Origin of the sequence: Devosia sp. ZW T5_3, assembly GCF_044987315.1 — a bacterium.
In the GTDB taxonomy this organism is placed as follows: domain Bacteria; phylum Pseudomonadota; class Alphaproteobacteria; order Rhizobiales; family Devosiaceae; genus Devosia.
The window spans coordinates 1-227,656 of record NZ_JBJDRE010000001.1; the positions used below are offsets into that span (position 1 = coordinate 1).

A 227,656-nucleotide genomic window follows, 5' to 3' on the forward strand; every position below is an offset into this window, starting at 1 on the left:
GTCGAGGAAGCAAGCGCACTGTCATACCAGGTCAAGTTTGCCTGGGCATCGAGGTAAAAGCCGCCCGCGCCATACCAAGTCAGTGATCCGCCCAGGCCATAGCCGGTGCTGCTGACTGAACCGTTTCCGAACACCGAGGCTACATCACCCGCAATGGTGCCGTATCGCGCTGAAAGTCCTCCGACAAGCTTGCCGGCCTCGCCCGAATAGAGCTGTTGATCAGCCCCGGCCTGCAATTGCCAGGTATCGACGTCGAAATCTGCGGCGGTCGTGGAGAACCTGGAATTCATATCGGCATGGCGGCCGACTATCCGGCCCCAGATGCCGCTCTTGGCGCCAGCCGCTTCGGGCAAGGCGCCCGTTTCGATCATACCGGCCGTCCAGGAGCGGTTGCCGACACGCTGCTGGAGGGTTTCAAGCTCGTTGAAACTTTGCAGCATCGCCGCATAGGCCTCGTAGACCGGAGCTCCGGCCTGATAAAGCGGCCCCGTCGGGGTAGTCCCATTGATCAAGGCGGAACGCAGGTACCAATCACCATCGGTAGGCGTGCTGAGGCTCCCTTGATACAGGCGATAGGCATAGGCGCCGCCAACGACCGCGGGAGCCCCCTCGAAAGTATAGCTCCCCAGCAGCGTGAAATCGCCGTCGGAGGCGCCGCCAACATCGACGATTTTGATGCCTTCGTTGGTTTGTGCGCCATTGCCGCCGACATTGATGACACCAACGTTGGTGCTACCGGCCGTGTCGCCAGTTACCACCAGCTTGTCCGTGGATGAGCTGTCATCGCCCAGAACCGTTTCGATTTCGAGCGTGCCGCCATTGCCGAGATAATTACCGGCCACGGTCAGGGTGCCGATCGAATTGCCCGGAGCGATGATGCCCCCGGCAAAATTCGTCGTCGTCCCCACCTGGCCGATGCCCTGCAACCGCCCACCGATGACCTCAATCGAGCCGCCAAGCGTCCCATCGACCGAGAGAATGCCGTCATACACCCGGGAGACGCCCGACAGGCCCGAACTATCGGCAGTGAGCGTGGTCTGCCCGGTGCCCACCTGCCAAACGCCGCCCGTCCCGGCGATCGTCCCGCCGAAGGTCACCGCATCCGAGCGGTTGAAGGCCAGCACGCCGCTATTGGCGACATTCCCCACAATGCTGCCACTCGTCCCGCCATTGCCCAGTTGCAAGGTGCCGGCCGTGATGGTCGTGCCACCGCTATAGCTATTGGCGCCGGTGAGCGTCAGCGTGCCCAGGCCATCCTTGGTCAGGCTGCCCGCTCCGGTCATGACAGGGGCAATGCCGATATTGTAGCCATTGGTGTCGATGATGCCGCCGCCAGCACCAAGGGTGACCGTCTGGGTCCCATAACTTCTGAAGAACGTCGCATTATCGTCGATGGCCCGGACAATGCCGCCATCCAAAGCAACATTTGCCGTGCCTATACCGCCACTGAAACCACTTGTTTCCAGAACCCCGCGAGCGCCCGGCGTACCCCGCACATTCAGAGTGCCGATCGCCGTCACATCCGAGATGCCGAGATCGACGCCGGCGTTCGCGTAAACCCGCGCTCCATCTGCGATGGTCATCGCGCCGACCCCGTAATTGCCGAGGTTAAGGTTGAAGCTGGTCATCTCCCAGCTCGACCCCGGCCCCGTCACGGTGACACTGCCATTGCCACCGGGATTGGCGCCCACATAGCCCTGGTCGCTGGTGACGCTGGCGCCGTCTTCAATTCGCAGATCGCCTTGAGCGAACAGCCCGACGGTGAACTGCCCTACCATGGTCCAGGATGCGCCCGAAGTCAGGAGGACTTCACCACGCTCATAGATGCCGAGCACGCCGTCATCGCTCGACAGCGTGGCACCATCCGAGAGCGCGATTTTGCCTTGCCCCGCAGAACCGACATTGACCCGCCCGCCAACCGCGACGTGACCGCCCGCCTCAACATTGAGCGTTCCCGTCCCCTGATCTCCGATGTTCAGACTTTGCGCAAGCGACAAGGTCGAGGCATTGCCCAATCCATCCGCGCCCGACACCGTGACAATGCCGGTGCTGCCCGGAAAGGAGCCGATATAGCCCGTGCCGCCGCTAACGAACCCGCCCGCCTGAATGTCGAGCGTTCCATTGCCTTCCTGTCCAATGATGACATCACCAAGATTGTCCCAGCGCGACCCTTGCCCGGAAACCGTGACGACGCCCACGCCGCCCACATCGAACCCCACATAGCCCGTAGCATTGGTCAATGTGCTGCCATTGAGAATGGTCATGCTACCAGAACCGGTCACACCAATAGTCAGGTCGACACTGCCATCGATGGATGCAGGATCTAACGGCGTGCTGTCCCCGCCAATGGACACTTGCGCCAATGCCGGCGAGAGCGTCGCCAGCGCGATAACGAATGGTGCGCTCGACATGAACAGGCACCGGCGGGACGACCAAAGACTTGGGAGGAAATGGCTTCTTTGCATCGCGATCGGCCCCAAAAAAAATAAATTAGCAATGCCCGATGTTGCGAACATAATGTTAATTATCCCACAATTCGGCCTCGTCGAGGACTGAAGTTCTTAAGAAAATTGTTGCGGACCGAGATAGCAATTCGCCCGCCCAAGCGATGCTGCCCCACCCCCTTTTCAAAGCAGCGTCGGCACCAAGGGTGGTCTGCCGTCCCAAGCTCCTAGAATGCTTGCCGATTTGCCAAAGATGCCAGTCTGCAACCCGTCCAATGAACCCCTCCCGGCCTAACAAATCCGACGTCCTTCAGTCTGTCTACTGCAATTCTGCTGGGGTGTTTGGCGCGATGTAGATGAGGAGCACGCCAGCAGGCTAGCCGCCTCAGCTCTGTGCCTGAACTGCGTCGCGGTTTAGGCCAGTGAGATGGAGTGTTGTTTGTTCGATGGGCAGCGAAAGGCAGAATGTCGATCCAGTTGCGTCACTTGCCGCCAGTATGAGATCGCCACCACTCTGCTGGGCGATCTCTCGTGAAATATAGAGCCCCAGGCCAGAACCGCTCGCGCTTTGGCCGGCGGCGCGATAATATTTCATGAATATCAGTTCACGGTCGCTATGCGCTATGCCGTTACCTTGATCCACCACGTTTACAAACGCCACGCCTTGATCAGTTGACAGCTGTACTCTCACGAAATCTGTTGCAGCTGAGTATTTCAGAGCATTCTGGATCAGGTTTTGCACCACGACTTCCAAGAGAATGCGATCCCCCTTTACCATTGCCGCGCCGCAGTGAACGAAGTTGACGCGCCTCCCAGCGTCATCATCCAGCCCCGCCTTGGCGGTGTGTAATATCTCATTCAGGTCGAACACTTCCACCTTCGCGAACGATCCCGGCCCGGCATTGAGCCGGTCGCCAGCGAGGATATTTTCAATCAGCATGGACATCCTTTTGACAGTGCGACCGATCCTGTCGATGCGCAGATCAACGTTCCCGGGGTCTTCGGCCACTGAAAACCTCAGGTTGTCAGCGGTCGACGCGATCACGGCCAACGGACCGCGAAACTCATGCGACACCATAGCCACAAAGTCCTGTTGCTGGGCCAAAGCGTTGTTGACCGAGTCGAGGGATTGCCTGAGCATTGTCTCAAGCTGACGACGGCGATCCACTTCCGCTTTGAGAGAGGCGTTGCTTTCGGCAAGCTCCACAGTCCTCTCGCGTACTTTGATTGTCAGATCTCGCTCGGCTGCCTGGGAGATGGCGATAACGCGATCCTTTGCCGCGCGCAGACCGTGCTCAGCAAGTCGCGCGCGCTGAGCGACTGCAGCACTGAGCAATATCAGATGAATAACCGTCCCACCGGCCAGCAACCTGGACAGGGAATTGTCCAGAAGGAACGGGTTCGCTCCAGTATACATCATCTGCATCACCAGCAGCACTCCGATTACGCTTAGGAACGCGATAGCAGAAAGGACATACTGATACTGCCGCCGCACGATAAGCAGATAGAGCACGAAGGCAGCGACAAAGATGAGCGAGAGTTGTTGCAGCCGCGATACGAAAAACCCGACATCGCCATAGCGCCCCATGGTGGCAAAAACTAGGGCAACGCCGTTGAGCAGTATAACGCCCTGTGAGATCGCGGCGGCCCAGAGCCAGTGGTGCCGAAACTCAAACAGCCGATCCAGGAACAGCATCATAGCGATGCTGTACAAGCAAACGATAATGCCCCAACTGCGATGAATGCTCGCTGGGTCAAGGAACTGCAGGACTTCCGAAGCGTATCCCATGTGAAACAGGCTTATCAGTCCAGACTGCACCAGCAGCCAAGTATAGATAATGTATAGTTGCTCCCTGAGCCAGACGGCGTAGAGGAGGTTCGTCAATATCATGACGAAGATCGCGCCGACCACCATGGCCATGATCCAGTCGTCAAGCCTCCGATATCGGTCATAGGCCTGGCTCTGCCAAATATTCAGGGCGCTGGTAATTGATGTCGATGATTGCAGGCGGAGATAATATTCACTGGGGATGGATGAAATCGGCATCGGGAATATGGTCGGGTATGCGTCCGCACTATTTCCCTTTCTAGATGAGATGCGACCGGGGGGCGAGACAGCGTAATGCCCCTTCCCATCGGGTACATAGAGCGTGACCTGCTCTATCAAGGGCCGCTCCACTTGCAGCATCCACTGCTTTGAAATCGTCGCCGCGGATAGGGAGAATCGGACCCAGATCGCGCCTCGCGAATATCCCTCCGTGAGCATTGAAGGAACGGGCCTAAACGGGACCTGGTCGCGCACGGAAACCACGTCGTCAATCGTAAGCGCACCGGAGGAATCGTGAAAGATGGCGAGGTGACCGCTGAGCGAGACCGGACTCTCGATGCCATCAGCTTGCTCCAACATCAGCGCGGATGTTGATCGAGACGCCAGACATGCGAAAAAGATGGACAATGCAACGAGCAGACACAATCGAATGCCGGAGAAGCGCATAGAAGCTCGTTCGTAGCCGCGGAGCCGTTCATTTGGGACAATGGCGGGTGGCCGCGAGGGGGAGTAATCCGCGGCGGCTGGTTGGTTGGGCGTAACCAAATCTTCAGAGGGTGCCGGCTCGCAGAAGCCTTGGCCGCAGACCTCCGTGACTTTAACGGAGCACCTCTGGCGCGCCATCGTAAGCCGCCTTTGCCGGCGAGCATGAAAGTCCAGCACCCCTGTCCCCCTTGTATGCGACTCCCGAAATGAGCATCGCATGCGGCGACTAGAGTTATTGCGCTTCGTCCTGTCCAGAAATTTTGGTACCGGCAGCCAAACTATCAGGCGGATCAATTATATCCGAAGTTCTGCCGCCCGTTGGGAGGCGTCAGGAAGTGACAGAATGTGTCATGAAGTGAAAGTGTAAATAGCACCCGAATGTATAGTTTGACAGGCAATGAGGATGAATCGGGGTTCGTGTGTGCTCGGGTGACAATAGGCCGACTGTCACGGGAGGCTCCGGGCCGCCAGTGGGGGGCGGGTATCATTGCAGATCATGCTCAAATTTTGCATAAAATCTTCGAAAAATTCGCGGTATATAGACAAGGGGCGCGCCTCACCTGGGCGGGGGCTCAGGAAGCACTTGTTGCGTCCTCAAGCGCTGCAAAGGGGCAATGTTCAGCTCTTTGGCAGCAGAGCGTCGTGGCAGATCGTCTCTACCAGGGCGCTTTCATCCTGTGGTCTGCTACTTTCTGACCTCTGCGGTGCCGAAAAGCTAGCGCGGCTTTCAGCGCCCTTGCCTTTGGGCACTTCCTCTTTTGCGAGTGATCCGCCAACGCCGATCGGCTGGACACCGCTTGCGACGAAATCTGGCTCTGCGCTCCTGTCATTTGCGACCGGTGCTGCACCGGAAACCCGTTCCCGGGCTGTGCGGCCGGGAATAGCGCCTTTGTTGGTTGGTCATGCCTGGCAAACAATCCGAGCGCCGCATCATTTTGCGGGGACACGCGTGTCGCGTCCTACGGCCGTGGCCCTCCGGGATATCTCCACCGACAACGATGCAACTCGAGCTCCCCGGCCAATCCCGGAAATCAGAATGCGGCGGGGCGGTGAGATGATCGCCAACCGTCCAGCCGACATTGCTGCGGTCAGCTCGACCCGTTCCGTTTTACCTGTCAGCTAAGCTCGCATCTTGCCCGGCAGGCATCCCATTCACACTCAGCAAGCCGTTGAACAGGATCTTTCATGACCGCCTCAAGCACAGAATCGTCAAACATTGGCCGCGAAAGTCAGGCCGGCGGCCGGCTAAGGGATGCCGGGTTGGGCGCTGCCTGGCGCGACCTCATTTTCCGCGGTGGGCGCGTCACAAAGTATAGGGGCAAGGTAGGCGGGCTTGCGCCTCACACCGCAACGGTGAGCTCAATTGGGCTCACTCTTACTGCAGTGCCCGCATTCCTTCTTGGAAGTGTATTGATCTCGCCCAGTGCTGCACTGGCGGGTGACTGCGGACCGGGCCCTATTGCCATTTGTTCTGGCCCCGCCAACCCTACAGCGGACGGGCCGATCCATTTCAATGGACCAGTTCAAGTTACAACCGAGCCGGGCTTTGGCATGGACGTTCAGTCCGGTAGGGCTCTCAATTTCGCGGGCAATGGTGACATAGTTTTCCAAGATGAAAACAATTCACACATCATTGGGGTTATACGAGCAATAGACGTAGTCAACGGCGGTGGCGGTGGCGGCAGCGTTAGTATTACGTCGAATGGCGTATTGGAAGTAACCGGTGACCTCGGTGCAACGGTAGTAGGCGTCACAACAGTGGCTGACAGCCAAAATGTTGATGTTCACGTGAATGAGCTGACAGGTGGGAGATCTGCTGTAGGCATCGCTCACTATGGCACCGGGTCGGCTAGTTTCACGGCGGATGGTCTCATTAGAACGGCTGAAACCGGTTCGGCAGCCGGCGTTAATGTGCAGATACTTGGTGATGGCTCGGATATATTTGTAAAAACTGCAGCTGTGGATCACGGAAGTAATGGAGCGGCAATAGCCCTAAATAATGATGGCTATGGCGCTACGAGTTTAGAGGCTTCGGGGACAGTCTCTGGTGCTTGGGGTATAACGGCGGCGGCGGGTGCCAGAACCACCGGTGGTATTAGTATCGATGTAGTTGACGTAGTTGGAACATTCTCCGGTATCTATGCCACGAATTCCGGCTCGGGGGGTGTTGGTATCACTGCCACCGGATCGGTGGAGGGCGGAGCAACGGACGGGATTTATGTCTGGTCCGATGTGGGATCAGGCGCGCTCGCTATCGATGCCGCGGCAGTGTCGGCCGACAGGGATGCAATCGCTGCCGACTACTATGGATCCGGCAAGGTTGACATCACCTCGACCGGTCTGGTCGAGGGCGGCGTGAACGGAATTCGCCTCAACACCTATGGGACATCCCAGGGCATCAGCATTGACTCGGCCGATATTACGGGCGGCACCAACGGCATCTGGATCGACCATCGCGGCGAGGGGGCTGTAGATATCAAGGCCCACGACGTCGAGGGGACGGGTAACGACGCCATCAACATCGACACGCTTGCGACCTCGACCGGGCTGTCAATTGACGTAAATGATGTCACCGCGGGAGCCAGCGGCATCCATTTCGTCCATCGCGGCAGCGGCGAGACGACCGTTGTCGCCAACGACGTCACGTCCGTTAGCCACGGCATCTGGTTCGATACGTACGGCAGCGGCGACGTTTCGGTAACTGCGCACGATATCGAGAGCACGGCCGGCCTCGGCATCTGGCTCGACACCTATTCGACCACGAAGGACCTCGATATTGAAGTGAACAGCATCACGTCTGGTGACGACGGTATCAATGCGATCCATAGTGGCGATGGCACGGTCAATATCACTGCGCTGGGCTCGATTGTCTCCGGTGACGATGCCATGGAGCTCTATTTCGACAACGGCGACGTCAAGCAGGTGAACATCGACGTCAACAATGCCAAGGGTGCCGATTTCGGCATTTACGTTGTTGACCATTCAGACGCTATCGACCCGGCCGATCCCGCCGCGGTCAACAACGACCTCAACATCACGACCAGGGGCAATATCGAGGCCGGCAGCGGCTGGGGTATCTGGACCGATACGGACCCCGGGGTACTCACCAACATCACCGTTAAAAGCACTTCCGTCATCGACGCGGCCAGCGGTTACGCCATTTTCAACGCGGACGGCAACAGCCATGTCATCATCGAGAACGCCAAGGAGATCGTCGACGATCCGAGCACGGTCGAGATCGAGAAGAGCAGCGTCAATGGCGTGGTGCGGCTGGGCGCCGGCGCGGACCAGTTGGACCTCCATGGCGGCTTTTCTGGCATCACCGAGGCAAATGGCGGCTATGGCGGCACCAATAGCGACGACGTACTGAACCTGCGCGATGCGAACAGCACCTATGATGCCCGCAACATTATCGGCTGGGATGTCTTCAACATCAGCAATAGCTACCTGACGCTGGACGGCCCGCTGGGCAATCTGGACGTTGGTACGGCAGGCGTTGCAGGCACCGGCATCTTCCTGACAGGCGGATCGACGCTTGAAAGCAATCAGCGGGGCCTGAACATTTTTGGCAATCTTACGCTCGATGCCGGCACAACCTTCCTGAGCGACGTCAATGACGACGCCGGCAATCCGGGCCGGGGCGATACCTACGTCACGGGCTTCCTCACCAATGCCGGCACCGTCTCGATCGCCGATGGGGCCGCCGATGATGACTTTGCCGTCAATGGCCTCTACACCGGCAACAATGGCACCTTGGTCCTCGATACGGTCTTAGGCAACGACACCTCCCGGACCGATACGATGACCTTTAGGGGCGGCACAGCCGAAGGTACAACCTCGGTGGTGGTGAACAATGTCGGCGGCACGGGCGCGCCGACAGTCGAGGGCATCAAGATTGTCGATGTCTCGGGCACTTCCAATGGTGTTTTCTCGCTCGTGGGCGACTATCAGATCGATGGCCAGCAGGCGGTTATTGGCGGGGCCTACGGATACACCCTGTGGAAGAATGGTGTTGGCACACCCACCGATGGTGACTGGTATCTGCGCTCGCAGCTAAAGCCGGTCGATCCTGTGGACCCCACGAACCCAACCAACCCCACCAATCCAACAGGGCCGATTTACCAGCCCGGCGTTCCGGTCTACGAGGCTTACTCGCAAGTCATGCTGGGAATGAACGGCTTGCCCACCCTGCAGCAGCGCGTCGGCAATCGCTATTGGACCGAAGGACAGGCTGCGGCTGATGCAGTGGGGGCGCCTGCCATCGATGAGAATGGTGTGTGGGGTGTTGTCGAAGCCTCCCATGCTCAGTTCCGGCCCGATGAATCCACCAGCGGTGCCGAATATGACCTTGATATCTGGCGCCTGCGCGCCGGCGTCGATGGTCTGATCCTGCAGACCGATGATGGCAAGCTGATCGCCGGTCTGACCGGTCATTATGGGCAGGGCTCGTCGAGCATCTCGTCGGTGTTCGGCCCAGGCAGCATCTCGACCGATGCCTATGGTGTTGGTGCCACGGCCACTTGGTACGCCAATAGCGGCTTCTACCTCGATGGCCAGGCCCAGGTCTCTTGGTTCAACAGCGACCTATCCTCTGACTGGGTGGGCAGCCTGACCTCCGACAATGGCGGCTTGGGTTATGCCCTGTCCATTGAGGCGGGGCAGCGTGTCAACGTCTCCGAGAACTGGACGGTCATTCCCCAGGCCCAACTGGTCTATTCGAACGTACGCTTCGATGGCTTCACCGACCCGTTCGGTGCTCAGGTTGGCGGCGGCTCGGCCGACACCCTTGTCGGCCGGTTCGGTCTTGCCGTCGAATACAGCAATAGCTGGACCAGTGAAGCGGGGCAGAGCCAGCGGGCCGCTGTTTATGGCATCGCCAACCTGCATTACGACTTCCTCGATGGTGCTTCGACCAACGTGTCGGGGACGGAGGTCGGATCGCAGAACGATCCGCTGCGGGGCGAAATCGGCCTGGGCGGCTCCTACAATTGGAATGACGACAAGTTCTCGCTCTATGGCGAGATATCTGCGAGCTCGAGCCTGAACAATTTCGGTGACAGCTATTCTCTCGGTGGCAAGGTCGGCTTCCGCGCCAAGTGGTAGCCGCCTGACCGCCACGCCTTGGGCCGGGGCATCAGTAATGATGCCCCGGCCCAGCCTCGCATTATATTCAACACCGAACTGACCGGAACCGAGCCATCCGAACCTCTAACGGTAAAAGATGACGCCTTCCCCGATGTCCCAACAAACATTTTTTGCTTCGTGCGCACCGTTGGTCTCCGCCGGCGGGAAACCGCGTGAATTCGAAGTGATCGGATCAGACAAGATGCCAAGCTCGTTTAACTTCATTGTACGCTCATTTGCGGCGCTTCTGTTTCTTAGCTCCGCCTCATTATCTCTGGCCCAGGAGACAGCCAGTGGTTCGACGCCCACTCCCCCACTGTGGGCATTAAACTGCGCAAGTCCGAACGCTGCATCGGGGGCATTGGAATGCCAGATTGTGCAGCGTTTTTATCGGCAGCAGACGGGAGAACTGGTCATGGTTCTGGCCATAACCAAAAAATCTCGAGATGTGCCACTCTCCATGGATTTGGTGCTACCCCACGGGCTCAATCTGCCAAGTGGTGTGTCCTATCAGGTCGATGCCGGCGAGACCAAAACCGCTGCAATAAACAGCAGCGGGCACAACGGAGCAATTACGTCTATCCCCCTTTCCCCGGACGTTCTCACCGTCTTGAAAGCAGGCTCCACGCTGACCGTGAAGATGCAGACCTCAGCAGGAGTGGAGCTTTCGATCCCCCTATCATTGGCCGGTTTCACCGCAGCGATCGATCGTCTGTCGGCTATCAACTAGTTGGGCCGTAAAGTATAAACAGGTCGGTATTTCGGGGCGGTTGATGAAGGCCTTGACGGACGCGCCGTCGCTACATGTAGTGTCACATTTATTTTTTCGTCCGTGCCTGAGATCGCCAGGCAATATTCTTGGCTCAAGTTCGCTCGTTTTATGGGTCGGTTCTTGTCAACAAGACGGGCAATGAAAGGGGTCGATGAGGTCGAATATTGACGAGTGCAATGGGGCGCATTGATGATCGAAGACGAGCCAGAACGTGATAATATTGCCATTACTCCACTCGTTTATCTTGTCGACGATGACAAGGATTTTCTCGAGGAAATGTTGTTTGGTCTAACCAAACTTGGTCTGAATGTACGAGGGTTTGATAGCGCTGCGTCCCTCTACCGAGCGTACGCCGCAATGCCCTCTGACATCGTCATCCTCGATATCGGTTTGGATGGAGAAGACGGCTTGTCAATAGCTGCCCATTTGCGGGCCTCACAATCTGTCGGAATTATCATGGCGACGGGCCGCAGCTCCATTGATGACCGGGTCGATGGTCTTAGAACGGGAGCAGACGCCTACCTCGTCAAACCCATTGATATTCGGGAACTCTCTGCCGCGGTGGTTGCGCTCAACAATCGTCTCAACAGGCTCAGTAACCCTTCGCCGCCGTCAACTCCCCGATGGGCGTTGGCTGATGGTGGTTGGGTACTCACCGATGGCCTGGGCCGTCGGCTCCTCTTAACTACGGCAGAACAGCTAGTTTTAAGGTGTCTGTTCAGTGAGCGTGGCAAAACCGTCGAACGACACACGCTCGTAGAGGCCTTGGGTGAAGACATCTACGACTTTAACTACGCGCATCTCGACACTATCGTGAGCCGCCTGCGTCGAAGGGCCAATAAGTCGGATATGGCACTTCCATTGTATGCGATTCGTGGAAAGGGCTTCACTTTTGCGGACTAGATGCAGATGGCATTTGCCGAACGGGCCCGCGCGGTTTGCAGACATGCGGTCGAGAGGGTAGGGCCTTAAAGGCTAGTTGCCCTCCGTAGATTTTCCAATTCAGCCAGCGAACCTACGAAATAAAAGGGGGCGCAGAATTCAAGCTGAGGTGGTCCGGCCCTTCTGTTGGCCATTGTATTGCGCGCCACCAACGGAGTGTAGGTTCTGGGTGCGTCAGGAACACTAAGGGACATCCTTGTCAGAAAAATGCTTGAAATATGCCGAATCACCATGACGCGGCACGTCGCGCGCCGCCGGGCGCGGCGCCACAAAGACCGGTGCCTCACACTTTGCGCGGAAAAACAGCGGATTCCCGTTAGCATTGCCGCATCTGACGCGTTTAGCACCGAGGCAGCATCGGCGGCGCCTGTTCCCAGATAGACCGTATTGTTGCCGGTGGCAGTTGAACTCATGACGCCATTCGCGCCAGCGCCCATGTATTTACGGTCCCGCGCGTTAGGATCACCGTTGAGTTTGCGGCGGCAAACCCGTTTGCAGCGGATGCGTCTGGACTAACCAAAATCTTGCCCCCATTGCTGGAGAGCAGACCGTGTGAATTTGTCTCTGTAGTGGTGGTGATGTGCAATTCAGAGCCGGTCACCACGATGCGATTATTCAGAGCGCCCATCGAACCAGTCCGCAAGCGCCTGCCCCTGCAGTTGACACGACAGGTTGTCGAACACGGCCAGAGACGATCCGGCGTCCCGGCGATTCTGCCCGCAGTGTAAGATATGACGCCGTATGCGCTGGTAGCCTGCGTTCTAATGTGTGTCGCCCCCAAAACAGCGCTGCGGTGTTGGTGTTCATCCTGCACGTTCTTCTCGATCTGCCCTTCGCGCCGGATTGCAGAACTCCGGCCCTGCCGGGCCTTGCAAGAACCGATCCGGTCGACCGCGGGCTTCATGTTGACGAAGATGCCCGCGGCGCGGCACGCCACCAGCATCGGAACGCCTGGGTAATGGCATCGAACTACAACATCTCATGGATCTTCAGTGGATAGGCCGAACGATGAACGCCCGGCTGTACGACAGCTTGGCATGGGCTACCTGCAGTTTGATGCGCTTACCACCCAGGATGCCCAGTCCTCGCTCTATCCGAACTGGAAGGCCTCGCCCGCTCCGAATACCAAGGGGACGTAGGTGCCTCGCCCGCTGGTCTGCTGCTCCTGTTGCCGTCTGCTCTTCCAGGTCCGCACGAACGTTGCCACGCGCTCATACGAGCCCCATAGCCCAGCACCACCAGATCGGCATGCAGCTACTTGGCCGTGCGCCGCTGCTTGCGCGATTTTCCCGCTACCACGCGCAGCCGGTCGGAGGGCGTCCGTACAAACCGATCAAGCTTGCTGGGCGGCGCCGGAACCCTGAACTTGGGCTCCACCGTGTCGACCCTCAGGTACTTGCGGATGGTATTGCGGACAATCCCGTGCTCAATCTCTCGGATCGGTATCCCCTCAGGGAAATGCAGCGCCGGATTACGCTCAATAACGCCATGTCGATCACTCCAATGCCTCCCGACCAGCAGAAGCACCGCACGGCGATTAACTGTGGATCAAACCAGAGCACGACCCTTGGAATATCCTATATGATTTTTCCAAGTTTTAGATTTAGTGTTCTGTCTGTCATCTCTCTGAGCAGATTTTCATTATGCGAAGCAAACACAAAAGCTTCATTGCTCTTGATGTATTCTACAAGTCTATCATGAGCTTTCTGTTGAAAATCACGATCCGCCACACCCATCCACTCATCGAGCAATAAGATAGCGGCTGGTTCTACCGTGCTCATTGCAAACTGGAGGCGACTTTGCATGCCCGGGGAGTAAGTTCCTACGGGCAAATCAAAAAATGCACCGAGCTCCGCAAAATCTGCTACATCTTGAACATATTCTTCAAGAGAGAGCTTCCGTATGCCGAGAAGCGCATACCGTAGATGAACGTTCTGCCTACCCGTCAAAGCTAGTACAGTGCCTGCCCCAATGGTCAGAAGTGACCGGATCGATCCCTGAACATGAACCTCGCCGGAGGCTGCTGGCAGAATCCCAGCAATCAACTTCAACAGAGTAGTTTTGCCGTTCCCGTTACCTCCGATGATGCCGATACGCTCACCGCGTCTGATTTCAAGTGACACTTTGTCGAGGGCCCGTAGCACAATTCGGCCGCTGCGCATCTGACGAATTCGAGGGTCGGCTTGAATTTCAGACTTCTTCAAACCCCTCAAAGGAATGTCTACCGTAACATCGGTGAGCTTTACGACGATATCTGGGTGTGCGCCTATCACGCTACCCACCTGTAAATTACCAAATTTCTATTTGCGCCGAACAATGCCGCAGACAAGGCTACACCGATCGCTGTGAGTCCAAGCACGACAGCATAACTTACTAAGGGCACCTCACCTTCCAGCAGTGGAGATCGTGCAGCCTCCATAACATGGAAAACTGGGTTGTAATCTACGACCCAACGATGGCTTTCAATACGCGACGGATTCCAAAGAATCGGAGTGATCAAATAGATAGCGAACAGCAACTGTGGAAGAAAACCCCTTAAAACTCGAACCCGGTCAAACACAAAAGAGATAGGCAATGCCCAAGAAATTAGTAACAAACAAATTAACATCACTGAAATTATGAACGCAGGTATATTTGCATGACTTAGTGCATAAAAATTCACCACACTAATAACCACAACAGAAGCCAAAACCTTCAATACCACTGCGACCAAAAATTCATAGCACGCGACCATATGAACAATGTACCCGGAAACGCTGGGGAACGAGATGTACCTGGATATCTTCTCATTTGCATGGGCCGTGTCTGATATGAAGGTTGAGATTGCCTGCCAGAACGACATCGAAATAGCAAAGAAAGGTATAAAGGTATCGACCGACTCTCTAAACACCAGCGACATGACAGTGCCAAGAAGTGCGACATGTACAAGAACCGAGATGAACGGAGCAAAAAGACCCAAACCGGAATTTCTGCGCTGCTCTGCGATGTCTGCGATATAAAGCTGCCATGCCAGGCGTCGCTGACCTAAGAGGACCCTTAGGTCGCCCCAAAAAGTGCGCTCGACCCATCGCCAATCATTTTTGTGTAAGGTCATGCGACATGACCAACCAGCGATGAAGCCGCTGATATATATAGCCCAGCTCTTTTCTCCACATTGTGCTTTTGGCTATAAGAGCGCCGGGCGTCAATCCGTTCAGAGCTTTGCGCTTCGTTCAAAATAAGTTTTTGAGCGAGCTCTAAGTGGTTGCCAATCTCGAAAAACGAAATCGAGCCGGGTTGATAACGGTCCAGTTCTTTGAAGCAGTGGGTCCGTGAGCAGTAGGTGCCTTTTTGCAAGTCCAGCGCTAGCGCTGCAGGTCCCGATGATGTCTGACCCACTTCAGCATACGGCAATACGACAGCATCACATGCGGCCATAACCTCATTAAACTCGTCATTAGGCAAAGCTCCACAAAAGTGAACCCTTTGAATAATGTTAGGCTGGCCTTGTGCGACACTTGAACCTTCCAACTCGTCAAGTAGGCTCATGATGTAGGGCTGCTCTACCGTGTTCCTAGCGATACCCTCCGGGTGCAGACCACCAACGATAAGCAAATGATAGTTATTGGGCAGGTGACGCATGGCCCTAACAGCCACCTCGATACCCTTATAGCTTGAAAGAAAGCCGAAACATCCGATAATCACACCGTTGTCGACCCCGTAACGCTGCGCGAGGGCATGACGTTGTCCTGGCCGTGCAATCAGTTCATTTTTTACAGCTTCCGTAAGGAAAGATAGCGGCTCAAACTGTATTGTCTCCGCAGGCAACCCTAGCAACTCAAAGTTGTTGGCCTCCCGCTTGGTCTGAACCAAATGCCGAAATTTCTTTGGATCTTTTCTCACGGCTTTAAATATATTATTGAATATGTACTTGCCTCGGATTGAGGAAATAAAGTCCTTTAAGCCGCGAAGACTTAGGTTTGGTTTGACGCTCTGCATTGCAGGGACGGTATGATATATAATAATTATCTTTTTACTGGCGATAAACAGCTGCCTTATTCTGCGCCAAATGCCGAAAGGACTTATGCCAAACAGGCCGGGCTCCAATTGAATTGCAACCACGTCGGCGAGCTTTGCTTTTTCCAAAATTTCGTTGAAAATCTGCCGCGAGGCTGTCTTGGCATAGGGGCCTTCGGCACGAAATAGGTCGACTGGCAGGGCAGCGATTTCGAGGTCAAACTTGGACTGGTCGCGAAGCGGCTGTTCGAGAAATTCCACGTATTGAGCTATGCCGCACGAGCGACGATAACTTGTTACCATTAGCAACTTTGGGCGACTATTGATCGCCTCCTTGGCGAATGGCGTCTGGGACATAATTTTTCTCTTGTTGGACCTTTTGTACGGATACAAAAGGGTTGCTTTCATAATGGTTAGCTGTCGCGGTATGGGCCACACACCGCTTCGTAGGCCGCTGTATGTACCAAGATTTTGGCCAAAATCCAGTTTTTCAACACAGCGAAATCGGAAAGGCCTTAGGAAACGGTCTGCGACGGATGGCGCTCACCAGTTTTGGAGTCGACCACTCCTAACGCTTCAGTGGCACGCGGCCAGCTGGCCGGTGATGCTGGCAGCATGTTCCACGACTCGTCTTCCCGGAGCCCTGTGGCACTTGGCGCAACACCGACGTAGGCGCCGGTGTTGCGCTGGCCAAGGCAGTCGATTGCATGTGGTTATCGGTGACACCAGGAACAGCAACGTGGATGCCCGAATGTCGGATAGTCAGGTGCAGTCAAATCAATTCACCGCATACTCTGGAACTGCAGAATGTACGATAGGCTTGCAGATTACCAGCGCGGGGGTTTCTCCGAACGTCTTAATGGGTTCATGCTGGCAACGACACGGTTCAACCGCATAGCAGGCAGTGACAACTTTCTCGAGCCCGCTTTCCGCCAGGTCAACTACGGGCGGCAGCATTGGATCGAATATCGTCGGCTAAGAGCTATTACGTCAGCGCCATTTTGACAGCATGCCAAACCTTCGAGCGATCGGTTTGCGGATCATGTAATGCGCCCGCATGTCCCCTTCACCCCACGGGATCAGGCTAAGCTCCAACGTGTTTTCTCTGGCAAACTCATTAACAGCCCAAAACACCCCGTTAGGGTTTTCGTCACGTTGGCTGAACGGAGGCGGCTGCAAATCATAGTCGTCTCCGCATATCCAGCCACCCGGCTTAACCTTTGGCCACCAGTCCCGAAGGTCGCCGAGAGCAGGCGCATATCGATGGTCCCCATCTATGAATACCCAATCTAAAGAGCAATCCGAAGCGCCTAGACATGCCCTGTGCGAAGCCTCTCTCACAATGTGGACGGCCGAGGCATCGCGGAAACGCGTTACTACGCTCTGATAGATTGCCTCACCTTCGGCGGTCGCTTCTCCTTCTGCTATAGCTGCGATCTCGTTGGATTCATGCTGAGCAAACCACTGCTCCCGCCACTGCCATGGGTCGACGAGCGTTAGCGACTTGGGGCGAACAGTCCGAAGGATCATTTCCGAAAAATCGCCTCGATACACCCCGATCTCAGCGGCACTGCCACCCCGTGGTAGCTTCGAAAGCATTTTTATCGCCGCGCGTCGTTGCGGATTTAACTTGTCGGCTCCACTCATTTGATCCTCCTACCGTTGAATCCCTACAATCAGATATCAGTGTCTAGCGAATGTCTGACCAGCCCCAAACAGTCCGTGCAAATCCTCGATCATGTTGGATAGACGCTCGCGGCTTGCAGCAACGGGGGATGCCGTGTCTTCCAAAACTGGCGATGCAGTGAAGTCTAGAACTTCCTGGACCGAGGCGACGTAAGGTACGTTCAGTTCGCCCCCCATTATCCGAAGCTCTTCTAAGTGCTTTGGGTCGACGCCCGGACGAACGGGAGGGGCAACCTGCACACTCGGGGTGCCAACGTTCGCTGCGAAGATCATTGGGTGAAGCCGGCCGACGCTAACAAGTAAGCCGCTTGATGCAATGATTTGCTGAATCCGCCTTGCATTCCACCAATGGACTTCTTGCGGCGCCATCCGCGAAAGTCCAAGTTCGTTGGCAAAGTGCTCATCTTCTGGCGCAAATGGCAGTAGGACCGGGCAATAGTTCTGTGCCCGTAAGCCCTCGAGGAGGCGCGAGCAGTCCTCTAGATAGAGTTTTGTGTCTAGCATGCCTTTCGGAAACTCGCGGAACACGACTGCGGCGCGCTGATGATCCTTTTTGACGGATGGGTCTGTATCGCTCTGGAGATTGAATGCCCAATCGGCGCCATAATGCGCGTCGACGCCATCGCTGCGCGCCCACTCGACGCTTTCCATGGAGCGCAATGAAACGTAGTCGAACAGGTCAAGAAACTCCTTGGAAGCCGCAGACAGGTTCTCCGAAACCGCCATGGTATCCGTATGGTCGGTCCCGGCAAATGCGGTAGGGGTACCAATCCCACCATCCCTGCTTTGCCCCATGTTCATCAACCGCGACAACGATATCGAAGTCATCCCGAAATGCCTCGTACACGCACTGTAGGATAGCCTCGTCCCCCACGTTGCCGCGGCCTAGAAAGCCGACCACTCCGAGTACAGGTTTTCCTGTCTTACCCATTGCTGCCATTCAATATCCACCCAAAAAAGCGGGATATGATGTCCGTGGAAATGCACATGTCAACCCTTGCCTGCGCTCTCGGCAGCCAGAGCTTAAGCTAAACCACACGACATCGATAGGAGGCCAAGATGGCCAATGCCACATGATCGGCAATGCGATGGAGGGGCCACAAGTTTATAAACCGGCGCCAACAATGTTGTCACGAGACTCCAGGCTGGGGCATAGTTCACAGGCCGAAGTGCTCGCGAACCTGAAAGGGGCCCCCACAGTGAAGATCAGCCTCGATCACCTTCCCGAAAGCAAGCAGCGCAATGTGGCGCGCATTGTCGAGATCATCCACGAGGAGTTCGACGACGCGCTCAAGGAAGCCAAGTCGGAGGCCAAGCGCCGCGGACGCATCCTGAAGATCATCCTGTTTGGATCCTACGCCAAGGGCACCTGGGTCGATGAGCCTCACACGATGAAGGGCTATCGTTCGGACTTCGATGTCCTGGTGATCGTCAATGAGAGCCGTTTCGCGGGGTTTGAGTATTGGGATAGGGCCACGGATCGGCTAAACCGCGAGCCTACAATCGGTGTGCCGGTAGGCTTGATCGTGCACTCGGGTCGCGAAGTGAACAATGCCTTGCGCAACGCGCAGTACTTTTTCACGGACATTCGCAAAGAGGGTGTCGTCCTCTATGAGATGGATGATCGTGAACTCGCAGAGCCTGGAGTGCTTACCCCTCGCCAAGCGGCAGAGGTCGCCAAAGGGCACTTTGAGCAACGTTTCTCTTCTGCGGTCGATTTTCTAGAAAGCACCAAAGACGCTCTTTCAAGGCAAAGATGGAACCAGGCCGCCTTTCTACTTCACCAGTCGATTGAACAAGCTTACGCAACAGTGCTGTTGGTGCTGACGAATTACAGTCCGCCCTCGCACAACCTCAAATTCCTGCGCATGCTCGCCGAGGATCGTGACCGCCGCCTGATTGACGCCTGGCCACGTGACCAGCACCGCTACCACGCCTGGTTCAACGTTCTCAATGAAGCCTACGTCAAGGCCCGCTATTCCAAGCACTATGAGATCAGCGAAGATGCGCTGAAATGGCTCATAGATCACACCGAACATCTGCACGCGCTTGTCCTGATGGTGTGTGAAGAGCGCCTGGCAAGCTTGGAACAAGTCGCCACAGCTGAGCGCTAGGTCACATAATCGTCGAGCTGGCTTAGGCGGCCCATAAAGGCGAAGGTCCTCGCCGACAGCTCTGGCGCTGGGAATCGAATAGTGACTCATGCCAGGTTTTCGAATCTGTCGATACCAACCACGACAACGTTTTCGATAGCAACGACGCGCTGGAACGAATTTCGGGTTTGGCAAGATGCCAGTTAGAACGGCATTGCTGACGCTGGTGAACTCCGGACCATGAGCGAAGCTGGGATAAAACTGATAAACTTGGTTCCTTCTTCGACGGGGGCACGGTTCTTCGCCGATGGATTGGTGATAACCGGGACCAAGCAGCTATCAAAAGACCGACGGCACGGGCCTGATCAATTCGCGGGCATGATGGAATGGTAGACATGGCGGACTTAAACTCCGCTGCCGCACCATATTTCCCTTCTTCTCCGAGCGACGAACTTGGCGAAAGGCAGGGGCCCACCCCATAAAACAGATAGTCTGGCACCAATAAGGTGGCTGCCGGACCACCAATACCAGCGCTTAAAACGTGAGTGTTTCAGCCGATATGGTACTTCTCAAACACTATGCATGTGGCTCGCCCTTAGCGTGGAGAAAGGTTCTAATCCTGCGCCCTATCTCTAGTGTCGCGACAGTAGGTACAGTTGACTGCCATTCGACGTCGTCCATAATGATGAGGCCGCCGGGAACTACCTTTTTGGCATGGAGCACTACGTCCTCTGCTGCATTGTACATTGAGTGCCCTCCATCAATATGCAGGTAGTCAGTCTGATCAAAGAGATTTGAGGCATCATCCGAAGGCGCTTCGATGATCCTAACGTTTGGGGCGAGACCGGGCTCCTCTACGAATCGTAGAAGCCCAGACTTGATCCGTTCAAATCCACCTTCTTCCACCAATCATCGTTTACTTGGTTGGTCGCAGGTTCTGTGGCGATATCCGTGCGCCACGTCTCATTGCCGTAGATGGCCTCGCTCGATTGCTGTAACGCAGCTGCAGGCGGGATAAGCGAACGTCCACCAAAGACGCCAATCTCCACCCAGCGCCGCAAATTTCGGGACATAATCACATCCACAATAGCCAGTGACTTTTCGCGGGAGCACTATCCTTTTAATCGGCGTTCTGCCTCTTCAGTTATTTGCATCACGCGATTGCTGCTAATGGCAGAAGCCGGTGGTGGTACGGACGTAAGAACCGCCGTGATGTTTTTTTGAGCGTCGGAAATTACCTCGGGCGCAGCATCGAAGGCGCTTCCCTGCAGGATGGCCTCCACAGAAGTAAATGCTTTTGCCGCCAAGTAATTAAGGTGTTTGTCCAGCTCCAATCTCTGGTCATCGGTAAGACTTACGAGCTTCGTCGCTAAATTCGTGAAGAAAGAAGCTCCCGTCGATATTTGGCCAACATGGCCAGTATCGGCGCTTACTAAACCGGCGGTAGTCGACCCATTTGGCAGCGTCCAGCCGTAGCGATCAAAAGAGACCCCTCGGTTGCGAAAGTCGCCGTTAGGAGCATCAGGGTGCGCGCCAACAGTTTCATCGAGCTCAAACGAAAGTTTGAGAAATGGGCGTTTGGTACAGGCAGGAATGATAGCTATGTCTCGCCATCCGTCCTTACTTTCGAAAACATGGGGTGCTGGTTCGTCGTCTACATAAAACCGCATTTGGGCGCGCTGTCGCTCTTTGCTGTATCCGTGGATCCATAGCTTGACAGATAGATCGACTGCTGGCGGACATGGCATGTACAATACCGTGCGAGCAGCGGGCCCAGACCAAACCCGACACTTGCCTGTCTCAGCGGAGTCTCGGCCGTGAAACCCGCTTCCTATGAGAACATCATTGACGTCCATTATGATGCTGCTGTCCGAAAGATAAGGACGGAGTCGCGAAACGGCCTGCTCAGCGTGCAGTGCCTCGAACGTTGCCTCAGAATACGAGGCTTCGTCCCGATATAAGTCGTCGAACCGTCTGGAACAGAAGGCGTACAATTCATCGTCGTAGCGGGTTAGCTCATCAAGGATGTCACTAGCATCATCGATTTCTTCGGCTGATATGTTCGATCTGCCGGTTACGTTGCGCATCCCCCCCGCGACATCATCTGGAACAACACCTAGTCGAGAAGCAATTACAGCACGCGTTTCGACCATCCGTTCGGCTATCCCCACGAGGAAGTACTCTGCCACCACATTGTCGATCGCATTTTGGAGGAGTGCCCCTGCGTCGCGGGAGCTGAAAACCCCTGCGGTCGTCGGCGATGCAAGAGCCCGGACTTGATGGTTATCAATGAAGCCGACGGCATCTGTGGCCTTGAACTCTTCGAGGAAGTCACGCAGCGACATTTTCGAGGCCTTATCGATGGCTACCTCTTCAATATTGCCGGTTACGTGACCTGCATTAGCTTCTCTCCGCCAATCCGCTATCTGCGACAAGAGTCGGTCTCTAGGTTTCCGGATTATCGTGAACCTGAAAGTGGAAGGTGGCAAACCCTTCCAAAGCGTCCGGTGGGTGCCCACGATAGGCGACACGTAGAATGCGGCGCTATTCACCAGATCATCGAGGTGCTGACGTTCTGGCGTTCGGGGGTCCACAACTGGCTCAACCCACCTTTGGTCATTAGCCACATGCCAATCCAACCAGGCGTTTAGCGAGGTTCCACCACATTTCTTCAGGTGAAAATGGTAGGCTTTCTGATAACCATTTGCAAACATGTGGGCCTCCTCGCCGAACGTCGCTCAACGTACCGATTGATCTTCGTAACGCAACTATCTCGATCATCCATTGACGGGTCGCAACGAGGAGCCGCCACTACGCTTAATTCTATTCCCCACACCACAACGCCCTCACCTTAACAGTCCCGACTGTCACGACCGCCGGCCATAGACTGACCGCGCACCTACAAGCAAAGCCATGGCCAGAGAAACAGGCCACGCACGTTCGCAAAGAACTTGCAAGTTGCCTGGTGCTACCATGGCACAAAAATCTCTTGCGCTGATTTTGCGAACGCGCGCCCACTATTCACCTGACAATTTCCGACAGCAGTCAGAATGCGCGCAGCCAATGATAACCTTGTAGTGCCACGTTTGCTCCCCTACGGCACCTTGCCACGAGGGCTGAACTGCACTGAAGCATCAGCTTATTCGGAGTCTCCGCCTCGTTGTTCGACGAGATGGTGAAGGACGGCCGAGCTCCTAGACCGAACTAATAAACAACAGGACAATTTGGGATCACGTTGCTCTGGACACCTGTTTCGACTCTTTGCCGACAAAGGACACAGCCAACCCGTAGGACGCCTCATATGCCTAAGTTTCGGCTGCGTGACGGCAGCGGAGAAATATCCCTAAAGCACACCATCGAAGACACCGACCAACACCGTAACGTGCGGGTTTACTTCCGCTAACCAAGGAAGGCGAAGATTCGTCTCGTTGAACCACCTGGCACCGATGCTTTCTTGTTGGAATATCGCACGGCCGCTTCTGGCGAAACCACGACCGCCAAAGATCGCCGACCCCAAAGTCGAGCGCCGGCAAATTGTCGTGCCTCATTGAGCGCTATTTCGAGTCGGCGGAATTTCAGGGTCTGAATGTTCGCATCGAGTATGTGCGGCGGCTTATCCTTGGCCATATCGCCGCAACTGATGGCAATAAGCCATACAAGCTTCTCGAGACCAAGCATGTGCGCAGGATGCGTGATCTCAAGGCCAAGCAGCCCGAAGCAGCCAACGGCCGTGTAAAGGCCCTGCGAGCGGTCTATGCATGGGCAGTGTTGCCAAGTGTTGAGCTCGTAACGACCAACCCAGCCAAAGACGTTCCTTACATTGAAGTAAAAGGCGACGGGCAGCCGACTCGTCTCGCAGCTGCTAGTATTAGCCTTGCCTACGCAGTCGGGATCGTACCGCCATCGATCACGTGCTCCGTGCCTGTGATTGATGCTGCGCGATCTGAGGCGAGGAAAGCAATCAGACTGGCAACTTCGTCTGCCTCGACTGGCCGACCAAGGGGAATGCCACCCAGCGAGTCCATGATCAGCTTGACGCCCCCGGCATAGTCCGTACCTGCCTCCTTGGCGAGACGGGTAGCCAGATCATTTGACGCTTCGCCTGCGATCCAGCCTGGCGAAACGCGCACCACGCGCACGCCCTTGGGCGAAACCTCCTTGGACAGACTTTTACTATAGGTCGACAGCGCCGCTTTGGCTGCGGCATAGGCGGTCGTGGCATCTGCCAAAGGCAGGCGGTTCTGGATTGAGGTCACGTGAATAACCACACCGCTGCCCTGTGCAATCATACCTGGCAACAGCGCGCGATCCAATCTGACGGCTGGGTACAGGTTGAGATCAAACTCCTTGTGCCATTGCATGTCGCTTAGCGCGGCGAACCCGCCAGCAGGTGAAGACGAGCCGCCCAGCATGTTGACGATGATATCAAGGCCACCCAGCCGCTGGTGAACGGCTTCGACAACCGTGTGGCATCCCGCCGCGGTGGTCAGGTCGGCCGCCACAAACAGCTCTGCCGGCAAGACATCGGGCTTGGTCCGTGCCGTGGTCAGAATGCGCGCTCCGAGCTTCCGGAACAGGGCAACGGTCGCCGCACCCGCGCCGCGCGTGCCTGATGTGACGAGCACGCGCTTTCCGCCCAGATTGAGGAAATTTTCCATCAGTGGATCTCCAGGGAGGTGATCCAGTCGCCGGTCAGCGTGAACGTATAGTCGAGCATTGCTGGACTATTGGGAAAATTCCCGCTGACCCTGCTGCGCACGACGACCCTGTCACCATCGATCGTCTGCTCAACCGGTTCAGAGACAAGATTGGCATATTTGGCCTTGGACGCGAGCAGCCATGATAGAATTTCCGCGTGGCCCTTGTGCTTGGCGCCTTCGTCGAAAACTACGGCGTCAGGCGCGAAACTGGCAATGAGAGCATCATTGTCGGACGTGCGGTCGGCCTCGAAATAGGCGGCTATAGCTGGTGAAAGTTTCATTGCAATCATCCTTTGCGTTGGTGTGACACCAAGATGAGGATGGATCAGTGTGTCGATAAGTGGGATAAAGCGGCATGCTAAGATGAATGGATCGGGATAATGTTTCGTGCGAGCTTAACGGACCTGAACGCGGTGATCGCTGTTTCACGGCGGGGTTCATTCCGGGCTGCGGCTATTGAGCTGGGTCTGTCCAGCACCGCTTTCAGCCATACCATAGCCCGTCTCGAGGCTGAGCTTGGCGTGCGCCTGTTTAACCGGACCACCCGCAGCGTGTCGCTGACGGATGCCGGGCGCACGTTCGTTGAAAGGGTCAGTCCGGCCCTCCAGGATATTGCGGGTGCGATGGCGGAGGTAGGGGCGCAGCGACAGACCCCTTCAGGCGTCTTGCGCATCAATGCGGCAGTCACAGCCGCGCGCGAAATTTTGTCGCCGCTCGTTCTCGAATTCCTGCGACGCTTTCCGGATGTGGAGGTTGACTTGGTCACGGAGGGGCGTCTGGTAGACATCGTCGCTGAAGGATTTGACCTGGGGATACGGGTGGAAAATCTGGTGCCGAACGACATGATAGCCGTCTCACTGGGCCGCCCGCAGCGCTTTGCCGTGGTAGGATCGCCGGCTTATTTCGCGCGGTACTCCATACCTCAAACGCCGGCCGACCTGCTGGGGCATCGCTGCGTTAGAGTTCGTCTGCCCAATGGCGCGCTCTATCGTTGGCAATTTGAGAAACAAGGCGAAAGCGTGCAAATCGACGTCCGAGGACCGATCACCTTGGACGAAGGAACTCTGTCACGACAAACCGCGCTCGAAGGGGTTGGCCTTATCTTTATCCATGAACATGCTGTGCTTGAGGATATAGAGGCCGGCAGATTGATCCGGGTTTTGCAGGATTGGACTCCAGCGCTCCCGAAGCTTGCCATCTACTATCCCGGCCGTCGCAATCTCTCCGCTGGGATGCGCGCATTTATCTCGCTGGCTAAGGAGTTGGCGACCAAGCGGTCAGAGCCTGCAAATACCCCAGGTGACAGATCGTAGCCGATCGATATGTTGTCTGGTACCACTTGGGTCCAGTCCTATGCCCATGCTTACGCTAATCATCGCTGGCAGCCCTCAGAAGATATCAACCTCTCTGAGATCGCGCAGCAGATGGGCTGCTCGCGAATACAGGCTTACCGCCTTCTCGCCGAAGGTGGTGATCGCTTCTGGGCATGCGTGTGCAGATATCCCAAGCCGTTTCCATGAACGGTGAGCCTCACCAAAATCAGGCGTGGCGCAAATGCCACAATTTTAGGCGAGAATGTGGCGACTGGGTAGAAAACATGGCGTTCTCAGTAATTTAGGGATACAGGTCTCGCATTACCTGTTGGGGGAATCATGAAGAATATTGCTCTTATTGCATTTGTCTGCGCGCTTTCGACGTCGACGGCTTTCGCTGCTGACCTTGGTGTCGTGGAGCAGGCTGCTCCGGCTGCTTATACTGCCGGTGCCTTCGACTGGTCCGGCTTCTATGCTGGTGCGAACCTTGGTTATGGTTGGGCCGAGCTTGAGCAGGGCGGTTTCACATTCGACGACATTGATGGCGCTCTTGGCGGCGTTCAGGTCGGCTACAATTACGACTTCGGCGGCTTCGTCCTCGGTCTCGAAGGCGACGTTCAGATTTCCGACGTTAAGTATTCGGAAGACCTGGGTGGGGCGACCGGCGAAATCGGCATTGACTACTTCGGTACTGTCCGTGCTCGCGCCGGTTTGGCCGTTGACCGCTTTATGCCCTACGTCACCGGCGGTGTTGCCTGGGCACGTGGTTCGGTCTCCGTTTCCGGACCAGGCTTTTCGGATGAAGTCACGGACAACTTCGTTGGCTGGACTGTGGGTGGCGGCGTTGAATATGCTGTAACTGACAACATCACCGTCAAGGGCGAATATCTCTATGTCGATTTCGGCGCTGCCGACTTCGATACTGGCGTTGACATCAACCTGACCTCGCACGTCGTTCGTGCCGGCGTGAACTTCAAGTTCTAGGCTGCACTCCCAAGTTGTAGCCAAAAAGGGCCCCGGTATTCGTGCTGGGGCTTTTTGCTGCCGGCAAGCTAGTCCAGCATGGCCCAAGGCCATCTGGCGATCTCTTCGACTTCGGCCGCCGTGTATGTGCCGGCGAGCTTGCGCTTCACTCGAAACGTGTTGAACGGTGCCCGGTCGTCCGTACAGATCGCAGCCCATGCCTCGATCGCACGCCCGAGAAACTCGGCTCCCCTGTCGGTCAGCGGCAATAGGCGCTTTTCCATGACCCCCAGGGGATTGGGAGGGCGGCCGAGCGACGGTTCGGCCAATATCGTTGACACTGTCGCTATTGGCTTATTGCCAGCACCCATAACTGCCGTAATGCACGAACTGATGATGGATCGAGGCGCGGCGGCTACACGGGTATCTACCTAGATAGCGTCATGGTTGGCGAAAGCGCTGCCAGTCGCCGGGATGAACGTCAACAATGCCACTAATACCACTAATAGTTCGGGTATCCGGCCCCACCTCCGGCAACGCTGATCCTGGCCGTCGATTCTGCATTTCCTCAAAGTCCGCAAGGGTGAAGCTCTTTGGGGTCTGACGCGGGCTACGCGCCACAAAAAGAAACCCCGGCGGGCAGCCGGGGCAAGGTTGGGTACGTATCTGACCCAGCCCTAATGCTTGCCGCCAGCATAGGTTCCGCTGGAAAAGGGCTATTCCCATGGGAGTATTGGCTGCTCCGGCAAAGTCCTGATCGAGATGGACGGAGGCATATCACGCGCCGGCGTCACCCTGTCATCGCTCCAGTACCAGACGGTGCGCAGGTCAAACGATGAGCGAGTTAGCTTCGTCACGGTGGCGGCGTCATGGCTATCGAAACCGAGCCGTGCGGCTTTGGCAGCACCGGCAAGTCCCATTGCGGCCGCCAGCATTTCGGTCCCGCATACGTCGAGTTCGGTTCTCTTTTGGCCACGCTCAGAGAGCATCGTCATCGACAGGTCTCCAGGTCTCTAGGAATCGCACCGATAGAGCACTTGGCCGTGCTCCCTGTCTGCCAATCAGCTGAACTGTTCAAAAACTAACCCCGGCACAAAGGGGCGGTAGTGTCGAGGTTAGCTCCGACTTCTGAAGGTGCAGGAGATGCCTGCTCAATAATAACTGCCAGGCTTTACCGACGTTCCAGTTGCCATCATCAGGAGAATACTCACAAATCGGCGACCAAAGCTGGTGGGAGAAGGAGAGCGGCCGAGGTGCGGCGGCGACAGCCGCTCTCCTGAGGGCTTTGACGGCCCTGCAAAGATATTACGTAAGTATATGAAGCTATCAATACATTTGTTATTGTTGAACTGCTACAATGTTGCCTGTTCTAGTTTCGACGCTTCAGTTTGATGCCAAATGATTGCGCTTGGTGCGGACGGCTTTACTGCAATGGTCGGAAGTTTCTTTGCGGCGGCGATGGCATCGTCCATCCAGCCGAACGGCCCATCCATGAAGCCGTGTTCGTCATAGACACCAAAGCTATCGTCCACCCGTTGGCGAACCTCCCAACCATTGATCCGCACAACAGTCTTTTCCATCGGTTCCTCCATTTTGGGCCGGGTTAGCGGACTCCCTAAATTCCGATCCTTCCGGAATGTTCCAGCCTACATCATAGGAGGGCCAGCGTGGCCAAACCCAACGCGGAGAAAGACGTTTCGCGCAAAGCGCCTGGCATCGTGGCGCAGCTTATCCGTGACTTCCCGTCACGTCAGAAAACGATGCGGCGATCCCGGGCAATCTTGGCCATGAGAGCGCCGGGCTGACCGTACTGCGGGAAATCAAGCGGACCGTGGCGGGATCGCGCGGCCCAGTGAGGTAGGCCGGGGCGCCGCTACGCTTATCCCCGAACCCAGTTTGCCGCCTGGATTTACCAATGGCGTTGGCCAGCCCCACAACGCTTAATAAATCGGGAAGCGAGGGGTCGCCAGTGTTCAGACAAACCTAGCGCCTCCCGAATGGTGTTTTAGAATTCGCTCCAGTCACTCGAAATCGCCGCATTGCCTTGGCTGAGGTAGGCCCTGGCGGCACGCTTCGCATTGGCCGGCTTGATGGCGCTGTGTGGCGGCGGCGCCGAATTGCGCTGGACCACAGCACGACCTTCGCCGGTTTTGAACACCGTAACGATATCGTCCAGCGCCCCGGCCTGTGCCTCGGTCTGTTCGATCGAGGCATTCATTTCCTCAACCAATGCCGCATTGTGCTGGGTCATCTCATCCATCTGACGGACAGCAATATTGACCTCTTCGATGGCCGATGCTTGTTCCTGGCTATCGCGCGCAATGCCATCCATCAGTTGATTGTTGGCGCGCGCCGCATCCAGCATGGCATGCAGCCGCCCTGCCGCGTCCGACACCAGGCGCGAGCCCAGTCCCACCTCGCCGGTCGACTGTTCGATCAGGACCTTGACGTCGGCCGAGGCAGAGGCTGCCGATTGCGCCAGACGCCGCACTTCCACGGCCACGACCGCAAAGCCCTTGCCGGCATCGCCGGCCCGCGCTGCTTCTACCGAGGCATTGAGTGCCAACAGGTTGGTCTGGAAGGCGATATCATCGATCATGCCGATGATATTGGAGATCTTGCCCGAACTGGTTTCGATCGCCGTCATGGCCTCATTGGCCTTTTCCATCACCTTGCGGCCCTCTTCGGCGGTGCGGGTCACTTCGCCGGCGTTGACGCTGGCATCCTTGGCGCGCTGCGAATTCTGCAGCACAGTCGCTGCCAGCTGTTCCATGGTTGCCGAGGTCTCTTCGATCGTCGCCGCCTGCTTGGTGGTGCGTTCAGAGAGATCATTGGCGCCGGCCAGGATTTCCCCGGTGGCGAGGCGCAGCGATCGCGACGTATCGCGCAACTGCATCACTACCTCGCTGAGCTTGTCGCCCACCGCATTGGTATCGGTCTTGAGGCGGGCAAAGGCACCCTGATACTCGCCTTCCATGCGCATGGTCAGGTCCGTATTGGCGAGAGCCGTCAGCACCCGGCCGGTCTCGTCTAGCCCGCGGTCCACGGTGGCCACGAGGCTGTTGACGCTGCCTGCCAGCCCGTTGAGTTCGGGATCGGGGAATTGAGCCTCGACGCGGCGGCTGAAATTGCCGGCGATCGCGGCATCCACTACTTCGCCGAAAGCCCCCTGCAGTTCGCTCATCATCTGCTGGCGCGCCTTCTGGTCGGCAATGATGCGCGCCGCTTCCGCCTCGGTCATCTGGCTGACCTTGAGCCCGTTTTCACGGAACACTTCGACGGAGCGCGCCATGTCGCCGATTTCGTCGCGACGGGTCATGCCCTGCGGCACCACGTCGAAGTCATTGTCGGCGATGCGCACCATGTCACGGTTCAGCCTGGCGATCGGCTTACTGATCGAGCGGGCGATGAAAACGCCGATGAGCAGCAGCAACAAGGTCACGCCAAAGGCAATGGCCCCGCTGATCAGCGCGGCCTCGCCGAAGATGGCATCGACCTGTGTGGTCAAGACGCCCGAGGCAATCGTCCAGCCCCAGGGGGTGAAAGCCTGCGCGTAGCTGACCTTGTCGAAAAAGCCGCCTTCCGGAGACTTAAACAGATAGGTGACAAAGGTTGACCCATTGGCGATGGCATTGGTGACCATCTCCTTGATGTAGAGCTTGCCGGCGCCATCCGCTTCGATAGAACGGTCGCTACCCTGCTTTTCCGGCTTGGTCGGATGCATCAGCATGACCATGTCGAACGTGTCGATGAACACGTATTCCCCGCCCTGATAGCGGAAGCCGCGCAGGGACTCGAGCGTCAGCGACTTGGCTTCTTCTTCGGTGAATTCACCAGCTTGGGCCCGGTCATAGTAATTTTGCGCAATGCTTGTCGCGCCCTGAACCACGCTCTGCAATTCGGTGCGCTTGAAGGCGTCGAGGTTCTCGCGCAACGTGTAGAGCTGATATGCCAGTACGCTGGCAAATCCGATGGCGAAGATAATGATCAAAGCATAGAGGCGTCGGGCGATGCTGCCAGTGAAGAAGTTAGTCACTTTGTCTCCAGTGACGTGCGGGCAACAGGAATGACACTGGTCCGCCTGCGGATGAAGCCTGGTACGTCGATTATTTGATGTGGCGACGTAGGGATCCGTCAAAACGACACTGTCTTAGCTTGGTTAATCGCCGGTAAAATGCCGTGTGACATCCGTGGTGTTTTGAGTTCACAACTGAAGGAAAGCGTATGGCAGCAGGTTTCTATTCTCCTGATCGCATATAGGAGCTCAGAGGCTCTTGGGCCGAGGATGAAGGGCGGCGTTCAGAAGTACTGGCCTCAGTCGATTAGCACTTTTTACCCGGCACCATGCTGGCTCGGCATTTTCTGCACAGAAAGACCGACCTGAACACAGCCCGCCGAGCCAAATTCCTCCCTATTCCAGTGTTCTGCGCTTGGCCTGGATTTTGCATGAACGAGGACGACTGATTGTCACGAGGTCCACCATGCAGATTACAGCTGCCACATTCGCCGATCCTGCAATGCGGCAATACCTGCAGACCTACTATGAAAATCAGAAAGCGGAGGCGGTGGCGTCGTGGAAGGCTCGTGACCCTATTCCCGAAAACGCGGAATTCCGACTTCCAGACGGCTCTGTGCTGATCGGCAAGGCTATCCAGATCAGCGCCGAACAAATGGAAAAAGCGATCGTTCCTTTCGACCAGTGGCTCGACTTCCAGATTGACCGGTTCACCAATCCCGGACTTGGGCCAAAGCGTTTGGAGATGGCGCAGCAGCAACTCGATTTTGTCCAGGCGAACGGTCCTGATAGCAGTTCAAACGCCCGCACGACATTTTCAAGTAACGGCGTCTTGTTGGCCGCTCTCTATACCGATGGCACCACCATGACGTCGAATGGTAGTGCGCAAATTCTCAGCCCCATTCTCGATAGAGCCAACGACCTGGAACTGACTGGACAGATGCGTACCGACTATCTGACCCGCGAAATCCAGGTTGCGCTATCAAAGCGGCACCGGGATCTCAACGTCACCAGCCACCCTGACAATGCCATTCCGACCAAGCGTGAATTTGGACAGCTCTGGCACCCCAATTTTGACATTGATGACCATCATGCATCCGCCATAGCCGAGGCGCAGGCGAGTTACGATGATGCCCATGCGTGGTATCAGCAGTCGCAGACAAATCTGGATCAGATGCGCGACTTTCTACTGAAGATGCAGGAAGCCTAGGACATTTCCGCTTATGACCTCAGCGTAGTGGCGTAGCGCCTCCGCCAATCAACGCTGGCCGCATCCTTGGCTCCATACCCATGAGCGGTCGGTCCGCATTCGACCCAAATCGGTCATCAACGCTGTTCAAGAGAATTTCCTACGCCACTGTCGAGGGGGCCCATGTTCGTTGAATGGCGTGTGCTGCTAGTCGGTTTCCTAGGTAGCCACGCGTCCCCGGACGGCGTGAGCACGACCCTGGACTGTCAATTCGCCTAAACCGTGAGAGCCGCGGACAGAATCGCGAATGCGACTGACTTGCTGCGCACCGAGCTTAGCAAGAACCTGCCCGATGCCCGGGGCCGAAACAGCCGTCGCCCAATAGTCATCGAAACTTGGAAAGACGCGGTGCGCTACGATTTCACGGGTTTCAACGTCCATCAAACCCGCGTCGGTCCAAAGGCGGTAAAGTGCGTCGAGCCTCGCAACTTCGGAGTGAGGTGGCAAGATCGGCTCCGCGCCTGTGCTGCGCATGGCAAGATGGACATCCTCATAGGGGAAACCACCTCCTTCAATATCCCAGGCATATGCGGCAACGGTGCCACCGGGCCGAACGACACGCCGCAGTTCCGCGACCCCTTTGGCCGGATCTGGAACGAAGAAAATGACCAGCGCCATAATGGCCACATCGAAGGCGGAGGCCGGATATGGGAGCTGTACCGCGGAACCCAGAGTGAAGGTGGCCACACCCGAGTGGTGTCGGTTTCGGGCAAACTCCAACTGCGCCGGTGATGGATCGATCGCTTCGACTGACGTCGGCTTGCTCCGCCGAACAATCAACTCGGTGGAAGCGCCGTTTCCGCACCCGACATCCGCCCACCTGGAACCGTCCGGGACATCCAGCCAATCAAGGAAGTCCGCTCCGATCAAAGCGCTCCAGACGCCCATCATGGCCTCGTAGCCTGCGCCGTCGCTAAACTTCATTGCATCTGCCATGAGTTCCTCCCGCAGGGGGTAGCTTAGCGCGATGGTTGGCTCGGCGGTAGTCCTAGGCGCCTGTCGTGGGACGGCAAGGCCGCTTCGAGAATTCGCGAAGGCTCGTCCAACGGCTGAAATGGGCAGAAAGGGGAAGGGCGGGGCGATCACACACCACCGGCGGCTCCCGACCCCTTCTCTGCCGTCCATCGGCAGTGATGGCTTGCCCGAAACCTGCCGTTGGTTCAAGTTCGGTGCCCGACAGCGCCATAGGAAAATGCCGTGAAAGATAGTGTAGGCGTGTCTGTGGTTGAGGCGGCGATTGGAGACAAACCGGTAATAGCCAACCTGATCCAGCTCTATCTCTATGATATGACGGCGGATCTACCTTTCCCGATCGGTCGCGACGGGCGCTTCGAGTATGATTTCTTGGAGCGCTTCTGGGAGCATCCCTACCTCATCTTTAGTGGTCCAGAGCTGGTGGGCTTTGCTTTCGTCGTCAACGGCAGTCCCATCACGGACACTCCCGACCGCCGCTTCATGGCAGAGTTTTTTGTGCTTAAGGCCTACCGCGGGCAGGGGGTGGGATCATTCGCCTCTAGGCAACTTCTTGAACGTCATCCTGGACCATGGCAACTCGGAGTCATTGGAAAAAATGGCGGCGCCAACGCGTTTTGGGCAAGGGTCGTTGAGCCCTATGCACCCACCTCATACCCGCACCATTTCGACGGTGAAGACTGGCTCATTTACGAGTTTGAAGTGGCCTGATTGCCGCGCGTAGCGTGACCAAGCGGCCGGGATCGGAAGTCGTTCGGTTGAGATCCTCTTGCCATGTGCCCAAAAGCCGACGGGCAGAAAACCACCCCAGAGCGAACATGGCTGGCAACTAAGATCGCAGCGAACTGAACGGCCACTTGCAATGCCACCGAGCTAATGCGTGGTTGCGCCGATCAGGCGTCCGTCTCCACAACGGCGCTCCGTTGACAGTCGGCTGCGTGCGGGATTAGGTTTACCTCGCCGCGCAACAGAGGAGGCATCCAATGACAGAAATTGTGAGAAACGCCTTCCGTCGCGCCGCCGCGTAGCTTTCCAAAACACGGAATTCCGGCTGGCGCCTTCATGGCCCTGATCTCAGGAATTCCATCATGCTTGAACAGTTCGGCTGGAGCGATGCGCTTCAGCAACAATTTGCCGGCTATGCCGCCGAGGGGTTGATCCCAGCACGGGTAATCGTCCAACAGCGCGGCCTCTATGAAGTCGTGTCGGAAAGCGGCGAGCTTTCCGCCACCTTAAGAGGCAAACTCGCTCATGAAGCCGACGAGGGAGGTTACCCGGTCACCGGCGACTGGGTCGCCATACGAGAACGGCCCTCGGAGGGTAGCGCCACCATCCATCATGTGCTGCCGCGGAGCACGGCCTTCATTCGCCGCGCCAGCGGTCCAGGTGCCGCACGCGGTCAGGTCGTGGCCGCCAATGTCGATGTCGCCCTTCTTGCAGCCTCAATGAATGGTGATCTTAACGCCCGTCGGCTTGAACGCTATCTTGCCGCCGCCTTGGAGAGCGGGGCCGATCCAGTGATCGTTCTGACCAAGGCCGACATGTGTCTCGACATCACCGCCTGCCTGTCTGAGGTCGAGGCGGTTTCTATCGGCGTGCCGGTCCTTACTGTTTCGGCCGTGACCGGAGAAGGCCTTGATGCCCTGCGGGCTTATCTCAAGCCCCGGCAGACGGCAGTCGTGCTCGGTAGCTCTGGCGTTGGCAAATCGACCTTGGTGAACGCGCTGGCTGGCAAGGCGATAATGGCTACGCAGGGAATCCGGGAGGACGATGCGCGAGGCCGCCACACAACCACGCATCGCGAACTGGTGCTGCTGCCCAGCGGTGCTCTGCTGCTCGATACGCCGGGCATGCGCGAGCTGGGTCTGTGGGATGCCGGCGACGGGATGTCTTCAGCCTTCGCCGACATCGAGGCGCTTGCCACCCAATGCCGGTTTCATGATTGCGCCCATAATACCGAGCCCGGTTGCGCCATCATCGAGGCGCTGGACAGCGGCGCGCTCGATGCAGCGCGCTGGACCGCCTACGGCAAGCTGCAACGCGAATTGGACTTCCACAGCATCAAGGATGACCCAAAGGCCCAGGCCGAAAATCGCAAGAAGCGTATTCGGCTCAACAAGGGGCATCGTGCCGAGATGAAATTTCGAAAGCAATATGAATAAGTCAGGAAGGACAGCCATACGCGTCCCTTCTGCCAATGCCGACACTGAGACGTCGTCTTGGTGGCGAAGCACCTTCCGTTTTTGGGAGTCGCCGTGAGGTACTCGAACGGCCGAAATGGGGCGCGTTGCCGTCCGGCGGCTTGCGTCGACCCCACCCAGCCATTGGCGCATCGCTCCGGCGGTTGAGCTTCATGGACAAAAAAGGGACGTTGCGTGCCCTCCCGGAGATTTCTTCACGAAACATGTCTATTTCGCATGGCCTCGCTCGTCGTTCTGAAGCCGGACGATAAACCAGTCGAACCTGCGCGCACTCGACCCCGACAGGAGGTTATCATGACCGCAATTTTGACCGTCGATGTATTCTGCAGCCTGGACGGCTTCGGGAGTGTGAGCGGCGGCTGGGGTGGCTATTGGGGCAAGCAGGGTCCCGAGCTGCTTGCCCATCGTCTCGCCCTCTACAGCGAGGAGCAGCGTCTGGTGCTTGGAGCTAGGACTTACAGGGCGTTTGCGAGCATGCGCTCCTCAGATGACGCGGCTTCGGACGTTTTCGATCCATGGGTCAATCGCATGGTGAACCTGCCGACTACGGTCGTGTCCAACTCCCTGAAGGCACCGCTGAATTGGCCGAATGCCACCGTCGAGGCCGGCGATGGCGTCGATATACTTGCCCGTTTCAAACAGGAATCTGCAGTTCCGCTACGAACACACGGCAGCCTGTCGCTCAACCGATCGCTGCTTGCCGCGGGTCTCGTCGACCGCCTGCAGGTAACGGTCTTCCCCGCAATCACCGGTCAGACCGGCACTGAGCCGCTGTTCCAGGGCGCCCAGGACTTCGATCTTGAGCTGCTGGAAACCCGAACTCTCGATGGCCGTACCCAGGAGTTCGTCTATTGTCCGTCCTTGCATTGACGACGCGACGCGCAATGGAATGCCCGCTCCGGCGCTTGCCTGCCGGCAGCTGATTGCCGGCGTGGCAGCAATTCACCCCGCTATGGCCATTGCCGGCCCCGGAACGGCCGCTTTGGGGATACGGTCGACACCGCGCCAATGGCTGAAATGTGGCGCGTTGCCGTCCGGGGGTGTCGACCCCATTGCGGCCGTTGACCAGTCGTATTCGGCGTCCTAAAAGCCGACCCACAGCAGAAGGAGATTTATGCGCAGAGGCTTGTGATCCCAACCGCAAATAGCGGTATCGCCGGCACCACAGGATGGTCGCCGAACCTCTTTGCATATCTTTTCTGCGGAGTTCTCATGAATACCGAGGACGTTTTGATTCGACCTTTCGAGGCAGCGGACACCCATAAACTTTCGAAGATCTGGCTCGAAGCTTCGTTGCTTGCTCACCCGTTTATTGGCGAGCGCCGTTTGATGGATCAACAGGCACTAATCGAAGAGCAGTATCTGCCAAGCGCTGAAACATGGGTCGCAACGATGAACGGTCAACCGGCCGGCTTCATCAGTTTGCTCGAGACCTTCATTGGAGGACTGTTTATTTGTCCGGATCGGCAAGGGCTGGGAATTGGAAGCCGTCTAGTCTCGCACGCCCTGATTTTGAAGGGTGAACTTACGCTTGAGGTCTACACTCAGAACGTGCAAGCGATGGGCTTCTACAGATCGCTCGGCTTTCAGGAGCTTTCTCGGCGCTCGGCGGACGATGAAGGTTATCCCTACGAAAATGCGCGTTTGTGTCTGATGGCATGACGATTTGCCGGGCGGTGAAGCTACCGTCCGGCAGTAATCTACTGCAGTTGCCCAAATGCAGTCGGTCTGAAATCCACCGTTATCGCCATTGCCGGTCTCTCACCGGAACGGCCGCTTTTGAGATACGTCGACACCGCGCCAATGGCTGAGACGGAGCGCTTGGATAGCTGCGGTGAAACCTCGAGTGGCCACCGTCTCCGCTGACGGGTTCCGAGCGAGTGGCCATGCAACGCTTGACCGAACAGATTCTAACCCACGCGAAAGGGCTGCCCGAGGGCACGCCAGTTGCCGCTAAAAGCTTGCTCCACCTCGGCGACCGCGCCGCGGTGGACCAGGCTCTGTCGCGCCTGAGCGAGAGGGGCTATTTGATCCGGGCGGGCCGCGGCGTCTATTTCCTGCCAATCACGAGCCGGTTCGGCACAAGAGCTCCCTCTGTGGAAAAGGCTGTCGAGGCGCTGGCCAGCCAGCGGGGGAGACCATCGTCCCGAGTGGTGCTGCTGCGGCCAATACCTTGGGCCTTACCACCCAAGTGCCGGTCCAGTCGGTCTACCTGACCTCCGGCCGCACTAGGAAGATGAACCTCGGCAAGCAGGTCGTCGAGCTTCGTCATGCGCCACGCTGGCAGCTCGCCCTGGCGCATCGGCCGGCTGGCGAGGCGGTGCGCGCTCTGGCTTGGCTTGGGCCGGAGAGAGCTGAGGTTGCCCTGCGGACCTTAAAACGAAAACTTCCGCCGGGCGCCTTCAGCGAGCTGGTCGCAGTAGCGCCGCAGCTTCCGACTTGGCTGGCACGCAGCGTGGGCAAGGCTGCGCATGGCTGATGCCTTTCTCCACCTCTGAGCGCGGCGTTGTCGAGAATTCGGATCAGTAGGACTGCACCCTAGAGCGACACCCGCCGAGGCAAACATCACGAACAACAGTGCCGCTCGGGGATTGTCCTCTGTCAAAACAGCTCCCGCGACCGCCAGCAGGTGGAAAATGGAGCCGTCGGTTGGGTTGTTACGAGAACCAATGCTGGCCTAAGCGTCGCGGTCGGCAAACACGGCGGCGATCAGCAGCAGTTCGGCGCCGAGGGTGGTCGCGAGGCGTACGAGATGCCAAGTCCACCAGCTATCACGCAAAGCAGTCCAATTGGTGGGGATCGACTCCGGTGTCCACCCCATGATCTGGTCATTGATAGGTTGGTTGAAAAAGCGGGTGACGATACCGCCAGCGACGATCGCCAACGCGGCCGCCAGATAGAGCCCCAGCACCGCAGGCCGATTGCGACCGAACACGGCCAGCACCACCACCAGCGCCAGCGCCGCGGCGGCCATGGCCGGCAAAAGGATATTGAGACCACGAACGGAGCCCTGATGCACCTCGAGGAAGGTCGTCGGTGCATAAGCAGTAATGTCGTAGCCGCGCCAAATGCCGAACATGCTGCCGGTGACGAGGCCGACAAGCAGTAGAGCAAGCACCTGGGCGGTCGTGGGCAGCGCAGCAGACATCATGAACCCCGTGGTACGGCGACCCCTTGCGGCTCACGGCAGCACGGGTAAACTGAAGATATATTCAATACAGTAGTGATGTATCGAAATGATAGAAGCTGTCAAGCCGAAGCGGAAATATGCCTCGAGGCACCGCGCCGGCCAGGCGGCGGAAACGCGCGAAGCGGTGATCGCGGCGGCGAAACAACAATTCATCGCAATGGGCTGGCAGGGAACTACTATTGCTGGCGTGGCGCGGGCGGCCGGCGTTTCGACCGAAACAATCTATGCCGTATTCGGCAACAAGCAGGCGCTGTTGCGCGCGGTGCTGGAGCGGGCGGTGCGGCGGGCGGAACCGACCATACCACTGCTGGAGCAGGCGGGGCCGCTGGCCATCGCAGCAGCGTCAGACCAGCGAGCGCAGATCGCGCTGTTTGCCGAGGACATTACGAGCGTGCTGGGCAATGTGGCGGTGCTCATGGCCGTGGTGCGCACAGCTGCTGCCACGGATACAGAACTCGCCGCCTTGTACCGAGGCCTCCACGATGGCCGCCGCCGTAACCTCGTTTTTGTCGCCAAGGCATTGTTGGATAAGGGCCCGTTGCGCGACGGAATGGATGCTGAGACGGCAACGGCGCTGCTGTGGCGGTTGGCCAGCCCTGAGCTGTTTCTCCTGATGACCGACATTGAGGGATTACAAGCGGCTAGCTACGCGGAGTGGCTAACGGATGCGTTGGTCGATGCGCTATTACCGAGCTAACCTGCTGGTCATGTGCCATTGGGCAGAATGAGTGGAGCGGGTCCTTTCCACGCAGGGAAGCATCGGCGGTGCGAAAGGCCGGGCGGTGATGGGCGCCGGTCCGGGGTTGGCGTCCGCGAGGGTGTGGGCTGCCAACTTCCATTGAAATGGATCGGAGTCATACATGGTCCCTTTCGATCCATAATTTTGAAACTGGTCACGCTTAACCCCTGTGAGCAGTATATTTTTCCAGAGCCTTGGAATTGCTACTTTACGACAAGCCATCGTTTGTATTTATGGCTTGTTGGCCTCTTTTCGCGCCGACTCGATAGCAAGGGACGAGGCGTTTTGACGTTCTGGGGGCTGTTCCGATAGCCTTCTACGCCATGACCGGTGATGCCAGAAAGCGCTTCAGCGGGGGCCCGCGGCTATGTTCCGCAGGTCTTGCCGATGTACGGATCGCTGCTCAAAGGAGTTATGCATGCGGATACCGGGTTGGATCATGGTCACGGCGACACTGGGTCTTATGTGTGCGCCCGTTCTTGCCCAGACATTGCCGTTGCCCGGCGAGCCCGCAATTCCCGAGGATTACGCCACTCTGCTCTGCCAAGATGTTGCGGGCGGCCAGGACGTTCTAGCCAATTATCTGGCTCCCGGCGAGCACTCCATCGATACGACCATTTTTCTCGAGGGGCTCAAGCTAAACGACTGCTTCTATAAGCAGGATCGGGTTGGTCCGATTGAGATCGAGAGGGTGATCGAGCGCCGTGTAGCGCAGCCCGGCCAAACTTATATCCTTTATCGCGGCACGATGGCGGACGGCACAGACGTCATCGGTATCCTGCATGAGGAAGGATACGATGCCTATCCGCGCACTGAATTCCAGCAATTCCTGGCCGAAAGTACGCGGAACGGGGTCGTTTCGGTGAGCGAAGGCGAGCGTGGCGCCTATATTTGCGCCTCGACCGAAGCGTCGATGGCCGTGTTGGACTCCATTGGCCAATCCGATGTCCCCGATGAGCAATTTGCTGCTCTGGATCTGGCGCTCGATACCAATAGCTGCGTGGCAGCTATAGGCGAATTCCGGATCATCGAACGACATGGCGATGCCTATATCGCCGGTGGTTACGAGGCCGACGAAATCTGGACTGCCCTGACGGCAATCGACCAGAGCGGGAAAAGGGTGAGCCTGCTGTATGACGTTAGCCCGTTTCGCTAATGTCCGATTGCGTTTAACTAGCGCGCCGGGCGGTGTCATGGACACCACCTACAAATACGAGCCTTCCTTGCTCATTCGCACACGATACCCAAAGAACAACGTGGCTCAGCCAGCCGCTCTTGAGTTCATCACCTGACCGGTAAATTCGCACGCAGCGCCGTGATAGGCGAGGCAGCCACGTTGTTCTTCGAGATTGAGGAAGCCGTCCTCGTCGAAGACCAGCTTGACCTCACAATATTGCTCGCTGGTCATCGGGCTGCCCGAGGCCGGCTTGTAATCCTCGTTTTCGATTAAGAGATTGCCACCCGTGGGCCCCAGGATCATCTCGCCCTCGATACCGCCGGCGCAACCTGGAAAGTCACTCTCCATGGGTACGACGGTGTCGATCTTGACCGCAAAGACGTCGTCCCGCCGGTGTGTCAGTTCCACCGTGAGTTCTCCGCCTTCGCCGCTGCCGAAATAGGTGCCCTCCTGCTCTTCGGGCGTAAACCCCACGGGCTCCTGCGCGTGGACTGTCGCGGTGAGCAGAACGCTGGTGATAAGGGCTGCAAGCAGACGAGACATAATCAACCTGTTTTAAGAGAGGCAATCGGGCGAAGGATCGGGTCTAAACTGCCGTGACAATGCCCTTGTAATCATGGCTAAAATCGGCCGCCAGTGGCCTTTGCTTCGGTATTTTCGGTCGCCAGAACGCATGCGATGAGGACGCGATCGACGCGTCACTCTGCGCGGCGTGACCTGATGGGTCGGGACGCAAACGCGATCGGAGGATGGGTTGGGTGCATGGCTAACGCGGCGATGGACGGTGCCACTGGCGCCTATTACGATCCGCCGGTTTTGTCATTGATGAATGACAGTGCGATCCGATCGACGATAGGGCTGAACTCAGATTTCCTCGCAGCATCGTAGAAAATGTCGATGCACCAGTTCTGGGCCTCATCGCGCCGGCAGGCGGCGTAGAATATCTGGTTGTCAGCAAACCCGGATATAACGCCAAGATGGTCCTTATCGACTTCGTAGGTGATCTCTCTTGCCTGGGCTGCGACTGTCTCGGTCAGGTAGACGTAGGGCCGGGCATCGCTTTCAGTGCGGTATTGTCGAAGCGTTATTGGGTGATCTGGTACGTAAACAGATCCAAAATCCTTGTCGCCCCCATATGAGCGCACTAATTGGTCCGTCGATAAAGAATTGTGGAACCTCGATTGTACTTCCACCGCTTTGGGTGGTGGTCCACTCATCTGCGGTTGCAGGCGACACGTTGCAGGCTACCACAGCGGTCGCCACGACTAGGATCGCAATAAGCGCCGAGTGAAAGAAGTCTGACCGCACGTGATGCGGAAACCTAAATCCAAAACGGGTTCCGAAATCTGTGCCGTCTCTATCGCACGTGGGCATAATTGTTCTCCGATCTAAACCACCTCCGAAGAAACCAGACTTCTGGATAAATCGCTATGGCGGACTGCCTGAGTGTCAATGCGATCGGGTGGTTCTCGCAACCATCAAGACCGGCCGGCTGGGTGCCGCACACAGCAATTTTGCCCTACCTGTTCACGCAAAAACAGTGGTCGCGCGCATCGACGCTTCCTGCCTATCATCCTTCTCCTACACTGGCGGGATGTGCCGTGTGATGCGTGGCACGGTGAGCACCGAAAGCCTCGAAAAGAACCCCAACGCGCCTATTAGGAGGCGAGTATGTGGTATTTTTCCTGGGTGCTGGGGGGTGGAACCGAAACCGGCGCATCGCGACACCTCTCGGTCATGATCGCGCTCTCGTATGCATAGTGGCTTCTGCAGGAGCGGGGGAAGGTGCTCACGCTCACCAGCGCTGCAGCCATAGGAGGTGCACATCTCGTGGTGCTGTCGATCAACCGTGCTACGGTGGCATGAGGAGCACCCATGAGCACAGCGTCTGAACGCGAATATACTGTCGAGTCCTATAATACCGACCCAGAAGGCCGACCCCAACAGTCTGACATGTGCAAGGTGGTCGCTACTAGCCCTCAAGCCGCAGCCATGAAGGTGCTCAATGAGGATCTACATACGATCGGCGATGTGACTCGGCTGCGCGCACGAGTGAAGCACACGAGTAGTTCGGGTGTAGAGAAGGTCACTACGCTCTACAGCAAGCTGCCGATTTAGGCACCAATCTGTCCAAGGTCGCAACGTTTGGACAGAGACATGTCAATCAACATCACTGACCGAGCGCCAACTGCTGACCGCGACGGACAGGGGCGGGGGCCTAGCCGCGCGCGTAGGGATGTCGGCCCAAGAACTAAACTCGTACGAATAGGCCCGTTGCCAATGCCTGGCGCCAGAAGGGACAATTCCCCGGGGAGCCATTTCATGCTGATCTTAGCTACGATTGGCTTCCGGGGTGGTATCCCGAGCCTCTAAAGCAGCGAACGCTAAGTCATGGTCGTATCAGGCTTGCGTGATTGGGATCTGGGTGGGAGACAGGTAAACAGGTATGGCTAGAGAGCGCGTAATTGTCAGATAACAGTTCCAAATTTCCGGCCTCGACTAAGCCCATGGCCGAGATCGTTCGGACCTTCGATTGGTCGAGCACTCCCCTGGGACCGATCACGAACTGGCCAAGCCCCCTTCGCACCGTTGTAAACCTTATGCTGGAGTCTGATTTTCCTAAAGCGATCGCTTGGGGACCGGATCTCATCACGATCCACAACGATGCCTTTCTGCCAATCCTTGGTGAGAAACCAAGCGCCGTTGGCCGGCCATTCTCGCAGGTGTGGAGTGAGGCCTGGGATATCATTGGGCCGATAGCTCAAGATGCATTTGCAGGAAAATCTACGTTTATCGAAGACTTCCCCCTAATCATCGAGCGGAGCAGCGCTCCCGAGCAGGCGTACTTCACCTTTTGCTATAGCCCGATCCGCGGTGACGACGGCCAAGTTATGGGCATGATGGACACCGTTATCGAGACCACACAGGGGGTGGTAGCGCGCCAAACCGAGGCCGTTCTTCACAAGGAGCTGGCACACCGGATCAAAAACGTCATGGCTGTCACGGGGGCCGTCGTCAACTCTACCCTGAGGCATGCCCGCACGCTGGACGAGGCCAGAGAATCGATAGGAAATCGGTTGGCTGCGCTTGGTAAAGCGCAGGACATGGTGACGGACATCGGACAGGGTTCGGAGTTGTCGCAGCTCATCCGAACCGGCTTAGCACCCTATCGTCTGGACTGGGATCGGATCGGGCTTTCCGGACCGCTCGTTAATCTGCCTTCAACTCAGGTGATCCCATTCTCGCTGATTATCTACGAATTGGCCACGAATGCTGCGAAATACGGAGCACTGAGTTCGGCCGACGGCCATCTCAACATCAGCTGGAGTATAAGCGAACAAAGGCAGTTTTCCTTCCGTTGGAAGGAGGGCGGCCTAAGCGGCTTGAGGGAAGCCTCCAGGACCGGATTTGGATCCCAACTTCTCACCAGGATCGCGCCAGCCTATTTTCGGGGTCAAGCGAGTATCGATCTGAGGATTACAGGCATGGAATACCTCCTGACCGGCCAAATTTTGACGGACTGAATCACCGATCTCTTGGGGCGCCTCGAACGGCCGTCGACAAAGGTGTCGTTTACGCCTCCGGTCGCATCGGTCGAGTGATTGCGCGCGCTAGATTGACCGCTATTGCCACCGGAAAAGAGCCGCACGCCGAACAAAAGGCGCTCAAGCGGCTTGGACAATAGCCACATTCCCAACTCACAGTAGGAACACTTGTGTTTTGGTCAGGGAAAGACCAGCTACTATCCTTTTAGAAAGTGCCACCATGGCTCGCCAACCGAACTATGACTTTGAACGAAAAGAACGTGAACGGCTCAAAAAACTGAAGAGCAGTGAGCGTGCAGAGGCCAAGTTGAAACCAACGACGGAAAGCCAGAGTGACGTTCCAGCCCCGACAGCGGGCAAGTCCTAGTGGTCGCCGGCAAGGGTCTCCAGACGTTGATCTACGGTAGGAAACCGTGATGGTTCGCCTCGCTGACGAGCAACTCGGCTGGGACAGCTTTTTCGAGTGTCAGCTTGCAGACAGCGAAGCAGAACTTTGGCGGTTGCGCATTGATGCGGTCCATCGCGGGCGGCTGACGGGCCTCATGGACGCCGAGCAGTTCGAAATCGAACTGCCTGCGCGCGCCGATACTGCTCACTTTGCGGTTGGCGATTGGGTGCTGGTCAATCCCCATACCAAGGCACTGCATCGCCGCCTGGACAGAAGGACGCTTTTACAGCGTCCAGGAGAGGGTAAAAGGCCAACCCAGCTTGTTGCCGCTAACGTCGACACGCTCTTTATCGTCGCTTCCTGTAACGCGGACTTTAATTTGGCGCGGCTCGAACGCTATCTCGCGTTCGCCAATGACGCCGGAACGAATCCCGTCATCGTTCTGACCAAAGCCGATGTCGCCGATGACGCGCAAGATTTTGCGCGCCAAGCTGCCACATTGCAGCGCGGATTGGCCGTAGTAACAATTAACGCCCGCTCGGCTGATGCGGTAACGGCCCTGCGGCCTTGGTGTGGTCCGGGATCGACCATAGCCATTGTCGGCTCATCTGGCGTCGGCAAGTCGACCCTTGTCAATAATTTGGTAGCCAGTGGATCCCAGCTTCCCCAACAGACAGGAAGTGTCCGCCCAAGCGATTCAAAGGGCCGTCACACAACCACCGCCCGGTCGCTTCACGCCATGGCCGGTGGCGGTTGGGTGATCGATACTCCCGGCGTCAGAAGTTTGCACATGAAGGACTTGGGGCAAGGTTTGGATGTGCTATTCGCCGAGATCACCGAACTTGCCCCCTCCTGCAAGTTCCGCAATTGCACTCATGACCACGAACCAGGCTGCGCGGTCCGGGCGGCAGTAGCGTCCGGCACGCTTGATCCGGACCGTCTCACCCGCTGGCGAAAGCTTCACACTGAAAGTCGCGCTTGAGCTCGCCGTGCATTTGCACTTCGACCACCATCCGGCTCAATGGGCCTGCATCTTGACTAGCATCAATGTCCTGCCTGCGACCCGAGACGGCAGCTAGCGCCACGCCCTCCCAACACAAGCATGGCGACGCCTGGTTCGCTCGCTTTTGGCAAATGCGCTTTGCGTGCTCGAAAGGCAGCATGAGATCAGAACGAGCATTTCCTAGGTCGCGGCTCCTAGCGCGACTCCGCGGAATGCTCTGAGTAAATCCCGATCCAGCTTTCCGCCCATGCTCTCCAGGACCAAAAAGGCTTCGTGTCGGTCCATGCCAGCGCGATATGACCGCCTCTCGATAAGAGCCGAATAGATATCCGCAATCGTCACCATGCGGACCACGTCGCTAATTTGCGTGTTGGACAGCCGGTCTGGATAGCCGCTTCCGTCGAGCAATTCATGATGGTGTAGGACGACGTCTAGGGACTCGCTGGGAAATCCGCCCTGTTGAAGTAGCAAATCATATCCGAGTTTGCAGTGGCGCTGCATTTCCGCCATCTCTGGCTCCGTCAGCCGTCCCGGCTTATCGAGGATGCTCAGTGGTATACATGCTTTGCCAAGGTCATGGAGCAAAGCGGCCCGGGCGAGACGACGTTGGTCACGTGAGCTGAATCCTAAGTGTTGAGCAAACGCCACGGCGAAGCCCGTGACCGACAAGCAGTGCCTATAGGTGCTGTTGTGGTGCAGACTAACGACCTCAAGCCACCGCTGCAGCCCGCCCTTGTATAGCGCGTTCGAAATAACCTCCTCCTGTTCCAGGACATCTTCGAGCGAAAGACCTTGGCCGGCTTTCAGGCCTTCAAATATCTTCAGGAACACTCGGTGGGCCGCATCGACCCCGGCACAGACCACGTCATCGATCTGAGCCAGCTCGACGCTAAAGCTGGCTGCACAATCGGCGCTGATGTCACCCAGCAAATCTTCAGGGGCGAACGGGCGGAACAAGGTCATGCTAGCGCCAAGGGCTCTGGCCTGTGTGCCGCCATGGTGGCGATCCGCGCCAATGACAAAATAGCGAGGCGCGTGGTGTGCGGCGGGAGCTTCAAACTGGCGCCGTAGTCCGAGAACGGTGTCGATGTCGGTCAAGTCGACGTCAACGATCATGCGAAAGTAGTGATCGGTCCGGCCACTTAGCTCTAGAGGCGAGATTTGAGTCACCGCGCCGGCAAGGGTCAATATGTCAGCGAGGTCGGCGCTGCGGTCAGGGCGATCGGAAATTAGTAAAAATCGATCGGTAGGTCCAGTTATTGGCCAGGTCGGCCAACGTCCTGGGATCTGTGCTTTGGCTGTCATTATGTAGAAAGCGCTCGGGTCTGAAATCGGATGCCGGTCAGTTGCTCCAAGGGTAACTCTGTCCGAAGCAATAGAGAGCGAGATCCGCCGGTAGCGTGAACGGTTCATAAATCCGCGGCTACAGCTCGCGAAGTCGTACAGTCCCCGCTGGCACAACAGCCAAACTTACTAAAATTGTACCAAGCTTGAACATAAGCCGCTCAGTCTAAAGGCCTATCTAGATGACTCGCCCTAGGGACATGCGCCAATGCTCTTGCGTCTACAGAATGTAATTCTAGAGATGGTCGCAAAAGGTGAAGCGCTCAAGGCAACCACTGACCGTCTTTGCACCGAGGTCGAGGCTATCGCTCCTGGTACAGTTTGCTCTGTGCTTGCCGTGGATAGGGGGGGCTTTCTGCATCCGCTATCTTGCCCTGCTCTGCCGCAGAGTTATTCGGACGCGTTTGAGGGCCTCGCGATCGGGCCGGCCGTTGGGTCGTGCGGCACAGCCGCCTATCGAGGCGCCTCCGTCACTGTGACCGATATAGAGACAGATCCACTTTGGGCGGCGTTCCGGGCCTCGGCCGTACCGCTTGGAATAAAGGCCTGCTGGTCGAGTCCTATCTTCAATAGCGAAGGTCGGGTCATCGGCACGTTTGCATTCTATTACCGCGTTCATCGCGGCCCCAATGAATTCGAGGAGGCGATCGTTGCCACCTGTGCCCATCTTTGTACCATCGCTATCGAGCGCCATGAACGTGTCCTTGAACGTGAACGAATGGCGTATTCCGACGCCCTGACCGGCCTTCCTAACCGCGCAAAATTCGAACTTAGTTTGTTGGAAGAAGCGAGTAGGCAAGAGGGTCCACGGGGGCTGCTCCTCTTCGATATCGATAACCTCAAAGCGTTCAATGACACCTTTGGCCATCGTGCAGGCGACGCTCTCATTCAAATTGTGGCTTCCAGAATCGCTGCGACCGCCATGCCGCATCGCTCATTTCGGCTGAGCGGAGACGAGTTCGCCGTCCTGGTCGAACACAATGACGTCGCCGCCTTGGCAAAGAAAATCATGGCAGCGGTTTCAGAGGCAGCCCTGTGCGACGGTCACTCCGTCATGCCTTCGGTGACGATCGGGGGAGCAGTCCTTGGAATTGATCGAGATTGTGAGCTTATGCGGCACGAGGCCGATTTCGCGCTCTACCATGCCAAGGACAACGGGAGAGGCCGGTTCGTCTTACACACCCCAGCCCTAAAAACCGCGATATCCCATCGATTTGAGGCCATCCACAATGTCGGAGTCGCTCTCGATGAAGGAAGGATCGAAACCTTCTATCAGCCCATAGTGCGCCTCGACACCAGCGAGATCGTAGGTCTGGAGGCGTTGTGTCGGATGAGGACGCACTCCGGTAGTGTCGTGCCAGCGGGAGACTTTCACGACGCGACCACAGACGTGCGGCTGGGGTCGCGCATTACACAGACGATGATGAGTAATGTCGCAAGGGACCTGCGCCATTGGCTCGACCTTGGCATCCCAGTCCAACATGTCGGCATCAATGTTTCATCGAGCGACTTTCACAGAGGTGATCTGGGGGATCGTCTGACGACAACCTTCGGCGGCGTGAACGTGCCTCTCAACCACATCATTTTGGAGGTCACAGAGTCCGTTTACCTTGGGCAGCGCTATACAGCCATCGCTGACGAAATTTGTGCATTGCGGTCAAAAGGTCTTTTAGTAGCGTTGGACGATTTTGGTACCGGCTTTGCGTCTCTGACTCATCTGCTCAGTGTGCCCATCGACATCATCAAAATCGATAAGTCCTTTGTCGATGGAATCGCCGAGGGAGGGGGAGGCGCCGCGATCATAAAGGGCGTTCTCGGCATAGCGGGAGATCTGGGTATCCGAGTTGTCGCGGAGGGAGTGGAGACGCCCGATCAGGTGCGTCACCTTCGTGCATTGGGCTGCACACTGGGCCAAGGCCACAATTTCTCTAAGGCAGCGGGGCGCGATGCCACGACCGAATTGCTCCTTCGATTTGCCCAGCAGCCATCGACCTCAACAGGCAAAATGGTCCAGTTGGAGACATACCGGCAGCGCGTCGTCCACTAGCGCAGGCATAGGTAGTAGCCTGGCAAGTCCCGATTTCCCAGAATCTCGAGAGGTGTCCTTCGAGTTCAGAGTTGAGCTGACTGGACCTACCGCGTGACCAAATTCTGTGTCGCGTCGCAACAAAATACCGCGCCGGCTTTGGGTTCAATGGGTTTTACCACTATGCTTCGAGGGGCTTGAAGCTGTTCCGCTTCGACAGCCATACGAGTTTGCCGGAAACGTGGGCCTGTGTTTTGGCTACGGATTTTGACCGGCGCAGGTTCAAACCGTGGGAAAAACCGGGTTAGTAGTTGCGCCTGCGACCGCTCGACATTTTGGACGCCGACAATGATCTGGTTTGATGCCGCCTTGGAAAGCCCCGTTGATGATGGTCTTCTACGACGCTGCATAGCGACATTGCTCAACATTCCCAGCGAGAATGTGGATGTCGTGCACAGCCTCAGTAAAATCAAAGATGCCCCCGCCACGTGCGTCGTTGAAGATCGGGGCTCAGACAGCTATTCGCAACTTATTACCGTCTATGTCTCCGAGTCATTGCCGTGCCCGTACGTTCTAGATGCCGCCGCCCAGTTGGCGCGGATGTTCGCTAAGTCATTGCTCCTAGTGGACGATGCAACAGCGAATCCGTACTCGTTCGTTTGCGTCTCCAGTGCTGGCCAACACTCGGTTGTTCTGGTGGACCCTAACGAGTTGGACAAGAATAACCGCTATGTTATTCGGGAACCTGCCGGCGGTCGTTGCTAGAGAAAGAGCCTGTTCCGTGGCATCATGGACATCGTCTCTGGCCAATGCACGGTGAAGAGTACCAACGTCCAGCAAGCGTCGCGCCCGTCGGTACATACTCCCTTGCGCTACGAAGTCTGACGACCACACTAGCCGTCCACCTCCTTCTTTACATCGCCCTCGGCCGTGCCGTAGCGCTCCTGGATCATTCGCTCAAGCGCGCGAACCGATATGCACATGATTGCATTGTTCCACATAAAAATTGCCACAAATGTTTCTATATCTATTTGATATCAAAGGCAAAAAGATGTTTTGCACGCATGTGCATAATTGTTGCCACGTTGTATTGACTATGTAGCGTCTGCCGTGGAACATTCATTCCAACGCGCCGGGATTGGCGCGTGCTGTCCGACAGAGCTGGCATAACCGGCCCGGCAGCAAGGGGGATGACTATGGGAGGACCCGCATGATTGGGACCGTGATGTCGTGCGCACTATTTCTGCGTGCGCTGGCCAAGTGGACTGGCCGATGAGCGTGTCGGAAACCTCATTGCGCGCGGTGCAGGATAAGCGGTCTGTCGCCCAGCCTTCGGCCAGTCAGGCGTTGAAATATCGTCTCAAGGTGGCGATGCGCGAGCCGACGACGCTGATCGGAATTTTCGCGGCGCTGCTGTTTGCCTATCTGATCCTGGTGCCTATCCTGTCCATGCTGACCGATGCGGCGCGGGTACAGTTTGGCGATGAGCGGCGCATTGCTTCGGACATTGGCAGCTTCACACTTTACTACCTGAGCCGTACCTTCCTCTCGCCGATTTCGCGCGATCTGTTCTGGCAGCCGCTGCTCAACACATTGTCGGTCGCGGCGGGAGCGATCAGCCTCTCCATGCTGGTCGGTATTCCGCTCGCCTGGCTGATCAGCCGCACCGATATGTTTGCCCGGCGCTGGTTCGCTACGGCATTGATCGTGCCCTATATGCTGCCGGCCTGGACCTTTGCGCTGGCCTGGACCACGCTCTTCAAGAACCGCACGGTGGGCGGGCAGCCGGGCTGGTTTGAGGCCATGGGCCTGACGCCGCCCGATTGGCTGGCCTATGGGCAAGTGCCGATCACGGTGATCCTGGCACTGCATTATTCGCCGTTCATCATCCTGCTGTTCGGCACGGCTTTGCGCCGGTTCGATAGCCAGCTTGAGGATTCGGCGCGCATTCTGGGCGCCCGGCCGAGCCAGGTGGCCTGGCAAGTGATCCTGCCGCTGATGCGCCCGGCGCTGCTGTCGGCCATCGTGCTGATCTTTGCCAAATGCCTGGGCGAATTCGGCGTGGCCTATGTGCTGGGCCTGCCGGTCAAGTTTGACGTGTTGGCGACTTCACTGTTCCGCAATATCGCCTCGCGCCAGACTGGCGTGGCGGCGGTGGTGGCCGGCTCGATCATGCTGATCGGTATCGTGACGCTGTTGATCGATGCCAAGCTGGTCAAGGAAGCCCGACGCTTCGTCACTATCGGTTCCAAGGGGACGATGAACCGCCAGTCGCGGCTCGGTGTATTGCGCATTCCTGCGACCGCGTTTGCCGGGCTGATCTTCATGCTCAGCGTTGGCCTGCCGCTGCTGACGCTGTTGCTGTCCACGGTGATGAAGCAGCCGGCGCGGTTCACGCCCGACAATTTCACGCTCGATTATTGGATTGGCACCAATCTCGATACCGTGGCGCTGCGCACCGGCATCCTGCTCAGCCGGGACCTGTGGATGGCAGCGTGGAACACGCTGTGGATCGTCGGCGTCGCTTCGGTCACCTCGGGCATATTGGGGCTGCTGGTGGGCTATGTCGTGGTGCGCACGCCGCTGCGGCCGCTCTCGGTCTTCCTGCGGCAGATCACCTTCCTGCCCTATCTGGTGCCTGGCATCGCCTTCGCTACGGCTTATCTCTCGCTCTTTGCCGTGCAGCGCGGACCGATCCCGGCGCTCTATGGCACGGTGACGATCCTGATGCTGGCGCTGATTGCCGACCAGATGCCCTATGCCTCGCGTGCCGGTATTTCGGCCATGATGCAGCTGGGCAAGGACCCCGAAGAGGCTGCACAGATTTCCGGCGCCGGCTGGCTGCGGCGGATGATCACCGTGGTGATCCCGATCCAGAAGGGATCGCTGGTCACCGGCATTCTACTGCCCTTTATTTCGGGCATTAAGGGGCTCAGCCTCTTCGTGATCCTGGCTGTGCCATCGACCGATGTGCTGACGACCTTCTCCCTGCGCCTGGTCGATTATCACTACACCCAGGCAGCCAATGGCGTGGTGCTGATCATTGCCGGCATCGCCTATTTCGGAACGCTCGCCGCGCAGCGGCTCACCAAAACCAATATCGCCGAAGGGCTGGGAGGCTAGTTCATGCCAACGATCAACCTGCGCGGAGCGCAAAAGAACTACGGTGCCAATTCGGCCAATGCCGTGACGGACCTGGACCTCGATATTGGCGACGGCGAGTTCATGTGCCTGCTCGGCCCTTCGGGCTGCGGCAAGACCACAACGCTGCGCATGATTGCCGGGCTCGAAAACCTTTCCGGCGGGGAAATCCATATCGGTGACCGCATGATGGATTCGGTCACCCATGGCGTCTTCGTGCCGCCCGAAAAGCGGGAAATGGGGCTGGTATTCCAGAGCTATGCGCTGTGGCCGCATCTGACCATTGAGCGCAACACCGATTTCGGCCTGCGCCTGCGCAAGGTTCCCAAGGCCGAGCGTGAAGCGCGAGTCGATAAGGTGATGCGGGCGCTCGATATCGAGAAACACCGCGACCGCTATCCCTCTCAATTGTCGGGCGGGCAGCAGCAGCGCGTGGCTCTGGCGCGCATGCTAGCGGTCAATCCTGGCGTGCTGCTGCTCGATGAGCCGCTGTCCAATCTGGATGCACGGTTGCGACTCGAAATGCGGGCGGAGCTCAAACGTATCCATGCCGAGTTCAAAACGACGATCGTGTTCGTCACTCATGACCAGTGGGAAGCGATGACGCTGGCCACCACGATCGCTGTGATGAGCGAGGGCACATTGCAGCAGATGGGCACGCCCGACGATATCTACGAGCGACCGGCCAACCGGTTCGTGGCCGAATTCGTCGGCAGCCCGCCGATCAATATTCTGGACCTGATGGCCGATAAGCGCAGCGCGTCGGCGCAGGCCATGGGCGCGTTCCTCAGTGAACGCTATGCCAGCCTGGGCGATGTCGGCTCGGTCGGGTTGCGGCCCGAGGCTCTGCGGATCGACGAGGACGCATCGGCGGTTCCCGCCACGGCGTTCCAGCTGCCGGCAACGGTCACCGGCATTCTGCCGACCGGCGGCAATTGGATCCTCGAATTGGGCAGCGGCGATGGCACGCTGTTCCTCACCACCCATGAAGCGCCCGAAATTGCGGTGGGTGCGGCGGTGACAGTCTGGGCCAAGCCCAAGGCGCTGCATGTGTTCGACAGCAAGGGTCAGCGTCTCGATGCTGCCGACCGGCTGATGCGCACGCCCAAGGCTAAGTGACAACGAAGATAATCGGAGACGCCTTGATGACGCAAACCGTTACTACTGCGATCCTGACCAGCCTTGTGGCCCTGTGCTGCGCCAGCCCCATTCTGGCGCAAGAGAGCGCCGAGCTTGAAGCGATGATTGCCGCCGCCAAGGGCGAGCCGCCTATCACCGTCTATGCGGTGACCGGCAAGATCGTTGAAACCGCTCAGGCCTTCACCGCCAAATATGGCGTCACCGCAGAAGGCAAGAAGGTCTCCGAAGCCGACCAGATCGAGCTGCTGCTGCGCGAGCATCAGGCCGGCAACAGCACGGGCGACGTGACCGTGGCCGCCGATGTGGCGGCGGTGATGGGGCAATTGGTGCCCGAAGGCGTGGTGGAGAATTTCGCGCCGCCCGATCTGGCGGCCAATATCGCGGCGCCCTTGCAGGACCCGCTGGTGTTGGTCACCGACCCCCATGTCTGGACCTATAATACCGAGGCTTATGAGACCTGCCCCGTCACCAATATCTGGCAGCTAACGGAGCCCGAATGGAGCCGCAAGGTTGCGATGCTCGATCCACTGGTCAAGCCCGCCTATGCCGATTGGTTCAACCAGCTTGAGACCAATCATGACGCCGAAATGGCGTCGGCTTATGAAGCGCTCTACGGCAAGCCACTGATCACCGACGAGAAAAGTGCGACGGCGGCCTGGGTTAAGGCCTATGCGGAAAACCAGCCGCTGGTGGCTGACTCTTCGGCCGTTGCTGATGCCATTGGTGCGCCGGGGCAGGCCGAGCCCTATTTCGGCATCAGCTCGGTTGCCAAATATCGGGACAATACCGAAAAGGGCTACAAGCTGGGTATTTGCAGCGGCATGCAACCCTTTGCCGGCTGGCTCTATCCCGGCTTTGGCATGGTCGCAGCAGGCACCGACAGCCCCAATGCCGCGCGGCTCTTCATCCACTATTTGCTGACTGAAGAGGGCATCGCGCCCCAGACCATTGACGGCAAGATTTCGTCCAATAGCACCATTGTGCCCAACCCCGAGGAGGCCTCGGGCGTCGCGGCTGTGATGGGCGAATTGATGGCCTATGACACCACGACGGCCAAGCTCGATTTCGAGCTGCGCCAGGACTGGCAGGATTTCTGGCGCATCCACTACTCGCGCTAGCGGCAGGTTCGCCACCCCGCACATAAGCCGAATGGCATGGCGGGGCAGGGGATGATGAGGGAGGAGAGGAAATGTTGAATTTGAAACAAGCGGGGGTGCTGGTCACCAGTCTTGCCGCACTGCTCGCTGTCACGCAGGCTTTGGCGCAGGAGGCGTTCGATCTGGATGCGCTGATCGCGGCGGCCAAGGGCGAGGAGCCGATCACTGTCTATGACAGCACCGGCAAGATCGTGGAAATGGCTGACAATTTTACCGCCAAATACGGCGTCAAGGCCGTGGGCACCAAGGTCAAGGCGACCGATCAGCTCGAAATGATCATTCGGGAGGCCCAGGCCAACAATGTGCAGGGCGACGTGTCGATCATCAGCGATGCCCCGGCCGCCATGGCGCAATTGATGCCGGAGGGTTTCGTCACCAGTTGGGTGCCGCCGGATATGGCCGACAGAATAGCGCCGGAATATCAAGACCCGCTGGTCGTGGTCACCAGTGCCAATGTGTGGGTCTACAATACGGCGCTCTACGATGCCTGTCCGATCAGTAATATCTGGCAGCTGACCGAGCCCGAATGGAAGGGCAAGGTCGCCATGCAGGACCCGCTCAACAAGGCGTCCTATGTGGACTGGTTCAACCAGACCCAGGCGCATGGCGATGCGCAGGTGGCGGCGGCCTATAAAGAGCAATACGGCAAGGACCTCGATACTAGTGAAGAAAGCGCCATGGCCCAATGGGTCAAGGCGCTGGCGGCCAATGGGCCGCTGTTGACCGATGCCGATGCGGCGGCTGCTGAAGCCGTCGCGGCGCCGGGGCAGTCGGAGCCTTTTGTGGGGCTCGTGAGCTCGGCCAAGTTTCGCGACAACGCGGAAAATGGTTTTACGCTGGGCCTGTGTAGCGAGCTAAAGCCTTGGCTTGGCTGGATGTATCCCGGCGTCGGGGTGATCACGGCTGGGAGCAATAGTCCCAACGCATCCAAGCTTTTCATCCACTACGTCATGACTGCCGAGGGCATCGCGCCCCAGGCGGAAGACGGGAAAATGTCGACCAATCAAGATGTTGGTCTGCCTGCCGATGAGCCTTCCGGGATCGGGGCGGTGCTGGATCGGGTGTTTCCCTACAGCATGGCGACGAGTCTGGACGATTGGGATGCCCGCCAGGATTGGCAGGACCTTTGGCGCCTGAACTACGCCAAGTGACAGTGAGGACATGCAGATGAACAAGTTATCAATCGCCGCACTGCTATTGGGCGTGAGCGTTCTGGGCGCCCCGGTCATGGCGCAGGAATTCAATCTCGATGCGCTGATCGAAGCGGCAAAAGCCGAGCCGCCGATCACCATCTACGACAGCACCGGCAAGATCGTGGATATGGCCGAAGCTTTCACCGCCAAATACGGCGTGCAGGCGACGGGGCAGAAAGTGTCGGCCAATAGCCAGCTCGAAATGATCATCCGCGAAGCGCAGGCCAATAACGTGGCGGGCGATGTGGCGCTGATCACCGATGCGCCGGCGGCTCTGGCGCAATTGCTGCCGCAGGGGATCGTGGAAAGCTGGGTGCCGGTGGATATGACCGACAAGATCCCGGTCTATTTCCGTAATCCGCTGGCGATTTCGACCAATGCCAATGTGTGGACCTACAATACCGAGGTCTATGACAGCTGCCCGGTGAGCAATATCTGGGAACTGACCGAGCCCAAATGGAAGGGCAAGGTGGCCTTTGTCGATCCGCTGACCAAGGGCACCTATACCGATTGGTTCAACCAGATGCAGACGCATGCCGACCCCGAACTGGCGGCGGCCTATAAGGCCCACTTCGGCACGGATCTGGATGTGAGCGGGGAGACGGCGACCCAGCAATGGGTCAAGGCCTTCGCGTCGAACGGGCCGCTGGTGACCGATGGCGATGATCCGGTGTCGGAAGCGGTGGGCGCACCGGGGCAGGCCGAGCCGTTCTTTGGCCTGATGAGCTCGGCCAAGTTCCGCGACAATGAGGACAAGGGCTACAAGCTGGGCCTTTGCGCCGAGATGACCCCGTGGGTGGGCTGGACCTATACCAAGCTGGCCCTGATCGCCACCGGCACGGATAGCCCCAGCGCTGCACGGCTCTTCGTCCATTATATCCTGACCGAAGAGGGCATTGCCCCGCAGGTGGCCGACGGCAAGATGTCGACCAATAGCGAAGTGGGCATCCCCGCCGACGAGCCCTCGGGACTGGCCGAGCATGTCGCGGCTTTGTTCCCCTATGACGCGAGCACGGGCCTCGACGACTGGGACACGCGGCAGGACTGGCAGGACTTCTGGCAGATGAACTACCGCAAATAAGCCTCACCTCATCGGCTGGGATCGCCTCCACGATCCCGAGCCTACGGTCCCCGGAACTGTTCCGGGGACCACTTCAAACCGCAAGAGTGTCCATGACCAGCCCTAGTGCCAAGCTACTCCCCCAGCCCGACCTGCTCGATGTGGCGCGCCGCGCTACTTTGTTGGTGGGCGATCCGCTGCGCGCCGCGTTCCGCTCGGATATGGCGGTAGATTACAAGGTCGACCTGCATGACATCGTCACCGTGCATGACAAGCAGAGCGAGGTCAGTATTCGCGACTTCATCATGGGCGAAGTGCCGGATTCGACCTTTCTGGGCGAAGAGGGCGGCTCGATCGGCAATGGCAGGGTGCATTGGTATGTGGACCCGATCGATGGCACTTCCAATTTTGCGCGCGGCATTGCCTTTTGGTGCGTGTCCGTCGCTGCAGTGATTGACGACGAAATTGTCGCCGGGGTGATCTATGACCCGATCGCCGAAAACCTCTTCAGTGCCGATGCGGGCGGGGCCTGGCTCAATGGCAAAGCGTTGCGCTCGAGTGCTGTGGCCGATGAGCGGCAGGCGACTTTGATCACCGGCTATCCCGTGTCGCGCGATTTCCGTATTGATGGCCGGGAGGTGGCGCTGGCCGATTTTGGCGAGCTGACCGAGACATTTTCGACCATGCGCCGCCCCGGCAGCGCGGCGCTGAGCCTGGCCCATGTGGCAGCCGGCTGGGCGGATGCGGCGACGGGCTTTGGCGTCAATGCCTGGGACGTGACTGCGGCCATCCTGATCCTGCGGCAAGCGGGAGGGCGTTATCAGGGATTGACCATGGGCAAGGTTGCCGAAGGGTCCCCAGACTTTCTGTGCCCTGGTTATATCGCTACGGGGCAGGGGGGCGATTATCCCACCTTGCAGCGGGTTGCCGAGGGAGTTTCGGCGCGCCGGCAACGCGCCAAGGACGACCTGCCCGGAGTTGATGTGAAATGAACGTGGTTATGGCTAGCCCCAGCGTGGCGGTCGATCTCGATGCGCGCCAGGCATTCTGTCTGGACCTGGTGCGTACGGCGGGCACTATTGCGCGCGATGGCTTTGTGCAGCGCTCGGAAGCCCAGATTGCCATGAAGGGACCGCAGGATTTTCTGACCGAAACGGATGCGGCGGTTGAACGCCATATCAAGGCACGGCTTGCCGAGGCTTTTCCGGAGGACGGTTTTCTGGGGGAAGAGACTGGCGGGGTCGTTGTCGGTGAGCAGATCTGGGTGGTCGATCCGATCGACGGCACGGCCAATTTTGCCCGGCAGATTCCGCATTTCTGCATTTCCGTCGCTTTGGTATCGGGCGGCGAAACCGTGTTGGGCGCTATCTACAATCCAGCGTTGGACGAGCTCTATTTTGCCCGGCGCGGGCAGGGGGCCGCGCGCAATGGCACCCCGATCTGGGTGGCCAGTACGACGCGGCCGGATGCGGCCTGTGTCGAACTGGGCTGGTCGACCCGGGTGCCGCAGCATTTCTATCTCGATGCGCTGACCAAAATTCTGGACGACGGCGCCAATGTGCGCCGCGCGGCCTCGGGCGCGCTGGCGCTGGCCTATGTGGCCGATGGGCGCTCCGATGGTTATGCCGAGCTGCATATGCAGCCCTGGGATTGCCTGGCCGGTCTGCTGCTGGTGGAAGAAGCCGGCGGCGTGGTGGCGCCCTTTCTTGCTGTGGACGGGTTGGCGAAAGGCGGGGCGGTGCTGGCGGCAACGCCGGCCATTGCCGAGGCCATGAGCATCTCGACCGGCATTCCGCTGGTTGTTTGAAACCGTGCCGGCAACGCTGCGGACTGCGTTGCCGGACCTTCTGCCAATTGAGTTCGCAATGCCCGGCAAACCGGGCCGGAGACTATCATGGACCTTGCCTCGCCGCGTTATGACCGCCCCAAGCTCAGCCGCATCGTGGAGAATGTGGCGCCCTATGGCGTCGATATTTTCATCAGTGGCATGGAAGGCGCGAGCGATGTTGCGCTGTTGCGCGAGAATGGCATTTCAACCGTGGTCAATTGCGCGGTGAATCTGGATTTCAACTATGTCACCGAGCCGGCCGTGGAGGCCAATCAGTCCCAGATCGGGCATGGCGCGGGAGCGATCCGCTATTACAAGCTGGGGCTGATCGATGGGCCGGGCAATCCCGAAACCATGATGCTGGCGGGCTATTATCTGCTGCAGGGGGCATTCAGCCAGATCCTGCCCGAACGACCATCCTATCCGCGCCGCGAGCGGGGCAATGTCCTGGTCAATTGCCGGGGCGGGCGCAGTCGTTCGGTGACGCTGGTGGCTCTATTCCTGCATCATGCCATGCCCGAAATGTTCCCCACCCTGGATATCGCGCTTGACCATGTGCGCACGAGGCGGCAATTGCGGCCCGATGAATGGTTCGAGGCGCCCAAGCCTATGTTGATTGCATCGGCCCGCAAGGCCTCGGAATGGATTTCGCGCATCGACGCGGAAACCGGGCGCGGCAAACCGGCATGACGAATGCCGGGGTCTAAACAGCCGGACGCGGCAATACCGAGCGGCGCCAGATCGGCACAGGTTTAAACGGAGCAATAGTCTGTGCCCATTCTCCGGGCTCGGTTTGGGACAGTAACTGCACGATGTGCTCCACCATCTCATCGATAGGCTGACGGAACGTCGTCAACGCGTATGAGTCCCAGCCGGCCTGTTCGATATCGTCGAACCCGACAATGCTGACATCCTGCGGTACGCTTAGCCCGAACGAATGCCGCACCGCATCCATGCATCCCAGTGCCAGCAGGTCGGTGACGCAGAATATGCCATCGGGCGCTGCGCTGCGGCTGAATAATTGCCGCGCGGCCTCGGCGCCCGCAGCGTATCCGGTAGGGCCCGCCTTGATGACCGGAATGGACATACCATCCTGCGTGGCAGCGACCGTGAACGCCTCCTCGCGCGCCATAAGGCTGGGCGTGCCGGCAGTTGAGGAGACCACGGCCAGCCGCTGGCAGCCGGCCCGGCGCAGCATCAGATAGGCCTCCCGTGCATTCTCTGCGTTCTCGACAGCGACATTCACCGGACCCGCGATATGGTCGCTGCGGTTGATCAGGATGACGCGCTGGCCATTGGCGACGCAACTGGCGATCAGGGAGGCGTCCGGCGTGCCGGAGAGTACGATGACGCCATCGGCGCGGAAATTGAGGGTCTGGCGCAGGGCATTGGCGACGCTGCCGGCATCGCCCGTGGTGTTGATCACCATGCCGACCTTCCCGATAGTCTGCAATTGGCGGGTCATTTCGTCGAGCATGCGCGCTTGGTAGGGCGTGGGGATATCGGAAACGACAATACCCACGATATTGCTGCGCTCATGGGAGAGGCCGCGGGCCAGGTGATTGACGTGGTAACCAAGCATATCGGCGGCATGCAGCACCTTCTTTCGGGTTGCGTCAGAGACGCTGGCCCCTTCCGTAAAGGTACGCGACACAGCCGAGCGCGAGACGCCCGCCAGCTGCGCGACCTCTTCCGCGCTCACAAAGCTGCGGTCCCTGGTATCCGTGCTCAATCAAACAACCTCATGCTGCACGCCCGTGCATGGTCAACTTACTAACGTGCCGAACGCTCCTTGTCCAACGACCACCGGAGTGTATTTCAAACGTGTCGCAAGTTGGATGTTGACGCGTGATCGAAAGGACATATCTCGTTTGCAATCGCGTGCAAGCAATCTGGATTTCTAACAGGTTTCAATGTCGTCAACAATTCATCTGATCGATCTGCTCGGAGCCAGCGCCCTGCGGATCTGGGGCTGCGCCTGATCAAGACCGGCATCACGAATGCCTTTGGCGGCTCGTTGCGCCAGTGGATCGGCAAAAGGTGTCTTGTCGCGAAGCTGGGCGAACTGGTCCACTTCCGTCTCAGTCAGGCCACCAGCCTCGCGGCCGATCGAGGCGAGGAGCGAGCCGAGCTTCACGCGAGTGATTGGGCGCACAGCGGCTTCGAGGATTTCGCGCATCTCGGCTTCTGTGCTGCGTCCATGGTGGGCGGCACGCACCTTTAAGGCCCGGTGTGTCTCAGCGGACAGATTACGAATTGTGACTGCAGCCATAGTGATGGCCTCCTCGACCATTTGATGACAATGATAGCAATAGATATTTGCGATCACTTTCAGCCGTAACCGGCCTATGCCCCCAACCCCATAACGCCATATCGGCAATCGTGTAGTGGGGCGCCTGCCAGGTACCAAGCGTGCGCCAGCCGTTCGTCGAGCACCGCGGAGTGCCGCGCAACCTTGCAGTGCGCCGTAGCCTTACAAGCACCGACACTAGCCATGACATCTCCGGGGCGGGTCTTCACGCCCAGATCACGTCCTCAATTTGGCATGTCTGACCGGAGGACGACGTCGCCAAACGGCGCCCCCTCGCTCTTGTCCCCGCAACGGACGTCCGCAACTTTTTTCCCCTGAGCGCCGCGCGCTCATTCCTCGCGCAGCAAGAAAGCCGCCTCCGTCCGCCCTCCACTTTGTTTCGGCCTCTTCGCGGTGCGGGTCGATCGCCCCCGGTCTGCCGACAGCCATCGAGGTCGCGATGGGCGCGACCGACAAACTTAGGAGACGACAAATGGCTAACATCGGTACCTTCACCCCCAATGCCAGCGGTTTTACCGGCACGATTAAGACTCTCAACCTCAACGTCAAGGCTCGCATCGAGCGGGTCCAGAACCCCTCCGACAAAGGCCCGCATTTCCGCATCTTCTGGGGCGCAGTCGAACTGGGCGCCGCCTGGCAGAAGACGGCCAAGGAAACCGAGCGCGACTACCTCTCGGTGAAGTTGGACGATCCGAGCTTCCCAAGCCCGATCTACGCCACCCTGATCGAGGTCGAAGGTCAGGAAGGTCTGCAGCTCATCTGGTCTCGACCCCACGGCGACTGACCACAAACGGGGTCCCGTCCACCAGCGGGACCTCGATCCTCTCTGCTTATCGTGGGAGAGATCGCCATGCCTATCGACGAGACCGAAGAACTGCGGGCCGAACTTCGTCACGACATTGCGGACCGCAAACGGCGAATATGAAGGTTTGCATTTGAGCCAAACCAGACCGCGTCCTCACTTGGCGGACACCGGCAGTGCAAGTCCGTGCAGGCCAAGAGATATGGCAATCGCTACCGCCACCGATGGAAGAATGCCTGTCGCCGCTGCCATCGGACCGATGGCCCCACCACGAGGATGGCAAGCGCCATCCCATTCAAAAATTGCGCGACTGTCCTCATACTGTCCAAAAGAATAACCGATTGGCTGTACGGGAGATTTCGGGATAAATCCGCCTGCGGGGGAACTATGAAAGCCACGGTTGATCGCCTAAGTGCCGAATTGACGAGCCGCTACGTCCTTTATCTCGAGACGTTTCTCGTCGATCTCTGGAGTGACGCAGGTCAGATCGAGTTCCGATGTGGCTTCACCTTACGCTCCGACCACCAGCTCCGCCAATTTACGCTCAAGGTACCGGCCCTTGCCGGTGATACCGACGGCGAGCGGGACTTGATCATCGTGATTATCTTTGAGCAGATCGAGGACATGATTGATCAAGCCATTGCCGAACGGCGCGCGGCTACAAACTAGTCATCGGTGATACGTGGTGCTGGGTCAGAGGCGCCACGGGTCAATTCACGTCACAGCTGCCCCACGGCAAGTTCGAGTGTCCAAGCCCGAGTTCAGCATGCCGTCTGGTATCCTCGTCGCCGTTTGCTGCGTTCGAGGCGGGCCTTGGCCCGCTGCGCCGTTTCAATATCTTCGTACAGAACAATCTTATGCTGACCGCGCGTACCAATGCGGCCCCATTCCCGAATGAGTGAGCTGCCGCCGAATAAATTTGGCTGAATGTACAAGGTATAGAACCGCGCCATGTTCTGGCTTGGGTCGATACGGTTTAGATAAATCTCAGCGGGCTCGTGGCTCATGCCTCGAGTCTCTTTGAACGGAAGAATCCTGTCCAATCAGAGTTTTGAATCGCGGATGGGTTATCGATTCATTTTGGTGATGATCAGGGTCTTGCCCTTTTCCAGCCAGCAGGGGACGTAGTGCTTCCTCGGAGGCGCGGAGCATTGCGTAGGCCAGAACGCGCTCCCATACAGCGCGAAGAGACGGCCGAAGTCTTGTGGGAGACGGTAGCTAGGTACTGGCAAAACCTACTTGTTAGATTCGTAACTGTTTCGTCCCACGCTCTTCCTCATGTCGGCGCGGCGAAACCAAATGGCGCGTCCGCACCGCAGTGGAGGGTTGCCTGCGGTAAAGACGATCTGTTCATCTGCGCGCATATGCAGCACCTCATGAGGCAGGATCAAAGGACGGCGAGTTAATTGCTTGGATCGAGTCCGCGATGAGCCGGACATTTGCGCACTCCGGCTCAACTGGTCGACCTCCACCGTGGAGTCACCACAGCGCCTCGAAATATAATCAGCTGTTTCGGGATCGTTGATTGCGGCGAAGGAAATCCATGACGCGCTTTCGAACCATTTGCTGGTCGCGTCCCGACCACCATAGGTCTCACGCATCTGTCCGATCGACTGGAACAGCAACAGGAGCGTGATGCCATATTTGCGACCGGTATCGCGCGCGGTTTCAAGAATGCGCAGATAGCCAAGCCGTGCGACTTCGTCGAGCAGGAATAGGGTCTTCCCCTTCGTCTTGCCCTTGCGGTTGTAGAGAGCATTCATCAGCGCGCCGATGATGACGCGGGCAAGACCGGGATGGGTCTCGAGCGTTTTGAGGTCGAGGTTGATGAAGATGTCGATACTTCCCTCGGCCAGCTCGTCCGTGGTGAAGCTGTTCCCAGACACCAGGGCAGCATAATTGGGATAGGACAGCCAATGGGTTTCCTTGACCGCATTGGCATAGACGCCGGAAAAGGTTTCGGGCGTCATGGCGATAAAGGGCGCCACGTTCTCCTTTACGAACTCGGATGCCGATTTGTCGTTGATGGCCTGAAGCCGCTCGCGCAATTTTGGTTCGGGCTCCGCGAGATTGGCGCGAACCTGGCGCAAATGCTGGTCTGGCTTTCTGGTATGACCGGACAGGCACACATCGGCGAGTAGCGCGGTCACCAATTGCAGCGCTGAGGCACGGAAAAAGTCGTCGCGGGCCGAACCCTGGCGCGGATTGTCGGTGAGGATCCAGGTGGCGACGGCGACGATGTCTTCTTCCCTGGTGCCGCCAAACTGGCCGATCCAATCGAGTACGTTGAACCCGATTTGGGGTGAGCCTGGATCGATCACGAAAAGGCTGCGGCCAGCAGCATGTCTATGACCAGACACCATTGGCCCAACTTCGTTAGACGGGTCGAGCACCACAAGGCTGCCAGCCCATTTTAGCGCCGTGGGCACCGTGACCGATGTGGTTTTGAAGCCGCCCGAGCCCGCAAAGACGATTCCGTGGGACGAACCGAAGGATCCATCAAAACAGAGCAGGGGGGACGTGCCGCCCTTACCCCAACTCTGCTCGTCATCGGCGCGGAACGCATGGTCGGCAGTGCTGTCTTTGTCGACGCGGTAGCGCTCGCCAACAACGATGCCACCAGCACTCGGAAAGAGCCGAGCCGCGGCGCCGATACTCATCCAGGCAGACTCGCCATATATCGCGCGCTTGCCGCGAACCCGCTTCGGCGTGGCTGCTTCGAATGCTGCATTCCCGCGGAGCATGACCCGCATTGCAAATAGGCCGCACAACACTGTGGTCATTCCGCCGAGCAGGGTGGCAGGATCGGCAAAGCCCAGAATGCTCTGGGTTGGAGCAACCTGGTTGGCAAACGACAACAATCTCGAGGATTCCCGCAATATCGCGAGGGCCGTCACGGTCATTGCGCCGATGACGACGCCGAATGCCGCGCTGCGGATGCCTATTGCGCCTTTGGCGGCAAACAGAAAAACCACGCCAATGGCTCCCCCAGCGATATAGGGCATGGCAATGCCAATTCGGCCCAGCGCTATAACCGACGCCGGCGTAGTGCCGAAGGCCGACAGCGACCCTTCAATGCCGCTCAGACCCTTACAAGTGCCAAGCATCAAGGCGATGGGCGCGACCATCAGCAATAGTCTATTCGGGGTCATTGCCGAAGGCTCGTATGCCGATGGCCATCAGACGTTCCCGCTCTGCTGGGTTGATTTGGATCCGATCACGCGCATCAATGAGCAGTCCGAGCAGCAGGGCCCGTTTCTCATAGCGCAGGCCCGCCTTGGCGATCAGTCCGCCAAGCTGGATTTTTTCGCGCGCGTCCTTCTTTCTGTTGGCGGTTTTAATGACTTGTTGCATGCGTTTAAGCCTGACTACTCGACCCAGAAGTCGCGCCACTCTGGATCGTCGCCAGCTTGCTGGTCTCGCCCTTGCGAAACGTGGTGGCCAGCTCCTCGAGCGCCGCCAAAAGGTCAGCGTCGTCAATTTCGATGTCGCCGAACCCCGCTTTCAAGGCGAGCCGACCCATGCGTTCGGCCTCCTTGGTTTCGGCGGCCTTAAGTTGATCCTGGAGCCTGGCGATTTCTTCGCGGATCTTTGATGATGGCTTCTTCATTTGCAGTTGTCTCGTCGCATGGCTGTGTGCCATGGGACAAAAACAGCTGGTGGCGCGTAGCGCACCCTACCTAATCTGGTAGGTCGGCAGCGCCGACACTTCTTGAAATTATCCCGCCGTTCCGAAGGAATGGTTCCAAGGGCGCAGTAATACGTCGCCAAGGCGACGTCCCCTTGCGGCCCGCTAGCTTGGCCATCCAGACGAACACTGTCGCTTGTTCTTGTCGGGATCAGTTTCGCCGTGGCTATTACCCATTTCACGCCCCAGCTCATTGGGCGCGGCTCAGGCCGCAGCGCTGTGTTGGCTGCCGCATACCGCCATTGCACTCGAATGGAGTATGTGGCCGAGGCGCGGATCGTGGACTATTCCAACAAAGGCGGCATGATCCACGAGGAGTTTATGTTGCCACCCGACGCGCCGGCCTGGATTCGCGATCTGGTCGCAGATCGGTCTGTGGCAGGCGCGGCTGAGGTGTTCTGGAACAAGGTCGAAGCGTTCGAAAAACGCCAGGACGCCCAGTTCGCCAAAGAGTTCATAGTAGCGCTGCCGGTTGAGCTCACGGTTGCTCAGAATATTGCCCTCATGCGGCAGTTCGTGCTCGAGCACGTGTCGGCACGTGGACAGGTGGCCGACTGGGTCTATCATGATGAACCGGGCAATCCGCATGTCCATCTGATGACGAGTTTGCGCCCGCTCAGCGACAACGGATTTGGACCAAAGAAAGTCGCCCTTATCAGTGATGGTGGCGAGGTGGCGCGCAACAAAGCGGGCAAAATAATCTACCAATTGTGGTCGGGCGAGAAGACAGAGTTCCTGGCGCAGCGGCAGGGATGGCTGGACTTGCAGAACCAGCACCTGGCATTGGCGGGCCTCGATATTCGGGTCGACGGGCGTTCCTATGCCACGCGGGAGATTGAGCTGGTACCCACCAGCCGTATCGGCGTCGCGGCCAAAGCTATGCAACGAAAAGCCGACGAGGCGGGCCGCCCGCCGGCGTTGGAGCGGCTAGAGCTGTTCGAAGCCCGGCGAGAGGAGAACGCGCGACGGATACAGCGGCGGCCCGAGATCGTGCTTGAGCTGATTACGTCCGAGAAAAGCCTCTTTGACGAGCGCGACATCGCCAAGGTGCTGCATCGCTATGTCGATGATGCCGGTACCTTCCGGCACCTGATGGCGCGCATTCTGCAGAGCCCGGAGGCGGTCCGGCTGGAGCGGGAAGCCATCGATTTCGCAACTGGCGAAGCCATCCGCGCCAAATACACCACCCGCGAGCTGATCGGTATCGAAGCGGAGATGGCCAAAGGCGCGATGAAACTCGCCAGTACTGGCGGCTTTGGTGCCGGTGCGGATGTGTTGGCCGGCATATTCAAGCGCCATGCGCAGCTCTCGCTCGAACAACGCGTGGCCATTGAGCACGTGGTTTCCAGGGGGCGGATAGCGGCCGTGGTTGGCCGCGCCGGCGCCGGCAAGACGACCATGATGAAAGCGGCACGTGAGGCCTGGGAGAATGCCGGTTACCGCGTTGTCGGCGGCGCTCTGGCCGGCAAAGCAGCCGAAGGTCTTGAAAGGGAAGCAGGTATTACATCGAAGACCCTGTCTTCCTGGGAGATCCGCTGGAACCAGGGGCGGGATCTGCTCGACGACAAGACAGTGCTCGTGCTGGACGAGGCCGGCATGGTTGCCTCCCGTCAGATGGCGACATTCATCGAGGCCGTCTTGAGGGCTGGCGCCAAGCTTGTCCTTGTGGGCGATCCCGAGCAGCTGCAGCCAATCGAAGCCGGTGCCGCCTTTCGGGCCATTGCCGATCGTATCGGTTATGCTGAACTGGAAACCATCTATCGCCAAAAAGAGCATTGGATGCGCCTGGCGTCTCTCGATCTGGCACGGGGCCGGGTCGAGAAGGCACTGTCCGCCTATGCCGACAAGGACAAGCTGTTTGGGTCAGATCTCAAGGCCATGGCCATCGGCCATCTGATTGAGGACTGGAACCGCGACTATGATCCCCAAAAATCCACGCTGATCCTGGCGCATCTGCGACGCGACGTTCGAATGCTGAACGAACTGGCGCGCGCTAAGCTCGTCGAGCGTGGTCTGGTGGCGCCAGGCGAGTCATTCCGGACCGAACATGGCCAGCGTCGCTTTGCGGGTGGCGACCAGATCGTATTTCTCAAAAATGACAGTGGGTTGGGCGTCAAGAACGGCATGATCGGCAAAGTGATCGAGGCGCAGACCGGGCGCCTCGTGGTCGAGATCGGCGCCGGAACGGATATCAAGCGCGTGGCGGTCGAGCAGCGCTTCTACCGCAATCTTGATCATGGTTATGCCACAACGATCCATAAGTCGCAGGGTGCTACTGTCGAGCGGGTCAAGGTCCTGGCAACGCTTTCGCTGGATCGACACCTGACCTATGTGGCGATGACCCGGCACCGCGAAGATGTCGCACTTTATTACGGTCACCGGTCCTTCGGCATTGGCGGCGGCCTAATCCCGATCCTGTCAAAGGAGAATTCCAAACAGACCACGCTCGACTATGAGCACGGCACTCTTTATCGGCAGGCCCTGCGTTTCGCCGAAAGTCGCGGCCTGCATCTCGTCCGGGTCGCCCGCACGCTTGTGTATGATCGCCTCAACTGGGCACTGCGACAGAAAAACCGTCTTGCCGACCTGGGTCAGAAGTTGCGGGCTTTGGGCGTCCGGCTCGTCCATATCCAGGACCAGCAAATTGGCGATGACCGCGTCATCAAAAAGACCGCGCCTATGGTCGCGGGGGTCAGAGTGTTCGCTAACTCGCTCAGCAATGTTGTCGAAGAAAAGCTGCAGGCCGATCCTGCCATAACCAAGCTGTGGAAGGGCGTCTCCAACCGCTTTGGCCAGGTGTTCGCCGATCCCGAAAGCGCCTTCCGAGCCATGAATTTCGACAGCGTGCTGAAGGACAAAGTCACGGCTGTCGAAACGCTCGAACGTCTTGGCCGCGAACCTCAATCCTTCGGGCCATTGCGGGGTCGGATTGGACTCTTGGCCGGCAGGGCCGACCGAGACGATCGGCGGGTGGCCGAGCGCAATGTCCCGGCACTAAAACTGGACGTTGCGCGCTATCTGCGGTTGCGGGAGTTGACGGTCCACAAGATCGAGGCCGAGGAGACTAAGCGTCGGCAGCGCGTGGCGATCGACATCCCCGCGCTTTCGCCCGCAGCTCATATGGTATTGACGAAAGTTCGCGACGCCATCGATCGCAATGATTTGCCAGCGGCACTCGGCTTTGCACTGGCCGACCGCATGACCAAAGCCGAGATCGATGGCTTCAACAAGGCTATTGCAGAACGCTTCGGGGATCGCGCCTTGTTGGCAAATTCGGCTCACGAACCGAACGGTTCGGCATTCGAGAAGGCGGCCCTGGGGCTCAAGCCCGCGGAACGCGAGAAGTTGGCCAGGGCATGGTCCACGATGCGAACGGCCCAGTACCTTGCGGCTCATCAGCGCTCGGTAGAGGCGCTCAAGCAAAGCCAAGCTACCCATTTGTCGCAGCGCCAGCACCCGGTTCTCAAATGAGATCGCGTCGGCGGGCAGGGGGGCTTATTGTTGCCAGTTTCGGGATCCTCGCGATGCTGTTCAGTGCTGGCTATTGGGGCGGCCTGCGGATCAATCTGACACCCAGCTATCCGATTGGCTTGTGGCGTATTGAACCACTCGAGCGGACCGCGGCTGTGGGCGACCTCGTGTTCATTTGCCCGCCCGACGGCGCGCCCTTTGTGCTGGCACTGGAGCGGGGCCATATCCGACCCGGGCTTTGCCCCGGCGGGATGGGACCCCTGATCAAGACCATCATGGCTGTCGGCGAGCAACAGGTCGACATTGCTGGATCGGTGACGATCGATGGCACGCCCCTGGCCCGTTCTGCCGTCCGGGGAGCCGACGCTGAGGGCAGGGCGCTACCCGACTTTGCCGGCGGCACCGTGCCGCCCGGATGGCTCTATCTGCATTCGGATTTTGCCGGCTCATTCGACTCCCGGTATTTTGGGTTCGTGCCGGCGGCTGGCCTGCTCGGGCTGGCACGACCAATGTTCACCTATGGCCCGTGATCTCATGCGCGGGCCCGCTGTCATTGCCGCAGCGGCAATTGTTGGAGTGGCTGCATGGAGCGGTAATGTGCTGGCCTTGCCGCTTGCCATGGTTTTTCCGGCGCTGTGGTCGTTTGCGCCATCAAGGGCAGCCGCCGGCATGGTCGCCGCGGCATATTTTCTTGCGGCTTCGCGTGGTCTGCCGCAGGGCGTGATGAATTTTTATGGTTCCGATGCTCTGCCGGCCATTGGACTGTGGGCCGGTGCATCGCTCGGTTTCGTGCTGGTCCACGCATTGCTCTGGACCTCGCGTCCGGGCTGGGGCAGGACGCTTCGCTACGGTGTGGCAGCTATGGCCATGAGCGGGCCACCTTTTGGAATTGTCGGCTGGGCCCACCCGATCACGGCGGCCGGTATAGTGTTCCCGACGTGGAATTGGCTGGGACTCGGCGCTGCTGCGATCGGCCTACTCGTCATGACAACGAGGTTGTGGCCGATCGCGATCCTGAGTCTTGGAGGCCTCTGGATCTGGTCCGCCGCAATGTGGACACAGCCACTAACGCCTGACGGGTGGGTTGGAGTCGACACCCAGTTTCGCGGTGCAGATGGCCAATATGCCGGTTACCTACAACAGCGTGACACCATTGGCCTCGTGAAGACCGCAGTGAGCAAAGGAGGGGAGGTCGTCATCTTACCCGAAAGCGCGATCGGTATTTGGACACCTACGGTCGAGCGGCTCTGGCGCGAAGCCTTGCAGGACACGGACACAATCGTGAATGCAGGCGCGGTTGTCATTGATGCCGCTGGCTACGATAACGTGATGCTCAGTTTGACGGGGGAGGGGGCGGACATTGTCTATCGGGAAAGAATGCCCGTACCCGTGTCCATGTGGCAGCCTTGGGCGGTCTGGACCGGCGAGACGGGGAGTGCACGGGCGCATTTTTTCGCCAATCCGGTCGTTGAATTCGGCGGTCGCCAAATTGCGCCGCTGATTTGCTACGAGCAGCTCATCATATGGCCAATACTGCAGTCGATGCTGTTTGCGCCCGAGATCATCATTGCCACGGGCAATGGCTGGTGGACCGAGAACACCACCATCGTGTCGATCCAGCAGGCCAGCACGGTCGCCTGGGCCAAGTTGTTCAATGTGCCGGTCGTTTTCGCCTTCAACACCTGAAGATTGGGTAGACCTGCCGTACGCTGGGACCAGTAGGACACGACGGCAATATGCGATGCTGGAGTAGTGATATAGCGCGATGGCTCTCAAGGTTCACCGGTGATTCAGCTGGCCCTCGCGAGGCTGTCTAGTGGTGCGATCAAATTGAGATCTTCCGAATGGGCCTGTTCGGCTCGCACCAGATCGTATGCGGACTGCATGTTCATCCAGAATTGAGCGGTCGTCCCTAGCACGCGCGACAGACGTAGAGCCGTGTCGGGCGTGATCGGCGTTTCCTCCTTCACGATGCGCTCAATCCGCGTACGGGGAACGCTGACACGCTTGGCAAGAGCACCGGCCGATAGATTAAGCGGCACAAGAAACTCTTCACGTAGAATCTCGCCAGGATGGATTGGCGGGTCAAAGGTCAAGGACATAATAGCCCTCCATGGGCTGCGACACGGATGGCCGCTATTCTAGTGGTAGTCGGTGATTTCGATGTCTTCAGCTGCGCCATTTGACCAACGGAAGCAAACGCGCCACTGGTCGTTGATGCGAATGGAATGTTGGCCGGAACGATTTCCTTTCAAGGCCTCCAGTTTATTGCCGGGCGGCATCAGCAAGTCCTGAAGAGCGGCAGCATTGGTGATCATGAAAAGCTTTCGGCGAGCCGCCTGCAGAACGTCAGTAGGGAAGCCCTTCGGCGCCTTGCCGGACGCTACGATCTGCAGCTGGATTCCCTTGAATGACTTTGCCAAGGTCGTGCCCTTCTATTATTTGTATCATGGCACGCTACTGACCAAGGGTCAAGTTTATTGTATCGTGCGACGATACACAGCCAGCGGTCACCGCCGTGGGCCATCTGCGATGGAAATGCTTGTCGCTGCAAGTGCGAACAATTCTCATTCACTGTTCGCATAATGTATCTTATGGAACTGAGGCAACATACTGATATTGCTGTACTATTTTTAACGCGCAGCTAGAGCGGCATGCGGTAGATGTCGCAACACTACCTTTCTGGCACTCTCCAGCATGCTCTGCGTGCGTTTCGCCAAGCATCGGCCAATCGAAATTTTGTGGAGTCCGCGACCCCTCTGCAGCCAGCCCAATGGCCGCTTTCGGTGGGCCTCATTCTACCTCAGGGACCGCGCCATCTCTATTATCTCGTCTCGATTTGCAGTTGGATCTTCCTTGTTCCACGCGATGGACAGGCCGACACTAAAATCGACCCCCTCCACATTTCGGAAAATGACATCGCGATTGGGCAGTTCCTGCATCCACTCGGGCACAAATCCCACCCCAAGGCCTGACGCAACCAATGAGAAAAGCGATAGGGTGTCGTCACAAGTGTATGCAATGCTGCCGAGCAGATCTTGCTCTCGGAACATCTGGTAGAAATAGTCTTCGGTATAAGAGAGGTTCGACCTTGCAAACGCGATGATCTTTTGTGGTCGCAGATCGTCGATCGTGAGTTTGGGCAATCGCGCGAGCGCGGTGTCCTCGGCCATAGCAAGAACATACCGCTCATGGCCAATCCCTAGGCATCGTAGTGAGCCCAGATTTTCCAGGGGCCGGATGAAGCCGACATTCACATTGCCCGCTTCGATTTCACGGATGATCGTTTCACTGGTCCCGGTCCGGACATGGATTTTTACATCAGGAAAGCGCCGGCCGATCTTGGCCAGGAAGGCCGGCAATACTCCAAAAGTGGCGGGATAAATTGTGCCAATCGTGAGCTTTTTCAGGTCTTTCCCTGCAATGGCCTGGGTGACCAAGCGCGAGTTTTCGAGGTCTGCCAATATTCTTCGGCTCCGCTCATAGAAAACGGCGCCCGCTTTGGTCAGTTGAACCCGGCGCGTCGTGCGGATCAGCAGTTGAACACCAAGATCGCGCTCAAGGTTCTGGATTTGTAGGCTCAGCCCTGGCTGAGCGACGTTGAACCGTGCGGCAGCTCGTCCGAAATTCAGTTCTTCGGCAAGGGCAACGAAAAAGGAAAGCTGACGAAGTTCCATTGCGATCTATGGCCCAGCCAGGGACTTATATTCTTCGCAGTATGAAAGTGTGCAATTGATAAATCAACCGTCTACTCGGACATCTCGGCCCTGGGGATGGTGACGTCGGCACTCGTATCGCTGGCCTGCTCGCAGCGTACGGGCCATGGTGGTCCCCATGGTGGAGCCTTCGCTTTAACGGCCAGTGACAAGACCAACCGGACCCAAGCATCCATTGGCGGCATCCAGCTGCCGGCTTGAGGTCAGCGCATAATCAGGGGTTTTCACACAGCCTCGGTTTGTTGCCGACTGGCTGCTTTCACATTGTGCCAGTGCCGAGTCAGAGCTCGAAATAGGCTGACATAACCTCGAAGACTTTGAGTGGTGGGCAATCGAGCAACGTCGCGATCCCCGCGGCGAAAGCGCTAACATATTCGTGCACGCCGAAATTTATCATTGTGTCTTGATTTGTTGTTGTTAGGATTCAGCTACATCGACTGCTTACTGATTGATGGTGCTTCCGGACGATGCAGGCCATTTGCCTGCCATGGAAACGTCCGGCCACCAACGTGCCGGGCTCTCTATGGAGCACCGCCATGTCAGACATGCAGCCACCTCCCCCGTCCCTACCCTGGGGCTCGATCACTGATGCCACAAGCCTGGCAGCCTGTCCGGCCACGGCGGCGAGCACCCTATCCAGTATCTTCGGACCCAGAGCTACGTCCATCGCTGCCTGGTGCGCAATCCATGCTCGTCAAGACAGTGATGAAGCCGGCTATCGGCTGTGGCTAGAGGCTTTCAAACAGCTCAAGGCGTCCGAGTTTAGCGTCCGGTCCTGATAATCATCGGGAACGGATCGGCGGGTGCAAGGCAACGCTATTGATAACGATGCGATATTAATGAGCGAAGCTTAATATTAGAAATCCGATCCGTTCCCCGGCACCTTGTCCAGCGCAAGTTCAAGAGGGGAACACATAATGAAGTCAGCATGTCTGGCAGCAACCGCTGCTATCTTGTCGGGAGCTGTAACAATAGCCCACGGTCAGGAACTGATCGTCAACAGCTATGGCGGCCCGTACGAGCAGATCATCCAAGACGCCATTATCAAGCCGTTCGAGGAGCAATTTGGCGTATCGGTGGTTTATGATGCGGTAGGGTCCTCACAACAGGATTACGCCAAGATCAAAGCCACCAATGGACGTCCCGGTTTCGACGTGGTGGTGATGACCGCGTCCCAGTCGCTTGAAGGCTGCCGCGAAGGCCTGTTGGAGCCGCTGAGCGTCGAGATTGTCCCCAACCTCGTCCATCTTAACGCTGCAATCAGTGCGGTGGCCGGCGAGTGCGGCGCCGTCCATGAGCTCCAATATCTCGCCTTGCTCTATCGCACCGACATGCTTGAGCAAGCGCCCGTGTCCTGGACCGATCTTTTCGACGAGCGCCTGGATAAGCGCATCGTTCTCCCCACCTTCGCCAATATCATGGCGGCCTTTCTCACCCAGCTCATGTCCTCGGTGCATGGGGGTGATATCGACAACAATATCGATCCTGGCTTTGAGGCCATGACCCGTCTCGCTGCTCAATCGATCGGCTTTGAGCAGGCATCCGCCATTCTCGAAAGCTACATTCAGGACGGTCGGGTTTGGGCCATGCCCTTCTGGGATGGACGGGCTCAACTGCTGGTCGATAGTGGCGCGCCGGTTGACTACGTCCTTCCCCAGGAAGGCTCGATACCGCTGATTGCGACCCTCAATGTGCCCGTCGGCGCCGACAATAAGGACCTCGCACTCAAGTTCGTCGACTTCTTCCTTGAAAAGACCAGCCAAGAACGCTGGGTCGAGGGATATAAGGTTGGCTCCGCCCGCACCGATATCGAAGTTAGCGAAGAAGCGCGTGCCCGCAAGATCACCACGCAGGCTGATCTTGATGCGCTCCTGCTTCCCGACCTGACCTCGCTTGCCGCCAACCTCTCGAGTTGGGGTCAACGCTGGGAACGCGAAGTCGTCCCGGCCGCGCGGTAGTGACCATGTCCAGTATCGCGCTCACCGCCGAAAGGGGACGTCCTATCTGGACGTCCCAGGCTCGCCAATACCTTCCCCTCCTGCCTCCGACCTTGTTGCTGCTGGTATTTTTTGCCATTCCGATGGGCATGATGGTCGGGCTCAGTTTCCATCCGCAGGGAGCATCGGCCGCCTCTCTTGCCAACTATGAGCGCTTCTTTACCGACGACTTCACCTTGGCGGGTTTGGGTAGAACAGTCCTCATGTCGGGGCTGGTCGCGATCTGTGTCACGCTCATGGCCTATCCCGTGGCCTATTTCTTGGCGCGGTCTCGTTCGCGTTGGCGGGCGGTCGTCTTTGCGCTGGCCATCGCCCCAGAGCTCGCAGGCGTGGTGTTGCGCACCTATGGCTGGCTGATCATTCTGGAAGATCACGGTTTTATAAACAGTGCGCTGATGTGGCTTGGCCTCATTGCAGAGCCCCTGCCCCTGGCCAAAAACATGTTCGGCGTCGTTGTCGGGCTGACCCATGTGATTTTGCCATTCGGCATCCTCTCTTTGTTGACCAGTCTTCAAGGTGTCGATCCGAACCTGGAAAAGTCGGCCCAGATATTGGGAGCGTCGCGGGTGTCGGTGCTGCGCCATATCGTGGTGCCACTGACCGTCCCAGGCATCGTCAGCTCGATGTTGCTGGCCTTCACCATGTCGGCCAGCGCCTATGCCACGCCCGCAATCCTGGGCGGCGCCGGCTTCAAGGTTCTAGCCACCATGGTCTACGAGCAGGTGCTCTTTTACATCGATTGGTCCTTTGCCGCGGTTATGGCGAACGTACTCCTGGTGATGATGCTGATCATCGCCTTTGTCGGCTCGCGCCTTGAAATGCGCCTGCACAAGAAGCTCCACTTCTAGAACCGGGTGATCCATATGAACCGAATTGTCTCCGGCCTATTCTGGGTCTCCATCGTCCTGGTCATGGCGTTCATCACCCTGCCCCTCATCGTGGTCGTGGCGGCTTCACTCAGCCCCAGTTCTAAGGTGACCCTTGTTCCCTGGGAGTGGACCGTACGCTGGTATGGCGATCTGGTCGCGCGCCGATGGATCGATCCCTTTATTCTAAGCGCCCAAATCGCCGTGCTCGTTTCTTTGATCAGTGGCGCTCTGGGTCTGCTCGCAGCCTATGTGGTCGCCTTTGAAAAGTGCCCCGGTCACGCGACGATCATGTCATTTCTCTTGTCGCCCCTGGCGGTGCCTCAGATCGTCAAAGGCGTGGCGATCGTGCTGTTTCTGTCCTCAGCCGGACTCTATCGGTGGGTCGGCACGCCCGGTCTGGTCGCCGCGCACATCATCCTGACCCTGCCCTTCGCGGTGCGAATGATCGCCACGGCCATGTTCAATTTCGACAAGAACCTGGACCGAGCTGGCCAGAGCCTGGGGGCAACCAAGGCCCAGCGCATCCGTCACCTGCTGCTCCCGATCATCAAGCCGGGCGTTTTTTCGGGCATGACCTTTGCCTTCATCATCTCCTTCAACAACATTCCGCTGTCGGTTTTTCTCGTCCGGCCAGGTGAGACCACCCTTCCCATCACCGTCATCAACTATCTCGAATACAGCCTCGACCCGGTGCTGGCAGCGGTCAATGTCGCCTCCCTGCTCTTCGTGCTGGCGGTGATTTTCGTCTTTGAAAAAATCGGCGGGTTCTCAGCCCAGATCCATGGAGGAAGCAAATGAGCACCAGCGATATCGAGCTGATCAATCTGAGCAAGAATTTTGGCACCAGCCAGATCGTGCGAGAAATCGACCTGGTTGTGCCGCATGGCGAATTCGTCAGCATCCTAGGTCCCTCGGGATGTGGCAAAACCACCACCCTGAACATGATCGCCGGGTTCATCTCCCCCTCGAGCGGGCAGATCAGGATCCGCGGCATCGAACAATCAGGCGTCCCCCCGGAAAAGCGCCAGGTCGGCCTGGTGTTTCAGAACTACGCCCTCTTTCCTCATATGACTGTCGCCCAGAATGTCGGCTTCGGCCTGAAAATGCAGGGCAGGAGCCGCGACGAGATCGCTTCTCAAGTCAAAAACGCCCTGCAAAGCGTCCGTCTTGACGGTTTTGAAGACCGCTACCCAAAAGAGCTGTCAGGCGGCCAGCAGCAACGCACCGCGCTGGCTCGCGCTATCGCCCCACGGCCATCGCTGCTGCTGCTCGATGAGCCGCTCTCCAACCTTGATCTGAAGTTGCGCGAAACCATGCGCATCGAGCTCAAGGATGTCCAACGCGAATTGGGCATCACCTTCGTTTACGTGACCCATGATCAAGAGGAAGCTATGGCCATGTCCGACCGGATCGTGGTCATGCATGAAGGTGTTATCGCTCAGGTTGGATCGCCCTCAGAGCTTTACCGCGCCCCACAGTCGACATTCGTTGCCGATTTTATCGGGAAGTCGAACATCTTTGCGGTGACCCAACTCGCCGATGGTGGCGGCATCCAGCGCGTGCGGATTGCTGAGACCGGCCTTGAGCTATTGGCCAGCTCCCCTGCCCCGGTATCCTCAAGTATCGCGTTTTGCAGCATTCGACCTGAGGCCCTGCGTTGGATCGAAGGGCAGACACCAACTGAGCGCCCAATCAACGTATTGCCGGTCAAGGTCGTCAAGATCGTCAATCTGGGTGCTTATCTCGAGGTTTGGTGCCGGCATCAAAGCAATACGGTTTTCAAGGCGCTCATAAGTGCTGCGCGTGGAGCCCAATTGGCGACTGGCGTTGCCATCGAACTGAACCGTCGAACCCGCCGCTATCAAGTTGCTCGCTCACTAAGCAATTGATAACGAAACAATATCAATGACCGTCGATTGATATTGGACGCAGCGGGCCCCCACATCTATTTTTTAACTGTCGAAATCACCGATCCCAGTGGAGGACAAAGATGCGAACAAAGACCAAGATTACCGCTGTCCAGCATGACAGCAATGTGTGTGCAGACATTCAAGGCTTCGACTTCAACGATTATACTGCAGACGATATCGCAACCGTTCGCGATTTCTGGTTGCAGTATGGCGTCATCCGATTTCGCGATGCCAATATCACTGATCAGCAGCAGGTCGATTTCTCGTCCTACTTCGGCGAGTTCGTCATTCACCCCAAGCAGCTTCAGGAAGGCGGCCATCCCACCCACCCCGAAATCCTGGTCATCAGCAATGCGATGAAAGATGGCAAACCCAGTGGTGCCATGGGCAATAGTGAAGCCACCTGGCACACCGATACCTGGTTCTACGAGAAGCCGCCGGCCGGTGCTATTCTACGGGCGGTGCGGGTGCCCGAAACCGGCGGCGACACCTACTTTCTCTCTACCTATCAGGCCTATGATAGGCTGCCCAACCATCTGCGCGACGCCGTGGTCAAACGGCAGATCTTTTTCCAAAGCGCCTATGACAAAACCGGCAAATTGCGCTTGGGCAAAACCAAGCCGAAATCTGAGGACTTCCGGGAATGGGTTGGCATGGTGCATCCTCTGGTCCGTACGCATGGCGAGACGGGACGTATCGCTCTCTATCTCGGCGGTACGGCAGAGGGCGCCTGGATCGTCGGAATGCCCTTGGACGAGAGCAACGATCTTCTCGCCCAGCTTTGGAAGCACACGACCACGACCGACGATGTGTTCGTGCAGCAATGGCATGCTGGCGACATCATGATGTGGGATAACCGCTGCACGATGCACCGGCGCGACTCTTTCGATCCGAACTCGATCCGGATCATGCATCGCACCACGACCGCCGGCGAGCGGCCAGTCTAAGCGCCAGCCCAGCGGAAATTCAAATGTCAGCACAATACCGGACGGCGCCTCCTCCTGGAGCGCTGGACCAAGACCTCCTCGCTTTGCTTGCGGACATCGAAACCGCCACGATTGGTCATTTCGAGTCTTCCGGTTTCATCACTGGAGGCGTTCGCCCGGTATTTTCCACTCGCGCCATGGGCAGAGCCATCACCGTAGCCGCGCCGGGCCGGGACGGTCGTGTCATCTATATGGCGATCGACATGATCGAGCCGGGGGATGTCCTGGTCATTTCAAGGATCGACCATGACGACCTCGCCTGTGTGGGCGGAGGCGTAACGGCGGCGGCCAAGGCAAAGGGGGCAGCGGCCATCATCGTCGATGGTCCTTGCACAGATCCGGCGGAGATCGTCAGCAACGGTCTCCCCGTTTGGTGTCGCGGCGTTGCTGCCAAGACGACGTCGCGACATACCCAGCTCGGAGGCGAGGTCAATTTCCCGATCTCCTGCGGGGGAACCGTTGTCATGCCAGGCTACTGCGTTCTGGCCGATGACAGTGGCATCTACGTTGCCGATCCCGTTCGCATGCGCGAAGTCGCCGTCCGGGCAAAATCGCGCCAGCAGCGATCGCTAGCGGTACGCCAGCATCTCTTGGCCGGCCAATCCATTTTCGACTTCGATCGTGAGAACAGCCAATGAAACTGGCAATGATCCAGATGAATTCCCAGCCTGATCGCGCTCACAATTTGCGCCAGGCAACCGACCTCATGAAACAGGCGGTTGATGCTTCTCAGCCCGACCTAATTGTCCTGCCAGAACATTTCGACTGGTCAGGCGGCTCCACTCGACAAAAACTTCTCGCAGCCGACAACCTGCCTGGTGGCGAAGCCTATCGCGCAATAGCCGATTTCGCCGCTAGGCACCGCACGTGGGTACACGCGGGAAGCATGCTGGAGCGTGTTGAAGGTGACGACAAGATCTACAACACGACCGTAGTGTTCGACGGCAGCGGCGCTGAGGTAGGGCGCTACCGAAAAATCCATCTCTTTGACATTACGACTCCCTCCGGCCGGATCTATGGGGAATCCGAGACCGTCAGGCCCGGGTCGGGCTTGCTCGTCTACGAGCATTGTGGCCTGCGTATCGGATGCGCCATCTGTTACGATTTGCGCTTTTCAAACCTGTTTTGGGAACTTGCCCGCCGTCACGTTGATGTCGTGATCTTGCCAGCAGCCTTTACAGTGGAGACCGGCCGGGATCATTGGGATGTCCTCTGCCGCTCGCGGGCCATAGAATTCCAGGCATATGTCGTCGCTTGTGGCCAATGGGGTTCCTACCCATCCGCCGACGGAACGCCGCGGAGCTGTTTTGGCAATTCCCTTGTTTGCGACCCCTGGGGAAAGGTGATCACAAGAGCTTCGGATGGCCTCGGGTTCACCTTCACCGATCTAAGGACTGCAGAGATCGAGAGAGTTCGAAATCTTATTCCGATGGCGTCTCATCGCCAGGCGCTTTCCAGCTGTGGCGGCTGTCATCGCGCCGAAGCGTCTCGATTTTCGCCATCCTGACCCCCAACGCTAGCCAAATCTCCTGCGTTCGCAAAAGCGTCGATTCGTTGCAGACGACAGATGATTGGAAATATTTCGCAATTTCTGACCGCGCAAAAAACCGAACAGCGGGTGAAATAGCAACCATCACCGTCTCCCTCGATTTGCCCAAAGCTTGGCTTTTTCAACCGGCCGATCAATGCGTCCCTCGATAGATGGGAGCCTGCGAGGAGCCCAGCCTTGGACAGCGATCGATCTACCTTTCCGCCGCTATTGATATCCTCCGATGATCTCGTGCAAGCTGGCATCGAGCTTGACCCAAGGGTACTTCACGATCGGGCTACCAGATGTGGAGGGACCTTCGCGGCGGCCTGAGCATGGGCAAGAAGTCGGTTCTTCTTTCGCCGAAGCCGAGCTATGGGCTCAGCCAGCTATGCCACGCGCCGCGATCAATCGGGCGGGTTGCGACTTCGTCGAGCACCGAGCCCTCGCCATCTACGCAGTGGCGTCCGTCGGGACCGGCAAGGTTTGCGTTGGCGCCCCAGTGACCTCGAGATTGTTGCTAGATGAGCCCATGCGATGTCGCGATGCCAACGGCATGCTGGATGTTCATCGCACCCAACTTGCGCCGAATGCTGCGCAAGTGGAACTGAACAGAATCGTATTTGAGGTCCAGAATTGATGCGATCTCGTTGGCTGGAAAACCGTGCCGCACCCAGATTAGGACACGGCATTCACTAGGAGTGAGACGATAATCCGGACCATGGAGCAGATGCCGCAATCGTCCGCGGACATGTCCGTGCAAGCAATTCGCGGCGTCCCGCAAGAAGGAGAGTTCTCGATCACCAAGCTTGCCCGCGGCGCCAAATGGAGACGCCAAAGTCAGCATCACATTGTGCCTGTAGCCGGCGGGAATGGGTATCGTCACGCCAGCAGCGATACCGCCTTCGGCCGCCTCTTCCATGAATGCCACCTGCCTTTGGGACATAGGCAGGGGCACAGTATTCTGGTCCCAATTGAAGGGCTTGCGAATGGCCTGAGCTGATTTCACCACCGGATCCAGCACCACCAGCTCGCGGGTGAGATAGACATCCTGCCAGTCCTTGGGATAGTTCGACAGACCGCGAATGTCGCTGCCATAGCAGTCAATATAACAAAAATGGTCGAAACCGAGATCGCCGGCGAGTGCCTTCAATGCAGCAGATAAATCAGACTGTTTCTGCACAATTTCCAAACGCTCAAGGAACTCAATCAACCAATCAGGTTCCATTCTCATTATTGGGCGCCCTCCCCTAAGTCGCTATCAATGATCACGAATTTCATTCTAGATTTTTTGGCGATCAAGTTTGCCTTGTAAAGAAACGCCTTCCCAAAAACTCCATAGGGGCGGTCAAAATCTGGTTATCGCTGCTGTACGACCAGCAGTCCGCTTGGGCGCTAGAATGCTCTGGGGAACACCATGTCCTGATCAACCAAGACATTGAAAATATATCCAGGTCGGATCTCGACCGTGGGTTGAACATCCATGTTCTTGCCGATCGTGCGGTCGGCGACGCGGCTGAATGTTTCGGCAAAGGAGCGCCTTGCCGCATCGGTTCCGCTATTGTTGGACAAGCTGCCGTCTTGAGGGAGCGCCATGTCTATACCCCCGCCAATTGCGGCGATAAGGATGGCCGAGCCGAAAACCTCGAAATAGTGGTTGTCCACCTGATCCACGAACCCGCCATAGCCTTGCGCGTCCGTGCCCGCCATCCCACCGATCTGCAGCGTGGCGCCGTTGGGAAAGACGATATCGGTCCAGATCACAAGAGCCCGCTGCTGACCGAACGTGACCTTGGAATCGTAACGTCCAAACAGCCGGGAGCCCTGCGGAATTAGCAGGTGATGTCCGGTTGCGCTGTCAAAGACGTTCTGCCCGACCTGGGCAATGACACGGCCAGGCAGGTCGGAATTGATCCCGGTAATGAGCGTCGCCGGAATGATCGAGCCGCGCTTGAGCTCATACGGCGACACCGCATCAACCACCCCGTTGGGCAGATAACCCAAATCCTGCAGGTCTTGGTTGAAAAAGCTCTCCTTGGCCGTTTGACCGTTTGGGTCAGTGCTCAGGCCGTTACTACCCAAGGCGGCCGCATAGAGGCTCGGGAGGTCCGGTCGCATGCCACCGGCGACCTGAGTGGGTGACTGGGCGCTTTGTTGAACGGTCAGCCGCTCGACATCCACTGCGATCGGTGAATCGAGCGCCGCCTGGTCGGCCTGCAGACTCAACATATGCTGACGGTGCAGCTCGCGTAGATATTGCTCCTCCTGCTCGCGTTGCAGCCGGGCGCGCCAGTCCTCTGGAGCGCTAGTGACTGGCACTTCGGCTGGAACCGTTGTTGGTGCCGGCTGGAATGGGTTGGCTGCGGCTGGCGTAGGTGGTGGCTGCACGGTTGGGATAGCCGGCTCAATTGGCGGGTCGATTATTCCATCGGGAACGCCATCCTTGAGGCGATCGCCAAAGCTGCGCGCCGGTGTCCCGCTTGATTGGTCTAGGCCCTGCCCTTCCCGCCCGTAGAACCCTCGTGCCAAAAGACCATAGACAATCACGACCACAAAGATGACAGCCAGCGTAATCGCAACAAAGACAGGCAGGCGATTGAGCCGCCTGACCTTGAGTGTGTTGGTGTCGCGCGGCTCGGGCGTGATATCGAGCGAAGCCATTGTTCCCTCTGCCCTATGAGCGCAACATGACCGATAACGGGCTCGACGGCTCCGCACCCATTGCAGTCAGCGCATAGGCACGTCCCAGATCAACGGCGGGCGTAGACAGTCGCGCCAGAACGGAGCCATCAAGCGTATCCAGAATATAGGTAAGCGGGATCGCGTCGGCGATCTCGCTTTTGTCGTCAGCGATAACCGCATAGCCCCATTTGCGCAGCGCGGTATCGAGTGCGACAGCGAAAGCGGAGTGGTCCGGCCGCAGGGTGATGGTACCGGTGCCGGCTCCCACGACTTCGGCCAAACGGCCGACCAGATCTTCAGCAATCACGCCGGCCGCGGGCGCCGGAACCTGGGCCGCATCCGTGCTCACCAAAGCAGCGGTGCGACCGGCGCTAAATGTAGTGCATCCCGCGAGCACAATGGCCAAAAAGATCGCACTGGCCGCGCGCAATGGAGTGGACAGGCCAAGCATAATCAGCCCCTCCGCCTAATTGTTATCTTTTGCTGCTGCCTGCCGACGCCGGACACGAGCACGGCATGGTCGATGAGGTAGTCGACCACCATCATTGTGTCGTTCAGCCGATAATTGACGATGCGGTTCTGCCCGCCCGAGATAACGAACAGCACGGGCGCATCCCCGCCCGAAAGGGCATTCGGAAATTGGATATAGGTCTTGGCGCCATCGGTGTAGATGCGGGTCGGTTTCCAGCGCGCCGATCCCTCAAGGCGGAAACCGAAATCCAGGTTCTCCGCCGGAACCCCTGCCCCGGCAATGGTGTTGGCCTGCATACGCGCATTGATTTCATCCAGCCGCAGCGCCACGTCTTCCTGATACTCGAAGCCAACCCTCGCCATATAGCTGGAGGGATGGGATTTGAGTTTGATGTGGTAGGTGCGCCGCGAGGTGGTCACCACCATGGACGTGTCGAGGCCGCTTTCAGATGGCTTGACGATGAGATGGACGGACTGACCTGCTGCCGAGCCAGAGGTGGCCGGTTCGACCTTCCACCTTACGGTGTCACCCACCAGCACATCGCGCACGACTTCGCCGGCCTGCAACTCGATGTCGCAAACCTGCAAAGGCGAACAGATCACGGTCGGCTGAACCTCGCCATAAAGGAAGATGACTTTTCCATCGGGTCCTCGGGAAACAATGCCTTCTGCCTGTTGCCACTGGCCGGAGAGGCTGGTGGCGCGGTGCTCCTTGCCGGAGAGGTCCTCAGCCATCGTCCCAACTGCTGGGAAGATCGTCCCGGCAATCGCGGCGAACCAAACAAGGACCTGCATGCAAGCGGACTTTTTCTGCATGGCGATTATGAACCTCACAATTGGGCCGTCCAATCGAAGTCTCGGATATAGAGGCCAATGGGGTTGAGCTGGATGATGGCCTCATCCTGCGGCGGGGTCAGAGCGACCGTGGCGATGCCGCGGAACCGTCGTGTGGCCAGCTGCTTGCCCTGGCGGTCTCGTTCATATTCAGTCCAGTCGATCTGATAGGACTGGGCTGATAGGGCGACTACATTGTTGACTTCGATCGATACCGTCGCCGTGCGGGCCCGTTCGAAGGGATTGGCGCTGCGGAACCAGGCATTGATCTTCTCGGTCGCTGGATCAGTGGTTCGCAGCAGCGCATAAGTGCGGTCGATATATCGTTTTTGTACTATGGCGTCCGGAGTGATGGATTTTAGGTCCGCGACGAACCCGCCCAGCACGGCCCGGACAACACGAGGGTCCGCATATTCGATCTGTTCGGGAAAGCCCGCCAAGGCCGGCGCGCCCAGTTTATCGACCTCGACGATATAGGGCACCAGTTTAACCTGAGTGCTTTGATACAGGGCATATCCAAATCCAATCATGGCAAGTGCCAAAGAGATAACGGCAACAGCCCGCCAGCCATTGGCGGCGCGGACGAACCCGCCATAACGCTCGTTCCATTCAAGACGTGCGGCCAGATAAGGATTGTCGGGGGGATTCGAAGGTGACATGGACAAAGCTCCCTACGGCTTTTCGGGTTTGCCGAAAGACGCAGAGGGCTTAGGGGCACTGGCCGAGCGAGCTCCTTGTCCTTGGCTGGCGGCCAGTTTGGCGTTGGCCAGGCCCATAGTGCTGGTACCGAAACTACCCGGCCCGCCGATCGCCTGATCCTTGACCGCAGAGGCCGTTGCCGCGAGGCCGCGCATGGCAGTTGACGCCATCGCAGTAGAACCGGCCGCCGCTGCTCCCGTAAACCCACCGCGCTCGAATGCGCCAGCAGCAGCTCGTCCCCCTGCCCCGAACGTGGTCGCGGCCATCGCTGCAACACCGGCACCAAATTGGGCGCTTGTGAAGGCAGGCCGTAGCGTCTCGCCGCCATTGGTCACCGAGACACCCTGGATCACGCCCTGAATGATTGCCGGCACATAGATCGAGATCATGAAGACAACGACGGCAATCCCCGCGATGGCAAGCGAAGTCATAAATTTGTCGTCACTCGAGCTGGCACCGGCCATGTCGATCAGAACTTCCGAGCCGATGCGGGCGATCATGACGAGGGCCATTAGCTTCATGCCAACGCTAAAGGCGTAGATCAGGTAGCGGACGGCAAAATCCTTGGTGAAACTAGATCCACCGAACCCAAGCATGATCATACCGGCCAGCAAGCCGACATACATCTCGATCATCACTGCAACGAAGATCGCTGCGACCAGAGCGAAACAGATCACGACCACGATCATGGCAAAGACCGCTGCGATCGCGAGCGCGTTGTCTTCGAAAAGGCCGAACCGGACATCCTGGGACATCTGCCCTGCTACGTGCATGCCGGCATTGAATACGTCTGCCGGAGACGCGGAACCGCCTCCTGCTCCGATTTGAAAGAGGCTATCGACGACCGCCTGAGCAAAGGCCGGACCTTGCTCCAGCACAAAGACAAAAAAGCCGATGAACAGAATGCGCCGGACCAGTTCGCCAAACCAATTGTCGAGCGACGCCCCCTGAATAGCCAGCCACACTGCTGCGACACCGACTTCGATGCCTGCTAGTATCCAGAATAGACTTCTGGCCGCCTCCATGATGGTGGTCTGCCACCCGTTCGCGGCCGCGTGGGCGGCGTTATCCAAGTTGGTGAGTACGTTGCCGGCTTGAGCTGCAACCGGCTCCACCACCACGGTCGCCGCTAAGATGGCTAACGGCAAGGCCCGGATGAGCGGGTTCAAAACCGCGGCTCCATTTGTTGGCCGCCGGATGTGGGATAATTGGTGGAGTTGCCAAAGAACTCTTCGCGGCGCGACTGCGCCAAATCCTTGGCCGCCTGCTCAGACTGGTACCAGGTCCCCATCATAGTCATTTGCTGGGACACGAGGCCCCGCAGTTTCTGGATTTGCGCCACCTGTTGGGCCGCAATTTGATGCCCCACCTGCAGAGCCTGCATCTGCCCCACCGAGGTTTGCGACATGCTCCGCAACTGGGTCATGCTCGCTTCCTCGGATGTGAACTGCTCTGCCGTCAGGTTCGCTGCCTTGAGCGTTCCGGTGATGGTGTCGCGATTGGTATCCGACCAGACCTGGTAGGCAGCCGAAAAGTTCTCCGCGCGGAGTGGTTGGGCGAGGAAGTCAGAATAGCTCTGAAAGCGTTGTTTGAGCACGTCATCGATATTGCCCATGGAAAAGGCGATGCTCTGCCCCTCGCCAACAATGCTCCGTAGCCGATTGAGATCATTCTCGACCCGCCCCCACACGTGATCTGGCAGTGTCAGAGTATTCTGCATCATGTTCTCGTAAATCCGGAGCTGGTTCTGGATCTGCTCGATCTGGTGGGCGATCTGGGTGATCTGATTGTCGATTTGGACTCCGGACTGCCCCACCAGCCCCACCAACTCGGCATTGTTGAGGATCTGGGTGAACTCCGTCGCGCCAACAAGTTGTCCAGCGGCCGATGCCGGAATGGGAGACGCTGCGATCAAGAACGCGGCCGTCGTCTCAAGCAAACGGTATTGGCGCATGCGGCACTCCTCTTTCGGCGAGCCAATGGGCGGGCCAGAGCGTGCCGAATTGCTGGTGAAGCTCGATTATGCGTGCCAGCTCGTCCCTGCCACTGACCCCGACAAAGCTCAGTGTTGCCGGACCCAGCGCCATATCGAAGAGCCGCCGGCCTTCGGGCGAGACGACATAGTATTCCCGCTTAGGTATGGCCGTGGCAACGATCTCGATCTGCCGGTCATTGAACCCGATGCGTTCGTAGAACTCGCGCGTTCCGGGCTCCCGCGCCGCGCCATTTGGCAGACAGATTTTTGTAGGGCAGGATTCCTTGAGGACGTCGACAATACCCGAATTCTCGGCGTCCGAAATCGATTGAGTCGCCAGCACGACCGCGCAATTGGCCTTGCGCAGCACCTTAAGCCACTCGCGGATCTTGTCGCGAAAGACCGGATGACCGAGCATCAGCCAGGCTTCATCAAGAATGATCAGGCTTGGTGCGCCGGTTAACCGCTTCTCGATACGCCGGAACAAGTAAAGCAGCACCGGCACCAGATTACGCTCACCCAAATTCATCAGTTCTTCGATCTCGAAGGTCTGAAAACTGGACAGCGTCAGTTCATCGCGTTCCGCGTCGAGCAAATGCCCCATCGGGCCATCAACGGTATAGTGGTGCAGCGCGTCCTTGATTTCGCGCAATTGTACACCCGAGACGAAATCGGAGAGCGAACGCCGTTCTGAACTGGCCATCAATCCCAACTGCCGGGAAATGGCATTCCGATGTTCTGGCGTCGCCCGGACGCCTTGAAGGATGATTAGAGTTTCGAGCCAGTCGGCAGCCCAGGCGCGATCGCTGTCGGACCTCAGCTCGCCCAAAGGGCAAAACGCCAAGGACTCCCCTGCCCCGACATCGTAGTGATTGCCATCAACGCCCAGCGTGAGCGGCAGCATCGACTTGCCCTTGTCGAAGGCAAACAGCTGAGCGTTCTGGTAGCGGCGAAATTGTGCGGCGATCAATGCCAACAATGTCGATTTGCCCGAGCCGGTGGGTCCAAAGATCAACGTGTGGCCGACATCACCAGAATGCAGGTTAAGTCGAAACGGCGTCGACCCACTGGCCACCTGCATCAAGGGAGGCGCATGTTCGGGATAAAATGGGCAAGGGCAGACGCGGCTTCCCGACCAAACGGCGTTGAGTGGGATGAGATCGGCCAGATTGCGGGTATTGAGCAGGGGTTCGCGAACGTTAGCGTACCAATTGCCTGGCAAGCTCCCCAGATACGCTTCGGTTGCATTCAGCGTTTCAATGCGGGCGCCAAAGCCCTCCGCCTGAATAAGCGGCCGAACGCCCTCGGCCTGCTCGCGTAGTTTTTTGTCATCATCGCCGAATAGGACAATGACCGGGGTGTAGTAGCCATAGGCGACCAGCTGCGAATTTGCCTCGGCAATGGCATCTTCGGCTTCGCTAACCATTAGAACGGCGTCCTGGTCAACGGCACCGGATCTGGTCTGGAATAACTGGTCCATGAAGGGCCGCACTTTCTGCAGCCACTTTTTGCGCGTGCGCTCGAGTTTCTGCCGTGCCTCGATCGGATCGAGGAATATGAACCGGCTCGACCAGCGATAGCTTAGCGGCATCAAATCAAGCGCGTTAAGGATCCCTGGCCAACTCTCGCCAGGGAAGCCGTCAATGGCGACCACAGCAAGATACCGGTTGTCGACCACTGGGGAGAGGCCGTGATGAAACTCGGCCGTGACCAGGAAATCGAGATACATCGGGACATCCGGTAGCCGGACTGGATGATTTTCTCCGACAACGCAGAAACGAACGAACTGCAGCAATTCGTCATAATGGGCATTCCGGGTGCCACCGCGTTCGAGCGTTCTGTGGGTGAGCATGCGTCGGATTGAGACTACATTGGCCATATACTGCTCAAATTCGCGGATCGCCGTCTTGAAGGCGGCAAGCGTCGTGTCGCCGAACCGCTCCGCCCGCGAGTCTCTGTCCGAATAGACATAGCGCGTCAGGCCCGATTGCCGGGGTTGTGGCGGTCGATAGCTGAGGATGATCGCGTGCTGGCTCTCAAAATGCCCATTGGCCGCCTCAAAATGCTTGCGGCGTTCATCATCGATTAAGGCGCTGACCTGGTCTGGGAAGTGCGACTGCTCGGCGGCCGGATAGCTGGTGATGGGCAGCCGCACAGCTTCGACCTGGATCATCCAACCGCTGCCCAATCGGGCGAGTATGGCGCTGATCTGTCGCGATACCTCATTGCGCTCGATGTCGGTTGCACTTTCGCTGTCCGGACCGGCAAAGTACCAGCCGGCCATCAGCGAGCCGTCCTTGAGCAGAAGCACACCATTGTCCACCAGCCCGGCATAGGGCAGCAGGTCCGAAAAACCCGGTCCCGTTCGACGAAACTGCTTAAGCGCAACCATGCTCGATCCTTTAATATTTGCGCCAGGGCGAGGCGGTGGGCCGATAGAACGGGCGATAGCGGATGTGCCGCAAATAGACCCGACGCATTAGCGGGTCAGCCCTTCCGATCATGCGCAGCAGGCCTACGACCACCATCCAAATGGCGGCCCCGACGGCAGCGGACGCTGGCGTGAGCACCACAAAGATCAAAATAATGGCGGCGAGCCCCGTAAGCAGAACCAACTCGCGGTCGGCCCCCAGCAACAAATTGGGTCGCGAGAGCGCCCGGTGAATCCTGACGCGCTGCAACCGGCTGGCCGGCTCAGACACCGGGTGCTCCAAGCGAGGTCAACTGAGCCACCGGGCCAATTGAAGCGCCGCTCGAACCGAATAGTGCCACGATCTGGGTGGCGCCCAGCAGGATTCCGGCAACGAGCACGATATACATTAGTCGCCGCGCGAAATCGTTGAGCTCGCCGCCGAAGATCAGCATGCCACCGGCGACCGCAACCGCCGCCAGCGCAATTGCTCCAGCTACCGGGCCGGTGATGGATTGTTGAATTTGTTGAAGCGGGCCTTCCCAGGGTAGGCCCCCTCCCCCGCTGGCCAAGGCCGGTCCAACCATGACATTGGCAACCATTGCTGCACTTGCGCCGACTTCAAGGGCTCTACGCCGCATTCACCTTCTCCTTGTCTGACGAACAAATCTCGAGCTGGTAACCGCCGTTGCGATAGTTCTCGACATGCAAGATTTCGGTGACACGACGGCCGGTTGGCGTTCGGGCGATGGCCACGATCAGATCGACAGCTTCCCCGATTACCTCGCGCATTGGCATTGCGCTGACCTCGGCAACGAGTTGCTCAAGGCGCGTCAGGGCGGAAGCGGCACTATTGGCGTGGATGGTGGCGACGCCACCCGGATGTCCGGTATTCCAGGCTTTGATCAAAGTCAGAGCGGCGCCGTCGCGAACTTCACCCACGATGATGCGATCCGGCCGCAAGCGCATGGTAGACTTGAGGAGGCGGGCCATATCTGTAGTTTCCGAGGTATGAAGCGTGACCGCATTTTGTGCCGCGCACTGAATCTCCGCCGTATCTTCAAGAATGACCAAGCGTTGATCGGGCTCCGTGGCGACAATCTCGGCAATGATGGCGTTAGCCAAGGTCGTCTTTCCGCTGCCCGTGCCGCCCGCAATGACGATGTTGAGGTGTGATTGCACGGCATTGCGAATGACATCGGCGTCTTCGCCCGACATAGCGTTGGCGCGCACGTAGTCGGAGAGCGACATCACCATCGACGCAGGCTTGCGGATCGTGAATGTGGGTGCGAGCACCAGCGGAGGTAACAGGCCCTCGAAACGGTAACCCGCAATCGGCAGCTCGCCCGAAACGATGGGATGATCGTGATTGGCCTCGGAGGCGAGTGCATGGGCCACGATGCCTACAATGGTCTCGGCCGCCTCCACACGGAGTTCGCCGCCGTGGGATACCCCCTGCCCTACCCGCTCAATGAAAATCTGCCCGTCTGGGTTGAGCATGATCTCAACGACGTTAGGATCATCAAGCGCAGACTGGATGTCCGAGCCAAGCGCGTCTTCTAGTTTGCGCATCAAGCGCTGGCGAGACCGGGAAACAGTGTCGACCATGGCGCTATGCTGCAGCCGGCGCGAGGCGGAGTGCTCCTCGCTTGGGAAGGCACAGATGTATTGTTTTGAAGGCGGTCATGCTGCTGGCCCGGCTGTCGGTTGTGCGGGCAACTAAGCACAGCCGGTTATTCGAGTCAGACCACCAAATCTGGTAGGTTGAGTCGGGTAGGTCGACCCGAGACGGTTAAGATTGCGGCCAAGTTCAAGCGTTTTACCCCTACCAAATTTGGTAGGGTCCGTTGAGCAGCGTGAAATCAAAACACTAGCTAACTCACTGAAATAAACAAGAAATATAGCTTTCTAGGTCTCCGCCGTATGCCCCCCGTTAGTCCGCGGTTAACGCTAATTTTCTTGCCAGCCGCTCGGAATCGGACATACTGGCGCTAAATCATCAAAATCTACGATATTAGCGCTATTATCCTGTCGGACACCGAACATATGTACCCGCTTCCGCAATTCGAGTTTGACGACAAGATACTCCGGCAGGGCGCCGAGATTTCTCGACGGCTTAATCAACTTCGCCAAGAAAAATTTCCTCCCAATGCCAGGAAGACTCTGCGTCGTTTTGGAATGGCGGAGGTGGCCCATTATCTCGGGGTGAGCCCGAACAATCTTAAGCGTCTGCATCTCGAAGGCAAGGGTCCCGTCCCTACTCAGGCGACGGGTGGCCGCCGGTTCTATACCGCAGAACAGATGCTGGAGTTGCGAGAATATCTGGACAAAAATGGCCGCGCGGACACCAAGCAATATCTTCCCCATCGTAAAGATGGAGAGAAATTGCAGGTCGTGGCCGTGGTGAACTTCAAGGGTGGTTCAGGCAAAACAACTACGGCCGCGCACCTTGCCCAGCACCTGGCGTTGACCGGCCATCGCGTTCTGGCTGTCGATCTTGATCCTCAGGCATCCCTGTCTGCGCTTTTTGGCTTCCAGCCGGAACTAGACGGAAATCCATCTTTTTACGATGCGTTGCGATATGATGCGGATCGCAAGAAGACGACCGACGTTATTTCCCCCACCAATTTCCCCTCGCTCGACATCATTCCAGCTAATCTGGAACTGCAAGAATTCGAGTACGAGACGCCGTTGGCCATGCAGTCCTCCATGGAAGGCAGGCGGTTCTTTACGCGTTTGGGTTTGGGGCTAGCCGAGGTCGATGACCGCTACGATGTCGTGGTTATCGATTGCCCACCTCAGCTCGGCTATCTGACATTGTCGGCGCTAACGGCAGCGACGTCAGTTCTCATCACCGTTCATCCCCAGATGTTGGATCTGATGTCGATGAGCCAGTTTCTTCTCATGCTGGGGAATCTATCCAAGACAGTGAAAGAAGCAGGCGCCAATTTGAGGATCGACTGGCTGCGCTACCTGATCACCCGCTATGAGCCCACGGATATTCCCCAAGCTCAGATGCTAGGCTTCATGCAATCGATGTTGGCCGAAGAGATACTTCCCAGTCAGATGTTGAAATCCACTGCCATTTCCGATGCTGGCTTAACAAAGCAGACGCTCTATGAGGTCGAGCGCGGAAATTTCAACCGAGATACCTATGATCGTGCGATCGAGAGCATGGATGCGGTTAATTTCAGCATTCAGGGCCTAATTCACCGCGTCTGGGGGCGGTTATGAGATTTACGGCCGTAAAAACGGCTGAAATCTTGTTTTTTTTCAACAAGATAGAGCAAGGATAGGTCTCCTATGGCTCGGAAAAATCCTTTTGCGACCTTGATGGGTGGGCCCGTCGGCAGTGAGGGTTCTGAAACGAACCAAGCGGTGCGCGACTACACGATGAAGGGTGCATCGAAGTCGATGCTCAGTTCTATCACCGAGATGGCAGCGCAGGCCGATCGGCTGGTGGCCGGTGAGGCCATCGTCGAGATCGATCCTGAACTCGTTGACATTTCTTTTGTTAAGGACCGCCTGGACGACGACGGCGACGAATACAGTCAACTGGTTGAGGCGATTAAGGAGCGGGGTCAGGACAGCCCCATACTCGTGCGGCCGCATCCCAGCGCTGCCGGTCGCTTCATGATCGTATTCGGGCATCGGCGTGTTCGGGTGGCCCGGGATCTTGGCCGTAAGGTCAGAGCAGTCGTTAAGAACCTGGCCGACATTGACCACGTCATTGCACAGGGTCAGGAGAATTCTGCCCGCGCGAACCTGTCGTTTATCGAGAAGGCGCTTTACGCCGGATCCCTGGCTGCGCTGCGGTACGATGATGATAACTCCGTCATCTTGACGGCTCTCTCGATCAATCGTCCAACCCTGTCCAAAATGCTGTCAGTGGCGAGTTTGCCGCCGGCCATTCTGGAAGCGATCGGTCCCGCCAAGGGGATAGGCCGTGATCGTTGGTATGAGCTCAAGCAGCATTTGGATCGCCCTAGCAACCACGAGATAGCCTCTGAGGTCATCAGTGAGGCTAGCTTTTCCGAGCTCAGCAGCGACGAACGGTTCGATCGTATGATTGAACGTTTAAAGGCCGCCCAGTCCCGCCGCGTGAAGGCGAAACCGGAAAAGACTACGTGGCAGACCGAGGACAAGAGGTTAGCCGCCGAGATTTCATCTGAAGACAAGCGCTATTCGTTGGCGATCAAGGGCAAGGGGCCCGAGGCACGCGAATTTGGACGCTATCTCACGGAGAAACTCGGCCAACTTTATCAGGATTTCCGCAAGGAAAGTGACGCCAAGAAAGACGGAGTGTAGCCCGCAAAAGAAAAAAGCCCCCGAAACCTTGGTTCCGGAAGCCCTTCTCTACGTGTGGTAACGAGAGAATCGCACTTCCCAGAATCACAGTCAAGCATCTTCGACGCTGTTTCGGCGAGCGGACGTCTTTTGCCTAAACGCAGGTGAAAGAGAATGGAACCGCATATTTCAACGACGCCCTTTGGGCGGCGAGCGCTATCGCTTGGCATGATTTCAAGCCAGGTAGCAGCCAAGACGATGCCGAAGGACGCAACGGTCCACAAATGGCATGTCTTCCAGAACATCAAGGAAGCCAGGATTGCCCTGGGTGCGACTGATCGCGCCTTGGCTATTCTTGACGCCTTGCTGTCCTTCCATCCCGAAACCGCGCTCTATGGCGATAGCGAACTCATTGTCTGGCCGTCCAACGAGCAGTTGATCGGCCGGGCCAATGGCATGTCGCCGGCGACACTTCGGCGCCATCTGGCAAACTTGGTCGATTGCGGCCTGGTCATCCGCCGGGACAGCCCCAATGGCAAACGCTTCGCCCGTAAAGGCTATGATGGCGAGATCGAGCAGGCCTATGGCTTCGACATTTCTCCAATCGTTGCCCGCGCGGCCGAGTTCAAGGAGCTGGCGGAAGCCGTTCGCGCCGAGAAGAAGGCGCACCGCCTTGTTAAGGAACGGCTAACCATATGCCGCCGTGACATCGTCAAGATGATCGAAGCTGGTATTGAAGAGGGCGTGCCAGCCAACTGGGGTAGGGTGCAGCAAGCCTATCAGACCATCGTCGGCCAAATTCCGCGGACGGCACCACGGCAAGTCCTCGAGGCGATCGCTACGGACCTTGAGGACCTTTGGTCTGAAGTGCGTGACGTATTGGAATCCTTTGTGAAAACAAAGAATCTGAACGCCAATGAGTCTCAAACTGAGCGCCACATACAGAATTCAAAACCAGACTCTAAAAATGAATCTGAACATCGCTTAGGAAAAATAGAAGAAGCGAGCGGCAGCGCCTCGGACCCAGATAACGTACGGAGCCTGCCGAAGCGTGAATTGCCATTGGGGATTGTTCTGGATGCCTGCCCGAACCTGCTTTGGTTGGTGAAGGGCGGCAGCGGCATTCGCAACTGGCGGGAGTTCCTTGCGGCCGCCGAGGTAGCCCGGCCGAGTTTGGGGATTAGCCCCAGCGCCTGGGAGGATGCACGCACCGCGATGGGCGAACAGCAGGCAGCGATCACCATTGCGGCGATCTACCAGCGGCAGGATCAGATCAAAAGCGCCGGGGGTTATTTGCGGAATTTGACCGATCGGGCGAAGGACGGCAAATTCTCGGTCTGGCCGATGGTCATGGCTTTGGTTCGGGCCAAGCTTGATGCGGCGAAGGTGGCCAATAGTGGGGTGGCGGAAGCCGCGGACGAGTTGGAGACAGCTGGCAAAGTGGTTCGTACCGAGAAACGCCTCGAGATCAGTGACGCGCTGCGTCAAAACCTCGATAGGCGCGGGCCAAAATCGTGATGGTGTTGATTGATTCCCGGGTCGGATGCCATATATTGCCGACAGTAGATGTGGCATCTACGCTTTCATGGGTGATCGAGATATGGCCCAAATGCATAAAATGGCCGCTCAGGCGCTGCCGCTGGTTTTGTCCTATATGGATCCTGCGGGACGGATCGCTGCAGAGCGAGTAGCAGACGGCTTCGGTATGTCTAAGTCGCAGCTGGCGGAGACGACTGGATTAGCGAGAGAGACCCTCTATCGCTCGGAGCGGATAGGGGCGCCAAAAGCTCAGGGCCGGTTGCGGGAAATGCTGGAGATCATTAGCCGGGTGACCGACTGGGCTGGCGGCAAGGATCAGGCAATGGCTTGGTATCGCGCCCAGCCCCTACCGGCCTTCGGAGGTCGGACTGCCGAAGCCCTGGTTAAAGACGGTAAGGCCTCGGCTGTCCGGGACTACCTTGATCATATGGCACTTGGCGGATTTGCGTGAGATTCGTCGGTACTTGCTTTCGCGCTCACGATCCTCGTTGGGCATTCAAGCCGATTTCTGGCGAGGGAGCAGCGATACGAGGGGCGCGTTTTAATCCCCAGGGCGTGCCTGCGCTCTATCTTGGGCTCAGCATCATGACCGCGATCAAGGAGATCAGTCAGGGATTCGCGCACCGGCTCGATCCGACAGTGCTGTGTTCCTACGATGTCGATTGCGAGGATGTTGTCGATCTGACGACAGAGCAGGGCAGGGGAGATGTATCGGTGTCGATGGACGAGATGAGGTGTGCTTGGGCGTCAGCTCTCGCTGGTGGCAAGAGGCCTATCTCCTGGTCGATTTATGACCGACTCGTTACACAGGGCGTCGCTGGCATTCTCGTGCCCAGCTATGCTTCTGGCGCCGATGAAGAAGATCGCAATCTGGTTCTGTGGAATTGGGGACCGACGCTGCCACACCAGGTCGAGGTTTTTGATCCTAGCGGCCGGCTGCCGCGCGATCAGCTATCGTGGAGTTAGCTGGCTCGACTAAACACGAGCACACGGTTTTATGGGAACCAATAAACACATAAACCTAGTGCTAACGACCGTAAATGCGCCCTATCGGGAGCAACTAGATGGCACGACATTGGCTGCTTGCCTTTCCGACGTCGAGCTCGCCAAGTAGCACCCCCGGGCACGACGGTCGGCTAGCGGTGCAAGCCTTTTCGGATTACGGGAAGGGCAGGGGACATCCTGCTCAGCTTAACCTGGCCGATTGCCTGTCCTACGCCTGTGCCAAAAACCGCAAGATGCCACTGCTCTACAAGGGCAATGACTTCGCGCACACCGATCTGGCCTGATTTCGCTGGGGCTAAAGGCCCGCAGCCTTGGTGAGGTTGACCCGGAACCGATCGCGGCGGCGTTGGTAGCGGCGGGTCATTTCCGCCGAGGCATGCCCGAGCTGCTTCTGCACATAGCGCTCATCGACCTCAGCCGACGAGGCGAGGCCGGCGCGCAGCGAATGTCCGGCAAATTTTTGTTCTCGTTCATCCTCCGAAAGATCCCCACGCACCCCTGCAGCAATGGCGGTGCGTTTGACGAGGCGGGCAACCTCCTGATCGCGCAGCCGCTCGGACCCAACGGTCTTGCCTTGCCCCGTGACCCGCCGAAACAGCGGTCCATGGGCGATGCGGCCCAGCTTGAGCCATGTTTCCAATGCGACCACGGGGCAGGTACCGTCGGAGGAGCCGCGGCCGATCTCGACCTCTCGCCAGCCGTTTTTGCCACGGAGGGTCAAAACCATGCCGCGTTCGAGGATCTCAACCCAGCCCGAGGAATCCTCAGTTTGCTTGGGGCCAACGTCGAGACCGACAACTTCCGAGCGCCGCAGGCCGCCAGCGAACCCCATTAGCAGCATGGCCCGATCGCGTAGGCCGCGTAGCGTGCCGCGGTCGAGGGTCTCGAGCATGGCGATTAGATCCTCGGGCAGCACGGCCTCCTTCTGTACGGGCGGCCGGCCGTGGGTGTTGCGGATGCCGTCAAGCACCCTGGCAATGTGGCGATCGCCGCGATCGAGCCGCTCACCAAGCTGGAGATAGTGCCAGGAAAGGGCGGACAGCCGGCGCTCGATGCTGGAGACGGCGGCGGGCTGGCGATTGGCGGTCGCAGCGCCAGATGCGCAGGCGGTGATGTACAGCCCGACGATCTGCGGGTCGGGTGGGAGATGCTCGAGGCCCTGCCGCCGGCACCAGGAACAGAAGTGTTTCCAGTCGCTATCATAGGCCCGGCGGGTATTGGGCGAGCTGGCTGCCGCGACATATTCACGAGCGCGATCGGCGAGTTGTTCCAGATGCGCCGGCAGGGTGGCCGCCCGCGGGGCAGGGGAGGGGACACTAGCGGGCACACCGGGGTCCCGATGTTCAAGGTCGTCGGGGTCAGGTGCCATGTATTCTAACCAAGATCCCAGGGGTTGACGACATCAGCGCCCGTGTCACCAAAGTCGGCGACGTTCCGTGTCACCACCACCAAATCGTGTACGATGGCCGTGGCGGCGATCAGACCATCCACGTCCCCGCGCGGTCGGATAGCGGCGATGCGGCCCCACTCCACCGAAATATGATCGGTGACGGGCAGGATGCGGTCTGCATGCTGGTGGCGGAGCTTGCGTAGCCATTCGGCGAGGTGGCCAGCGGTCGTGGGGTCGGATTTCTGCTTGAGCGCGATTCCTCGCATGATCTCTCCCAGGGTCAGGGTACTCAGATGGATCGCCTGGGGATCGGTGGATCGCATCCATGCGACCGCTTCGGCCGTGCCACGCCGTGCCTCCGAAATCACGTTGGTGTCGACGAGGTACATCAGAGCTCCGGTTCTCGGCTCGGCCGCTTCTCACGGCGATCAACGGTGTCCGCGAAAGCGTCGTCCCAAGCGGGGCCGGAAAGAAGGTCTTCAACGATGTTCGGCCGATTGCCGGTCAGCGCGTCGTAATCCTCGGCCGACAGGATAACGACCGCACGCGCGCCGCGCAGCGTCACCATTTGTGGCCCTTCCGTACGCGCCTTTTGCACGACCTTCGAAAACTGGTTCTTAGCGTCCTGCAGGTGCCAATCCATATCAGTTCTCCAAGATAGCTAGACTGGCTAGCTATATAGACCTTCGACGCATCCGTTTCAACCGACACCTGCCGCCGGGCTCTGGGGGCGAGCAGTGCCGTGTAGGGGGTCGTTTTCGGCAGTTTCGTCGAGTTTTTGGGCCATCCCCTCCATAATGAGCAAAACGAATGATAATGCAAGATTATCGGTCATTATTATCTTCCGGCAGGCAGGGCGGATATTTGCATACATAGTGGTCCTAAGCGCCGTCATGTGTTAGCCTGCCGATATGAAATCCGCCGCTGATTTGCTCTCTGCCGACTCTCCGCCGGTGCCAAAAGTGCCGGTATGGGCGCGGCCGCGTGGTCTGGTTTTGCACGACGCCGATGCGGCTTACGTGGCCGGGGCAGCCCTGAATTCGCTGGATAATCTGGTGCGCCAAGACCTGCCGTGGGCCGGTGCCTGGCGGCAGCGGCTGGCCCTGCAGAGCGCCGCCGCGGCAGTGAATTTGATCGGTCGACGCGAGGACGAATCCGCCCTGCGCGACACCCATTATCTACGCGGCGTCGGCGACGATCCTGGCCCCTCCGGTCACCTGCTAATGGCCTGGCGCCGCTTGGCCAGCCGCACCACCGGATGCGACGAGGAAATGGTGCGCCCCGTCGCCGAGCAGCATTTTAGTCTGCACTGGGATGACACTCTCACTGACGTGCTGGCCAATGCCGAGGACATGATGGTGTCGTCGCGCCCGGCGCCAGTGCTAGCAGCCGAGATCGCCGCCGCCGTCTATCGGGCCCGACCCGATGCCGAACTTTTGGGCTTCTGGCTCGCCGACATGCTGCTGGCCCAAAAACTCCGGTGGCCCATTCCGGTGCCGCTGCTGATGGGGCAGGTGTCTTCGTCCATCTTCAAGTCCGGCGAAAACCGAAAGCGCATCCGGCCGGGAGCGGAGGGCTGGGGCAGGGCGGTGTTTTTGGCTTATGCAACGGCGGCGGCAGAAGCCTGCGATCTCGGCGCCGATGTTTTGGCGCCGCGCGCGGCTAAATTGACGGCGATTGCACCGAAGTTGCGCGCGAAGGGGTCTGGCGACGTCATCAAGCTGCTGCTGTCCGATGACGCGGTACCGGGCTCCTGGTCGAATCCAAAGCTGTCGGCGCGGGGTGCTCGGCGTCTGTTTGATCGGCTGGGTGAGTTGGGCGCGGTGCGCGAGCTCAGCGGCCGGCCGACGTTTCGGCTCTACGGCTTGTGAGGGCAAAACAGATGGCCAGGCGCAAACGGACAGATGCGGAACCACCAATCTTCGATGCCGAGCTGGCCGATATGCCCGCCGACCTGCGCTGGCGCGAATGGATGAACCGGATCGAAGCCGTGCTGTTCGCGGCGCCAAAGCCGGTGGAACGCGAGGCCCTGGCGCGGATAGTCGGTCGTGATGCCAGCATCGACCTGCTGATCGATGACATTCGCGAAGCGCTGCGCGGCAAACCCTATGATGTGGTCAGTATCGCAGGGGGCTGGGCGTTCCGCACCCGCACTGCCTATGCCGATGCGATTGCCACGTCTGCTGCCATGCCGGACCGGGTGGTTGATCTGACCCAGAACGAGGCCATGGTGCTGGTATCGATCGCATATCATCAGCCGATGACGCGGGCAGGGGTGTCGGAAATCCTGGGGCGCGAGGTGTCACGTGATGTGATCGGGGCGCTGCGGGACAAGAACATGATCACGGCCGGGCCGCGTAGCCCGACGGCCGGGGCGCCGTTCACCTATGTGACGACCAAGGGGTTTTTGGAGCATTTCGGGCTTAATACGCTGCGCGACTTGCCTGATCTGGAGGCGCTGCAGGATTCGGGTCTGCTGAGTGGCGGCGAACGTGTTGGGAGTCAGGAGATGCTTCGGCATTCGCCGACGGATACCGCTGGCATCGAAGCGCCTTCTGCAGACCAAGACTGAACAAGGTGCTGACGGCTTGGCGCCCCGTTCCGACCATTCATGACGCAATTCGCAGTTCCCAAAAGTAGACTGGCGACTGGTCGACCTTACCTAATCGGCGAGTTACCAGGTGAAGCCGGTGGATGTCCTCGGAGGGCGTTAAGGCCGTCGAGATGTTGATCCGTCATTGAGGCCTCCAGTCACTCCATATCCGGTACATCACCTGCCGTGTAAAGCACCTCTGCGTCCACGAATTCTCCTCATCGGGCCTCGCCGGCCGCTTCCAGGCGATCACGCCGGCGATCTCCCAGTTCCGTACGGAGGAGCCAGAAAATCCGTGAACAATCGCTGTGGGCCCGGGCATTTCGATGAGGCATCCACTATGCTGGAGGCATGAAAGACGAGTTCGAATACGATGTTGCGTTCTCCTTCACCGCCCAAGACGAAGCGCTGGCGTCGCAGCTCAACGATTTGGTATCGGACAGGCTGAAGACGTTCATCTATTCGGAGCGCCAGAAAGAGCTGGCTGGGACAGACGGCCAGACGACGTTCAGCGACGTCTATGGCAAGCAGGCCAGGGTTGTTGTCATCCTTTTTCGGAAGGAATGGGGGCAGACCCGATGGACCGGTGTAGAATTGAACGCCATCCGGAGCCGCGCTTTCGAGCAGGGTTTCGATTTTACAGTGTTCATTCCAGTGGAGCCGACGCCCGCCACCCCTGCATGGCTGCCACCGACACGACTATATGTCGGCCTTGAGCGTTGGGGCGTAGCTGGAGCCGCCGCCGTAATCGAACAGCGCGTCATTGACGCTGGAGGATTCTCACGGCCGGAATCCGTCATCGAACGGGCAGCGCGGCTAAAGCGGGCAACCGACCTGAAGAATGCGCGGCATCAATTTGAGCGATCGCACGAGGGCACGGCTCAGGCCAACGCGGCCTACACGGAGTTCTCAGAGGCGCTAGACGCCGGGGCCGAAACCGTTCGAGCCTCGGGCGTAAACCTCGAATATAAGACATCGCAGCACTTTCGGATCGTCACTTGCTACCCGGTCAACCTGATCTGCAGCTGGTCTCCCAACTACGTAAACTCGATAGAAAACATCGATCTGGATGCGGCCTTCTACAAGGGCTTTCCCGGGCTTCCTGGTTTCTATCCGTCGTTCAACAAGGCAGTGCAGCTGGCCGCGTTGAAGTTCAAGTACGCCCTCGTGCGCATGGACCAGAATGCCTATGTTTCGAAGGATGCCAAGGAATTCACGCCAGAGAAGCTGGCCGAACACCTGCTCTCGCAGCTGATGGACATCGTGGAGCGTACACCGCGCGATTGATCACTGCATGCCGTCTTCGTTCGTCGAACGAAGTGAACGACCATTAGCTTCGAATAGCTCGCATTTGGGAAATGGGCAGCGGCATTACGTGATAACCGACGCTTATCACGTAATGGTCCTGACACAGTAACGTGACGGGGTACCGCTTGCCTTCAACTACCCTCTATGACGGCGAAGTTTGGTAGATAGCGATACATTTCTGCAAACTGGGAGGCTTCGCCGGGAGGGATCTCTCCACAATCCAATGCGGTACCGGCGGCCAGGGGCAATTGTTGCTCTAGCTGCCGAAACTCTTTGACGGTCAGTTTAGGCACAGGAATTCGAACGAGCTTGGAGCCGGCTTTGAGGAAGTCCATCTGGGCAAATCCACAATCGCTGACTTTGTTGGCATCGGCGTCTTCATAGAAAACGACAACAAGCGTCGTCATTTTGGCCCCGTCCTCGTACTCGAATTCACATACCACCTCGGACCTCATGTCCGCTTGGTCTGGCATCCCATTGCGGGCCGCCAGTGTCTTCTCGATTTCGGCCAAGAGCATCGACCTACTCAGAGCGCCGTAGGGCCAGCCGATAAGATCGTCGTCGAAAAGTGAGGACGGGACGCGATCACGCCCGAACAGTTGGCGGAAGCGCTCCACAGCATCGATGGCCGTTGCATCCGAGGCCCTTTCTCGCTCCGCCTCGGCTATCATGGGCGACCTGTGGCACTGAACAGAAACCACAAGCACAGTTCCGGACTGGGCACGATTCGCGACCGTCTGAACGTCGAGGAGCATGTCAGTCGAGAGCGGATCGTCGTAGTCCAGCCAAAGGAACGCTTTGCGTTCCCAATCCAGCTCGGGGAGCACGTGGTTGGAGGCCCGAAAATCGATGTCGATCTTGAAAGGCTTGTTGGCCTCAATGCGTTTTGCCGCCCCTGCAGCTTGTTCGATCGAGATCATGTCCCTAATGCCAAGAGCGCGATGAAAAATCGTAAAATCAGAAAACCAAACCGAGCCAAATCCTACGTAGAGGTAGTTTTCTACCGCACCGAAGGGCCAAAGACGGCGAAACACATCGCAGAGCATCTTCCTCTCGGCGTGTTTCGCAGGGCGAAGTGAATAGTCGATGCGGCGAAAACTTGCCGTCATTGTCCGCGCTGCCTTTTAAGGACCAAATCAAACGTTTTCTCGCCGACTGCTCTCGCCGAACTAACTCCAAGCTCCTGTTGCAGGAATTCGATATCGTCCACCGTTTTTGAATACTGAATTTTGGTGGTCTTCGGCCCCTTCGCAAAGGAGGATCTTTGTGGCGCGCGGAACGTAACGGAACTCGTGATGGTTTCCGGCTTGACGGTCTGAGACTTGTTCACAAACTTGAGTAGAGGACTTTCTTCGCGCGAGTGCTCGTCGATATCCGCGTCTAGCTCGTTCAAGAAGTCGATGACCGGCCTCATGAGCTCGATCATTATGGGGAAGGTGGCCTGCCAAATCGGTGTGTCCTGATCTACGTTTGTCTTCGTCGTGTTCCATGGGACCCTCGCGGAGTCCGCGGAATCGAAAAAGATGAGGCCCCGAAAGCGCGCGAACTGATTGTGAAAACTGGGTACGACAGGGCGGTTTACCGCATCCTCGATGAGCCCCCAGCCAGTAACTGTTGATCTGTCTGCCTCAAGAACGACTCGTCCGTTGCAGACCACGTACCAACCGGCTTGACGGGGCACCGACGCACCGACAGCAGCAATGATCCTAACCGATACTTCAGCCTGTCCTTCTTCTTGGAACTTGATTACGCGCGAGCCCGGTGTAAAGCCGTCCTGAACCAATAGGCCCAGATCGATGGCGTCCACGTGCTTCCCGTTTACCGAAACGGACAAGCCGCCGGCAATGAACTGCCGATGCTTCGATTTGATAAGTTCGAATATGCTGTTTTGAAATACGGAAGTGGCAAACCTCCTGCCCACTTCCGCCCTGAGATTGGTAACAATTATCTCCGTTCCTGGTGCCTGCGGACTTACGTGTTCGTTTCCGTCGAATGGCTCCCAGGGAAAATGCCAGCCAGCTTCGGTTTCCCAGGTGGGTACGTCAACCTTGACGGCCCACACATCGTCCTTGGTCGCGGACCGGACGACGAACTCTTCTCCGAATTTAAAGAGTGCGCGCTTCATGCCCACCCCAAACTGTCCAATAGAATGGCTCGTTCTGGGCGCTTGTGACGCCGGAGGTCTGCCGAATTTGAAGGCATAGTCCCTCGCGGCGGCTCTGCTGAATCCACCGCAATTATCCCAAATCCGAAACCGATTTGCATCGAATTCGAGTACTACCTTGCGCTGATCGAACGGTTTGTCCGCGGGCAGGGCCATCGCCTTAGCCCCATCAACGCTATTATCAACCAGGTCGAGGATAGCTTGTTCGAGCGGTATGTCGCGGGTCAGCATGTCCACGAAGAAAGTCTTCGTGGGCTCGGCGTCGATCATTTCTAATGGGTCGTTTACGGCTGACATATATCCCCCTTCGGCAACGCACGGCGTTCTTAGACCCGAAACCGAATACAGAGACCGGGTCCGCTATGGTCCTAGGCTTTCATATGGTGGCGATGCAGATTAGAACCGCGCAAAGACTTGCATGAGCGATGTCGGCGGGCCCCCGCCGCCGACTTCAAGGTCGACTAACCTTCGTCGATCCTCTAATAAATGCGCTAACATTCCAATACCCGTTTAGGATTTAGCGTTGCAACATCGCCGCCATATGGTCGATCTCTTCTCCGGTTGTGGCGGTTTTGGGTTGGGTGCGCGTGCGGCAGGCTTCGGTGCCGAGCTCGCGTTCGACATTGACCCCATTCTGACGTCATCTCATTCCTCAAACTTTCCGGGGTCCGAGCTTACGCTTACCGATCTGTCTAAAACGTCGGGAACCGAGATCAAGGCAAAGGCTGGAGGCGACGTTCTCGGAGTATTTGGCGGCCCCCCCTGCCAGGCCTTTAGCGCCATGGGATATCGGAAAATCGACGATCCGCGGCGGGATCTGTTGCGGCATTTCTTTCGACTGGTCGATGAAATCGCCCCGGCCTTCTTCGTTATGGAAAACGTCGTCGGATTGAGCTACGCGGATGCCAAGCCGGAGCTTGACGCAGCGCTTGAGACGGTCGCGGGACGATATGAAATTGTCGGCCCTATGATACTTGATGCCGCAGACTTCGGGGCCGCCACCAAGCGACGCCGCCTTTTCGTCATCGGTTATGATCCTGCGCGCTGCGATCCTTTTGTCGAGGCCGATCTTTTGGCAGCGAGGAAGCCGGCAATCACGGTGTCAGACGCCATCGCTGACCTAGCGCTCGCGATCGAGACTGGAGAGGCGGACGGCTTTGACTATTGGAGGTTGCCCGCCGCCCCGGATGGCAATCCATATGCGGCCTCCCTGCGCGCCGCAGACGGCACCTTCACCGGTCACCGTCCAACCCTTCATACCGACGCGGTCGTTACCCGCTTCCTTGCCGTACCGCCAGGCGGCACAGACAAGATCGGTCGGCATCCGCGCCTACGGTGGGATGGCCAGTGTCCGACGCTTCGCGCGGGGACGGGAAGCGATCGAGGCTCATTTCAGTCGGTCCGACCAATCCATCCGAATGATCCGCGGGTAATTACGGTGCGGGAAGCCGCCAGACTTCAAGGCTTCCCCGACAGTTTCAGATTCCACCCGACGGTTTGGCATAGCTTTCGAATGATCGGAAACAGCGTGTCGCCGGTAATGTCGGAAGCCATTTTCACGACCCTCAAGTCCAAGCTATTCGGTGGCCAGTCCGCTTCAGTCGCGGCGGAGTAGACTATGGATCGGCTGACGGCCGAACGTCGATCCTGGCTGATGAGCCAGGTAAAACCAAAGGACACCCTACCGGAGATCAAGGTCCGAAAGGCTGCCCATGCCCTGGGTTATCGCTTTCGGCTACACCGTTCCGATCTTCCCGGTCGCCCTGACATTGTATTCCCTAGGTTGCGGCTTGTCGTCTTCGTCCATGGGTGCTTCTGGCACCGGCATGAAGGTTGCAAGAAGGCAGGAATGCCAAAATCGAAAATTGAATTCTGGCAGGATAAGTTTGACCGCAACGTCGCCCGAGATAAGGCGAATATGGCCGAACTGCAGCGCCTTGGTTGGAGGGTCGAAGTGATTTGGGAATGCGAGACAAGAGATCCCAAAACCCTCTATGAACACGTTGCTGCAGCGATCAAAGCCAAGGACGGTAACCAGTGAAGGCAGTGTTCGATACCAAACCTGACTCCGGTTACGGGGACGAGCTCGCCCATAGATACCACTTCCCGCCAAAATACCTCGAGCTGGTGGAAAAGACTGTTGGGGATTGGGTAGTATTTCGGCGGCCGCGGGCGGACGGCGGCAGCATGGCCTATCTGGGTGTGGGAATGGTTGTGGGCATAGAACCCGACATCAAAATTCCCGGACACAACTACGCGCTAATATCTGACTTTCTTCCATTCGACGCGCCGGTGCCATGGGTGGTCGGAGGCCGCTACTTTGAAGGCGCCTTGAGGGACCACCGGCCCCTTGCGCAACTTGGGCTTTCCCTCCGCGGACGGTCTGTTCGCCTCCTGGAAGAAGAAGACTTCGAGGCGATACTAGCGGTCGGCCTAGCGGAGTCCTTTAAGGACAGCATCGAGGCCGAGGACTTCGCCGAACAAACTCCTATCAGCGAACGGCGAATTGAGCGGCTACTGGTCACGAGAAAGGTGAGAGATGCCAATTTTCGACGCCAGGTTCGCCGGGCGTACGATTTTCGGTGCGCCATCACCGGCCTGCGCATCGTCGACCGCTTCGGTCGGTCGGAAGCTCAGGCCGCCCACATCCATTCCGTGGCTGGCGGTGGTCCCGATCTGGTACAAAATGGCTTGGCCCTGACCTCGACCGTCCATTGGCTCTTCGACAAGCATCTCATTTCGATCGATGCCGATTTCAGCCTGTTAATCGCCGTGCAGGGCATCCCTCCCGAGCTCTCGCACTTGATAGAGCCGGCACGCGCCAGGATACACCTGCCGCTACGAGAACAGGATTGGCCGCAAGAACGGTTCCTCACGATTCATAGAGCGGCGTTCCACGAACTTGCGGCGAGATAGCGGGTCCTCGTCATGGCGGGCGCCTCAGGGTCGGGCCTGCATCCGGTCAGGAGGCATCCCGCAACGGTGGCGCATAAATTAAGATGCACCACTGCTCCGGTCGCGCAAATTAACAGTTGCACAGGGGCATTAGTCAGGCGTTCGTTTGAACGCCACTTCCGGCCGACGGTATGGGTGAAGTCAGCTTTGGCGCAATGCTCGCCGAAAAGCCGACCGTCCCTTCCACCCCATCCCGGTGACAAAGCGCTGATGCGACCGTGCGGTGCTTTTAGTACCGCCCCGCATCCGCAGTGGCCAAAAGGGGCGCGAGAAATGGTCGCCGGATTCGCATAATATGCGGTCTGGAATGGCAGTTGCCGACCCCAAAATGGACGTTGGTGCAGTCAATCAGATTTCCCGAAAGCGGCCGAGACGCTAGTCTTCTTCCAGCCCTGCCAGACTTGGCGCATCGAGATCAACAGCGGCGTCCCCGACGAGAACCAGCAGGTCCTGCTCCAGTCGATCCAGGGCCGGTTCACCAATCTTCTGGGCCCAGGCAGCGCGCAACTCCTCAAAGATCGTCTCGCCCTGCCGCATGACCTCATGCCCCAGGGGCGTAACAGTCAGAAGCTTTCGCCGAGAATCCGCCGTATCATCCATTCGCGCCACATAGCCCCGCTCTTCCAGCAGGGCGACAACCTTCGCCGCCGCCTGCTTGGAGATCGACAATCGGCGTCCCAATTCCGATGCGTTGTTGACCCCGCCCGAAATCGCCCGCATGGCGAACTCCTGGCTAGGCCGCAGCTCTGGATAACCGCGCCGCAACAGTTCCACCCCGGCGCTATCGGCCAATTGCCGGAAGCCGCCAAGAAGAAGCAATGCGAGATCTGCGCCTTTTCTGCTCATACAACCTCGCTACTGCATGGAACACAAAAAGACAATCAGGGTGTCTATTTTCGTTGACATAGACAACCTGGATGACTATGTCTTTAAAGACAACCAAGTTGTCCATAAAGAAGCATGGAAATGACCTACGCTATCATCCCTGAAGTCACCCACCATCGCGTGGCCCTGAACGGCACCAATCTCCATTATGTATCTGCCGGCACGACCGGTTCTCCAATCCTGCTGGTCCATGGCTGGCCGGAAACCTGGTGGACCTTCCACAAGATCATACCGTTCCTGGCGCAGTCCCATCGCGTCTTGGCCGTTGATCTACGTGGCTTCGGCGATTCCGACGTTGCCCAAACCGGTGACAGCAGCGCAACCATGGCCGAAGACCTGCATGCCCTGATCGGGTATCTCGGTCTTGGCCCGGTTCACTTGGCGGCTCAGGACTTCTCTGGTCCGCTGGCCTTCCGGCTCGCAGCCACCCGCCCGCAAGATTTGCTCAGTTTCATTGCCGTGGAGACCAGTTTGCCGGGCTTTGGGCTGGAAATACTGATCAACCCGATGATCGCCTGGTACTACGGTACTTTGGCAAAGCACGGTGCAGCCGAACGCTTCTTCAAGGGGCGTGAGACGGAATTGCTGACCGAGTTTATCTTCACCCCACCTTCGACAACCTCCACAACTATCGGGGCAGATGACATCGGCGAATTCATCCGTGGCTACGCCCGAGATGGTGGCTGGAACGGCGCGCAGGCAATCTACAACGGCAACATGCGTGAGACGGAGGAGTATAAGGCACTTGTCGCCGCACAGCCGCTGACAATGCCGGTGCTGGCTATCGACCAGAACGGCTCGAATTTCACAAGCCAGTCCTTTGCGCCCGCATCGGCAGGCAAGCTAAAGACGCGTACAATCCCGAACACCGGGCACTATATTGCCATGGAAGCCCCTGTTGCCCTCGCATCGGCAGTGCTGGGGTTTATCGGCGAGATCGATCACGCAAGCTAAACCAAAGGTCAGGCCCCAGCCGGACCTTCACTCGGTAGCCGGCGCAGCGCAATCGTGGACAGGCCCGACCCTTGGCTAGTGACGAGCGGCGGCCGCCAATCCGATAGGTGGCGACCGCTATCCACCCATCGCAGTCGGCTCTCGACCCCGTCTCTGACATCTAAGGCCCGAGACCATGACGCCGAAAGCGGACCTTGCGGATGCTGCAAGCCTCGGGGATACTTTTGCCGTTTTGCTGCGCCATCGAGGAAGAGGCACGATGCCTGACAAGATGATTCGCCCTCTGCTTATGACTTGGCCGAGCGTCGAGCGCGGACAAGAAGGCAAGAGCTGGGACGACGTGGCCGACGCGCGCCAGCCCATCGAGGCCTGGGAACGGCGCACTGGGCTTCAGCTCCCTTCTGACTACAAGAGCTTCATGCTCAAATTCAATGGCGGGCGCGTTTATCCCAACATGTTCAACTACGCGGTGCCGCTCGAGCGCTATCCTTCGACGGAGCCGGAAACATTTCTCGATCCCCTTTACGATTGGGAGTATGTCGAGAAGATATGGAGTGGCGAGGAGTTCGGGGAAGGCTGTCCCCCCGGCATGCTGGATATTGGCAGTAATCCGGGCGGGCTGGAAGTACTCCTGTCGGTAAGCGGCGACACCTACGGGCAAATATTCAACTGGCTGAGGTCCACCAACAAATGGGGGACGGACGGCAATGATGAGGTATGGCTCCAAGCGCCATCCTTCAGAGCTTTTATGGACAATCTTTTCGACAATTCAGACAGGCTTGGCTATGACCATTGGCATCTCCCGGGTCTGGCGCCGCTCGTCAGAGAACTAAGCTATTGACGCGCTGCACGCACGACCAGGGATCGGCGGAGGACACTGAAATGGCTTTCCCTGTGGCATTGTCGGCGACGTTTCCAAGCCGGCGCGGACATTGAGCGCGAACGTCAGCTTTCTTCTTCAACCGACCAAGAGCTGCCTGACCGGTTTCCACCCCATCTAAGGCCTTGCGCTACTGCTTCGCAGCCTCCCAAAAGCTGCCATCGGCCGATAGCGGATTTGCTCCCATATCGGTGGTTAGGCCGGCTGATTGCATTGTTGGAAGCAGCCGCCCTCCCGAGCATTCCTTGACCCGCAGTTGCATCAGACCGCTCCGCGTATGGGATTAACAATCGGAAGTCCGGCAAAGTCCTTTTCGTTGTCAGTCACCACCACGCACTGGTTCGCAGCAGCAACAGCCGCGACAATCATGTCGAGCCCGCTGCGCGGCCGACCGACCGCTTTGCCTTCTGCCATCAGCCGCGCCCAAATCAGCCCGGCATTATCGTCAAACGATAGGATGCGGTCCACGAACAATGCCTGCGGCCCCTCCGACCCAGAGAACCACGTGTCGAGCGCGTCGCGCTTTTTACCGAGCGGCATCTCTAAAATTCCGCGGCAGATTTCCGCAACGGTCAGCGAAGCGATGAACAAATCCTCGTCTCGCTGTGTCGACATCCATGCCAGCAGCGATTCCGATGGCTGTGGTTTGACGACATTGCTGATGATATTGGTATCCAGGAGGTAGCGCGTCACAGGTCGACCTTGCGTCCTTCTTCGCGGGGTCGGGAAAGGTTAAGATCGATGCCTACTAGCGGCGAACGACGCAATGCCGCGAGGATTCCGCCAGGCTTGGTGGGCTCGCCAGCGATTGACTTACTTACGGTCGCGCGAAGCTCTGAAGCCGCGGGCGTGTCCTCCGACAGGCGCCGGGCTAGCGATCGGATGAGGTCGCGGTCGGCGTCCCGACCGAGCACTTCAAAGCGCGCCAAGCCGCGCTCGCCAAGGCGAGATCGATAATTTTGGATGGCGCGCTTCTGCGAGTTTCCCATGATGACCTCCAGAGTATTTCCAGTAATATAGCCAGATAGAGGGCCCTTAGCAAGATTGCGCGGTTGGCGAGGAGTTCGCCAGCGAACCAATGGCATCGCCTTCAACCTCGGGATATGTGTCTCGGTGGATGTATCGGGATCGCCTCGCAATGATGGTATTTCTCGACGTCCAGACATGCCGCTAAGCGAACTGCCGCGGGCTGATTTTGGATTCGCATAATATGCGGTCTGGAATGGCATTTACCACTGGTTTGCCCCCATCTCGTGCGCTCCCCTATGGAGCCACGGCTAAGTCAGCGTCTAGGATCACGCGACTAGCGCTCGGCTATCGCAACCCGTTCTAAGCTTGCCAAGCGCTCTTCACAAACCGTCTGGACAAGCGCGTGCAGGTGCTCGGTCCGATCCATGAGCCATTTCAGCGCATCTTCGCTGATGTCGTAGTGCTTGGAATAGCGGGCCTTGACGTAGGCTTCATTGAGAACGTTGAACCAGGCATGGTAGCGGTGCTGGTCACGTGGCCACGCGTCAATGAGGCGACGGTCACGATCCTCGGCGAGCATGCGCAAGAATTTCAGGTTATGTGAGGGAGGACTGTAATTCGTCAGCACCAATAGCACCGTGGAATAGGCTTGTTCGATCGATTGGTGGAGTTGGAAAGCAGCATGATTGAGCATGCCCTTCGACATCTCATACCGAGATGTGTCCAAAAAATTGGTCGCCGAGGGAAGGCGCTGGGCGTACTGCTCTCGACCAATATCCAAAGCCTGCTGCGGTGAAAGAATCCCCGGCTCAGCTAGTTCTCGATCATCCATCTCGTAGAGGAGGACACCTTCTTTGCGGATGTCCGAGAAGAAGTACTGCGCATTACGCAGGGCATTGTTCACCTCACGACCCGAGTGAACAATTAGACCCACCGGCACCCCGATGGCGGCGTCGCGGTTCAGTCGGTCCGTGGCCCTATCCCAATACTCAAACCCCGCGAAACGGCTCTCATTGACGATCACCAGTACATCGAAGTCAGAGCGATAGCCCTTCATCGTGTGGGGCTCATCGACCCAGGTGCCCTTGGCGTACGATCCAAACAGGATGATTTTCAGGATGCGACCGCGGCGCTTGGCCTCTGACTTAGCTTCCTTAAGCGCGTCATCGAACTCCTCGTGGATGATTTCGACGATCCGCGCGATGTTGCGCTGCTTGCTTTCGGGAAGGTGATCGAGGCTGATCTTCATTCAAGGATGCCCCTTTCAGGCTCGCGAACAGTTCGGCTTGTGAACTATGCCCAACCAGGAGTCGACGCACAACTCCACTGGGTCGGCTGAGGAGAACGGCGTGAGAGTTGCCTTGCGACGTTCGACTTCGGTGACATAGCGATTTTGCGGATATCGTGGCGTCAATGAACTGACCAGAATTCATACCCCGCAGCGATTGATGGACAATGGTGTAACTCCGCGCTGTTCCTGCCGAGCAAAACGCACGCCGATCGGCTTTCGATGCCCTATTACGCGCGGTCGATCTTCCGGCTCGGCGCACAAGCACGTATGGCTTGCGCGATCTGCTGCATGAACGCGGGACTGAATGCCCCCATTGCCTCGGTGCTGGCGAAATCGAACGCAGCGTCAAGCGGGACGCGATTGAACTCCGTCGGGATGAGCCAGCACGGCAGGTCGAGGCCTGCACGCCGGCGCTCCAAGTGTGGGATGAGCACGGCGGGCTGATCCGCTGCCGGCGGCACGGTCGTTATCGGAAACAAGAGATAGGCGGCGGTAGACTTCACGACGACGCAGACCGGGCGTGCATACCTGCCAGATTCCTCCCCATCATCGGCTTGGCGCGCCCAAAGATAGTTGAACTGCACAACGTCACAGGCATTGAACACCGGCCTAGCTCTGCGGTAACTGGGCAAGACCGGTCATTAGCTCGTCCATAACGGCCGGAGGGGCATCCTGCAGGGTAAATGCTTGAATCCCACGGCGTTCAGTCAATTTGCGGTAGTGGTCGGCGTTCATCACCACCAGCCGGCCCTTGCCGTGCTTGGTGAGAGTGACAGGCTCGACAAGGGCGGTGTCGAGAATTTCGCCAGAGGCGCGATTGAGATCTGTCAGGGTGTAGAATTTCATCGGGTCCAGCCTTTCTTCCGTATTTGGCGTAAAATAGCTAAATTACGTAATTTGGCAAGAGCGATAATCTTAAGCCCTAGGGCACGGATATATGGTGGCCAGATCATGGATGAACAGAATTGCGTGGATTGGGTCGTTGCCGACCGATCAGCGTAAGAAGTGGAACCGTATGCTACGGAGAGGGAACGCGCCGCGTGTCCTTGGCCCGCATAATACGCGCTCGGGAATGGCTCGTTCAGCGCAGAAAGCGGTTTACAGCGTCTCGGTCGGGTCCGGGTTGGTGGTGGTCGAAAGGCTTGTGGCAATGAATTCCCTCACCTTACCGAAATCGCTTGGAAATTCTGATGACACGGTCGGCGATGTGATCGCTGTGAAGCCGCGACAAAGTAAAATTTTAGGTATTCATAATATTTTAACTCATTAATTGCGCCTTGGCGCGTGGCTGGTAGCTATGGCGGCACACGTAACTTGGGTGCTGGGCATGACCGCTGCCAATCTATCCGCCACTGGACTGCAGAGTGTTGGTGTTGCTCTTCCTCTCGTGCTCGATGTTGACGACACACTGATCCTCACCGATCTGCTGCACGAGACGGCGGTGGCTTATTTCCGCGCCAATCCGCTGCGTGTGTTCAATCTTGTCCTGTGGACCTTGCAGGGCAAAGCCACGCTGAAGCGCAAGCTGAGCGAGCAGGTGCCCGTCGATGTGGACAGCTTGCCGGTCAATGAGGAACTTGTAGCCTTCGCCCGTGCCGAACATGACAAGGGGCGTTCGGTTGGGCTGGCCACCGCCGCCGACGAATTGCTGGCGCTGCGCCTTGCTCGCCGCTTCGATTTCGTCGATTTCACCATAGGCAGCAACGGCGAGCGCAACCTCAAGGGCGCTACCAAGGCCGCTGCGCTGGTGGAACGCTTCCCGGATGGTTTCGCCTATGCCGGGGACGGGCGCGCCGACCTTGAGGTGTGGGACAAGGCACGATCGATCGTCCTCTCCGGCGCATCGGCCGATACCGCCACCAAGGCGCGTGCGCTGGGCAAGCCGGTCGAAGCCGAATTCTTCCGCCCCAGACTGGGCCTGCGCGGCTGGCTCAAAGCGCTGCGCGTGCATCAATGGGCCAAGAATGGCTTGGTCTTCGTGCCCTTGATCTTGTCGGGCATGGCCACCGACCCTGTCGCCGTGTTGTCCGCTTTTTGCGCTTTCGTCTCCATCTCGCTGATGGCCTCGGGCACTTACCTGCTCAACGATCTGTTTGACCTCACCGATGATCGCCTGCACTGGACCAAGCGTAATCGGCCGCTGGCCTCCGGCGCCCTGCGCATCAAGCACGGCGTTCCCGCTTCGGCCGGTCTCATCGCTGGCGGCCTCGCACTGGCAGCACTAATCGGTCCGGGCACACTGGGTCTGCTCGTCGCCTATATGGCCATCACGCTACTCTATTCATTCTACATCAAGCGCCAGCCTATCGTTGACGCCTTTACCCTGGCAGCCCTGTTCACCATGCGCCTGGGGATCGGCATTGCCGCCGTGGGCGCGGTGCCCTCGCCCTGGCTGCTGGTGTTTTCAATGTTCCTCTTCACCTCGCTTTCCTTTGCCAAGCGACAGACCGAAATCCAGAAAAGTGTTGCCAAGGGGCGGCTCGTGGTCAATGGCCGCGGCTATCTCGGCACCGATGCCAGCATGGTAGTGGCGATGGGCGTGGCGACGGCCATGGCGGCCATCACCATCATGGTGCTCTACATCATGAACGACGTTTACGGCGCTGGCTTCTACAATAGCCCGGTCTATCTCTGGGTCTTCCCTGCGGCGCTGTTCATGTGGGTGTCGCGCATCTGGCTGCTCTGCCATCGCGAAGAGCTTAACGACGATCCGGTGGCCTTCGCCATCCGCGACAAGATCAGCATCACGCTGGGCGGGTTGATGGGCGCGGCCTTCCTCGCCGGATGGCTGTTCTGATGCCCGCGCTACTGCAACGCCTCGCCAGCAATCAGGTCTTCCGTTTTCTGCTGCTTGGCGGCACGGCGGCCACGATCAACTGGATTGTGCGTTTCCCGCTGTCGGCGGCCATGCCGATGGGAGCAGCCGTTATTCTGGCCTACATGATCGGCATGGGCGCGGGCTTTACGCTCTATCGCAAATATGTCTTCCCGGGCTCCACCCGCCCGCTGATGGAGCAGACCATGACATTCATCGGGGTCAATCTTGTCGGCGCGGTGGTTGTGCTCGGCCTGACCACGCTTTTCCTGCAGATGCCGGCCGCCGCACCCTGGCCAAATGTCGTGCGGGAAGGGCTTGCCCATGGCGCCGCCATCGGCGTTGGCGCGGTAATCAATTTCATCGGCCACAAGCAATTGACTTTCCGCCTGGCGTCCCGCCCGGCGGGATAGACCGGTTCGGCCGGCCATTTGACACGCATGCCATCCCGCCCGCAGGACTTTAAAGCCGTGACCGTAAAGCGCATTGCCATAACAACCATTCTGGGCGGCCTGGTGCTGGCCTTTCTCGCAGTTCTTGCCCTGGCCATTCTGCGTGAAGTGCCCGGCACCAATTCTTACGCCGTGCTTGCCGAGGGCTGGCTCAATGGCCGGTTCGATACGGACCATTGTTTTGATACCGATTGCGCCCTTTTCAATGGGCTGACTTACATCATCTTCCCACCGCTGCCCGGCGTCATAGCTCTGCCCTTCGTTGCCTTGTTTGGCAGCGACTTCCGCTTCTTCGTCGTATTGAGCGCGCTCACCTTTGCCGGCAGCGGCTGGCTATGGTGGCAGATATTCCGTCGCGAAGCCGCTGGGCGCGATCAGGCCACGCTGCTCGTTTTGCTGACCCTTTTTGCCACGCCGCTCGCCTTTGTGGTGCTGCGCGGCGACGGCGTCTGGTTCTTTGCGCAGAGTTGGGGCTTCCTGTTTTCCAGCGCTGCCCTCTATAGCGCGCTGGTGCGCCGCAATGCCCTTTTGGCCGGTCTTTTCATCGGTATGGCCTTTCTTTGCCGGCAGATGACCATCCTTTACCTGCCGCTGCTCTATGTGTTGCTGCTGGAGGCAAACACGGCCTGGTACAGCATCGATCGTGCGGCCATCAAGCGCGCCCTCTCGCTTGCGGCCTTCCCGGTAATCGCGATCCTCATCTACTTCGTGTACAATTATGCCCGCTTCGGCTCGCCGCTCGAAACGGGCTATTCCTACATCTTTCCGGTCGAATGGGATGTCGCCGATAGCGGCGGCTTCTTCCTGCGTCTGCGGGTGCGCGAGCTTGGAATATTCTCGCCGGATTACTTCCTGTTCAATGCCGTCTATATGTTTGTTGCCGGTCCGCACGTGGACTTTGCCGGCCGCTACATGACCGAAATGGCGGGATTTGATGCCAATGGTGCCTCGCTCTTTCTGGTGACGCCGGTCATTCTGTTGGCCTTCCTGGGTAAATGGGATCGCGCCTTCTGGTTCGGCCTGGGCACCTGCGGGCTCGTCATGGGTTTGACGCTGCTGTATCATTCTAATGGTTTTTCGCAGTACAGCGCCCAGCGTTATGCGCTGGACTGGTTGCCCATCCTGCTGATCTTCCTCGGCCGCGCCCTCAAGGCGGAATGGACACCGCCATTCGCGCTTCTGCTGGCCTATTCAATGGGGGTGACCCTCGCCATGCTGGCCATCGGCGGCATCATAGCTGGCTAACTTGACGCCGCGTGCATGCGGCCGCTCTCAGCGGCCAAGGGCGTCGCCAGAAACCGTATAGGCAATCTGTTTTGACCCTGTCTTGGGAGTGGATTGAATCAGCTGCGCCATTAGCTAGTCCCCGGGGGGGGAAGACGCTCTCCGACAAAATTGGCGTCGATGTTAGCCGCATACCCGCTACCGAGCTTGGTGGCGGTCAGCGTCTCGATAGTCGAGTCTGCGCGTTAACATAGGTTCAGTTCCGGCGGGGGCGCCGTTCAAAAGCCCGCCTTCACTGCTCGGGAGCTTAGCGTCAGGAGGTCCAGTGATACAATCCGCGCTATGCCGCCAATGGGAAGTCGCAACTGGATTCGCATAAATATGCGGCTTGGAACAGCCATCTCATTTTTGCCGTTCGAGGTGGCTGTCTGCAACCCTGAAAGCTGCTGTAGGCCGGCCCGCAAAGGGCGCTGTTGAATCCTTTGTTTGCTGAGGCGGACAACCGGCCAGAATTCATATGGATTATTGGTCACTAAGATTCTCGTTGAGGACCCAACTTTACAGTTGGCGCCGATGCGGCTGCATTGCGGTGGCGGGCCCTTCGATCCGGACATGACAACTAGCGGGCATTCCTATTCACTGGTGGAGCGCAGCGCTATCTCGATCTGGTAGGCGGCGGTTTCTCCGGCTCCCAGAGTGATTGAGTTACCTGCCCCATCCCGAATAAATCGGCGGGCCGGCTCCAGCGCGAATGCGTAGACACCGGACTGAAAAGCTCTCCAGATTCCGAAAGTCGGCAGTGCTTTACGAGGAAACGACAGCTGGACGCATAGTCCTCCGAGCAGAGCGCTATTGTGCAGCTCGACCGAAGCCGTCGGTAGATCGGAAATGACGGGCGTCTCCTGGTAATAGTCGACGAAGTCATCCCGTGGGCGCTTGTCCTCGCTGTTGAATGCCGAGACGATATCGTGGGTCAAGTCGCCTGAGATTCGGGTCGCCTGATCAAGAAACGGATAGCCGAAGTTTATGTGGTAGAGGATCGCATGCGGCGTGGGGCGGAATCCTCGATTTTCGACGGCGTCGTCTATGCGGATCGCCTGGCCGAAAACATCCACCACGATGCGACGGCGCAGCATAAGGTTCTCTCCGAACACCGAACTCTGCCTGACAACGCCCTCGGCCCATATGATCGGGGCGTCTGTCGTCCAGTCGATGCCGTAGCCCGAAAGCGTGGCCCGCTGGCTAGAAATCCTGCCATGCAGGGGATGGAAAACCTCCTTCCGATGTTTGTGGATATAGCGGTCCGCGTCACTACGGCGGGCGCCACCGATATGGTCCAGGCCACAGGTGACAAGGAAGCCATCGAAGTTCCTGTAGAAACCAACGCCCTCTTCGGCATCGAGTGAGTTGGGCGGCCACGGCATCCCGTTTGCGCTGTTCCAGCCGATATTTATGCCGCGCCAAGTCATGCTGCAAATGTCAAAGCCCCGGTCCACCGCGACCTCGAAGCCGATGCCTGCCGCGTTTCGAACGACAAGCAGCCGTTGACCTCGTCCTGGACCATCCTCGACCTGCAACAACCGAATGTCGGCGACGCCCCTGCCGTCCACCGTGTGCCGGCGCAACTCCACAGGCGACATGTCACGAGCCGGGCAAACGTCTGAGGGCGCGCCTCTAGCCATGGCCGAGTGCGCCTGACATGGGCTCGCCACCGACGCTCTCCAGTAGAGGGCGCACCTTTGCCAGAAACGCCTCGCTTCCACAGGCGAAGCGCAGCTTTGCGCCGAGATCGGTGCGATCCCAATCGATCGTGTGAGACACACCCAGATTGCTGAGGATGGGCAGCCCAGCCATCACATCCCAGGTCGAATCGCCGAGCGCCACGTAGCCATCGGTCTCACCCATGGCCACCTCGATGAGGGAGAGGGTGGAAGACCCGCAACAGCGGAACGCGATGCGCAGTTCGTCGGAAATATAGCGCAATACTTCGAGACGATCCTGCGTGGCGACCGAAGGATGTAGACCGATCCCCATAGAGGCCTGTGATAGATTTAGCACTGGCAAAGATCGCATCGGCTTGCCGTTCAGCCGGGTTTCGACAGACCCGCCTCCGGCCAACAAGAGGTCGCGGACGGGAACGTAGATCACGCCGAATGTCGGACGTCGATTCTCATAGAGGCCGATCGAAATCGCCCAGTTCTGCCCGCCACGCACGAAATTGAACGTCCCATCAATCGGGTCGATCACCCATATCCGCCCGGAAGTGCCCGCGATGTTGCCGCCTTCTTCGCCATAGACACCGTCGTTTGGAAACACCTGAAGTAGGCTGGCGATCAGGAATTCCTCGACCTCTCTGTCGGCCTTGGTGACGAGATCAAGATGGCCTTTCTTCTCAACCGGTATGCTGGCCAATGACCGAAAGTGCCGCAGAGCAATTTCTCCTGCCCTACGTGCGATTTCCTCGATAACGGACTCCGTGGCGCGTTCAGGCAATGTCGATCCGTTAAAATCAGCCACGAGCTTCATTCCTGATCCTGGCCATCTGCGCGACGTCGTCACTGATGATCTGATCCAATTGACCCTCCCGTACCCAACGGACGGCCTGAGCCTCCACATCCACGCCGTATGATTTGAGCTTCTCAAGCCGCTCCGGGCGCGGAACATGCAAGAAGACCGCGAAGCCGGCATCGTGGAGCTGATGCGCTTCGCCGCTTGGGAAGTGCTGGATTTCGAGATTGATCGCATCCACATTTGCTTCCCGGGCAATGGCGGCAGGATCGATCAGGCGGGAATGCGACAAACCGACCGTGGGAACCTCAGGGATAGCCTTCTTGAGCGCCCTCAGTTGAACGAAATCGAAGGAAGAGAACTGCAATAGGTCGGCGCAGCCCAAATCGTCGATCAGCGCCCTTAGCTTGGGGAGGATGACATCGTCCCGGTCATATATCTTGAGCTCGAGCTGGTAGATGATCCCCACTTCGCGCGCCAGTTGTAGGGCGTCCGTGAGGCGCGGGACGCGTTCCCCCGCGAAGGCTTCACCAAACCATCGGCCTGCATCGAGCTTGGCGAGATCGGCATAGCTCATGTTGCGGACAAGACCATGACCATTGGTAGTGCGGTCCACGGTCTCGTCGTGAATCAAGACGAACTCGCCATCGCTGGTCAGCGCAAGGTCGGTCTCGCAGGTGATGCCATGGCCGCCAAACTCGCGAGCTTTCCGGAACGCGGCGATGGTGTTCTCCGGCGCACCGGCGCTATGGCCGCGATGCCCGGCGATCCTTATCGTCTCCGGCGTCATGAGCAGCGGGTTCATTGTTTCTCCTATTTTTCTAGCGTAGGCGTGCGTCAAAACGATCACGCAAATAGTCGCCGAGCAGGCTTATGGACAAAGTGGTGAGTACTATGATCAGGCCGGGCAGGGCGGTGAGCCACCAGGCGATTGCAACATAATTCCTGCCGTCGGCGACCATGAGGCCAAGGCTCGTCGCGGGCGGCTGAATACCCAGGCCCAGAAAGCTCAATCCACTCTCGAGCAAAATGATCTCGGGAAAGTTCACCGTGAGCTGGACAATGAGAGGGCCGGCAATATTGGGAAGAATGTGGCGCAGGTAGATGCGCAGGGATGGAACGCCCACGATGCGAGCCGCCTCTGCATAGCCGTCCTGGTTGGCACTCAGTACCAGGCCACGGGTCAGGCGCGCATAGCGTTCCCAGGAGGCCACGCCAACGAGGAAGACAAAAAGCAGAGGACTCGAACCGAAAAAGGCCAGTACGCCCAGCGCAAAGATGATGAAGGGCACTGACGCCATGGCGTCGGCAAAGCCCATGATGAGATTGTCGATCCAGCCGCCAAAATGGGCGGCAAGGAAGCCGAGGCTTGTACCAATGAGTGCGCAGATCGCCGAGCCAGCAAGCGCGATCATCAATGACGTCTGGGTTGCGACCAGTATGTTGCTGAGCAAATCGCGGCCAAGATAATCGGTGCCCAGCAGATGTCCAGGCAGCGCGCCGGGCGGCGCGCCGGGCGGCGCGAAGCGCGAAAGCGGGGCCTGCTGCAGATAGTCGTAAGGCGAAATCCATTGTGCCGTTGCGCCTATGACCACGACCACTGCCACCCAGATGGTGCACAGCCATATACTGGCCGGCAGGCGGGAGGCGAACGTTCGGAATTGCCACCTCGGCAGCGTCCTAGCTTGCGTCATTGTTCTGCAACCTGATTTTCGGATTGAGGACGGCGTATAGAATGTCGACGGTCAGGTTGATCGTGACCATGAACGTGGTGAAGGTGATAATCATCGCCTGCACGACGTTGAGATCGCCGGTATTGACGGCGCGAACGAAGCCGCTGCCCAGACCGGGCCACGCAAACACGGTCTCGACGAGCACCGCGCCTCCCAACAACCCTCCGGCGCTAAAGCCCAGCATGGTCACCATGGGGATCGCGGCATTTGGAAGGGCGTGACGAAGGATGACCTCCCATTCGGGCACGCCATCTGCACGGGCCGCGACGATATAGGGCTGGCCAAGCACGTCGATCATTGTGGAGCGGGTAAAACGGGAAATTGCTGCCGCGCCTGCCATGGCAAAGGTAACTGTCGGCAGGATCGCATGTTGCCAGGTGGAACTGCCCGAGCTGGGCAGCACACGCAACCAGACGGCAAATACGAAGATCAGGGCAACGCCGAGCAGGAAGTTGGGAACGCTGTATCCGATCACCGCACCCGCCATGACGGCTTTGTCGGCGGGACTCTCACGACGCACCGCTGCGAGGATTCCGGCCGGAATCCCGAAAAGCATAATCAGGACGAAGGCCGAGACGGTCACCAACAGCGTCTTGGGAACACGTTCGGCAATGACCGCGAACACCTGCCTACCATCGGCGGATGACACACCGAAATCGCCACGCAGCGCGTTGGTCACATAGATGAAGAACTGCTCGGGGATCGATCGGTTGAGGCCCCAATTGCTGCGGAATGCCTCCAGCGCTTCGGGCGAAGCGAGATCGCCCAGCATCTGTTCGGCCGGATCGCCGCTCACCCGAAGCACGATGAAGACGAATGTCACGGTGAGGAAGAGGACAACCAGGGCTCGAAACAGGCGTGCGAGGATGAAGGAAATCACTGCGCGACCTCCATCCGGGCCGCGACCGGCCGTGGGAATTCCTCGGCTCGATGACAGGCCACATCCTGGTGTTCAACCAGACGAAGCGCCGGGACCTCGGTCGTGCATCGCTCGATGGCGAATGGGCATCGTGACCGAAACGCGCATCCCTGCGATAGCTTGCTGATGTCCAATTCACCCTGGAGGGGCGGTGCCACGTTTCGAACCAACGGGTCCATCGTCGGCACCGAGGCCAGAAGGGCTCTGGTGTAGGGATGACGTGGCCACGCATAGACGGACCGGATGTCCCCTGTCTCGACAACACGGCCGAGATACATGACAGCGATGCGGTCAACTAGGTGCCGGACGATGCGCAGGTCATGCGTGATAAAGACATAGGCCAGGTCCAACTCCTGCCAGAGCGACCTCAGGATCGAAACCACCTGCGCCTGCACCGATACGTCGAGAGCCGAAACGGCCTCGTCGAACACAACCAGCTTGGGTTGCAGGATCAAAGCACGCGCGATGACTACGCGCTGTCGCTGGCCGCCAGACATCTGATGGGGGAAACGGCTCATCATCGCACTCGACAGGCCAACCCTTTCGAGCATGGCGGCCGCTCGTTCGCGGGCACCGTTGCGATCGGCCACCCGATGCACCCACACGGCCTCCGCCACCTGCTCCCCAATAGTCATTTGCGGGTTGAGGGCCGAGAGTGGATTTTGCTGCACCAGGGACGTCTGCATGCGAAATCTGGACCAGTCTTGCGGCCGCCGGTCCCTGTGTTCCACGCCTTCGAACCTGACTTCACCTAGCGTTGGCGGGGTCAGGCCGAGCAGGAGACGGCCCAGCGTCGACTTTCCGCTGCCGGACTCGCCTACCACGCCGATGCGTTCTTGGGGCGCGAGCTCCAGGTCGATAGCGTTGACCGCTATATGGCTGGCTTTTCTTGCAAACAGCCCGGATCGCAACCGGAAGGTCTTGGTCAGATTGCTAGCTTGGAGGAGAGGGGGGCTCATGCGGCCACCGGGTGGTAGCAGGAGGCCTCATGGTAAGGCCCGACATTCGTCGGATCGGGGAAACTGACGGTGCACCGTTCGGTCGCGCGAGGGCAGCGCGGATGGAAATAGCAGCCCGCTGGAAGGTTCTCGAGCAGCGGAACCGATCCGGGAATGGGAATTGGCGGCGCAAGGTCGTCGGGATCAATAGTGGGCATGCAGTCGATCAAAGCACGGGCATATGGATGGGCAGCCCGCTCCAGCAGCTCACCAACGGGAGCCGTCTCGACGATCTTGCCGCAATACATGACGGCGGCCCGGTCTGCCAACCGGGCGATCACGCCCAGGTCATGCGACACGATCAAAAGGGCCATGCCGGTTTCCGCTCGCAGTTCCTCCAGCAGGTAGAGGATCTGGGCTTGCGTCGTGACGTCCAATGCCGTTGTGGGTTCATCGGCGATGAGTAATTTTGGTTTGGCAGCCAGAGCGTGCGCGATCATCACGCGCTGATTCATGCCGCCCGAGAACTGGTGGGGATATGAGCGCAGCCGGCTCTTGGCCTGATCGATGCCCACGCGTTCCAGCAGCCGCATCGCCTCCATGCGCGCGTCGGCGCCCTTAAGGCCCTGATGCCGATAGAGGCTCGATTCCAGATAATACCCAATCGTATGAACTGGATTGAGGCTGCTTGTGGGATCCTGAAAGATCATGGCGATCGTCGGGTCGTCCGGCTTGCCGGTGCCGTCAGTATCTTTGGCCAGCACTATGGAACCGCCCGTTTGTGCTATGCCACGCGGCAACGCCCTGGCGATGGCGTAGCAAGTCATGCTCTTGCCACAACCAGACTCGCCGACCAGCCCGAGCGTCTGGCCGGCATCAAGCGAGAAGCTGATGCCATCAATGATTTTGGTTGCTCGCGCCGGCACCTGAACGACCAGGTCTCGAACCGTCAGTAGATTTGACAATGAATGTTCCTCCCCGGGCGGCGCGCACCAGGATGCGCGCCGCCAACTCGTCCAACGCCTCTCAGTTGAAGCTGAGATTGTGCGCCCGCAATTCCATCGTTTCGAAGCTTACCGGCTTCCAGTTCACGTCCTTGCGTGCACCATAAACGTCGAACGGCTGGTAGAGGATGACGGCTGGCGCCTCTTCCTCGAAGATGTCGCGCATGCGGTTGAAAGCGTCGAAACGCTCCGGACCGTCCGGCAGCTCCTGCACCTTCATCGCCAGTTCGTTGAACTCGGCCGGCGCCTCCCAACCCCAGCGCGTTTGAACGCCGCGGCCCGGTCCGAACTCGGAGACGATGGTGTTCAGGGCATCGGTCAGAGAGAGGCCGTTGGACCAGTTCCTGATCCAGATATCTTCGTCCTTGGCCGTCGTGCCGGGAGCATAAATCTCCGGCACGACATTGACGCCGATCTCCTTCCACATCTCGATCATCATCAGCAATGCCGGGATAGCATTGGCGTAGTAGTTGCCCATAGTGCGGTAGGTAATCGCCGTGCCGTCGTAGCCGCTTTCTGCCACCAGCCGCTTGGCCTCCGCGACGTCATACTCCAGAGGACGGCGATCCGGATCATAGGTCGCGCCGAAATGCGGGAAGTTGAGGCCATTGGGGATCACCGCCAAGTTCTTCCACAGCGCCTCGACGATCAACGGGCGGTTGACGGCGAGGGCCATGGCGCGCCGTAGCGTCTTCGACTTGAAGACTGGCTGGTTCATGTTGAAGGTGAACATGTGGAAATTCTCGATCAGCGTGCCGCGTGTTTCGAGATCAGGGTAGCTATTGACGAGCGCCATGTCGTCCGGGGTCAGCGTCGTAACGATATCGTATTCGCCGCTGATCAGCCCCGCGACGCGGGTCGCCGGTTCTGCCACCACCTGGTAGGTGATTTTCGACGCCGACGGTTTTTCACCCCAATAGCTGTCATTGGCGTCAAGAACCACGCGGTCTCCGGCAATGAATTCGACAAACTTGTAAGGGCCGGTGCCGATGGGCTTGTTGCCGAACTCGACCGCCCCAAGACCCTGGTAATATTCCTTGGGAACGATACGGCCGACCCATGACGCCACGATCTTTTCGATCAGGTAAGACGGCGTTTTGGTACGCAGGACCACGGTATACTTATCTTCCACCACCGGCTGGTCCCAGTTGGGCGAGAAGTTGCGGCCATTGGGGATCGTCTTGATCGCCTCGTCACCCCACAGCCGATCCGATGAGAATGTGTAGGCCACGTCGTCCGCCGTCATCTCCACCCCGTTGTGGAACAAGACGTTCTGACGCAGCTTGAAGCGGACCGACTTGTCGTCGATGCGCTCCCAGCTCTCGGCCAGAGCCGGCACCAACTCGCTGCCGTTGCCAGGGGCACCGTCGTGAAACCAGTCACGTGCGATAAGCGTGTCAAAAATCTGGGTAACAATGCGAACGCCAGTATTGCTGATGGCATTCACTGGCTCCAGCGAGTTGGGCAGCCCGTTGACCCCCAACCGTAGTTCACGCCGCTCCTGCGCAAACGCGAGATTGACGCCTGATGTCGATGCCAGCAACGCCGCGGCACTCACACCGATCAAAAAATTTCTACGATCAGTTCTAAGCATTTGAATCCTCCCTGCTCTGTCTAGATGCTGTCGGATGGCCGCGAAGACATCGAGCCATCCAGTGGCGTCGTCCCGGTTTCCCTCTCCCTGGACGATCAATCCGGCGGTCGAGATTGCGTGTCATAGCTATTATTCCCTGTTATCGACGCTGTCCGCCATGCGGCGGGGCAGCGCAAAACAGATCGCTGAGGGAAATACCAAAACGCCCGGAAACGTGGACGTCGACGCTGGAAACTGTCTCCCTATGCAGCCATTTTTAGGCCGGCGGATCAGGTAGAGGCCAATGCTTAGTGCACGGAGTTCTATGCCTATCGGCTATAAGTGTCATGCATCTGAGACCATTTTGACACGTCGCTAGATTGCTCAATTGCTTCGAGGCGCCAAGGTTGTGGCAGGGCGGGGACGCTGTTCGGAGCATCGAAAGCACATGGTACGGTCGCTGGTTTTTGCCGTCCGTTCAGTGGTTTGCCTCAACGACCTTCAACGCACCGCACTTGGCAGAAGCGGCTGCGTGCCTGCGCGCAACTCGCGTTTCCAAAGATTGAAGATCGCACGGGTGACGCTTCGGCTATTGCCGGTATGGGAACATGCGAAGTGGAGGTCGACAGACATGTCGGGTTCGTCGAACGTGACATAGTGGTCGACGCCGCGCTCGATCAGCCCGGTATAGCCCATGATGCCGACGCTCGCGGAGTTACGGATCACGTCGAGGATAACCTCGTTGGAATCGAGCACCTGCACGATGTCTATGTTGAGGTCGCGTGATTGAAGCGCCCGATCAAGGGCGTGTCGCGATTGGCTGAGATGCGATGTCGCGACTACCGGTTGCCCCACAAGCTCGAAGACCGAGACCGTTTTTCTGCTCCGCCAAGGGTGACCATTTCCGACAAGGGCAATCAGCGGATAGGTGCCAACTGTGAAGTGGTCGAACTCGGTGCTGTCCTGCGGCAGGGTCAGCATGCCGATGTCGCAATCGCCATCGAGCAACGAGCGGTAAACTTCGTTGCTGCGCCGCATACGCACGTCGAAGCGGCAGCTCTTGAAGTTGCGATGACCGAAGGCAAGAAAGTCTGTCATGCGCGACGTGTAGACCGAATCCACCCGCACCAGCTTTTCATGTTCAGTCCTGAGATAGCCCTCGGCTTCTTCAAGGCCGGCAAAGATTGGCTCGCAGATTTCAAACAGCCGCCGGCCTTCCTCAGTCAGCTCCAGCTTGCGGGTGCTGCGGCGTAGCAATTTGACATCAAAATCATTCTCGAAAGTCAGCAATTGCCGTGTCAGCGTGGGCTGGGAAACGCCAAGCGCCTTGGCTGCCTGCGTGAAACTGCCGAGGCGCGCGACGTGATAGAATGATCTTAGATGCGTGACGTTTATAGCCATGGGGCATAGAACTCCGTGCACTAAGCATTGGTCTCCTCCCCGTCGGGCAGCCTAAAAATGGCCACGCAGGGAGACAGCGTCCACTCTTGACCCCACGCTTTCCGGGCGTTTCGAGCCTCCAGCGGCGATGCGTTGATATTGCACCTGCCGCGTCGCCGACGGTGTTCTGCAATAGGGAGTAATAGCTATGGCACGCAATCTCAATCACCGACAATTGCCCGTCTCGGACCGGAGTTCCCATGTTTGATCTTCTACCCTCGCGCTCCCGGCGCATTCTCGTCTGCGGGCATCGCGGTCATGTCATGGACGGCCATGAAAACACACGTCCCGCCTTCCGGCGCGCCGCCGAGCTCGGCGCCTCGCTGTGCGAAATCGACCTGCGTTTGACCCGCGACGGACGGCTCGTGGTGTTCCACGACGATATCCTCGATGATGCCTCGACCGGCACCGGCCTGATCTCGCGGCTGGACTATGTGCAAATCGCGCAGTTTCGCACCAAGGCACGCAACGGCCTGCCGATCGAAGGCCAGCCGATCGAACTCTTCGAAGATGTGCTCTCCTACTGCCGCGACATCGGGCTTGGGCTGATCGTCGAGATCAAGGACAAATTCGAGGGCACGGCCTATCTTGAGCAGGTGGTCGACCTGCTCAGGTCCGCAGGCATGTTGGAGCGGGTGCTTATCAGCTCATTCGACTATGTGGTGCTGCGCGACATCAAGCGTGTCGCACCCGCCATCCGCACCATGGGCATCAACTACCATCGTCTCGTCGACCCGGCCGCCAGCGCTCGCTCGGCGACCATGGACGTCATGAATACCGACTACCCGCAATTTGCCCCCGACCTAGCCGAGGGCCTTCACGGCGCCGGTATCGGCGTGAGCCATTTCGTGCCACGGCCTGAATTCTTCGCGCTGCGGCGCGACTACGGTGTCGACTATTTCGAGAAGCTCGACGCCTATCTGCGCGCCGGGCTGATCGACATGCTGGTCTGCGACGATGTCGGCTGGGCCGTCGACTTCGTCGCCAGCAGCGGCCTCGCCGTGGCCCGGCTCGACCCGAGCGAATGAGCGGGTTCGCCGCGCCGGCGATGCGCCAATGGCGCCGCTCCCCCGGCTTGATCTTGCCCAGGGGAGGGTCTCTTGGCCTCAACGCTTCTGCTCATTGATCTGTTGGGGGCAGCCGCGCTGCTGCTATGGGGCCTGCGTCTTCTCAAATCCGGCGTCAGCATCGCCCTGGGCGCTCGCCTGCGGCAGTTCCTCGCGTCCAGTACGCGCAACCGCTTCATGGCATTCGGTGCCGGGTTGCTGGCAACGCTCGCTCTTCAGAGCAGCACCGCCATGGCGGTGATGGTTGGTTCGTTCGTCGCGCAAGCGTTTGTTGCCCCCGCAATGGCCCAGGCCGTTATGTTGGGCGCCAATGTCGGGACCGCCATCGTCACCCAGATCCTCTCGCTCGATATTCATTGGCTCGCGCCGATCGCCATCCTTTTTGGAGTATTGGTCGGCTCCCGGAAGTCGCGCAATAGCCGAGGATTGGGCGAGATCGCCATTGGGATCGGGCTCATGCTGGTGTCGCTCCGGCTTATGTCTGAAGCGACGGAGCCCATGCGAAACTCCGAAGCTCTTGCGGCGCTCTTTGCCCTGCTCGGCGATGCTCCAATCATCGCGATTGGGCTGTCGGCCGCCCTTGCGGCCATCTCCGCGTCCAGTCTGGCCATGGTTCTTTTCATCATGTCGCTCGCTGCCGCTGGCAGCATTGGCCCCGAGCTTTGCCTGCTGCTGGTCGCCGGCGCGAATGTCGGTGGCGCGCTCCCGCCAGTGTTCGCCGCCGCCTCCGACGGCATAGCGGCTCGGCGGGTCGCTGTCAGTAACCTGACGGTTCGCGGAGCCGGTGCGACGCTCCTTTTGTTGGTTGCGGGTTGGCTGATCGGGCTTCTGCCCGAAAACCAAAACTTGGCGCAATTCACGATCCAGGCCCACGTCGCCTTCAATGTGGGCCTCGCCCTCATCTTCCTCCCGCTTATCGGTCCGCTAACACGACTGCTGACCAAAGTGCTTCCCGACAAGAGCCAAGGAAGGAAGCCTGGTCCGCTTCACCTCGACGATGCCCTCTTGAGTGACCCGCCGTCTGCACTCGCCGCCGCGATACGCGAGACGTTGCATGTCGGCGATCTCGTCGAGAAGATGTTGCAAACCAGTCTCGTCGCGCTCAAGACCAGTGACGAACTGCTCTGCCAGAGCGTCTATCATCTCGACGACCAGGTGGACCTGGTCCAGGAGGCCATCAAGCTCTACCTCGCGCGGATTGACCGGACGAGCATGTACGAGGCCGCTCGACGCCAATCCAGCAACATCCTCGACTACGCCATCAACCTCGAGCATGTCGGCGACATCATCGAGCGCAGCCTGTCTCGACTGACGATTAAGAAGATCGAAAAGCAGCTGCAATACTCGCCTGAAGGCATGCGCGAGATCGAGGAGCTGTTTCGCGACACCATCGACAATCTGCAGCTCGCACAGCGGGTGTTTATCAACCGCGATGCCCAGCTCGCGCGGCGGCTCATGGAGGGCAAGGTCACGATCCGGCGCAAGGAGCGCGCCTCGGTTGAGCAGCACATGTCTAGGCTGAAGGACCAGCGGCCCGATACAATGCTGACGACCTCTCTCCACGTGGATGTGCTGCGCGATCTCAAGCGCATTAACGGCCACCTGATGTCCGTGGCAGCGCCGATCCTCGAGGAGGCCGGCATGCTTCGTGAGAGCCGCCTTCGGAAGGAATGAGTCATCGCGGAGACTGCGCGGGATTGGCTATCTGACGTGAATCAAATTCGCATAATAGGCGGACTGGAACGGTCAGTCTGCGGGCCAATAGTGGGCGGTCAGCTCTTGGTGCAACTGCCCAGGAGCCGACACACAATTGTCGGACACCCGGGCTCCTTTTCGTCCGAAGGGGAGATCCCGCGCGACCGAGTCCGGTCACGCCGCCGCTGGCGACGGGACGCGCCTTGCCCTACGCTGATGCAATCAACTCGCAGGGTAATTTTGATGGACCTCAGGCGGGACGAGAAGGCCCGTGAAGTCGCGTTGCGAGCTGAAATCAGGATCAAAACAGACCCGAACACCACCTTACGGTAGCGTAAGGCCTCGGACGCGGCCACGAGGGCTAGCTGCCGTTTCCAAGGAGGTTGTTCAGTTTTTGGATTGGGATGATGCCACCAATGCCGGCGTGGGGTCTTTTGAGATTGTAGGTATCGGCCCATGGCTTGATTGCCTGGGCGCGTTCTACCGATGATGCGTATGGTCTGGCATAAGCCCATTCCCGCAGCGATGTCTGGATGAAGCATTCCGTCTTACCGTTGGTGCGCGGTGTATAGGGCCGGGTTTGGATGTGACGGGCATTGGCTTGCTGCAGCGCCTGGGCGAACAGCTTGGAGCGATGGGCTGAGCCATTGTCGGTCATCACCCGCTCGACTTTGGCGCCCAGTCGCGCGTACCAGGCTAGCGCCCGGTTGAGGAAGCCCGCGGCATCCTCCTGCCCCAGGCTGGGAGCAGTTCCACATAGGCCAAGCGAGGCATCGTCGATGGCCACATGCAGGTGTTCGTAACCGAAAACACTGTGCCGTGAACTTTAGATTCAGGTGATTAGACTAGGATGCTAATTCATCGGCACGAAGACCCTCCCAGAAATGCTGATGATGCCCCTGTTAGCATTGCCGATGCCGCCAAGGCCGATGGTTAGCCCAATGTCAGCGCCGCTGGGCATTCCGGCATCAATGCTGGCTTCGAGGCGAGCCTGACCATTTTCAAACAGGAGGTTCGAGCCGAATTCGGCGATCCCTTCGAGCCCAAGTCCTAGGTCGACCACAATTTCGCCCGGCGCCACGAAGCGATAGGAGACGGTAGGACCGATGGCAATTTGACCGACGCCCGTCGCAATCGAGGGAATGGCAATGCCCAATGCGTCACGATAGGCGTCACTAGTTTCACCAAAATACCCCAGGCTGGCCTGCGGCGAAAACGTCCAGGGTCCCGATGTCCATTGCCCCTCAATGGCGGCACTTAACAACCAGCGCGTCGCTCCAAAGCTGTCTTCGTAGGTTCCGAGGGGATTGATGCGATTGCTGGAGCGCCCGAAACCGGCCAGCAGGTCGAGATAAAGATGTTCGTGCAAGCGCATAGTCGCATAAGGTCCGGCAATCCAGCCTGACCCCATAGCGGCACCAGCCAGTCCGGCTTCACCTTTCATCATGTGATCGAGTTGGACAAAGCCGCCAATGAGCAGGTCGGGTGTGACGAGATAATCCGCTCCGACGCTGCCCAGCATGAGCCGGCCATCCCTGGCGGCATCTATGCGCATGAATGTCCCTTCCATCCATATGTCGAGCGGATTGGAACTCTGGTTGCCGGTTGCACCCTCAATCGCGTTGAGGCTGATGGAAGACCGGAGCGCACTTCCGCCGGCAATCGCTGGCAGGTAATTCATGAGTGTCGAACCGATGTCTCCCCCTGGGACAATACCATTCAGCCGGTCGATGCGACGCTGCGTACGGGGCTGGTTGGCCAGGATCATCGACGCCCGCGTTTCGAGGAAGTCTTTGATGAGCGCCACAGTTTCTTCGCGTGAGCTGACGAATGTGAAGACACAGGTCAAGCTCTCGCTTGCGTCGATGACGATGTCCGCGGCGCGCGTGGCAATATCCCCACCGCTGTCATCGTCGTCGCAATCGATGCCTGTCAGCGTTGTGCCGGCACCGCTGAGGTCGTCGGCGGTAATCCGGAAGGCACCGGCGGGCAATTCGATCGACGTGCTGCCGCCGATGCCCCCCGTGGTTCCGACGGTAAGCGCATTCAACAGAGGCTCTGACGACGTGAAGCCGAACGTGCCATCCACATTGGAGCGCACGGCGACGATGAGCCTGCCGACGGCACCCACGGTCACGCTAAAGGCCTGGGTTGCAGAAAACGGACCAACGCCAACCGAGCTATCCGTCGCCGTGACCGAAAAATCGAAGACCCCGGACGCGGTCGGCATGCCGGACAGTGTTCCGGACGAGGACAGGCTCAATCCTGGTGGAAGACTACCGGAGGAGATAGCGAAGGCGTAGGGCGCTGCGCCGCCGCTGGCAGTCAAAGTCTGGGAGTAAAATGAGCCGGAATTGGCCGATGGGAGGCTGGCGGGGGCGAGTATTATGGTGGGTGTGGCGACCGTCAGGGGGAAATACCCTGCTACTCCGTACGGCGCTCCTGGGCCGGTCGTCGAATCTTGGGCAAGGATGGTTACGAAGAACGACCCGGCCGCCGTCGGGGTGCCAGAAATTGTTCCGGCGGAAAAGGTCAGGCCGGACGGCAATGCGCCTGCCATGATCGAATAGGCATAGGGCGATGTGCCGCCACCAGCGACTACTGTTTGTGAATAGGGCTGGCCCGCGGTGGCAGGGGGCAGACTGGAGGGTTGCAGGGTGAAACTAGGGCTATAGATGTCGAGGCTAAGGGTCTGCGTGCCCATATGGGGGCCCGTTCCGCCACTCGCATCCGTGGCCGTGATACCAAAGGAAAATGAGCCGGTCTCGGTTGGCGTGCCTGAAAGGAGGCCAGAGGACGACAGCGTCATGCCGGCTGGGAGCGAGCCCGTGACGGCATAGGTATAGGGTGCGGTTCCGCCGCCAGCGACAATCGTCGCGGAGTAAGGTCCTCCGGCCCGCCCATTCGGAAGGCTTGCCGGTGAAAGCGTGATCGTGGGCGGGGCGACGGAGAGGCTATAGGCCTGGGAGCCGGTGATTGGAGCGCCACCGGTGGAATCCTGGGCCGAGATGGTGAAGTTGAACGTGCCGTCCTCTTGGGCCGTTCCCGAAATCGATCCGTCGGTCCCCAGCAAGAGCCCGGCAGGAAGCGCGCCCGAAGCAAGGCTGAATGTATAGGGGGCAGCGCCGCCGGTTGCCGAGATCGTTTCTGCATAGGCTTGCCCGACCGTTGCACTCGGCAGGGTTGGCGAGAGGGTCAAGCTGGGTGGTGCGATCACCAGCGTATAGGGAATTGACGCCGAATAGGGACCGCCGCCCGTCGTGGAATCCGTGACAATTACCGAAAGTGTGTGGGATCCTGCCGAAAGAGGCATTCCCGACAGGAGCCCGGTCGGCGTCATGGAGATACCGGACGGCAAGGTGCCAGAGACCGAGAAATTATAGGGCGCGGTGCCCCCGAACGCCGAAAGACTCTGCGAATAGCCTGAGCCGACCGCGCCCGCCGGCAGACTCCCAGGGGAAACGGAAATAGCGGGCGGCCCGATGTTGAGCGTGTAGCTGTGCGAATCCGTGGTACCGGCGAAGTCGGAAGCAAATACGCTGAAGGTGAACATGCCGCTTTCCGTCGGCGTCCCGGATAGCGTCTCGCTGGAAAATGACATGCCGGCGGGCAAGGGACCGGCAAGCGAGATGTGGTAGGGTGGGGTTCCCCCGATCGCATTGAATAACTGAAAGTACGGGGCGCCCACGATGGGATCAGGAATGCTGGCCGGAATCAGGGCCACCTGTGCCAAGCATGGGGCGACCAGGAGGAACACTGTGCAAAGAAGGGCAATGAGGCGGGCCAGAACCGACTGGACCGCGCTTTTCAACAGTGCCAGGCTTAGCAAGGTCTCCACCCGCCGGCCCCGCTCAAAGGGCTTACAGTGTTCGTGGGCTCCCCTGGCCTACGCAATGGTGCGATCGTCAAATCGTTCTGCCCAACTTCGTCGGTGACGACATTTTCGCGCCACGGTTGATAGTTCTGACCGGACGGCTAAAGTGCGGCCACCCCAAACTTTGCCTGTTTCATCGATGAGGATATTGCCTCCACGCGACGCAACGGCTGGCATGGGAGCGGCGGCGCTCAGGGCCGATGCTCACTTCCACCAAACGGTAGTCGCTTATTGCGAGAAGATGGTCGAACCTGCACCGCCAGGTTGGCCCGTGCGAAAGCTGCTCAACCAGCTGGAGCGGTACTACTCGGCCTATATGCTGATCGGGCAATATTCCGGCTGGCGCAACCACGGCGCTTCCGTGCCGAACCTCTCGCGGCTGCAGGCCATATCCGGGCAGAGCCCGCGCCAGACCGCCAGCTTTTGCGCAATGCTGGAGGCCCGCAATCTTGTCTTCATCGACACTCTGGCGACGGACAGGCGACAGAAAATCCTCAGGCCCGCGGACAGCCTGATCCGGGAGGTCGCGCGGTCATGCGTCGCATTCGTTGAGGCCTACGACGCCATTGCAGGAAGCGCTTTGGCGCCGCCGATTGAGCGAGATGCGAGCCTATTGGGCGAAATGATCCACCTCTCGGCGACGCGCGTGCGCGGAGCTGGAACCGTGATCGCCTTGTATCCGAGGGTACTGGCGCTGTCCGCCTACGACTGCGGCTATCCTATGCTGGTAGCCCTGATCCTGGCGCACTACCGACGCAGATCAGGCAAAGAGATGTTCTCGCTGACCCACAAAGCCCTGGCGGAACGCTACCAAGTTTCAGAGTCGCATGTCGGCAATGTGCTCGGCCACTTGCGACAGGCCGGCGCCTTGGTGTCAGCGCACGGGTCCGAGGATGCCATTGTCGTAGAAGAGCTGGTTGACGAGTTTGAGCGCTGGTGTGCCGCGGAGATGGCGCACTATGCCGATCTAGCCCGCGCTTGTTTGCTCCGACCAACGCGACCTTGGAAAAAACGGCATCGCATGGGTCAGGGGTGATGCTTTGATCGAACATCGCTGCAGAAAACCGGAGAGCAGCTGAGCTATTGTGATTTTTCTCAAGGCCCGAATGAGCGGGATGGCGCTACGCTTCATCAATGGTTCGCATACCGCGTCAGGTCGGCCCTGGCGATTTGCGTGACTTGGAAGGAGTTGATATAGGTTCATATATGATGACTAGTAATATAGGAACCTATATGCAGAGGCGTGATATAAGAACGTATATTGACATCCGCCATATACGAACCTATATCAGGCTAGGCCATGCAAAATCGTATATGCCATGAAAATCAGAACAGCTCGCGACATCGGTATTATGATCAAAGAGGCCCGCACCCGGCGCGGCCTGTCACAGGCCGCCTTGGCCAAGAAGATCAACACTACGCAGACGTGGGTGTCCTGGATCGAGAACGGCAAGTCTAGCGCCGAGATCGGCAACGTACTGCTGGCGCTGACCACGCTCGGTGTAGAAATGGACTTCCAAATTCCGACTGCGCCGAGGTCGGCTGATCATGATGATGATCACCATCATGGCGCCGATGATCGGCATGCCGACGATCAAGACGATGATATTCCCTACAAGCTCTAGGCGACAATGACCATGATGGTGAAGCCGATCGACACTCTCGACGTCTACATCGCCGGTCGGCTGGTCGGGGAACTCCACCACTTGCAGGGTGGCAAGCTTTCGTTCTCCTATCACGAGGCATGGATGGATGGGCGGGTAGCCATCCCGCTCTCGCTGTCAATGCCGACGATCACCAGGACCTACGAGGGCAAGATAATCGAGGCATTTCTCTGGGGTCTGCTGCCGGACAACGAGCAAACACTCGCTAGATGGGCGCAGAGATTCCAGGTTTCCGCCCGAAATCCGTTTGCCCTCCTCAAGCATGTCGGCCGCGACTGCGCTGGCGCCGTCCAGTTCCTTCCGCGTGGCGACCAGGTTTCCCGCGGCGAAAACGTGGAGTTGCTCACCGATACACAAATCGGCGACCGCCTGCGTGATCTGCGGAAGGATGGGGCCGCGACCCGGCGCATTGGCGATCCTGGACAGTTTAGCCTCGCCGGGGCGCAGGCCAAGACGGCGTTCCATTTCGACAAGAGCAGCGGCCAGTGGGGGATCCCCTCAGGCGACACGCCGACAACCCACATCTTAAAGCCGCCTATGCCACACTTGCACGGGCATACCGAGAACGAGCATTTCTGCCTGCAGCTTGCACGCAAGCTCGGCATGGACGCCGCACATAGCCAGGTTATCGACTTTGCAGGCGAAAAGGCGATCGTTCTCGAGCGCTACGACCGCCGCAACATCGACGGCAAGACCATCCGCATCCATCAGGAGGACATGTGCCAAGCCCTGTCGGTGATGCCGACGCTCAAGTACGAGAACCAGGGTGGGCCGGGTATTACCACGATCTCCAACAAGGTGCTGCCGGCCTCCCTGGACCCAGTTCGGGACCGTCAGACATTCATGGCCGCGAACGTCTTCAACTGGATCATCGCCGGCACGGACGCGCATGCAAAGAACTACTCGATGCTGCTCGGTGCGCAGGGCGAGGCCCGCCTTGCTCCGCTCTATGACATCTCCTCCATTCTGCCGCACCTCGGCGAGGGAGAGATCCAAGCTGAAATGCGCGACCTCAAGCTGGCGATGAAGATCGACAGGGTGTACCCGATCGACGAGGTTATGCCGCGCCCCTGGGAGCGCTGTGCAACTTCGGCCAAGGTCGGTGGCGAGTACACGATGCGGACGATTCGCCATCAGCTAGCGGTGATGCCCGATGTAGCCTCGGAGTGTGCTCAGGAGCTCCGTCACGAGGGGATCACTCATGAGATCGTTGGTCGCCTCGTCGACGCGATCGCGATGCGTATCAAGGGCTTGTCCCGGATCTATGGAGAGGAAGCCGCCGCGAAACCTGTGGTGATTCCGGAGATGAAAGTCGGGCGCGAATAGCGGATCCACAGATCAATGTCGGCGAAAACGCATTCCTCCGCCCAGCATTTGAGGAGACCCGCACACGGCCTATGGGATTTTCGCTCAATTAGCGCGCGAGCCCCGCGCCGGGCAGATAGCCTGGGTACTTAGTTAGTTCGCAGCCACGCGCCGTTCGGCAATGGCTGCATCGATCATGTCTTCGATTTGCTCGAAGACGACCACGATCAGCAAGTCGCGCTCACCGTCGGTGTCACCGGCTAGGGCAGGTACCTTGAGGGTGAATTGGCGGAGCTGGTGGTCGGTGCGCAGGGTAAAGCCACACCGGAACTCGATCTGGCCAGCGTCGCTCCAAAGATCGACCAGAAAGGTCTCAAGGTAGTGGACGTAGCGGCTTGTCAGCTCGTTGCTTAGGCGGTCAACTGTAGCTTTCATGGGCGCTCCTTCTGTGGATTTATCCCCGAAATCCCCCGCAACGCCAACGACCTTATTCTTGATGCGGTCGCGGGAACCCGCCCTGTCCCGTCAGCGCGGGACGGAAACGGCCTTTCCACGTCGGATTGGCCGTGCCGCGCAACAGCAGCAGCAGGTCGAGTTTTTCGGCAAACAGGTCGTCGTAATCGGTCATGGGGGAGGCCAAACAGCGGAAACGCTTCCACCGACGAGCCGCGCCCCGCGACGATTTCCGCCCGGCCGCGGGAGATCAGGTCAAGCGTCGCAAAATTCTGAAACACCCGCACCGGGTCTTCGGCGCTCAGCATCTTCACCGCGCTGGTCAATCCGATCCGGCTGGTCCGCGCTGCGGCGTCCGCCAGGATCATCGCAGGCGCGGAATCGAGGAATTCGGGTCGATGGTGCTCGCCAAGGCCGAAGAAGTCGAGGCCCACCTCCTCTGCCAGTTCGATCTCGTCCAGCACACCGGCCATCCGATCGGCAGCCGATGGTGTTTATTCAGTCCTGGGGTCAGGAAACAGACGGCAAAGCTATGAATGCCGACTTTCATGATGGTCCTTGCACTCTTTTTCGGTAGGGCACGCGACCTCAGCGGCCCGCCTGAGCAGGTCCTCAAGCTGGGATGAAGCAACATTGGCACCAAACGCGGGCGTGCCCGGCTGCAGCCTGATCCCGTCGCGCAGCGCGCCCGCTCGCACGGCGTCAAAGCCGATCGCGTCGATGAACTCAACGACGATCGCGACATCCCGTGGATTATCGCCCGCCACGGCAATGGCCTTCCTGTCTGCTTCTCCCCTAGGCCGGGCCTGTTCGTCGAGGTCGTGATAGCCCATGTGATTGAGGCCCTTCACCACCCGCGCGTTAGGCAGGAATTCCTGCACGATCTCGCTGGTAGACCGGCGGGGATCGATCAGATCGGCCCTTTGGCCATCGGTCTCCCACCAATAGTTCATGGCGTCGATGACCAGTTTGCCACCGAGTTCCGGAACCGGCAGGCTCTCGTACTTGCCGAGTGGCAAAGCCAGAATAACGAGGTCTGCCCGTCGCGCCGCGTCCGCAGACCAGACAGGCACGGCGCCAGGCGCGAGCACATTCACGGTTAGCGCGATCCCGTCGGGCACGCCCGACCCAGCGATGAGAACCTTGTAGCCGGCAGCGACAGCAAGCCGGGCCAGGACGACCCCTACCTTGCCCGCACCCAATATGCCGACCGTCTTCACTGTCCTGTCGGTCATCTAGTTCTGCGCCGCCGCTTTTCGCTCAGCCAGCATGTCTCGCACGCGCGGCACGACCCTGGTGCCAAAGAGTTCGACCGCCTTGAGGCGGGCGCTCGCCGAAACCGCACCGGCGGCCGAATAGATAAGGTCGAACCGGCCGACATCCAGCGACTCGATCGCCTTGGCCATCTTGCGCGCCACGGTCTCGGGCGAGCCGACATAGAGCGAGCCGCTCTCCACATCGGCATCGAATTCGTCCTTGCGCAGCGGCGGCCATCCGCGCAGGGCACCGATGCGATCGCGTATTTCCCGATAGCCGGGATAGAACAGCGCGCGTGCCTCTTCATCCGTCTCGGCAATGAAACCAGGCGAGTGCATGCCCACCGGCAAAGCGGTGGTGCCGAATTGCTCGCTCGCGCGCCGATAGAGATCCACATAGGGCGCGAAGCGAGCCGGCTGCCCACCGATAATGGCCAGCATCAGTCCAAAGCCATATTTTGCGGTCCGGATTACCGATTGTGGCGAACCGCCAACCCCCACCCAGGTCGTCAGCCGCCCGGACTCGGTCTTGGGAAACACCTCTGCATCCTGCAGCGCCGCCCGTGTCGTTCCCGTCCAGGAGACCGGCTTCTCCGCAAGGAGCCGATTGAACAGGTCAATTTTCTCCTCGAACAGGGTGTCATAATCCTTGAGGTCGAATCCGAACAGCGGAAAGGATTCCGTGAATGAACCGCGACCAAGAATGACTTCGGCCCGTCCATTGGACAAGGCATCGACCGCGGCGAAGCGCTGAAACACCCGCACCGGATCATCGGAGCTGAGCACCGTGACGCCGGACGCAAGGCGAATGCGCGAGGTCCGCGTTGCTATGCCCGCCAGAACCGTTTCCGGGCTGGAGATCGCATATTCGGGCCGATGATGCTCACCGAGCGATACCACGTCTATGCCGACCTGATCGGCCAGCACCGCTTCTTCGACCGTCGCGCGTATGGCCTCTGCATGGGATACGATCGCGCCACGGTCGTCCCGCGGCAGATCGCCGAAGGAATCTATTCCAAACTCAATGCTCATCAGAAAACCCTATAGTCCGGCCTTGGGGTGGTCCCGCGTATCCAGCTCCAGCCGCAGCGCCGCGAACCAATAGTCCGTCTCGCGCCCTTCCTGCCTTCCGTCTTTCTCCCACAGGTCATAAGCCCGTCGGCGCACACGCTGCTCGAAATCGAGATCGACGAATTTCTCGGTATCCTCGTACATAGCCGTCCTCACGCCCGTGACCGTTGCAGCACGTCCTGCCATTCCGGATGCCGGTTGATCTGCGCCTTGGCGAAAGGGCAGAGCGGCAGGATGGCAACGCCGTCCCGCCGCGCATCCTCCACTGCCTGCCGCACCAGGCGCTCGCCGACCTTGCGGCCGCGAAGGGCCTCGGGCACGCCCGTATGGTCGATGATGATGAGTTCCGGACTGATCCGGCTATAGGTCATCTCCGTTTCAACACCGTCGATAACGAGGCGATAGCGCCCCTTGGTGGGGCCATCCTGCCGCTCGACAGTGCCATCCTCCGCGGCGGGGGGAGCGTCATGCTGGCCGGCATCGTGCGGACGCACCTGTCGCGGGTGACCGGGCCCGCATTCGAGCAGGTCGCGATCCCAATGACCGAGATCGGCAGCGGCGTCATAGGTCGAATTGAGGAAGGCCGCCAGAGCCGCGTCCGGATCAACTGCCGACTGGACCGCCGCATAGGGCAGGATGAATTCGCCCAGCGTATCGTGCCAAAAGGCTTCTTCGGGTTGCACAGAAGCCGACTTGAAGCCTTTTGGCGAAGGATAGGCGTAGGCATAGAAGGCTGGGTAGTCGAGGCCGCCGCCACCGGGCCAGAAGCCAACCGATGCAACTTCGCGATCATAGGCTTCCTGGGCGACTTCGAGCGGCAGCGCCGGCACGCCGCCGGGGTGAAGCGGCGCACGGCGTCCGGAGAAGCGGGTGACAGCCAGGTCGAAACTGCCCCAGAACAGGTGCACCGGGCTGGATTTGCCGAGGAAAGCCGTCCTGAAACGCCCCAAGACCCGGTCCATGGCGACCAGTGCCTGATGGAAACGCTCGACAGAACCCTGATCGTACGGGCGGTCGCGATGATCCGCCGCGAAGGGCACCGGATCGGGCACTTCATTGGGCTCGCCATTGAAGGTCGGTGTACCGCCCAGCTCGGTGACCAGCTGCACGAACTTGCCGTGGAATTCTGCAACGGTCATTGCCTCGAGGGCAAAGGACGCTTTGTGGCCATTGCCGCAGGTGCCGACCACAGCATGGTTCTTGAGGTCGAATAGAATCTCGATGCCTGGCCCATCGGGAATGGGCGAGGAGGCGAGGCCCATGGGCGTCACATAGAAGGTCGCGTGCCAGGAATGGTTGAGCCAAGGTGTATGCGCGAGCCGGTACTTGCCTGCCACCTGCAAATAGAGATGCAGTGCCGAGCAGGTGTCGCGCCAGGCGAGATAGTCGAGTTGAGGCCAGTTGGTCATGATAGTCCTGTGCTTGATGTCGGTTTTCCGAAGTCTCTGGATCAGTCAGGCAGCGGGATGAACTCGTCACGGTCATTGACCGGTAGGTCGAAAAGGCCCTGTCCCCAGTTCTGGGCGCGCCATTCGGCCTTGGCACGTTCGATCCGCTCCTCGGACGAGGCGACGAAGTTCCACCAGATGTAGCGCGGTCCGCTGAGCGTCGCGCCGCCCAGGATCATCAGCCTGGCTCCCCCCTCGCCGGCCACCACGGTGATCCTGTCGCCGGGCCGGAACACCATCATCTGCGGCGCCTGGAAATCCTGCCCGGCGACCGAGATTGATCCCTTGACGATGTAGATGCCCCGATCCTCGTGATTGTCCGGCAGGGGCAAACGGCTGCCGCCGGCCAGGTGCACGTCGGCGTAGAAGGTTTCGGAGAACAGGGTCGCCGGCGCCTCCTGCCCATAGGCCTTGCCCAGGATCAGCCGCAGCGACACGCCCTTGTCTTCCAGGACGGGCAAAGCCTGCTTGCCATGATGCTCGAATGTCGGTGCCATCTCCTCGTGGCTCTCCGGCAGGGCGACCCAGGTCTGGATGCCGAAGAGACTGTTCGGCTCGCTTCGCGCCGCCGCCGTGGTCCGTTCGGAGTGCGAGACGCCGCGCCCGGCAACCATCCAGTTCAGCTCGCCCGGCCGGATCACCTGATCGGCACCGGTGCTGTCGCGGTGGTGAAAGTCACCCCGGAAGAGGTAGGTCACCGTGCCGAGACCAGTATGCGGATGCGGGCGCACATCGATTCCCTGGCCGGTCAGCAGTTCTGCCGGGCCAGCCTGGTCGAAGAAAATGAACGGGCCCACCATCTGGCGCTGCGGGGAAGGCAGCGCCCGGCGAACCTCGAAGCCACCGATGTCCCGGCTGCGCGGAATGATCAGTGTCTCGATCGCATCGGCACCTACGTCATCGGGGTTGCCTGGTTCCAGCGCCGGATTCCAACTCACAAGCCATGCTCCCTGTCCCGTTCGGTCAGGCAGTAACTAGGCATGCGCATAGCGTCAGAGCTAGGTGTGCCTGGTGAGGTACTCTGTCGCCAGAAATGGAACGCTAAGCGCAATGGACATCTATTCGGTTCCAAAGTGCTCGATTAGGAATTCGGTCAAAACCCGGACTTTGTGCGTTGGGAACTGGCCGGGTGGGCGCACGACATAGATTCCGGCTGCCGGCGGAGGGAAGCCTACCAGGATGGGGATCAAGGCGCCGCTGGCGATGTGGTGGTCGACGAGACAATCCGGCAGCCAGGCAATGCCGATGCCCGCGAGTGCTGCAGGAACGAGGGCGCTGCCATTGTCGGCTTTGAACCGGCCCTGAGGTTGGACGCTCACCACCTGATCGCCGTCGCTGAACTGCCAGGTTTCGGTCCCCTGCATCAGCGCTTCATGCGCCGAGAGTTCATGGGGCGTCTGCGGCTCACCATGGATGGCGACATAGTCAGGGCTAGCGACGAGCTTGCCATAGAACGGGCCGACCCGCCTCGCGATCAAATTTGAATCCTGGAGATAGCCGACCCTGATCGCGCAATCGAAACCTTCGGCGATCAGATCGACGAAGCGATCGCTATAGGACGCGTGGATATGCAGGTGAGGATGGTGTTTTGCCAATTTGGCAAGCAAGGGGGCAAATTCGGTTGGTCCTATGGAAAGCGGTACCGATACGCGCAGTCGCCCCTTCAGATCGCCATCGGGCAGGATCACTGCCTTGGCGGTCTCGATTTCCGCCACCACCCTGGCAGCATGGTCCCGGAAGGCAATGCCAGCTTCCGTGAGGGCGGCGCCGCGGGTCGTCCGGGCCAAAAGCTGCACGCCTAGCCCGGTCTCAAGTCGGGCGAGCCGCCGGCTGACAATGGACTTCGATACTCCAAGCCGACGAGCTGCGGACGTGATGCCCCCAGCATCAGCGACTTCCACAAAGGTCTGGAGTTCTTCAATATCCATAATATTCCCTTGTGCGACACGCCGGCGCAACTGCCGGACTATCGCATCCAGATGCGCAACTGCAAACACCAGTACTGCCGGCCGGTGTGCGCCAATAGCTGAACGCCAAACTCGGCTTAAGCGTGAACAGGCGTCGACTGCCTATGGATTTGCACATGCCCACGCCCCGTTCCGCCCCCGAAGCTGCAACCTCGACAAAGTCACCAGGTCCACGATCTCCAGCGGCGTTCCTCTCGGCGCGACACAGCGTCCGCTCACCCGGCACTACCGCGTCAGTCTAGGCAGTGACAAGGTGCGGCCGAGCGGTGGATCAAGCATCGCAGCTTTGGGGAGCTGGATGACGGGTACCATCGACACGAGCAAGACACCCGAGTGGTCCGAAATTGGTCGGTTTGCTTAGCATTGGATTTGTGGGCATCGGCCGCTCCCTCCTCGTGGTGCAACTGCCGTTGAGCCCGAAGCTTATCGGCTTGATCCTATGTCGGATCGAGTTCTCAACATTTATCTAGCGTCAAAAAGGAACATCGCATGAGCGAACTCTCGAATATCGCCAAGGGAATGACTGTTGTGGGTGCCGACGGCGCCAAGATTGGCGTTGTCGCTGCTGTGGTGGACCAGCGCATCCAGCTCGAAGCCAATGATGTCGGCGATCACGCCGGCCAGAGCCACTTCATACCAGGTGGCCTCGTCGCTGACGTGGAGGGCGACACCGTTCGCCTCTCGGCAACAGGCGCAAACGCAGTCCTGCTCGATGAAAACGAAGACGGCACAATGGCTGACTGATTGCGGTCAGAGAGCCCTGCAGACGGCGACTGGCCGAGCCTGTTTGCTTTTAGCTTGCCGCCTGAGGGGATCCCGTTTCTTAGCGGGATCATCGTGCGACGCATTGAAGGCGGCCGGTCAGGCACGCGCTTGGGTCGGATGATCACCGGCTGCTCTGCATCTTTGAGGATACAATGGATTACGAAACAATCATGCAGGCAAACCTCGACCTGGTCTTTGGCGAGCGTGATCCGACCCGGCGGATGGAGGCAATTCGTCGCCTCTATTCGGAACGTGCGGAGCTCCATGAGCCGCATCGTTCGGCACAGGGGCACGAGGCGATTTGCCAGGCTGTTACCGAGCTTCTGGCAAGCTTGCCACCGGATTTCAGCTTCACGCCGATCAGGCCGGCACTCGGCCATAACGGCGTCGGCCGCTTGCAATGGCGTGCCGGTCCGCCGGGCAGCCCCGCCGCCGTGACCGGTACCGATGTCGCCCATATCGAAGCTGGCGTGATCCAATCGCTGCACGTTTTCCTCGATCAACCGGAGGCTTGAAATTATGGACAGCGGACAAAACGGGCTAAGCATCGATGGCTGACGCAAGCCTTGGAGAAATGATCGGACCTGCGGTCGTTCTGATGGGAGCGGCGGTGGTCGCCGTTCCCTTGTTCCGCCGCCTTGGTCTTGGCTCGGTTCTCGGCTACTTCGCTGCCGGACTTCTGGTGGGCTCCCTCGGTACTGGGCCTGTTCACCGACGCCCAGTCGATCCTCCATTTCTCCGAGCTCGGGGTCGTGATGTTCCTGTTCGTGATCGGGCTGGAGATGCGACCTGTTAAGCTCTGGGCAATGCGCGGACAGATCTTCGGCACTTTCCACCATCGGAGGTGGAAGAGGCTACGGCAGACATTCGGCGTCGCGACAGTGAACGCCTATCCGAGCAGGTGCAGGGAGACGACATGTCCGGCCTTGACCGCCTGCACACAAACCCCGCTCCGGAGCCGCTCGGCACGGGGCGGGCGCCGGCCAAACAGTCCGGTGAAGCGGGCTGACCGCGATTACTCAACTTGCGCCTGTCTGCCCGAGGGCATGGCGCATGCCACCGGTGTTTTCAAAGGAGACGACCATGGGCTTTGTCACGACCGACGACAACGTACAGATCTTCTACAAGGATTGGGGTCCCAAGGACGCCCGACCAATAGTGTTCCATCACGGCTGGCCGCTCAGCTCCGACGACTGGGACGCCCAAATGCTCTTCTTTCTCTCGAAGGGCTTTCGCGTCGTAGCGCATGACCGACGCGGCCACGGACGCTCGGAACAGGTGGCCGACGGGCACGACATCGAGCACTATGCGGCCGACGCTTTCGCTGTTGCCAAGTCGCTGGCTCTCACCAATGCGGTTCACATCGGCCATTCGACGGGAGGCGGCGAAGTGGCCCGCTATGTTGCCAAGTTCGGCGAACCAGCGGGACGCGTTGCCAAGGCTGTTCTTGTTTCCGCCATTCCGCCGCTGATGCTCAAGACCGCTGCCAATGCCGAAGGAACGCCGATGGAAGTCTTCGACGGCTTCCGCGCGGCTCTGGCCGGCAACCGCGCCCAGTTCTTCCGGGACGTTCCTTCCAGCCCCTTCTACGGCTTCAATCGCGATGGCGCCCAAATCCATGAAGGCGTCATCCAGAACTGGTGGCGGCAGGGCATGATGGGCAGCGCCAAGGCCCATTACGACGGCATAAAGGCCTTCTCGGAAACCGACCAGACCGAGGATCTGAAGGCCATCACGGTGCCGACATTGGTGCTGCATGGTGAGGACGACCAGGTCGTACCCATCGCCGCGGCGGCCCTCAAGGCCGTCAAACTGCTGCCAAACGGCACGCTCAAGACATATCCCGGCTTTTCGCATGGCATGCTCACAGTCAACGCGGACGTCCTGAACGCCGACCTTCTGGCCTTCGTCAACCGCTGACGTCGTAGGACGGGGCCTCGGTCCCGTCCCTCACCTATGATCGGATCGGCAATATCCGCCGCCAGCAAGCACGTCGTCGCATCGAGACAGGAACAGCCATATGGCGGAAACGACAAAGCGGCCAAACGGCGTCCGCAGCTACATCGCGGATACGCTGGCCTTGCTTTTGTCGTCGCCCTGAGCGGCGCAACAGGAACTGGGCTGCTGATGGGCATACTCGGCGCCGCCATAATGATGATCGCGCTTGGTCGCCCGTATGACGCCTTCCTCAATGGGGTAAGGCATCTCTTCGGCCTGCCTCCTGGAGGCAAGAAGCCAATGTCACTCAACAACTGAACCGTCTGCACCTTCAAGGCTGAGAAAAATTGCCGGAAATCTCACAAGCCACGGCGATGACTGATCTCGCGTTTTCGACCCGATCGGCCAACCGCTGCTGCTCGGTCTTGTTGACCTCGAACGCACCTGCCGTGCCAGCTCCGCTCAAGGCGCGAGTGGGTAGGTACCTTCTCATTTTAACCTTCAGGAGCTCGCCTTCATGCCACTACGCAAGGTCGCTATTACGCAAGCGCAATTTGAACGTTCACCTGATCAGGACGCCGATATTTTCACAGCTGACATGATCGGTCATGACGAAGGTGCGCCCGTGACCATTGGTTTTGGACGCTATGGACCTCATCAGGAGCTCAACGAAACCATGCTGGTGGACGATGTCATGATGGTGATCGCAGGCCACCTCACCGTAACCGGCGGGAATGGAAGTGTGACCGCTGGTCCTGGTGAGGTCGTCCATATGCCCAAAGGCGAAAGAATCCAGATTCGGTCGCACGAGCATGGCGCCACAACGGCCTATGTGACCTATCCCCATTGGAAAGATGCCAGGTAGAGCAATGCACCGCCGCAAACCGTTGAGCTTAAGGGCGGCCGCAACAAGCATCGGATGCAAACCGATCCGCACAATTCTTCCCACCGTATGACAGTAAATTCATGCTGGATATACGACCGAACTGTCCTTGTGCACGATCACGCGATGCGCACGATGTGCGGGGCGTGCCGGTCAGCGCCCTCTCGGGCGCGACGACATCGGGATGCAGCCTTTTGATGCAATCCCGATGCCTGACAAGACGACCGATAGGCGTCCTTGTGTCCTCTGGCTTAGGCGTTCGCGCCCCCATCCACCGCAACAACGCTCCCTGTCATCATGCTCGCCGAAGGGCTGGCAAGAAACGCCACGACATTGGCGATTTCGCGTGGATCGGCAAAGCGCCCGAGCGAGGTCAAACCACGCTGGAAATCAGCTCCCGCGCCATCTGCGGGATTTGACTCCGTGTCAGTCGATCCCGTGGCGATCAGGTTCACCGTTATACCCTTTGGCCCGAGTTCGCGGGACAATCCGCGTGTGAACGAAAGCAATGCCGATTTCGACATGGCATAGGCGGTTACGCCAGGAAACGGGACGCGGTCTCCTAGACCTGATCCTATCGAGATAATGCGACCGCCTTCGGGCAGGTAAGGAATTGCGGCTTGCGAGAAGGCAAGGGGCGCTCGCACATTGATGTCCATCAATGTCTGATACTGCGTGAGATCGATGTCAGCGATCGGCCCGGAAAGACCGATGGCTGCACTGTTGACGAGAATATCAAGCCCACCGAGCGCCTGGGCCGTGGCCTCGACTGCCCGTTTGATCGCATCGGTGTCAGCGCTGTCGGCTTGCACGGCCAGGCCGCGGCGCCCCAGGGACTCGATAGACGAAACAACCGCGCTCGCTCGTTCGGCCGAATTGAGATAGGTGATGGCGACATCGGCTCCATGCTCGGCCAGCACCAGCGCGATCGCAGCGCCAATGCCGCGGGAGCCACCGGTGACAAGAGCTCGCTTGCCCGTGAGTTTAATCATTTCATCTTCTTTCATTTTGGGGGTGGCTCTAGATCGAGTGCCACCTTGAATTTTCAAAGGCCTGCCAGGAAGTCGATGAGCGCCTTATTCACCTCGTCAGGCGCCTCGATCTGGATCCAGTGGCCTACATTTTCGAGCCTGACTTGGTCGACGAGGTTTGGCTGCAATGCGCGCAGCTCTTCCAGGGTCGGAGGATCGGGATGATACATCCGGCTCAAACCATCCTCTGCGCCCCAGATGTAGAGCGACGGCTGCCGGAGGGTGACGTTCTTATAAGCGACCATCAGTTCGAAGGTTTTCGGAAAGGCGCGGTAGTAGTTCATTCCGCCGCGAAAGCCGGTCTGGGTGAACGCCTCGATATTGTGGCGGACGTATTCGGGATCGGCCCATTCCGGCACCTCAACCGGTGAGGGCCGAAGCATGTGAAGTTCGGGATTGAGTGGATCCCAGCCCTCGGAAACTTCTGGGCTACCAGAAAGCCAGTAGAGAATGCTCGGAATTGATTGCGCGGCATCGGAAAACTTGGTTTCACTTCCCTCCGCGGCCATTGCGAAGCCGTAATAGACATCCTGCAATCCCTGATTGCGGATGATATCGTCAAAACTGATGTCGCCGCGCGGATAGATCGGAATGGCAAGACTGACGAGGGCAGTAAACCTGTCAGGCCGCAGGAGCGCCGCCATTTGCGACTGGTAGGCGCCCCAGTCGTGACCGACGATCACAGCGGTTTCGATGGAGAGCGCGTCGAGCACGCTTACGAGGTCACCTGTAAGATGAAGGGCGGTGTACTGGTCAGCGGCTTCTGGGGCATAGCTTTGGCCGTAGCCGCGCATATCCAGCGCCACTGCGCGATAACCGGCCTCGGCGACCGCCTCCATCTGGCTGCTCCAGGTTGCAGCAGTGTCGGGAAATCCGTGCACGAAGAGGACCGCAGGACCTTTGCCCTGTTCGATGACGTGGAACTGGCCGTAGCCGGCGTCCACCATATGCTCGCGGACTGGCGGGGGTGCATCCACTTCGCCGGCCAAAGTAGAAAAAGGCGCCAGCACTATGCCGAAGACCAACGATGTTTGCAGGAGGCGCCGCCTTGAGATCACGCCGTCGGCACGGTTGAAAGTTAGCGCATCGGCGTTGCGAAGACTACGAATTGACATGAGTTGTATCCTGAGCAGGAACGGGTGCCCGCCACTCGTCGGCAGGGTCGTTCGTTGGGCGCCAAAATAAGCCTGAGCCCGCGAAGTGACATTGCTGATCTGACCTTAGTCTTGCACAATCCTGCCAATTGACTATCTTCAGGCTATGCTTGACACGCTTAATCCGACAGACCGCCTTCTCGCCGACATCGCTCCTTTTCTCGTCTCAAATCCGGAGAAGATGGGCCAGTCGACTCCCGTGCCGCGCTTGACCGTGTGGACCAGCGCCTATGACACCCGGCCGACTGCTGCGGTGTTCGAGCCTATGTTTTACGCGGTATTGAGCGGCACCAAGGTACTGATCATGGGCGCCAATCGCTTCGATTTGCTGGCCGGCGCCTGCGCAACTTCGTCCTTTGGCCTTCCCTATACACACCAATTGACCAAGCCGTCGCCGGACTTGCCCTATGTGGGGATTAGTCTACATCTGGACGCCGACCTGCTGACGCGCGTTATGCTCGATATGCCCACGTCCCACCATCGTTGGACCTGCGCCGTCGCCGCGGCGGAACTCAATGGCCCGGTCGAGGAGGCATTCGCGCGGCTTGTGGGGTTGGTGAACACGCCAGCTGATGTTGGCATGCTTGCGCCCCACTACGAAGCCGAACTCTACTATCGCCTTTTGCAGAGCCCGATGGGCGATACGCTCCGCCAGGTCAGCCAGCGCAACGAGCGGTTCCAACAGCTCAAGACGGCGGCCGATTGGCTCGCAGCTAACTACAGCAAGCCGGTTGTCATTCCTGAACTCGCCGCTGCAGCGGGCATGAGCTCGACCTCTTTTCACCGGCATTTCAAGGCCGTGACTGGCCACAGCCCTCTGCTGTTCCAGCGCAAGGTGCGCCTCATGGAAGCGAAAAAGCTCCTTGGCGCCGGTAGCGCCAGCGTATCTCAGGTCGCCTACGAGGTAGGCTACCTCAGTCCCGCGCAATTCAGCCGAGAGTACAAAAGCATGTTTGGAAGCTCGCCTAAGGCCGATCTGCAACGCTAGCCTGGCCGGGAGTTCGGTCGACCTGCTGGTCAATGCTCGCAAGCGGACCTGGGCTGGGTTCGAAGAAGAACGCGTACCGCGCGCCCAGCGAGCTTGATGAGTGTAACCGTACTTCTGGGCTGATGGCTGAACTTGGCGCCTTCATGTGGCCCCGCTGATGATTGAAATTTCAATAACTTACCGTGCCGACCGCCGCCCAACCGCGCGCCTATTCACATGTTGAGACCCCAATCAAGCGCCAGGGGCGCCTTCTGGCCTGTCGGCGGATTCGCAAATATCGGTCTCAAACGTTCGCTCACACTGGAGGAACGCCGAAATGGGGCGCGTGGTGGACAGAAGTCGTCCGCTCGCTGCCCTCAGAGAGAGGCCAGAATGTATTCCGGTTTAACGGCACTTCGGGTGTCCAGCGGGACGCCGGTTTCCATGAATATCGATGTTACCCCGGCGCGCTGGCCGGCCAGGATATCGGTATCGAGTTTGTCGCCGATCATGATGGCCTGATCCGGCGCGACGCCCAGCCGGGCCATGGCGGCGTGGATGATGGTTGGGTCCGGCTTGCCCATGAAGATGGGCGTGGCACCCGAGGCGGCAGCGATGGACTGGGTGATTGCGCCGGCGCCGGGCTCGAAACCATCTGCCAGGGGGCGGATGAGATCGGGATTGGTGCCGATGAGATGGGCGCCGCCCAGCACATTACGCAGGGCCGTCGTCATCATGGCGTAGTTGAACGTGCGGTCGAGGGCGACGAGGACGGCAGCGGCGCCGGTCTCGACCAGCTCAAAGCCGGCTTCGGCAACGCGGCGCTTGAAAGATGGCGTGCCGATGACATAGACGCCGCTGCTCGGGGCATAGTGGCTGCGCACATAGTCCAGCGCCACGTCGCCCGAGGTCACAACCTGTTCCGCCTCGCAGGCAATGCCGAGCCCGCGGATCTTGTCGGCAAAGGCGTCCGGCGCCTTTTCGGCATTGTTGGTGACAAAGCAATAGGGGATGCCGGCGTGCTGCCAGCGCCTGAAGCGGTCGACGGCACCCGGCACGGGGGCATCGCCGCGATAGACCACGCCATCGAGATCGGACAGGACGGCGGAAAAGCCGAGCTCGTCGATCGAGCCGAGACGTCGTGTTGTCATGGTCATTCGCCCTTGGCTCCGAGATTGGGGTCGAGCATGTCGCGCAGCCAGTCACCGACGAGGCTGATGGCCAATGTGGTGAGGAAGATGACGACACCGGCTGGAATGCCCATCCACCAGGCCGTGGTCAAGTAGTTCCGACCCTCGCCGAGCAGAAGCCCGAGGCTGGTGCCGGGCGGCTGGACCCCGAGCCCAAGGAAGGAGAGCGAGGTTTCGAGCAGGATGATCTCGGGGAAGTTGAGGGTGATCTGCACCATGATGACGCCCAGCATATTGGGCAGGACGTGGCGCAGATAGACCTTTGCGGGGTGGACGCCCAGCGTGCGGATGGCGAAGGCATAGCCCTGGCCATTGGTAGAGAGCACGAGGCCACGGGCAATGCGGGCATAGCCGTCCCAGCCGAAGAGGCCGATCAGGATGATCAGCAGCAGGAAATTGTTGCCGAAGAACGCGAGCACGGCCAGGGCGACGATCAGGAAGGGCACAGAGGCCTGGAAATCGACCAGCATCATGATGATGTCGTCGACCCACCCGCGGAAATGGGCGGCGATGATGCCAAGCGCCGTGCCGACGGTTGCGCCGATCACCGTCGCCATGATGGCGATGAGGATGCTGGTGCGCATGGCATAGATGACGCGGCTGAAGACGTCGCGACCGAGGTCGTCGGTGCCGAAGAGGTTTTCGGCCGGTCCGCCAATCACCGAAGGCGGCTTAAGGCGCTTGAGCAGGCTCTGTTCGGCAAAGCCGAAGGGGGCGAGGAATTCGGCAAAGAGTGCGGCCAGGATGACGAGGGCCAACCAGCCCAGGCACAACCCGATGACCAGCGGCGGCCGCGATCTCCAGATGCGGGTCAGCCAGCCGTGGCGGCGCAAGGCGGGCATTTGCGAGGAGAGGTCGACGCTGCTCATGCCGTTGCCCTCTTGCTGTGCAGTTCGATGCGGGGGTCGAGCCAGCCATAGGTGTAATCGACGATAAGATTGACTACGACCATGGTCAACGCGATCAGCAGCACCACGGCCTGGACCACGGCGAGGTCGCGCTGGTTGACCGAATTGACCAGCAGCATGCCAACGCCCGGCCAGGCAAAGACGGTCTCGATGGTGACGGCGCCGCCGATCAGGCCGCCGATGCGCATGCCGACCACGGTCACCACGGGAATGGCGGCATTGGGCAGGGCGTGGCGCAGCACGCGCCGGTCATGGGGAATGCCCTTGGCCTTGGCGGTGCGCATGAAGGGCTGGTGCAGCACGTCGAGCATGGAGGAGCGGGTGAAGCGCGCCACGGTGGCGGCGGCAGCGGTGGCAAGGGTCAACGCGGGCATGACGAGGTGCCAGGAGCTGCCGGTGCCCGAGCTGGGCAGCCAGCGCAGGGTCATGGAGAAAACCAGGATCAGGATGATGCCGAGGAAGAAATTGGGCACGCTCTGGCCAAAAATGGTGAAGCTCATGGCGGTGTGATCGAGCCACTGGCCACGATGCAGCGCGGCCAGGATGCCGGCGGGAATGCCGATGAGCAAGGTGATGAGGAGGGCAGCGATGCCCAGTTGCAGGGTGACGGGCACGCGCTCCATCACCACCTGCAGAGCCGGCCTGCCGTCGCGGAAACTGTCGCCGAAATCGCCCTGCACAATGGCCGCGAGATAGGTGAAATATTGCTCGATGTAGGAGCCATCGAGCCCCCAGCGCTGGCGGAAGGCGGCCATGGCTTCAGGCGAGGCTTCGTCGGACAGCATCATCTGGGCCGGATCGCCCGAGGCGCGCAGCACAATGAAGACGAAGGTGACGGCCAGCAGCAACGTCATCGCGCCACGAAACAGCTTGGTGAGGAAGAAGTGCAGGTTCACTGGACCCAGGCCCCGGTGCCGTCAGTCCAGCCGCAATCGATGATGGTTTTGCCCTCGATCGTCCATTGCCGCAGATATTGCTGGTGGCCGTTGAGGCTGGCGCTGAGCACGCGGGTTTCGACCGCCGGTGCAATGCCGAAGCGCGCGTCATCGCCCACCAGCGCCTCGACCATCGGGCGGCCTTCGGCGCCCTCGGTGGAAAGCCCCATGGTGGTGAGGATGGTGGGGATGATGTCGGGCAGCCAACAGGGCGCGTCCGACTGGAACGCCTTGCGATAGGCCGGGCCCTGAGCCGCAAGCACGGTCGAGAGTTCGCCGCGGTTGAGCCCGCCATGCATGCCGCCGCCAGGGGTGATCCAGGCGGCAAAGATGCAGCCGTCGACATCGGGGCCATAGCTTTCAGAGCTATCGGTGGCCCGCAGGGTGAAGCCCACATCGGCGCCGCGGGGATGGTCGTTGCGCACAGCGGACCAGGGCAGAGCACCGGCAACGGCATTGCCCTCGACATCTGAGGCAAAGACCAGACCGCAGAAATCCTGCCGCACCAGCCAGTCGACCACCTCGGCCTTGCGGGCATCGGACGTGTCGTGAAGGTAGATGCCGCTGAACGAGCCGATCGAGGCACGGCCGAATTCTGCCGGGATGATATCGAGGGTTTCGAGCTGGGCATGGCCGGTGATCTGGCCATGGTCGGACATCACGACGATATTTTCCGGACCATTGCCCGCCTGCCACCAAGCCAGGATCCGGCCGAAATTCTCGTCGGCCATGCGCTGGGCGGCTTCGGTTTCGGCGCCGAGCACGCCGAACTTGTGCGAGCTTGTATCAGGCTCGTTCATCCAGAAGATGCAGAAGTCGGGCTTGTGACGCGGATAGATCACCTCGAGAAGCGCCGTGGTGGCATAGGTAACGCGGACGCCATTGGGCGCGCCGGCCGGCGGAATATCACCTAGCTGGGCGACCACGGCGTCATGCACATCAGGGGTCGAAACCGGCATGCCGTGCACGGAAAATACCGGCTGGCCGAGGGCATGGGCGCTGGAATTCATCATGCGCGAGGCGCCCTTGGTGGCCGTACTGACCACGGCCATGGTCTTGCCAGCGGCGGCCATGCGCTCGCCCATGGTCTGGCGATCAAGCAATTGCCCGGCCTGGGCTGCAAGTTCGAGGTCTTCCCATTCCGAGGTACGGAACAGGCCGTTGGGGCGAACCGCATGGATATACTGGTTGGCGACGACGCCATGGGCCCCGGGTGGGTTGCCGGTCATCGTGGACGTGACGGCGACGCGGGTCTCGCTCGGAAAGATCGAGCGGGAATTGAGGAAATTGCTGCCCTCGGCCATGAAGCGGAAAAGGTTGGGCATCAGATCGGCATTGACGCGGTCACGGCGCAGCCCGTCGAAGGTGAGAAGGAGCGTGGAGCCGGTGGTCATAGCTTGCTCTCCAGAGCCGCCCTGGTCAGGGCAACGTCATTGATCAGGACGCCGCTCACGCCGGCCTTCACCAGTGCTGCCAGGTTTTGCGCCGAAGTATCGCCGCACTCATAGGCCGTAGCGGGGCCGCCGGTCGTCACCCAGACCTCGGCGCCCAGCGCCTGGAGCAGGGCAACGCGATCGGGGGCGACGTTGCCTTCCCAGAGACGGATGATCCTGGCGCCGGCGCCAAAAAAGGCCTCGGCCTGGTCGGGAGATGGAATAAAGCCAAGAATGCCGGTTTCTGCTTTGGCAGCGAAAAATTCCACCGCCTCAAGCGTGTGGCAGCCCGCGATCACCAGCGAGTGTTGGGCAGCAGGAACGGTCTCGACAATGACCTCCCAGATGGCGTCGAGAGCACGCGGCGTCTCGTCCTTGATGTCGAGCAACACATGCTGATCGGCGCCAGCATGCCGCAGGATATCTGCCAGCATGACGATGCGGCCGCCTTCAGCATTCTTGAGATCGAGCAATTCGGCTAGCGAAAGGTCCTCGGGACGCTCCGGACGGCCGAATAGGCGCTGGAGATTTGAGTCATGGGCCCCGATGCAGAAGCCGTCGCTGGAAAGGCGGACATCGGCTTCGATGGCAAAAGCGCCATTGCGATAGGCTGCCTCCCAGCTTTCGGGAGTGTTTTCGGGGAAGCTGGCGCTGTCGCCGCGATGCGCGATGATCTTCATGACTGGACCGGATGTTGGGATTGGGCAGGGACGGCGCTATGGCCGCCGAAGGCGTTCATGTCACGCTGGCGGCGCTGGCGCGGGCTGTCGGCCGGGATGGCTGCAAGCAGGCGGCGCGTATAGTCGTGCTGGGGATTGTCGAAGAGCGTGCCGCTGTCGCCGATTTCGAGCAGTTCTCCGGCATGCATGACCCCGACGCGGTGGCTGATGTGGCGGACCACTGACAGGTCATGGCTGATGAACATCAGCGAGAGATTGAGCTTTTCGCGCAGCTCCAGCAGCAGGTTGATAATCTGGGCCTGGACCGAAACGTCGAGCGCGCTGACTGCTTCGTCGCAGACGACGAGGCGCGGATTGAGCACCAAGGCGCGGGCGATGACGGCGCGCTGCAATTGGCCGCCCGACAATTGGTGCGGCAGGCGCTTGCCCATGGTGCCAAGGCCGACCATGGCCAGCATGGACTGGGCACGGTCATCGGCCTCGGATGGGGCCAGCGTTTCGTGGGTGGTGAGGGCCTCGCGCACCTGGGCATGGATTGACCAACGCGGATCGACCACGGCGGCGGGGTTCTGGAACACGACCTGCACGTGGCGCCGCTGGCGGCGCCATTGCGGCGTGCCGACCCTGGCATAGTGCTCGCCCCAGAAGGAGACCGTGCCGCTGGTTGGCGCCTCGATACCCGCGATCATGCGGCCGAGCGTGGATTTGCCCGAGCCGCTTTCGCCCACGATGCCAAGAGTCTCGCCCTCGGCAATGGTGAGACTGACGCGATCGACGGCGCGGAATTCATCGGCCTTGCCCCAGAGCCTGCGGCCCGAGGAGTAGGCCTGCACAAGATTGGTGGCGATGACGCCATTATTCGCCGTTCTGGTCATGCCGCGCTCCCGGATTCAAAACCGGAAAAGTGGCAGGCGACGGCGCGCTCGCCGTGGCGCCGCAATTGCGGATCCGTTGCGCATGCATCGCTGGCCATGGCGCAGCGCGCGGCGAAATTGCAGCCGACGGGCCGTGCCGAAGGGGACGGCACGGTGCCGCCGATGGCATCGAGCGGCGTGCCCGGCTGGCGGCCGAAGCCGATGCGGCTGGCCATGAGGGCGCGTGTATAGGGGTGGCGGGGATCTTCGAACAGGTCGTCGACCGGCGCGGTTTCGACCACGCGGCCGGCATACATGACCGCGACATGGTCGGCGATCTCGGCCACGACGCCTAGGTCATGGGTGACCAGCACGATGCCGAGGCCAAGCTCGACTTGCAGGTCGCGCAACAGGCGCAGGATCTGGGCCTGGATGGTGACGTCGAGCGCAGTCGTCGGCTCGTCTGCGATGAGCAGTTTTGGTTTGCAGGCCAGCGCCATGGCGATCATGACGCGCTGGCACATGCCGCCGGACAGCTGGTGCGGATAGTATTTCTTGTTGCGGGCGACATTGGGAATGCCGACCTGGTCGAGCAGTTCGACCACGCGCCGATCCACGGCAGCGCCGCGCAAGGGGGTATGCTCGACAATGGCTTCGGCAATCTGGGCGCCGACGGGCTGCACCGGATTGAGCGAGACCATGGGATTCTGGAAGATCATGGCGACGTCGCTGCCGCGCAGATTGTTGAGCACGATTTCCGGCGCGCCGATCGTCTCGGTGCCGAACAGGCGGATCGAGCCGGCCATGCTAAGGTTATCGTCGAGCAGGCCCAGCATGGACATGCAGGTGAGGCTCTTGCCGCAGCCGCTCTCGCCAACCAAGCAGAGTGTTTCGCCGGGCCGGACCGAGATGCTAACGTCCTCGACCAGCGCATTGGCGCCGGCATGGACGCTGAGGCGCGAGACCTCGAGGATGGAACCCGCGCCAGTGGCGCCCGGAACCGGCGAGGAGGCGGCAAGCTTGCCGCCTCCCTTGGAGTTAGAGAGCGTGACCATCAGTCGTTGAAGCTGAGGTTATAGGGACGCAGGTCCATGTAGTAGAAGGTGTAGGGCTGCCAGTTGACGTCCTTGGAAACGCCATAGGTTTCGAGCGGCTGGTAGAGAATGGTGCCGGGGGCGTCGGTCTCCCAGATTTCCAGCATTTCGAAAGCGGCCGGCTGGCGAATTTCGAGATCAACCGTGCTCTCGATGATGCGGCCGAGTTCGTTGAAGCGCTCGAGGTTTTCGGTGCCGGCCCAGTTGCCGGCGCCACGCTGCGGGCCACCGAACGGTCCCCAGAGGTTCCACAGGCCACCGACCGGATCGGGATAGCGGGTGGAATTGGACCAGGTGCGGACTTGAAGGGCGGCCATGTCGAGGCCGGACAGGCTCTCGACGACGTTGAGTTCGACATTGAGGCCAACGGCCTTCCACATCTCGACAATGGCCTGAGCGGCCGGTAGGGCGTTGAGATAGTAGTTCGGCTGGGTGGTGTATTTGATCAGGCCACCATCATAGCCGGCTTCGGCCAGTAGTTCCTTGGCGCGTTCGGGATCGTACTGGAGACCCTTGTGGTCCGGATTATACATGTCGCCGAATTCGGGATATTGGTGGCCATTGGGCACCACAGCCCGGCCACCCCAGAGGGCTTCATTGAGCAGGTTGCGGTCGATGGCGAGGTTCATTGCCCGGCGGATACGGGCATCCTTGATGACCGGATCCTGCGTGCCATAGGCCAGGACGTGCGAGTTGGCGAGAACGACCGAGCGGGTCTCGATGTCGTCATAGCCGTTGATCTGCGGGATCTGATCGGGCGCCACATTGGTGATGATGTCGAATTCACCGGACACGAGACCGGCCACGCGGGTGGAGGGCTCGGGGATCTCTCGGAAGGTGACGCTGGCGGCGGTGGGCTTGCCGCCGAAATAGTCGTCAAAGGCGACGAGGCGAATGGATTCGTCGGCCTTGTACTCGTCCAGCATGAACGGACCGGTTCCGATCGGGAACATGGGAATGCCGCCATCGGTTGCGGCCTTGGCCTCCCAATCAGCCTTGTTGACGATCCAAGAAGCCCAGGAGGAGAGACGATGCTCCAGCAGCGGATCGGGCGCCTTGGTGACGAACTGGACAGTGTGGTCGTCGATCGCCTTGACTTCGGCCAGAACCGAGAAATAAGCCGGACCTTCGGAAAGAACCGCATTTTCCCCGCTCAGCCGCTCAGGCGAGAAGGTGAAGACCACGTCTTCGGCAGTGAGCGGCGCGCCATTGTGGAAGGTCACGTCGTCGCGCAGCTTGACCTCGAGTGTCAGGTCGTCAAGGCGGGTCCATTCGGTAGCGAGGCTGGGGACCAGCGCTGAACCACCACCACCCTCAGCCGAGAGGAAGTCGCGGCGGATCAGCGTATCGAAGACGCTATAGTTGACGCGAGTGCCAACATTGGAGAGTTCCTTGCCGGGCTCGAGGGTGGCTGGTAGGTCGGCGACACCGACCACGAGGTCGGGGCGTTCCTGCGCCATAGCGAGGGTGGATGTTGCAGTGAGCAAGAGCGCAATGCCTGCCGCCACAAGAGACTTGTTGAGGAAAGATGAGATTGACATGAGCGGCCCCGCTGAAATCGAGAATGGGGGCTAGCTAAGGCAGCTGTCTGACAGTTGGACGACATCCTTGTGTCAGTTCGGCCAAAGTCCGGCTTAGACGGTGTGACAACACGTCCCGTGTGTCGGCAGCTTTTAGGAAATCCGAGATACTCGCTAATGGCCGGAATGGGGCGGTGAGTTCAACCGATCGTCGCAATTTGGTCGTCGGATTCGCATTGTGGGATTTCCGGTCTGGGGTCGGTAACCGCCAGACCGCTTTCGGAAGCCTGATGCACATAGCGGACGTTAGCAGCGCTTCCATTTTCTCCAAAATGCGAATGGCTCATGCGCTATCTTCAAGTCATCGTCTCTCTTCCTGATTGGCAAGCCGCCAAAACGGAAGCTTCCACTTGGCGGCTTGATGTCACAGGTTGAGAAGTCGGCTGGCCTGGCGTAGTGCGGCAGCGGTGCGGTTAGAGCCGCGGATTAGTTGCGTGCGGGCAAAGCCGCGCGTCTCGGGGGCATGGCTGGCCAGTTCGGTCGCCACCGACAGGGCCGGCAGGCCGGGCACCGGCAAGGCCGGGTCATGGGTGAAACGCGGCCCGCGCGTGTAGTTCAGCGGCACGAGGATGCGGGCAAGGCCCTGGATCGCCGCATTGGCGTCGGCCTCCGGCACGCTGCCGTCCGATACGCCGGCGTAAAAGCCGTCGAGCGCCTGGCTCAGCGCTGAAAGGGCTGTCGTGACCGGCTTGAGCAGCCCGGCATCCTCAGCGGCAGCCGTCCGGTATTTCTCGAGCGTTGCGGCAAATTCGGCTGTTGTCGCCCGCCAGTCGAAGGGCAGCACCTTGGCATTGGCGACGGCCATCACCGCGCCGAGATAGACCTTGATGTCGCGGATCAGGATATCGCGGTCGGCGATGTCCATCAGGTCGTTTTCGGTATGCCAGGCGATGTTGCCGCCACAGCCGCCGACGGTGTAATAACTCATCTGCTGGCGCTTCTCGACGGTCATGGTCGAGGACAGCATGAAAAAGCTCGACAGCCCGATATTGTTGAACGAGTAGTCGCCGGCCCGAAGCGGGCGTTCTCCCTCGAAATGCAGGCCGGTCAGCTCCTGCACCACGCTCTTGCACAGGTCGGTGGCTTCGCTCATGCAGGCGACGTTTTCATAGACATCCGCCCAGCGGCAGCCGGGACTGTCGCAATTGATCTGCGCGACGCAGTTCTCGTCGAGATCGAGCGCGAATTCATCGGCAAACCAGGCGGAACCAGCATAGCGACCGGTCGAGTGGCCGGGCCACCAGGCGATCCGCACCGAGCGGCGCAGCTTGTCCTTGTTGTGCCAGAGCAGGCGGGCGATTTCGAGCAGGGCGGCATCGCCCGTCGCATTATCGCCGACGCCCACGTCCCAGCTGTCATAGTGGCCGGCCAGCAGCACGAACTTTTCCCGTTCGATGGCGCCGGTCACATTGACCACGGGCACCAGCGACTTGAACCAGCCTTCCTCGAGCCGCGTGCGAATTGTGGCGCTGCCACCGGCCTTGGCCAGTGCGATCAGCTTGTGGCCGTCGGCATTGTTGACCACCGCAACCGGGATGGCGGGCTTGCGCGGCAGGTCGTCGAGATCGGGCGTTCCCCAGATCGAGCTGCAGATGCCCCAGTGCCGGTCGACGCCCGGATTGACGGCGATGACGCCAATGGCGCCTTTTTCCTGAAATTCCAGCACTTTGTTGGGTGAGGCAAAGCCGTCGGTCAGCACGATCTTGCCGCGGATCCGATCGGCGGCAGCCGCAGCCTCGTCGCGGTTCTTTTCGTAAAAGCTCGACACATTGGCTGACAGCGTGCCCGGAATATGGTGCAGCACCCCGGTCAGTCCCTCGGGGCAGGAGACCGAATAGGCCGGCGGCTTGGAGGCCAGCGTTTCGCCACCGGCCTCGACCGAGGCTTCATAGGGAATGGAGAGATAGAGATTGGCCTCCAGCAGGTCGACCGGCACGCCCAGGTCCTTGAGGCGCCGCGCGATGTCATGGGCCGAGGCTTCGACGTCTTCGGGCTTCCAGCGCGGCATGGTCGAGAAGGCCTCGACCAGCGGCCAGGCGGCGTCCGCGTTGACCTGATCCACCACCTGCCTGATTGTGCTATCCAGCATGTCGTTCTCCATCCATCCGTTGAAAACTATCGACTACACGATGCCCTATGGATAATTGTACGACAATCCAGATTGTACGACAATTTTCGCTGGGCATTGTCGCGTCCCCCCGCTAGACTTTCCCAAAATCCCCCTTGCGCCGGCTCGTGCGGTCATGGTGACGGTGGGGCCCGAACAACATCAGGCGGCGGAAGCAATGGACGACCTGCGCACAATCTTTCAAGCCGATGCGGCGGATCTGTCCGCAACGCAAGGGGAGGGGGAGTCGCAGGCGCGGCTATTGGTGCGCGAGCGGGTGTTCGATGCGGTGCGCAATGCCATCGTCGACGGACGGATCGCCCCGGGAACCAGGCTGACCGAGCGCGAGCTCTGTGAAGCCTTCGGCATCTCCCGGACCGTGGTGCGCGAGATTGCCCGGCGCCTCGAGGCGGAAAAGCTGGCAACCGTCATTCCCCATCGTGGCCTGACCGTCGCGACCCTGACGCGCAAGCATGTCGAGGAAATCTACGAGATCCGCACCGAGCTCGAAGCCATTGCGGTGCGCAGCTTCCTTAAGGCCGCCAGCGATGCGGATATCGCCCTGGCGCAGGAGTTCGGCGCGCAGCTGCTTAAGGCCGGCGAGCGTGGCGACAAGGTCGTCATGGCCGAGACCATGACCCGCTTTCTGCACTTCATGACCGAAGTCGCCGACAACCAGATCGTCACCGAGATTCTCGACCAGCTGCGCACGCGGGCGAACATGCTGCGCGTGCTGGCCATGGCCGAACCCGGGCAGTTGGAGACCGGCATGGAAGGCGTGCGCGCCATCATTGCCGGCATTGTCGCGCGCGATGTCGATGCTGCCGTGCGGGCGACGCGCGTCTATGTGCGCCGCTCCGGAGAGGCCGTGCTGCGCCACATGGATGGCTTGGAATGACCTGTTTTTATGGTGCCGGCGCCGCCGCCGGGCGCTGCCGCACTCCTGACCTGAAAGGCCAATGATGTCTCCTTCTTCATCTGCCATGCCGGCATTTGCGCCGGACGCCGCACCGATCTGCGACCCGGTAACGGTCGAGATCATCCGCGGTGCGATCATGGCGACGCAGCGCGAAATGGAAGCCCTGATCGAGCGGACGGCGATTTCCGCCTTCATCCGCGAAAAGAAGGACTTCTATACCGCCCTGTTCGATGAGCGTGGCGTCATGGCGGTGGGCTCGATGGTGCCGATCTTTGGCGACCTGACCACGCCGGTGTTCGAGAAATTCCCGCGCGAGAGCATGAAGTCGGGCGATCTCTATTGGTACAATGACTGCTATGGCTCCAAGGGCGCGGTCACCCATTCCAATGACCAGGTGCTGCTGGCGCCGGTGTTCCACGGCGACCGCCTCTGCGCCTTCGTGATGAGCTGGGCCCATTTTGCCGATATCGGGGGCCTGCATCCCGGTTCGATCAGTCCCGATGCGACATCGATCTACCAGGAAGGCATCATCATCCCGCCGACCAAGCTGATCGATGCCGGCGTGGTCAACGAGATGGCGCTCGCCATCTTCCACCGCAATTCGCGTTTTCCCGCCCAGAGCGAAGGCGACATGTCGGCGCTGATGGCGGCCGTGCATCTGGGTGTCACCCGCGTGGGCGAGATCGTCGCGCGCCACAGCCCGGACCGGGTGTCCGATGCGCTGGCGCAACTGCTCGAGCGCACCCGCAGCCTGGTCCGCCGGCGCCTCGCCGAAACCTTCGACTACGGCACCTATAAATTCGCCGACCAGATCGACAGCGACGGCCATGGCAATGGCCCCTTCGCCCTGCGCTTTGCCATCACCCGCGAAAAGGGCAAGGACGGCGAGGATCGCTTCATCTTCGACGCCACCGAAAGCGACGACCAGGCGCCCGGCCCGGTCAATCTGATCATGAACAAGGGCGTGCCCGGCATGGCGCTGGGGCTCTACTTCCTCGGCGGCGACCCCAGCCAGGTGGTCAATGCCGGCGGCCCGCTGGCCATCGACGAGGTGCGCCTGCGCCCGGGCTCGATCGTGCAGCCCAATTTCCCGGCGCCGCTCGGCATGCGGGGCCTGACCATGATGCGCATGCTGGCCGTGCTCAATGGCCTGGTCAATCGCGGCAAGGGTGGCGCGCCCGCCGCCCACTCCGCCTATGTGGTGACCATCATGCGCGGCACCTTCGGCAAGGAAACCGGTGAGCCCAAGCCCTTCCTTCTGGCTGACGGCATCGGCGTCGGCTACGGCGCCCGCGATTTTGCCGACGGCATCGATGCGGTCTATTTTGTCGCCCAGGAAAACTACCCGGTCGAATTCCTTGAATCCGGCTACCCGATCCGTCTGCGCCAATATGGCGTTGTCGCCGACTCCGGCGGCCCCGGCCGCTGGCGCGGCGGCACCGGCATCGTGCGCGAATATGAGATCCTGGCCGACGAAGCCCTGCTCGCCATCCGCATCGATGGCGTCAAGAACCCCCCCTGGGGCTATGCCGGCGGCATGTCGGGTGGCGGCGGCTATATCGTGGTCAACCCCGGCACGCCGGAGGAGCGTGTCATCGCGCCCCTGTCGGATGGCACCGCCCTCAAGAAGGGCGATATCCTTCACATCCGTACCGGCGGTGGCGGCGGCAATGGCCACCCCTACGATCGTCCGGCCAAAACCGTGCTCGAAGACGTGCTGGGTGGGTTCGTCACCACCGATGCAGCCGCCAGGTTCTATGGCGTGGTGATCGCCGATGGCGCGCTCGACGTGGCTGCGACCGAAAAGCTTCGCACCGATCGCCCGGCCGTCAAGGCCTTCCACCGCAATATCTATGTCGATGAGCTCGCCTGATATGACCAGACCCAATCTCGCCGTTGCCGTGGATATCGGCGGCACCTTTACCGACGTGGCTCTCGTTGATGGCGCTGGCCGCTCCTGGCGCGCCAAGACGCCCTCCATTCCCTCCGATCCGTCCGAGGCCTTCCTCAACGGAATCCGCCTGGCGCTCGAGCAGGCCGGCACTTCGGCGGCCGACCTCGACCAGGTGCTGCATGGCACAACGGTTGCCACCAACATGATCCTCGAAGGCAAGGGCGCGCGCACCGCACTCGTCACCACCCGCGGCTTCCGCCATGTGCTGGCGATCGGCCGGCAGGACATTCCGCGCAAGGCCAATCTCTACACCTGGATCAAGCCCGTCCCGCCGGTGCCGGCCAGTCGGATCGTCGAGATCAACGAGCGCATCGCCGCCGGTGGCGCGGTGCTCGAAACCCTTGATGAAACCAGCGTCCGCAGCGCTGCCCAGCAGATCCGCGGCATGGCCGTCGAAGCCGTCGCCGTCTGCCTGATTCATGCCTATGCCAATCCCGACCATGAGCGCCGCGTTGCCGAGATCCTGCGTGAAGAGCTGCCGGACCTGGCGGTCACCGTCTCCAGCGACGTGCTGCCGGTGGTGCGCGAATATGAGCGCTCGCTGACCACCGTGCTCAACGCCACCGTCATGCCCGGCGTCACCTCCTATGTCGCCCGGCTCGAGCAGCGCCTGACCGACGAGGGCTCGGGCGTGCCGTTGATGCTGATGCAATCCAACGGCGGTGTCGCTGGCGCCTCCAAGATCCGCCTCGCCCCCGCCCTGACGGCCTTGTCCGGTCCGGCTGCAGGCGTCGTCGGTGCCCGTGCCGCGGCTGAAGCCTGTGGCATTGCCGATATCATCACCGTCGATATCGGCGGCACTTCGGCCGATATCTGCCTGATCAAGGATGGCAAGATCGGCCTGACCCAGAATGGCTCGGTCGGCGACTGGCCCTTGGCCCTGCCCATGGTCGACATGATCACCATCGGCGCCGGTGGTGGTTCGCTGGCGCGCATCAAGGATGGTGGTCTCACCGTCGGTCCGGAAAGCGCCGGCGCCCGTCCGGGTCCGGCCTGCTACGGCCATGGCGGGACCGAGCCGACCGTCACCGACGCCCATGTTGCGCTCGGCCAGCTGCCGGCGCGCCTGCTCGGTGGCCGCATGGTGCTCGATATCGAAGCGGCCAAGGCTGCAGTGATGCGCGTGGCAACGCCACTGGGCCTTGATCTCGAAACCGCCGCCCGCGGCATTCTCGCCATCGTCGACAACCACATGGTGGGCGCCATGCGCGTCGTCTCGGTCGAGCGAGGCCACGATCCGCGCGACTTTACCCTCGTCCCCTTCGGGGGCGCCGGACCGTTGCATGGCTGCGCTCTGGCAGAACTGCTCGATATTCGCCGCGTTCTGATCACCCCGGCGCCGGGCGTGCTGTGTGCAGATGGCCTGCTGGCCGCCGACCTACGGTCCGAATTCTCCCGTGCCATGGCCTTTGCCGGTGCGATGGACCCGGCAGCCACCGCGCCGATCATCGCCGAACTGGAACAGCAGGCGTCCGACTGGCTCGATATCGAGGACGTCACGCCGGAGGCCCGCCGCATCGAGCGCAAGGCCTTGCTGCGCTATGCGGGGCAGGGTGGCGAAATCGCCGTCGACTATGCTGGCGATCGCGCCACCGTCGAGGAGAACTTCCGCGCTGCGCATAAGGCGCTCTACGGTTTCAATCTGGGCGCGCCGATCGAACTGGTGACCCTGCGCGTGCACGCGACCGGCGTGGCGGCCAGCCCGCTCGTGGTCAATCTCGAGCCCGGCGACACGCCGGCCCCCGATGAGCACACCGGCGTCAGCATCAGTGGCACTACCCGCGACGTGCCGGTCATCAACCGGGCCAAGCTCGGCGCCGGGGCTCGCTTTGCGGGTCCGCTGATCCTGACGCAGCTCGACACCACCACCTATGTCGCGCCAGGCTGGTGCGGCGAAGTGCATCCATCGGGCGGTATCCTTCTGACGCGGGGTAATGCATGACTGCCGCCAGCCTCGCCCCGGTATTCGACCATATCGGCGCGCGTGACGACGAATATGTCGCGCGCCTGATCGATTATGTACGCCATCCCTCGATCAGCGCCCACAATATCGGCATTCGCGAAGTGTCCGAGATGCTGGTCAAGATGCTGGGCGATCTCGGGCTTGAGGTGGAGGCCATCCCCACCAAGGGCCATCCGTTCGTCCTGGCGCGCTACAGGGTCGATCCGGCCAAACCAACCGTGCTGCTCTATGGGCACTATGACGTACAGCCGCCCGATCCGCTCGAGCTGTGGGACAGCCCGCCCTTCGAGCCGACCATCCGCAATGGCCGCATCTATGCGCGTGGCGTCGGCGACAACAAGGGCCAGCATTTCGCGCAGATCATGGCCATCGAGGCGCATCTCAAGGTGCATGGCACCTTGCCCTGCAACCTGATCTTCCTGCTCGAGGGCGAGGAGGAGATCGGCTCGCCGCAGATCGCCGATTTCGTGCGCGACCACAAGGACCGGCTCAAGGCCGATGTGGTGGTCACCGCCGATGGCCCGCTGCATGAATCGGGCCGCGCCACGCTGATTTATGGCGTGCGCGGTATGACCTCGTTCGAGCTGCGCGTCCGCACCGCTGCCCGCGACGCCCACTCGGGGAATTACGGCGGCGTCATGCCCAATGCCATCTGGACGCTGGTGCATCTGCTGTCGACCATGAAGACTCCCGATGGCCGCATTACCATCGAGGGCCTCCACGACCAGATCATCCCGCCCACCGCGGCCGAGATCGCGGCCACCAAGATCCTGCCGCTCGACCTGCCGGGCTATATGGCCGATATGGGACTGGCTCGGCTGGATGAACCGGCGGACCGCCCGTTCTGGGACCGCTTGATGTTCCACCCGACGCTGACCATCAATGGCCTGCATGGTGGCTATGGCGGGCAGGGGACCAAGTCGGTGCTGCCGGCCGAGGCCGTCGCCAAATGCGATATCCGCCTCGTCGACGCCATGACCCCCGAGCATATCCAGGCCTGCGTACGCGCGCATGTGGCCAAGCATGCGCCCGAGGTGGAGGTCATCACCTATGGCTCGATGTTGCCGTCCAAGACGCCGCTCGACGATCCCTGGGGCGTGCTGATCCAGGAAGCGATTTTCGAAGCCCGGGGTGAAGCGCCCTTGGTCTATCCGTGCGCCGGCGGCAGCCTGCCGGACTATGTTTTCACTAAGGTGCTGGGCGTGCCGGCCTATGTCATGCCCTATGCCAATGCCGACGAAGCCAACCACGCGCCCAATGAAAACATGGAAATAAGCCTGTTTCTCAAAGGCATCCGCACCGGCGCCGCCCTGCTCGATCGGCTCGGCCGGGTGTAGGGCCGGGTGCCCTCGTCACCTCTCCTTTGGGGAAGAGGTCGGCGCGCAGCGCCGGGTGAGGGGGCCTTCGACTTGGAACGCCGCTGTCCGTTAAGATCGTTTCACCTCATCCCAAGGGTGGGTGAAGCGCCTACACCACAGCTTCCGCCCGCACCGGATGGTAGCAGGCCACGCTGCTGAGGCCTGGATACCCTTTGAGCACCGGTTCGTGCACCCGGCATTCTTCCGTCACCCGCGCGCAGCGCGGATTGAACCGGCAACCGGGCGGTGGATTGACCGGATTGGGCGGCTCGCCACGGGCCGCCGTGCCGCGCGCCAGCCGGGCCCTGGCGGGATCGGGCTCGAGCGCCGAAGCGCGCAGCGCCACCGCATAGGGATGGGCCGGGGCGACCAGCACCTGATCGGCCGCGCCTTCTTCCACTGCACGGCCCAGATACATCACCATGACTCGGTGCGAGATGGCGCGCACCACGGCGAGGTCATGGGCGATGAAGATGATCGCTACGCCGAGGCGCTGCTGCAGGTCGATCAGCAGGTTGACCACCTGCGCCTGCACCGAGACGTCGAGCGCCGAAACCGGCTCGTCGCAGACCAGCACCGAGGGTTCGGCGGCCAGCGCCCGGGCAATGCCGATTCTCTGCCGCTGCCCGCCCGAGAACTCATGCGGGAAGCGGCTTGCCGCAGCCGGGTCCAGCCCGACCGCGCTCAGCAGTTCCTCGACCCGTGCCTTGCGGGCTGCCCCCTTGGCGAGACCGTGCACGTCGAGCGGTTCGGCCACGATGTCGAGCACCGTGCGGCGCGGATTGAGCGACAGATAGGGGTCCTGGAACACCATCTGTACCTGTCGGCGCAGCGCCCGGTCGCGCTTAATTGGTTCACCCCGGAACAGGATCTCGCCCTCGTCGGGTGTTTCGAGCCCGACCAGCATGCGGGCCAGCGTTGATTTACCGCACCCTGATTCGCCGACCACGGCGAGCGTTTCGCCCGGTGCCACCGTCAGGCTGACGCCCTTGACGGCATGAAACGACTTGCCCAGCACCGCGCCACCGGCGCGGAAGGTCTTGGAGAGACTGCGCGCTTCAAGGATCGGTTCAGCCGACATGGGCAGTCTCCACAAGAGGATAGTGGCATGCAAAGCCGCGTCCTGGCCGATCCGCGGTCAGCTCCGGGCGCACCTTGGTGCAGAGCTCGCCGCGCTGGCCGCAGCGCGGGTGAAACGCGCAACCGGAAGGCAGCGCAATCAGGTTGGGTGGCGAGCCCCTAATGGGCTCGAGCTTTTCCACCCTCTCGATACGGGGTGCCGAGGCCATCAGGGCGGCCGTATAGGGGTGGGCCGGGGCGCGGAACATGTCGTCCACCGTGCCCGTCTCGACCAACCGCCCGGCATACATCACCGCAACGCGCTCGGCGCTGCGGGCGACCACGCCCAGATCGTGGGTGATCAGCAGCATCGCCATGCCCAGCTCTTCGCGCAGCTCGTCCAGCAAATCCAGAATCTGCGCCTGGACCGTCACGTCGAGGGCCGTCGTCGGCTCATCGGCGATCAGCACTTCGGGTTTGAGCGCGATGGCCGAGGCGATCAGGATGCGCTGTCGCATGCCGCCAGAAAATTGATGTGGATAATCGTCGATCCGTCGCTCCGATGAGGCGATGTGGACCGAGCGCAGCAGCTCTATCGAGCGCTCGCGCGCCTCCTTGCGGGAGACACCGAGATGGGTGCGATACAACTCGCCGAGCTGGTCGCCGATCGACAGCACCGGGTTCAGCGCCGACAGTGCATCCTGGAAAACCAGGCTGATCACACGGCCGCGCAGCTTGCGTTTGGATTCCTTGTCGAGCGTCAGAAGGTCTTGTCCAGCCAGCTCCATCCGTTCGGCCTGGATGGTCGCATTTCCCCGTACAATGCCCATCACAGCACGGGTCGAGACCGACTTTCCCGATCCGGATTCTCCAACCAGCGCAAGCACTTCACCGCGCTTGAGGTCGAACGACACATCGCGCACCGCCTTGACCTCACCACGGAGGGTATTGAAGCTCACATTCAGCCCGGAGACCGAAAGGACTGTGCGCTGATCTGCCTGTTCTTTGATCATCCGACGGCCTCGCTCAAGAATTGTACGACAATCCTTGACACGGCTTTGGCAACGCCGCAACACTCACGTGTCAATCGAACAGCGAGACCACAATGATCCGCAGTATTAGGAATGCCTTCACCCGCCGCGCCGTCCTGATGGGCGGTGTCGTCATGGCCGCCGCCGCCATGGGCCTCGCCCCGGTCAGCGCTCAGGATGCAACCCGGCTGGTCATCGGCACCACCGCCGATGTCGTCAATTTCAACCCGCTGGTCGGCAACAGCCGTTCTGACACCTGGGTCACCAACCTGATGTATCCGCGCCTGATGCAGATGACTGCACAGGGCTCCAAGGACCCCTATGTGGCGACGGAATGGGGCTACTCGGAAGATGGTCTCTCCGCCTGGCTCGAAATCCGCGACGACATGACCTGGAGCGATGGGACCCCGTTCTCCGCTGAAGACGTGGCCTTCACCATTACCGCCGTCACCAGCGAAAAGATTGGCGTCACCGCCGGCCTCGTGCCCGCTTTCGTAAGCGCCACCGCCGTGTCGCCCACCCGCGTCGAATTCAAGCTGAGCCGTCCCGATGGCACCTTCCTGACCAATATCGGCTTCTGGATGCCGATCGTGCCCAAGCACGCCTTCCCCGAAGTCGGCCAGGTAGCCGCCTTTGCCAACGACAAGGACTGGGTCAGCGCCGGCCCGTTCCAGCTTACCACTATCGAAGTCGGCCAGCGCTACGTGCTGGAAGCCGCCGAAAATTATCCGCTGGTCCCGTCCGGCCGTGCCACGATCGACGAAGTCGAATTCCGCGTCTTCCCCGACGTCAACGCCGAGGCCCTGGCCCTGCGCGCCGGCGATCTCGATCTCATCGCCAATGCCCTGCCGGCACCGATTGCCCAGACCCTCAAGGGTCAGCCTGGCATCACCGTCGAGCAGGCGCCGTCGCTGGGCTGGTCGCATGTGCTCTACAACATGCAGCGCGAGCCGCTGAACAATGTGCTGGTGCGCCGCGCCCTGGCGCAGTCGGTGGACTACGAGGCGATCCGCGCCATCGCCATGCAGGGCCTGGCCCAATCGACCAACTCCTCGGTCATCTCGCCGGTGCTCAGCTCCTGGGCCGATCCTGAAGCCAAGGAATATGCCTTCGACCCAGAAGCCGCCAAGGCGCTGCTGGTCGAGGCCGGCTATGTCGACGCCGACGGCGACGGCTTCTTTGACGGTCTCGAGCTCTCGCTGCTCTATGAGCAGAGCGCAGCCGATATCGCCAACTGGGCCCAGATCATGAAGGACAGCTCGGCGCAGTCCGGCATCATGATCAATCTGGTCGGTCTTGAGCGCAATACCTACTTGGCGCGGGGTCGCGAGAAGGATTTCGACATCTACGCCGGTAACTGGGCGGTCATGGAAGAGCCAGCCGCCTATCTCGGGCTGGCCTACCGCACCGACGGCTTCATCAACTACGCCTCCATCTCCGATCCGGATCTGGAAAAGCTGATCGACGAAGCCCAGGCCGCCACCACCCCGGAAGCCGCTAAGGCACCGGTCCAGGCTGCTGCCAAGCTGATCCAGGATCAGGTCTATGACAACGTGCTGTACTATCAGACCTTCCAGTTCGCCTATAACAGCGACAAATGGGAAGGCTTCGTGATCCAGCCGTCCGACTTGCTCTCGCTGGTCAACCCGCTGTCGCTGGCCTCCGTCAAGCCAAAGGGCTGATACCAGTGAACCTGAGCGGATATGTGCTGCAGCGGCTGCTGCGGGGACTGGCGACATTCTGGTTTGCCGTAACGGTAACATTCTTCCTCGTCCGGCTTTTGCCGGGCGACCCCGTGCTGGCCGTGGCCGGCCCGGGCATGACCGAGGAAATCCGCCTTCAGCAGCTCCAGCTCTATGGACTGGACCGCCCCCTGGCGGTCCAGTATTTCGCCTACCTGCGCGAGCTGGTGCAGGGCAATCTCGGTATCTCGTTCCTGCGCAGCCAGCCGGTCACCCAAGTGCTGATGGAGCGGCTGCCATGGACCTTGCTGCTCACCGGCACCGCGCTGGTGCTCACCGTGCTGCTCGGCGTTCCGCTTGGCGTGCTCGCCGCAACCCGTGCCCGCGGCTGGGTCGACCAGGTGGTGCAGGTCTCCGGCGTCATCGGCCAGTCGCTGTTCGTGCCGTCCATCGGGATCCTGCTGCTCTATACGCTTGGGCTGATGCTGCGACTCTTTCCCATCGGCGGCGCCGTGACCTCCGGGGCCACCGGTTTGGGCTATTATCTCAGCCTCGCCCATCATCTGGTACTGCCGGCCTTTACGCTGGTTCTGGCGCAGCTTGCCTCCTATGTGCTGACCTTGCGCTCGACGCTGATCGAGGCACTCGGTGAAGAATATTGCGACTTGGCGCGCGCCAAGGGCACGCCGGAACGCAAGGTGGTGTGGAAGCATGCGCTGCGCAACGCGCTGCTGCCGACCACCACGCTGATTGGCCTGCAGATCGGATTTTTGGTCGGCGGAGCCGTGCTGACCGAAACCATCTATGCCTATCCTGGTGTCGGTCGCGCCATCTTCGAAGCCGTTGGGCAGCTCGATTTCCCTGTCCTGCAGGGCGCTTTCGTCCTGCTCGCCGCCACTGTGGTGATAGCCAACCTTGTCACCGATCTTGCCTACGGGCTTCTCGATCCAAGGGTCCGCGCCGGATGATCATGTCCACCACCACCCCAGCCACTCCGCCACCCGCCGCCGGCCTTCTCGCCCCGGCCGATCTGTCGCCGGCCCGCCGCACCTGGCGCGCCTTCCGCCGCAATCCGCTGGGTATGGGCTCTGCCGCGGTCATCATCGCCATGGTCATCGTCGCCATCATAGCGCCACTGCTGGCGGCATTTCCGGGTGGCTATGGCCGCGACATTCTGATGCCGCCCTCCGCCGCCCACCCCTTCGGCACCGATGACCTTGGTCGCGACGTGCTTGCCCAGGTCGTTTGGGGCACACGGATCTCCATGATCATCGGCTTTGCTTCGTCCTTGCTCGCCATCATCATCGGCGTGGCGCTGGGCGTTCTGGCCGCCTACGCGCGCCGGCTCGATGGCCTTATTTCCATGCTGGTCGATGTGTCGCTGGCCCTACCGGTGCTGCCGCTGATGATCCTCGTCGCCGCTCTCGTCGGACCTTCCGTTACGACGCTGGTGCTGGTCATCGCGCTGTTCTCCTGGCCAGAAGTGACCCGCATCGTTCGCTCGCAAGCGCTGTCGGTGACGCGGCTGCCCTATGTCGACGCCGCCCGCACCATCGGTGGCTCCCATATCTTCATCATGACCCGCCATATCCTGCCGGCGGTAGCCCCGATCATCGTCGTTTCGGTCGTGCTCACCGCCTCTCGCGCCGTGCTGTCCGAGGCGGGCCTGTCCTTCCTCGGCCTGGGGGACCCCGAAAGCTGGTCCTGGGGCAAGATCTTGTTCAATGCCCAGCGCTCGGGGGCCCTTACCGTCGCCTGGTGGTGCACGCTGTTCCCCTCGCTGGCCATCCTGCTGCTGGTTGTGTCGTCCACCCTCGTGTCCATCGCCTACAACGATGCGCGCAATCCCAGAACCCGGGAGAACTGAGCCATGAAGCAGCGCCTCTCGCGCGACACCTACCTGCGCATCCAGGATGGCGTTCGCGCCCGGATGGAAGCGGGCGGTTTTGACGGCCTTCTGGTCGACGACCATCACCATGTCGCCTACCTCACCGGCTTTTTCCACTTTCCCAACGAGCGGCCCGCTGCCGTCTGGTTGACCGCCACCGAATGCCTGATGCTGGTGCCGGCGCTCGAAGCCGACCACGCCGAAAAGCAGAACACCGCTGCCGACTTTGTCGTCTATCCCGAATTCCCCGGCATCGAGGACGCCTTCTTGATCCTGCTCGGCCTGGTCAAGCCGACCGGCCGTATTGCCTATTCGCCGGCGACGCCCGCCGGGCGCGTGGAAAAGTTCAAGACCTACGCCCCCAACGCCACCTGGGTGATGTCGGAAATCCTCGAAGAGGCGCGGCTGCTGAAATCGGCCGAGGAAATCGTACTGCACCGCGAGGCCGCGCGCATTTCCGACGCTATGGTGGAAGCCGGTCTCAAGCTGATCCGCGACGCCATCGCATCCGGTGCGCCCCTGCCGACCGAAGCCGAGCTGGCCAGCCACGTCACCCGCTTTGGCGTCTCCACCATGCATGCCGAGCATGAGGACGTGGTGGTCGGCCAGATGCTGGCGGGCGGACTGGTCTATACCGGCAAGAATGCCGCTTTTCCCCATGGCTTGCCATCGTCCGAGCGCGTGAAGCCGGGCGAGACCTTCATCCTCTCGCTCGGCTGTGCCGTCGGCGGCCGTTTCGCCGAAAGCGAGCGGACCTTCGTCATGGGGCAGCCCAGCGATGAGCAGCGCCGCTATTTCGAGGTTGCCACCCGCGCCCAGCAGACGGGCGTCGACGCCCTGATCGCCGGTCGCGCCTGTTCGGAGGCCAACCGCATCTGCATCGATGTGATCAAGGACGCCGGCATGGGGCAGTTCCTGCGCCATCGCATGGGCCACGGCATCGGCATCTGGCTGCATGAGCCGCCGTGGATCGCCGATGGCGACGACAGCCCGCTGCAACCTGGCATGATCGTCTCCTGCGAGCCCGGCCTCTATATCCCCGGCCATGGCGGCTATCGCATTTCCGATACCGTTCTGATCACCGATTCCGGCCCTGAACGGCTGACCAAACGCCCGCGCACGCTTGACGAGTGCATCGTCAGCTAACCCTAATTGAGGAGAATACCCCATGGATGTGACCATCAATGGCGCACGCCTGAATGTCGAGGTTCTGGGCGGGGACGACCAGAGCAAGCCGGTGATGATCGTGCATCACGGGGCCCCCGGACTGGGCAGTCATGCCGAGCCCAAGGGCTCCTTCGGCGTCTTCTCGGATGAGTATCGCGTCGTGGTCTTCGATGCCCGCGGCAGCGGCGCGTCCGAGGATGCCGCCCCCTTTACCCACGAGCAGTGGGCCGCCGACGTCGATGCCATCCGCCAGTGGATTGGCGCCGACAAGATCATCATGGCCGGTGGCTCCTATGGTGGTTTCATCTCAATGGAATACGCCATCCGCTATCCGGATCGCGTGTTGGCCATGGTGCTGCGCGATACCTCGGCCGACAATGCCCACCGCGAATTGTCCCGCGCCAATGCTCTGGCTTCGCCGCGCATCGAGGTCGATCTCGACCTGTTCAACCGCATCATGGCAGGCACCACGCGCGACAACGACGACCTCAAGGCCGCCTGGGCCCATATCCTGCCGCTCTATGACCACGACCTCGACATGGAAAAGGTGCGCTCGCGCATCGAGAACACGCCCTATCACTACGCCACGCACAACTTCGCTTTCGCGGTGAACCAGGAAAACTACGACCTCAAGGACAAGCTGCCAGCCATCACGGTACCCACGCTGATCACTGTCGGCCGCCATGACTGGATCACGCCCGTGTCAGCGTCCGAGACCATCCACCGCCTGATCCCGGGCAGCGAATTGGTGATCTTTGAAAACTCCGGCCACGCACCCCAGGTGGAAGAAGCGCCCAAGTTCCAGGCCACGGTCAGGGACTTTCTCAAACGCGCCGTCAACCCAGCCGACTGATAGCTTACGATTTGGCAATTTGGACGTCTGCTTCAAGGCGATTGGTGGCAGGCTCGCAATGACCGAACTGGGGCGCTGAGCTGCCTAATTAGTTACGTTAGATTGGTGGGCATGGGGAGCATCGATGGTGCGCAGTACTCTTCGAAGGCGCTCAAGCTGCCCCTGTGCTTGACGCAGGTCGCCTAGCGTTATCTTCGTCAGGCCGGCGTCGAGCGTCCTGCAGGTTACATAAGGCTCGACGTCAGGCGACCAAGGGTCGCTATGGGACGATGCTAGCCTGTGTGCAAGTGCGTTTCGAATTCTTCGAGGTTCAGCGAGGTCCACTAGGAAGGCTCTCAACGGCTCGGTTGCTACCTCAGGTATTGGGCGGCGCCAGTTGATCTGCGCCACGATCATTTCACCTTCAAGCCATCCCCAGATGACCAAGGTCTTACCAATCTCGGCATGCAGATCGTGAAGTGTTGGCCCCAGCGTGCTCACTTACCCCAGCCAGTCCAAATCAGCGCAACAGTAAGCGCGGACACGGAGACAATCGCCGCGCCCCATACGGCCGTATCGACAAATCGCTCACGCATCCGCCGCTCATCCAGATCGGCGACGGACGAATCCCGGAAGATCTCCGTTGACGGTTTAGCGGTGACCGCGTCGCCATCCTGAACTTTGTCGTCATCGAGCAATGCCGGTAAAGGCTCAATGGGCGCACCAATACGTCGGCACAAAACGCTCCTCACATGGAACCGCTCTGGTGGATCGCCCCACTTAAGACGTCGGAAAGCAAAGATGTTGCCGTCTGAGCGCTGGGCCTGGAGCTTTGCCTGGTCTGCCATTACGAGAGACTGCAAAGGGCTCATATGTTTGTCTACGTAAGGCTGAGATGAGGATTAATCAGTGCTTGCCGAAACCCCATGCGCTTTGTCGTTCACCGCCAGAGCGACGGCAGTTTTGGGAGGCCAATCGGATGAAGGGAAGGGCCGGAATGGGGCGCCTTGCCGACCCGCGATGACCGACTTCATTTGAGGTCATTCCCTACTTTCCCAATGTTGCCCGAGACCAGCATGGGCACGGGAGGGCAACGCCGGCCCTACAATTCCCCTGCTTCGGCCCGTCGAACGAGTTCGTCGACCACTATGCGCACCCTCGGGAGCATCATACGGGTCACGGGTCAGACGGCGTTGAACGGCGATTGCACCCTGCCATAGGCCATTGAGGGAGCTAGCTCCGGTCTACAAGCTTGGAAGGCTTTAGCACATCGGCTCGCCGTTGACTTTCCTCTTACCTGATGCGGCCCCAGCATCATTTACGGGAAATGATACAGCACGATATACGGGAACTCACACGGCATCATTTACGGGAAATGATACAGCATGATATACGGGTTATAGTGCAACATGAAACACGTGATTGCATGCGATAGCAAACACGGGAATTCCTACATCCAGGGCGATCATGGCTACACCGAATGAAAAATTGGCTGAGGCTCTCAAAGCCCTCCATAATCTTCAGGGACCCGCCAAAAGGAAAGTCTTCAAGAGCACGGAGCTGACAAGAACCTTGCGCGAGCGACTCATCGACGCCGGTTTTTTGGCCGAGGCGGCGAAGGGCTGGGTATATCTCACGAATCCCCAGGCAAAGCCTGGAGACACCACACCCTGGATCGCATCGTTCTGGGAATTCTGTTCAGCCTACGCAAACGACCGTTACGGTGCTGACTGGAACGTGTCACCAGATCAGTCGCTCCTGCTTGCGGTCGAGCACACCAGTATTCCCAACCAGCTCATCCTCCACAGCCAGGCCGCATCCGATACGCCCATTCATCTCCCCTTCGGCAACTCCATCTACAACCTGAAGTCTCAGCCGAAAGATGCCGATGACGTCGAAGTAGTTGACGGCATCCGCCGCCTGACCCTGCCGGTTGCGCTCACCTTGGTGCCGGAAAATTTCTTCAAAGCGCATTCGTTAAGTGCGCAGATTGCCCTCCGCCAGCTTCAGTCACCGTCCCAGCTACTCGGCCCATTGCTCGATCGAGGTGCCTCTGTCGTGGCCGGCCGCCTGGCGGGCGCATTCAGGCACGTGGGGAACGATCGCTTCGCTGACGAAGTCGTCGGCACAATGAGCAGTGCCCAATATCAGGTACGGGAGCATAATCCGTTTGAGATCGACGACCGGCCGGTGATTCTTCGCACCAAGAACCCGGTGGCCGGCCGCATTGCGGCGTTGTGGCAGAAAAGCCGCCAAGTGGTGCTCGATTTTTTCCCCGCCCCCCCGGGGTTGCCTGATAACTCGGCGACATACCTGGAGCAGGTAGACGAAGTCTACAAGAACGATGCGTACCACTCCCTGTCGATCGAGGGCTATTCTGTTACGCTCGAACTCATCGAGAGGGTGAAGAGCGGCAACTGGGACCCGGAAGAAAACGAAGACGACAAGAAGAACCGGAATGCCCTCGCCGCCCGCGGCTATTGGGAGGCATTTCAGTTGGTCAAGGAGTCAGTATCGCGCATTCTCGATGGCGACGACGCGGCTGAAATCGTCGAGCAGCAGCACAACGCATGGTTTCGAGCGCTCTTCGCACCCAGCGTGAATGCCGGCCTGCTGAAGCCACGAGACCTCGCGGGATACCGCAACCACCCGGTGTACCTCATGACCTCCGATTACGTGCCTCCCCGCCACGAAGCGGTAATGGACGCGATGACGGCTCTCTTCGAACAAATTCGGGAAGAGAGCGAGCCCGGCGTGCGTGCGGTACTGGGTCACTGGCTTTTCGGTTATGTGCACCCGTATCCCGACGGAAACGGACGCACCGCGCGCTTCCTCCTCAATAGCTTACTCGCTTCGGGAGGATATCCCTGGACCATCATTCGCATCGAAGATCGCAACGAGTATCTGGCCGGCCTGAACACTGCCAGCATCAGCGGCAACGTGAAGCCATTCGTTGAACTGATGCAAAAGCGTGTCAATACCGCCTTGGAAGAACGACCCGTCGAGAAGCCGTCACACAAGATGTGAATTTGGTGTTTAGCCCCCCCGAAATGGACGGGGTTGGCTCTTGCGGAAAGGTCAGCTTTGGAACCGGCCGAGGCTGACTAAATGGCTGAAATGGGGCGCATTGCTGTCGGGCCCGGTACCGACCCCATGGCGCCGTCTGGACCCTCTTGTGGCACGCCATGAGTCGCAGACTCGGGTACATTAAGTTCGTGCTCATCTCGATCTGAAGTGACCAAATGGCAGAAACGGAACTTTACCTTCCTTTGAAGACCTTCATGGAAGGCGCCGGCTATTCCGTAAAAGGCGAGGTTAACGATTGCGATCTGGTTGGCGTTAAAGACGGCGATCCACCGATCATCATGGTCTGCGAAATGAAGCTGGCCTTCAACCTCGAGCTCGTCATGCAAGGAGTGAAACGGGCCTCGTTCTGTGATGAAGTCTGGCTTGCAGCGAGAGCATCAAAGACTGGGAGGGGGCGTGAGCACGATGTCCGTTTCCGAAATCTCTGTCGGCGGCTCGGCTTTGGGGTAATTTCAGTCTCGGACGCCGGAGAAGTGGCTGTTATCGTTGCTCCCTTTGCGGCTGCGCCACGCCGTGACGCGAAAAGGCGGTCTCGGCTTCTTGATGAGCACAAGCGCAGGGTGGGCGATCCGCAGGTGGGCGGGGGGCGCGGCAAGCCGATCATGACGGCCTACAGGCAGGATTGCATGTTATGCGCCACCTCATTGCTGGCCGGGCCCCGAAGTCCAAAGCAGCTTAAGGCGCTGGTCGCCAGGGCGCCTGCAATTTTAAGAAACAATGTCTATGGATGGTTCGTGCGGGAAAGCAGAGGCATCTATAGCCTTACTGAGCTTGGTCGGACTGCGGTGTTGCCGTCGCAAGACTGACTGATCCGCGCCCAGTCGATTTACGTTGGCCCAGTCCGTCGCCAATCTGGTGCTGGCCTGGGTCGGACGGCGATGTCAGCTTTTGGGCATTCGCTGATGCTGATCGAGCGACCGGAATGGCGCGCGTTGTGGACGGAAGAGGGGCCTGCGGCAAGCGTAGACACTGTGTTGCCTCAGCAATGGGTTGACAGGTCACTTAGCTAGACCCATTTTACAATCAAATGGAACGGGAATGCTCGTTCGGCGTCGGGCCTCGGGGAATACCTCGGGGCCCTTCGCTTTTCTCACGGGAAGATCTTTAGCCCGTAGCCGCGTATTTTCCCCGCCGCACTCCTGTGGAACTTCTGTTCTGCAAGCTCATAGGCGCGGTTTGGCTGGTCCGGAGCGATGATGTGCCGGGCGACGGGGTAGGCCAAAAGGTCGGCCATCTGCAGCCCCGCCGAATTATGCTTCTTGTCCATGAAGCGGATGTCGAGGTTAGGCATGGGTCCAACCTGATTGCCGCCAGCTGCGATACGCCTGAACTCGAGTTCGAGGTCATCATCCTCTTTCCGGCCCCGCTGTTCGACCAGCATCCAGGTCTTGCGGTGATCTTGCCCTCGTTCAACCAGAAACCGCTGCAGGCGCTCCATGCAGAAAGTCAGCGCAATTTTGTATGGATTGTCGGGATCATGGTACTTCTGGAGGTAACACTGCTTATCAATTGCAGCCGCAATGAGCGTGACCGGCGCCTGCTCGACGACATAATTCACAGTTGCCATGAAGCGGTCGCGCACAGCCTGATTGAGCAGGATGGAAAAGTCACCGGACGATTTCCGGATCTCGCGGCTATATAGAACAACGCCGTCATGACCCCAGAACTCGAACTTGAGGGCCTGTACAAGCGGCACCATTGCCGTTCGATAGGCCTCTTTCTCGAAGATGCAGAAGGTGAGCACAAACACCGGGTTCTGCGGGTTTATGGTCACAAGCCCGTGGTCGCCGCTCTCGTCGACATAGACAATAAAATCACTGAACTCCATGCACCCAGCGGTAGCACCACTGGGGACGCCGACGGCCTCACGAGGAAACTTGTACTCCGGCGTATTACGAAACGCAGGCTTAGTGGTATTCATTCCAGGCGTCGAGCAACGGGCCTATAACAGGCACGCAGCCACGAAGAACAATTCGACCCCGAACAGTCTAGGATCAACCTGGGGCACCCTGTCACTCAGCTGCCTTGGCCAATCGCTCTAAAAGCCTCTCGAAGTCAGCACGGTCGCTCTTTTTCAATCGAGCCAACCTGACATCGTATCTGGCAGCCAAGGCTTTGCGGGCGGCGGTGATCGCAATTTGTCCTGCTGGCGTCAACACCAGTCGGTGTCGGCGCAGGTCCTGCGCATCGATTTCCCGGGCAATGAATTCTTTGGCCTGCAGGCTCTTGAGATAGGCCGTCACCGTCGGCTTGGGCATGGAGAGATAGCGCGCGAGCTCAGCCGGGAAGGGTCGTTCGTCGATACCGTCGAGCACGAAGAATTCCTTCGGCTCCAGTCCCAGTGCTTCGAGTTGGATGGCCGCTTCGGTGAGGACCTCTGCCGAGAACTGATAGGTTAGTCGCCAGATGCGCGCCGCGCTCGCGTCATCAATATGATCGTTCATGACTTGATGTAGTTCCATTTTAAAACTATATGAAATTCGAACATATAAGTTTCGATCTTACGATGAAGGTCTTAGTCGCATGACGAGCCCCTACGAACGTATTTCATTTCATAACGGAAGCATCGAGGTCATGGGGAATATCTATTTCCCGAACGACTTTGCCGTTGATAAGACCTATCCGACAATCGTTTTGAGCACGCCGGGTAGCAGTGTCAAGGAGCAGATCGGCGCCAATTACGCCGAACGGCTGGCGGCCAATGGCTACTTGGCGCTGGTGTTCGACCCCGCCTATCAAGGCGAGAGCGGTGGTGCACCGCGCGATCTGGAAAACCCGGTTGTGCGGGTAGAAGACATCAGTTGCGCCGTCGATTTCCTGATGACCCTGCCTTATGTGGACGAGAGCCGGGTTGGCCTGCTTGGGGTTTGCGCCGGCGGCGGTTACGCGGTGAAGGCCGCGCTGACTGAGAGACGGTTCAGGGCCATCGGCACAGTTGTCGCTATCGACTTGGGTCAGGCATTTCGCCAGATGCTGGCCGGCGATGGCCTGTCTCACCGGCTGGAGGCCGTTGGCCGGCAGCGCACCATCGAGGCACGCGGCGGCGCCGAGCGGCGCGAGCAGTGGATTCCCGATAGTCTCGAAGCCGCCAAGTCAGCGGGCATTACCGACCCCGACCTGTTGGACGCGGTCTGGTTTTACCGGGAGTCGCCCTGGTGCAATCCCAATTCGACCAACCGGATCTATTTCCCGAGCTTCGGTCATATTCTCGGTTTCGACGCCTTCGGCCTTGTGCCGGACCTCCTGGTCCAGCCGCTCCAGGTCATTGTCGGCGGCCGCCGCAGCTCGACCGGTCAGTATGAGGCCGGTGAGCGCCTGTTCGGTCTGGCCAAGGGCAAGAAGAACTTCTTCGTCATCGATGGCGCGGGCCACTACGACATGTATCACCAGGCGGATTATTTGGATCAGGCGGTCGATCGGCTGGCGCTGTTCTACGCCGAGCATCTGCCGGCCCGGACTTGAAGGCCCACAAGATGAGTAATGCGTACTCGCGGAACTGAGCCGCAGCCAGTTGAGATCGTTCAGACGAGGTCAGATACCTCATTGATGCAGCCACCTATGGACCGGTGGCTGCGAGCCGTCACCCTTAAGGTCACTGGCTGGTCTGTGGTTCAAAGCAGTCAGTGATGCGCGATGGGTCGTGTCACCGCTCCAAATTCGTATTGACTACAGATGATCTATTCAATAGATGATCTATAAAATAGATCATATGGGGTTTGGATCATGTCGACGATATTTCGTTTGGACGCCAGCATTCGCGACACGGGGTCCGTCACTCGGGCGATTGCTGACCGCCTTCAGGCTTCGGTAGTTGCCGGCCTTGGCAATGCCTCGATCACCCGGCGCGAAATTGGCCTTTCTCCCTTGCCATCAACAGCATGGGCGGGTGCCGTGTTTGGATCCCACATGCCGGCCGAGCAGCGTACGTCGCAACAGTCGGAAGGCATTGCCTTAGCCCACGAGCTTGCCGATGAACTGGAAGCAGCCGATGCCTACATCTTCGCTGTGCCCTTCTACAATTTTGGCGTTTCCCAGCACTTCAAGGCCTATGTCGACATCCTGCTCGCCGAACCCAGGTTTGCTCCTGGCAAGACGCCTGTCGTCGCCGGGCGACCGGCGCAGCTGATCACAGCGCGCGGAGGTGGATATGGCCCGGGCTCGCCACGATACGGCTGGGACCATGGGACCGCATGGTACAGGCGTGTGCTTGAGGATATCTGGCAGCTGGAGCTCGAAGTGATTGAATGTGAGCTGACCTTGGCCGAGGTCACGCCGGCAATGGAAGGCTTGCGGGGACTGGCCGCCGAGAACTTGTCGAACGCCAATGCTTCGGCACAGCGCAATGGTCGCTCTCTGGCCCGCAGACTGGCTGCGGCCCCAGTTCTCGACTTGGCTGCCCAAGCTCGTTAAAACGAGCGCATGAGCAACAACAAGACCGGATCAGCGGAACCATCTTTAGGCGTTGGCCTCGGCTGGGCCCTTGCGACCTTGTTGCGAGACTACCAGAAGCGTGTAGAGGCCGCCCTTGCAGAACTGCCTGGAGGCGCGCGTGCCTTTCTGGTCATGTCGCATGTAGAAAAAGAGACATGCCATAGTCAGATCGCCATCGCCGAGCGTCTCGATCTAGACAAGACTACATTGACCTACCTTCTTGATGCGCTTGAGAAGGAAGCACTCATCAAGCGTACGACCGACCCCAGCGACCGGCGCAGTCGCCACATCAGTGTTACTGCCCAAGGATCGAAGGCACTGGCGCGATACACCAAGGCGGTCGGACAGATCGAACGCGAAATCCTGGCCAGGCTTGGGGCCAACGATGCTGCTCAGTTCCGGTTGTCCTTGATGAAGGTAGCTGGTTTTGAAGGCCAATCCATGGACGACGCCACCAACCGCGAGGACAGCGACCATATTTGCCAGGCGGTCATGGGAGTGAATGCCGATACGTGAAATAAGCGCGCCCTTTCCTCGGAGCAGCGAGCCAGGTAGGGATCGCAACAGAGCCGCGGCAGCACGGCGAGGAATGACGACCGTCTCGGACCGCATGCGACCATCGAAGATCCGCTTTGGCTTCTTCTCCAGCACTTAATGTTTTGGCCGATCGATGATCTAGGCGGGCGCCGTTATATTGGCGCGATCGGATTATGATTGCGCGGTGTTGCATCGTATCTTGCGTACATGCAGCCACCCAAGACCTTCTTGCTACCCCAGTTCCGTTTTCGCGGCATCCAGTTCGAGTCGCTGTGCCGTCGCGCCGGTGTCGGCTCCACTGGGCCTTGGACTACTGATGAGTTCTTCGCGATTTGGACCGCAGCCGGTGAGGTTCTGCACGATCCTTCGGTAGGGCTGCGGTTTGGCGCCGAGGGTATATCCGGTGGGTATGGCGTTGCCTCGATTGTTGCCCTCCACGCCACTGACTTCCGGCGAGCCCTTTCGGCGCTAGGTCGGTATAAGCGTTTAACCTGCCCAGAGACCGTCGAAGTTGAAGCGGACGAAGACGTGGCAGTGGTCCGATACCGCTGGCTTGAGGCGGCCGGGGAGGTGCCGCGACTGCTTGTGGACATGACGTTAGCCGCGTTGATGCAGTTGGCGCTGGTCGGATCCGGCGGGATCGTGAGGCCGCTACGAGTGGAGTTGGCACGCCGAGAGGCGCACGTCGACGTGCTACGTGATCATTTTGGCTGCCCGATTGTGTTCTCGGCGGACTACGACTGCATGATTTTTGATGCGAAGGCGCTGGACACGGCGTTCGTAAGTTCCGATGGACCTGCCTTCGAACGACTCCTTGGCAACCTCGAAGCGCGGTTGGCGGAGGGAGACGGATATTCCGGCCTGCTCGGCTCTGTTCGTACCGCAATCGCGCGTCAATTCAGCCAGGGTCGCGAGGCGAGCATTGCCGCCGTTTCGCGGCGGATGAATCTCAGCACGCGTACCTTGCAACGACGCCTCGAAGCGACGAACACCAGCTTTCAGGAGCAACTGAACGGAGTCCGACGGACGACGGCCAGCAGATTGCTGGCCAACACGGAGCTCGATCCGGTGGCCATCGCCATGCTGCTTGGCTTCGAGGAACCGAACTCATTTACTCGCGCATTCCGCGCTTGGGAACACACAACTCCGCTGCGCTGGCGTCAAGAGCACGCAGCCAGCCGCGCTCAACATTCAGGAGATGCTCTGTGACCCGATACAACGTTCTTGTTACCGGTGGTTCTGGCTTCATCGCCAGCCATTGCATCATTCAGCTTCTCGCCGCCGGCCACACCGTGCGCGCAACGATCCGCTCTCTCGATAAGCAAGCCTCAATCCAAAGTGTGCTTCGTGATGCTGGGGCCGCCCGGCTCGACAATCTGAGCTTCGTGGCGACCGACCTCCTGGAGGACGATGGCTGGGCCCAGGCAATGGTCGACATCGACTATGTGCTGCACGTGGCCTCCCCGGTCCATCCCGGCCATGTCGACAACGAGAACGACGTTATTCGACCGGCTCGGGAGGGCACGCTACATGTTCTGCGAGCCGCTCGCGATGCCGCCGTGAAACGTGTTGTGCTGACATCGGCGTTCCATGCAGTGAGCTGGGGGCACCCGCACAGTGACCATGTGTTCACCGAAGCGGACTGGACCATCCTCGATGGTCCAGGCGTTGACGCCTACGGCAAGAGCAAGACGATTGCCGAGCGGGCCGCCTGGGATTTTGTCGCACAGGAAGGCAGAGGCATGGAACTGACGACCATTCTGCCGGTGGCAGTAATTGGCATGGTGATGGGGCGGGAGATTTCCGGGTCGAACCACGTCATCCAGCGCCTGCTCAACGGCACGATGCCCGCCGTGCCCAACATCTACTTTCCGGTAGTCGACGCCGGAGACGTCGCCAGCGCTCACATCGCCGCCATGGACAATCCGGCAGCAGCCGGCCAGCGCTTCCTTTTGTCAAACGGCCCGGCGATCTCGATGCGAGATATCGCCGGCATTCTGAAAACCGAACTGGGTGTGGCGGCAAGTCGGGTTCCCACGCACGCCATACCGAACTTCGTGCTGCGCCTCGTCGGCATGTTCCGTCCTGAGATCAAGGCTATCGTGCCGGATCTGGGCTACGCGAAGAAGACCTCGAACGACAAGGCGAGGCGCGTCCTCGGTTGGGTGCCCCACAGTTCCCGCGACGCGATCATCACTGCTGCGAGAAGCATGGTGTCGAAGGGATTGGCTGAGCCTCCAGCCTGACTGCCAGGCACCGATCCCAAGGGCCACCGACCTCACACCTAAGGAGAGCTGCATGAGAACGAACGTTTCGTTTCAGCGTGGACGCTTTCGCCGCCCTGGCCTGGCGCTTCCACGGCGATGCCATTGCCGATGAGTTGCAGATCCCGCGGGACCGAGCGGTGGATGCGGTTATCGGCAAAGCAATCGAGGTCAATAATCGGCGCCGCCAGTCCATTCGCCAGAAGCCGGACGAGTGGGGCGCCGCACTCAATGCCAACATGGAAGCGGCGCGCCAGGCCATAGCAGAGCGTCACGGTGCGCTCTACGAGACCGAAGCCTGATCGACCTCGGATGCGCGCCCGGGTCGAGCACTTCCTATGCTGCATTGACGCGCAGCGAGCCATGGACAAGTTCATAAAGCGCGCTGGGGGCGGTGGCTTTCCATCCCAGTTCGACGATGGCGCGGGTGCCCGAGATAATCGGGGATGCACCATAGAGCGCAGCGATCGGGCCCCATTTCGACTGCGCTTCTTGTGCCGTCAAGGAAACGGTATCCCCGTTGCCGCCGGTCGCATGGCTGACGGCCTTGGCCAAGTCTCTCATGTAGACCCGATCGCTCACAAGATTATAGAGCTGCCCGCCTCGCCCTCGATCGAGGGCTGCGATATAGGCCGCTACCAGATCGTCGACATGAACCGTCGACACCGGCACGATCCCATCGCCGATGAATGCGCCTTTCTTGCTCTCGGCCGCTGCGCCGAGCAATGTGCGCACCAAAGTCCCCGCGCCGCCCTGACCATAAACATGCGCGGGGCGAAGCACGATGGATCGGATGTCCTGTGCCGACGCGGCAAGGACACGATCCTCGAGCTTCACGCGCATGGCCTGCATTTCGATGGCCGGCGCAAGCGGGGTGGTTTCATCCACATAGGCGTCAGCGATCCCGGCATATACGCCCAGCCCGCTGGTCATGATCAAGGGTTTGCCGGTGCCGGCCAGCCCCTGGATCAATTTGTCGGTGAAGGCGAAATCGGTTTCGGTAACGCCCCTCGGCAGCCCAACGGCGATATGGATCACGGCATCCACTTGGGGCAGGATATCCGAGATGCTTTCCGGTTCCGCAGTGTCCCCTTGGTGGGCCTGAAGACCGCGTGCAGCCAAGGTGTCGGCGGCCTCGGCGGAACGCGCTAGGCCGGTTACGCTATGTCCCCTGTCGAGCAAGCTCTGGGCCAAAGGCGCGCCGATATAACCCGTCGGTCCAGTCATGAAGATGTGCATGTCGTGTTCCTCTGCGATGAAGAGCGCCAGCCAACCTGTCCCGATCAATCGTTCGGTTTAGCGGGGTATGCGCCAGCTGTTGCCACTGCGGCGTTCATGTGTAAAATGCACATAATAGAAGGAGGCAGCAGTGTCAACAAAAAGAGTGCAAAACGCACATATCTCAACTCACCTGCCGAAACTGATGCGCGCATTCATAGACATCACCGCCGTTATGAATGGACCGGAACGTGACGAGGCCATGCTGAAAGCCACAGGCCTGTCCATGGAGCGTGCCCTCTGCCCGATACTGGTGCTGGTCGGCCAACTGGGGCCTATCGGCATCGTGGAACTCGCCGGCAAGATCGGCCGTGACTATTCGACTGTCAGTCGCCAGGTCGCGAGGCTGGAGGAACTTGGATTGCTGTCCCGCCAGGTGAGCCCTGCCGACAAGCGCATTCGGGAGGCAATCGTCACGTCGCGCGGCAATGCTGCCACACAAGCGATCGACGCCGCCCGCCTGGAGGTGGCCGAACAGCTGTTTGGTGATTGGACAACGACCGAGTTCGAAGATTTGGTTCGGCTTACCGGAAAGCTGGCATCCAACTTAATCAAGGCGCATCCCAATGACCCTTCTCGCAAGGGCGCATTGTCGTGATGGCGCATACAGCCTGATGAGGTCGGAACGCTGCGGAATGGCGCGTTCAAGGGTAAAGGTAAGCCAGGCGAAAGCCGGTATGGCCGGTGGTGGTGTCTGGCGTATTGCTGGTGCGTGCGGCGATGCGATAGCGGTAGCAATAAGTGATGTGGCAGAGGTAGGAGCCACCCTTGAGGAGCTTGCGATCTTCCACTCTGGCGCGCTCATTTATTTCCTGGGCCGAGCGCTTCAGCGAGCGCACGCGGAAGGGGTCGGCGGTCCATTCCCAGGCATTGCCGCTCATATTGTAGAGACCATAGCCGTTGGCCCCGAATGAAACGGCGGGGGCCAGCCCGGAATAGCCATCGGCCGCATCATCGCGGTGGGGAAATTGGCCCTGCCAGACATTGCAGGGAAAGCTGCCCGTATCGTCGGGCTCGGCATCGCCCCAGGGAAAGCGGGCATTCCTCAGACCGCCGCGCGCGGCATGTTCCCACTCGGCTTCGGTTGGCAGCCGCCCGCCGCTCCAGCCCGCAAAAGCCTGGGCGTCGTTCCAGGACACATGGACCACAGGATGATCCTCGATGCCGGACAGGTCGCTGGCGGGGCCGAAGGGGTGGTTCCAGCTCGCGCCTTCGACGCGCCGCCACCATTCGACGCCGACCACGCCCTGCGTTTCACGGTCATGGGGCAGGAACTGAAAGAAGACGAAGGACCAGCCGAACCGCTCAGCTTCGGTGACATAGCCGGTGGCGGCGACGAAATCGGCGAAGCGCGCATTGGTGACGGCGGCTTCGTCCATCAGGAATGGCTTGATGCGGACCTGGCGCAACGGGCCCTCGCCATCCTCGAGATGGTGCGGCGTGCCGGTGCCGACATCGACGAGGCCACCGGGAATGGCTTTGCGTCCGGGCGCTCCCGCAGCCGGCATAGGCCGGGGTGGCGGCTGCAAGGCTGCGCGATCAGGCCGGATGATAGTGTTGCGTAGTGCTGTTGGTGCGCAGCAGCTTGGCGCAGCACATCCGATTTTGCCATCGCTCATGTTTCAACACCTTTCGCACCGGCCGCTTGACAATAGGGGGGTTGGCAAGCAATCTGCTAAAGAAATTTAGCACCGTTGGCGGGAGGACGCCAGCGTCACGCAAATCAGTGGCACGGTATCATGACCGCGCGCGGCAAGCGTCGCGCGGGCCTGAAAGCCTGTGCCCGCAAGGAGGAGTCCTGACATGAATACCGGTGCCACGTTTCAACGCGAGCTTTATCCCAACCCTCAGTTTGCACGCGCTAACTGGCATGACCTGTGTGGTCAGTGGGGATTTGCCCATGACGATACCGATGCTGGTCGGGATGCCGGCTGGTTCCGTGGTGGCCCGTTCGATCGGCAGATCACGGTGCCGTTCCCGCCGGAATCGGAGGCCTCGGGCATTCATGAGCAGGGCTTTCATCCGGTGGTCTGGTATCGGCGGAGTTTCAACATGCCGGCCATCGGTGCCGGCGAGCGGCTGATGCTGCATTTCGGCGCCGTGGATTATCTGACCGAGGTTTGGGTCAATGGCCAATTGGTCGCCCGGCACGAGGGTGGCCATACGCCTTTTTCCGCCGATATTACCCCGGCTCTCAACACGGATGGTGAGCAGGTCGTCGTCGTGCGTGCCGAGGACCAGCCACGCGACGTGCGTTTTCCGCGCGGCAAGCAGGACTGGCTCGAGGCGCCGCACAATATCTGGTATCATCGCACCACCGGCATCTGGCAGCCAGTTTGGCTCGAAGTGGTGCCGGGCCTCCACATTACCGACCTGCACTGGACGCCCGATCTGGCCAATGCCCGGGTGCGCTGCGAGGTGCGGCTGAGCGGGATGCCGGCCGAGCCGGTCCAGCTTCGTGTGCGCCTGATGGTCAAAGGCGCGCTGCTGACCGACACGAGCGTCAGCGTCGCCGACAGCGAAGCGATTATCTATGTCACCATTCCCGAGCTGGAACACTTCACCTATCGCGACCATCTGTTGTGGACGCCTGAAAAGCCGAACCTCATCGCTGCCACCGTGAGCTTGGGCGATGATGTGGTCGAAAGCTATCTCGGCTTGCGCAGTGCCGAGGTTGGCGAGGGTTTCTTCCTGCTCAACGGGCTGCCTTATTACTTGCGGCTGGTGCTGGGCCAGAACTATTGGCCGCAATCCCATCTGGCGGCCCCCAGCCCCGACGCTCTGCGGCACGAAGCCCAATTGATCAAGGACATGGGCTTTAACGGGGTGCGCATCCACCAGAAGATCGAGGACCCGCGCTTCCTCTATTGGTGCGACATGATAGGGCTCGTGGTCTGGGAGGAAATGCCCAGCGCCTATGCCTTCTCTTCATCGGCGGTCGAGCGGCTGTCGCGCGAATGGATGGAAGTGATCCGGCGCGACAAGAGTCATCCCTGCATCATTGCCTGGGTCCCGCTCAACGAAAGCTGGGGCGTTTCGCAGATCGCTGTCAGGGCCGATCAGGCCCATTACGCGTCGGGCCTTTATCACCTGACCAAGGCGCTCGATCCATCGCGGCCCCTCATTTCCAACGATGGTTGGGAACTGGTCGAAAGCGATATCTGGTCGGTGCATGATTATGCGCCAGACGGGGAGGGGCTGGCCCGGCGTTTCCAGACGGCTGAGGACATCGACGCCATGCTGGCTGGCATGGGGCCGGCGCGGCGGCGCGTCATTCTTGGCGGTCGCGAACGCGGCGACAAGCCGGTGATGCTGACCGAGTTCGGCGGGTTGAGTTTTACGCCCAAGCAGGGCGAAGCCTGGCATGGCTATTCCACGGTGAAGGACGCGGGTGAGTTCGAGACACGGCTGGACAGCCTGTTCTCGGCCATTGCCGCCAGCCCCTACATAGCCGGCTATTGCTACACGCAATTGACCGATACCGAGCAGGAAACCAATGGCTTTCTGACCGCCGCGCGGGAACCCAAGCTGCCGATCGAGACCCTCCGTCGGATCATAACCCAGCCGGCCGCCTCGGTGCCCTATGAGCTTATCGACAAGGACCGGCGCGTGGCGCGCAAGGCTTCCGGTAGTGAAACCTAGGCGCGGCGAAGGAACAGAACATGGCTTTCAGCAGATTGAGGCGGACCTTTCCCGCCCTTGGCAAGCCGCCAGCGCGGTCGGCGGGCAGCGCCGGTGACTGGAAGACCGCGCTGGTGTTCCTGACGCCCTGGTTGCTGGGCATGGTGCTGCTGACGGCGCTGCCGATGATCGGCTCGGCCATCCTCTCGTTCACCAGCTATGACCTGCTGTCGCCACCGCGCTGGGTGGGGACAGCTAATTATCAACGCCTGCTGACCCGCGATCCGCGTTACCTGCAGTCGCTGGAGGTCACGACCGTCTATGTGCTGGTCTCGGTGCCGCTCTCGGTCGCCGTGGCGCTGATCATCGCAGTCAGCCTGTCGGCGACGACACGCACGGCAAACTTCTTCCGCGGCGTGTTCTACCTGCCATCGCTGCTGGGCGGCAGCGTCGCCATTGGCGTGCTGTGGCGGCAATTGTTCGGCAGTACAGGCCTGGTCAATTCGGTGCTGGCGGCGTTTGGCGTGCAGGGCACGAGCTGGATCGGCGACCCCAATTATGCGCTGGGCACGCTGATCCTGCTGCATGTCTGGCAGTTCGGCGCGCCGATGGTGATCTTTCTGGCCGGTGTTCGTCAGATTCCCAAGGAGGTGGTGGAAGCCACCATCATGGACGGCGCCAATCCCGTGCAGCGGTTCTTCCGCATCACGCTGCCGCTGCTCAGCCCGCTCATCCTGTTCAACCTGGTGATGCAGACGATCACGGCATTTCAGGCCTTCGTTCCGGCCTATGTGGTGAGCGACGGCTCGGGCGGTCCGGTGGATTCGACGCTGTTCTACACGCTCTACCTCTATCTTGAGGGCTTCCGGAATTTCCGCATGGGCTACGCCATGGCGATGGCTTGGATCCTGCTCTTCATCATCGGCGCATTCACGGCTCTGGCCTTCTGGGCCTCGCGCTTCTGGGTCCATTACGAAAGCTAGAGAGCTTGTCATGACGGCTATTACCAAGACATCGCCCCCAGGGCGGGCCATCCGCACGATCGCGCTCATCGCCGTGGCACTGTTGATGAGCTACCCGCTGCTCTGGCTGGTATCGAGCTCCTTCAAGCCCGAGCAACTGATCTTCAGCGAGGCAGGACTGATCCCGTCCGCCTTCACCTGGAGCAACTATGCCGATGGCTGGTCGCGACTGGGCGTGCCGTTCGGCGCCTTTATGCTCAATTCGGCCGTGATCTGCATCCTCTCGATCGTGGGAAACCTCTTTTCCTGCTCGCTGGCGGCCTATGCCTTTGCGCGGCTGGAATTTCCGTTCTCCAAGATCGCCTTCGCGCTGATGCTGGTCACGCTGATGCTGCCCTTCCACGTGACGGTGCTGCCGCAATATATCGTGTTCCAGAGCCTGGGGCTGGTGAACACCATCGCGCCGCTCGTGCTGCCGAAATTCTTTGCGGTCGACGCCTTCTTCATCTTCCTTCTGGTGCAGTTCATCCGCGGCATTCCGCGCGATCTGGACCAGGCGGCCGAGATGGATGGCTGCAACAAATACCAGATCTTTTTCTACATCATCTTCCCGATCTGCCGGCCGGCTTTGGTGCTGGTAGCGATCTTCACGTTCCTGTGGACCTGGAACGACTTCTTTTCGCAGCTGATCTATCTCAGCCAGGTGGAGCGCTATACCGCGCCGCTGGCGCTCAATCTCTTCATCGACGCGACCAGCGGTGAATCAGCCTGGGGCATGCTGTTCGCAATGTCCGTCATCACGCTGCTCCCGCTCTTCATTCTTTTCGTCATCTTCCAACGCCAGATCGCCGAAGGCATCGCCACAACCGGGCTGAAAGGGTGAGCCCGGCCTTGCAAAACGAAACCCTGAAGGAGGAAACATGACCAACGGACCAATCATGGATCGCCGCGGCGCGATCAAGCTCAGCATCGGGGGCGCCACCGCGCTCTGGCTCGGCTCGGCAATGGGGGCCCTTGCCCAGAGCACGCCGATCAAGGCAGCCTGGTATGGCGGGCAGGACACGCATGACCGCATGCAGAAGGCGCTGGCGCTGTTCACCGAAAAGCACCCGGACATTCCGGTGACGGTGGAATTTGCGCCCTTCGCCGACTTTTACGACCGGCTGCCGGTGCAGTATTCAGGCGGTGGCGCCCCCGACATGCATCGTCATTCGATGACATACCTCTTCGACTATATCGAGCGCGGGCAGCTGGCCGACCTGACGCCCTTCATCGGCAGTACCATCGACACGTCCTCGCTCTATCCCGGCGTGGTCAAGATCGGCACCATGGGCCAGACGGTCAATGCCATCGGCAATAACCAGATCGCGGTGGGCCTGTTCTACAATCAGGCCAAGCTCGACGCGGCCGGCGTCACCGGCTCGCTCGATAACCTGACTTGGGACAGCTTCCGCGACATGGCCATTGCGCTCGGCAAGGCCGGCGGCGAGCAGCATTATGGCGTCAGCGACTCGGGTGGCTTTACTGGCCTGTTCGAGGTGTTCCTGACGCAGCGGGGCAAGTCGCTCTACGGCGCCGAGGGCGGGCTTGGCTTCGAAAAGGCCGACCTGATCGACTGGCTGGCCTATTGGCAATCACTGCGTGCCGAGCGCGGGGCGCCGCCGCCAGCGGTCACGGCCGAAAGCGCCGGCTTCCAGAACGCGCCAATGGTGCAAAATCTGGCGGCCATGCAGATCGGCTGGAACCAGCAACTGGTGTTCTATCAGGCGCTGATGACGGAGGAGCTTGGCATTCATGCCTGCCCGAGCCTGGAAGGCGGAGCCAACAATGGCCACCTGATCCGCGCCCTCGATTTCTGGGTCATTCCGGCCATGTCGGCCCATGTCGAGCAGTCGGCCAAGCTGATCAATTTCCTGCTCAATGATGAGGAAGCCATCGCCATTCTGGGACTGACCCTAGGCGGACCGGCCTCGGACAAGGCAGCGGCAATCCTCGCCAAAACGGCCGATGCGCCGAGCACCAAGGTCCTGCAATACCTCGACAACCTTCGGGCCGTGGCCTCCCCCGATACCCCGCGCTGGATCAAGGGGCATGGCGAGCTGGAATCCCTATTGGGGCGCCTCAATGGCGAAGTGGGCTTCGAGCGGACGACGCCCGAAGCGGCAGCCGACACCTATTTCGACGAAGCCGGCTTCGTCCTGGGCTGAGGCCAGACAACGACCGGACGGGGCCTAGGTCCCGTCCGATCCTCTTTCCGGAGATACGCAGTGACCACCGCCAAGCCCAATATCGTCCTGATCATGACCGACCAGCAGCGCGCGGATTTCTTCGCGTCGGAAGGCTTTCCGGTGAATACGATGCCGTTCGTCGAGGCCTTGGGCCAGACCGGGACGCGCTTCAAACGCGCCTATACACCGATGCCGACCTGCACCCCGGCGCGTTCGAGCATGCTGACCGGGCGCTTCCCCAAGGCAAGCCGGGTCAAGCAGAACTGGAGCCCTGCCGAAAGCGTGACCTTCAGCAAGGACATGCCGGGCATGTTCCGCAGTGCCGGATACACATTCAACATCGCGGGCAAGAACCATAGCTATCTCGACGCCGATGCCTTCGATTTCCACGGCGGACCCTATAGCCACACCAACGGCCCGGCGGATCGCGCAGATGCCAGCGAAAAGGCGTTCGACCAGTGGCTGTTCGACCTCGACCATGCTGTTGCCGGTGCCCCCACGCCGTTTCCACTGGAGAACCAGCTCTGCCACCGCATCGTCAGCGATGCTATCACCTGCGTCGACGCCAATGGCGACAAACCGTTCTTCTTGTGGCTGTCACTGCCGGAACCGCATAACCCCTACCAGGCGCCCGAACCCTATTATTCGATGTTCTCGCCCGACCAGATGCCCGACCGGGTTGGCTCGCCGCAATCGAGCGCGGCGCGGGGCGGGCATTGGCAATGGTTGCAGCGGTTGTTCGAGGACAAGCGCCCCGGCTATGACGCCGACTGGCGTAAGTATCGCGCTGTTTATGCCGGCATGCTGCGAATGATCGACGATCAGGTTGAGCGCTTCGTCGACCATCTCAAGGCCGTGGGGCAGTTCGACAACACCATTCTTATCTTTCTCTCCGACCACGGTGATTACGCTGGTGATCATGGGTTGCAGCGCAAGGGAGCAGGGCTACCGGAATGCCTGGTGCGTGTGCCGCTGATCATTGCCGGGCCCGGTGTGATCAGGCGCGGCAACGAGACCGATTTCGTTTCGCTGGTCGACATTTTCCCGACGCTTTGCGAAGCGGTTGGGCAGGAAATTCCGTTCGGCGTGCAGGGCCGCAGTCTCTGGCCCATGCTGACTGGCGGATCTTATCCGGAGGCAGAATTTGCCAGCATCTATGCCGAGCTCGGTATTGGCAGCCTGCCGTACGATGCCCATGAGCGCCCGGCGCTGCACTTTCCCTATGAAGGACCGGTAATCGACGAGCTTAACTCCGTGACCCAGAGCGGCAATCTTAAAATGGTTCGCAAGGGCAAGTGGAAGCTGTTGTTTGATGTGACGGGCGCGGGGGCGCTTTATGACCTCGATGCCGATCCGGGCGAGCTTGACAATCTCTATCACCAAGCCGGCCATGCGACGGTACGGACGGACATGCTGCAAACGCTCCTCGTCTGGTGCATCCGTACCGAAGACAGCCTGCCAAAGGCGAAGTACCTGCCCAAGGTCGCCGATCATGGTTGGTACAGCCAACCATCCACCCCATGAAGGAGTGCCGTAGATGAGCGCGATCAGTCTCAAGGATATCAGCAAATCCTATGGCCCGGTCGAGGTGATTTCCTCGATCGATCTCGATATCGAGAAGGGCGAATTCGTGGTCTTCGTGGGCCCCTCGGGCTGCGGAAAGTCCACGCTGCTGCGAATGATTGCTGGCCTTGAGGGTATCAATTCGGGCACGCTCAGCATCGATGGCACGGTGGCAAATGATATTGCGCCGGCTCGGCGTGGCATCGCCATGGTGTTCCAGAGCTATGCGCTTTATCCGCATATGAGCGTCTACGAAAATCTGGCCTTCAGCCTGCGCATCGCCCATGTCGACAAGGCCGAAATCGACCAGCGTGTGCGCAAGGCGGCGGCCATGCTGCAACTGGATCCCTATCTCAAGCGTCGGCCGCGCGAACTGTCCGGCGGGCAGCGGCAGCGTGTTGCCATCGGGCGGGCCATCGTGCGCGAGGCCAAGGTGTTCCTGTTCGATGAGCCGCTGTCCAATCTCGATGCAGCCCTGCGCGTGGCCACGCGGATCGAGATCGCCAAGCTCAAGGAACGCCTGCCGGGCACCACAATGATCTATGTCACCCACGATCAGGTCGAGGCGATGACGCTGGCCGATCGCATCGTCGTGCTCAATGCCGGCCGTATCGAACAGGTGGGGCGCCCGGTCGAGCTCTATGAGGCGCCGGCAAACCTCTTTGTCGCGGGGTTTATCGGGTCCCCGGCAATGAACCTGCTGCCGTGTTCGCTCCGCCATGACGGAGATCGCAGTTTTGTCACCCTGGCCGGGGCTGGGGCGGGAGCCATTGCCTTTGGGAGCGGCGGGCGCACGGACAAGGAGGCTGGAACCCTGGGCGTACGGCCCGAAAGCCTGCGGCTGTCGACCCCGGAACAGGCTTTGCTGACCGGCACTGTCGATCTCGTCGAACACCTTGGCGAAGTAACGATCCTCTATCTCGATGTCGGGTCGGAGCAGCCCGTCCTCGCCAAGTTCGACAAGACCAAGGCGTTCAACAGGGGCGACATCGTCAGCCTGACCGCTGATGCTGCTGAGCTGCACGCGTTCGATGCAGCCGGAGCGGCGCTGCAGCGTCTCGCCTGAGAAGTCTGGTGAAGATTACCTGGTTGTCAGGCGCGGGATCAGCCGGCAACGGATTGAGATAGTGGCGGGCAGGTCCAGTCGTCGGGGTCCGGTCAGGATATTGATGGCGCGTTCCGCCATCTCGGCATGGGGCAGCAGCATGGTCGACAGGCCCAGGTCCCGCGCGAACTCCCGTTCGTCCAGACCGAGGACGGAAATGTCGCCGGGTACTGCGAGCCCGGCTTCGGCAATGGCGGCCAGGGCACCCCGCGCGAGCATGTCGTTCTGGCAAAATACGGCGTCGGGCGGCTGGGGCAGGGCCAGCAATTCGATCATGGCCTCGCGCCCGCGCCGATGACCCCAGTCGCCATGCCTGACATAGGCCGGTTCGATCGAGAGGCCACCTGCCTTGGCGCCGCGCCGGAAGCCGGATAGTCGACGCTGGGCGCTTGAATGCCAGTCGTCGCCGGTAATCGTCGCCAGCCGCTTGCAGCCGGTGCCGATGAGATATTGCGCCGCGGCAAAGCCGGCGGCCCGCTCTCCTGGGATCACCGCCGTGCCGCTGCCGTCATTGCGGACACAATTGACGTAGACGTGGCGAAAATCCCTGAGGTCCTCGGTGGGATGCACGGCTGCGGTAAAGGTATTGGCATAGATGACGCTTTCGACGCCGAGGCGGCGTAGCGACTTGAGCGCCTCGGCTTCACGCTCCACCACGCCATCGGTGACGAAGACTGCCAGTTGCATCGCCGCGGCTCGGGCGGTCACGTGCAGGCCATCTATGATGTCGATCGGATAGGCTGAGGAAATTTCGTTGATCAGCACGCCGATGATCGGGACATGCTCGGTTTGAAGTTCATGCAGCATCGGCCCGGGTGAATAGCCTAGAACGCGGGCAGTTTCGATGACGTGAGCGCGCGTCGCTTCGGCGATGCGGATGCCGGCAATATTGTTGAGAACCAGGGAGACGGTGGTTTGCGAGACGCCGGCGCGCCGCGCGACGTCGATCATTTTTACACGTCGCTTCACGTCGTTACGATCCCTGCTATCGGTCTCGGCGATGTTCAACCGGCATACACTACTCAATGGTACTCAAGTGCCACATAAGGCTCGCTTGCATTTGCTTCAAGCAACCATCGAGTGCATCTACAACACGCAGACCGACATGTCGAACGAGCACGCCCATGAATAGCTCTGATTTGACATTCTAATAACTCATGTGGGTGCGCGATTTCGGAGCTTCAGAAACGCGAGTTGCAGGCGGTTCTCTAATGGATGAGGCACTTTCAAGTGCCGCTTGGTAACTTGGACGCCATAGGCTCCTTGTCTGTTGGTCATGCAATGCGAAGACCTATGAGGCGGATTTGCGGACAAATTCGAGGAATGCTCTCATCGCGGCGCTGCTGTGCCGCTTATTTGGGTAGTAGAGGAACCAGCTCGGTAACTTAGGGCTCCAGTCTGCCAAGATCTCAACGAGCGAGCCGTCCGCAATGGTTCCACGAGCGTAGTCTTCGAGCACGTGGGCAACGCCTTGTCCGGCAAGAGCGGCCTGAAGTTCCTGATGCGCCGAACTCAGGGTCAGGCGGCCTTCCGGGGCGATCTCAAAGGTTTCATCGTTCTTCCCGAAGGTCCAGGTCGCCAGCGTCCCACCGGGATAGCGGCGCCGAATGCAATCGTGGCCGACAAGTTGAGATGGAACCTCTGGCCTGCCGCGCTGGCGCAGATAGTCCGGCGAAGCCACGATCGCATAGCGCAGAGGGCGTCCAAGCGGCACGGCGATCATGTCCTGAGCCAGTTGCTGTCCGAAACGGACCCCTGCATCGAAACCCTGCGCGACGATGTCAACGATCGCGGCATCACTGACAATCTCGACCTTGACCTGGGGGTGGGCCTCCATGAACGCAAAGGCGAGTGGACAGAGCACATGGTCGACCGCGGGCCCCGGTGCGTTGATGCGCAGTGTGCCGGACGGTTCGTCGCGCAATTCGTCGAGTTCGATAAGGGCCGAGCGGATGTCGTCCAGGGCTGGGCGGAGTCGCTCCAGCAGGCGTTCACCCGCTTCAGTGACCGCAATACTGCGTGTCGTTCGGTTCAGGAGCCGAAGGCCAAGTGCGTGCTCGAGTGCGCCCATGGTCTGGCTCATAACCGATGAGGAGACGCCACGCTCGGCGGCGGCGGCACGAAAGCCACCACAGCGCACGATCAGGGCAAAAGTCTCCAAATGATCAAGGCGTATCATCGTCATTGCTCTGCTATTCAGATCAGCGCGATTGCATTTGATGAGCTTATCAAAGCAGTGTTGATGCGTCACCTTCCGAAATGAAGCGGCACGGGTTTGCCGCGATCGATGAACCTTTCGGAGGAAGACTAAGATGCTGACACTCAACCGACGTAAGATCATGTTGTCCGCCGTCGCCGGTGGTACCGGCGCGCTGTTGAACAACATCCTTCCCGCAACCGTTGCCGCGCAGTCCGCGGCGACACCGATCGGCAATGCTGGTCACTACCGCTTACAGATCGGGGACATCACCGCCACCGTGCTGAGCGATGGCATTATTGGCGGCCCGCCCAATGTTTATGCAGGGGATGCCCCCGAAGCCGAACTGGAAGAAGTTCTGCGCCGCGCCTTTCTGCCAACCGATGTCATGACCCTCAATCTCAACACCCTCCTGTTGGAGATCGATGGCCGCCGCATTCTTCTCGAAGCGGGCGCCGGAACCACGATGGGGCCGAACGGGGGCCACCTGTTCGACAATCTGCGGGCAATTGGACTGTCCGCCGAGGATATCGACCTGATCGTGATCTCCCATACCCATCCCGACCATGTCGGGAACCTGCGAACTGCCGATGGCGGCAAGGCGTTTCCGCGGGCGACCGTGATGGTGCCAAGCGCGGATTGGGCGTTCTTCGTTGAGGGCGAGCCGGATCTTTCCTATATGCCGGTGCCACCGGAGTTCCGGCAGCGCTTTGCGGCCAATATCAAGCAGAGCGTGCAGCCTTTCGCTGGAGGTATCGAGCTTTATGAGGCCGGTGCCGAAATCGTGCCGGGCCTGATGACGATCGCCGCGCCGGGCCACACGCCAGGCATGGCCACGTTTCTGGTGCAATCAGGCAGCGACCAACTGCTGCTGACGGCCGACCTCGCCTATCACCCCGTGGTCAATATCGACCGCCCCTGGCGCCCGGGGCCGGATCGCGATCAGGAAGCGGCCGCCACGGCGCGCCGGCGCATCTTCGATCAGGCTGCGGCCGATCGCACGCTCGTTCTTGGTTTCCATTATCCGTTCCCCGGCCTGGGGCGCATCCTTCGCACCGACACCGGCTATGCCTGGGTGCCGGCCGGCTGGCAATTCTGAACCCCAAGAAAGAAGGCGGCACATAATGACGAACGATATCATGAACATCGATCGACGCAGCTTCCTGGGCGCAGCAGCGGCTGCTGCGGCCGTGGGTATTACAAGCGCAGGCACAAGCCAGGCCTACGCCCAGGTGGATCAAAACCTTTCCGGATCGGTCCAATCTGCCATAACGCGCCAGATTGGCCGTACGGGGCGGTCAGTGACCGCCCTTGGACTTGGCACATTCCTGACCTTCGACCTCATGCCCGGCGATCCGCGCGACCGCCTTCGCGAGGTCGTTGCGCGGTATGCCGCCGGGGGCGGTGGCGTAATCGACACCTCCCCGCTTTATGGCTCGGCCGAAGTCAGCGTCGGCGCGTTCCTGTCGGAAATGCCCGAAGCGCGTAACATCTTCCTTGCCAACAAGATCTGGTCGACCGGCGAATATCTGGGCGACACCAGCCACGGGACGGCAAGTCTTGAGCGATCCAAGCTGCGCGTCTGGCGGTCAACGATCGATCTCATGCAGTGTCACAGCATCACCAATGCCGGCGTTATCCTCCCGCTCATGCAGGCGTGGAAGAAGGAAGGGCATATCGGCCATGTTGGCGTCACGCACCACGAGTCTGCCTATCAGGCCGAACTGACTGGGTTCATCGATCGTGGCGAGGTGGACGTCGTGCAAACGAACTACTCTATCTTTAATCGTACGGCGGAAGAGCGCCTGCTGCCCGCGGCCGCCGACCGGGGTGTTGGCGTGTTCGTGAACTTGCCTCTGGAAAAAGCGCGGTTGATGCATATCGTGCAAGGCCGTCCTCTTCCCGATTTTGCTCAGGAGTTCGAAGCCTCAAGCTGGGCACAATTCTTCCTGAAATGGGTGATCGCCCATCCAGCGGTTACCTGCGTGCTTTGCGGGACGTCTGACCCGGATCATATGAGCGACAATCTTGGGGCGATGCGCGGTCCCTTGCCGGACGAGGCAATGCGTCGGCGCATGGTGCGCCACATGGAAACGGTTCCCGGCTTCGACGCCATTGGCACCATGCCCTGGTACCCCGGCAAGGACGCGCGCTATCAAGGCCAGATCAAGCAAGCTCAATCGCTCGCAAGCGCCAGGCTGGCGGACTGATGCGAGCTTAACACTTGGCCAGGCTCGGCGGGGATGCCGCCCTTGGGTGAAGGGCTGGCGTCCCTGCCGAGCCTTTGCCCCAGGGGCCGTCCGCTCGCGTTTCCTTGTCGCAAGCGGATCGGCAAACGCCCGGTCGCGCCGGTTTTAGCCGAGGCCTCCATTGGCAAAGACGTTTTGACCATTGATCCAGGCCCCATCCTGAGAACACAGCAGAGCGATGACATTGGCGATGTCGTCCGGCAGTCCCAGGCGACGGAGTGGTGTCGCTTCGGGAATGCCCCTTAATGCCTCCTCGCCATGCTGGCGAAGCAATTGGGTGTCGACGGCGCCCGGTGCTACGGAGTTGACCGAGATGTTTCGGCCAGCCAATTCCGCCGCAAGAACTTTTGAATAGATCGTCTGAGTAGCTTTTGTGGCTGCGTAGGCCGCCGTAGCAGGCGGAGGCGAGTTGAAGATGCTGGAACTGAGGCTAACGATCCGGCCACCGTCCCGCGTGCGCTGCGCCGCTTCCCGCAACACGTTGAAACTGCCTTTCACATTGGTGGCGATCATCCGGTCGAACGCCGCGTCCGTCATCTGGGCGAAGGGTGCTACATTCATGATGCCAGCGTTGTTGACCACGACGTCGACCCCGCCAAAGGCTTCCTCGTTGGCGTCGAAAAGCGCCTTGACTGCAACCGGATCGGCAACATCAGCTTGGCGAACGATGGCGCGACCGCCAGACGCCTCGATATCGGCGACGACCTGCGCAGCCAGCTCGGCATTGGTCAGATAATTCACAGTCACCGCGTAGCCCTCAAGCGCCAGACGTCGGGCCGTGGCGGCGCCGATGCCGCGCGACGAGCCTGTAACGACGGCAACCCGGCCAGACCCCGACAAAGCGCCAGGACTCGTTTGAGAGGTCTGTGCCGAAGCGCCGCCCCCGAGGGCGAGCGCAGCGGGAGCGGCTGCGGTAAGGGCCAGGAACGTGCGGCGGGAGGCGTTGGTATCAGACATCGGAAAGTCTCCTTGTTCTACGAAAACGAAGTAGGGTAGCGGTTCCGGTCAAGTCGCTTGCGATTGGACGATGTTCGGCCTGAGGCTGAGGCCATTTGGGAACCATGGTGTCATCGCCGGTTCAGTAAGCCGGTGGGTTGCGTGGGCTTGAATGCCGGCCCCGGAAGCCAGAAGCGATCATTGCGCGCTTAGGAGCTTCGTTCCGGCTATGAGAGCATGGCCGCCGGGGAGCCTCGCCTCTACGAAGGCTACCTGATTGGCGTCTTCAAGTTAGATTGCGTGCCCCATGACTAGAATGCCCGAAGTCTCAAGAAATTTGCCTATTCATACAGGAGGCGATATTTCCCTATGAAAGCCGACTGCGTTGACCCGCTGTCGCGTACGAACTAGGTCTAAGCCAAGAAGGCATTGGCAACGGCTGCGATTGGGGGTTGGGGTCGGGCAACAACCGTCATGCAAATGACGGCCCCGTCTTGTGCCGGGGCCGTCGTAAGGCAAGTCCGCTACCGCGTTTGTCTCAGCTGATGCTGAGAAGGTCAGCAAAGAAGATATAGGTGCTCGCTTGCCGAGTTAGACCAAGAACTGATAGCTCACGGGCACAAAGCGGAAACCCGCCTCGAACGGCTCAACATAGCCGGCGGAAGGGTGGGGCATGTGGTAGCCGATGAAGGGAATCCTGTCGGCTGCCAGCATGCCGAAAATTCTCCTGCGGCTGTCGGCTGCGGCGTTCTTGTCCATATCAAAAGAAACTTCCCAGTCGGGTTTTTGAAGGGAAGCAACAAAGTGGTTTGCGGTGTCGCCCGTCAATAGAAGGTTCCGGCCTGCTGATTCCAGCATGAATGCCATATGGCCTGGGGTGTGACCGGCGGCCGCGATGCTCGTCACACCGGCTGTGACGTCAGCACTGTCGCCGATGAAGGTCATTTTTTCCTGGAGGGGCAGGACTTTTATGCGGATGGCCGCTGCATGACTGGCCGCCGGTGTTCCTGAGAAGTCCGTGGATGTCCAGAAGTCCCACTCGGCTTGACCAACGACATAGCGCGCCTGGCTGAAAGCAGGCCGATCACCTTCCATGAGGCCGTTGATATGATCCGCATGCAAATGCGATATCACGACCATAGTAATGTCGGATGGCGAATAGCCTGAAGCCGCGATGCGATGCACCAGTTGGCCCGTGCCGGACTCCCTGCCTTCGGGCCCGTTTCCGGTATCAAACAGGATCAGTTCGGCGCCGGTGTTGACCAGGACGGGGTTGAACTGGCCGAGCATTCGCCTGGTCGGCAGGAAGTTCGCCTCCATCAACGCCTCGACGTCGTCGGCGCTCTGGTTTGCACCGAAGACCGGATGTGGCCCGTCGAAGGCACGCATGCCGTCGAGGATGGTGGTGATCTCGAAATCACCTAACATGAAGCGATGAAAACCGGCATTCGCAACGTCCGGTTTCGGCGGGGTGGCCGCAAAGGCGGCGCGCGTCATGATCTGCGGGGCGGAAAGTACCGCAGCACCGGCAAGAGCACCTATTTTGAATACCGAACGGCGGTTAAGGCACATAATAGGTCTCCTCTCATTTGGTTTGATTTTTTGGAGCGCAACCGTGCGGGGGATACCCCGGCGCACGGCTGAGCCTGTCGCTCGACGTGATCAACTCAAGGCCTCACTCGGCGCGTTGCCATTCGATCAGGATCTGCGTGCCCTCTGGGCGTTGAAAATGCTCGGTCATGCGATCGCCGACCACAGTGAAGGTCAGCTGTTCCCGCGTACGGGTGCTTCCTACCCAGTTCGGGAACGTTGACGCTTCGACGCGATTGCCGCTGAATTCACCATCTGCATCAACGGTATAGGTGCCAAAGAAGCCGATGCTGCGTGACATCGCCATGCGGTTTTCATCATCGGTTCCTTCGCCACGGACGTCCGATGCAAAACGCGGGGTGCTGGCATCGGTCAGCACTTCGATGAAATGCATGTCCGGTGTGAACACGAGAAGACCATTGGGCCTCTCCCCATAGGCCGGGATATTTTGGCCGTCTGGATCGATCGTTGCCGAGATCATTCTCCAGGCGCCCACCACACGGTTTTCTGCGGTTATCTGCGCGAATGCGGGCAGAGATGAGAGACTGATGACGAGAGCGAAAATCGCTGATCGAATGAGCATGAGATTGTCCTTTGCATGTTGCTGCGCTTGTCGCGCTCGGGCTGTTTATAAATCCTGGCGGTCAGCGGCATTCGCGACGTCCTGCTGGGCCCCAAGGGCCGCCAGACGCGTCGAAAGGGCTTGCGTAATCGACAAATAGGCTGTGCTGCCGAGCGTCAGTCGAAGAGGAGGCGCAGCACTTTCAGCCGCTGCGATCATAGCGGCCACGGTACGCGTCGCGTCGCCCTTCAGCACGAAGCTGCCGTCGTTGATCATGCGCCGCACGTCGCCGGCTGGTGTTTCCGCGTAGACGTCCATCGCATCGGCCTGAACCAGGTTCGACCCGAAATTCGTGGCTGTCGGACCGGGCTCCGCGATGATGAACGTGATGCCGAAAGGTGCCACTTCCTGTGCGACGGATTCGACAAAGCCTTCGATGCCCCACTTGGTGGCGTGGTAGAGGCTGAAGCTGGGATAGGCGATTTGTCCGCCTTCGGAGGAAACCTGCAGAATGCGTCCGCCGCCCTGCCGGCGGAGGTGGGGCAGTACCGCGCGGATCAGATGGATGGATCCGGTAAGGTTGGTGGCGATCTGCTGATCGATCTGCGCATTCGTCAGTTCTTCAGCCGCGCCGAACAGGCCGTAGCCCGCATTGCTGACCACCACGTCAATCCGCTCGTGTCGTTTGAACACGCTTTCGATAGCCGTTTGAATGCCCGCCGTGTCCACCAGATCGAGGACAACGACGTCGAGGCTTTCCCCGTATTGCTGTTGCAAGTCTGACAGGGTGTCGGAGCGGCGGGTGGTAGCAACCAGCTTTTCGCCTTTCGCGAGCAGCTGCCGCGCCATTTCTAGACCAAGTCCGGAAGACGCTCCGGTGACCAACCATGTTTTCGGCATGTGAAATCCTCTTCTGTGCTCCAATGTAGCTCAGGACAATTGGTGCTATAAGATTGCCGATATGAGATGAGTTGGTGAGGAATTTGCACGGATGGTGCGGCCCAGTTTGAATGACCTGGCAGCGTTTGCTGCCGTTGCCAGCCACCGCAGTTTTCGCAAGGCCGCCGACGCGATGGGTGTGTCGCGTTCGGCGCTCAGCCACGCGATTATCGGGCTGGAGGGCAAACTGGGCATCCGCCTGCTCAACCGCACGACGCGCAGCGTGTCGCTGACCCAGGCGGGGTCGCAGTTGCTTGCGCGACTTGACCCGGTTCTTCAGGACCTCGACCAGGCGCTCGACACCTTGTCCGAGGCGCGTGGAACTCCGAGTGGCCAATTGCGGATCAACGCCAATAAAAGCGGCTCGCGAATTCTCTTAAAGGATGTCGTTCCGCGATTTCTGGATCGCTATCCCGAAGTGGAGCTCGATCTCGTCTCGGAAGGCAGGCTGGTCGATATCGTCGAACTGGGTTTTGATGCCGGCATACGCCTTTTCGAAGCCGTTCCCCAGGACATGGTCGCGGTCAGCTTCGGTGGCGAGGTTCGCTTCATCGCTGTCGCCGCTCCGTCCTATCTTCAAAACCGTGGGACACCCAACACGCCCGACGATCTTCAGAACCATTCCTGCATCCGCCAACGCCTGCCCAGCGGAAAGCGCTATCGCTGGGAGTTTTCCCGACGCGGTGCCGAAGTTGCGGTCGATGTGCCCGGCAATCTCACTCTGGACGACAACGATCTTCTGGTTGAGGCGGCTGCTGCCGGACGCGGCATCGCATACGTGCCGCAATACTTCGCGCAGTCTCTTCTGAAATCGAGGCGGCTCGTGACCGTTCTGGCGGACTGGTGCCCGCCCACGCCCGGCCTGGCGCTCTACTACCCGCGCAATCGACACATGCCATCGTCACTGCGCGCGTTCATCGACATCTTGAGAGAGGCGGATAGGTCGGGGTGAATGCACCGTCTGACGTCGTTGGATCAACAGCGGCCAGCCCTTGACAATTCGTTCGGTACCTTTCATTTATCGCAAGGTACCGAACGAATTAAAGGGCCTTTGACCTCATGCAGGCATATCCTGACGCTGATCATCCGACCGTCGGTGCGTGGGCGAAGAGGTGCTATTTCGCCGGACGTGCCCTTATGGACGCGACTTTGCGACCCTACGATGTGGGTTCGACGCAGTGGTACGTCCTCTGGCATCTGGCCAACTTCGGCCCGACTGTTCAACGTGATCTCGGACGGGCACTTGAACTTGAACGGGCGACGCTGAGCGGGATCGTCGCCACGCTCGTTCGCAAAAAACTGGTTGAACAGACTTCAGATGGCGCAGATCAGCGTCAGCGTCTTCTGACATTGACCGTGGGGGGCGAAGCCCTCTGGCGTGAACTCCCTGATCTTGCGTTCATTCACGAAGCTGCTTTTGGCGGCATCGACGAGGCCGATCTAGCCACGACAATCCGTGTCCTTCAATCCGCGACTGATCGACTGCAGAACCTCTTGAGAAAGGAATAAGCCATGACAACAATTCTGATAACCGGAGCAACCGGCCTTGTCGGGGAACGTCTTGTTCCGCGGCTGGTAGATGCGGGTTTTGACTGCCGCGTATTGCTGCGGGCCGGGAAACCTTGCCCGCGGGGAGTAACGGCCGTGACGGGCGATATTCTTGACCCTTCAACGCTTTCGGACGCAGTCCGGAACGTTTCGGCTATCGTGCATCTGGCAGCGGTCTTTAGAACTCAGGACACCGACCTCATCTGGAAGAGCAATCTCGAAGGGACCCGAAACTTGATTGCTGCGGTGAAAGCGGATGCCCCGAATGCCCGCTTCATCATGTCGAGCACCAGCAATGTCTACAACATCGACAATCCGCATCCTGGACGGGAAGACGATCCGGTCGAGCCGAAGCAGGCCTATCCTGCGAGCAAGGTGGCGGCAGAAATGGAGCTGCGTGAAAGCGGCCTGAACTGGTCCATCGTCCGGTTCCCATTTGTGTATGGCGATGGCGACGGCCATCTTGAGTCTCTTCCCAAATATGTCGGCAACTGGCATCCGGCTCAACGAATGAGCACGATCCACCACCGCGACATTGCCACCGCGATGAAGCTTGCGCTGGACGGAGTGTTCGATCGACGTGTTGTCAATGTTGCTGACGAGGCACCAGCGTCAATCTACGAGCTTGCGGGCTTGCTCGACGCGAAAATAGCATCCAGCTGCGAACCTCTCGAAAATCCGTGGTATCTCCACGTCGACAGTTCGCTTGCGCGCAGTCTCGGCTTTCGAGCCAGCGTGAGAACCGTCCACCAGGCCCAGCAAGAAGGGCTTATATGACCAAAGCTACCGGCCGTTGTTATGTTTGACAACGGCCGGACCAGGTATTGCCGATGGCAGCAATGCCTGTGGAGGGCGGAGGGAACGAAGCCCCTGCATACCGAATGCAGTCGTTGAGTTTCCGGATGTGTGCGTCAAACTTCGCGATTGGCGACCGGCGCATCCAGAGCGAAATCGACCTTTGTCAGTTCCTCGGACACGTCCCAAAGCCGTTTGGCGGCGTGGGTCTCCAACGCTTGCGGAGGAATTTGCGCCTCGCTCGGGTGGCCTCGCGTCTCACCAAGTTTGCTGGGGCCATAGTACCCGCCTTTACGGGCGTCGTGAGACGTTGCCGCAAACAGGGTTGGTAGCGCGCCTTGTGCCGCCGGCTGGAACAGAAACCAGAGCAACGAGCGAAGCAGACCCTGGGCACTGCGTCGTCCCGGAGCATTGTGCAGGAGGTCCGTCCGCGAGATACCAGGATGCGCGGCGATACTGGTGATGCCCCATCCGGCGGCGTCGCTCCGGCGCTGCAATTCGAACGCGAACATCAAGCAGGCCAGCTTGGATTGGGCGTAAACCGGCATCGGCTGATAGTCTCGTTCGGCTTGCAGGTCATCGAAGTTGATAGCGGTGCCACGACCACGAACGGCGATGCTGGAAAGGGTCACGACGCGCGGATTGTTTCCACGCACGAGGAGCGGCAGCAGATGTGCTGTCAGGGCAAAATGGCCGAGATAATTGGTGCCAAACTGCAGTTCGAACCCGTCAGCCGTGGTCTTGCGTGTCGGCGGCGTCATTACGCCCGCATTATTGATCAGCGTGTCGATCTTCTGACGGCTGGCGCACAGCCGCCTGCCGAATGCCGCGATTGAGGCCAGGTTTCCGAGGTCTACGGGCTCAAAGGTTACGACGGCGCCTGGTACAGCCTGTTTGATCCGCCCGACCGCTTCAGTTCCCTTTGATGGGTTTCTGCCGGCGATGATTACATCGCCACCAGCCTTGGCAAGCGCGAGTGCGTCTTCAAAACCCAGACCGCCCGTGCCGGTCACGACAATGGTACGACCCTTTTGGGACGGAATGTTCTGAGTGGTCCAATTCGTAGGCATTGCAGTTCCTTTGTTTCGGTTGAGCGGCAGGCTTGGATACGGCCGTTTTAGGGGCAGGCGGCGATCTCGATGGATTCGAGGGAAGTAATCTCCAGAACCGATGTCAGTCCGCGGCGAGCGGGGCCGCGCCCAGCGGTTGCCTCGGTGGTACGTCGCGGATGCGCTGCATCCAGGCTGGGTATTCCTGCCTGATCGCGCTGATGGCGTTGAGAGCGGCAAGTTCGTCCGCGGTAAGCACAACCTGTGTGGCGCCGACATTGTCGTCGAGCTGCTCGATGCGTTTGGCGCCGATAATCACGCTCGTGACATGGGGCTGATGGAGCAGCCAGGAGAGGGCGATCCGGGCGATGCTCACGCCCCTGTCGACGGCGATCGTCTCCATGGCATCGATCACCTCATAGGCATGTTCCATGGCCACGGGCGGGAAGTTGAATGTCGTACGCCGACTGCCGTCTTCGGCTTGCTTGTCGCGGCCGAACTTGCCGCTTAGAAGGCCGCCAGCCAGCGGGCTCCACACTAATAGTCCCAGCTTGTCGGCCTTGATCAGCGGGACAATTTCCCGTTCGAGCTCGCGACCTAACAGCGTATAGTAATTCTGCGTGGTCGCGATCTTTGTCAGATTTAGTCGTTCACTATGACCCAGCGCTCGGGCCATCTGCCAGGCCGACCAATTTGAGACGCCGACATAGCGGACGAGCCCCTGGCTCACGAGAGTGTCGAGCGCCGCAAGGCTTTCCTCGATCGGCGTCACGCTGTCTATGTTGTGGAGCTGATAGAGATCGATATGCTCCAGCTGAAGGCGTTTCAAGCTTGCCTTCACGCTGTCCAGGATGTGCCCGCGGGAGTTGCCGGCATCGTTTGGGCCGGTCCCAACCGGACCATTCACCTTTGTGGCAACTACAACATCTTCGCGGCGAACGCCGAGATTCTTCAGCGACTGGCCAACCATTTCCTCCGATGCGCCGTCGGAATAAATGTCGGCGGTATCGATGAAGTTGACGCCGTGCTCAATGGCGCGGGCAATGAGGGCTTGCGCGTCATCCTGCTGGACGTTGCCCATATTTGCCCAAACGCCCTTACCACCGAAGGTCATAGATCCAAGGCAAAGTTCGGACACGAACAGGCCGGTGTTGCCGAGTGTTTTGTATTTCATGATGCACTCCTATTAAGTGATATCGCGAAGGGCCGGTTGTTTGTCCGCTCGCCTTGACATTGCGCTGTGCTTAGCCCAGCCCGCCATTGGCGTGGATCGGCTGGCCGGTGTTGATCCAATGCAGATCGCTCGTGCAAAGGGCCGCAATGGCGTTGGCGATGTCTTGGGGCTCGGCCAGGCGCTGGAACGGCGTCTGGTTGATGATGCCCTGCACGAATTCCTGTGATCGTCCGCCTGTGAACAGAGTTGTGTTGACGGCGCCCGGAGCGATAGGGACGACCGCGATACCGCGCCGGCCCAGTTCCTTAGCGAGTGAACCGGAATAAGCCTCCTGGACCACCTTAGTTGCTGCATAAGGACCATAGGCCGCCGGTCTCTGGGCGGCCGCGCCGGAGCTCAAGCTTACGATCCGACCGCCATCCCGCGTGCGCCGCGCCGCCTCGCGCAACACGTTGAAGCTGCCCTTCACATTGGTCGCCATCATCCGGTCGAAAGCTTCATCGGTCATCTCGGCAAAGGGTGCGAGGTTCATGATACCGGCATTGTTGACCACGACATCCACCCCACCGAACGCCTCGTCGTTGGCGTCGAATAGCGCCTTGACAGCAGCGGGATCGGCGACGTCCGCCTGGCGGGCAATGGCGCGGCCGCCTGCTGCCTCGATATCGGCAACGACTTGCGCGGCCAGATCGGCGTTGGTCAGATAGTTCACGGTGACCGCATAGCCATCCTTCGCAAGGCGGCGGGCGGTGGCGGCGCCAATGCCGCGCGACGATCCGGTGATGACGGCCGCTCGGCCTGAGGCCGGCAAAGCGCCAGGGCCGGTTTCGGAAGTCTGTGCGAAAGCCACGCCCCCGAGCGCAAGCGCTGCGGGAGCCGCCGCGGTAAGTGCCAGGAACGTGCGGCGAGAGGTGTCATCGTCAGACATTGAAGGGTCTCCTAGTTCTGCGGATGTTGAAAAAGTCTGGTCGCGGTCAACCATCACTGCCCTCGAAGCAGGGCGGCGACGCGCTGGTTTGCGATGAGCAAAACAATCCCGGTGAAGACGCTGGAGATCGGGACGATCAGCAAGCCAAGACCGAGGCCGTTGGGGATCTGTGCCGTCGTCGCCGCGTCACTAACTATTCCCACGATGAGAGGTCCGAGTGCGGGCCCCAAGAGACCAGAGGCGATCATCACGAGGCTGGACGCCTGCGCCTGCCTTCCTGGACCGGCCACCAGATGGGCAGCCCCAAAGGCCCAAGGCATCAGGAATGAAAAGGACAACATGCCTGGAACCAGCAACAGGACGGACACCCATCCAACGGGCGTGAATAAGGCCGCTGTAGTCGTCAAACTGGCGATCAGGAAGAGAATGGCGGGCGGGCTGAGGACCTTGCCGCTTCCCGAGCTTACCGCGCGGTCGAACCAGCGTCCGCCCAGCAACGCTCCGATGATGCCCATCAAGCCCTGGGGAAGTCCGAAGGCCAGTCCGACCTCACTGGCGCTGAAGCCATGTGTGCGAATAAGGAAAGGCGCCGCGAAAGCGTAAAACGGGGCTGCGGCAAAGCCGAGAAAAATCCCGCCGATAAACAGCGCGCGGAAAGCTGGAGACGCGAGCAAGCGCCGGCTGGATTCCATGAAAGGTTCGCTGTTCGCGACCGTACGTTTGAGCGCCGGTGTCGGACCCGTGACGACAAAGGTCAGCAGTGCGATCAGAATGCCGATAATTCCGGTCCCGATCATAGCAGAACGCCAGCCGAGCGTATCCCCGATCGCTCCGCCGGCAGCAAATCCAACCATAGTGCCAAGCGGAACGCCCATGGCGAATAGGCCGATCGCAAGGCCGCGGCGTTCAGGCCTGATTTTTCGGGCGATCAGTGCATGGCCGGCAGGGATCGCGCCAGCTTCGCCGAAAGCGACGCCGAACCGCGTCAGTGCCAGGAGCATGAAACTTGCAGCAATGCCGCCAAGTGCAGTCATTGTGCTCCAGAGCAGGATGCACGAAACTAGAACGAGGCGAGGCGATCCACGATCGGAGGCTCGAGCCAGCGGCAACGAAAGCAGCGCATAGCAGACCGCAAAAGCAAGCCCGGTCAGTAGACCCATCTGAGTATCGCTCAGGCCGAGATCCGCTTTAATCGATTCAGCTAGAATGAATGGAAGTATACGATCAATCTGAGATAGTGCATTTATGAGTAGAAGTGTCGTAAGTATTGCGGCAAGGCGCCATCCGCGAACATATTCATTGCTATGAAGATGGGAGCTGGATGGTTTTATTTGATCAAAATCAATTGACCTTGCTGCATTTTCTGTCATTTATTTCTCACTCCTAGCTTGACTGGCACTTTCAAGCTAAATGGAGTGTCCAATGATCAGAATGCCCGATCTCTCAAGAAACTTGCCTATTCATCCAGATGGCAATACCCTCTCGACCGAAGGCCGTGTGCTGCGCTGGCCCGGCACTCGACGGGAGGCCCAAATGTCGTCATCGCTACTCACTGCGGCCAGCGCCTACATTGAAGAACAGGGTGGTGGTCAGGGCCTCTTTCCCACGCCGATCGAAAGCTTCAATATCGTTCGTTCCTTCCAGGCGATGATGCCGATGCGGGCGCTATATCGTCCCTCGCTCTGCGTGGTGATCCAGGGCGCTAAAGAGATTCACTTCGGCGAGGACCGGCTTGATTACGGCGCAATGGAGTGTCTGGTCGTCAGCGTCGAACTTCCGGCCACCGGGCGGATCGTGGCCGCAAGTCCGACCGAGCCATATGTTGGTGTCACCCTAGACTTAGACGTGGCGACGATGCGCGAGGTACTCGAACAGTTGGGCGAGCCGCCAATCCCGGTTGCGAATTCCAGCCCCTGCGTGTTCGTGGGTAAAGTTGATGAGGCTCTGGCGGACTGCGTACTGCGCCTGATGCGGATGCTGGCGACGCCGAAGGCGATCCCGATCCTTTATCCCTCGGTGATGCGCGAAGTTTACTATTGGCTGCTGAGTGGGCCGCACGGCGGAGAAATCTGCAAGCTGGCGCTGCCAGAATCAAACATCGAGCGAGTTGTCAAAGCCGTCGCCATGCTGCACCTGAATTTCGCTCAGACCTTGCGGATTGAGCAATTGGCCGAGGTGGCGCGCATGAGCCCATCGTCGTTCCATCAGCACTTCAAGGCCTTGACCTCGATGACGCCGCTTCAGTTTCAGAAGCAATTACGCCTTCTGGAGGCAAGGCGCCTGATGGTATCAGAGGCGGCCAATGTGGCGGAGGCCGCCTATAAGGTTGGTTACGAGAGCGCGTCGCAATTCAGCCGGGAGTACTCGCGGACATTTGGTATTGCCCCGAAGCAGGACGTCTTAAACCAGCAGCGTCTCTATAGTGAGTATGCCAGCCGAACGGTGCAAACTGCGTAGTGGTGAGCAGGGGTGGAAGCCATGGAGACGCTGCACTTCGGACAGCGTAAGTCTGACAGTTGCGCAAAGCGCTGCCGCAGCAACTTGCCTGGGCAGGTTTTGGCCCCTGAGAGGGTGCCTAGTCGGCTTCGGGCACAACCTTGTTGTAGCCAACCAGAAATGCTCAACCTTATCGTGTTGTCCGCCTAAAGCGCATAAAATCCGAAAGCGGACTGGCTTCCCCCGAAGTAGCCGGTCCGCCACCGACCCCAAGTCGGGCGTTCGCGTAGGTCGGGAACCGGACCTTGCTTGAGACCAGAACCTCAGGCAGATATGCCGTTCGATACCCGGCAACGCCTTCAGTCGCGTGACATGTCGATCACAAAGCGAAAGCGCACATCATTGTTGCGCAGGCGTTCGAGCGCCTGGTTGATTTCGCTCTTGCCGACAACTTCCACGTCGGCAACGATGCCGTGTTCGGCACAAAACTCCAGCATCTCGCGGATTTCGCGTGTGCCACCAGCGCCGGAGCTGGCAAGGCTGCGCCGACCGCTGGCGAGCAGGTAGGGAGCCGGAGACAATGCGTCAGGAATGCCTACGGCGCACAGCACACCATTGTAGTGCAGGGCCGTAAGGTATGGGTTGATCTCATGGGTCGCCGATACTGTGTCGAGAATAAAATCGAAGCGAAATGCCTGGGCAGCCATGGCAGCTGCATCAGAGGAGAGCACCACTTCGTGAGCGCCGAGCGATAGAGCGTCCTGCGTCTTTGGGGCCGAAGTGGTGAAAGCAACCACATGTGCGCCCATCGCCCTCGCAAATTTAACACCAAGATGGCCCAGGCCCCCGATTCCAACGACACCCACGGTTTGGCCGGGGCCGACCTTCCAGTGCCGCATGGGCGCAAAACTGGTCACGCCTGCGCAAAGCAGCGGCGCTGCCCCGGCCAGGTCAAGCCCGTCCGGGATGCGGTGCACGAAACGTTCATCAGCCACATAGGTGTCGGAATAGCCGCCGCGTGTGCGGATGCCATCGACCCGATCGATGCTGTCGTAAGTCGACGTGGGGCCTGCCTCGCAATAAGTCTCGTCATGAGCCTGGCACGGATGACAGACACCACAGCTATCGACGATGACGGAAATGGCGACCAGATCGCCAGGCGCAAAGTCCGACACATGCGCGCCAACCTCCGTGACGCGACCGACCATCTCATGACCGGGGACCAGAGGGAATTCCTGCCCCCAGGGACCGATCATGTGCAGGTCTGTATGGCAGATTCCACAGAACAGAACGTCCAGCGCCACATCATGATCGCGCAGGGCTCGACGCGAAAAATCAAAGGGCACTACTGGAGCATTGCGCTCCAGGGCGGCAAATCCATGGGCGGGACGGTTGAGAACAACAGACGCGGTCATTGTGCAAGTTCCTATGTTTCGCCGAGTTTGCAGGTTTCGCTGATGCGCGATAAGCTGCTAATTGAGGCGCATATAGCTGGGTACAGTTCATCAATGATCCGGGCTTCCGAGTTCTCCGAATTGGTCGCTTTTGCCGCAGTGGCCGAAGCCCGGAGCTTCAAGCGTGCCGCGGTTGACCTCAATTTAAGGCCGTCGACACTCAGTCATTCGGTACGAGCGCTCGAAGAGCGGCTCGGGGTAAAACTTCTGGCCCGCACCACACGCAGCGTTGCAGCAACAGATGCTGGGCTGGCCTTGTTGGCGCAACTCAGCCCGGCGCTGTCGGCGCTCAATGGTGCCCAGGAAGCTATCAACCACCACCGTTCCGCACCTGTCGGCACCGTGCGGCTGACGCTCCCGCAAAGTGCAGCCAGGTCAGTTCTTGGGCCAAGGCTCTCCAAGTTCGTGCAATCCTATCCCGATGTCATGCTCGACGTGTCAGTCGACGATGGCTTCGTCGATATCGTTCGGGAAGGCTATGACGCGGGAATTCGGCTCGGAGAAAGCGTCGCGGAGGGCATGACTTCGGTTCGCGTCAGTACCAATATGAGCGCCGCCGTCGTGGCGTCTCCGGCATATTGGGAGAAGCATCCGGTGCCCATCGTCCCGCGGGATTTGACAAGCCATCTTTGTATCGGCCGGCGCTACGCAGCTGGGCGAGGCATCCATCGTTGGCATTTCGCGCGTGGTGACGAGAGCATTGAAATAGTATCCACCGGTCCGCTGATCATCAATTCCGAGCCCATGATCCGGCAGGCCACGCTTGACGGTATCGGTATCGCCATGATGGCTGAAGACGACGCTGCGGAGGACATCGCAGCGGGAAGGCTGCACCGCGTTCTTGAGGACTGGTGCCCGCCAATATTTGGTTTCTTCCTCTATCATCCCAGCCAGCGGTTGCCGTCAGCCAGCTTGAGGGTGCTGATCGAAGCATTGCGGGTTCAATAGAGTGTCAACTTATCTGCACGCGGCGTCCGACGCACTCTACTGCCGCCTCTATTGCCCGGAGAGGTTCGTCGCGAGAGATAGGCATAGATGCCGGTCGATCCGAGCAGGCCTATGGAGCGAACTCCAGCAGCGCAAGCCGCTCCTGCAATCGCGGCAGGATCTCTAACTATCCGCAGCGGGACCGGGAAGGCGCAAAGCCTATGAAGGGAGAGGGACTGGACATGATCAGCTCAAATGATTGAACGCTCCGATAAGGAGCGAAGCGGCAAGGCTTAGCATGACAATGCCGACTACCAAATCCAGAGCCTGCCAAGCGGATGGACGGATGAAGATAGGCTGCAGAAGACGGGCACCATAACCAAGGGTGGCGAACCAGATGAAGCTTGCCGCCGCCGCTCCCAGTGCGAAGATCGGGCGCAGATCTTCCGGTTGCGCCGAACCAGCCGTTCCCATGAGCAACACCGTGTCGAGGTAGACGTGTGGGTTAAGGAAGGTGAATGCGGCGCCGGTGACAATAGTCTGCCCAAGCGACATACCGGTCCCCTCCGCTACGGACATGGCGTTGGGCGAAGCCACCCGGCGAAGAGCTAAGATCCCATACCAGCCGAGGAAAACGGCTCCTCCTATCGCAAGGAGGGTGGTGAGTTGGGGAGCAGCTGAAAGGAAGGCGCCGACGCCGCTGACGCCGGCAGCGATCAACAACGCGTCGGACACGCCGAAGAAGAGCACAATCGGCCCCACATGCTCGGCTCTAAGCCCTTGGCGTAGAACGAACAGGTTCTGTGCGCCGATGGCGACGATGAGTGCTGCGGAGAGGGCAAAGCCTGAGAGGAAGGGTGGCAGGAGGGTTGTCATAGCTGAGCTCATGACTCCAGCCAGTCCGCAAGTAAAACTTGAAAAGCTTAACGTGATGAAGTTTAGCTTCATCCATGCTCGATTACCCAGCTCTTGCTACAGTTGCTGCCGTCATCAACGAAGGCAGCTTTGAACGTGCTGCTATTGTCCTGGGCATTACGCCTTCTGCCGTTTCTCAACGTGTGCGCGGCCTTGAAGAGCGACTGGGCGGCGTCCTTATCGTTCGAGGCCGGCCCTGCGAGCCCACCGAGTTGGGCCGAACAGTCACGGCCCATTTCGATCGGGTTCGCTTGCTTGAGACAGAGCTGGGACCAGAACTTGTGCTGGATAGAAAAGAGCAACGGCACCTTGCCCTGAAGGTGGCGGTGAACTCCGATAGCCTGGCAACGTGGTTCCCCGAGGCGGCAAGGCAATTTGGTCTTGCAACGGATATTCCGCTCGACTTGATCCTTGATGACGAGACGCACACAGCCGAGCGTCTTCGATCCGGGGAGGTCGTAGCAGCAGTCACTGCGGAGGCGGGTGATGTTCAGGGATGCCGCAAAATCCCCCTCGGTTCGTTGCCCTATGCGGCTTGCGCCAGCCCTGACTTCGTTGCCCGGTTCTTTCCACACGGGATAGATGCTCACGGGCTTGCCAAAGCACCCTGCCTACGTTTCGACCGACGGGACAGCCTTCAGGTGAGGTGGGCCAAGCAGATGCTCGGCTTTGAGCTAGATGCTCCCATCTATTCCGTTGCCTCAACCCATGCGTTCATCGATCTAGCAGTCGCCGGGCTCGCCTGGGGCATGCAGCCCCTCAAATTGGCCGAACCATGCCTTGCAGCCGGCACACTCGTGGAGTTGGTGCCTGATACTCGAATCGCAGTGTCGTTGTCTTGGATCGTCGCTCGGCTGCCGGTAGCCTCGCTGGACCGCCTGACCAAAGCTGTCCGGTCGACCGCAAACATCGCGCTGGACTGAGCGAAGTCCGCTTCACGGGTGACAAGGCTGAGAAGTCGACGTTTCGCTTACCAGCCCATCTCGACGTCCAAGGTCAATTTGGCGCAAACTTCCCGGGCCTCTTGATGGACACCGAAGCTTGAAGAGAAGGCTTGCGACCAAGGCCCGCAGTTTGGCCATCGTTGAGCGCGTTTTGGAGTAATTTGGAGCAACCATGGGGTAAACCGACGGCAGACCCCACTTTGCTCGTTATTCGTCCGGCGTCATCCCTAGACCGGCCAAATGGCGTTTCATCGATTTGAACTGCTTGCCATCGTCCAGCCAGATGATGAAACCCGGTGTGACCGATCGTGGCGCCATTTGACGCCAGTAATTATCTGGGTTGAGGCCGGATGATGACACGTCCGAAAGGATTACCTACTTCAGCATAGTTGTGAGCCGCAGACGCGTCCTCAAGGCTGAACACTCGATCGACCACAACATCTAATTTCCCTTCTGCCGCTTCGCCCAGCATTTGCTCGACGGCTGCATAAACCTCCGGCTTTTCGAGTTGCGTGCCCATGTAAACCCCGAAAAGTGACTGGTTCTCTCCCATGGCTGGCATAAGGCTGACCGAAAGATCGCCTCCACCAGCGTTCCCCACGAAGATTAATCTTCCCTCCGATGCCAAAGCGGACAGCGATTGCTGCAGAGTACTGCCGACTGGATCGATCACCATGTCGACGCCTTTACCAAGGGTCAGGGAACGGGCGGCGTTCGCAACATCCTCCTGCTTTCGGTCGATGACATGGTTTGCCCCGAGCTCCTTCAGCCGCCCAACCCGGTCTGTTCCGCTGGTAACGGCAATCACTGTCGCGCCAGCACGCCTTGCCAATTGGACTGCAGCCAGCCCGACGCCGCCTGCTGCTGCCAATATGAGAACTGTTTCCGCATGTTGGAGCTTCCCGCGGGCGTGCAGGCAATGATGCGCTGTTCCGAACGAAATGGGCACAGCAGCTGCGGCATTCATACCGAGACCTGCGGGCATGATCCATGTCCGGCTGGCCCTAACTGAACGCATCGCAGCATGGGACCCTGCCAGATCGAAGCTAGTCACCCGGTCGCCAACCTTTCGATTCACAACATTGGAGCCGACGGCCGCGACGGTTCCGGCCGCTGCGTATCCTACAACATGCCTCGGAGCAGGAGGCGGGGCGAGGCGTCGATGAATAAGATCACCCCCTTCGACGGAGATCGCCTCAACGGAAATGAGAACGTCGTCTGCTCCGACAACCGGATCGGGCACATCGGTATAGTGAAGCACTTCCGGGTCCCCCGGCTCGCTGTAGACCGCTGCTTTCATTAGTTCGCTCCGTTGTTGAATCTGGTTCAGGTAGTCACCCTTGCACTCGTATCAAGTGCGGATCGTTATCCAGTCTGGGTGCTAGGAGTTCGGAAGCGTAACGAACGATGCTCAGTTTGCTCGAGAGCATTGTGCAAAGCCATCGCCATGGAAGAACGCTGTCCGAGGACGCGGGAAAGAACTCGGGTGCAGGGAGCGACAGGTACGCTTAAAGGCGGACGGTCCGCAGACCACCCCTATCTTGCCCGTCAGCAACCGACCCCCAATTCGGTCATTGTGTCCAAGGTTACTGTTGCCCGAGACCAGACATTAATGCCGTCGGGAGAGAAAGCGTCAATCCTGCGCGGTGGGGCGCACCACAATGCTACCGACCTCTACGTCGTCAGGCTGTTCGATCGCAAAAGCGATGGCCCGAGCGATCGCGTTGGGAGAGATAGCTAGTTCCTCTTTTCTCTTGTTGATTGAAGCCTTCAAATGTGGGTCGCCAATCGAAGCGTCCGCAAAGGTCGTGTCGATGAAGCCGGGCGAAATCTCGGTCACGCGCAGGTTGGAGCCCGCTTCCTGGCGCAGCGCCTCGGTGGCGGTCCGCAGCGCGTTCTTGGTGGCCGCATAAACACCCATTGTGGGAACGATCTTGATGCCTGCAGTGGAAAGGACGTTTACGACGTGCCCTTTCTGCTGTCGGCCGAAGACCGGAAGTGCCGCAGCGATCCCGTAAAGCGTACCCCTCAGGTTCACGTCGATCATGGTATCCCAATCCTCTACTTGCAGTGCGTCGAAGCGAGAAATTGGGCCAATTCCGGCATTGTTGATGATCACATCCAAACGGCCGAACCGATCGCAAGCCAGACGGACCAATGCTTCGAGATTGGACCGTTGAGTTACATCCGTGACGAGGAACACGGCTTTACCACCTGCGGCCTCGATTTCATCGGCAACGGCTTCAAGCTCCGTTTCGCTTCTTGCGCCTAGCACGAGACGTGCTCCTCGTGCAGCCAAGTGAAGAGCGGTGGCTCGCCCGATGCCGCGTCCGGCGCCAGTGATAGCGATGATCTTGTTTTGAATGGTCATGATGTTTCCGAGGTCGAGTTGCATAATCAAACTTAGCTATGCTGACCATTCTGGATCATCTATACTTATTTGACCGTATTTTTGTCGCGATTGGCCAAATTGCATGTACGATCTCTTTTCCGAAGTCCTAGCCGTTCTTGGCACGCGGAGCGTTCGCGGAACTGCCCTTGAAGCAAGTGGCGACTGGGCGCTCTCCTTTGATGGCCGCGCTCGGCTAAAGTTCGTCGCGATTGTGCGCGGCGGATGTTGGCTAATGCTTCCGGACCATGTGCCAGAGCCGCTAGCAGAAGGCGATGTTGTCCTGCTCAGCAATGCGCACTACACGGTAGCAAGCGATCCCAACCTTGAGCCTGCCGATGGAATGGATCTTTACTCTTTGCCTGGGCAAGACACCGTTCGCCTCGGTGGCGGCTGCGACACGGTTCTAATAGGCGGTGGTAGCGGGTTCGCGGAGGGATGCGCGTCGTTTGTCCTGGATGCGTTACCTCGGTTTTTGCGCATCGACCGATTGTCGCCCGGTGCCGAAGCCGTCGCTAGGACATTGACATCCCTGCAGGACGAAGTGCACTCCGGGCGGGTCGGAGGCTCCTTGATTGCTGAAAAGCTCGCGGATATCCTCGTTGTAGAAGCTGTCAGAGCCTATGTTGCAGTCGGCCGCGCAGACAGTGTCGGCTGGATCGCGGCACTCGCAGACCCGCGCATCGCCAGAGCTATCGAGCTCATGCACGGCGAGGTGGCTCGCCGCTGGACCGTTCCAATTCTGGCACGAGAGATCGGCATCTCCCGCTCGGCCCTTACGCTTCGCTTCTCCCAGCGAGTTGGTCGGCCTCCGCTAGACTATCTGACACACTGGCGGATGCTGTTAGCACAGCGAAAACTTGCCAGGGGTCAGGCAGTTTCCGAGGTTGCCGCGGACGTTGGCTATACCTCACAGAGCGCCTTCGCCCACGCCTTCAAACGTACGATGGGTCGCACCCCGCGTAGTGATCGACGGTAACGCGATCAATTCCAGGAAGGCCTCTATATGTGCGCGAGACCTCCGCTTCTACAGAACATATGCTGATAGCAGACAGGCAGAAACCCACCCCATAGTCGCCGGGCGGCTACCGGCCCCATTATGGACATTTGGGCTCCAGGATCGCAGTCTCAAAAGCTGCCATCCGCTTGATTTTGAACTTCCGGCCTGATCAAGGCCGGAAGCGGCTCTATTCCTGCCCTCAGCCGGACTGGCGCGACGGTCAGGGTTTGAACGAGGCCAGTTGGTCGTGCAGCATGGGATAAAGTTCTTCGCCTTTCATGCTCAGCATAGACTTGAGGCCCCGCGTCGGTTCATCGGCCAGGATTTCCATCGCGCCGTCGGAAACGCCGTCATAGGCCTGTGCGACAACGCTGGCGGCACTCACCTTTGGAACATCCCATCGGGTAGACATCGGTGTGTCGATCATGCCGACCAACAGCCCGATGACCTGCGTCTTCTGGGCCTGTAACTGGAACCGCAAGCCATTGGTCGCCGCCCACATCGCGGCCTTGGAAACCGAGTATCCGGTCGACAGACCAAGCCACGCCGCTGCCGAAAGGATATTAAGAATCGTGCCGCCGCCATGTGTTGCCAGCACCGGGGCAAAGGCGTTGGCAACGCGCAGCGTGCCAAAGAAATTGGTCTCGAAAATCCGCCGCAGCTCTTCCTCGGGACCGGACATGGAGTCACCGGCGGGGGCAATGGCCGCGTTGTTAACCAGCAGGTCGACATCGGATGCTAGTGTCGCAGCATCGGCAACAGCCTGGGCATCGGTGATGTCGAGCGCGAGCGCCTGAATCCGTGTGTCGTCCCATTGGCGAGGCGTACGCGCCGCCGCATAGACCTTGCGCGCACCGCGCTCCAGCGCCTGATTCACAAACTGTTCTCCGAGGCCGCCATTGGAGCCGGTGATCAGCACCGTCCGGCCTTCGAGTGACTTTTCCATTTGAACTCTCTATGTAAGTGGGGACTGCCCCCGCAACGTTCAATATGGGGAGTGACCCCACTTATGCAAGGAGGATGCGATGACGCATTTGCTGTCCAAGCAGGAACCTGCTGGCACCACAGCCAAGATCCGCCGGGTGCGGAGCGATGCTTTGCGAAATCGTGAGGCAATTCTGGATGCGGCGCGCCGAACTTTTGAGGTCGAAGGGGTAATGGCGTCTTTGGACGGCATTGCCGTGCTCGCCGGGGTTGGCAACGCGACGCTCTATCGCAACTTTCCGACCCGTGAAGACCTGCTCGCTGCGGTTATCCGGTCGAGCTTCGAAGATGCGCTCGCCTATGGACAAGGGCTCTCTGTTGCGCTCGATCCCGGGCCTGCACTGGCAGAATGGCTGGTTGGGCTGGCGTGGCGGCTGCACATCTGGCACGATCTGCCATATTGCCTGGCCTCAGCCCATGCCGATCCTTCGGCGTCGTTGAACGACTCAAACCGACCAATGATCAAGGAGACAGAGCGCCTGTTGCAGGCTGCTCAGGCCTGCGGCCAGGCGGTCGTCGCTATTACGGCCGAAGAAGTCTTCGAACTTGTGCTCGCTTTGTCATGGGCCATCGATCGCTACAATGACACCGAGGCCGTGGCGCGTCGCCGCGTGATGATGGGGACTGTCGGGGTGTTTATGCCCTTCGACCGGTCCGGCAATCGTGCTGGACCTCACGGTGCCTGAGCCAAGGCCCTGAGGCAGGCCTCGATCACGCACCTTCGGCCCTTTGTCCGCTTTAAGACTAACCGACCCCCAAAGCGGGCAGTTGCCTTCCCACCCCGATGCTGCCTATCTGCAAACGACCTCATTCGGCCATTCATTTTCCAATGAAACACCTAATGTTGCCGCTCCTATCCGCGCTAGCGGCCCGGCCACATCGCCAGGAAGGTCGCGACGATGCCGCGTAGCTCCTGCTCGGTTGCACCGCTGCCGGCTGCAACCAGCAGCCCGTCAGTGGCCGCTTTGAGCGTGAGCGCGAGACTGCGCGCATCAAGCGATGTGGGCACATCGCCTTCGCGCGCCGCCAGCTCGATCCGCGCGATCAGCTTAGCGCGCCAGAAGTCGCCGCGCTCGGTAACGAAGCGGCGCACGTCCTCATCACCGGGCGCGTGGCTCAACGAATGGACGATGCCCATGCTGCCCTTGGGGTTGGCAGTGTCGGTTTGGAGCCAGATCGTGCCAAGGAGCAAGCTCTCCGCTACGCCGCGCGCGGTCGGCTGATCGAGGGCTTCGAGCATGTAGGCAGTCTTCTCGCGTTCGTAGAGGTCCATGACCTTTCTGAACAGCGTCTCCTTGTCGCCAAATGAGGCGTAGAGCGTAGCGCGGCTGATCCCCATCGCGGCGATCAGCGTACCGATGCTCGCGCCGGCATAGCCGTGCCGCCAGAACACGCGCATCGCCGCAGCCAGCGCCGCATCTCTGTCGAACTGACGGGGGCGACCCGGCGGACTGGGTGGGGCGGCACTGGCGGATGATGTGGTCATTTGCCTTTTCCCATTATCTAGCTATTTCACCTATCAATTATGGAACGATTGGTATAGCTATATGTTTCTGGAACGATCGGTCTACCTGAAAGGCCGGTCATTTTATCAATCGCATCAAATGAGAAACGTTCATGACCTACACCCCTATTGAGCAGAATAACCACCGCATCGTAACCGAGGCGTTGGCCGACGCGTCCGGCGATTTCTCCAAGTTTTTCGAGGCCATCTTCGCCGAGGATGTCGTGTGGACGCTGGCGGGGCATGGCCCGGTTGCGGGCACCTATCATGGGTTGAAGGAGCTTTTCGACAAGGCGGAGAATGCGCTCTTCTCGCGCTTTGCCGCACCACTCAAGCCCACGACGTGCGGCGTGTGGGCAGATGGCGACACCGTGCTAGCGCACATCAAGACGTCAACCACCGCGCTCGATGGCAAGCCTTACAACAATGAATATTCCTACATTATGCACATGCAGGGCGGCAAAGTGGTTTCGGGCATCGAATGGCTCGATTTCGACGCCTATTACGCGATCATCGATCGCGTTCAGGTCGGTGCAGGCTGACCTTCCACGGGCGGCTGCGGTACATAGTCGGCCAAGGTCACGGCCGCCTCGACGCCAAGATTGATCCGGTAGATCGCCTTAAAGTCAGCCCAGAATTATCAGGTCAACCTTTGTCCACGTGGCCTAGCAAACTAGTCCAGCTCGTCAGCGGGTCTGATAGCGCTGGTCTCGCAGGCATAAAAAGATCCTTCACAAGCAGGTTTCGGCCCAGAAGGCAGGCCGAGCTGGTGCGGCTGTGCTGCTACAGGTCAACGACCGGCTCGAAGCCGCCCATAGGCGTCCCAAATTTTTGGGTCGGGAGCAATGCGGGGTCTTCCATCAGGATTTTCCAGGCGGCGTCGCGCACTTGCTGCCATGGCTGCGTCCTGCTGGGTGGAAACCGCTCGCTGGAAGTCAGTCGTTTCGTCGGGAGGCACGTCATCGCACCACGTGTCGACGGCGCGCATTGCGCTATGCTCAATAAGCAGCGGCGCCTGGGCTTTAGCAGCGGCGCGATAGGCCCTTTGTTGGCGACGGGCCGACCCCATTTCGGACATTGACCAGTGTTGTTGGCCTGGCACGCTACACTATGCCATTTGCGATAAGGCTTTCGGCGGTGGCGAGAATGGCATCGTCAGCGGTGACAAATGGCCGGTTGAGAAGCGAAAGCGCTGCAGATGTGTCGACCATTTTGGCCTCACCCAATTCATCGACGATCGGCCGCATCATCGGCACTGCGATGGCTGCCAACCTGACCAACCAATCGGGTATCAGAGCCGTCGGTACGCGGCGGCTCGAATAGTGCTGTCGAAGAATGCGTGCCGCATCAGCTAAATAGTATCCGTTGACTGCCATCGGGTGACGCCTTCCCCCCGCCTCGGATGCTGTCATGGCTCGCAGATGAGCTTCGGCTACGTCACGCACGTCAATGGGGTTTATACCAAGGCGGGGCAGCACGGGCATGCGACCACCCAATAACATGCTCACCAATTGAGCCGAGGTGCCTGGGTCCTCGTCGAGCAGCGGTCCAAATATGCCGCTTGGATTGATGACAGCTAGGTCGCCATGGCGTCCGGCAGCATCCATTATCGCCCAGGCACGGCGTTCTGCGAGGGCTTTGGACTGTTGGTAGGCGGGCACCTGTCCGCCCTCGAGCTGTGTCCAATCGTCTGACGAGAACCGGCGGCGGTTCTGCGGATGGCCGTATGTGATGGCTGCGGTGGAAGAGGTCAGCACTATACGCTCGACATCAGCAGCGAGAGCAGAGTTTAGCGCCCGCTCTGTGCCTCCGACCGCGGGCCGGATAAGGTCCTGTGGGTCCTTTGGTGTTTCGAGCGAGAACGGAGACGCGGTATGCTGAAGATAGCGGACGCCTTTCATCGCCGCGTCCCATCCCGCGTCGCTGAGAAGATCGAGCTCAACCACTTCGAGACGCGAAACATCTGATCCAGCCCTTGCGAGGGTGTCCCGCACTTTCGTGGCCTTTGACAGGTTGCGCACGCTTCCACGGACGAAATAGCCAGAGTTCAGCAGTTGCAACGCGACGTGGCCACCGAGGAAGCCGGAAATGCCTGTTACGAGAACACGATCCATGTAAATTAGTCTCCAGGTGAACTGAACGAAACATACGAATTTCGTATAGATAGTTCAATAGCGCCTGAATTGGAAAGGGTGTCATGGCTGACAAAAGTGAGAACAGACGGCGGCACATCGTTGATACATCGCGCATGCTCATCCTGCGCCGTGGCCTTCGTGGAACGACAATGGAGGCTCTGGCGCGCGAAGCGGAGGTGGCCAAGGCTACGCTCTACGCCTACTTCCAGGACAAGGACGCTGTCTTTGCCGCCGTGGTTGACACTTTAGTGGACGAACTCAATGCGGCATTCGAGGTCAGCATGGCCAGCGGGGGCGATTTACCGGAGCGCATCGGGCGCGCGCTTGGAAGCCAGTTCAACGTGTTGGCCAATGCGCTTGCTGGCTCGCCCTATGCCACAGAACTCATGAGCGAACATCGTCGAGCCGGCCTGCAATTGCGCGAACGAGAACATCTTACTGAGCGGTTGATCACCGAAGCGCTCGATCAAGCCGGGGCGAACGACGCGCAGCTACTGAGCCACATCATCATCTCGTCCGCCTATGGCATTGCCCTTAAAACGAATGAACCAGATCGGCGCGCAGACGCGATCATGCTTGTATGCCGACGAGTTCTGGCGCCCGCCTTGAACAAAGGATAGTCGTGCGGTCCCAGAGATTGCGTTAGCGCGGAACGATCTCCGGTACTCCTTTAGTACACGGCTATTATATCTGAGGCGATGGCCGCATCGGCATCACCGTGCGGCCAGTTTCAACTTGATCTGTAGCGCTCTAATAACATTGACGGAAGCACACGGCAGGTACGTTATGTGCCGATACTTCCGCAACCTAGTGGCTACGTATATTCTCTGCGGATTTTAAGCGGGCTACGCTGCGCTACGCAGTTGCTGGCCGACCGTTGCAGCATCAATCAGGAACCACATGTCTACGAAGCGGCCGTTTTCAACCCTGTACGAACCGTACTCGATAATGCTGAACGCGGCACCTGTCGGCTGATGCCCTAGGAACGGCATTACCGGCTTGCCCGTGTCGTGCAGACGAGCGGCGACGCGGTGCTCATCAGTGAACAGATCCTGCACGGTCCAGTGAAAGTCGGGTACCGCATCAGCCATGCCTTTGAGGGAAGTGACCACTTCCTCGCGCTTGTAGGACGTCCCGTTTACTTGCACTTCGTCGGAGATCAATGTCGCGACGGTTGCGAAATCGCGGGCATTGAGCGCTGAGATGTAGCGACCGTAGAAAGCTTCGAGGTCAGGGTTTGTCATGAACGTCTCCTATTAATTACGATTTCGAGGCCTCAACTGTTCATCGAGCAGGCCTCATCAGTGCTAAATCCGTTCCTGCCGGGGCTGTGTGAATTATGCAGTGAACGATGCATAATTGTGTAGGAGCGGCAGTTGCAAGCTGTCAACTTAAATATGCAGTGATCGTTGCATAAATTGCAAATAGGGACCGTTTCGGGCGTTGAAATCGGCATCGCCGCGGCTCCGATGCCCGCACTGTTGGCTTGAAAGTGAAGTGCCAAAGTGCCCGTATCGCTGACAGCGCGACGGATGGCGGCCGGGTCGGCACTAGCAAGCTCGCAGTCTTTGTCCTCGTGCAGTGATCGATGCATTGGCAAGGGGAAGCAGTTGCAAATTGCCGCCAGCTAATTTATGCAGTGATCGATGGCAAATAGTTTTCTCATGCCCCTTTCCAGTTCATTGCCCAGTCGTCCCTCACGCGGTCGGCCGCGGGAATTCGATCGCCAAACTGCGCTTGCCGCCGCGACCCGGCTGTTTTGGATCAGAGGATACGAGGCGACATCGATTGCCGACCTGACGGACGCGATGGGGATCGGAACCAAGAGCTTATATGCGGCCTTCGGCTCAAAAGATGAGCTCTACGCGGAAGCGCTGCAATACTATTCCACGAGTTGGGAGGGCTTGGTTTGGAACCGCTTCAGGGAGGCCCCGACCGCGAAAGAGGCAGCGCTGGCATTTCTTCAGGATTCCGCAATCGCCATGACCGGTGGGGACCGCGATCTGCCGCGGGGGTGCATGGCGGCACTCGCCACTGTGGGCAGCGAAGGACATTCCGAATTGAGCGACCTCATGCGAGCAACACGTTCAGGCGGTTTCGAACGCCTCAAGGCGCGTTTTGACAGAGCTAAGAGCGATGGTGACCTTGAGATTGCAGCGGACACGACCAAACTCGCGAGGTTTATGCAAACCGTCCAGGGCGGTATGGCGATCCGCGCCCGCGATGGAGCGGAACGGGCCGAACTCCATGCTATGGCGGCAATTGCGATTTCCGGCTGGGACAATATCACCGGCAAAATCGATTAAAGATTGCAGGGCAAGAACTGATCCCTCTCGTGACGCAGGTATATCAAACCTAGGGATTAAGGCTCCTCCCTTATGCGGCGGGACGAGCTTTCAGCGAACTGCCTCGGCGAGCAGCCGACAGCACGGGTGAAGGCGGTGCTGAACGCACTTCCAGACTTATAGCCAATGGAAAAGGCAACCTCCTCTATTTTTGCCGTTCCAGACCCGAGCGCCTCTTTGGCAAGCGCTATCCGCCACTGCAAAAGGTAAGAGATCGGACTGACCCCGACGACGGCATGAAAGCGCGTGGCGAAGGTCGAACGCGAGACACCACAAAGCCGTGCCAGGGATTCTACCGTCCACTCGTGCCCGACATCCGCGTGCATGGCACGCAGTGCTTTCATCGTCACCGGATCGCCAAGGCCAGACAGCAGCCCGCGCCTGGCGGAGTCGACACCCTGTTCGGAGAAATCCGATGCGGGCATCCGAAGGATCTCGACGAGCGCCAGTTCGGCAAGACGAACGAGGATGAATTCGCTGGCCGGGCCGGGGTCACGACCTTCGGCATCCATCAGTGAAAGGAGGCTGTGAACCCGATGGAGTTTCTGAGAACGAGACGGAATCTGAATAATGGGCGGCAGAAGCGCTGTCAGCAGGTCCTTATTCGCGGCCGAGAAAAGGAATTTGCCCATGTGAAGCGAGATCGTCCTGTCTTGGCCGGAGCCCAGCATCAAGCGGTTGCCCTGATTTGCTGCAACGGCCGCGACGCTGTCGACTGGCACGACGTTAGGATTTGAAGTCAGCGTAAAGGGCACCAAAGTCCGCACCAGCGCAAAGTCTCCCTTTTCCAGCCTCACGGGAGGGTAGCCGGGTCGTGTCAGTTGGCATGTGCCGTCCTCTATCCACACAAAGAGAAGGTCTCCCAGCGACGGAAAACTCAGTCCCCAATCTCCTGCCGCGTCCAAACCCCGGCCTAGTAGGGCAGCCCGAGGACGCAGCAGCCGGATGAAATCAAGAAAAGGATCCATTTTGTACGGTCGATAAACTATTCCGGCGGTGGCATTATGGAGAGTTCAGGTAACATCGCATAATTTGCTGCGGATTTCACGAGGCCTTTGGCCAACGACCGGAGCATGACGATGATCACAGTTGCCCCTACCGATATAGAGCGTTTTCTAGCCGAAGATGACGACCAGCCCATCATCATGCTCAACCTGCTACGGTTCAAGGCCGACGGCGGCAGGCAGCGCTACTTGGACTACCTCGCGATGGCCGGTCCAATCGTCGCCCGGTATAGAGCGGAAATCATTTTCGCCGGCGATGGTGCGACCGCGCTCTGCGCCGAACCCGGTCAATCCTGGGATGCGGTGGCGCTGGTGCGCTATCCCAATCGCTCAACCTTCGTGGACATGATCGCCGACCCCGCATACGCCATCGCCGATCCGATCCGGATGTCGGCACTGGAAGAAGCGGTGTTGCAGCCAATAAGCACTATGGCGCTCTAGGTCGAATACAATCCAATCCACATCGGGAGAGATTCAATGGGCAGGTCGCACGGTCGTCGCGTTCGTCGATCGTGCGATTTTGTACAGGAAGGATATCGGACGCCTCTTCACGCCTTGGCGTGATCGGATCGCAGCACCATCACCTTAGGACTTATGGCTTTGCTCATGACCCCGTGGTCATGCCCCTAATGTAGTTGTCCAATGCCAAATTGAGGAGTGTGTCGGAATATTGAGTATCCTGCATTAGTCGCTCCTCGATCATGAGAATTGCGATCCCGTGTACCATTGCCCATGCGCCTTTTGCGTGCAGTTCTGCATCTTCCGGCCCCCGGATTTCCTCAACGATCTCGCAGACGCATTTCAATGCCCCCTGGGCCGCGGCGTCCAGTCCGGGGAATGCGAGCCTGTTCATGACCTGGCTGAACATGAGCAGATAGATAGAGCGATGCTGAGCCGCGAATGCCATGTAGGCGTGCGACACAGCCATTAACCTGCTCTTTGGATCGGAAATTCCCACGAGAGCAGATTGGAATGCTGCGATCAGCCGCTCGAACCCCTGTTGGGCAAGGCCGGCAAGCAACGCATCGCGGTTCGGGAAGTGGCGGTAGGGCGCGTTGTGGGAGACGCCGACCGCTTTGGCCACGGCACGGGTGCTGACTTCGTCGAGTCCTTTGTCCGCCAGCAAGCACTCGGCCGCGTCCAGCAACGCCTGTCGGAGATTTCCATGATGATAGGGCTCGGTGGTCATTGGTATTGCTTCAGGTCTGAGGACAGCGCGAACGGTTGGCACGCCGTAGGGAAAAGCTCTCGACAAGACAGTTGGTTTGTGAGATGTTGTCACTGACAACACTGAGCGTGGTGGTTCGTGCCACACTTCATTATCCAACGCGGAACCGGGTCTGTCGAGATCGAACCGACCGTCACTCCAGAGGATGACGGGCGATACGGTCACGCAATTTTTCGGGGGAAGGCGAGGGGCCTTCGATCCGAAGTTCCCGAGCACGGTGCCGATGCAACAAGGAGAAGATCATGAGTGAACAAAAGGAATCTGGTGTCGGCCGGCGCGGCTTCCTCGGTGCCTTGGGCGCGGGGGCGGCGGTTCTAGCCGCGGCACCACTCATTTCCGCAGCAACACCTGCCCACGCTCAGTCTGAAGCGGAAGCGACGAGCACAACGCCCGTGGCGCGGACGCGCCTCATTCCGAGGACCGAGCAGACCCTCACGACACTCGGTCTTGGCACCTTTCTAACCTTCGATGCGCTACCCGGTGACGACCGCAGCAATCTGCAGGAGGTGTTCCAGCGCTACGTGGCTGGCGGCGGCAGGGTTGTCGACACGTCGCCTCTCTACGGATCGGCGGAATTGTCTGTCGGTGCTTTCCTCGCCGGCACACCGGAGGCATCGGAGATATTCGTCGCCAACAAGATTTGGTCGACCGGCGAATATGCCGGTGATGAAAGCCATGCCGAGAGGAGCCTCGAACAGTCTAGGTTGCGCGTTTGGCGTGACACGATCGACCTGATGCAGTGCCATGCCCTCGTCAATGCCGGAGCTGTGCTGCCGCTAATGCAGGCATGGAAGCGGGAGGGACGCATCCGCTATGTTGGCGCGACCCACCATGAAAACGGGGCGCATGATCAACTCGCACAGTTGGTGGAGACTGACGCCGTCGATTTCATCCAGACCAACTATTCGATCTTCAACCGCGGAGCCGAAGATCGCTTGCTGCCGGCCGCTGCTGATCGCGGCGTCGGCGTGTTCATAAATCTTCCACTAGAGAAGGCTCGCCTGATGAGGGTTGTTGAAGGCCAGCCGCTGCCCGATTTCGCTCGCGAGTTTGAAGCCGCGACCTGG

The 227,656-nt window shown here is 59.5% G+C and carries 213 protein-coding genes and 8 pseudogenes (1 of these 221 cut by a window edge); 106 read left to right on the plus strand and 115 right to left on the minus strand.

Annotation, left to right across the window (positions count from 1 at the left end; translation table 11 throughout):
- The coding region (locus ACI3KW_RS00005; protein WP_404846365.1) for an autotransporter outer membrane beta-barrel domain-containing protein at positions 1-2,411 on the minus strand (2,411 nt) is incomplete at its 3' end.
- A 418-nt stretch (positions 2,412-2,829) separates the two neighbouring features.
- Positions 2,830-4,938 (minus strand): 7TM-DISM domain-containing protein, encoded by a 2,109-nt coding sequence (locus ACI3KW_RS00010; protein ID WP_404846366.1) that lies wholly within the window; start codon positions 4,936-4,938, stop codon positions 2,830-2,832.
- Positions 4,939-6,735: 1,797 nt separating this feature from the next.
- Here ACI3KW_RS00010 and ACI3KW_RS00015 point away from each other — a divergent pair.
- From ACI3KW_RS00015 to ACI3KW_RS00025, 3 genes are all read left to right on the plus strand, one after another.
- Entirely contained in the window at positions 6,736-10,080 is a 3,345-nt protein-coding gene (locus ACI3KW_RS00015) for an autotransporter outer membrane beta-barrel domain-containing protein (RefSeq protein WP_404846367.1), read from the plus strand.
- A gap of 133 nt (positions 10,081-10,213) precedes the next feature.
- Positions 10,214-10,831 carry an invasion associated locus B family protein gene (locus ACI3KW_RS00020; protein ID WP_404846368.1) on the plus strand — a complete coding sequence of 206 codons (618 nt, stop codon included), beginning with the start codon at positions 10,214-10,216 and terminating at the stop codon, positions 10,829-10,831.
- 231 nt (positions 10,832-11,062) lie between these two features.
- Positions 11,063-11,776 carry a response regulator transcription factor gene (locus ACI3KW_RS00025; protein WP_404846369.1) on the plus strand — a complete coding sequence of 238 codons (714 nt, stop codon included), beginning with the start codon at positions 11,063-11,065 and terminating at the stop codon, positions 11,774-11,776.
- Between the two features lie 898 nt (positions 11,777-12,674).
- Here ACI3KW_RS00025 and ACI3KW_RS00030 read toward each other — a convergent pair.
- The 6 genes and pseudogenes from ACI3KW_RS00030 to ACI3KW_RS00055 form a co-directional block, all read right to left on the minus strand.
- Positions 12,675-13,305: pseudogene (locus ACI3KW_RS00030) on the minus strand (IS21 family transposase); the annotation flags it as partial.
- Between the two features lie 87 nt (positions 13,306-13,392).
- Complete coding sequence (locus ACI3KW_RS00035; RefSeq protein ID WP_404846370.1) at positions 13,393-14,088, minus strand: ABC transporter ATP-binding protein; 696 nt, start codon at positions 14,086-14,088, stop codon at positions 13,393-13,395.
- Positions 14,085-14,909, minus strand: coding sequence for an ABC transporter permease (locus tag ACI3KW_RS00040; protein ID WP_404846371.1), 825 nt, complete (start codon positions 14,907-14,909; stop codon positions 14,085-14,087). The genes ACI3KW_RS00035 and ACI3KW_RS00040 overlap by 4 nt, the downstream gene beginning before the upstream one ends.
- Complete coding sequence (locus ACI3KW_RS00045) at positions 14,906-16,168, minus strand: hypothetical protein (protein WP_404846372.1); 1,263 nt, start codon at positions 16,166-16,168, stop codon at positions 14,906-14,908. The genes ACI3KW_RS00040 and ACI3KW_RS00045 overlap by 4 nt, the downstream gene beginning before the upstream one ends.
- Before the next feature lie 633 nt (positions 16,169-16,801).
- A complete protein-coding gene (locus ACI3KW_RS00050) occupies positions 16,802-17,458 on the minus strand; it encodes a class I SAM-dependent methyltransferase (RefSeq protein WP_404846373.1) in 657 nt (218 codons plus the stop codon).
- Between the two features lie 36 nt (positions 17,459-17,494).
- Entirely contained in the window at positions 17,495-18,325 is an 831-nt protein-coding gene (locus ACI3KW_RS00055) for a polysaccharide pyruvyl transferase family protein (RefSeq protein WP_404846374.1), read from the minus strand.
- Between the two features lie 371 nt (positions 18,326-18,696).
- On the opposite strand from ACI3KW_RS00055, the gene ACI3KW_RS00060 reads away from it, so the two are divergent.
- On the plus strand, positions 18,697-19,611 hold the full coding sequence (locus tag ACI3KW_RS00060; protein WP_404846375.1) for a nucleotidyltransferase and HEPN domain-containing protein: 915 nt from the start codon (positions 18,697-18,699) through the stop codon (positions 19,609-19,611).
- A gap of 555 nt (positions 19,612-20,166) precedes the next feature.
- On the opposite strand, the gene ACI3KW_RS00065 is transcribed toward ACI3KW_RS00060, so the two are convergent.
- The 5 genes from ACI3KW_RS00065 to ACI3KW_RS00085 form a co-directional block, all read right to left on the minus strand.
- Positions 20,167-20,496, minus strand: a complete 330-nt coding sequence (locus tag ACI3KW_RS00065) for a class I SAM-dependent methyltransferase (RefSeq protein WP_404846376.1) — start codon at positions 20,494-20,496, stop codon at positions 20,167-20,169.
- Positions 20,445-20,663, minus strand: coding sequence for a hypothetical protein (locus tag ACI3KW_RS00070; RefSeq protein WP_404846793.1), 219 nt, complete (start codon positions 20,661-20,663; stop codon positions 20,445-20,447). Before ACI3KW_RS00070 ends, ACI3KW_RS00065 begins: the two co-directional genes overlap by 52 nt.
- Before the next feature lie 39 nt (positions 20,664-20,702).
- The gene (locus ACI3KW_RS00075) at positions 20,703-22,304 is read right to left on the minus strand and encodes a hypothetical protein (RefSeq protein ID WP_404846377.1); all 1,602 of its coding nucleotides are present in this window, start codon (positions 22,302-22,304) and stop codon (positions 20,703-20,705) included.
- 1,164 nt (positions 22,305-23,468) lie between these two features.
- Positions 23,469-24,248 carry an SDR family oxidoreductase gene (locus ACI3KW_RS00080; RefSeq protein WP_404846378.1) on the minus strand — a complete coding sequence of 260 codons (780 nt, stop codon included), beginning with the start codon at positions 24,246-24,248 and terminating at the stop codon, positions 23,469-23,471.
- Positions 24,248-24,571 carry a nuclear transport factor 2 family protein gene (locus ACI3KW_RS00085; RefSeq protein WP_404846379.1) on the minus strand — a complete coding sequence of 108 codons (324 nt, stop codon included), beginning with the start codon at positions 24,569-24,571 and terminating at the stop codon, positions 24,248-24,250. The genes ACI3KW_RS00080 and ACI3KW_RS00085 overlap by 1 nt, the downstream gene beginning before the upstream one ends.
- 99 nt (positions 24,572-24,670) lie before the next feature.
- Between ACI3KW_RS00085 and ACI3KW_RS00090 the strand changes: the two genes are divergently transcribed.
- Both ACI3KW_RS00090 and ACI3KW_RS00095 read left to right on the plus strand, forming a co-directional pair.
- The gene (locus tag ACI3KW_RS00090) at positions 24,671-25,603 is read left to right on the plus strand and encodes a LysR family transcriptional regulator (RefSeq protein ID WP_404846380.1); all 933 of its coding nucleotides are present in this window, start codon (positions 24,671-24,673) and stop codon (positions 25,601-25,603) included.
- 339 nt (positions 25,604-25,942) lie between these two features.
- Positions 25,943-26,587 (plus strand): outer membrane protein, encoded by a 645-nt coding sequence (locus tag ACI3KW_RS00095; RefSeq protein ID WP_404846381.1) that lies wholly within the window; start codon positions 25,943-25,945, stop codon positions 26,585-26,587.
- A 68-nt stretch (positions 26,588-26,655) separates the two neighbouring features.
- Here the strand turns inward: ACI3KW_RS00095 and ACI3KW_RS00100 are convergent, their stop codons facing one another.
- The 4 genes from ACI3KW_RS00100 to ACI3KW_RS00115 form a co-directional block, all read right to left on the minus strand.
- Positions 26,656-26,835, minus strand: a complete 180-nt coding sequence (locus ACI3KW_RS00100) for a hypothetical protein (protein ID WP_404846382.1) — start codon at positions 26,833-26,835, stop codon at positions 26,656-26,658.
- A gap of 447 nt (positions 26,836-27,282) precedes the next feature.
- Entirely contained in the window at positions 27,283-27,561 is a 279-nt protein-coding gene (locus ACI3KW_RS00105; protein ID WP_404846384.1) for a hypothetical protein, read from the minus strand.
- A 357-nt stretch (positions 27,562-27,918) separates the two neighbouring features.
- Positions 27,919-28,146, minus strand: a complete 228-nt coding sequence (locus ACI3KW_RS00110) for a hypothetical protein (RefSeq protein ID WP_404846385.1) — start codon at positions 28,144-28,146, stop codon at positions 27,919-27,921.
- 425 nt (positions 28,147-28,571) lie between these two features.
- Entirely contained in the window at positions 28,572-30,602 is a 2,031-nt protein-coding gene (locus ACI3KW_RS00115; protein WP_404846386.1) for a methyl-accepting chemotaxis protein, read from the minus strand.
- A 445-nt stretch (positions 30,603-31,047) separates the two neighbouring features.
- On the opposite strand from ACI3KW_RS00115, the gene ACI3KW_RS00120 reads away from it, so the two are divergent.
- Positions 31,048-31,791 (plus strand): hypothetical protein, encoded by a 744-nt coding sequence (locus tag ACI3KW_RS00120; protein WP_404846387.1) that lies wholly within the window; start codon positions 31,048-31,050, stop codon positions 31,789-31,791.
- A gap of 198 nt (positions 31,792-31,989) precedes the next feature.
- Here ACI3KW_RS00120 and ACI3KW_RS00125 read toward each other — a convergent pair whose 3' ends face one another.
- Positions 31,990-32,766, minus strand: a complete 777-nt coding sequence (locus ACI3KW_RS00125) for a class I SAM-dependent methyltransferase (RefSeq protein ID WP_404846388.1) — start codon at positions 32,764-32,766, stop codon at positions 31,990-31,992.
- Between the two features lie 261 nt (positions 32,767-33,027).
- On the opposite strand from ACI3KW_RS00125, the gene ACI3KW_RS00130 reads away from it, so the two are divergent.
- The 5 genes and pseudogenes from ACI3KW_RS00130 to ACI3KW_RS00150 all read left to right on the plus strand — a co-directional run bounded on the left by ACI3KW_RS00130 (position 33,028) and on the right by ACI3KW_RS00150 (position 37,482).
- Complete coding sequence (locus ACI3KW_RS00130; protein ID WP_404846389.1) at positions 33,028-33,513, plus strand: GNAT family N-acetyltransferase; 486 nt, start codon at positions 33,028-33,030, stop codon at positions 33,511-33,513.
- 377 nt (positions 33,514-33,890) lie between these two features.
- Positions 33,891-34,964 (plus strand): ribosome small subunit-dependent GTPase A, encoded by a 1,074-nt coding sequence (rsgA, locus tag ACI3KW_RS00135; RefSeq protein ID WP_404846390.1) that lies wholly within the window; start codon positions 33,891-33,893, stop codon positions 34,962-34,964.
- A 333-nt stretch (positions 34,965-35,297) separates the two neighbouring features.
- Entirely contained in the window at positions 35,298-35,873 is a 576-nt protein-coding gene (locus ACI3KW_RS00140) for a dihydrofolate reductase family protein (RefSeq protein ID WP_404846391.1), read from the plus strand.
- A 342-nt stretch (positions 35,874-36,215) separates the two neighbouring features.
- Positions 36,216-36,665, plus strand: coding sequence for a GNAT family N-acetyltransferase (locus ACI3KW_RS00145; protein WP_404846392.1), 450 nt, complete (start codon positions 36,216-36,218; stop codon positions 36,663-36,665).
- A 224-nt stretch (positions 36,666-36,889) separates the two neighbouring features.
- A pseudogene (locus tag ACI3KW_RS00150) lies at positions 36,890-37,482 on the plus strand (DUF6088 family protein).
- A gap of 198 nt (positions 37,483-37,680) precedes the next feature.
- Here ACI3KW_RS00150 and ACI3KW_RS00155 read toward each other — a convergent pair.
- The gene (locus tag ACI3KW_RS00155; protein WP_404846393.1) at positions 37,681-38,151 is read right to left on the minus strand and encodes a DUF1772 domain-containing protein; all 471 of its coding nucleotides are present in this window, start codon (positions 38,149-38,151) and stop codon (positions 37,681-37,683) included.
- 88 nt (positions 38,152-38,239) lie between these two features.
- On the opposite strand from ACI3KW_RS00155, the gene ACI3KW_RS00160 reads away from it, so the two are divergent.
- Positions 38,240-38,890: a TetR/AcrR family transcriptional regulator gene (locus ACI3KW_RS00160; protein WP_404846394.1), complete on the plus strand. Its 651-nt coding sequence runs from the start codon at positions 38,240-38,242 to the stop codon at positions 38,888-38,890.
- A 460-nt stretch (positions 38,891-39,350) separates the two neighbouring features.
- A complete protein-coding gene (locus tag ACI3KW_RS00165) occupies positions 39,351-40,088 on the plus strand; it encodes a hypothetical protein (protein WP_404846395.1) in 738 nt (245 codons plus the stop codon).
- 105 nt (positions 40,089-40,193) lie between these two features.
- On the opposite strand, the gene ACI3KW_RS00170 is transcribed toward ACI3KW_RS00165, so the two are convergent.
- Together ACI3KW_RS00170 and ACI3KW_RS00175 are read right to left on the minus strand one after the other, a co-directional pair.
- Complete coding sequence (locus ACI3KW_RS00170; protein ID WP_404846396.1) at positions 40,194-40,652, minus strand: hypothetical protein; 459 nt, start codon at positions 40,650-40,652, stop codon at positions 40,194-40,196.
- Positions 40,653-40,909: 257 nt separating this feature from the next.
- Positions 40,910-41,326, minus strand: coding sequence for a hypothetical protein (locus ACI3KW_RS00175; protein WP_404846397.1), 417 nt, complete (start codon positions 41,324-41,326; stop codon positions 40,910-40,912).
- A gap of 1,290 nt (positions 41,327-42,616) precedes the next feature.
- Here ACI3KW_RS00175 and ACI3KW_RS00180 point away from each other — a divergent pair.
- Together ACI3KW_RS00180 and rsgA (ACI3KW_RS00185) are read left to right on the plus strand one after the other, a co-directional pair.
- The gene (locus tag ACI3KW_RS00180; RefSeq protein ID WP_404846398.1) at positions 42,617-43,633 is read left to right on the plus strand and encodes an HWE histidine kinase domain-containing protein; all 1,017 of its coding nucleotides are present in this window, start codon (positions 42,617-42,619) and stop codon (positions 43,631-43,633) included.
- A 437-nt stretch (positions 43,634-44,070) separates the two neighbouring features.
- Complete coding sequence (rsgA, locus tag ACI3KW_RS00185) at positions 44,071-45,024, plus strand: ribosome small subunit-dependent GTPase A (protein WP_262165395.1); 954 nt, start codon at positions 44,071-44,073, stop codon at positions 45,022-45,024.
- Between the two features lie 201 nt (positions 45,025-45,225).
- Here rsgA (ACI3KW_RS00185) and ACI3KW_RS00190 read toward each other — a convergent pair whose 3' ends face one another.
- Positions 45,226-46,143 (minus strand): HD-GYP domain-containing protein, encoded by a 918-nt coding sequence (locus ACI3KW_RS00190; protein WP_404846399.1) that lies wholly within the window; start codon positions 46,141-46,143, stop codon positions 45,226-45,228.
- A gap of 454 nt (positions 46,144-46,597) precedes the next feature.
- Between ACI3KW_RS00190 and ACI3KW_RS00195 the strand changes: the two genes are divergently transcribed.
- The 10 genes from ACI3KW_RS00195 (at position 46,598) to ACI3KW_RS00240 (ending at position 58,624) form a co-directional block, all read left to right on the plus strand.
- Positions 46,598-48,436 carry a putative bifunctional diguanylate cyclase/phosphodiesterase gene (locus ACI3KW_RS00195; RefSeq protein ID WP_404846400.1) on the plus strand — a complete coding sequence of 613 codons (1,839 nt, stop codon included), beginning with the start codon at positions 46,598-46,600 and terminating at the stop codon, positions 48,434-48,436.
- Between the two features lie 327 nt (positions 48,437-48,763).
- Complete coding sequence (locus ACI3KW_RS00200; RefSeq protein WP_262165398.1) at positions 48,764-49,180, plus strand: hypothetical protein; 417 nt, start codon at positions 48,764-48,766, stop codon at positions 49,178-49,180.
- A gap of 507 nt (positions 49,181-49,687) precedes the next feature.
- Entirely contained in the window at positions 49,688-51,538 is a 1,851-nt protein-coding gene (locus ACI3KW_RS00205) for an ABC transporter permease (RefSeq protein WP_404846401.1), read from the plus strand.
- A gap of 3 nt (positions 51,539-51,541) precedes the next feature.
- Complete coding sequence (locus ACI3KW_RS00210) at positions 51,542-52,675, plus strand: ABC transporter ATP-binding protein (RefSeq protein WP_404846402.1); 1,134 nt, start codon at positions 51,542-51,544, stop codon at positions 52,673-52,675.
- 26 nt (positions 52,676-52,701) lie between these two features.
- Complete coding sequence (locus ACI3KW_RS00215) at positions 52,702-53,814, plus strand: ABC transporter substrate-binding protein (RefSeq protein WP_404846403.1); 1,113 nt, start codon at positions 52,702-52,704, stop codon at positions 53,812-53,814.
- 71 nt (positions 53,815-53,885) lie between these two features.
- Entirely contained in the window at positions 53,886-55,004 is a 1,119-nt protein-coding gene (locus ACI3KW_RS00220; RefSeq protein WP_404846404.1) for an ABC transporter substrate-binding protein, read from the plus strand.
- Positions 55,005-55,080: 76 nt separating this feature from the next.
- Positions 55,081-56,127, plus strand: coding sequence for a substrate-binding domain-containing protein (locus ACI3KW_RS00225; protein ID WP_390888761.1), 1,047 nt, complete (start codon positions 55,081-55,083; stop codon positions 56,125-56,127).
- A 92-nt stretch (positions 56,128-56,219) separates the two neighbouring features.
- The gene (locus tag ACI3KW_RS00230; protein ID WP_404846405.1) at positions 56,220-57,098 is read left to right on the plus strand and encodes an inositol monophosphatase family protein; all 879 of its coding nucleotides are present in this window, start codon (positions 56,220-56,222) and stop codon (positions 57,096-57,098) included.
- 8 nt (positions 57,099-57,106) lie between these two features.
- Positions 57,107-57,913 (plus strand): inositol monophosphatase family protein, encoded by an 807-nt coding sequence (locus tag ACI3KW_RS00235; protein WP_404846406.1) that lies wholly within the window; start codon positions 57,107-57,109, stop codon positions 57,911-57,913.
- An 87-nt stretch (positions 57,914-58,000) separates the two neighbouring features.
- Entirely contained in the window at positions 58,001-58,624 is a 624-nt protein-coding gene (locus ACI3KW_RS00240; protein ID WP_404846407.1) for a dual specificity protein phosphatase family protein, read from the plus strand.
- 13 nt (positions 58,625-58,637) lie between these two features.
- On the opposite strand, the gene ACI3KW_RS00245 is transcribed toward ACI3KW_RS00240, so the two are convergent.
- Positions 58,638-59,666: a LacI family DNA-binding transcriptional regulator gene (locus ACI3KW_RS00245; protein ID WP_404846408.1), complete on the minus strand. Its 1,029-nt coding sequence runs from the start codon at positions 59,664-59,666 to the stop codon at positions 58,638-58,640.
- Between the two features lie 288 nt (positions 59,667-59,954).
- Positions 59,955-60,206 (minus strand): annotated as a pseudogene (locus ACI3KW_RS00250) (FitA-like ribbon-helix-helix domain-containing protein); the annotation flags it as partial.
- 511 nt (positions 60,207-60,717) lie between these two features.
- Here ACI3KW_RS00250 and ACI3KW_RS00255 point away from each other — a divergent pair.
- Together ACI3KW_RS00255 and ACI3KW_RS00260 are read left to right on the plus strand one after the other, a co-directional pair.
- A complete protein-coding gene (locus ACI3KW_RS00255) occupies positions 60,718-61,029 on the plus strand; it encodes a DUF736 domain-containing protein (RefSeq protein WP_262165413.1) in 312 nt (103 codons plus the stop codon).
- Positions 61,030-61,434: 405 nt separating this feature from the next.
- Positions 61,435-61,716 carry a hypothetical protein gene (locus ACI3KW_RS00260; protein ID WP_262165416.1) on the plus strand — a complete coding sequence of 94 codons (282 nt, stop codon included), beginning with the start codon at positions 61,435-61,437 and terminating at the stop codon, positions 61,714-61,716.
- A 92-nt stretch (positions 61,717-61,808) separates the two neighbouring features.
- Here ACI3KW_RS00260 and ACI3KW_RS00265 read toward each other — a convergent pair whose 3' ends face one another.
- From ACI3KW_RS00265 to traC, 4 genes are all read right to left on the minus strand, one after another.
- Entirely contained in the window at positions 61,809-62,054 is a 246-nt protein-coding gene (locus tag ACI3KW_RS00265; protein WP_404846409.1) for a WGR domain-containing protein, read from the minus strand.
- 228 nt (positions 62,055-62,282) lie between these two features.
- A complete protein-coding gene (gene traG / locus ACI3KW_RS00270; RefSeq protein ID WP_404846410.1) occupies positions 62,283-64,199 on the minus strand; it encodes a Ti-type conjugative transfer system protein TraG in 1,917 nt (638 codons plus the stop codon).
- Positions 64,186-64,401 carry a conjugal transfer protein TraD gene (gene traD, locus ACI3KW_RS00275; RefSeq protein WP_404846411.1) on the minus strand — a complete coding sequence of 72 codons (216 nt, stop codon included), beginning with the start codon at positions 64,399-64,401 and terminating at the stop codon, positions 64,186-64,188. Before traD ends, traG begins: the two co-directional genes overlap by 14 nt.
- Positions 64,402-64,405: 4 nt before the next feature.
- The gene (gene traC / locus ACI3KW_RS00280; RefSeq protein WP_404846412.1) at positions 64,406-64,657 is read right to left on the minus strand and encodes a conjugal transfer protein TraC; all 252 of its coding nucleotides are present in this window, start codon (positions 64,655-64,657) and stop codon (positions 64,406-64,408) included.
- 240 nt (positions 64,658-64,897) lie between these two features.
- Between traC and traA the strand changes: the two genes are divergently transcribed.
- The 3 genes from traA to ACI3KW_RS00295 are packed head-to-tail and all read left to right on the plus strand — an operon-like array spanning position 64,898 to position 69,892.
- Positions 64,898-68,206, plus strand: coding sequence for a Ti-type conjugative transfer relaxase TraA (traA, locus tag ACI3KW_RS00285; protein WP_262165423.1), 3,309 nt, complete (start codon positions 64,898-64,900; stop codon positions 68,204-68,206).
- 53 nt (positions 68,207-68,259) lie between these two features.
- Positions 68,260-68,736 carry a conjugative transfer signal peptidase TraF gene (gene traF, locus ACI3KW_RS00290; protein ID WP_262165424.1) on the plus strand — a complete coding sequence of 159 codons (477 nt, stop codon included), beginning with the start codon at positions 68,260-68,262 and terminating at the stop codon, positions 68,734-68,736.
- On the plus strand, positions 68,726-69,892 hold the full coding sequence (locus ACI3KW_RS00295) for a conjugal transfer protein TraB (protein WP_404846413.1): 1,167 nt from the start codon (positions 68,726-68,728) through the stop codon (positions 69,890-69,892). The genes traF and ACI3KW_RS00295 overlap by 11 nt, the downstream gene beginning before the upstream one ends.
- Positions 69,893-69,996: 104 nt before the next feature.
- Here the strand turns inward: ACI3KW_RS00295 and ACI3KW_RS00300 are convergent, their stop codons facing one another.
- The 3 genes from ACI3KW_RS00300 to ACI3KW_RS00310 all read right to left on the minus strand — a co-directional run bounded on the left by ACI3KW_RS00300 (position 69,997) and on the right by ACI3KW_RS00310 (position 71,883).
- Positions 69,997-70,308: a HigA family addiction module antitoxin gene (locus tag ACI3KW_RS00300; protein WP_262165428.1), complete on the minus strand. Its 312-nt coding sequence runs from the start codon at positions 70,306-70,308 to the stop codon at positions 69,997-69,999.
- Between the two features lie 39 nt (positions 70,309-70,347).
- A complete protein-coding gene (locus ACI3KW_RS00305) occupies positions 70,348-70,629 on the minus strand; it encodes a type II toxin-antitoxin system RelE/ParE family toxin (protein WP_262165429.1) in 282 nt (93 codons plus the stop codon).
- Positions 70,630-71,004: 375 nt separating this feature from the next.
- Positions 71,005-71,883: a LysR family transcriptional regulator gene (locus tag ACI3KW_RS00310; protein WP_113119780.1), complete on the minus strand. Its 879-nt coding sequence runs from the start codon at positions 71,881-71,883 to the stop codon at positions 71,005-71,007.
- A 956-nt stretch (positions 71,884-72,839) separates the two neighbouring features.
- Between ACI3KW_RS00310 and ACI3KW_RS00315 the strand changes: the two genes are divergently transcribed.
- The 7 genes from ACI3KW_RS00315 (at position 72,840) to ACI3KW_RS00345 (ending at position 79,191) form a co-directional block, all read left to right on the plus strand.
- On the plus strand, positions 72,840-73,880 hold the full coding sequence (locus ACI3KW_RS00315; protein WP_404846414.1) for an ABC transporter substrate-binding protein: 1,041 nt from the start codon (positions 72,840-72,842) through the stop codon (positions 73,878-73,880).
- A gap of 5 nt (positions 73,881-73,885) precedes the next feature.
- Positions 73,886-74,767 (plus strand): ABC transporter permease, encoded by an 882-nt coding sequence (locus ACI3KW_RS00320; RefSeq protein WP_113119782.1) that lies wholly within the window; start codon positions 73,886-73,888, stop codon positions 74,765-74,767.
- Between the two features lie 15 nt (positions 74,768-74,782).
- Positions 74,783-75,586 carry an ABC transporter permease gene (locus ACI3KW_RS00325; RefSeq protein WP_404846415.1) on the plus strand — a complete coding sequence of 268 codons (804 nt, stop codon included), beginning with the start codon at positions 74,783-74,785 and terminating at the stop codon, positions 75,584-75,586.
- The gene (locus ACI3KW_RS00330; RefSeq protein ID WP_404846416.1) at positions 75,583-76,677 is read left to right on the plus strand and encodes an ABC transporter ATP-binding protein; all 1,095 of its coding nucleotides are present in this window, start codon (positions 75,583-75,585) and stop codon (positions 76,675-76,677) included. Before ACI3KW_RS00325 ends, ACI3KW_RS00330 begins: the two co-directional genes overlap by 4 nt.
- 101 nt (positions 76,678-76,778) lie before the next feature.
- A complete protein-coding gene (locus ACI3KW_RS00335) occupies positions 76,779-77,645 on the plus strand; it encodes a TauD/TfdA dioxygenase family protein (RefSeq protein ID WP_404846417.1) in 867 nt (288 codons plus the stop codon).
- Positions 77,646-77,668: 23 nt separating this feature from the next.
- On the plus strand, positions 77,669-78,322 hold the full coding sequence (locus ACI3KW_RS00340) for an RraA family protein (RefSeq protein ID WP_113119785.1): 654 nt from the start codon (positions 77,669-77,671) through the stop codon (positions 78,320-78,322).
- Entirely contained in the window at positions 78,319-79,191 is an 873-nt protein-coding gene (locus tag ACI3KW_RS00345; protein WP_404846418.1) for a carbon-nitrogen hydrolase family protein, read from the plus strand. The genes ACI3KW_RS00340 and ACI3KW_RS00345 overlap by 4 nt, the downstream gene beginning before the upstream one ends.
- A gap of 541 nt (positions 79,192-79,732) precedes the next feature.
- Here the strand turns inward: ACI3KW_RS00345 and ACI3KW_RS00350 are convergent.
- The 11 genes from ACI3KW_RS00350 to trbB form a co-directional block, all read right to left on the minus strand.
- Positions 79,733-80,425, minus strand: coding sequence for an autoinducer binding domain-containing protein (locus ACI3KW_RS00350; protein ID WP_162740022.1), 693 nt, complete (start codon positions 80,423-80,425; stop codon positions 79,733-79,735).
- 182 nt (positions 80,426-80,607) lie between these two features.
- A complete protein-coding gene (gene trbI / locus ACI3KW_RS00355; protein ID WP_404846419.1) occupies positions 80,608-81,873 on the minus strand; it encodes an IncP-type conjugal transfer protein TrbI in 1,266 nt (421 codons plus the stop codon).
- A 13-nt stretch (positions 81,874-81,886) separates the two neighbouring features.
- Positions 81,887-82,345 carry a conjugal transfer protein TrbH gene (gene trbH, locus ACI3KW_RS00360; protein WP_404846420.1) on the minus strand — a complete coding sequence of 153 codons (459 nt, stop codon included), beginning with the start codon at positions 82,343-82,345 and terminating at the stop codon, positions 81,887-81,889.
- Between the two features lie 2 nt (positions 82,346-82,347).
- Positions 82,348-83,181 (minus strand): P-type conjugative transfer protein TrbG, encoded by an 834-nt coding sequence (gene trbG / locus ACI3KW_RS00365; protein ID WP_404846421.1) that lies wholly within the window; start codon positions 83,179-83,181, stop codon positions 82,348-82,350.
- Positions 83,182-83,195: 14 nt separating this feature from the next.
- Positions 83,196-83,858: a conjugal transfer protein TrbF gene (gene trbF / locus ACI3KW_RS00370; RefSeq protein WP_404846422.1), complete on the minus strand. Its 663-nt coding sequence runs from the start codon at positions 83,856-83,858 to the stop codon at positions 83,196-83,198.
- Between the two features lie 12 nt (positions 83,859-83,870).
- The gene (gene trbL / locus ACI3KW_RS00375) at positions 83,871-85,067 is read right to left on the minus strand and encodes a P-type conjugative transfer protein TrbL (RefSeq protein WP_404846423.1); all 1,197 of its coding nucleotides are present in this window, start codon (positions 85,065-85,067) and stop codon (positions 83,871-83,873) included.
- Positions 85,064-85,852, minus strand: a complete 789-nt coding sequence (gene trbJ, locus ACI3KW_RS00380) for a P-type conjugative transfer protein TrbJ (RefSeq protein WP_404846424.1) — start codon at positions 85,850-85,852, stop codon at positions 85,064-85,066. The genes trbL and trbJ overlap by 4 nt, the downstream gene beginning before the upstream one ends.
- On the minus strand, positions 85,830-88,265 hold the full coding sequence (locus ACI3KW_RS00385) for a conjugal transfer protein TrbE (protein WP_404846425.1): 2,436 nt from the start codon (positions 88,263-88,265) through the stop codon (positions 85,830-85,832). Before ACI3KW_RS00385 ends, trbJ begins: the two co-directional genes overlap by 23 nt.
- Before the next feature lie 10 nt (positions 88,266-88,275).
- Positions 88,276-88,575, minus strand: a complete 300-nt coding sequence (locus ACI3KW_RS00390; protein ID WP_404846426.1) for a conjugal transfer protein TrbD — start codon at positions 88,573-88,575, stop codon at positions 88,276-88,278.
- Positions 88,568-88,924, minus strand: coding sequence for a TrbC/VirB2 family protein (locus tag ACI3KW_RS00395; protein WP_113119795.1), 357 nt, complete (start codon positions 88,922-88,924; stop codon positions 88,568-88,570). Before ACI3KW_RS00395 ends, ACI3KW_RS00390 begins: the two co-directional genes overlap by 8 nt.
- Positions 88,914-89,891, minus strand: a complete 978-nt coding sequence (gene trbB / locus ACI3KW_RS00400; protein WP_113119796.1) for a P-type conjugative transfer ATPase TrbB — start codon at positions 89,889-89,891, stop codon at positions 88,914-88,916. The genes ACI3KW_RS00395 and trbB overlap by 11 nt, the downstream gene beginning before the upstream one ends.
- A 438-nt stretch (positions 89,892-90,329) precedes the next feature.
- On the opposite strand from trbB, the gene repA reads away from it, so the two are divergent.
- From repA to ACI3KW_RS00430, 6 genes and pseudogenes are all read left to right on the plus strand, one after another.
- Complete coding sequence (repA, locus tag ACI3KW_RS00405; RefSeq protein ID WP_113119797.1) at positions 90,330-91,517, plus strand: plasmid partitioning protein RepA; 1,188 nt, start codon at positions 90,330-90,332, stop codon at positions 91,515-91,517.
- 69 nt (positions 91,518-91,586) lie between these two features.
- The gene (gene repB, locus ACI3KW_RS00410) at positions 91,587-92,591 is read left to right on the plus strand and encodes a plasmid partitioning protein RepB (protein ID WP_113119798.1); all 1,005 of its coding nucleotides are present in this window, start codon (positions 91,587-91,589) and stop codon (positions 92,589-92,591) included.
- Positions 92,592-92,744: 153 nt separating this feature from the next.
- Positions 92,745-94,088 (plus strand): plasmid replication protein RepC, encoded by a 1,344-nt coding sequence (repC, locus tag ACI3KW_RS00415; protein ID WP_404846427.1) that lies wholly within the window; start codon positions 92,745-92,747, stop codon positions 94,086-94,088.
- Between the two features lie 82 nt (positions 94,089-94,170).
- Positions 94,171-94,560, plus strand: coding sequence for an MbcA/ParS/Xre antitoxin family protein (locus ACI3KW_RS00420; protein WP_113119817.1), 390 nt, complete (start codon positions 94,171-94,173; stop codon positions 94,558-94,560).
- The gene (locus ACI3KW_RS00425) at positions 94,557-95,075 is read left to right on the plus strand and encodes an RES family NAD+ phosphorylase (protein ID WP_404846428.1); all 519 of its coding nucleotides are present in this window, start codon (positions 94,557-94,559) and stop codon (positions 95,073-95,075) included. The genes ACI3KW_RS00420 and ACI3KW_RS00425 overlap by 4 nt, the downstream gene beginning before the upstream one ends.
- A 167-nt stretch (positions 95,076-95,242) precedes the next feature.
- A pseudogene (locus ACI3KW_RS00430) lies at positions 95,243-95,398 on the plus strand (type II toxin-antitoxin system VapC family toxin); the annotation flags it as partial.
- An 11-nt stretch (positions 95,399-95,409) separates the two neighbouring features.
- Here the strand turns inward: ACI3KW_RS00430 and ACI3KW_RS00435 are convergent.
- The 4 genes from ACI3KW_RS00435 to ACI3KW_RS00450 are packed head-to-tail and all read right to left on the minus strand — an operon-like array spanning position 95,410 to position 97,339.
- Positions 95,410-96,483 (minus strand): tyrosine-type recombinase/integrase, encoded by a 1,074-nt coding sequence (locus ACI3KW_RS00435; RefSeq protein WP_404846429.1) that lies wholly within the window; start codon positions 96,481-96,483, stop codon positions 95,410-95,412.
- Positions 96,484-96,488: 5 nt separating this feature from the next.
- Entirely contained in the window at positions 96,489-96,893 is a 405-nt protein-coding gene (locus ACI3KW_RS00440) for a type II toxin-antitoxin system VapC family toxin (protein WP_404846430.1), read from the minus strand.
- Positions 96,893-97,147 (minus strand): type II toxin-antitoxin system Phd/YefM family antitoxin, encoded by a 255-nt coding sequence (locus ACI3KW_RS00445; protein WP_404846431.1) that lies wholly within the window; start codon positions 97,145-97,147, stop codon positions 96,893-96,895. The genes ACI3KW_RS00440 and ACI3KW_RS00445 overlap by 1 nt, the downstream gene beginning before the upstream one ends.
- Positions 97,148-97,204: 57 nt before the next feature.
- Entirely contained in the window at positions 97,205-97,339 is a 135-nt protein-coding gene (locus tag ACI3KW_RS00450; RefSeq protein WP_404846432.1) for a hypothetical protein, read from the minus strand.
- A gap of 76 nt (positions 97,340-97,415) precedes the next feature.
- On the opposite strand from ACI3KW_RS00450, the gene ACI3KW_RS00455 reads away from it, so the two are divergent.
- From ACI3KW_RS00455 to ACI3KW_RS00465, 3 genes are all read left to right on the plus strand, one after another.
- On the plus strand, positions 97,416-98,375 hold the full coding sequence (locus ACI3KW_RS00455) for a DUF1403 family protein (protein ID WP_404846433.1): 960 nt from the start codon (positions 97,416-97,418) through the stop codon (positions 98,373-98,375).
- Between the two features lie 11 nt (positions 98,376-98,386).
- Entirely contained in the window at positions 98,387-99,076 is a 690-nt protein-coding gene (locus ACI3KW_RS00460; RefSeq protein ID WP_404846434.1) for an SMC-Scp complex subunit ScpB, read from the plus strand.
- A 372-nt stretch (positions 99,077-99,448) separates the two neighbouring features.
- Complete coding sequence (locus ACI3KW_RS00465; RefSeq protein WP_404846435.1) at positions 99,449-100,384, plus strand: hypothetical protein; 936 nt, start codon at positions 99,449-99,451, stop codon at positions 100,382-100,384.
- A gap of 152 nt (positions 100,385-100,536) precedes the next feature.
- On the opposite strand, the gene ACI3KW_RS00470 is transcribed toward ACI3KW_RS00465, so the two are convergent.
- Both ACI3KW_RS00470 and ACI3KW_RS00475 read right to left on the minus strand, forming a co-directional pair.
- Positions 100,537-101,514: an O-methyltransferase gene (locus ACI3KW_RS00470; RefSeq protein WP_404846436.1), complete on the minus strand. Its 978-nt coding sequence runs from the start codon at positions 101,512-101,514 to the stop codon at positions 100,537-100,539.
- Positions 101,511-102,839, minus strand: a complete 1,329-nt coding sequence (locus ACI3KW_RS00475) for an ATP-binding protein (protein ID WP_404846437.1) — start codon at positions 102,837-102,839, stop codon at positions 101,511-101,513. Before ACI3KW_RS00475 ends, ACI3KW_RS00470 begins: the two co-directional genes overlap by 4 nt.
- Before the next feature lie 253 nt (positions 102,840-103,092).
- On the opposite strand from ACI3KW_RS00475, the gene ACI3KW_RS00480 reads away from it, so the two are divergent.
- The 3 genes from ACI3KW_RS00480 to ACI3KW_RS00490 are packed head-to-tail and all read left to right on the plus strand — an operon-like array spanning position 103,093 to position 105,485.
- On the plus strand, positions 103,093-104,184 hold the full coding sequence (locus ACI3KW_RS00480; RefSeq protein WP_404846438.1) for a DNA cytosine methyltransferase: 1,092 nt from the start codon (positions 103,093-103,095) through the stop codon (positions 104,182-104,184).
- Between the two features lie 3 nt (positions 104,185-104,187).
- Positions 104,188-104,610 (plus strand): very short patch repair endonuclease, encoded by a 423-nt coding sequence (locus ACI3KW_RS00485; RefSeq protein ID WP_404846439.1) that lies wholly within the window; start codon positions 104,188-104,190, stop codon positions 104,608-104,610.
- Positions 104,607-105,485: an HNH endonuclease gene (locus ACI3KW_RS00490; protein ID WP_404846440.1), complete on the plus strand. Its 879-nt coding sequence runs from the start codon at positions 104,607-104,609 to the stop codon at positions 105,483-105,485. Before ACI3KW_RS00485 ends, ACI3KW_RS00490 begins: the two co-directional genes overlap by 4 nt.
- Positions 105,486-105,899: 414 nt before the next feature.
- Here ACI3KW_RS00490 and ACI3KW_RS00495 read toward each other — a convergent pair whose 3' ends face one another.
- Positions 105,900-106,370, minus strand: coding sequence for a MarR family winged helix-turn-helix transcriptional regulator (locus tag ACI3KW_RS00495; RefSeq protein WP_404846441.1), 471 nt, complete (start codon positions 106,368-106,370; stop codon positions 105,900-105,902).
- A gap of 120 nt (positions 106,371-106,490) precedes the next feature.
- Here ACI3KW_RS00495 and ACI3KW_RS00500 point away from each other — a divergent pair, with 120 nt between their 5' ends.
- Together ACI3KW_RS00500 and ACI3KW_RS00505 are read left to right on the plus strand one after the other, a co-directional pair.
- A complete protein-coding gene (locus ACI3KW_RS00500; RefSeq protein ID WP_404846442.1) occupies positions 106,491-107,363 on the plus strand; it encodes an alpha/beta fold hydrolase in 873 nt (290 codons plus the stop codon).
- Between the two features lie 175 nt (positions 107,364-107,538).
- Positions 107,539-108,204, plus strand: coding sequence for an SMI1/KNR4 family protein (locus ACI3KW_RS00505; protein WP_404846443.1), 666 nt, complete (start codon positions 107,539-107,541; stop codon positions 108,202-108,204).
- Between the two features lie 300 nt (positions 108,205-108,504).
- Here ACI3KW_RS00505 and ACI3KW_RS00510 read toward each other — a convergent pair whose 3' ends face one another.
- The 5 genes from ACI3KW_RS00510 to ACI3KW_RS00530 form a co-directional block, all read right to left on the minus strand.
- On the minus strand, positions 108,505-108,936 hold the full coding sequence (locus ACI3KW_RS00510) for a PIN domain-containing protein (RefSeq protein ID WP_404846444.1): 432 nt from the start codon (positions 108,934-108,936) through the stop codon (positions 108,505-108,507).
- A complete protein-coding gene (locus tag ACI3KW_RS00515) occupies positions 108,933-109,232 on the minus strand; it encodes a hypothetical protein (protein WP_404846445.1) in 300 nt (99 codons plus the stop codon). Before ACI3KW_RS00515 ends, ACI3KW_RS00510 begins: the two co-directional genes overlap by 4 nt.
- Positions 109,233-109,546: 314 nt before the next feature.
- Positions 109,547-110,461 (minus strand): nucleotidyltransferase and HEPN domain-containing protein, encoded by a 915-nt coding sequence (locus tag ACI3KW_RS00520; RefSeq protein WP_404846446.1) that lies wholly within the window; start codon positions 110,459-110,461, stop codon positions 109,547-109,549.
- 269 nt (positions 110,462-110,730) lie between these two features.
- The gene (locus ACI3KW_RS00525; protein WP_404846447.1) at positions 110,731-111,108 is read right to left on the minus strand and encodes a hypothetical protein; all 378 of its coding nucleotides are present in this window, start codon (positions 111,106-111,108) and stop codon (positions 110,731-110,733) included.
- Between the two features lie 4 nt (positions 111,109-111,112).
- Entirely contained in the window at positions 111,113-111,349 is a 237-nt protein-coding gene (locus ACI3KW_RS00530; protein ID WP_404846448.1) for a type II toxin-antitoxin system prevent-host-death family antitoxin, read from the minus strand.
- Positions 111,350-111,485: 136 nt separating this feature from the next.
- On the opposite strand from ACI3KW_RS00530, the gene ACI3KW_RS00535 reads away from it, so the two are divergent.
- Genes ACI3KW_RS00535 through ACI3KW_RS00550 form a run of 4 tightly spaced genes read left to right on the plus strand, consistent with a single transcriptional unit; the run spans position 111,486 to position 115,015 of the window.
- The gene (locus tag ACI3KW_RS00535) at positions 111,486-111,773 is read left to right on the plus strand and encodes a hypothetical protein (protein WP_404846449.1); all 288 of its coding nucleotides are present in this window, start codon (positions 111,486-111,488) and stop codon (positions 111,771-111,773) included.
- A gap of 57 nt (positions 111,774-111,830) precedes the next feature.
- The gene (locus tag ACI3KW_RS00540) at positions 111,831-113,300 is read left to right on the plus strand and encodes a UbiA family prenyltransferase (protein WP_404846450.1); all 1,470 of its coding nucleotides are present in this window, start codon (positions 111,831-111,833) and stop codon (positions 113,298-113,300) included.
- The gene (locus tag ACI3KW_RS00545) at positions 113,300-113,731 is read left to right on the plus strand and encodes a GtrA family protein (protein ID WP_404846451.1); all 432 of its coding nucleotides are present in this window, start codon (positions 113,300-113,302) and stop codon (positions 113,729-113,731) included. Before ACI3KW_RS00540 ends, ACI3KW_RS00545 begins: the two co-directional genes overlap by 1 nt.
- A gap of 57 nt (positions 113,732-113,788) precedes the next feature.
- Complete coding sequence (locus tag ACI3KW_RS00550; RefSeq protein ID WP_404846452.1) at positions 113,789-115,015, plus strand: hypothetical protein; 1,227 nt, start codon at positions 113,789-113,791, stop codon at positions 115,013-115,015.
- A gap of 611 nt (positions 115,016-115,626) precedes the next feature.
- Here the strand turns inward: ACI3KW_RS00550 and ACI3KW_RS00555 are convergent.
- The 9 genes from ACI3KW_RS00555 to ACI3KW_RS00595 all read right to left on the minus strand — a co-directional run bounded on the left by ACI3KW_RS00555 (position 115,627) and on the right by ACI3KW_RS00595 (position 125,070).
- Positions 115,627-116,634 (minus strand): aldose 1-epimerase family protein, encoded by a 1,008-nt coding sequence (locus ACI3KW_RS00555; RefSeq protein WP_404846453.1) that lies wholly within the window; start codon positions 116,632-116,634, stop codon positions 115,627-115,629.
- 34 nt (positions 116,635-116,668) lie between these two features.
- On the minus strand, positions 116,669-117,511 hold the full coding sequence (locus ACI3KW_RS00560; protein WP_404846776.1) for an inositol monophosphatase family protein: 843 nt from the start codon (positions 117,509-117,511) through the stop codon (positions 116,669-116,671).
- The gene (locus ACI3KW_RS00565; RefSeq protein ID WP_404846454.1) at positions 117,504-118,307 is read right to left on the minus strand and encodes a glycerophosphodiester phosphodiesterase; all 804 of its coding nucleotides are present in this window, start codon (positions 118,305-118,307) and stop codon (positions 117,504-117,506) included. Before ACI3KW_RS00565 ends, ACI3KW_RS00560 begins: the two co-directional genes overlap by 8 nt.
- Before the next feature lie 16 nt (positions 118,308-118,323).
- Complete coding sequence (locus tag ACI3KW_RS00570) at positions 118,324-119,196, minus strand: ABC transporter permease (protein ID WP_404846455.1); 873 nt, start codon at positions 119,194-119,196, stop codon at positions 118,324-118,326.
- Positions 119,183-120,115, minus strand: coding sequence for an ABC transporter permease (locus tag ACI3KW_RS00575; protein ID WP_404846456.1), 933 nt, complete (start codon positions 120,113-120,115; stop codon positions 119,183-119,185). Before ACI3KW_RS00575 ends, ACI3KW_RS00570 begins: the two co-directional genes overlap by 14 nt.
- On the minus strand, positions 120,112-121,113 hold the full coding sequence (locus ACI3KW_RS00580) for an oligopeptide/dipeptide ABC transporter ATP-binding protein (protein ID WP_404846457.1): 1,002 nt from the start codon (positions 121,111-121,113) through the stop codon (positions 120,112-120,114). Before ACI3KW_RS00580 ends, ACI3KW_RS00575 begins: the two co-directional genes overlap by 4 nt.
- Positions 121,110-122,057, minus strand: coding sequence for an ABC transporter ATP-binding protein (locus ACI3KW_RS00585; protein WP_404846458.1), 948 nt, complete (start codon positions 122,055-122,057; stop codon positions 121,110-121,112). Before ACI3KW_RS00585 ends, ACI3KW_RS00580 begins: the two co-directional genes overlap by 4 nt.
- A 61-nt stretch (positions 122,058-122,118) precedes the next feature.
- Positions 122,119-123,789 carry an ABC transporter substrate-binding protein gene (locus ACI3KW_RS00590; protein ID WP_404846459.1) on the minus strand — a complete coding sequence of 557 codons (1,671 nt, stop codon included), beginning with the start codon at positions 123,787-123,789 and terminating at the stop codon, positions 122,119-122,121.
- A 381-nt stretch (positions 123,790-124,170) separates the two neighbouring features.
- Complete coding sequence (locus ACI3KW_RS00595; protein ID WP_404846460.1) at positions 124,171-125,070, minus strand: LysR family transcriptional regulator; 900 nt, start codon at positions 125,068-125,070, stop codon at positions 124,171-124,173.
- Between the two features lie 239 nt (positions 125,071-125,309).
- Between ACI3KW_RS00595 and ACI3KW_RS00600 the strand changes: the two genes are divergently transcribed.
- Together ACI3KW_RS00600 and ACI3KW_RS00605 are read left to right on the plus strand one after the other, a co-directional pair.
- Positions 125,310-126,137, plus strand: coding sequence for a glycerophosphodiester phosphodiesterase (locus ACI3KW_RS00600; RefSeq protein ID WP_404846461.1), 828 nt, complete (start codon positions 125,310-125,312; stop codon positions 126,135-126,137).
- A 72-nt stretch (positions 126,138-126,209) separates the two neighbouring features.
- On the plus strand, positions 126,210-127,850 hold the full coding sequence (locus tag ACI3KW_RS00605; RefSeq protein ID WP_404846462.1) for a Na/Pi cotransporter family protein: 1,641 nt from the start codon (positions 126,210-126,212) through the stop codon (positions 127,848-127,850).
- 382 nt (positions 127,851-128,232) lie between these two features.
- On the opposite strand, the gene ACI3KW_RS00610 is transcribed toward ACI3KW_RS00605, so the two are convergent.
- The gene (locus tag ACI3KW_RS00610; protein ID WP_404846463.1) at positions 128,233-128,658 is read right to left on the minus strand and encodes an integrase core domain-containing protein; all 426 of its coding nucleotides are present in this window, start codon (positions 128,656-128,658) and stop codon (positions 128,233-128,235) included.
- A 66-nt stretch (positions 128,659-128,724) separates the two neighbouring features.
- Entirely contained in the window at positions 128,725-131,709 is a 2,985-nt protein-coding gene (locus ACI3KW_RS00615; RefSeq protein WP_404846464.1) for a putative Ig domain-containing protein, read from the minus strand.
- Positions 131,710-132,016: 307 nt separating this feature from the next.
- Between ACI3KW_RS00615 and ACI3KW_RS00620 the strand changes: the two genes are divergently transcribed.
- From ACI3KW_RS00620 to ACI3KW_RS00630, 3 genes are all read left to right on the plus strand, one after another.
- Entirely contained in the window at positions 132,017-132,781 is a 765-nt protein-coding gene (locus tag ACI3KW_RS00620; protein WP_404846465.1) for a hypothetical protein, read from the plus strand.
- A gap of 283 nt (positions 132,782-133,064) precedes the next feature.
- Entirely contained in the window at positions 133,065-133,370 is a 306-nt protein-coding gene (locus tag ACI3KW_RS00625) for a helix-turn-helix domain-containing protein (protein ID WP_404846466.1), read from the plus strand.
- Positions 133,371-133,382: 12 nt separating this feature from the next.
- The gene (locus ACI3KW_RS00630; RefSeq protein WP_404846467.1) at positions 133,383-134,735 is read left to right on the plus strand and encodes a type II toxin-antitoxin system HipA family toxin; all 1,353 of its coding nucleotides are present in this window, start codon (positions 133,383-133,385) and stop codon (positions 134,733-134,735) included.
- 132 nt (positions 134,736-134,867) lie between these two features.
- Here ACI3KW_RS00630 and ACI3KW_RS00635 read toward each other — a convergent pair whose 3' ends face one another.
- The 8 genes and pseudogenes from ACI3KW_RS00635 to ACI3KW_RS00670 all read right to left on the minus strand — a co-directional run bounded on the left by ACI3KW_RS00635 (position 134,868) and on the right by ACI3KW_RS00670 (position 140,870).
- On the minus strand, positions 134,868-135,149 hold the full coding sequence (locus ACI3KW_RS00635; RefSeq protein ID WP_262165630.1) for a hypothetical protein: 282 nt from the start codon (positions 135,147-135,149) through the stop codon (positions 134,868-134,870).
- Positions 135,150-135,207: 58 nt separating this feature from the next.
- Positions 135,208-135,717, minus strand: a pseudogene (locus ACI3KW_RS00640) (LLM class flavin-dependent oxidoreductase); the annotation flags it as partial.
- Positions 135,698-136,402: an NADPH-dependent F420 reductase gene (locus ACI3KW_RS00645; RefSeq protein ID WP_404846468.1), complete on the minus strand. Its 705-nt coding sequence runs from the start codon at positions 136,400-136,402 to the stop codon at positions 135,698-135,700. The gene ACI3KW_RS00645 and the pseudogene ACI3KW_RS00640, both read right to left, overlap by 20 nt.
- The gene (locus ACI3KW_RS00650; RefSeq protein ID WP_404846469.1) at positions 136,403-137,455 is read right to left on the minus strand and encodes an LLM class flavin-dependent oxidoreductase; all 1,053 of its coding nucleotides are present in this window, start codon (positions 137,453-137,455) and stop codon (positions 136,403-136,405) included.
- 9 nt (positions 137,456-137,464) lie between these two features.
- Positions 137,465-137,638, minus strand: coding sequence for a DUF2934 domain-containing protein (locus ACI3KW_RS00655; RefSeq protein ID WP_404846470.1), 174 nt, complete (start codon positions 137,636-137,638; stop codon positions 137,465-137,467).
- An 8-nt stretch (positions 137,639-137,646) separates the two neighbouring features.
- Positions 137,647-138,903: a DUF5996 family protein gene (locus ACI3KW_RS00660; RefSeq protein ID WP_404846471.1), complete on the minus strand. Its 1,257-nt coding sequence runs from the start codon at positions 138,901-138,903 to the stop codon at positions 137,647-137,649.
- Between the two features lie 41 nt (positions 138,904-138,944).
- Positions 138,945-139,880 (minus strand): pirin family protein, encoded by a 936-nt coding sequence (locus tag ACI3KW_RS00665; protein ID WP_404846472.1) that lies wholly within the window; start codon positions 139,878-139,880, stop codon positions 138,945-138,947.
- Positions 139,881-140,000: 120 nt separating this feature from the next.
- Positions 140,001-140,870 carry a LysR family transcriptional regulator gene (locus ACI3KW_RS00670; protein ID WP_404846473.1) on the minus strand — a complete coding sequence of 290 codons (870 nt, stop codon included), beginning with the start codon at positions 140,868-140,870 and terminating at the stop codon, positions 140,001-140,003.
- A gap of 528 nt (positions 140,871-141,398) precedes the next feature.
- Here ACI3KW_RS00670 and ACI3KW_RS00675 point away from each other — a divergent pair.
- The 4 genes and pseudogenes from ACI3KW_RS00675 (at position 141,399) to ACI3KW_RS00690 (ending at position 143,594) form a co-directional block, all read left to right on the plus strand.
- Positions 141,399-141,653, plus strand: a complete 255-nt coding sequence (locus ACI3KW_RS00675; protein WP_113122769.1) for a DUF2171 domain-containing protein — start codon at positions 141,399-141,401, stop codon at positions 141,651-141,653.
- A gap of 173 nt (positions 141,654-141,826) precedes the next feature.
- Complete coding sequence (locus ACI3KW_RS00680) at positions 141,827-142,189, plus strand: nuclear transport factor 2 family protein (RefSeq protein WP_404846474.1); 363 nt, start codon at positions 141,827-141,829, stop codon at positions 142,187-142,189.
- A 35-nt stretch (positions 142,190-142,224) separates the two neighbouring features.
- Positions 142,225-142,501 (plus strand): annotated as a pseudogene (locus ACI3KW_RS00685) (cation:proton antiporter); the annotation flags it as partial.
- A 256-nt stretch (positions 142,502-142,757) separates the two neighbouring features.
- Positions 142,758-143,594: an alpha/beta fold hydrolase gene (locus tag ACI3KW_RS00690; RefSeq protein ID WP_404846475.1), complete on the plus strand. Its 837-nt coding sequence runs from the start codon at positions 142,758-142,760 to the stop codon at positions 143,592-143,594.
- A gap of 138 nt (positions 143,595-143,732) precedes the next feature.
- Here the strand turns inward: ACI3KW_RS00690 and ACI3KW_RS00695 are convergent, their stop codons facing one another.
- On the minus strand, positions 143,733-143,879 hold the full coding sequence (locus ACI3KW_RS00695) for a hypothetical protein (protein ID WP_404846476.1): 147 nt from the start codon (positions 143,877-143,879) through the stop codon (positions 143,733-143,735).
- A 250-nt stretch (positions 143,880-144,129) separates the two neighbouring features.
- On the opposite strand from ACI3KW_RS00695, the gene ACI3KW_RS00700 reads away from it, so the two are divergent.
- Positions 144,130-144,477, plus strand: a complete 348-nt coding sequence (locus ACI3KW_RS00700; RefSeq protein WP_404846477.1) for an ethanolamine utilization protein — start codon at positions 144,130-144,132, stop codon at positions 144,475-144,477.
- A gap of 269 nt (positions 144,478-144,746) precedes the next feature.
- Here the strand turns inward: ACI3KW_RS00700 and ACI3KW_RS00705 are convergent, their stop codons facing one another.
- Together ACI3KW_RS00705 and ACI3KW_RS00710 are read right to left on the minus strand one after the other, a co-directional pair.
- Positions 144,747-145,487: an SDR family NAD(P)-dependent oxidoreductase gene (locus ACI3KW_RS00705; RefSeq protein ID WP_404846777.1), complete on the minus strand. Its 741-nt coding sequence runs from the start codon at positions 145,485-145,487 to the stop codon at positions 144,747-144,749.
- A 53-nt stretch (positions 145,488-145,540) separates the two neighbouring features.
- The gene (locus ACI3KW_RS00710) at positions 145,541-146,641 is read right to left on the minus strand and encodes an alpha/beta fold hydrolase (protein WP_404846478.1); all 1,101 of its coding nucleotides are present in this window, start codon (positions 146,639-146,641) and stop codon (positions 145,541-145,543) included.
- Between the two features lie 145 nt (positions 146,642-146,786).
- Between ACI3KW_RS00710 and ACI3KW_RS00715 the strand changes: the two genes are divergently transcribed.
- Positions 146,787-147,668, plus strand: coding sequence for an AraC family transcriptional regulator N-terminal domain-containing protein (locus tag ACI3KW_RS00715; RefSeq protein WP_404846479.1), 882 nt, complete (start codon positions 146,787-146,789; stop codon positions 147,666-147,668).
- 356 nt (positions 147,669-148,024) lie between these two features.
- Here ACI3KW_RS00715 and ACI3KW_RS00720 read toward each other — a convergent pair whose 3' ends face one another.
- From ACI3KW_RS00720 to ACI3KW_RS00760, 9 genes are all read right to left on the minus strand, one after another.
- Positions 148,025-148,798, minus strand: coding sequence for an HAD-IIA family hydrolase (locus ACI3KW_RS00720; protein ID WP_404846480.1), 774 nt, complete (start codon positions 148,796-148,798; stop codon positions 148,025-148,027).
- A 2-nt stretch (positions 148,799-148,800) separates the two neighbouring features.
- Entirely contained in the window at positions 148,801-149,706 is a 906-nt protein-coding gene (locus ACI3KW_RS00725) for an ABC transporter permease (RefSeq protein ID WP_404846481.1), read from the minus strand.
- Positions 149,703-150,641, minus strand: coding sequence for an ABC transporter permease (locus tag ACI3KW_RS00730; RefSeq protein ID WP_404846482.1), 939 nt, complete (start codon positions 150,639-150,641; stop codon positions 149,703-149,705). The genes ACI3KW_RS00725 and ACI3KW_RS00730 overlap by 4 nt, the downstream gene beginning before the upstream one ends.
- On the minus strand, positions 150,638-152,074 hold the full coding sequence (locus tag ACI3KW_RS00735) for an alkaline phosphatase family protein (RefSeq protein WP_404846483.1): 1,437 nt from the start codon (positions 152,072-152,074) through the stop codon (positions 150,638-150,640). Before ACI3KW_RS00735 ends, ACI3KW_RS00730 begins: the two co-directional genes overlap by 4 nt.
- The gene (locus ACI3KW_RS00740; protein ID WP_404846484.1) at positions 152,071-152,793 is read right to left on the minus strand and encodes a glycerophosphodiester phosphodiesterase; all 723 of its coding nucleotides are present in this window, start codon (positions 152,791-152,793) and stop codon (positions 152,071-152,073) included. The genes ACI3KW_RS00735 and ACI3KW_RS00740 overlap by 4 nt, the downstream gene beginning before the upstream one ends.
- On the minus strand, positions 152,790-153,668 hold the full coding sequence (locus ACI3KW_RS00745) for an ATP-binding cassette domain-containing protein (RefSeq protein ID WP_404846485.1): 879 nt from the start codon (positions 153,666-153,668) through the stop codon (positions 152,790-152,792). The genes ACI3KW_RS00740 and ACI3KW_RS00745 overlap by 4 nt, the downstream gene beginning before the upstream one ends.
- Positions 153,665-154,702 carry an ABC transporter ATP-binding protein gene (locus ACI3KW_RS00750; RefSeq protein ID WP_404846486.1) on the minus strand — a complete coding sequence of 346 codons (1,038 nt, stop codon included), beginning with the start codon at positions 154,700-154,702 and terminating at the stop codon, positions 153,665-153,667. The genes ACI3KW_RS00745 and ACI3KW_RS00750 overlap by 4 nt, the downstream gene beginning before the upstream one ends.
- On the minus strand, positions 154,702-156,282 hold the full coding sequence (locus ACI3KW_RS00755) for an ABC transporter substrate-binding protein (RefSeq protein WP_404846487.1): 1,581 nt from the start codon (positions 156,280-156,282) through the stop codon (positions 154,702-154,704). Before ACI3KW_RS00755 ends, ACI3KW_RS00750 begins: the two co-directional genes overlap by 1 nt.
- 403 nt (positions 156,283-156,685) lie before the next feature.
- Entirely contained in the window at positions 156,686-158,410 is a 1,725-nt protein-coding gene (locus ACI3KW_RS00760; protein ID WP_404846488.1) for a M28 family peptidase, read from the minus strand.
- Between the two features lie 196 nt (positions 158,411-158,606).
- Here ACI3KW_RS00760 and ACI3KW_RS00765 point away from each other — a divergent pair, with 196 nt between their 5' ends.
- From ACI3KW_RS00765 to ACI3KW_RS00780, 4 genes are all read left to right on the plus strand, one after another.
- Positions 158,607-159,326 carry a GntR family transcriptional regulator gene (locus tag ACI3KW_RS00765; RefSeq protein WP_404846489.1) on the plus strand — a complete coding sequence of 240 codons (720 nt, stop codon included), beginning with the start codon at positions 158,607-158,609 and terminating at the stop codon, positions 159,324-159,326.
- A 61-nt stretch (positions 159,327-159,387) separates the two neighbouring features.
- Complete coding sequence (locus tag ACI3KW_RS00770) at positions 159,388-161,220, plus strand: hydantoinase B/oxoprolinase family protein (RefSeq protein ID WP_404846490.1); 1,833 nt, start codon at positions 159,388-159,390, stop codon at positions 161,218-161,220.
- A 1-nt stretch (position 161,221) separates the two neighbouring features.
- Complete coding sequence (locus ACI3KW_RS00775) at positions 161,222-163,243, plus strand: hydantoinase/oxoprolinase family protein (RefSeq protein WP_404846491.1); 2,022 nt, start codon at positions 161,222-161,224, stop codon at positions 163,241-163,243.
- Positions 163,240-164,601, plus strand: coding sequence for a M20/M25/M40 family metallo-hydrolase (locus ACI3KW_RS00780; RefSeq protein WP_404846492.1), 1,362 nt, complete (start codon positions 163,240-163,242; stop codon positions 164,599-164,601). Before ACI3KW_RS00775 ends, ACI3KW_RS00780 begins: the two co-directional genes overlap by 4 nt.
- 130 nt (positions 164,602-164,731) lie before the next feature.
- Here ACI3KW_RS00780 and ACI3KW_RS00785 read toward each other — a convergent pair whose 3' ends face one another.
- Together ACI3KW_RS00785 and ACI3KW_RS00790 are read right to left on the minus strand one after the other, a co-directional pair.
- Positions 164,732-165,703 (minus strand): ABC transporter ATP-binding protein, encoded by a 972-nt coding sequence (locus tag ACI3KW_RS00785; RefSeq protein ID WP_404846493.1) that lies wholly within the window; start codon positions 165,701-165,703, stop codon positions 164,732-164,734.
- Positions 165,693-166,694, minus strand: coding sequence for an ABC transporter ATP-binding protein (locus ACI3KW_RS00790; protein WP_404846494.1), 1,002 nt, complete (start codon positions 166,692-166,694; stop codon positions 165,693-165,695). Before ACI3KW_RS00790 ends, ACI3KW_RS00785 begins: the two co-directional genes overlap by 11 nt.
- Before the next feature lie 92 nt (positions 166,695-166,786).
- Between ACI3KW_RS00790 and ACI3KW_RS00795 the strand changes: the two genes are divergently transcribed.
- Genes ACI3KW_RS00795 through ACI3KW_RS00815 form a run of 5 tightly spaced genes read left to right on the plus strand, consistent with a single transcriptional unit; the run spans position 166,787 to position 172,302 of the window.
- On the plus strand, positions 166,787-168,394 hold the full coding sequence (locus ACI3KW_RS00795; protein ID WP_404846495.1) for an ABC transporter substrate-binding protein: 1,608 nt from the start codon (positions 166,787-166,789) through the stop codon (positions 168,392-168,394).
- A 5-nt stretch (positions 168,395-168,399) separates the two neighbouring features.
- Complete coding sequence (locus ACI3KW_RS00800) at positions 168,400-169,362, plus strand: ABC transporter permease (protein ID WP_404846496.1); 963 nt, start codon at positions 168,400-168,402, stop codon at positions 169,360-169,362.
- Positions 169,363-169,364: 2 nt separating this feature from the next.
- On the plus strand, positions 169,365-170,261 hold the full coding sequence (locus tag ACI3KW_RS00805) for an ABC transporter permease (RefSeq protein ID WP_404846497.1): 897 nt from the start codon (positions 169,365-169,367) through the stop codon (positions 170,259-170,261).
- Between the two features lie 3 nt (positions 170,262-170,264).
- The gene (locus ACI3KW_RS00810; RefSeq protein ID WP_404846498.1) at positions 170,265-171,428 is read left to right on the plus strand and encodes a M24 family metallopeptidase; all 1,164 of its coding nucleotides are present in this window, start codon (positions 170,265-170,267) and stop codon (positions 171,426-171,428) included.
- A gap of 22 nt (positions 171,429-171,450) precedes the next feature.
- Positions 171,451-172,302: an alpha/beta fold hydrolase gene (locus ACI3KW_RS00815; RefSeq protein ID WP_404846499.1), complete on the plus strand. Its 852-nt coding sequence runs from the start codon at positions 171,451-171,453 to the stop codon at positions 172,300-172,302.
- A 476-nt stretch (positions 172,303-172,778) separates the two neighbouring features.
- Here the strand turns inward: ACI3KW_RS00815 and ACI3KW_RS00820 are convergent, their stop codons facing one another.
- Positions 172,779-173,129: a hypothetical protein gene (locus ACI3KW_RS00820; RefSeq protein ID WP_404846500.1), complete on the minus strand. Its 351-nt coding sequence runs from the start codon at positions 173,127-173,129 to the stop codon at positions 172,779-172,781.
- A 619-nt stretch (positions 173,130-173,748) separates the two neighbouring features.
- Between ACI3KW_RS00820 and ACI3KW_RS00825 the strand changes: the two genes are divergently transcribed.
- Complete coding sequence (locus ACI3KW_RS00825) at positions 173,749-175,308, plus strand: Fic family protein (RefSeq protein WP_404846501.1); 1,560 nt, start codon at positions 173,749-173,751, stop codon at positions 175,306-175,308.
- Between the two features lie 215 nt (positions 175,309-175,523).
- Positions 175,524-176,174 carry a DUF2161 domain-containing phosphodiesterase gene (locus ACI3KW_RS00830; protein ID WP_404846502.1) on the plus strand — a complete coding sequence of 217 codons (651 nt, stop codon included), beginning with the start codon at positions 175,524-175,526 and terminating at the stop codon, positions 176,172-176,174.
- 284 nt (positions 176,175-176,458) lie between these two features.
- Here the strand turns inward: ACI3KW_RS00830 and ACI3KW_RS00835 are convergent, their stop codons facing one another.
- Positions 176,459-177,289 (minus strand): DUF3800 domain-containing protein, encoded by an 831-nt coding sequence (locus ACI3KW_RS00835; RefSeq protein ID WP_404846503.1) that lies wholly within the window; start codon positions 177,287-177,289, stop codon positions 176,459-176,461.
- Positions 177,290-177,380: 91 nt separating this feature from the next.
- Positions 177,381-177,812 carry a MarR family winged helix-turn-helix transcriptional regulator gene (locus ACI3KW_RS00840; RefSeq protein WP_404846504.1) on the minus strand — a complete coding sequence of 144 codons (432 nt, stop codon included), beginning with the start codon at positions 177,810-177,812 and terminating at the stop codon, positions 177,381-177,383.
- Between the two features lie 130 nt (positions 177,813-177,942).
- On the opposite strand from ACI3KW_RS00840, the gene ACI3KW_RS00845 reads away from it, so the two are divergent.
- From ACI3KW_RS00845 to ACI3KW_RS00870, 6 genes are all read left to right on the plus strand, one after another.
- The gene (locus tag ACI3KW_RS00845) at positions 177,943-178,830 is read left to right on the plus strand and encodes an alpha/beta hydrolase (RefSeq protein WP_404846505.1); all 888 of its coding nucleotides are present in this window, start codon (positions 177,943-177,945) and stop codon (positions 178,828-178,830) included.
- A gap of 261 nt (positions 178,831-179,091) precedes the next feature.
- Positions 179,092-179,778 carry an FMN-dependent NADH-azoreductase gene (locus ACI3KW_RS00850; protein ID WP_404846506.1) on the plus strand — a complete coding sequence of 229 codons (687 nt, stop codon included), beginning with the start codon at positions 179,092-179,094 and terminating at the stop codon, positions 179,776-179,778.
- Positions 179,779-179,787: 9 nt separating this feature from the next.
- Positions 179,788-180,315, plus strand: coding sequence for a MarR family winged helix-turn-helix transcriptional regulator (locus ACI3KW_RS00855; RefSeq protein WP_404846507.1), 528 nt, complete (start codon positions 179,788-179,790; stop codon positions 180,313-180,315).
- Positions 180,316-180,513: 198 nt separating this feature from the next.
- The gene (locus ACI3KW_RS00860) at positions 180,514-181,545 is read left to right on the plus strand and encodes an AraC family transcriptional regulator ligand-binding domain-containing protein (RefSeq protein WP_404846508.1); all 1,032 of its coding nucleotides are present in this window, start codon (positions 180,514-180,516) and stop codon (positions 181,543-181,545) included.
- On the plus strand, positions 181,542-182,582 hold the full coding sequence (locus ACI3KW_RS00865) for an SDR family oxidoreductase (protein ID WP_404846509.1): 1,041 nt from the start codon (positions 181,542-181,544) through the stop codon (positions 182,580-182,582). Before ACI3KW_RS00860 ends, ACI3KW_RS00865 begins: the two co-directional genes overlap by 4 nt.
- A gap of 77 nt (positions 182,583-182,659) precedes the next feature.
- Positions 182,660-182,902, plus strand: a complete 243-nt coding sequence (locus tag ACI3KW_RS00870; protein ID WP_404846510.1) for a hypothetical protein — start codon at positions 182,660-182,662, stop codon at positions 182,900-182,902.
- Positions 182,903-182,936: 34 nt separating this feature from the next.
- Here the strand turns inward: ACI3KW_RS00870 and ACI3KW_RS00875 are convergent, their stop codons facing one another.
- The gene (locus ACI3KW_RS00875; protein ID WP_404846511.1) at positions 182,937-183,839 is read right to left on the minus strand and encodes an NAD-dependent epimerase/dehydratase family protein; all 903 of its coding nucleotides are present in this window, start codon (positions 183,837-183,839) and stop codon (positions 182,937-182,939) included.
- A gap of 130 nt (positions 183,840-183,969) precedes the next feature.
- On the opposite strand from ACI3KW_RS00875, the gene ACI3KW_RS00880 reads away from it, so the two are divergent.
- Positions 183,970-184,476, plus strand: coding sequence for a MarR family winged helix-turn-helix transcriptional regulator (locus ACI3KW_RS00880; protein ID WP_404846512.1), 507 nt, complete (start codon positions 183,970-183,972; stop codon positions 184,474-184,476).
- Between the two features lie 46 nt (positions 184,477-184,522).
- Here ACI3KW_RS00880 and ACI3KW_RS00885 read toward each other — a convergent pair whose 3' ends face one another.
- Positions 184,523-185,386: a formylglycine-generating enzyme family protein gene (locus ACI3KW_RS00885; protein WP_404846513.1), complete on the minus strand. Its 864-nt coding sequence runs from the start codon at positions 185,384-185,386 to the stop codon at positions 184,523-184,525.
- A 295-nt stretch (positions 185,387-185,681) separates the two neighbouring features.
- Here ACI3KW_RS00885 and ACI3KW_RS00890 point away from each other — a divergent pair, with 295 nt between their 5' ends.
- From ACI3KW_RS00890 to ACI3KW_RS00915, 6 genes are read left to right on the plus strand one after another with little or no spacing between them, the layout of a single operon-like run.
- The gene (locus ACI3KW_RS00890) at positions 185,682-187,520 is read left to right on the plus strand and encodes a glycoside hydrolase family 2 protein (protein ID WP_404846514.1); all 1,839 of its coding nucleotides are present in this window, start codon (positions 185,682-185,684) and stop codon (positions 187,518-187,520) included.
- 20 nt (positions 187,521-187,540) lie between these two features.
- Positions 187,541-188,482 (plus strand): carbohydrate ABC transporter permease, encoded by a 942-nt coding sequence (locus ACI3KW_RS00895; protein WP_404846515.1) that lies wholly within the window; start codon positions 187,541-187,543, stop codon positions 188,480-188,482.
- A 10-nt stretch (positions 188,483-188,492) separates the two neighbouring features.
- The gene (locus ACI3KW_RS00900; RefSeq protein ID WP_404846516.1) at positions 188,493-189,344 is read left to right on the plus strand and encodes a carbohydrate ABC transporter permease; all 852 of its coding nucleotides are present in this window, start codon (positions 188,493-188,495) and stop codon (positions 189,342-189,344) included.
- Positions 189,345-189,381: 37 nt separating this feature from the next.
- Positions 189,382-190,668, plus strand: a complete 1,287-nt coding sequence (locus ACI3KW_RS00905) for an ABC transporter substrate-binding protein (protein ID WP_404846517.1) — start codon at positions 189,382-189,384, stop codon at positions 190,666-190,668.
- A 60-nt stretch (positions 190,669-190,728) separates the two neighbouring features.
- Positions 190,729-192,213, plus strand: a complete 1,485-nt coding sequence (locus tag ACI3KW_RS00910; protein ID WP_404846518.1) for a sulfatase — start codon at positions 190,729-190,731, stop codon at positions 192,211-192,213.
- A 13-nt stretch (positions 192,214-192,226) separates the two neighbouring features.
- Positions 192,227-193,318 carry an ABC transporter ATP-binding protein gene (locus ACI3KW_RS00915; protein WP_404846519.1) on the plus strand — a complete coding sequence of 364 codons (1,092 nt, stop codon included), beginning with the start codon at positions 192,227-192,229 and terminating at the stop codon, positions 193,316-193,318.
- Positions 193,319-193,333: 15 nt separating this feature from the next.
- Here the strand turns inward: ACI3KW_RS00915 and ACI3KW_RS00920 are convergent, their stop codons facing one another.
- Positions 193,334-194,326: a LacI family DNA-binding transcriptional regulator gene (locus ACI3KW_RS00920; protein ID WP_404846520.1), complete on the minus strand. Its 993-nt coding sequence runs from the start codon at positions 194,324-194,326 to the stop codon at positions 193,334-193,336.
- A 322-nt stretch (positions 194,327-194,648) separates the two neighbouring features.
- On the minus strand, positions 194,649-195,542 hold the full coding sequence (locus ACI3KW_RS00925) for a LysR family transcriptional regulator (protein ID WP_404846521.1): 894 nt from the start codon (positions 195,540-195,542) through the stop codon (positions 194,649-194,651).
- Between the two features lie 154 nt (positions 195,543-195,696).
- Here ACI3KW_RS00925 and ACI3KW_RS00930 point away from each other — a divergent pair, with 154 nt between their 5' ends.
- Complete coding sequence (locus ACI3KW_RS00930) at positions 195,697-196,653, plus strand: MBL fold metallo-hydrolase (protein ID WP_404846778.1); 957 nt, start codon at positions 195,697-195,699, stop codon at positions 196,651-196,653.
- Between the two features lie 25 nt (positions 196,654-196,678).
- The gene (locus tag ACI3KW_RS00935) at positions 196,679-197,764 is read left to right on the plus strand and encodes an aldo/keto reductase (RefSeq protein ID WP_404846522.1); all 1,086 of its coding nucleotides are present in this window, start codon (positions 196,679-196,681) and stop codon (positions 197,762-197,764) included.
- Positions 197,765-197,908: 144 nt separating this feature from the next.
- Here the strand turns inward: ACI3KW_RS00935 and ACI3KW_RS00940 are convergent, their stop codons facing one another.
- The 4 genes from ACI3KW_RS00940 to ACI3KW_RS00955 all read right to left on the minus strand — a co-directional run bounded on the left by ACI3KW_RS00940 (position 197,909) and on the right by ACI3KW_RS00955 (position 201,791).
- A complete protein-coding gene (locus tag ACI3KW_RS00940; RefSeq protein ID WP_404846523.1) occupies positions 197,909-198,760 on the minus strand; it encodes an SDR family oxidoreductase in 852 nt (283 codons plus the stop codon).
- A gap of 570 nt (positions 198,761-199,330) precedes the next feature.
- The gene (locus ACI3KW_RS00945) at positions 199,331-200,311 is read right to left on the minus strand and encodes an MBL fold metallo-hydrolase (protein WP_404846524.1); all 981 of its coding nucleotides are present in this window, start codon (positions 200,309-200,311) and stop codon (positions 199,331-199,333) included.
- Positions 200,312-200,414: 103 nt separating this feature from the next.
- A complete protein-coding gene (locus ACI3KW_RS00950) occupies positions 200,415-200,912 on the minus strand; it encodes a lipocalin-like domain-containing protein (protein WP_404846525.1) in 498 nt (165 codons plus the stop codon).
- A gap of 45 nt (positions 200,913-200,957) precedes the next feature.
- Positions 200,958-201,791, minus strand: coding sequence for an SDR family oxidoreductase (locus ACI3KW_RS00955; RefSeq protein ID WP_404846526.1), 834 nt, complete (start codon positions 201,789-201,791; stop codon positions 200,958-200,960).
- 91 nt (positions 201,792-201,882) lie between these two features.
- Between ACI3KW_RS00955 and ACI3KW_RS00960 the strand changes: the two genes are divergently transcribed.
- The 3 genes from ACI3KW_RS00960 (at position 201,883) to ACI3KW_RS00970 (ending at position 204,155) form a co-directional block, all read left to right on the plus strand.
- Positions 201,883-202,782: a LysR family transcriptional regulator gene (locus ACI3KW_RS00960; protein WP_404846527.1), complete on the plus strand. Its 900-nt coding sequence runs from the start codon at positions 201,883-201,885 to the stop codon at positions 202,780-202,782.
- A 185-nt stretch (positions 202,783-202,967) separates the two neighbouring features.
- Complete coding sequence (locus tag ACI3KW_RS00965) at positions 202,968-203,339, plus strand: MarR family winged helix-turn-helix transcriptional regulator (RefSeq protein ID WP_404846528.1); 372 nt, start codon at positions 202,968-202,970, stop codon at positions 203,337-203,339.
- Between the two features lie 3 nt (positions 203,340-203,342).
- Positions 203,343-204,155 (plus strand): NAD-dependent epimerase/dehydratase family protein, encoded by an 813-nt coding sequence (locus ACI3KW_RS00970; protein WP_404846529.1) that lies wholly within the window; start codon positions 203,343-203,345, stop codon positions 204,153-204,155.
- A 134-nt stretch (positions 204,156-204,289) separates the two neighbouring features.
- On the opposite strand, the gene ACI3KW_RS00975 is transcribed toward ACI3KW_RS00970, so the two are convergent.
- The 4 genes from ACI3KW_RS00975 to ACI3KW_RS00990 all read right to left on the minus strand — a co-directional run bounded on the left by ACI3KW_RS00975 (position 204,290) and on the right by ACI3KW_RS00990 (position 208,694).
- Positions 204,290-205,243 (minus strand): SDR family oxidoreductase, encoded by a 954-nt coding sequence (locus ACI3KW_RS00975; protein WP_404846530.1) that lies wholly within the window; start codon positions 205,241-205,243, stop codon positions 204,290-204,292.
- A gap of 103 nt (positions 205,244-205,346) precedes the next feature.
- A complete protein-coding gene (locus tag ACI3KW_RS00980) occupies positions 205,347-206,396 on the minus strand; it encodes an aldo/keto reductase (protein ID WP_404846531.1) in 1,050 nt (349 codons plus the stop codon).
- A 70-nt stretch (positions 206,397-206,466) separates the two neighbouring features.
- Entirely contained in the window at positions 206,467-207,324 is an 858-nt protein-coding gene (locus ACI3KW_RS00985; RefSeq protein ID WP_404846532.1) for an SDR family oxidoreductase, read from the minus strand.
- A gap of 53 nt (positions 207,325-207,377) precedes the next feature.
- The gene (locus tag ACI3KW_RS00990; protein ID WP_404846533.1) at positions 207,378-208,694 is read right to left on the minus strand and encodes an MFS transporter; all 1,317 of its coding nucleotides are present in this window, start codon (positions 208,692-208,694) and stop codon (positions 207,378-207,380) included.
- Between the two features lie 163 nt (positions 208,695-208,857).
- On the opposite strand from ACI3KW_RS00990, the gene ACI3KW_RS00995 reads away from it, so the two are divergent.
- Positions 208,858-209,781, plus strand: a complete 924-nt coding sequence (locus tag ACI3KW_RS00995; RefSeq protein WP_404846779.1) for an AraC family transcriptional regulator N-terminal domain-containing protein — start codon at positions 208,858-208,860, stop codon at positions 209,779-209,781.
- A 338-nt stretch (positions 209,782-210,119) separates the two neighbouring features.
- Here ACI3KW_RS00995 and ACI3KW_RS01000 read toward each other — a convergent pair whose 3' ends face one another.
- Positions 210,120-211,175 carry an NAD(P)-dependent alcohol dehydrogenase gene (locus tag ACI3KW_RS01000; protein WP_404846534.1) on the minus strand — a complete coding sequence of 352 codons (1,056 nt, stop codon included), beginning with the start codon at positions 211,173-211,175 and terminating at the stop codon, positions 210,120-210,122.
- A gap of 42 nt (positions 211,176-211,217) precedes the next feature.
- On the opposite strand from ACI3KW_RS01000, the gene ACI3KW_RS01005 reads away from it, so the two are divergent.
- Positions 211,218-212,162, plus strand: coding sequence for a LysR substrate-binding domain-containing protein (locus ACI3KW_RS01005; RefSeq protein ID WP_404846535.1), 945 nt, complete (start codon positions 211,218-211,220; stop codon positions 212,160-212,162).
- 10 nt (positions 212,163-212,172) lie between these two features.
- Here ACI3KW_RS01005 and ACI3KW_RS01010 read toward each other — a convergent pair.
- A pseudogene (locus ACI3KW_RS01010) lies at positions 212,173-212,338 on the minus strand (dihydrodipicolinate synthase family protein); the annotation flags it as partial.
- A gap of 49 nt (positions 212,339-212,387) precedes the next feature.
- Positions 212,388-213,017 (minus strand): LysE/ArgO family amino acid transporter, encoded by a 630-nt coding sequence (locus ACI3KW_RS01015; RefSeq protein WP_404846780.1) that lies wholly within the window; start codon positions 213,015-213,017, stop codon positions 212,388-212,390.
- Between the two features lie 74 nt (positions 213,018-213,091).
- On the opposite strand from ACI3KW_RS01015, the gene ACI3KW_RS01020 reads away from it, so the two are divergent.
- Complete coding sequence (locus ACI3KW_RS01020) at positions 213,092-213,979, plus strand: LysR family transcriptional regulator ArgP (RefSeq protein ID WP_404846536.1); 888 nt, start codon at positions 213,092-213,094, stop codon at positions 213,977-213,979.
- A 73-nt stretch (positions 213,980-214,052) separates the two neighbouring features.
- Here the strand turns inward: ACI3KW_RS01020 and ACI3KW_RS01025 are convergent.
- The 3 genes and pseudogenes from ACI3KW_RS01025 to ACI3KW_RS01035 form a co-directional block, all read right to left on the minus strand.
- Positions 214,053-214,309 (minus strand): annotated as a pseudogene (locus ACI3KW_RS01025) (MucR family transcriptional regulator); the annotation flags it as partial.
- Positions 214,310-214,331: 22 nt separating this feature from the next.
- On the minus strand, positions 214,332-215,300 hold the full coding sequence (locus tag ACI3KW_RS01030) for a zinc-binding alcohol dehydrogenase family protein (protein ID WP_404846537.1): 969 nt from the start codon (positions 215,298-215,300) through the stop codon (positions 214,332-214,334).
- A 333-nt stretch (positions 215,301-215,633) separates the two neighbouring features.
- Positions 215,634-216,371 (minus strand): SDR family oxidoreductase, encoded by a 738-nt coding sequence (locus ACI3KW_RS01035; RefSeq protein ID WP_404846538.1) that lies wholly within the window; start codon positions 216,369-216,371, stop codon positions 215,634-215,636.
- Positions 216,372-216,474: 103 nt separating this feature from the next.
- Between ACI3KW_RS01035 and ACI3KW_RS01040 the strand changes: the two genes are divergently transcribed.
- Positions 216,475-217,368, plus strand: a complete 894-nt coding sequence (locus ACI3KW_RS01040; RefSeq protein WP_404846539.1) for an AraC family transcriptional regulator — start codon at positions 216,475-216,477, stop codon at positions 217,366-217,368.
- Positions 217,369-217,609: 241 nt separating this feature from the next.
- On the opposite strand, the gene ACI3KW_RS01045 is transcribed toward ACI3KW_RS01040, so the two are convergent.
- Positions 217,610-218,335, minus strand: a complete 726-nt coding sequence (locus tag ACI3KW_RS01045) for an SDR family oxidoreductase (RefSeq protein ID WP_404846540.1) — start codon at positions 218,333-218,335, stop codon at positions 217,610-217,612.
- 79 nt (positions 218,336-218,414) lie between these two features.
- Here ACI3KW_RS01045 and ACI3KW_RS01050 point away from each other — a divergent pair, with 79 nt between their 5' ends.
- Positions 218,415-219,059 carry a TetR/AcrR family transcriptional regulator gene (locus tag ACI3KW_RS01050; protein WP_404846541.1) on the plus strand — a complete coding sequence of 215 codons (645 nt, stop codon included), beginning with the start codon at positions 218,415-218,417 and terminating at the stop codon, positions 219,057-219,059.
- Positions 219,060-219,235: 176 nt separating this feature from the next.
- On the opposite strand, the gene ACI3KW_RS01055 is transcribed toward ACI3KW_RS01050, so the two are convergent.
- The gene (locus ACI3KW_RS01055; protein ID WP_404846542.1) at positions 219,236-219,859 is read right to left on the minus strand and encodes a TetR/AcrR family transcriptional regulator; all 624 of its coding nucleotides are present in this window, start codon (positions 219,857-219,859) and stop codon (positions 219,236-219,238) included.
- Between the two features lie 131 nt (positions 219,860-219,990).
- On the opposite strand from ACI3KW_RS01055, the gene ACI3KW_RS01060 reads away from it, so the two are divergent.
- A complete protein-coding gene (locus ACI3KW_RS01060) occupies positions 219,991-220,419 on the plus strand; it encodes a nuclear transport factor 2 family protein (RefSeq protein WP_404846543.1) in 429 nt (142 codons plus the stop codon).
- 248 nt (positions 220,420-220,667) lie between these two features.
- On the opposite strand, the gene ACI3KW_RS01065 is transcribed toward ACI3KW_RS01060, so the two are convergent.
- A complete protein-coding gene (locus ACI3KW_RS01065) occupies positions 220,668-220,955 on the minus strand; it encodes a DUF1428 family protein (protein ID WP_404846781.1) in 288 nt (95 codons plus the stop codon).
- Between the two features lie 25 nt (positions 220,956-220,980).
- Complete coding sequence (locus tag ACI3KW_RS01070) at positions 220,981-221,991, minus strand: NAD-dependent epimerase/dehydratase family protein (protein ID WP_404846544.1); 1,011 nt, start codon at positions 221,989-221,991, stop codon at positions 220,981-220,983.
- 83 nt (positions 221,992-222,074) lie between these two features.
- On the opposite strand from ACI3KW_RS01070, the gene ACI3KW_RS01075 reads away from it, so the two are divergent.
- Positions 222,075-222,632 (plus strand): TetR/AcrR family transcriptional regulator, encoded by a 558-nt coding sequence (locus tag ACI3KW_RS01075; RefSeq protein ID WP_404846545.1) that lies wholly within the window; start codon positions 222,075-222,077, stop codon positions 222,630-222,632.
- A 225-nt stretch (positions 222,633-222,857) separates the two neighbouring features.
- Here ACI3KW_RS01075 and ACI3KW_RS01080 read toward each other — a convergent pair whose 3' ends face one another.
- The gene (locus tag ACI3KW_RS01080) at positions 222,858-223,256 is read right to left on the minus strand and encodes an ester cyclase (protein WP_404846546.1); all 399 of its coding nucleotides are present in this window, start codon (positions 223,254-223,256) and stop codon (positions 222,858-222,860) included.
- 402 nt (positions 223,257-223,658) lie between these two features.
- Here ACI3KW_RS01080 and ACI3KW_RS01085 point away from each other — a divergent pair, with 402 nt between their 5' ends.
- Positions 223,659-224,318 carry a TetR/AcrR family transcriptional regulator gene (locus tag ACI3KW_RS01085; RefSeq protein ID WP_404846547.1) on the plus strand — a complete coding sequence of 220 codons (660 nt, stop codon included), beginning with the start codon at positions 223,659-223,661 and terminating at the stop codon, positions 224,316-224,318.
- 56 nt (positions 224,319-224,374) lie between these two features.
- Here ACI3KW_RS01085 and ACI3KW_RS01090 read toward each other — a convergent pair whose 3' ends face one another.
- On the minus strand, positions 224,375-225,325 hold the full coding sequence (locus ACI3KW_RS01090; RefSeq protein ID WP_404846548.1) for an AraC family transcriptional regulator: 951 nt from the start codon (positions 225,323-225,325) through the stop codon (positions 224,375-224,377).
- Positions 225,326-225,436: 111 nt separating this feature from the next.
- On the opposite strand from ACI3KW_RS01090, the gene ACI3KW_RS01095 reads away from it, so the two are divergent.
- Positions 225,437-225,802, plus strand: coding sequence for a DUF1330 domain-containing protein (locus ACI3KW_RS01095; protein ID WP_404846549.1), 366 nt, complete (start codon positions 225,437-225,439; stop codon positions 225,800-225,802).
- A gap of 163 nt (positions 225,803-225,965) precedes the next feature.
- Here ACI3KW_RS01095 and ACI3KW_RS01100 read toward each other — a convergent pair whose 3' ends face one another.
- A complete protein-coding gene (locus ACI3KW_RS01100; RefSeq protein WP_404846550.1) occupies positions 225,966-226,550 on the minus strand; it encodes a TetR/AcrR family transcriptional regulator in 585 nt (194 codons plus the stop codon).
- 281 nt (positions 226,551-226,831) lie between these two features.
- On the opposite strand from ACI3KW_RS01100, the gene ACI3KW_RS01105 reads away from it, so the two are divergent.
- A protein-coding gene (locus ACI3KW_RS01105) for an aldo/keto reductase (protein WP_404846551.1) crosses the window boundary here: on the plus strand, positions 226,832-227,656 show its 5' portion. The gene runs 273 nt beyond the window's last position; the window shows 825 of its 1,098 coding nt (coding positions 1-825); it begins with the start codon at positions 226,832-226,834; its stop codon lies off the right edge, out of view.

What these genes read in the sequence shown, in the direction of transcription:
- ACI3KW_RS00905 (WP_404846517.1), top strand. Translation starts at nt 189,382, where the DNA reads ATGACCAACGGACCAATCATGGATCGCCGCGGCGCGATCAAGCTCAGC.
- ACI3KW_RS00755 (WP_404846487.1), bottom strand. Translation starts at nt 156,282, where the DNA reads ATGTCAATCTCATCTTTCCTCAACAAGTCTCTTGTGGCGGCAGGCATT.
- ACI3KW_RS00980 (WP_404846531.1), bottom strand. Translation starts at nt 206,396, where the DNA reads ATGAAATACAAAACACTCGGCAACACCGGCCTGTTCGTGTCCGAACTT.
- ACI3KW_RS00195 (WP_404846400.1), top strand. Translation starts at nt 46,598, where the DNA reads ATGCTCTTGCGTCTACAGAATGTAATTCTAGAGATGGTCGCAAAAGGT.
- ACI3KW_RS00160 (WP_404846394.1), top strand. Translation starts at nt 38,240, where the DNA reads ATGATAGAAGCTGTCAAGCCGAAGCGGAAATATGCCTCGAGGCACCGC.
- ACI3KW_RS00915 (WP_404846519.1), top strand. Translation starts at nt 192,227, where the DNA reads ATGAGCGCGATCAGTCTCAAGGATATCAGCAAATCCTATGGCCCGGTC.
- ACI3KW_RS01085 (WP_404846547.1), top strand. Translation starts at nt 223,659, where the DNA reads ATGGCAAATAGTTTTCTCATGCCCCTTTCCAGTTCATTGCCCAGTCGT.
- ACI3KW_RS00335 (WP_404846417.1), top strand. Translation starts at nt 76,779, where the DNA reads ATGCGAACAAAGACCAAGATTACCGCTGTCCAGCATGACAGCAATGTG.
- trbJ (WP_404846424.1), bottom strand. Translation starts at nt 85,852, where the DNA reads ATGCGCCAATACCGTTTGCTTGAGACGACGGCCGCGTTCTTGATCGCA.
- ACI3KW_RS00850 (WP_404846506.1), top strand. Translation starts at nt 179,092, where the DNA reads ATGTCGACGATATTTCGTTTGGACGCCAGCATTCGCGACACGGGGTCC.
- repC (WP_404846427.1), top strand. Translation starts at nt 92,745, where the DNA reads ATGGAACCGCATATTTCAACGACGCCCTTTGGGCGGCGAGCGCTATCG.
- ACI3KW_RS00695 (WP_404846476.1), bottom strand. Translation starts at nt 143,879, where the DNA reads ATGCCTTACCCCATTGAGGAAGGCGTCATACGGGCGACCAAGCGCGAT.
- trbH (WP_404846420.1), bottom strand. Translation starts at nt 82,345, where the DNA reads ATGCTTGGCCTGTCCACTCCATTGCGCGCGGCCAGTGCGATCTTTTTG.
- ACI3KW_RS00320 (WP_113119782.1), top strand. Translation starts at nt 73,886, where the DNA reads ATGTCCAGTATCGCGCTCACCGCCGAAAGGGGACGTCCTATCTGGACG.
- ACI3KW_RS00650 (WP_404846469.1), bottom strand. Translation starts at nt 137,455, where the DNA reads ATGAGCATTGAGTTTGGAATAGATTCCTTCGGCGATCTGCCGCGGGAC.
- ACI3KW_RS00105 (WP_404846384.1), bottom strand. Translation starts at nt 27,561, where the DNA reads ATGACGATGCTCTCTGAGCGTGGCCAAAAGAGAACCGAACTCGACGTA.
- ACI3KW_RS00260 (WP_262165416.1), top strand. Translation starts at nt 61,435, where the DNA reads ATGAAAGCCACGGTTGATCGCCTAAGTGCCGAATTGACGAGCCGCTAC.
- ACI3KW_RS01090 (WP_404846548.1), bottom strand. Translation starts at nt 225,325, where the DNA reads ATGGATCCTTTTCTTGATTTCATCCGGCTGCTGCGTCCTCGGGCTGCC.
- ACI3KW_RS00925 (WP_404846521.1), bottom strand. Translation starts at nt 195,542, where the DNA reads ATGACGATGATACGCCTTGATCATTTGGAGACTTTTGCCCTGATCGTG.
- ACI3KW_RS00495 (WP_404846441.1), bottom strand. Translation starts at nt 106,370, where the DNA reads ATGAGCAGAAAAGGCGCAGATCTCGCATTGCTTCTTCTTGGCGGCTTC.
- ACI3KW_RS00055 (WP_404846374.1), bottom strand. Translation starts at nt 18,325, where the DNA reads ATGACTTCGATATCGTTGTCGCGGTTGATGAACATGGGGCAAAGCAGG.
- ACI3KW_RS00555 (WP_404846453.1), bottom strand. Translation starts at nt 116,634, where the DNA reads ATGTCGCCTGTGGAGTTGCGCCGGCACACGGTGGACGGCAGGGGCGTC.
- ACI3KW_RS01070 (WP_404846544.1), bottom strand. Translation starts at nt 221,991, where the DNA reads ATGGATCGTGTTCTCGTAACAGGCATTTCCGGCTTCCTCGGTGGCCAC.
- ACI3KW_RS00340 (WP_113119785.1), top strand. Translation starts at nt 77,669, where the DNA reads ATGTCAGCACAATACCGGACGGCGCCTCCTCCTGGAGCGCTGGACCAA.
- ACI3KW_RS00240 (WP_404846407.1), top strand. Translation starts at nt 58,001, where the DNA reads ATGGACCTTGCCTCGCCGCGTTATGACCGCCCCAAGCTCAGCCGCATC.
- ACI3KW_RS00900 (WP_404846516.1), top strand. Translation starts at nt 188,493, where the DNA reads ATGACGGCTATTACCAAGACATCGCCCCCAGGGCGGGCCATCCGCACG.
- ACI3KW_RS00110 (WP_404846385.1), bottom strand. Translation starts at nt 28,146, where the DNA reads ATGGAAAAGACTGTTGTGCGGATCAATGGTTGGGAGGTTCGCCAACGG.
- ACI3KW_RS00120 (WP_404846387.1), top strand. Translation starts at nt 31,048, where the DNA reads ATGCAGATTACAGCTGCCACATTCGCCGATCCTGCAATGCGGCAATAC.
- ACI3KW_RS00875 (WP_404846511.1), bottom strand. Translation starts at nt 183,839, where the DNA reads ATGCACATCTTCATGACTGGACCGACGGGTTATATCGGCGCGCCTTTG.
- ACI3KW_RS00465 (WP_404846435.1), top strand. Translation starts at nt 99,449, where the DNA reads ATGAAAGACGAGTTCGAATACGATGTTGCGTTCTCCTTCACCGCCCAA.
- ACI3KW_RS00445 (WP_404846431.1), bottom strand. Translation starts at nt 97,147, where the DNA reads ATGGATTGGCACCTGCAGGACGCTAAGAACCAGTTTTCGAAGGTCGTG.
- ACI3KW_RS00520 (WP_404846446.1), bottom strand. Translation starts at nt 110,461, where the DNA reads ATGAAGATCAGCCTCGATCACCTTCCCGAAAGCAAGCAGCGCAACATC.
- ACI3KW_RS00210 (WP_404846402.1), top strand. Translation starts at nt 51,542, where the DNA reads ATGCCAACGATCAACCTGCGCGGAGCGCAAAAGAACTACGGTGCCAAT.
- ACI3KW_RS00470 (WP_404846436.1), bottom strand. Translation starts at nt 101,514, where the DNA reads ATGACGGCAAGTTTTCGCCGCATCGACTATTCACTTCGCCCTGCGAAA.
- ACI3KW_RS00795 (WP_404846495.1), top strand. Translation starts at nt 166,787, where the DNA reads ATGATCCGCAGTATTAGGAATGCCTTCACCCGCCGCGCCGTCCTGATG.
- ACI3KW_RS00995 (WP_404846779.1), top strand. Translation starts at nt 208,858, where the DNA reads ATGTCGTCATCGCTACTCACTGCGGCCAGCGCCTACATTGAAGAACAG.
- ACI3KW_RS00985 (WP_404846532.1), bottom strand. Translation starts at nt 207,324, where the DNA reads ATGTCTGACGATGACACCTCTCGCCGCACGTTCCTGGCACTTACCGCG.
- ACI3KW_RS00680 (WP_404846474.1), top strand. Translation starts at nt 141,827, where the DNA reads ATGGATTACGAAACAATCATGCAGGCAAACCTCGACCTGGTCTTTGGC.
- ACI3KW_RS00820 (WP_404846500.1), bottom strand. Translation starts at nt 173,129, where the DNA reads ATGGCAGACCAGGCAAAGCTCCAGGCCCAGCGCTCAGACGGCAACATC.
- ACI3KW_RS00635 (WP_262165630.1), bottom strand. Translation starts at nt 135,149, where the DNA reads ATGAAAGCTACAGTTGACCGCCTAAGCAACGAGCTGACAAGCCGCTAC.
- ACI3KW_RS00725 (WP_404846481.1), bottom strand. Translation starts at nt 149,706, where the DNA reads ATGAGCAGCGTCGACCTCTCCTCGCAAATGCCCGCCTTGCGCCGCCAC.
- ACI3KW_RS00010 (WP_404846366.1), bottom strand. Translation starts at nt 4,938, where the DNA reads ATGCGCTTCTCCGGCATTCGATTGTGTCTGCTCGTTGCATTGTCCATC.
- ACI3KW_RS00645 (WP_404846468.1), bottom strand. Translation starts at nt 136,402, where the DNA reads ATGACCGACAGGACAGTGAAGACGGTCGGCATATTGGGTGCGGGCAAG.
- ACI3KW_RS00965 (WP_404846528.1), top strand. Translation starts at nt 202,968, where the DNA reads ATGGACGCGACTTTGCGACCCTACGATGTGGGTTCGACGCAGTGGTAC.
- ACI3KW_RS00450 (WP_404846432.1), bottom strand. Translation starts at nt 97,339, where the DNA reads ATGACCGATAATCTTGCATTATCATTCGTTTTGCTCATTATGGAGGGG.
- ACI3KW_RS00330 (WP_404846416.1), top strand. Translation starts at nt 75,583, where the DNA reads ATGAGCACCAGCGATATCGAGCTGATCAATCTGAGCAAGAATTTTGGC.
- traC (WP_404846412.1), bottom strand. Translation starts at nt 64,657, where the DNA reads ATGAAGAAGCCATCATCAAAGATCCGCGAAGAAATCGCCAGGCTCCAG.
- ACI3KW_RS00745 (WP_404846485.1), bottom strand. Translation starts at nt 153,668, where the DNA reads ATGACCAGAACGGCGAATAATGGCGTCATCGCCACCAATCTTGTGCAG.
- ACI3KW_RS00565 (WP_404846454.1), bottom strand. Translation starts at nt 118,307, where the DNA reads ATGAACCCGCTGCTCATGACGCCGGAGACGATAAGGATCGCCGGGCAT.
- ACI3KW_RS00890 (WP_404846514.1), top strand. Translation starts at nt 185,682, where the DNA reads ATGAATACCGGTGCCACGTTTCAACGCGAGCTTTATCCCAACCCTCAG.
- ACI3KW_RS00265 (WP_404846409.1), bottom strand. Translation starts at nt 62,054, where the DNA reads ATGAGCCACGAGCCCGCTGAGATTTATCTAAACCGTATCGACCCAAGC.
- ACI3KW_RS00325 (WP_404846415.1), top strand. Translation starts at nt 74,783, where the DNA reads ATGAACCGAATTGTCTCCGGCCTATTCTGGGTCTCCATCGTCCTGGTC.
- ACI3KW_RS01030 (WP_404846537.1), bottom strand. Translation starts at nt 215,300, where the DNA reads ATGAAAGCAGCGGTCTACAGCGAGCCGGGGGACCCGGAAGTGCTTCAC.
- ACI3KW_RS00500 (WP_404846442.1), top strand. Translation starts at nt 106,491, where the DNA reads ATGACCTACGCTATCATCCCTGAAGTCACCCACCATCGCGTGGCCCTG.
- ACI3KW_RS00050 (WP_404846373.1), bottom strand. Translation starts at nt 17,458, where the DNA reads ATGAGTGGAGCCGACAAGTTAAATCCGCAACGACGCGCGGCGATAAAA.
- ACI3KW_RS00540 (WP_404846450.1), top strand. Translation starts at nt 111,831, where the DNA reads ATGACCGCTGCCAATCTATCCGCCACTGGACTGCAGAGTGTTGGTGTT.
- ACI3KW_RS00670 (WP_404846473.1), bottom strand. Translation starts at nt 140,870, where the DNA reads ATGGATATTGAAGAACTCCAGACCTTTGTGGAAGTCGCTGATGCTGGG.
- ACI3KW_RS00215 (WP_404846403.1), top strand. Translation starts at nt 52,702, where the DNA reads ATGACGCAAACCGTTACTACTGCGATCCTGACCAGCCTTGTGGCCCTG.
- ACI3KW_RS00690 (WP_404846475.1), top strand. Translation starts at nt 142,758, where the DNA reads ATGGGCTTTGTCACGACCGACGACAACGTACAGATCTTCTACAAGGAT.
- ACI3KW_RS00095 (WP_404846381.1), top strand. Translation starts at nt 25,943, where the DNA reads ATGAAGAATATTGCTCTTATTGCATTTGTCTGCGCGCTTTCGACGTCG.
- ACI3KW_RS00395 (WP_113119795.1), bottom strand. Translation starts at nt 88,924, where the DNA reads ATGCGGCGTAGAGCCCTTGAAGTCGGCGCAAGTGCAGCAATGGTTGCC.
- ACI3KW_RS00180 (WP_404846398.1), top strand. Translation starts at nt 42,617, where the DNA reads ATGGCCGAGATCGTTCGGACCTTCGATTGGTCGAGCACTCCCCTGGGA.
- ACI3KW_RS00705 (WP_404846777.1), bottom strand. Translation starts at nt 145,487, where the DNA reads ATGATTAAACTCACGGGCAAGCGAGCTCTTGTCACCGGTGGCTCCCGC.
- ACI3KW_RS00990 (WP_404846533.1), bottom strand. Translation starts at nt 208,694, where the DNA reads ATGACAGAAAATGCAGCAAGGTCAATTGATTTTGATCAAATAAAACCA.
- repA (WP_113119797.1), top strand. Translation starts at nt 90,330, where the DNA reads ATGTACCCGCTTCCGCAATTCGAGTTTGACGACAAGATACTCCGGCAG.
- traG (WP_404846410.1), bottom strand. Translation starts at nt 64,199, where the DNA reads ATGACCCCGAATAGACTATTGCTGATGGTCGCGCCCATCGCCTTGATG.
- ACI3KW_RS00945 (WP_404846524.1), bottom strand. Translation starts at nt 200,311, where the DNA reads ATGTGCCTTAACCGCCGTTCGGTATTCAAAATAGGTGCTCTTGCCGGT.
- ACI3KW_RS00810 (WP_404846498.1), top strand. Translation starts at nt 170,265, where the DNA reads ATGAAGCAGCGCCTCTCGCGCGACACCTACCTGCGCATCCAGGATGGC.
- ACI3KW_RS00165 (WP_404846395.1), top strand. Translation starts at nt 39,351, where the DNA reads ATGCGGATACCGGGTTGGATCATGGTCACGGCGACACTGGGTCTTATG.
- ACI3KW_RS00040 (WP_404846371.1), bottom strand. Translation starts at nt 14,909, where the DNA reads ATGACCTTACACAAAAATGATTGGCGATGGGTCGAGCGCACTTTTTGG.
- ACI3KW_RS00080 (WP_404846378.1), bottom strand. Translation starts at nt 24,248, where the DNA reads ATGGAAAATTTCCTCAATCTGGGCGGAAAGCGCGTGCTCGTCACATCA.
- ACI3KW_RS00455 (WP_404846433.1), top strand. Translation starts at nt 97,416, where the DNA reads ATGAAATCCGCCGCTGATTTGCTCTCTGCCGACTCTCCGCCGGTGCCA.
- ACI3KW_RS00435 (WP_404846429.1), bottom strand. Translation starts at nt 96,483, where the DNA reads ATGGCACCTGACCCCGACGACCTTGAACATCGGGACCCCGGTGTGCCC.
- ACI3KW_RS00230 (WP_404846405.1), top strand. Translation starts at nt 56,220, where the DNA reads ATGACCAGCCCTAGTGCCAAGCTACTCCCCCAGCCCGACCTGCTCGAT.
- ACI3KW_RS00595 (WP_404846460.1), bottom strand. Translation starts at nt 125,070, where the DNA reads ATGGCTATAAACGTCACGCATCTAAGATCATTCTATCACGTCGCGCGC.
- ACI3KW_RS01020 (WP_404846536.1), top strand. Translation starts at nt 213,092, where the DNA reads ATGCTCGATTACCCAGCTCTTGCTACAGTTGCTGCCGTCATCAACGAA.
- ACI3KW_RS01065 (WP_404846781.1), bottom strand. Translation starts at nt 220,955, where the DNA reads ATGTCCGAAATGGGGTCGGCCCGTCGCCAACAAAGGGCCTATCGCGCC.
- ACI3KW_RS00420 (WP_113119817.1), top strand. Translation starts at nt 94,171, where the DNA reads ATGGCCCAAATGCATAAAATGGCCGCTCAGGCGCTGCCGCTGGTTTTG.
- ACI3KW_RS00840 (WP_404846504.1), bottom strand. Translation starts at nt 177,812, where the DNA reads ATGAACGATCATATTGATGACGCGAGCGCGGCGCGCATCTGGCGACTA.
- ACI3KW_RS00145 (WP_404846392.1), top strand. Translation starts at nt 36,216, where the DNA reads ATGAATACCGAGGACGTTTTGATTCGACCTTTCGAGGCAGCGGACACC.
- ACI3KW_RS00485 (WP_404846439.1), top strand. Translation starts at nt 104,188, where the DNA reads ATGGATCGGCTGACGGCCGAACGTCGATCCTGGCTGATGAGCCAGGTA.
- traD (WP_404846411.1), bottom strand. Translation starts at nt 64,401, where the DNA reads ATGCAACAAGTCATTAAAACCGCCAACAGAAAGAAGGACGCGCGCGAA.
- ACI3KW_RS00630 (WP_404846467.1), top strand. Translation starts at nt 133,383, where the DNA reads ATGATGGTGAAGCCGATCGACACTCTCGACGTCTACATCGCCGGTCGG.
- ACI3KW_RS00950 (WP_404846525.1), bottom strand. Translation starts at nt 200,912, where the DNA reads ATGCTCATTCGATCAGCGATTTTCGCTCTCGTCATCAGTCTCTCATCT.
- ACI3KW_RS00815 (WP_404846499.1), top strand. Translation starts at nt 171,451, where the DNA reads ATGGATGTGACCATCAATGGCGCACGCCTGAATGTCGAGGTTCTGGGC.
- ACI3KW_RS00660 (WP_404846471.1), bottom strand. Translation starts at nt 138,903, where the DNA reads ATGACCAACTGGCCTCAACTCGACTATCTCGCCTGGCGCGACACCTGC.
- ACI3KW_RS00345 (WP_404846418.1), top strand. Translation starts at nt 78,319, where the DNA reads ATGAAACTGGCAATGATCCAGATGAATTCCCAGCCTGATCGCGCTCAC.
- ACI3KW_RS00025 (WP_404846369.1), top strand. Translation starts at nt 11,063, where the DNA reads ATGATCGAAGACGAGCCAGAACGTGATAATATTGCCATTACTCCACTC.
- ACI3KW_RS00825 (WP_404846501.1), top strand. Translation starts at nt 173,749, where the DNA reads ATGGCTACACCGAATGAAAAATTGGCTGAGGCTCTCAAAGCCCTCCAT.
- ACI3KW_RS00020 (WP_404846368.1), top strand. Translation starts at nt 10,214, where the DNA reads ATGTCCCAACAAACATTTTTTGCTTCGTGCGCACCGTTGGTCTCCGCC.
- repB (WP_113119798.1), top strand. Translation starts at nt 91,587, where the DNA reads ATGGCTCGGAAAAATCCTTTTGCGACCTTGATGGGTGGGCCCGTCGGC.
- ACI3KW_RS00940 (WP_404846523.1), bottom strand. Translation starts at nt 198,760, where the DNA reads ATGTCTGATACCAACGCCTCCCGCCGCACGTTCCTGGCCCTTACCGCA.
- ACI3KW_RS00935 (WP_404846522.1), top strand. Translation starts at nt 196,679, where the DNA reads ATGACGAACGATATCATGAACATCGATCGACGCAGCTTCCTGGGCGCA.
- ACI3KW_RS01100 (WP_404846550.1), bottom strand. Translation starts at nt 226,550, where the DNA reads ATGACCACCGAGCCCTATCATCATGGAAATCTCCGACAGGCGTTGCTG.
- ACI3KW_RS00125 (WP_404846388.1), bottom strand. Translation starts at nt 32,766, where the DNA reads ATGGCAGATGCAATGAAGTTTAGCGACGGCGCAGGCTACGAGGCCATG.
- ACI3KW_RS00200 (WP_262165398.1), top strand. Translation starts at nt 48,764, where the DNA reads ATGATCTGGTTTGATGCCGCCTTGGAAAGCCCCGTTGATGATGGTCTT.
- ACI3KW_RS00300 (WP_262165428.1), bottom strand. Translation starts at nt 70,308, where the DNA reads ATGTCCTTGACCTTTGACCCGCCAATCCATCCTGGCGAGATTCTACGT.
- ACI3KW_RS00930 (WP_404846778.1), top strand. Translation starts at nt 195,697, where the DNA reads ATGTTGTCCGCCGTCGCCGGTGGTACCGGCGCGCTGTTGAACAACATC.
- ACI3KW_RS00580 (WP_404846457.1), bottom strand. Translation starts at nt 121,113, where the DNA reads ATGAGCCCCCCTCTCCTCCAAGCTAGCAATCTGACCAAGACCTTCCGG.
- ACI3KW_RS00600 (WP_404846461.1), top strand. Translation starts at nt 125,310, where the DNA reads ATGTTTGATCTTCTACCCTCGCGCTCCCGGCGCATTCTCGTCTGCGGG.
- ACI3KW_RS00655 (WP_404846470.1), bottom strand. Translation starts at nt 137,638, where the DNA reads ATGTACGAGGATACCGAGAAATTCGTCGATCTCGATTTCGAGCAGCGT.
- ACI3KW_RS00090 (WP_404846380.1), top strand. Translation starts at nt 24,671, where the DNA reads ATGTTTCGTGCGAGCTTAACGGACCTGAACGCGGTGATCGCTGTTTCA.
- traF (WP_262165424.1), top strand. Translation starts at nt 68,260, where the DNA reads ATGCTGTTCAGTGCTGGCTATTGGGGCGGCCTGCGGATCAATCTGACA.
- ACI3KW_RS00460 (WP_404846434.1), top strand. Translation starts at nt 98,387, where the DNA reads ATGGCCAGGCGCAAACGGACAGATGCGGAACCACCAATCTTCGATGCC.
- ACI3KW_RS00735 (WP_404846483.1), bottom strand. Translation starts at nt 152,074, where the DNA reads ATGACCACCGGCTCCACGCTCCTTCTCACCTTCGACGGGCTGCGCCGT.
- ACI3KW_RS00255 (WP_262165413.1), top strand. Translation starts at nt 60,718, where the DNA reads ATGGCTAACATCGGTACCTTCACCCCCAATGCCAGCGGTTTTACCGGC.
- ACI3KW_RS00835 (WP_404846503.1), bottom strand. Translation starts at nt 177,289, where the DNA reads ATGAATACCACTAAGCCTGCGTTTCGTAATACGCCGGAGTACAAGTTT.
- ACI3KW_RS00175 (WP_404846397.1), bottom strand. Translation starts at nt 41,326, where the DNA reads ATGAGTGGACCACCACCCAAAGCGGTGGAAGTACAATCGAGGTTCCAC.
- ACI3KW_RS00970 (WP_404846529.1), top strand. Translation starts at nt 203,343, where the DNA reads ATGACAACAATTCTGATAACCGGAGCAACCGGCCTTGTCGGGGAACGT.
- ACI3KW_RS00205 (WP_404846401.1), top strand. Translation starts at nt 49,688, where the DNA reads ATGAGCGTGTCGGAAACCTCATTGCGCGCGGTGCAGGATAAGCGGTCT.
- ACI3KW_RS00710 (WP_404846478.1), bottom strand. Translation starts at nt 146,641, where the DNA reads ATGTCAATTCGTAGTCTTCGCAACGCCGATGCGCTAACTTTCAACCGT.
- ACI3KW_RS00070 (WP_404846793.1), bottom strand. Translation starts at nt 20,663, where the DNA reads ATGTCCCGAAATTTGCGGCGCTGGGTGGAGATTGGCGTCTTTGGTGGA.
- ACI3KW_RS01035 (WP_404846538.1), bottom strand. Translation starts at nt 216,371, where the DNA reads ATGACCATTCAAAACAAGATCATCGCTATCACTGGCGCCGGACGCGGC.
- ACI3KW_RS00170 (WP_404846396.1), bottom strand. Translation starts at nt 40,652, where the DNA reads ATGTCTCGTCTGCTTGCAGCCCTTATCACCAGCGTTCTGCTCACCGCG.
- rsgA (WP_262165395.1), top strand. Translation starts at nt 44,071, where the DNA reads ATGGTTCGCCTCGCTGACGAGCAACTCGGCTGGGACAGCTTTTTCGAG.
- ACI3KW_RS00440 (WP_404846430.1), bottom strand. Translation starts at nt 96,893, where the DNA reads ATGTACCTCGTCGACACCAACGTGATTTCGGAGGCACGGCGTGGCACG.
- ACI3KW_RS00570 (WP_404846455.1), bottom strand. Translation starts at nt 119,196, where the DNA reads ATGACGCAAGCTAGGACGCTGCCGAGGTGGCAATTCCGAACGTTCGCC.
- ACI3KW_RS00675 (WP_113122769.1), top strand. Translation starts at nt 141,399, where the DNA reads ATGAGCGAACTCTCGAATATCGCCAAGGGAATGACTGTTGTGGGTGCC.
- ACI3KW_RS00045 (WP_404846372.1), bottom strand. Translation starts at nt 16,168, where the DNA reads ATGTCCCAGACGCCATTCGCCAAGGAGGCGATCAATAGTCGCCCAAAG.
- ACI3KW_RS00155 (WP_404846393.1), bottom strand. Translation starts at nt 38,151, where the DNA reads ATGTCTGCTGCGCTGCCCACGACCGCCCAGGTGCTTGCTCTACTGCTT.
- ACI3KW_RS00295 (WP_404846413.1), top strand. Translation starts at nt 68,726, where the DNA reads ATGGCCCGTGATCTCATGCGCGGGCCCGCTGTCATTGCCGCAGCGGCA.
- ACI3KW_RS00740 (WP_404846484.1), bottom strand. Translation starts at nt 152,793, where the DNA reads ATGAAGATCATCGCGCATCGCGGCGACAGCGCCAGCTTCCCCGAAAAC.
- trbG (WP_404846421.1), bottom strand. Translation starts at nt 83,181, where the DNA reads ATGCAGAAAAAGTCCGCTTGCATGCAGGTCCTTGTTTGGTTCGCCGCG.
- ACI3KW_RS00700 (WP_404846477.1), top strand. Translation starts at nt 144,130, where the DNA reads ATGCCACTACGCAAGGTCGCTATTACGCAAGCGCAATTTGAACGTTCA.
- ACI3KW_RS00765 (WP_404846489.1), top strand. Translation starts at nt 158,607, where the DNA reads ATGGACGACCTGCGCACAATCTTTCAAGCCGATGCGGCGGATCTGTCC.
- ACI3KW_RS00315 (WP_404846414.1), top strand. Translation starts at nt 72,840, where the DNA reads ATGAAGTCAGCATGTCTGGCAGCAACCGCTGCTATCTTGTCGGGAGCT.
- ACI3KW_RS00310 (WP_113119780.1), bottom strand. Translation starts at nt 71,883, where the DNA reads ATGGAACTTCGTCAGCTTTCCTTTTTCGTTGCCCTTGCCGAAGAACTG.
- ACI3KW_RS01060 (WP_404846543.1), top strand. Translation starts at nt 219,991, where the DNA reads ATGACCTACACCCCTATTGAGCAGAATAACCACCGCATCGTAACCGAG.
- ACI3KW_RS01005 (WP_404846535.1), top strand. Translation starts at nt 211,218, where the DNA reads ATGCGCGATAAGCTGCTAATTGAGGCGCATATAGCTGGGTACAGTTCA.
- ACI3KW_RS00505 (WP_404846443.1), top strand. Translation starts at nt 107,539, where the DNA reads ATGACGCCGAAAGCGGACCTTGCGGATGCTGCAAGCCTCGGGGATACT.
- ACI3KW_RS00385 (WP_404846425.1), bottom strand. Translation starts at nt 88,265, where the DNA reads ATGGTTGCGCTTAAGCAGTTTCGTCGAACGGGACCGGGTTTTTCGGAC.
- trbI (WP_404846419.1), bottom strand. Translation starts at nt 81,873, where the DNA reads ATGGCTTCGCTCGATATCACGCCCGAGCCGCGCGACACCAACACACTC.
- rsgA (WP_404846390.1), top strand. Translation starts at nt 33,891, where the DNA reads ATGCTTGAACAGTTCGGCTGGAGCGATGCGCTTCAGCAACAATTTGCC.
- ACI3KW_RS00845 (WP_404846505.1), top strand. Translation starts at nt 177,943, where the DNA reads ATGGGGAATATCTATTTCCCGAACGACTTTGCCGTTGATAAGACCTAT.
- ACI3KW_RS00750 (WP_404846486.1), bottom strand. Translation starts at nt 154,702, where the DNA reads ATGGTCACGCTCTCTAACTCCAAGGGAGGCGGCAAGCTTGCCGCCTCC.
- ACI3KW_RS01095 (WP_404846549.1), top strand. Translation starts at nt 225,437, where the DNA reads ATGATCACAGTTGCCCCTACCGATATAGAGCGTTTTCTAGCCGAAGAT.
- ACI3KW_RS00530 (WP_404846448.1), bottom strand. Translation starts at nt 111,349, where the DNA reads ATGAAATTCTACACCCTGACAGATCTCAATCGCGCCTCTGGCGAAATT.
- trbB (WP_113119796.1), bottom strand. Translation starts at nt 89,891, where the DNA reads ATGGTCGACACTGTTTCCCGGTCTCGCCAGCGCTTGATGCGCAAACTA.
- ACI3KW_RS00885 (WP_404846513.1), bottom strand. Translation starts at nt 185,386, where the DNA reads ATGCCGGCTGCGGGAGCGCCCGGACGCAAAGCCATTCCCGGTGGCCTC.
- ACI3KW_RS00715 (WP_404846479.1), top strand. Translation starts at nt 146,787, where the DNA reads ATGCTTGACACGCTTAATCCGACAGACCGCCTTCTCGCCGACATCGCT.
- ACI3KW_RS01000 (WP_404846534.1), bottom strand. Translation starts at nt 211,175, where the DNA reads ATGACCGCGTCTGTTGTTCTCAACCGTCCCGCCCATGGATTTGCCGCC.
- ACI3KW_RS01045 (WP_404846540.1), bottom strand. Translation starts at nt 218,335, where the DNA reads ATGGAAAAGTCACTCGAAGGCCGGACGGTGCTGATCACCGGCTCCAAT.
- ACI3KW_RS00895 (WP_404846515.1), top strand. Translation starts at nt 187,541, where the DNA reads ATGGCTTTCAGCAGATTGAGGCGGACCTTTCCCGCCCTTGGCAAGCCG.
- ACI3KW_RS00140 (WP_404846391.1), top strand. Translation starts at nt 35,298, where the DNA reads ATGACCGCAATTTTGACCGTCGATGTATTCTGCAGCCTGGACGGCTTC.
- ACI3KW_RS00235 (WP_404846406.1), top strand. Translation starts at nt 57,107, where the DNA reads ATGGCTAGCCCCAGCGTGGCGGTCGATCTCGATGCGCGCCAGGCATTC.
- ACI3KW_RS00855 (WP_404846507.1), top strand. Translation starts at nt 179,788, where the DNA reads ATGAGCAACAACAAGACCGGATCAGCGGAACCATCTTTAGGCGTTGGC.
- ACI3KW_RS00220 (WP_404846404.1), top strand. Translation starts at nt 53,886, where the DNA reads ATGTTGAATTTGAAACAAGCGGGGGTGCTGGTCACCAGTCTTGCCGCA.
- ACI3KW_RS00720 (WP_404846480.1), bottom strand. Translation starts at nt 148,798, where the DNA reads ATGACAACACGACGTCTCGGCTCGATCGACGAGCTCGGCTTTTCCGCC.
- ACI3KW_RS00545 (WP_404846451.1), top strand. Translation starts at nt 113,300, where the DNA reads ATGCCCGCGCTACTGCAACGCCTCGCCAGCAATCAGGTCTTCCGTTTT.
- ACI3KW_RS00085 (WP_404846379.1), bottom strand. Translation starts at nt 24,571, where the DNA reads ATGAAACTTTCACCAGCTATAGCCGCCTATTTCGAGGCCGACCGCACG.
- ACI3KW_RS00760 (WP_404846488.1), bottom strand. Translation starts at nt 158,410, where the DNA reads ATGCTGGATAGCACAATCAGGCAGGTGGTGGATCAGGTCAACGCGGAC.
- ACI3KW_RS00830 (WP_404846502.1), top strand. Translation starts at nt 175,524, where the DNA reads ATGGCAGAAACGGAACTTTACCTTCCTTTGAAGACCTTCATGGAAGGC.
- ACI3KW_RS00475 (WP_404846437.1), bottom strand. Translation starts at nt 102,839, where the DNA reads ATGATCGACGCCGAGCCCACGAAGACTTTCTTCGTGGACATGCTGACC.
- ACI3KW_RS00625 (WP_404846466.1), top strand. Translation starts at nt 133,065, where the DNA reads ATGAAAATCAGAACAGCTCGCGACATCGGTATTATGATCAAAGAGGCC.
- ACI3KW_RS01055 (WP_404846542.1), bottom strand. Translation starts at nt 219,859, where the DNA reads ATGACCACATCATCCGCCAGTGCCGCCCCACCCAGTCCGCCGGGTCGC.
- ACI3KW_RS00975 (WP_404846530.1), bottom strand. Translation starts at nt 205,243, where the DNA reads ATGCCTACGAATTGGACCACTCAGAACATTCCGTCCCAAAAGGGTCGT.
- ACI3KW_RS00075 (WP_404846377.1), bottom strand. Translation starts at nt 22,304, where the DNA reads ATGTTTGCAAATGGTTATCAGAAAGCCTACCATTTTCACCTGAAGAAA.
- ACI3KW_RS01075 (WP_404846545.1), top strand. Translation starts at nt 222,075, where the DNA reads ATGGCTGACAAAAGTGAGAACAGACGGCGGCACATCGTTGATACATCG.
- ACI3KW_RS01015 (WP_404846780.1), bottom strand. Translation starts at nt 213,017, where the DNA reads ATGACAACCCTCCTGCCACCCTTCCTCTCAGGCTTTGCCCTCTCCGCA.
- ACI3KW_RS00955 (WP_404846526.1), bottom strand. Translation starts at nt 201,791, where the DNA reads ATGCCGAAAACATGGTTGGTCACCGGAGCGTCTTCCGGACTTGGTCTA.
- ACI3KW_RS00780 (WP_404846492.1), top strand. Translation starts at nt 163,240, where the DNA reads ATGACTGCCGCCAGCCTCGCCCCGGTATTCGACCATATCGGCGCGCGT.
- ACI3KW_RS00790 (WP_404846494.1), bottom strand. Translation starts at nt 166,694, where the DNA reads ATGATCAAAGAACAGGCAGATCAGCGCACAGTCCTTTCGGTCTCCGGG.
- ACI3KW_RS01040 (WP_404846539.1), top strand. Translation starts at nt 216,475, where the DNA reads ATGTACGATCTCTTTTCCGAAGTCCTAGCCGTTCTTGGCACGCGGAGC.
- ACI3KW_RS01080 (WP_404846546.1), bottom strand. Translation starts at nt 223,256, where the DNA reads ATGACAAACCCTGACCTCGAAGCTTTCTACGGTCGCTACATCTCAGCG.
- ACI3KW_RS00785 (WP_404846493.1), bottom strand. Translation starts at nt 165,703, where the DNA reads ATGTCGGCTGAACCGATCCTTGAAGCGCGCAGTCTCTCCAAGACCTTC.
- ACI3KW_RS00225 (WP_390888761.1), top strand. Translation starts at nt 55,081, where the DNA reads ATGGCGCAGGAATTCAATCTCGATGCGCTGATCGAAGCGGCAAAAGCC.
- ACI3KW_RS00960 (WP_404846527.1), top strand. Translation starts at nt 201,883, where the DNA reads ATGGTGCGGCCCAGTTTGAATGACCTGGCAGCGTTTGCTGCCGTTGCC.
- ACI3KW_RS00805 (WP_404846497.1), top strand. Translation starts at nt 169,365, where the DNA reads ATGTCCACCACCACCCCAGCCACTCCGCCACCCGCCGCCGGCCTTCTC.
- ACI3KW_RS00515 (WP_404846445.1), bottom strand. Translation starts at nt 109,232, where the DNA reads ATGGGAAACTCGCAGAAGCGCGCCATCCAAAATTATCGATCTCGCCTT.
- trbF (WP_404846422.1), bottom strand. Translation starts at nt 83,858, where the DNA reads ATGTCACCTTCGAATCCCCCCGACAATCCTTATCTGGCCGCACGTCTT.
- ACI3KW_RS00775 (WP_404846491.1), top strand. Translation starts at nt 161,222, where the DNA reads ATGACCAGACCCAATCTCGCCGTTGCCGTGGATATCGGCGGCACCTTT.
- ACI3KW_RS00770 (WP_404846490.1), top strand. Translation starts at nt 159,388, where the DNA reads ATGATGTCTCCTTCTTCATCTGCCATGCCGGCATTTGCGCCGGACGCC.
- ACI3KW_RS01050 (WP_404846541.1), top strand. Translation starts at nt 218,415, where the DNA reads ATGACGCATTTGCTGTCCAAGCAGGAACCTGCTGGCACCACAGCCAAG.